The sequence below is a fragment of the Parasphingomonas caseinilytica genome, from assembly GCF_036663755.1.
Classification (GTDB): domain Bacteria; phylum Pseudomonadota; class Alphaproteobacteria; order Sphingomonadales; family Sphingomonadaceae; genus Sphingomonas.
Window position 1 is genome coordinate 113,042 of the sequence record NZ_JAXOJL010000003.1, and the last position, 230,686, is coordinate 343,727.

Below are 230,686 nucleotides of genomic sequence, written 5' to 3' on the forward strand. Positions count from 1 at the left end.
TATCGCCTGACCATCTCCCCCTCCGGCCGCACCGCGCCCGCCCGCGCCGAGGCTGGGCTCGCCAACGTCACCCGGCTGGTGATCGAGGAGCCGGTGCGGCATCTCGTGATCGAAAGCGTATCGCGCATCATCGTCGATCGGCTGATCCCGATCCCCTCCCCCACCGACCCGACTTTGGCCGAGATCGCCGCACAGGCGCGCGCGAGCCGCGATCCGTCGCCCGCCGGGCCGGCTTATTACCTGTTCCCCTCGCCGCTGATCCCGCTCGACCGTGATATCGCCGAATGGTGCGCAATCGATCTCGCGCCCGACCGGCCCTGTCTCGAGGCAGCGATCGCGCTCGCCCGGCGCATCCAGGACGAATTCGAATTCGATACCGAGGCGACGTTGGTCGATACCAAGCCGCACGACGCCTTCGTCAAGCGCGGCGGGGTATGCCAGGATTTCGCGCAGATCATGATCACCGGCCTGCGCGCCGCCGGCCTGCCCGCCGCCTATGCCTCGGGCTATATCCGCACCATCCCGCCGCCCGGCGAGGAACGGCTGGTGGGTGCCGACGCCACCCATGCCTGGGTGCTGTTGTGGTGCGGCGAGCAGCTCGGCTGGGTCGGCGTCGATCCGACCAACGGCATCTGGATGGCGGGCGATCACATCGTGATGGCTATCGGCCGCGATTATGCCGAGATCGCGCCGATCGACGGCATCGTGCTGGGATCGGGCGCGCAGAAGATGGACGTCAGCGTCGATGTCGCCCCGGTGCTGGAGGCGGTCGGCTGAGCGCCGCCGTTGCACTCGCCCCCGCAATCCCCCAAATAGCGCGCTAAAGTCCAAACCAGAGGAAACACGTGGCCGATCCCTACAAAACGCTCGGCGTAGAACGCACCGCCAGCGAGGGCGAGATCAAGAAGGCGTATCGCAAGCTGGCGAAGGAGCTTCACCCGGATCGCAACAAGGATAATCCCAAGGCGACCGAGCGCTTCAGCCAGGCGACCAATGCGTACGACCTGCTCAACGACAAGGACAAGCGCGCACGGTTCGACCGGGGCGAGATCGACGGCGATGGCAACCCCGCCGCGCCGTTCGGTTTCGGGGCCGGTGGTGGCGGCGGCGGACAGGGTGGCTTTCAGGGCGGCAATTTCGGTGGCGATGGCGTCGATGTCAGCGACCTGTTCGAAGGCCTGTTCGGCGGCGCGCAGCGTGGCGGTGGCGGTGGCGGTTTTTCCAGCGGATTCGGCGGGTTCGGGCGCAAGCAGCCGCAGCCCAAGGGCGCGAACATCGGCTATAAGCTCAACGTCTCCTTCACCGATGCCGCGACGCTCGCGCCGCAACGCGTGACACTGGCCGATGGCAAGACGATCGACCTGAAGCTGCCCGCCGGATTCGAGAACGGCATGCAGATGCGCCTGACCGGCAAGGGCCAGCCCGGCCCCGGCGGCAATGGCGACGGCATGGTGACGATCACCGTCCAGCCGCACCGTTTCTTCACTCGCGACGGCGACGACGTGCGGCTCGATTTGCCGGTCAGCCTATCCGAAGCGGTGCTGGGGGCCAGCGTGCGCGTGCCGACGGTCGAGGGTGCGGTGAATTTGACCGTTCCTGCCGGATCGACCTCGGGCAAGACGTTGCGCCTGCGCGGGCGCGGCTTCCATCGCAAGGACGGCACGCGCGGCGATCAACTGGTGACGTTGATGGTCGATCTGCCGGTCGGCGACGATGCGCTGGTCGAATTTGCCAAGGGCTGGGAAAACAAGGGGAACCCGCGCGGCAACCTGGGCGTCTGAGTCCTCAAAAGGACAATATATTGAACGACATCTCCCCAGCCTCGCCCGAACAACGCGCCGAACATGGCGAGGCGGGGACCGATCCGCAGGACGCCCCGCCCGCCGCGAAGCCGTTCGCTTATGCGTGGCGCACGTTCAAGCGCGTGGCGATCGGCGTCTACACCGACGGTTTCACCTATGCCGGCAACCTCGCCTATCTGACGCTGATGACGGTGTTTCCGTTCTTCATCGTGGCGGCGGCGGTGCTGTCGCTGTTCGGCCAGAACGACGAGACGCAGCGCGCGGTATCGTCATTCCTTCACGTCCTGCCGCCTGATGTCGCGGACCTTTTGCGCAAGCCGATCAGCGATGTGCTGAAGGCGCGGACCGGATCCTTGCTGTGGCTCGGCGGACTGGTCGGGCTTTGGACGGTCGGCAGCTTCGTCGAGACGATCCGCGACATCTTCCGCAAGGCCTATGGCACGCGCAGCACCTCGCCGATCTGGCGCGCTCGGCTTGGGCTCAGCCTTGCGATCATCGCATCGGTGATCCTCGCGCTCCTGTCCTTCCTGGTTCAGGGGCTTCTGCTGGCGGCGGAACAGTTCATCTACAAGCTGCTGCCGTTCGCGGAAAATGCCGCGGGATGGATCGGCCTGTCGCGGATCATCCCGGGACTCGTGATGTTCGGCGCGCTCTACATGCTGTTCTATTCGGTCACGCCGTCCAAATACCGGTACAGCAAATGCCCGAAATGGCCCGGCGCGCTGTTCACCGCCGGCTGGTGGATCAGCATAACGGCGCTGCTGCCGCTGGTCCTATCGCAACTCGGCGGTTACAACCTGACGTATGGCAGCCTCGCCGGGGTCGTGGTTATGCTGTTGTTCTTCTATCTCGTCGGGCTGGGGCTGGTTTTCGGCGCGCATTTGAACGCGGCACTGGCGGAACCCCCCGAAGCGAGCGTAAAGGGGCCTGCTTAGAACGCGGGTTTGGAGGCGGCGACGGCGTGAACGGATTGATGCAGGGCAAGCGCGGGCTGATCATGGGGCTCGCCAACGACAAGTCGCTCGCATGGGGGATTGCTCAGAAGCTGGCCGAACACGGCGCCGAACTGGCGTTCAGTTTCCAGGGCGAGGCACTCGAAAAGCGCGTTCGGCCGCTGGCGGCGCAACTGGGGCAGGATTTCCTGATCCCCTGCGACGTATCGGACATGGCGGATCTCGACGCGTGCTTCGCGACGCTGGCGGAGCGTTGGCCGACGATCGACTTCGTCGTCCACGCGATCGGCTTTTCGGACAAGAACGAGCTGCGCGGCGGCTATGTCGACACCAGCCTCGACAATTTTCTCATGACGATGAACATCAGCGTCTATTCGTTCGTCGCCGTCGCCCAACGTGCGCAAAAGATGATGCCGGATGGCGGATCGCTGCTGACGCTTAGCTATTACGGCGCGGAAAAGGTGATCCCGCATTACAACGTGATGGGCGTGGCCAAGGCGGCACTGGAGACCAGCGTGCAATATCTGGCGGTCGATCTCGGCCGCGAGAACATCCGGGTCAATGCGATCTCAGCTGGCCCAATCAAGACGCTGGCAGCAAGTGGCATCGGCGATTTCCGCCTGATCCTGAAGTGGAACGAGTTGAACTCGCCACTGAAGCGTAACGTGACGATCGAGGATGTCGGCGGTGCCGGCCTGTACCTGCTCAGCGATCTGGCGAGCGGCGTGACCGGCGAGACGCATCATGTCGATGCCGGATATAACGTGATCGGGATGAAGGCCGAGGACGCTCCGGATATCGCCTTGGTTTAAAGCCGCGCGGGGAATGACAGCCGTGCATAAAAGTCGCTAGAGGCTCTTATATGAGCTACAACACCTTCGGCCGCGTTTTCCGGTTCACCACCTGGGGTGAGAGCCATGGCCCCGCGCTGGGCGCGGTGGTCGATGGTTGTCCGCCCGGCCTCACGCTGTCCGAAACCGATATCCAACCGTTTCTCGATTTGCGCCGCCCGGGCACGTCGCGCTTCACCACGCAGCGGCAGGAGCCGGATCAGGTGCGGATCCTCTCCGGCGTGTTCGAGGGCCGCACCACCGGCACGCCGATCAGCCTGATGATCGAGAATGTCGACCAGCGATCGAAGGATTATTCCGAGGTCGCGGTCGCGTATCGTCCTGGTCATGCCGATTATGCGTATGACGCGAAATACGGTTTCCGCGATTATCGCGGCGGCGGGCGATCCTCCGCGCGCGAGACGGCGGCGCGGGTCGCGGCGGGGGCGGTCGCCCGGCTGGTGATCCCGCAGGTTCAGATTCGCGCCTGGGTCGAGGCGATCGGCGGGGACGGAGTCGATCCGGCCAATTTCGATGCCGACGAGATCGGCCGCAACCCGTTTTTCTGCCCCGACGCGGTGGCGGCCGCGTGCTGGGAGGGGATGATCGATGCGGCGCGCAAATCCGGATCGTCGCTGGGCGCGGTGATCGCATGCGAGGCGACCGGCGTGCCGGCCGGCTGGGGGGCGCCGCTTTATGCCAAGCTGGACAGCGAACTTGCCGCCGCGTGCATGAGCATCAACGCAGTGAAGGGCGTCGAGATCGGCGACGGGTTCGCCGCTGCCGCCTTGCGCGGCGAGGACAATGCCGACGCGATGCGGCCCGGCAAGGATGGGCCGGAATTCCTCGCCAACCATGCCGGTGGCATTGCCGGGGGTATATCCACCGGCCAGCCGGTGCTCGTGCGTGTCGCCTTTAAGCCAACCAGTTCGATCCTGACCCCCGTCCCGACCATCACCCGCGACGGTGCGGCGACCGAGATCATGACCAAGGGCCGCCACGATCCGTGCGTCGGCATTCGCGGCGCTCCGGTGGTCGAAGCAATGATGGCGTTGGTGCTGGCCGACCAAGCGTTGCTCCAGCGCGCCCAATGTGGATGAGGGTCGGCCAGCGGTTCGAATCCGGAGATGAAGGGAGCGACCTTTCAAGCATTCGCTCGTTTTAACTTATGACCCGAATGTCTCGGGAAAGGAGAAGAACGATGCGTAACTTGATCCTTGGTATGGCCGCCATTGGTTTGTCGACCGCAGCAATTGCTCAAAACGCTCCGGCAACGCCGCAGACCGCACCGGGCACCAATACAAGCCCGACTGTTCCTGCGCCTGCTACTCCGGCCGATACGCCCACGACGACCGATATGAGCACGGTTGATCCGAGCGCGCCGGCCACGACTACGGCACCGGCCACGACCGAAACGCCGAGTGCGGACCAGGCGACGACGACATCGGCCGATCCGGCAACGACGGCCGAGACTCCGAAGAATTCGAAGAAGAAGCCGAAATAAGCTTCGAACGAACCTAGTTTCGTAAGCCGGCCGCGAACCTCATGTTCGCGGCCGGTTTTTTTCAGTCAGCAAACGGATCGCGGACGAGGATCGTGTCCTCACGCTCCGGGCTGGTCGAGACGAGTGCCACCGGGCAGTTGATCAGTTCCTCGATACGGCGAATGTACTTGATCGCCTGACCCGGCAGATCGGCCCAACTACGCGCGCCGGCGGTGGATTCGCTCCAGCCCGGCATCGTTTCGTAGACCGGCACGACCTGTGCCTGATCGGCGGCGTGCGAGGGGAAGTAATCCAGCGTTTCGCCGTTCAGCGTGTAACCGGTGCAGATCTTCACCTCGTCGAACCCGTCCAGCACGTCGATCTTGGTCAGCGCGATGCCGGTGATGCCGCCGACCGCCGCCGATTGCCGTACCAGCACGGCGTCGAACCAGCCGCAGCGCCGCTTGCGCCCGGTGACGGTGCCGAATTCGTGGCCGCGCTCTCCCAGTTTCTGACCGGTTGCGTCCTCCAATTCGGTCGGGAAAGGGCCGGAGCCGACCCGCGTCGTATAGGCCTTGGCGATGCCCAGCACGAAGCCGACCGCGCTCGGCCCGAGGCCGGAGCCGCCCGCTGCCGTGCCGGAGATCGTGTTGGAGGAGGTGACGAAAGGATACGTCCCGTGATCGACATCGAGCAGCACGCCCTGCGCGCCTTCGAACAGGATACGCCGCCCGCGCGCGCGCAACGCGTTCAGGTCGCGCCATACCGGCTTGGCGAATTGCAGCACGAAGCCGGCGATCTCGCGCAGTTCCGACAGCAGCGCCTCGCGATCGATCGGCGGCTCGCCGAAGCCGGCGCGCAGCGCGTCGTGATGCGCGGTCAGGCGATCGAATTGCGGCCCGAGCGCGTCGAGATATGCGAGATCGCACACCCGGATCGCGCGCCGCCCGACCTTGTCCTCATAAGCCGGGCCGATGCCACGCCGCGTGGTGCCGATCTTGCCCGCGCCGCTGGCATCCTCGCGCAGCGAATCGAGATCGCGGTGGAATGGCAGGATCAGCGCGCAATTGTCCGCGATCATCAGCGTATCGGGGCTGATCGCCACGCCCTGCCCGGCGAGCTTCTCGATCTCGGCCTTCAGCGCCCAGGGATCAAGCACCACGCCGTTGCCGATGACCGACGGCGTGCCGCGCACGATGCCCGAGGGGAGCAGCGACAGTTTATAGACCTTCTCGCCGACGACCAAAGTGTGGCCGGCATTGTGCCCGCCCTGAAAGCGCACCACGACATCGGCGCGCTCGGCGAGCCAATCGACGATCTTGCCCTTGCCCTCATCGCCCCATTGGGCGCCGATCACTGCTACGTTTGCCATGAATACGAGTCTCCGCCTGCCGGGCAACTCCACGCGCCCTTCGACAGGGCTCGACGCGCGGAGGGTTCAGAAACTGCGCGAGCGCCCCTGCCGGGGCGCCGGCCGGGTGTCAACCCACCAAGGGCTTCGCTGCGCCGTCGGCCAAGATATGCGTACACAATTGCGCGTCTGGCGTATCGCCTGCTTCCAGTGCGGCGACGGTCACCCAGCCCTCGGCGCGCATGCGAGCTGCGAGCGCCGCATCGGTGCCAAGCGGCACGAACAGCCGCCGTCGCGCGATGCCGCCGATGCCGGCCGCGACTATGCCGTCGGCGAATAAAGAAAAGCCCATCGCCGCCTCTTCCGCGCCGTTTTCGTGCACGATCGTGTAGCTGCCGCCGCGCCCGATCTCGCCGCGCACGGCATCCGCGAAGATCGAGAAGCCGAGCCAGCTCTGATATTCGAAACCGTGCCGTTCGGTCGGATCGAGCGTGAGCGCAACGCGGCCTTTCAGGCTTTCCGCGATCTTCCACAATGCATCGAGCCGGCTGGTCAGCGCGCCGCCGGCATCGAAGGCGCAAAGCCGCTGGTGCGCCGCCTCGAACGGGCCGGCGGCCTCGATCAGCGGGAGATAGGCCGGGGCGATCGCCGCGACGCCGCCGGCATCCTTGGCATCGAGCCGGTCGCGCAGCAGATCGATCTTGTCCGCGGCCACCGGGAACGGACCGGCGGCGAGGATGTCGACCAGATCGGGCAAGGTGAAATCGATCGACACGCCGGTGACGTCCGCCGCCACCAGTGCCTCGGCCGCGACTTGCGTCACCTCGACCGCCGCCGCCACCGTATCCAGACCGATCAGTTCGCAGCCGATCTGGCGCAATTCGCGCTCGGGGCTGAGTTGCGACGCGCGCAGCTTCAGGATCGGGCCGGCATAGGACAGGCGGACGGGGCGCGGGTGATGACCCATGCGGGTCGCGGCGATGCGCCCGATCTGCGCCGTGATGTCGGGCCGCACGGCCAACGTCGCCTGGCTAACCGGATCGACGAAACGCACCGAATCCTGCGCGCGCGCCGATTTCAGCCGCCCGGCCAACCCGGCCTCGAATTCGGCCAGGGCGGGATCGGCGCGTTCATAGCCGTGCGCGTACGCCGCCCCCAGCACCGCTGCCTCCAGCCGCGCGGCGGCGTCGGCATAAGGCGGCAGGCGGTCGCGAAAACCTTCGGGCAGCAAAGCAGTCATGCGTGTCCCCTGCCCCAAGCGCGATTGCGGCGAAAGCCGCAATCGCGCTTGCATGGCCTCAGAAGCTGAGCCCCATCGCCGTGCGCACGCCGGCGAGGCCGCGCACCTTGGCGAGCAGTTCCGCCGTCACCGGTTCGTCGACAGACAGCAGCAACACAGCCTCGCCGCCGGCCGAGCGGCGGCCGAGGTGGAAGGTGCCAATGTTTACGCCCTGCTCGCCGAGCAGCGAGCCGAGGCGACCGATGAAGCCGGGTGCGTCCTCATTGACGACGTACAGCATGTGGCCGGCCAAATCCGCCTCGACCTTGATGCCGAACAGTTCGACCAGCCGCGGGGCCGAATCGCCGAACAGCGTGCCCGCCACGGAACGCTCGCCCGCATCGGTCTTCACCGAGACGCGCAGCAGCGTGTGGTAATCGCCCTCGCGCTCGGTGCGGACTTCCCGCACCTCGATGCCGCGTTCCTTGGCGAGCAAAGGCGCGTTGACCATGTTGACCGTGTCGGTCTGCGTGCGCAGAAAGCCGGCCAGCACGGCGGAGACCATCGGCTTCGGGTTGAGTTCGGCCGCGGCACCCTCGGTATGGACCGAGATGCGCGCGATCGACCCGGTGGTGAGCTGGCCGACCAGCGAGCCGAGCTTTTCCGCCAGCGCCATGTATGGCTTCAGGCGCGGAGCCTCCTCAGCGGACAACGACGGCACGTTGAGCGCGTTGGTCACGCCGCCCGACACGAGATAATCGGCCATCTGTTCGGCGACCTGAATCGCGACATTGACCTGAGCTTCGTTGGTCGAGGCACCCAGATGCGGGGTGGAGACGAAGTTGGGCGTGCCGAACAAGGGGTTTTCCTTGGCCGGTTCCTGCACGAACACGTCGAGTGCCGCGCCGCCGATATGGCCCGAATCGAGGCCCGCCTTCAGTGCCGCCTCATCGATCAGGCCACCGCGGGCGCAGTTGATGATGCGCACGCCCGGCTTGGTCTTGGCGAGATTTTCCGCCGACAGGATGTTGCGCGTCTGATCGGTCAGCGGCGTGTGCAGCGTGATGAAATCGGCACGCGCGAGCAGATCGTCCAGTTCGACCTTCTCGACGCCAAGTTCGAGCGCACGTTCGGGCGACAGGAACGGATCGAACGCGATGACCTTCATCTTCAGGCCGCGCGCGCGATCCGCGACGATGCCGCCGATATTGCCCGCGCCGATCAGGCCGAGCGTCTTGGCGGTCAGCTCGACGCCCATGAAGCGGTTCTTTTCCCACTTTCCGGCCTGCGTGCTGGCGTCCGCTTCCGGAAGCTGGCGGGCGAGCGCGAACATCAGGGCGATGGCGTGTTCGGCGGTGGTGATCGAATTGCCGAACGGGGTGTTCATCACGACCACGCCCTGCGCCGAGGCGGCGGGGATATCGACGTTGTCCACCCCGATTCCGGCGCGGCCGATGACCTTGAGGTTTGTCGCGGCGGCGAGGATCGCCTTGGTTACCTTGGTGGAGGAGCGGATCGCGAGGCCGTCATAGTCGCCGATGATCGCGATGAGTTCTTCGGGCGTCTTGCCGGTGATCTCGTCCACCTCGACACCGCGTTCGCGGAAGATCTGGGCGGCCTTGGGGTCCATGGCGTCGCTGATGAGTACTTTTGGCATGGTCTTCGCTCCGTCACCCCGGCGAAGGCCGGGGCCGCTTTGTTGGGATGTGCTGCGCTTCGTTACGCAGCGGTCCCGGCCTGCGCCGGGACGACGTTTTAGGAGGCGGCCTTCACGGTCGCATAGGCCCAGTCGAGCCACGGCCCGAGCGCGACCACATCGGCGGTGTCCACCGTCGCGCCGCACCAGATGCGCAAGCCGGCCGGCGCATCGCGGTAGCCGGCGATGTCGTACGCCGCATCGGCCTTTTCGAGCAAAGCGGCGAACGCCTTGATGAACGCCTCGTCCGCGCCCGCGACCGTCAGGCACACGCTGGTCTTCGAACGCGACGCCTCGTCCACCGCCAGATGGCCGAGCCAGTCGCGCTCGGCGACGATCTTGCCGAGCGCCGCCGCATTGGCGTCCGAACGCGCGATCAGCCCGTCCGCGCCGCCGACCGATTTCGCCCATTCCAGCGCGAGGATCGCATCCTCGACCGCCAGCATCGACGGGGTGTTGATCGTCTCGCCCTTGAACACGCCTTCGGTCAGCTTGCCCTTGGAGACCAGGCGGAACACCTTGGGCAACGGCCAGGCGGGGGTGTAGCTTTCGAGGCGTTCGACCGCGCGGGGGCCGAGGATCAGCACGCCGTGGCCGCCCTCGCCGCCCAGCACCTTCTGCCAGGAGAAGGTAGCGACATCGATCTTCGTCCAGTCGATGTCGTAAGCGAACACGCCCGACGTCGCGTCGGCGAAGCTCAGGCCCTCGCGATCGGCCGGGATCCAGTCGGCATTCGGCACGCGCACGCCCGACGTGGTGCCGTTCCAGGTGAACAGCACGTCGTTCGACCAATCGACCGCGCCCAGATCGGGCAGCTGGCCGTAATCGGCGCGGATGACGGTCGGGTCGATCTTGAGCTGCTTGACGGCATCCGTCACCCAGCCTTCGCCGAAGCTTTCCCAGGCGAGCGTGGTGACGGGCTTCGCGCCCAGCATCGTCCACATCGCCATTTCGAACGCGCCGGTATCGGAGCCGGGGACGATGCCGATGCGGTGCGTGTCCGGCAGGCGCAGCAGTTCGCGCATCAGATCGATCGCATATTGCAGGCGCACCTTGCCGAGCTTCGAGCGATGCGAGCGGCCGAGGACGGCGGTATCGAGTTTTTCGGGGCTCCAGCCGGGCGGCTTCGCGCACGGGCCGCTGGAAAAATAAGGACGCGCCGGTTTCGTCGCCGGAAGCGCAGATAACTCAGTCATGTAGTCTCTCCTCACAGAGAGCACGCGCGGCGTTGGGACCGCGTGGCCCGTCGCCGCCTCTAGAGATGTGGAACGGGGTGTCAATCGCCGATATCAATGCTACGCATGTACTCTTGCATAGCATGATAGCTTTCGTTAAGTGGGCCATATGGAAATCGAGGCCTGGCAATCGCAGTTGAGAAAGGGCGCAGCCGAACTGGTCGTGCTGTCGGCCCTGTCGGACGGCGAAGCGTATGGCCTGCAGATCCTGCGCCGGGCCAATGCCGGAGGCGATCTGGTCAGCGAGGGCACGCTGTATCCCTTGCTCGCGCGGCTGGAAAAAAGCGGTCGGATCTCGGCCCGCTGGTCGCCGCCCGAGCCCGGCGCGAACCCGCGCAAATATTATGCGCTGGCGCCGCAAGGCCGCGCTCTGGCCGAGGCGATGCGGCTGCGCTGGGCCGATTTCCGCAACATGGTTTCCGCCGCAGTGGAGCAAGAACATGCCGCATGACGAATCGCCGACCGAGATCGATCACTATGTCCGCAAGCTGCTCTGGGGGTTGCAGAGCCTGCCGCACGAGGACCGGCTGAGCATCGCCGCCGAAATCCATAGCCATCTGACCGATTGCGCCGCTGAAGGTCCCCAGAATCTGGACAAGGCGCGCGCGCGGCTGGGTGCGCCGCACCTCCTCGCCGCCCGTTATGTCGAGGAATATGCCCTGAGCGGCGCGCTGGCTCGCACTGCGCCCGGCCATCTGCTGCTGGCGGTGATCGATCGCGGATCGCGCAATGTCGGCGCGGCGCTGGCGGGGTTCGGCGCGGCGATGAGCTATCTGTTCGTCCTGGCCTTCGCGGTGATCGCCGTCGCCAAACCGATCATGCCACAGAATGTCGGATTGTGGAGAGAACAGGGCGGTGCCCTGACCGCCGGGCTTGTGGCGACTCGTCCGTCCGGGGCGGATGAGTTGCTCGGGCCATGGATCGTGCCATTGGCAATCGCTTCGGCGCTGGCCTGCTATCTGTTCGGCACGCAGGTGCTGCGCTCCGTCGCACGACGGCTGCTGGCAGCTATTCCGCGCTGACCCTGTTGGGCCTACGCAGAGCGGGTGAAGCGCTGCGTACTCCTGATCCTTCTATTCGTTTCCGCCTGCAGCGGCGGCAGCGATAACGATCGCCCTCCGCCCCGACCCGCCGGGTCGCGGCCGGTGACGCTGAACATTCCGACGTCCAGCGAGACGCGCGCCTGCTATGCCGATCTGTCGCGTATCGGAGTGCGATATTCGCCGCTGCCGGATCGCGATTTCGGCGGCGGGTGTCAGGTGATCGGGGCGGTGCAACTGATCGATGTCGGGCTGCCGGTGAGCGGCATCAAGGGCATGCGCTGTGGCCTTGCGCGCGCGTTCATCGGCTGGGCACGCAGCGGCGTGGCACCGGCCGCGCACCAGATTTTGGGTAGCGATGTGGTGAAGATCGAGACGATGGGCACCTATGCCTGCCGCAACACGGTAGGCACGGCCGCCGCTTATACCCGCCTGTCCGGCCATGCCACGGCCAATGCCGTGGATATCTCGGGCTTTGTGCTGGCTGACGGGCGGCGCATCACGATCCAGCAGGACTGGCGGACGACCGACCCCGCAGTGTTCGATTTCCTGCGCACGATTCGGGCCTCGGCGTGCAAGCGTTTCGGCACGGTCCTCAGCCCCGATTACAATGCGGCGCATTACAACCATCTGCATTTCGAGGACGATCGCGCGAATTTTTGCCGTTAGGATTTTCGTTGACGGGGTTATGGTGGGTTGGGCTTCAAACGCCGGGTATTTTGCTCTAGGCGCGGACGATGACCGACACAAATATCCCCTCGCGCGTTTTTCCGCGCGCTCGCCAGGATGCCGAGACCGCCAATGCCGGCGTGCACACTCCGCAGACCGAAAACCCCAGCTTCCGCCTTGCGTTTCAGGACATGGATTTCCTGCTGCGCGAGGATCTGCGCCCGGTGCGTTTCCAGCTAGAACTGCTGAAGCCCGAACTGATCCTGGAAGAGGCGAACATCGCCTCGACCTTCGTGTTCTACGGATCGGCGCGCATCCCGGAGCCGGACAAGGCGCAGGCGCTGCTGGCGTCCGTGAAGGCCAATCCGGATAGCGACGATCAGGCCGTGCGCATCGCCGAAAGCTTGGTCGCCAAGTCGAAATATTACAAGGTCGCGCGCGATCTCGCCCGCAAGGTCAGTCAGTGCCCGCTCGACGAAGCCGGCAAGCGCCAGTTCGTGGTGTGCTCGGGCGGCGGGCCGTCGATCATGGAAGCGGCGAATCGCGGCGCTGCGGACGAGGGCCAGGAGTCGATCGGCCTGAACATCGTCCTGCCGCACGAACAGGCACCCAACCCGTATGTGACGCCGCATCTGTCGATGCAGTTCCACTATTTCGCGCTGCGCAAGATGCACTTCCTGCTCCACGCGCGTGCGCTGGCGGCGTTTCCGGGCGGGTTTGGGACGTTCGACGAACTGTTCGAACTGCTGACATTGATCCAGACCGGCAAGATCAAGCCGATCCCGGTCCTGCTGTTCGGCAAGGAATTCTGGAACAAGGTTGTGAATTTTCAGGCGCTGGTCGACGAGGGCGTGGTTTCGCCGCGCGACATGAACCTGTTCACCTTCGTCGAAACTGCGGACGAAGCTTGGGCCGTGGTGCAGGACTTCTACCGCGAACCTTCGATCGGGGCGGCGGGGTAGGCAAAACCCCGTCCCGAACACACGTCATCCCAGCGAAGGCCGGGATCTCTTTGAGGCGGGCGGTACCCACGCCCCATAGATATCCCAGCCTTCGCTGGGATGACGAAAATGATATGGGCGGCTATCGCACCGCCCTGCTTATCACTTCTTCGCGTCTTCCTTCGCGCCGCGCACGGCGGCGGCCGGGTCGATCGAAGGCGCGCCAGTCGCAGGGGCGGCCTTGTTGCCGAGGTCGTCGGTCGTCGGCGCAGCCTTGCCGCCCGGATCGGCGGGCGCGCCGGCCGGGGCTGCGGCACCGGCGGCAGGCGCGGCCGGGAGCGGCAGGTTGCTGCCCATCGAATTGATATAGGCCAGCACGTTGGCGCGGTCCTGGCCGTTGCCGATGCCGGCGAAGGTCATCTTGGTGCCGGGCGCGAATTTGCGTGGCGACGTGAGCCAGGCGCTCATGGTCTCGAAATCCCACTTGCCGCCCTTGGCCTTCAGCGCGTCCGAGAAGGCGAAGCCGCCCTTGCCCTCGGCCACGCCTTCACCCAGCGTGCCGTACAGATTCGGGCCGATGCCGTTGGCGCCGCCCTGGTTGACCGTGTGGCAGGCCGCGCACTTCTTAAACACTTCCGCGCCCTTGGCCGCATCGGCACTGGCGAGCAGAGTCGCGATCGGCACTTCCGCCGCGCCGCCTGCGTCGCCGCCTTCATCCGCGGCTTCGATCGGGAAGCCGAATTTTTCGGGCTTTTCGGCGTGGAACACCAAGCCGCCGACGATCGACAGCCCCAGCGCCGCGCCGCATGCCGCCAGCACCCAGCCCGCGATCGTGTTCGTCCGATTGTCCATTTCTGCCCCAGCCTGTTCGCAAAAGTCGGTTTCCTTTAGATTCGCGTTGCCCACACCGCAAGCGGCGCTTAAGCGCGGCGGCTTCATGGAGAATTTTGCCGCCCCCGCCCGCCCGATCGTGGCGCGGATGACCGCCGCCGCCGCCGCCGATCCATCGCGTGCCGTCGCGTTTCAGGGCGCGCCCGGCGCGAACAGCCATGTGGCGGCGGTGGAAGCCTTTCCGGACGGGCTGCCTTTGCCCTGTTTCGATTTCGCCGATGCGATCGACGCGGTGCGCGACGGGCGGGCGGATTGCGCGATCATCCCGATCGAAAATTCGCTGCACGGCCGCGTCGCCGACATGCATTTCCTGCTGCCCGAATCGGGGCTGGTGATCACCGGCGAACATTTTCTCGGCATCAAGCATGCTTTGATGGGACTCGGCACGCGCGACGAGGTGCGCGAGGCGATGAGCCACCCGCAGGCGCTGGGCCAGTGCCGCCACTGGCTGCGCGAGCACGATATACAGCCGATATCCTATCCCGACACGGCGGGCGCGGCGGCGGTGGTTGCGGAAAAGGGCGATCCGGCGATCGCCGCGCTCGCACCGCCCGGCGCGGCGGCGATATATGGCCTGAACCTGCTGGCCCAGGGACTGGCGGATGCCGAGCACAATACGACGCGCTTCGTGGTGCTGGCGCGCGCGGGCCATGCGACCTTTGGCGATGGACCGTATATGACCACATTGATGTTCGAGGTGAAGAACGTGCCGGCGGCGCTCTACAAGGCGATGGGCGGCTTCGCCACGAACGGCGTCAACATGACCAAGCTGGAAAGCTATCAGCGCGGCGGCACGTTCGCGGCGACCGAATTCTTCGCCGATGTCGAGGGCAAGCCCGGCGACCCCGGTCTGGACCGCGCGCTGGAGGAATTGCGCTTCCATTCGAAATGGGTGCGCCTGCTCGGCACCTACCGGCAGGCGCGCGCGCGGGGCTAATCCAGCCGTCGCGCACCCTCGGCCCGCACTGCGGCGATCGTCGGATAGCCGTTGACCGCCATCATCAGGTCCGCCTCGGCGAGGATGCATTTCAGCACATGCGCCGCGCCCGCCGCGCCATCCAGCGCGAGGCCGTAGCTATAGGGCCGCCCGACGCCGACCGCCATCGCGCCGAGCGCCAGCGCCTTGACGACGTCGCTGCCCGATCGGATTCCCGAATCGAACAGCACCGGCACGGCCCCTGCCCCGGCGACCACCTCCGGCAGAAGATCGATCGCGGCGATGCCGCCATTGGCCTGTCGCCCGCCATGATTGGAGCAGTAGATGCCATCCGCACCGGCATCCACCGCGCGGCGCGCATCGTCGCCGTGGCAGATGCCCTTCAGCACAATCGGCAGCTTGGTCAGCGATTTCAGCCAGGGCATGTCGTCCCAGGTCAGCACCTTGCCGAACAGGCGGCTCCACAGGCCGATTGCTTCCGGCAAATTCCCCGCCACCGGCTTGCCGAGCAGGCGCTGGAACACGGGATCGCAGAAGTAATTCTCCAGCACGTGGCCGCGCAATTGCGGGAAGTTGCCGGTGTTCAGGTCGCGCGGTCGCCAGCCGGTCACCCAGGTGTCGAGCGTGACTACGATCGCCTTGTAGCCCGCAGCCTCGGCCCGGCCGACCAGACTGGCGGCGAGGTCTGGATCGCGCGGGGTGTAGAGCTGGAACAGGCCGGGTGTTTCGCCACTCGCTTTCAGCACATCCTCAAGCGAATCGTTGGCGAGGGTCGAGGCGCATAAGGGCACGCCGGTCGCGACAGCGGCTTGCGCGGCGGCGATGTCGCCGTGCCCGTCCTGCGTGCAGATGCCGGTGACGCCGATCGGGCACATGAACAGGGGCGTGGGTAGTTTCATGCCGAACAGGTCGATCGACAGATCGCGTTCGCTGGCGTCGACCATCATGCGCGGGACCATGCCCCAATGGTCGAAGGCGCTGCGATTGGCCTGCTGCGTGCGTTCGTCGCCGCAGCCACCTTGCACGTAGTTCAGCACATAAGGCGGCATCGCAGCTTCGGCGCGGGCGACGAGCGTCGCGTAATCGACCGGCACCTTCGGCAGCACGCCACTCAGGCCCGCGCCGTAGATTTCGTTCTGATAAGCGCCGTAATTGGGCATGCGTCCGCTCCATGGTCTGTTTTGACGGCAGTGTGGCAGATTGGCGGGTGAGGTCTATCGTCATCCTGAACTTGTTTCAGGATCCAGGCGCGATCGTTTGCCAAAAAGACGGTGTTCGTGAGGCGGATGATCGCGCCTGGATCCTGAAACAAGTTCAGGATGACGGTTGTATTTGGTGCACATGCCCAATCCCACGCTACAAGGCACCAAGACCGGCCTGCGAGAGGGACCAAGATGAAGATAGCGACCGACACGCCCCTCACCCCTCCGCCGCACGTGCCGTTCTACAAGATCCTCTACGTCCAGGTGATCGTGGCGATCGTCGCGGGTGCGCTGCTCGGCCATTTCGTGCCGGTCACGGGCGAGGCGATGAAGCCGCTGGGCGATTTCTTCATCAAACTGGTCAAGATGATCATCGCGCCGGTGATCTTCCTCAGCGTGGTCAGCGGCATTGCCGGAATGCGCGAGTTGAAGACGGTGGGGCGCGTCGCGGCCAAGGCGTTCGGCTACTTCCTGTTCTTTTCCACGATCGCGCTGATCGTCGGGCTCATCGTCGCCAATGTCGTGCGGCCGGGCGCGGGGATGAACATCGATCCGGCGACGCTCGATGCCGGCGCGGTCGCGACCTACAGCCATGCCGCTGCCGAGACGAGTACGATCGGGTTCGTGATGGCGATCGTGCCGACCACCATGGTCTCGGCGCTGACCGACGGATCGATCCTGCAGACGTTGTTCGTCGCGATCCTGTTCGGCATCGCGATCAGCCTGGTCGGTGAGCCTGCCGCGCCGGTGCTGGACCTGATCGAGCGGCTGTCGCTCGTCGTGTTCCGGCTGGTCGGGCTATTGATGCGCGCCGCACCGGTCGGCGCGTTCGGGGCGATCGCGTTCACGGTCGGCAAATATGGCGCTGGCAGCCTCGTCAATCTGGGCGGGCTGGTGGCGACCTTCTACCTGACCTCAATCTTCTTCGTGCTGGTGGTGCTGGGCGCGGTCGCGCGGCTGCACGGATTCTCGATCCTGAAGCTGATCGTCTATCTGAAGGCCGAATTGCTACTGGTGCTCGGCACGTCGTCGTCGGAAGCGGCGCTTCCCAATCTGATCGCCAAGCTGGAGCGGGCCGGGTGCGACAAATCGGTCGTCGGGCTGGTCGTGCCGACGGGCTATTCGTTCAATCTGGACGGCACCAACATATACATGACCCTGGCCGCTTTGTTCATCGCGCAGGCGTGCAACGTGCCCTTGTCGCTGGGTGACGAACTGGCGCTGCTCGGCGTGGCGATGCTGTCGTCGAAGGGCGCGGCGGGGGTGACGGGTGCGGGGTTCATCACGCTCGCCGCCACGCTGTCGATCGTGCCGAGCGTGCCGGTGGCGGGCATGGCGCTGATCCTGGGCGTCGACCGCTTCATGAGCGAATGCCGCAGCCTGACCAACTTCATCGGCAACGCCGTCGCCACGGTCGTCGTGGCGCGGTGGGAGAATGCGCTGGACCGGGATGCGCTGGCGGCGGCGCTTGGGGGCAAGCCGGCGGCTTGATCCAATGTAGATTCCCCTCCCTGGCAGGGAGGGGTTAGGGGTGGGTCGCTCACGAGGGAGCGTTGGCCTCTCCCCATACAAACCCACCCCCCGCCCCTCCCTGCTAGGGAGGGGAGCAGTGTAATGGACCGTTCGCCGATAACGAGCGTTCACGCGATCGAACCCTCCTCATCGCTCCCCGCAAAGGATTCTTCATGCCCGATGGCCAGCCCGTTCTCGACCATCACGACATCATCCTCCGCCCCGATCCCGCCCGCACCGTCGTCCGCCCCTTCTCGCTGGAATATCCCGAAGCGTTTCGCGTCGCGGGCAGCACGCGCACCCAGGCGATCGTCGATCGCATCCTGACGCTGAGCGAGGCGGAGCTGGAGAGTGAACTCGAATTGCTCACCCATTCGCTCGACGAACGGCATCGCGACGTCGATGACATGCTGCGCCGTCGTTACGCGGAGATCGCCAAGCAACTCTCCGGACCGGTCGATGCGTGCGATGCGCATCAGCGGCTGATCGGTGCGTATTTCAGCGAGGAATTCTCGTTCGAGGCGGCGGCTTTGTTTAATCCGAGCGCGGTGGAGATGGACGATCAATCGGACGCGAAGGATGGCGGGTTGCGCTTCGTCATGTCGTTGCGCGGGATCGGCGAGGGGCATGTCTCCTCGGTCACGTTCCGCACAGGCAATTGGGTGCCGGGCGGCGAGATCACGGTCGATCCCGCCAGCGCAACCGCGGTGCCGCCGGTCTTGGAAGGCGAGGCGGCGGACAACACGCACACGACCGTGCAACTGCATTGCGGCGGCAGCCGGGAGATATCGGAGACGGTGCTGTTCCCGGTTCTGCCCAGCCAGCGCCAGGGGATCGAGGATCTGCGGCTGGTGCGCTTCACCGACGACGACGGCACGGTGACGTATCACGGCACGTACACCGCGTTCAGCGGAGCGGCGGCGCGGCCGGAACTGCTGACCGGCATCGACTTCCGCAATTTCGAGATGCGCGCGCTGTCCGGCGATGCGGCGGGGGCAAAGGGCATGGCGCTGTTCCCGCGCCGGATCGACGGGCAATATGTCATGCTCGGGCGGCAGGACAGCGAGAGCATCTGGCTGCACCGTTCCAACGATATCCTGGTGTGGAATGGCGGCGTGAAGGTGGTTTCGCCCAAATATCCGTGGGAATTCGTCCAGATGGGCAATTGCGGATCGCCGATCGAGATCGACGAGGGCTGGCTGGTATTCACCCACGGCGTCGGCACCGTGCGCAATTATTGCATGGGCGCGTGCCTGCTCGACAAGGCCGATCCCTCGAAATTGCTCGCGCGCACGCCGCTGCCGATCCTGACGCCCAGCCCGAACGAGCGCGACGGCTATGTGCCCAACGTCGTCTATAGCTGCGGCGCGTTGATCAAGGGCCGCGAGGTGATGATCCCGTACGGCGTGGCGGACAATTTCGCGGCGTTCGCCACGACGACGGTGGAGCGGTTGCTGGCGGTGATGGAATAAACCGTCTGCCCTAAGCGTATCGAACGGTAAGCGCTTATCCTTCGATACGCTCAGGGCGAACGGTGGTTCAGGTAGGCCGCCGCAACAAAAGCGCGCTGCGCAGACACTGGCAGACGATCTGGTCACGCTGGTTGATTAACCGATGTTCGAACGTGACGATGCCTGCATTCGGCCGCGACTTGCTGTCCTTCAACCCGGCCACCTCGGTCTCGGCGCGCATCGTGTCGCCGATGAACACCGGGTTCGGGTGGACCAGCTTGTCGTAGCCCAGATTGGCGACCAGCGTGCCGAGTGTCGTATCGCCGACCGACAGGCCGACCATCAGCGCAAAGGTGAAGGTGCCGTTGACGAGGATTTGCCCGAACTCGCTGGCCTTCGCCGCCTCGACATCGAGGTGCAGTGGCTGCGGATTGTGCGTCATCGTCGAGAACAGAAGGTTGTCCGTCTCGGTGACGGTGCGGCGGATTTCGTGGGTCAGACGATCGCCGACCTGCCATTCGTCATAATAGCGGCCAGCCATATTCTAGGTCCGTTCGTTTCGAGCAAAGTCGAGAAACCAATGGTGCGCGCAGGCTTCTCGACTAAGCTCGAAGCGAACGGAAGGAGTCATTCCGCTTTCCCAATCTTCACCAGCACCGCCCCTTCCGACACCTGGCCGCCGACCACCGCATCCAGCGCGTCGACCGTCCCGTCGAACGGCGCGACCAGACTGTGCTCCATCTTCATCGCCTCCAGGGTGACAAGCTTCTGGCCCTTGGTGACGGCATCCCCAGCGGCGACCTCCACCGCGATGATCCGCCCGGGCATGGGCGACAGGATCGCGCCGTCGGCGGCGGCGCCTGCGGACATTCCCTCAGCACGAGCACGCTTGAACAGATAGCTTTCACCCATATCCGCTACCAGCACACGATCGTCCTTGATGATCGTGGAAAGCATCGCAGCCTTTTCGATTGGGCGTTCGACGACGAAGGTTTCGCCATCGCGCGTTAGAGCAATCCGCATTCTAGGCGGGGCGGCCAACCGAAATCCGGCCAGTGATCGCCATACCGATCCGACATAGGGGGCGGGCGATTCGCGGCTTTCGTACCCCCACAATTGTACCGATTCCGCATCCCCCATTTCATCGTGCAGCACCGCCATCGCCGCGCTTTCGATAACCTCGGTTGACGGTTCGCGTGAGCCGACAAGGTCGGCTTCGTGCTTCGCGATAAAACCCGTGTCGATATCGCCAGCTAGAAAATCCGCGGCGGATAGCGCCCGGGCAAGAAAAGCGGCGTTGGTCTTGACCGGCGCGACAATCGAATTGCGACATGCATTGGCCAAATTATACGCGGCGGCCTCACGAGACCGGCGATGGCTGACCAATTTGGCGATCATCGGATCGTAAAATGGCGAAATCTCACTCCCGCGGGCGACACCGGTTTCTATGCGGATGAGATGACTTTCGCCGATATCGAAGAAGTCTAGCTGGCCAGTCGATGGCAAGAAGCCGGTGGTCGGATCTTCGGCATACAGCCGCGCCTCCATCGCCCAGCCGTTGATCGCCAACTCGTCCTGCCGCTTCGGCAATGGCTCGCCGCTCGCGACGCGCAACTGCCATTCGACCAGATCCTGCCCGGTGATCTCCTCGGTCACCGGATGTTCGACCTGGAGGCGCGTGTTCATTTCCATGAACCAGATGCGGTCGGCGCGCAGGCCTTCGCTGGCGTCGGCGATGAATTCGATCGTGCCGGCACCGACATAATCGACCGCCCTCGCCGCCTTGACGGCCGCGTCGCAGATCGACGCGCGGGTCGCTTCGTCCATGCCCGGAGCGGGGGCTTCCTCGATCACCTTCTGGTGTCGGCGCTGGAGGCTGCAATCGCGTTCGAACAGGTGGACGACGTTGCCGTGTTTGTCGCCAAACACCTGCACCTCGATATGACGGGGCGAGAGGATGTATTTCTCGATCAGTACCTGCGTGTTGCCGAACGACGAGGCGGCCTCGCGCTGGCACGACACGAGCGCGTCGGCGAATTCGGCAGGGTCGTCCACGCGGCGCATGCCCTTGCCGCCGCCGCCAGCGACCGCCTTGATCAGGACGGGAAAGCCGACCTTGTCCGCTTCCGCCACGAGCCGTTCGGGCGACTGGTCCTCGCCGAGATAGCCGGGCGTGACGGGCACCCCGGCGGCGATCATGCGCTGCTTGGCGGCATCCTTCAGGCCCATCGCGCGGATGCTGTCCGGGTTGGGGCCGACCCAGATCAGGCCGGCATCGATTACCGCTTGCGCGAAATCGGCGTTTTCGGACAGGAAGCCGTAACCGGGGTGGATCGCCTCCGCCCCCGTCGCCTGCGCGGCGGCGATGATCTTGTCGCCGACGAGGTAGCTCTCGCGCGCCGGGCTGGGGCCGATATGCACCGCCGCGTGGGCCTGGCGCACGTGCAGCGCCTTGGCGTCGGCATCGGAATAGACCGCGACGGTGCGGATGCCCATCGCCCGCGCGGTGCGGATGATACGGCAGGCGATCTCGCCGCGATTGGCGATGAGGAGGGACTGGATCATCGTCACATCCGGAACACGCCGAACGCTGGGCGTTCGGGGATGGGGGCGTTCAGGGTGGCGGCGAAAGCCAGTCCCAAAACTTCGCGGGTCTGGGCGGGGTCGATGATGCCGTCGTCCCACAAGCGGGCGGTGGCGTACCAGGGGTTGCCTTCGTCCTCGTATTTCTGGCGGACGGGGGCTTTGAAGGATTCGGCCTGCTCGTTGCTCCAGCTTTCAGCGTCGCGGTGGACGGTGGCGAGAACGGACGCGGCCTGTTCACCGCCCATTACGCTGATACGAGAGTTGGGCCAGCTGAACAGGAAGCGGGGGGAGTAAGCGCGGCCGCACATGCCGTAGTTTCCGGCGCCGAAAGAGCCGCCGATCAGGACGGTGATCTTGGGCACCGTGGCGGTAGCGACGGCGGTCACCAGCTTCGCGCCGTGCTTGGCGATCCCTTCCGCTTCGTAGCGGCCGCCGACCATGAAGCCGGAGATGTTTTGCAGGAACAGCAGGGGAATGCGCCGCTGGCAGGCGAGTTCGATGAAATGCGCGCCTTTCTGGGCGGACTCGCTGAACAGCACGCCGTTATTGGCGAGGATCGCGACCGGGATGCCCCAGACGTGCGCGAAGCCGCAGACCAGCGACGTGCCGTAGAGCGCCTTGAACTCGTGGAATTCGCTGCCGTCGACCAGGCGCGCGATGATCTCGTGCACGTCGTACGGCGCGCGGACGTCGCTCGGCACCACGCCGTACAGCTCCTCGGCGTCGAACCTGGGCGGGCGTGGCTCCTTCAGATTCACGTCGCCGCCGCGTTGGGGTTGCAGCGTCGAGACGATGTCGCGGACGATGGTCAGCGCGTGTTCGTCATTCTCGGCGACGTGATCGACCACGCCGGACTTGCGCCCGTGCGTGTCCGCACCGCCCAGTTCCTCGGCGCTGATGACCTCGCCGGTCGCGGCCTTCACCAACGGCGGGCCGGCGAGGAAGATCGTCCCCTGCCCGCGCACGATGATCGTCTCGTCCGACATCGCCGGCACGTACGCGCCGCCAGCGGTGCAGCTGCCCATCACGCAGGCGATCTGCGGGATGCCCTTCGCGCTCATCTGCGCCTGATTGTAGAAGATGCGGCCGAAATGATCGCGGTCGGGGAACACTTCGGCCTGATGCGGCAGGTTCGCGCCGCCGCTGTCGACCAGATAGATGCACGGCAGCATGTTGGCCTCGGCGATCTCCTGCGCGCGGAGGTGCTTCTTGACGGTCAGCGGATAATAGGTGCCGCCTTTGACGGTCGCGTCGTTGCACAGGATCATGCACTGGCGGCCGGAGACCCGACCGATGCCGGCGATCACGCCCGCGCCGGGGACTTCATCGTCGTACAGGCCGTTGGCGGCGAGCTGGCCGATTTCGAGGAACGGGCTGCCGGGATCGAGCAGGCGTTCGACGCGGTCGCGCGGGAGCAGCTTGCCGCGCGCTGTGTGGCGTTCGCGGGATTTTTCGTTGCCGCCGAGGGACGTGCGGGCGACGTCGGCGCGCAGCGTTTCGGCGAGTGCGCGGTTATGCGCGGCGTTGGCGCGGAACTGCTCGCTGTCGGGGGAGAGGGCGGTGGTGAGAGTGGGGGCGGTCATGATTGTCGATCGAGTTTGGACGCCAAAACCGTGGGCAACGGTTCGGCACGCTGACCGCGCCGATCTCGCCACTTGAACTTGCTTTGATATTCCCGCCGCTGTTTGGCTACTTCGTACAGCACGATGCCTGAGGATGTGCCCAAATTCAGGCTCTCGATCATCCCGAACATAGGAATGCTGACGCACATCTCGCTGCGCGAAACCGCCAGTTCGCTTATGCCAACCGCTTCGCTGCCGAACCATACCGCAAGCTTCGTGTAGGCTGTAAAATCGCCTTCGTGCAGATAAATGCTCTTCTTTCCTTTCACATGCGGCGACGTGACCACGGACACGAAATTCTTTGACTCAAGGTAATCGAAGCAAGCATCGGTGCTATCAAAACGCCTGACGAAACTCCACTTCACCGCTGACACAGACGTCTTGCTCAACGACTTGCTCTCGCGCATTTCCTGCCAGTCATTGGGGAGCGATCCGCGGGAATCGACCACATAGACCTTCTCGACGCCGAGTGCGTTCACGTTGCGGATGACCGTGCCGATATTGCGAACCTCGGTCGGATTTTCGATCACTGCGATCAAGTTCTTGCACCGGAATGCCTTGATCTCGTCGGCCCGTCGACGCGCCGAACTCTTCTCGCCAAGCGACGATGACTCTTCGCTCTTTTCCTCTTCGCTCACTGCGCCACCCTCTCGCTCGCCCCGATCAATTCGCGGCCGATCAGCATGCGGCGGATCTCGTTCGTGCCGGCGCCGATATCGAGCAGCTTGGCGTCGCGGAGGAAGCGTTCGACCGGCCAATCCTTGGTATAGCCCGCACCACCCAGCGCCTGGACCGCTTCGTTCGCCACCTTCACCGCATTCTCGCTCGCCAGCAGGATCGCGCCGGCGGCGTCGAAGCGCGTCGTCTTGCCCGCGTCGCACGATTTGGCCACGGCATAGACATAGGCCCGCGCGGAATTGAGCGCGACGTACATGTCGGCGATCTTGGCCTGCATCAGCTGGAAACTGCCGATCGGCTGCCCGAACTGCTTGCGCTCGCGCACATACGGTACGACCACGTCGAGGCACGCCTGCATGATGCCGAGCTGGATGCCCGCCAGCACGGTACGCTCGTAATCCAGGCCGCTCATCAGCACGCCGACGCCGCCGTTCATCGGCCCCATGACGTTTTCGTCGGGCACCTCGCAATCGTCGAAGACCAACTCGGCGGTGGGCGATCCGCGCATGCCCATCTTGTCGATCTTCTGGCCGATCGAGAAACCGGGCATATCCTTTTCGATCAGGAAGGTGGTGATGCCGCGGCTCCCCTCCCCCGTCTTGGCGTAGACCACCAAAGTATCGGCATAGGCCGCGTTGGTGATCCAGAATTTGGTGCCGTTGAGAACGTAACCGCTATCGGTCTTGCGCGCCTGAAGCTTCATCGAGACGACGTCGGAGCCGGCCCCCGCCTCGGACATTGCCAGGCTGCCGACATGTTCGCCCGAGATCAGCTTGGGCAGGTATTTCGCCTTCTGCTCCGGGTTCGCCCAGCGCGCGATCTGGTTGACGCACAGGTTCGAATGCGCGCCGTAGCTGAGGCCGATCGAGGCCGAGGCGCGCGACACTTCCTCGCAGGCGATGACGTGTTCGAGATAGCCGAGGCCGAGGCCGCCATATTCCTCCTCGACGGTGATGCCGTGCAGGCCGAGTTCGCCCATCGCCGTCCACAGTTCGTCACGCGGGAACCAGTCCTCGGCGTCGATTGTCTTGGCGAGCGGCATGATCTTGTCGGTGGCGAAGCGCTGCGTCGTCTCGCGGATCATGTCCGCGGTCTCTCCCAGCGCGAAATCGAAATCGGGCGTCATGCTCTCTCCATCCTCTTGGGCGGGGTCTAGGCTTTGCGTCCGATAGCCGCAACGGGCGTGAACGCGTTCGCGTGTTCGGGGCATTGAATCGTTGCGATAAAACTGTGATTGCTGGGCCGATGACGGGCGGGGCCAGAGCGATGCGATTGCTGATTGTCGAAGACGATGCGCGCGCCGCCAAGCAGCTGGTGGCCGATGTCGAGGAACTGGGCCACCAAACCGCGCTGGCCGGCGATGGACGCGCCGCGCTGGCGCTGGCGACCGAAGGCAAGTTCGACGCGGTGCTGCTCGACGTGATGCTGCCGTTCGTGGACGGCGTGGACGTGACGCGGTTGTTGCGCGAGCGACGCATCGGCGTGCCGATCATCATGCTGACGGCGCTCGGCGATCTCGACCAGCGGCTTGCCGGGCTGGAGGCCGGCGCGGACGATTATCTGGTCAAGCCAGCCGCCCCGGCGGAGATCGATGCACGGCTGAAGGCGATCCTGCGCCGCACCGCGCATGCCGGCGATTCGGGCGTGATGCGCGCGGGCGCCATCGAGGTGAACGAGGTGAAGTTCCGCGCCACGCGCGGCGGACGGCTGCTCAGCCTGCAGAAACTGGAATTCCTGTTGCTGTGCGAACTGGTGCGCAATGCCGACAGCGTGGTGACGCGGCAGATGCTGTACCAGAATGTGTGGCATTACGATTTCGAGCCGACCACCAACATCGTCGAATCCTATATCCGCCGGCTGCGCGGGCAATTGAACGCGGCCGACGAAACCGATCCGATCGTGACGCTGCGCGGTGTCGGCTACATGCTGAAAAGCAACCCGTAATGCGGCCCCGATCGTGATACGACCACGCTCGCTGCGGGCGATCCTGACGCTGTACGTCGCGATCATCCTCTGTGCGCTGGTGGTGGTGCGCATCACCAGTTACGTCGTCACGCACAAGGCGCTGGGCGTCGAGGTCGATCGCCGCCTGGCGACCGAGGCGGCGGCGGTGGCCGGGAACAGGCCCGATATCGCGGCGATGGCCGGGCGGATCGCGACGGCGCAAGAGGATCACGACACGGCAGACCTGTATTACGCGCTGTTCGATCCCGCCGGGCGGCACATTGCCGGCAAGCTCGACCTGCGCCGGATGCCGCCGCCGGGCTATTCGCATTTCGGCGCGGAGGCACAGGTTCCGGGCGTGGCGCACGGGCGCGCACTGGTTCGGCGGATCGAGGGCGGCGGGACGCTGGTGCTCGTCTCCGACAACGATGTGATCGACGGCTTCGACACGCTGCTGTTCCGGGTACAACTCGCCAGTCTGGGCACGACCGCGCTGATCGTGATCGGCGGCGCGATCGGTATCTGGCTGGCGATCAAGGCGCGGATGCGGGCGATGCAGGCGACGGTCGATGCGGTGATCGCCGGCGACATCCGCCAGCGCGTTCCGGTGGACGGCAGCCGCAGCGAATTCGACCGGCAGGCGGCCGCGTTCAACCGCATGCTCGACCGGATCGAGGCGCTGATGGGCAATGTGAAGCATGCCGCCAAGGACGTGGCGCACGAATTGAAGAGCCCGCTTGCCCGGCTGCGCGCGCGCACCGCCACGCTGGAACGGCAATCGCGCGGCGCGCCGGTGGCGGCCGCCGAGATCGAGGGTCTGCTGGCCCAGACCGACGATGTGCTGGAGGTGTTCGCCAGCATGATGCGGCTGTGGGAAGTGGAGGGCGGGCATCGCCGCGAGCGCTTCGCCGATCTGGATATCGGTGCGCTGGCGATCGAGGTCGGCGAAGGCTTGCAGGCGGTGGCCGAGGATGCGGGGCGCGCGCTTGCCCTGCCCGCCGCGACGGCGATGCCGATGCCGATGCCGTTATGGGGCGATGCCGCGTTGCTGCGTCAGATGCTGGTCAATCTGATCGAGAACGCGATCGGCCATACGCCGCCCGGCACGCACATCGCGATCGGGACGGAGATGCGCGGCGATACGGTCGCGGTGATCGTTGCCGACGACGGGCCGGGCATTCCGGCGGGCGAGCATGCGGCGATGGTGCGCCGCTTCGGCCGGGGCGAGTCGTCGGGCGTGCTGCCGGGCCAGGGTCTGGGGCTGACTTTGGTCGATGCGATCGCGCGGCTGCATGACGGGCGGTTGATACTGGAGGATGCCACGCCGGGCCTGCGCGCGGTGGTGGAACTGCCGCTGGCGGGCTGACCGCTGGATTCTGGTGATATGAGCTCGAACTATCGTCCGTCATTCCCGCGAAGGCGGGAATCCATAATCACAGCACGTCATGAGACCCACTCAGTGCAGCCAGTATGGATTCCCGCCTTCGCGGGAATGACGATGTAGGGAAACCGCGATTCAAACCAAAGTCATCAAGCTCTAAATCACAAACAAAACCCGGACGGTGAAGATCACCGCCCGGGCCTGTCTTACTTACCGTGGGAAGAGGTTCAGAACTTCGCCGACACTTCCAGGCCCCAGGTGCGGGGCGGATTGAAGTTGGCGTAATCGCCGAGGATCCCGCCGTAATTGGTCGAGACCAAAGTCGACCCGTTATAGTTGAGCACCGGCGAGGAATTCGCGGCCGACCGGCGATAGATATACGTCTTGTCGAGCAGGTTGCGCGCCCAGACCGATACGGTGACCTTGTTGTGATCGTTCACCGCGATATCGGCCAGCGCGAGGCGGCCGTTCATCACGAAGCTGGCGTCGGTCTTGGTCGGCTCGAGCTGGAAGCTGTACTGGCTGCTCGCATAATTGCCGTCGAGGTGGAAGCGCACCTTGGTGCTCTCGGCGCCCAGCGGGATCTCGTAATCGAGCGAACCCGAGGCGGCGTTGTTCGGCGTGTAGACGATGTACAATTGCTGCGGCAGGCCACCGGTGATCGAGTTCACCGCCGACGGGGCCTTCCAGTAGGTGTAGGCATAGGATGCCGTCAGCGTCAGGCCGGTGACCGGCTTCACCGTCAGGTCGGCCTCGATCCCGCGGATCTTGCTGTTGCCGGCATTCTGGGTCTGCTCGATGTGCGCGCCGTTGGTTGGGCTGCCGCCGGTCGTATCGAACAGATCGAAGTCGAACTGGGTGTTGCTGCGATCCATGATGTAGCCGGCCAGGTTCAGGCGCGCCCGGTGATCCAGGAAGTCCATCTTCGCGCCGACTTCGTACGACTTGACCGATTCGGGGCCGAACGCGTTGAAGCTCTGCGAGCGATCGTTGGCACCGCCGGCGCGGAAGCCGGTGGCGTATTTGGCGTAGAGGTGGACGTCCGGCGTCGCGTCGAACGCGATGTTGAACATCGGATCGAAGCGGCTGACGCTGTTCGCGAAGGTGAACCCCTGAACCGCGTTGTTGACCACGTAGAGGCGACCACGGCGCTTGTCCTTGGTCCAGCGGCCACCCGCCGTAATGTGGACGCTGTCCAGGGCATCCGGCGTCCAGGTCAGATTGCCGAACAGCGAATAATTGTGATCGTACGCTTCGCTGGCGCGGGTGATGAACTGGCAGCTGTTGGTGAATTGCGGGACGGTTGCGGCGAGCGTGTTCGTGCATGACGGCGCGAATTGCTGATAGCCGGAGTTCGCGCCCGTCACCGTGCCCGTCACGATCGGGCTGCGGATGGTGTAGGCCGTGCCGTCGATGTTCCACTGGTTGGTGAGCGGGGTGGCGGCATATTCGGTCGCATGTTCGGTGTAATAATAGGCACCGGCCACGTAATCGAACTGCGAGAAGCTGCCGACCGCCTGGAATTCCTGGCTGAACTGGTTCTGGCGCAGGAACGACAGGCTGTAGCGGCTGAACGTGCCGTTCGCGCCGGTGGTGTTCGGCGAGAAGGAGCTGCGCTCCGGACCGCCCGAATTGTCCCACTGATCCGTGCTGACGCCGCGCCACGCGGTGATCGAGCGCAGTTCGATTCCGGGTGCGAGCTTGTACTTCAGATTGGCCGAGAAGCCGTGCGTGATATCGACGCTGGGTTGCTGCGGCACGCCGACATCGGCGACGCTCTGACGCTCGGGATGCACGCCGACCAAGGGTGCCTTGGGCGCGATGCAGATCTGCGGCGCGGGGTTGGTCGCCAGGATGGTGCCGCCGCACGCGGTCGGTGCCACCGCGGTGCCGGTGCCCGGCACGTAGAGCTGCGTGCCGACGACGCCGGTCTGCGGATTGGTGTAGGTGCCAACGCGGTAGCCGTTGGGGTTGTAGTTGATCAACTGGCTGTATTGCGGCGTGTTTTCGTCTTTTGCGTAATCATAGGCGAAATCGGCGGTGAAGCCGTCGACCGGCTGCCAGCGGGCGGCGATCCGGCCGCCCTTGCGATCGTAATAGTTCCAGCCGGTGGCCCCCGACAGCGGGTTTTTCACGGTCGGATCCTGATGCTGGTACACGCCGTCCAGCTTCAGCGAGATGTCGTAGAAGGATGGCAGATCGAGATGCACGTCGGCGTTGCGCGCGCCGTAATTGCCCACGCCGCCGGTGACGCGACCGCCGAACACGCCGCTCGGTGCCTTGGACACGAGCGAGAGCGCGCCGCCTTCGGTATTGCGGCCGAACAGGGTGCCCTGTGGGCCCTTCAGCACTTCGATGCGCTCGATATCGAACAAGGCGGCGTTCAGGCCCTGCGTTTTGCCCAGCGCGACGCCGTCGATATAGACGCCGACCCCGCCGTCGCGGGCGGTCTGGTTCTGATCGTAGGGTACGATGCCGCGGATACCGATCGTCAGCGCCGACTGGCGCGCCTCGAACGTGGCGATGCGCAGCGACGGGATCGAGCCGTCGGCGAGGTTGAACAGGCTGAGCACGTGGCGATCCTCGATCGCCTGGGTGCTGAGCACGCTGATCGAGATCGGCGTCTTCTGCAGATTGGTCTCGCGGCGAGTCGCGGTGACGACGACCTCGGTCAGCTGATCGTCACTGGCCGGCGCGGGATCGGCGGCAGGAACGGGATCGGCAACCGGCGTTGCCGCCGCGGCCACCGGCGTTTCGGCGGCGAAGGCCGGTGCTGCGGTCGCGGCGATCAGCGCGGTGCCGAGCAGCAGGCGCAACCGGAGGTTGGAGTGAGAACGCATGTGTAGCCCCTTTGGTTTTTCGAAACTCGTTAACGGGGCCGCTACAGCTCATATGGGTCAGGATTGTTACGACGGATGTAACACAAATAGTATTGATCGACTATTTTCGTGTCATAAAACGATTTATGAAAATATAGATGTAGCAATGTCTCGCATCGATAATCCTAAAATGGGAATATGGACGTCATTATATTACGTGAAATTCATCATGTTCTTCAAATAACTTGAGACGTTCGAAATCACAAATCAATATACTCGGATATCGCACTTGTGATTTTCGGACGTGAAGGGCGCTCGATCATGGTCGCAACCTTGCTAGGAACCGGCGCCAAGTGATACGATGTGACCGTCCACGACCCGCCAAGAGGTCGATTCTTTTAGGAGAATGCCGGTGCAATGCGAACAACATCTCGCCCTGAAAGCCATCCTGATCGGCCTGCGCCGCAGCGGAACGATCGATCGCCACGCGGTCAAATCGATCGTTTCGACATTGCAGGAAACTGCGGCCAAGGCCCGCCCCAATTGCCCCGAAAGCGCGGACGGCCTGCTGCAACTGGCCGATGCGCTGGCCGAGGGTCCGGCGAAGACCTGCATGGTCGAAGTGGCCGCCTGATCCTCGCGCCGAACATCATATAAAGATTTCTTTATATGATGTCTTGACCCCGCCCCCCGATGCTGGGATGCTTAGCGGGTCGAGGTTCTCCGTGCATGCGGATGCACGGAGCTAAGACGGGAAGCCGGTGCGCTCCCCCCTTCTTTCGGGAAGCGGAGCAATGCCGGCGCTGCCCCCGCAACTGTAAGCGGCGAGCGGCGGCCATCGAGTGTCACTGACGGTGCGAGCCGTCGGGAAGGCCAGGCCGACGTGACGACCCGCGAGCCAGGAGACCTGCCTCCGACGCGATAACGTCCACCGGCGGGGTGTCCGGGCTGGTCGCTTGCATGCCGCGGCCGGGCCTTGTCCGTTCGCGCGTCCTGCTCGTGTCCTGTCTTTTGCCCCGCTTTTCATCGGGGTATGAAGAATGACCGTCACTGTTGCCACCTTGGGCTTCCCGCGCATCGGCCCGCGCCGCGAACTGAAATTCGCGCTCGAACATTACTGGTCCGGCAAGTCGGGTGAGGCCGACCTGCTCGAATCCGCCGCCGCCTTGCGCACCGCCGCCTGGGCGCGCCAACGTTCGCTCGGCGCGGACTGGCTGCCCTCCAATGATTTCTCGCTCTACGATCATGTGCTCGACACCAGCGTGATGCTCGGCGCGATCCCGGAGCGGTACGATGCGGCGCATGGCGAGGCCGATCTGGCGACCTATTTCGCGATGGCGCGCGGCACGACCGGCGCGGACGACGGCTGCGGCCACGCCCATGCCAGCCAGACGGCGTGCGAGATGACCAAATGGTTCGACACCAATTATCATTACATGGTGCCCGAGCTGCACGCCGGACAGAAACTGGCGCTCAACACGCCGAAGATCGTCGACGAATATCGCGAGGCCAAGGCGCAGGGGTTCGAGACGCGCCCGGTGCTGCTCGGCCCGGTTACGTGGCTGAGCCTGGCGAAGGGCCGCGACGTCGATCCGTTCGATTTCCTGGACGAGGTGCTGGGGCTGTACACGGTCATCCTCGGGCAATTGGCCAATGCCGGTGCCGCCTGGGTGCAGATCGACGAGCCGGTGCTGGTGCTCGATCTGGACGAGAAGCAGCGCAAGGCGTTGACGCGTGCCTATGCCCGGCTGTCGCGCAGCGGCCCGAAGCTGATGCTGACGACCTATTTCGGCGGGCTGGAAGACAATCTGTCCTTCGCCGCATCGCTGCCGGTCGCCGGCCTACACGTCGATCTGGTTCGCGCGCCGCAGCAACTGGATGCGGTGCTGGCGAGCGCGCCCAAATCGCTGCTGCTGTCGCTGGGCGTGATCGACGGGCGCAACATCTGGCGGGCCGATCTGGCGGCATTGCTGGATCGGATCGCGCCGATCGCCGCGACGCGCGACCTGATCCTCGCGCCGTCCTGTTCGCTGCTACACGTGCCGGTCGATCTCGCGCTGGAGCGCAAGCTGGATGCCGAGGTGACGCAGTGGCTGGCCTTCGCGGTGCAGAAGATCGAGGAACTCTCGATCCTCAAACGCGCCTTGAACGATGGCCGCGCGAGCGTCGCAAGCGCGCTGTCCGCCTCGACCAATGCCGCCGCCGCGCGCAAGGTTTCGCCACGCATCCACGATCCGAAGGTCGCGGCACGTGTCGCCGATGCCACCCCGGATCAGCGCGAGCGGCGTTCGGGCCACCCGGCACGCATCGCGGCACAGGCGGCGGTGCTGAACCTGCCCGCCTTCCCGACCACCACGATCGGATCGTTCCCGCAAACCGCCGAGGTGCGCCACGCCCGCGCGGAGCATGTTCGCGGCAATCTGGGCGATGCCGATTACCAGACCTTCCTGCGCGAGGAGACCGCGCGTGCGGTGCGTTGGCAGGAGGAGATCGGCCTGGACATGCTCGTCCACGGCGAATTCGAGCGCAACGACATGGTGCAGTATTTCGGCGAGCAACTCGCCGGCTTCGCTTTCACCGTGAGCGGTTGGGTGCAGAGCTACGGGTCGCGCTGCGTGCGGCCGCCGATCCTGTTCGGCGACGTCTCGCGGCCCGAACCGATGACGGTCGCATGGTGGCGTTATGCGCAGGGCCTGACGGACAAGCCGATGAAGGGCATGCTGACCGGGCCGGTGACGATCCTCAACTGGTCGTTCGTGCGCGACGATCAGCCGCGCGAGGCATCCTGTCGCCAGATCGCCTTCGCGATCCGCGACGAGGTGAGCGATCTCGAAACGGCGGGCTGCAAGGCGATCCAGATCGACGAAGCCGCGCTGCGTGAAGGCCTGCCGCTTCGCAAGCGCGACTGGCAGCATTATCTCGACTGGGCGGTCGACTGCTTCCGCTTGTCGGCGGCGGGCGTGGCCGACGCGACGCAGATCCACACCCATATGTGCTATTCTGAGTTCAACGACATCCTGCCGGCGATCGGCGCGATGGACACCGATGTGATCTCGATCGAGACGGCGCGATCGCAGATGGAGCTGCTCGACGGCTTTGCGCGCTATCGCTACCCGAGCGCGATCGGGCCGGGGGTGTACGACATCCACGCGCCGCGCGTGCCGGGCGAACAGGAGATGGTCGCGCTGATGCGGCTGGCGCAGCTCCACCTCCATCCCGACCAATTGTGGGTCAATCCCGATTGCGGGCTGAAGACGCGCAAGTGGGAAGAGGTGAAGCCGGCGATCGCGGCGATGGTCGCGGCGGCGCGGACGCTGCGCGCCGACCTGCTGGTCGCGGCGTAAGGCGATGGAGACGGTGACGCGTTCGACGGGCGTCGTCCGGTTGATCGACATGATCTTTCCGGGGGACACCAATCATCACGGCACGTTGTTCGGTGGCGTGGCGCTGGCGCATATGGACAAGGTGGCGTTCCTCGCCGCCTCGCGCCATGGCCGCGCGCCGTTCGTCACCGCCTCCTCGCAGCGCATCGATTTCACCGCGCCGGCGCTGAAAGGGGAACTGATCGAGGCGACCGGGCGGATCGTGCGCGTGGGCGCGCGATCCTGCGATGTCGAGGTCGAGCTGGTAGCGGAGGCGTTGCTCAGCGGCGAGCGGCGGCTGTGCACGCGCGGTCTCTTCACTTTGGTCACGCAACGGGGGGATGGCGGCCCCCTGCCCCCGATCATGCCGGATTTGCCGGTGGCGGACGACGACGCACTGCACATGATGGACATGGTGTTCCCGCCGCAGACCAACCATTACGGCACCCTGTTCGGCGGCGATGCGCTGCGCATGCTGGGCAAAGCGGCCTTCATCGCCGCGACGCGCCACGCCCGCGCGGTGATGGTGATGGCGGCGTCCGACCGGATCGATTTCCGCGTCCCGATCCGGGAGGGGGAGATGATCGAACTGATCGCCCGCGTCAGCATGAGCGGGCGCAGTTCGGTGCGGGTGGCGGTGCAATTGTGGTCGGAAGATCTGCTGACCGCGGAGCGCCGCCACGCCGCATCGGCCGAATTCGTCATGGTCGCGGTCGATTACGATGGCCGGTCGCGCGCTATCTCCAAGAAATAATTGCAGAATATTCCTGCGGGTTGCGCCGAAATGAACCCTGACGCGTTGGGCGAGGGAAATCCTGCGCGAAGGAACTGCCAATGACCAGCCCAGTCCCCTACTCCCCGTCCGTCGAGCAGCCGAAGCCCGACGAGGGTGAAACCATCCAGGGCTTGAAAGGCGCGTTCAAGACGATCCTCGATACGACGTCCAAGGATTACGGGCATGCCGTGCGCAGCGTGCATGCCAAGGGCCATGGCATCGTCACCGGCACGTTCACCGTGCTGGACGATCTGCCGCCCGAGCTGGCGCAGGGCCTGTTTGCGCAGGGTGGCGAATATGAAGCGGTGCTGCGCATCTCGACCGCGCCGGGCGATATTCTGGACGACGCGGTCAGCTCGGGTCGGGGCTTTTCGCTCAAAGTGTTCGGCGTGCCGGGCGACCGTCTGCCAGGATCGGATGATGGCGAGCAGGATTTCCTGATGGTCAACGGTCCCGTCTTCGGCGCGCCGGATCCGGCGACGTTCCTCAAGAATTTGAAGCTGCTGGCCGCGACGACCGACAAGGCGGAGGGCGCAAAGAAGGTGCTGTCGGCTACGTTGCGCGTGGTCGAGAGCGCGATCGAGGCGCTGGGCGGCAAGTCGTCGCTGATCACGCAATTGGGCGGCGCGGCCGAGGTTCATCCGCTGGGCGAGACCTATTTCTCTCAGACCGCCTATCGGTACGGCGACTATATTGCGAAATTCTCGCTCCGTCCGGTGTCGGCCGGCCTGACCGAGGTGAGCGGCGATATCGTCAACGTGCATGGCCGTCCCGACGCGCTGCGCGAGGATGTGCGCGAGCGGATGATCGAGAATGGCGGCACATGGCAATTCTGCGTGCAATTGTGCACCGATCTCGAAAAGATGCCGGTCGAAGACCCGACGGTGGAGTGGGACGAGAAACTCAGCCCGTTCATCCCGGTCGCGACCTTGAGCGTGGCACCGCAACTTTCATGGGAAAACGGCGCGAGCCAGGCACGCGAGGACGTGCTGGCATTCAGCCCTTGGCATGGCCTCGCCGCGCACCAGCCGCTCGGCGGCGTAAACCGTGCGCGACGTGATACGTATGAATATTCGGCCGGGTACCGCGCCGATTTCAATGGTTGCCCGATGCACCAGGTGAAGCAGTTGGAGGATCTCGACGCGCGCTGATGCGGCGGGCGGGTTACAGGTCCGGCAGCACCTGCCGGGCCACCCCCCAGCCGGCAAGCGACGCGTCCGATGCGCGTTCCAGCAATGCCTGCTCGTCGCCGACATGCCATTGCGCGGGCGTTTCGATGTTGGCCAGTTCGCCCCACGTGACCGGCACCGCGACCGGTGCCCCGGCGCGGGCGCGGACGGTGTAGGGCATCACCGCCGTGGCACCGCGCTGGTTGCGCAGCCAGTCGATGAAGATCTTGCCCTTGCGCTTGGCCTTCGACATCGTCGCGGTGAAGCGCTCCGGCTCGGCCTGTGCCAGCGCACGGCTGAAACGATCGGCGAAATCCTTCACCGCGGGCCATTCCGCTTCCGGCGTCAGCGGCACAACCACGTGCACGCCCTTGCCGCCCGACAGCAGCGCGAAGCTGACCAGCCCGATTTCCGCCAGATGCGTTTTCAGATCGACCGCCGCCGTCTTCACCTCGGCGAAACCAAGGCCCTCATCGGGGTCGAGATCGAACACCAGCCGATCGGGCTTCTCGACGTCGCCGATCGACGCGCCCCAGCCGTGGAACTCGATCGTCCCCATCTGCACGCACGCGACCAGCCCGTCGGCATCTTCGAGGTAAAGATACGGCTCGGTCGATCCGTCCTTCTCGCGGATATCGACCTGATGGACATGGTCGCCAAACGATCCGGCGTCGTGCTTCTGGAAGAAGCAATGCTTGCCGCGCCCCTGCGGGCAGCGCACCAGACTGATCGGGCGATTGCCGGCGAACGGCAGGATGACCGGAGCCATCGTTTCGTAAAAGGCTGCGAGATCGCCCTTGGTGACGGTGGAATCGTCGAACAGGCGGCGTTCGGGATGGGTGATCGTGATGCCGGATTTGGATGGTTGGGGCGCGGCCTTGGATTTCTCCGCCACGACATCCGCCGCCGCCTTGTCCTCACGCAGGCCGAGAAAGCTGGAATGGCGCAGCACACCGTCAGGCGTCACCTCGGCGAAGGCGATTTCCGCGACGAGTTCGGGTTTCACCCACCGCGCACCGCGTATCGCCGCCTTGGGTGCCTCGACCGTGGGTGTCTTGCGTGAGAGGCGTTCGAGTTTCTCACCGATATCGGCCATCACGTCCCGGGTGAAACCGGTGCCGACCTTACCGGCATAGCGAATCCCGCCGTCCTCGTTCACGCCGAGCAGCAGCGAACGGAAGCCGCGCGTCTTGTCACTGGGCAACCAGCCGACGATGACAAATTCCTGGCGGTGCAGGCATTTGATCTTCAGCCAGTTCTGCGTGCGCTTGCCGGTGTAGACCGCATCGGCGCGCTTCGAGACGACGCCTTCATAGCCCTCGCGACACATCGCCTCGAACAGTTTTTCGCCCGCGCCGACGATATGTTCGGCGAATTGCAGCCGCGCATCCGCCCCGTCGAGGATCGCGCGCAGGCGATCCTTACGTTGCACATTGGGCAGTTTCTCGAGCCGTTCACCGTCCAGTTCGAGCAGGTCGAACGCGAACAGCGACATCTCCTTGTTATTCGAAATCGCATCCTTGAGCGTGGAAAAATCGGGCCGCCCATCCTTGAACGCGACGATCTCGCCGTCGATCAGCGCCGATCCGACCGGCAGCGCGGCGGCGGCTTCGGCGATACCGGGGAATTTGGCGCTCCAGTTGAGCCCGCTGCGGGTGAACACCTTGGCTTTTCCGCCGGCCACGGCGATCATCGCGCGGTATCCGTCATATTTCACTTCGTGAATCCAGCCCGATCCGGTTGGCACGCTGTCGACCAAAGTGCAGAGTTGTGGCTCCTGAAACGCCGGCATTTTTGCGTCGTCCCGGCGCAGGCCGGGACCGCTGGATTTGGCGCGATCGGGTTGCCCCGAACCCTGCGGTCCCGGCCTGCGCCGGGGCAACGGTTTTGGTGCGCGGAGTTTCTTCCACGACGCCAGATCCTTCGCCGCCTTGCCCGCGGCGATCTGCTGCATCGTCCGTCCGGTCCTGACGCTGGCCAGCGCGCCCTCGACCAGATCGTCGGAGCCGGCGGCGAATTCGTCGTCCACCTTGCGGAGCAGCCAGTTGGTATTCCGCTCCTTGCCGCGCGGTTTCAGCCGGATGAGCATCCATTCGCCCTTCATCCGCATGCCATCCAGCACGAAATGCAGGTGGCCCTTCTCCAGATCCGCAGCCGACTTGCCCGGCACCGGTGCCCACGTGCCGTCGTCCCATAGCATCACCGTGCCGCCGCCATATTCGCCGGCCGGGATCGTCCCTTCGAAATCGGAATAGCTCAAGGGATGATCCTCGGTCTGCACCGCGAGGCGCTTGTCGGCAGGATCGAGGCTGGGGCCACGCGTCACCGCCCAGCTTTTCATCACGCCGTCCACCTCCAGCCGCAGATCCCAATGGAGGCGGGTGGCGTCGTGCTTCTGCACCATGAAGCGGTTGCCATGGCCGGGCTCCAGCGTACCGCGCGGCTCGGCGGTTTTCGCGAAATCGCGCTTGGAATTGTATTTTTCGAGCGGGTCGGTGGTCATCTAAGGTCGTCCGCCACGATCGTCATCCCAGCGCAGGCTGGGATCTCGGGCGACTCCTTCGGGACAGGAGCCGCATGAGACCCCAGCCTTCGCTGGGATGACGATGTTGTAAGGATGTCATGCACGCTTCTTCGCCGGGGCTTTCTTGGCCGGAGCCTTGGCGGCGGGCGTCTTAGCCGCCGCAGCCTTGGTCGCCGGCTTCTCGATCGACTTCTTCAACGCGGCCATTAGATCGACCACGTTCGAGCCAGACCGAGCGGTCCCGTCATCCTTGTCCTCGATAATCTTGCGGTTGGATTTCGACTTCTGCTTGCGCGCGATCAGATCCCGCAGCGCATCGATATAGCGATCGTGGAACTTGGCCGGATCGAACTCGGCGGTCTTTTTGTCGATCAGCGTCGTCGCCAGATCGAGCAGGTCGGCATCCGGCTTGTCGTCGGGAATGTCGCGGAAATAGCCCTGCGCCTTGTTGACCTCGTCGGCGTAGCGCAGCGTTTCCAGCACCATGCCGCGCCCGCACGGCTTCAGGCTGACGACATATTCGCGCCCGCGCATCGCGAGTTGGCCGAGCCCGACCTTCTTCGCCCGGCGCAGCGCCTCGCGCAGCACGATGAACGCTTCCTCGGCCAGATCGTCGGCGGGGACGACGAAATAGGGCCGCTCGTAATAGAGAACGTCGATCTCGTCCGCGTCTACGAACTGGGTGAGTTCCAGCGTCTTCTTGGATTCCAGCTTCACCGCATCGATCTCGTCCTGATCGAGCAGGACGTAATCGCCCTTGTCGACCTCATAGCCCTTGACGATCTCGTCGGTGTCGATCGCGCCGAGGCCGGGCACGACCTTCTCGTATTTCACACGCTTGCCCGACGGTTCGTGGATCTGGTGGAATGCGATCTGCGCACCGGATTTGGTCGCGGAAAAGATTTCGACCGGGATCGAGACGAGGGCCAGTCTGATCTGCCCCTGCCAATAGGCGCGCGCAGCCATGATGTTCGTCTCCCCTTCATTTCGGAGCCGATTCAACCCGGCGAGGGGGGCGTTCGTTCCGCGCCTCCTCGATCGAGCATCATCACGCGTTCCATCCGCAGGTGCATTGCTCTATCCTCGGCTGGGTTCGGGGAGAGAATATCGGAATGATCGACAGCTTTTGGACGACGATCGGCGGCGTGCTGTCGCCGCATGGGCCAGCCGCGGCGGCGGCCGCGAAAAGCTATGCGCCGGGCGATTTCTCGATCCACTTCTTCCTGCAACTCGCCGTCATCCTGATCGCGTGCCGCATCGTCGGCTGGCTCGGGCAGAAATTGCTCGCCCAGCCGCAGGTGGTGGGGGAGATGATCGCCGGCGTCGTCCTCGGGCCGTCCCTGCTCGGCCTGATCTGGCCCGATCTGCAGGGCGCGATCTTCCCGAAGGAGACGCGCAACGTGCTGTATGCCGGCTCGCAACTGGGCGTCGGGCTGTATATGTTCCTGGTCGGCACGACACTGCGGCTCGATCACTTCCGCGCGAAGGCGAAGAGCGCGGCGGGCGTGTCGTTCGCCGGAATCGCCGCGCCGTTCGCCATCGCCGTGCTGATCACGCCGTTCCTGCTCGACGTGCCCGGCCTGTTCGCGCCGGGCATCTCGACCATGAACGCCACGTTGTTCATGGGCGCCTGCATCGCGCTCACCGCCTTCCCGATGCTGGCGCGGATCATCAACGAACGCGGCCTCGCCAATTCGTCGCTCGGCACATTGTCGCTGACGGCAGGGGCGTTCGACGATGCCTGTTCGTGGTGCGTGCTGGCGATCGTGCTGGCGACGTTCGGCGGCGGCGCTGGCGTGGCGATCCTGGCCATCGGCGGCGGCTTGCTGTGGGCGGTCTTGGTGGTGATCTTCGCCCCGCGCCTGTTCGCGCCGCTCGCCGCGCGGGTAGAGCGCGAGGGCGAGATGAGCCATGCGGTACTGGCGATCACCCTCGCCGCCTTCTGCACCTCGGCCTTCCTGATGGACGCGGTCGGCATCCACGCGATCTTCGGCGGGTTCATCCTGGGCGCGATGATGCCGCGCGGCGCGTTCGCCACCGAACTCAAGCGCAAGGTGGAGCCGGTCGCGGTCGTGCTGCTGCTGCCGATGTTCTTCACCTATTCGGGGCTGAACACGCGGATGGACATGGTCAATTCGCCGACGCTGCTGCTGATCGCGCTCGGCATCCTGATCGCCTCGATCATCGCTAAGGGCGGCGCCTGCTATCTCGCCGCGCGGCTGGCGGGCGAGGACAACCGCACCGCTCTGGGCATCGGTGCGCTGATGAATTCGCGCGGGCTGATGGAGCTGATCATCATCAATATCGGCCTGCAAAAGGGCATTATCGGGCCGACTTTGTTCTCGATGCTGGTGCTGATGGCGATCGTCACGACGATGATGGCGGGGCCATTGTTCGAGGCGGTCTATGGCAAAAAGGCGCGTGAAAGCGGCGAACTGGACGCGATCGGCGCGCCGGCACCGGCGGAGTAGATCCCGCTTTATCCGCCCGCATACCCCCCAATGATCGGCAGCACTTCGCCGGTGATGTAGCTGGACGTCTGGGGCGAGGCGAGAAACACATAGGCCGGCGCGATCTCCTCGGGCTGGGCCGGGCGCTTCATCGGCGTATCGGCACCGAATGTCGCGACATCGGGTGCCTGCTTGTCCGTGGGGTTGAGCGGCGTCCAGACCGGCCCCGGCGCGACCGCGTTTACGCGGATGCCCTTCGGAATCAGATGTGTGGCCAGACTGCGGGTGAAAGCGTGGATGCCGCCCTTGGTCATCGAATAATCCAGCAAATCCTTATTGCCGAGCAGGCCCGTCACCGATCCCGTGTTCACGATCGCCGAACCCGGCTTCATCTGCGCGACCGCCGCCTGCGCCATGAAGAAATATCCGTAGAGGTTGGTCTTCAGCGTCTGGTCGAAATGTTCTGCGGTCAGACCTCGAAGCTGGAATGCACTTGGAACGCGGCATTGTTAACCAGCACGTCGAGCCGACCGAACGCCTTCACCGCCCGCGCGACCGCGCTCTTGCAGAATGCCTGATCGCGGACGTCGCCGGCGATCAACAAGCACTTGCGGCCTTCCTTCTTCACCGCTTCGGCCGTCGCCTCGGCATCCTCCTGTTCGTCGATGAGATAGACGATCGCCACATCGGCACCCTCACGCGCGAACAGCACGGCGACCGATCGTCCTATCCCGGAATCTCCGCCGGTGATGATCGCCGCCATGCCATCGAGCTTGCCCGATCCCCTATAGAATGGCGCGTCGTACATCGGGGCGGGATCGAGCTTCGCCTCGATACCCGGTTTCGGCTGATGCTGTTGCGGCAGGGGCGGTTCGGGATAGGTGCGCGCGCCGGCCTGCATCGCACCACCGCCGGGCGACTTTTTCTTCTTGTCGGCCTTGGCGACCTCCGCCTGGATCGCGCGCTGCTCCTTGCCCGGGGCCGCGGCATTCTTGTCCGATTTCGCCATGATGAATTCCTGAAATGATCGTGGCCCAAACTCCCGCGGAGCGACGATCGTTCCTGCACGATTGGCGTCGTGTGCGCCCACGCGCTAAGGCCGCCGGCGATGTTACGCCTGACCGAACTGACCCTGCCGCTCCACCATCCCGACGAGGCGCTGCCCGCCGCGATCTGCAAGCGGCTGCGCATCACCCCGCGCGAACTGGTGCGCTACGTCGTCGCCCGGCGCGGGCACGATGCGCGCGACAAGGCCGACATCCAGCTCGTCTATTCGGTCGATGTGAACGTGAAGGACGAGCCGGCGGTGCTGGCGCGCTTCCGCAAGGATCGGAACGTCCAGCAGACGCCCAACACCAGCTATCGCTTCGCCACACGCGCGCCGGCCGGCGAATTCGCGCGGCCGGTGGTGATCGGCGCGGGACCGTGCGGGCTGTTCGCCGGGCTGATCCTGGCGCAGCTCGGCTATCGCCCGATCATTCTCGATCGCGGCAAGGTGGTGCGCGAACGGACCAAGGACACCTGGGCGCTGTGGCGCAAATCGGTGCTGGACCCGGAATCCAACGTGCAGTTCGGCGAAGGCGGCGCGGGCACCTTTTCCGACGGCAAGCTCTACAGCCGGATCAAGGATGCCCGGCACCTCGACCGCAAGGTGCTGACCGAATTCGTCAAAGCGGGTGCTCCGCCCGAAATCCTGACCGAGGCGCATCCCCATATCGGCACGTTCCGCCTCGTCACGATGGTCGAGAACATGCGCGCGACGATCGAGGCGCTGGGCGGCGAATATCGCTGGCAGAGCCGTGTCGATGGGCTTGATATCGCCACCGATGCGAGCGGCGAGCGCCGGATGCGCGGGCTGCATCTGCACGATGGCGGTTACATAGCGGCGGATCATGTCGTGCTGGCGATCGGCCATAGCGCGCGAGACACCTTTGCGATGCTCCATGCCGCCGGGGTGCATGTCGAGGCCAAGCCCTTCTCGATCGGCGTGCGGATCGAACATCCGCAAAGTTGGATCGACCGGTCGCGCTTCGGCAGCGACGCCGGCAACGCGATCCTCGGCGCGGCGGAATATCACATCTCGCATCACTGCTCGAACGGGCGCACCGTCTACAGCTTCTGCATGTGCCCGGGCGGCACGGTGGTCGCCGCGACCTCGGAGGAAGGGCGAGTCGCGACCAACGGCATGAGCCAATATTCGCGCAACGAACGCAACGCCAATTCGGGCTTCGTCGTGGCGATCGATCCGGCGCGCGACTTTCCCGGCGATCCGCTGGCCGGCATCGCGCTGCAACGCCATTGGGAAGAGCGCGCGTTCGTGGCCGGTGGATCGAACTACAAGGCGCCGGCGCAGCGGCTGGGGGATTTCCTGGCCGGCAAGCCGTCGCAGTCGCTGGGGTCGGTCGCCCCCTCCTATCGCCCCGGCGTGACGCCGACCGATCTGGCCGAATGCCTGCCCGATTTCGCGGTGACGGCGATGCGCGAGGCGATCCCCGTGTTCGGGCGGCAGATCCCGGGCTACGATCATCCCGACGTGGTCATGACCGGGGTGGAAACGCGCACCTCCTCCCCCGTCCGCTTCACGCGTGGTGAGGATTTCCAGAGCCTCAACACGATCGGCCTGTTCCCGGCGGGCGAAGGCGCAGGCTATGCCGGTGGCATCCTTTCGGCGGCGGTGGACGGCATCAAGGTCGCCGAGGCGGTGGCGACGAGCATCGCCGCCGCGTGACGCTGATCCTGTTCAACAAGCCGTTCGACGTGCTGTGCCAGTTCACCGATGTGAACTCGCCCTCCCCGCGCCGGACGCTGTCGGAATTCATCGATCTGCCGGGCGTCTATCCCGCCGGTCGACTGGATCGGGACAGCGAGGGGTTGCTGCTGCTGACCGATGACGGCCGCCTGCAGGCACGCATCGCCGATCCTAAGTTCAAATTGCCCAAGACCTATCTCGTGCAGGTCGAGGGGGAGCCGCGGAACAGCGATCTCGACCAGCTCAGGCGCGGCGTGCTGCTGAAGGACGGCATGACCCGTCCGGCCGAGGCCGAAAGCATCGCCCCGCCGGACCTGTGGCCGCGCGATCCCCCGGTGCGCTTTCGCAAGACCGTGCCTGACAGCTGGATCAGCCTGACGATCCGCGAAGGCCGCAACCGCCAGGTGCGCCGGATGACCGCGGCGATCGGCTTTCCCACGCTGCGGCTGGTGCGCCAAAGCATCGGCGACTGGACGGTCGATGGACTCGCGCCCGGCGCATGGCGCGAGGCTCCCGCCGGCCGGTAGAGGACGGCTGCTCGACACCGGTCACGCTTTTGGATACGCGCCGGATAATCGGAGGGGCTGATGTTCGGACCATTGTCGCTGATCGCTCTGGCCTCGGCCGCCATCGCCGATCCGCGCGCCGCGTCACCGCCGTTGATGCGCCATGAAATTACGCTCGGGCGCTGCCGGATCACGGCGTTGTCGGACGCCGCCGATCGCGCCGATCCGGCCGCCGGTCGCCCCGCCGCGACGCGCAATGCCTTCCTGTTGCTGGTCGACGGCCACCGCATCATGATCGGCCCGATCGCCACCGGTGACCGGCTTCGCGCCGCGCTGTCGGGCCTGGGCTATCGCCCCACCGACGTGGATACCGTGATTGTCACGTCGCTCGACGATGCGCAGGGCGGCGGCCTGCTCGACGGCGATCGGCCCGCTTTCCCTGCCGCCACCGTCTTCGTTGATCGCTGGGCGGTCGACCATATCGGTGGTCGGATATCGACCAGCCCAATCATCGCAAAGGCGCTGGACGCGTATCGCGCGCGAAGCCGCCTGCGCACGCCCGATTTCGATCTGGACGTCGTGCCCGGCGTGCGCATGGCCGTCACGTCCGAAGGACCTCGCACCGGATCGGTCCGCGTCCGCTGCGGCGAGACAATGCTGGTGTTCTGGAACGGCGACCTGCGCCTGCAGGATCGCGCGACACGAGGCGGCCCCGCCGTCATATCGCCCGATCGCCAGCGTTTTCTGGACGAAGCGGTCGCCAAGGATCACCTTATCGCGACCTCGATCGGCCCGTTCCCCGGTTTCGGCCATGTCTATCGCCTGGCCGACGGCTTCCACTGGGGCGCGATCGAAGCCCGTGGTCCCAGAACCAAACCCCGCCGCCGGGGCGAGGTCTATATCGAGCCGGGAAATGATACCCCGGTCGAAAGCAAGGCGCCCGTTCCGCCGAAATGATCGGGATTGATCTGACGGCGCGCCGTCGAGTCGAGATTTTCCTGCCCTCCAAAAGCATTCGGGGAGCGACCCTGCGGTCACTCCCCGAAGCTTGAGATCGAAGCTGAAGCTTAGAACTTCAGGCGTGCGCCCATCGTGAACGATCGGCCGATCGGATCATAGATCGTCGGGAAGGTGTTGCCGCTGTTATACGCGGTGCCACCGACGCCCGAACCCACCAGAGGCGGCTTCTTGTCGAACAGATTGTCGACCGTCAGCGTCAGTTCCAGTTCCTTTGCCGGCTTCATGCGGAAGGCCAGGTCGAAATAATTGTACGCCTTGATCTTCTCGAACGCGTCCAGGATGTTCGCCGGATCGACACCGCCCGGCTGCGCGACATTGCCCGGTAGGCGCGCCGCGAGGAACGGCTCCAGCTTGACCGACGAGATGTGCGTCCACAGCAGCGAGATGTCGAAGACCTCCTGGCTGTAGGTCACACGCCCGTTCCACTTCCATTCCGGCCGCGGGTTGGTGCAGCCACCGGCGCTGTAATAGCCGGTGCAATCGCGATTGATCGCATTCGGCGTCGCCTGGAAATGGTAATAGTTGAGCCAGGTACCGTTAAGGCCGAGGTTGATCGAGCCGGAATTGCCCAGGCCGATATCGCTCAACGGGATCCGCTGCGTCACGCCCATTTCGACACCCGCCGTTTCGATGACGCCGAGGTTCGAATAGGTCAGGATGACGCCCGGCGTTTCCCCTGCGCCGTTGAGGCTGCCGGTCAGCGGGTTGCGCCCGATGAGCTGGCAGAAGGCGTTGTAGGCGAAGGTGGGGTTGAGCGACGCCGAATAGCAGCCGTTCAGGATATCGGCCTGCGCCGGCTGGGTGATCGCATCACGGACGCGGATGTTGAAGTAATCGACGGTCAGCGCAAACCCCTTGATCTGCGGCGGCGCGATGACGGTACCCAGCGTGTAGGTGCGTGCACGTTCCACCTGAAGCGTACGGTTACCCGAGCTGGTATTGTTGATCTGGCCCGAGGTCGGCTGAGGAATCGACCCGATCGTATTGGCCGGAGCACCGGTCAGACGGCACAGATTGGCAAGGCCGGTGGCCAGCGTCGTGCCCGAGCATGGATCGCTGGTCAGATTGCCCAGACCCTGCACCGGGGACTGGAACAGTTCCTGGATGTTGGGCGAGCGCACCGCGACCTGATAGGTGCCGCGGAACTTGAAGCCCTGCGCCAGTTCCCAAGTACCGCCGGCCTTCCACGTCGTGCTGCCGCCGGTGGTGGAATAATCCGAATACCGGAAGCCGGCTTCGGCGCTGAGGCGGTAGAAGAACGGCTTGTTCTCGACCAGCGGGATGGCGATTTCGCCGAACGCTTCCTTGACCGTGTATTTGCCGAAGTCCGGCGGCGTGCGCGCGCCGGTGCCGAGCACTTCGCCCTGGATTTGCGATGGGCCATCGGGCTGGCTGGCAGCCGTGGTCTTGCGATATTCACCGCCGATCGAGAAGGCGACGGTCGACTCCGCGAATGGCGACTTGACGCCGAACAGATCGCCCGAGACGCTGCCGGTTACGACGCCCAATGTCACCTTGCGATTGATGATCGCATCCAGATCGATGAAGGCGAGCTGATCGGCGGTGATGCTGCCGTTCGGCCCAAACAGGTTGAGCGGCACGCAATTGTTGGTCGTGTCGGCGCAACGAAGTTGACCACCCGTGGTGCGATACGCGCGCAAAGCCTGCTGGACCTTGCTGAACGAACCCCAGTTCTCGCGCACCTGATTTTGCGTCGTCTCGCCATATTGGCCCGACAGATCGTATTTCAGGCCGGCGAACAACGTACCCCGCACACCCAGCTGCATTTGGAACATCTGCGAGGTGATCGGATTGCCGCGCGGACCATATTCGGTGAAGCGGCGCTGCGCGATCACCGGAACTTCGAGATAGCCCGCCGTACCCGGACCGCCCTGAACCGTCGCCGCCGCGGTGCATGCCGCCGCACTGATGCTGCGCGCGGTGCATAGTTGGTTGCGGATGCCATCGGTCAGATACGGGTTGTTGAGCGCCAGCTGATAGGTGTTGCCGAACGTGCCCGATGGCGCGAGCTGCAAGCGGACCTCGTTGCGGGTGAACATCGCGGTCGAATACAGTTCGATCCCGTCGGTTACATTGTAGCGCGCAGCGGCGTAGGCGTTGTAGCGCGTCAACGGCGTCTGGAAATAGGTGCCGTTGTTGGTGTTGTACGTATCCGCAGCCGTGGCCGCCTGAAGCAGGCCGGTGGTGGGATTGACGACGGCACCGAAGCTGCTGGCCGGCAGGCCAAGTGCTGCGTTGGTGGGCGAAGCGAAGATCGTCACCTGCGCGTTGGTCGCACCCGAGAACAGGCCCGTCGCCGAGCTGATCGGGAAGGCGCTGATGTCACGCGCCGTGTGCAGCAGCGGCTTCGACTTGGTATATCCCAGCCCGAGGACAATGTTGCCGCGGTCTTCGGCGAAGTTACCGCCGATCAACAGATCCGCACGAACCCGCGCGGCATCGCCGCGCTCGGAAATGCGGTAGTTGCCGCTGAGATCTACGCCGGAGAAATTGCGCTTGGTCACGAAGTTGACGACGCCCGCGACCGCATCGGCACCGTAAACGGTGGAGGCACCGCCGGTTAGCACTTCGACGCGATCGAGGAGCGCGACGGGAATGTTGTTGGTATCGACCAGTCCATCGAGGCCGAATGGCGTCACGCGCCGGCCATCGAGCAGGACGAGCGTACGCTGTTCGCCGATACCGCGCAGGTTGAGCGTGGCCGAACCGTCGGAACCGTTATTGACGCCCGGGCCGATCGAAGGCCGAAGTGCTGGCAGGTCGCGCAGCAGTTCCTCGGCGGTACCAGCCTGGCGATAGGAAATTTCGGCCGCGCCAACCACGGTCACCGGGCTTGCCGTGGCAAGGTCCGGACGGGTGATGCGCGAACCCGTCACCACGACTTCATCGCCCTGGGCTTCGGTTGACGTTTCCACTGGCGTGGCGACCTGAGCCAAGGCCGGATGTGCCGAAATCACGGCACCGGCAAGAAGTGTCGCCGAGAGAAGGCGCGTGCGTACGCGTAGGTCCATTCTGATAGTCCCCCAATGTGATCGCACCCGAACATGTCGAGCGGCAGCCCCCGAGCTGCGTTAATCAGACGACGTGGTATGAACCATTCCGCAGTTGCGAAAGATAATATGACGCTAACGTCACAAAATGTGACAAAAATGCCACGAAACAGCAATGAAGATGGTTACCGCGCGGGCTCTCAGCCCCGCCCCAACCGATCGACCAGCGCCGAAAGATGGCCCGGCACCGGCGCGCCCTCGCGCAGCTTTTCCATGCGGCGGGTGTCGATATAGTCCCGCCACGCGATGATGCGGTCGCCTGCGAATTCGATCACCGCCGCATAGGGCATAGCGACTGCGGTGCCGGTGGTGCGGGTGTACGCGTCGATCCCCTCGACGAACAGGCGATCGCCGGCCTCGGCATGATGGCCGATGCTCCAGCGCGTCTCGGCCATGTCGGCGCGCAACTGCTCCAGGAAACCGCGCACCGCCGCCTTGCCCTCCAGCGGCGCGAGCGCGCCGGCGGCGACATGCCACACCACCGCATCGTCCATGCCCGCCAGCGCCGCATCGATGTCGCCCGCATTCCACGCCGCGATCACGGCGGCGAAACGGTCGTATAGCGTCACGCGAGCAGGCCGATCACCGTCTCGCGCAAGTCGCGGCGCGACACCTTGTTCATCGCGTTGCGCGGCAACGCATCGATCATGACCATCAGTTCGGGCAGCTTGAACACCGCCAGCCCCTGATCCTTCAGCCAGCCGGAAATCTCGCCCAGATCGGGCGTCTGCCCGTCTGCGGGTACAGCGGCGACGCACATCCGCTCACCCAGCCGTTCGTCTGGCACGCCGACCACCGCCGCCTCGCGCAGCGCCGGATGGCCGGCGAGCAGATCGTCGATCTCGGCCGGCGAGATGTTCACGCCGCCGCGCACGATGATGTCCTTGCAGCGCCCGACGAAGCGATAGAAACGCTCCTCCGCGATCTCGAACAGGTCACCGGTGCGGTAGAAGCCCTGCGCATCGAAAGCGTTCGCGCTGATCTCCGGGCTTTCGAAATAGCCGCCGAACGTCGCCGCGCCCTGAAAGCGCAATTCGCCGGGGCGGCCCGGTTCGGAAATGTCCTCTTCCGTCTCGATATCGACCAGACGGGTCTGGATCATCGCCGAACTCTCGCTGCCCGGCCAGTCGATGCCGGCGACGCCCATGCGCGGGAAATAACGCGCGCGATCGTGATGATCGGGCACCTGCCGCGCGTCGCTGAACAGGGATGCGCCCTCGTTCGAGCCGTAGATGTTGCACACTTCGATGCCGTGATCGTGCGCGAAACCCTCGATCATCCAAGGGCTGAGCGGCGCGGAGCCGGAGCCGATCGCGCGCAGCGACGACAGGTCCACGCTGTCGAGCAGGCCCGGCGTCTTGAGCAACGCATTGAGGATGGCGGGCGCGGCGATGGTATAGTTGACGCGTTCGGCGGCGATCTGCGCCAGGAACACTTTCAGGTCGAACGGGTGGTGCAGCACCAACGTGCCGCGATGCATCAGCCACGGCGTGACGAGGCCGAACGACCCGATATTGACCAGTGGAAACGGGTTGAGCAGCACCTCGCCCTCGCGGATATCGGCGGCTTCGGCGACCATCTTCGCGTTGACGATCCAGTGGTTCTGGTCGCGCGGCACGCCCTTGGGCCGCGCCTCGGTGCCGGAGGTCCAGAAGATCGTGAACACTTCGCCCGGCTGCATCGGCTGAGCGTCATGATAGGCGGCGGCCTGCGCCGGATCGGCGACAGCGATGACGGCATCGAAATCCGTGCTGCCGTGCGGGGCGTGGCCGCCCAGCACCAGCACCCGGCAATCGCGCCCGCCGGTCAGCTTCAGCGCCATCGCGGCATGATCGTGCCCGGCGAACTGCGCGCGCGTGACGATCGCGGCCGGGCGAACCTTGTCGATGACATAGCCCAGTTCGTGTGCACGGTACGGCATGACGACGGGCGAGATGATCAGGCCGATGCGCGAACAGGCCAGCGCCAGGATCACCGTGTCGGTGACGTTCGGCAACTGATAGGTCAGCACATCGTCCCTCTTCAGGCCGACATCCAGCAGCGCCGCCGCGACCCGATCGACTTCGGTACCGAGTTCGCCCCAGGTAAAGCGACGCGGCGGCGTGCCGTCGAGATCGGCGCGGTTCATGGGATCGACCAGGGCGAGACGATGGGGCAGCTGGTCGCGGTTGCGTTGGAGCCAATCGTCGAGCGTGAGATCGCCCCACCAGCCGCGCGCGGTGAAATCGTCGATGCGGGATTGCGGGGTCAATTGCATATCATTTCTCCACGGCCCAGCGGTTCACAGCCGCTTCGGCGGCCAGGGCACGAAGCCCGAGGTCGTCGCGATGTAATCGGCATATTGCGGCTTCGTCTTGCGCATGCGGAATTCGAGCGTCGGCGCGCCGGACCATTTCATCAGCGTCCAGGTGAGCAGGATCGGCCCCGGCAAGGCGAACCAGCCAATGCCGGTTTCCGCACCGATCGCGAACAGGCCCCACCACACGCAGGCGTCGCCGAAATAATTCGGGTGCCGCGTGTAGTGCCACAGGCCGGTGTTCAGCACCTTGCCGGCATTGGCGGGATCTTTACGGAACCGGGTGAGCTGGAAATCGCCGATGCTTTCGAACGCGATGCCGAACAGCGCCAGCGCCGCCCCGGCATAAGCGAGGCCGCCGAGCGCGACCGGCTCGGCCGGGATCTGGCCCAGCATCACCGGCAAAGCGACGATGAACTGAAGCGGTGCCTGCGTGACGAACACCAGCCAGAAGCTGGCCCGGGCATAGCCCCAGCCGCGCTTCTCCTGCGCCTTTTCCATCATGCGGACATAGCGGCGATCCGGCCCGTGATCGCGCCAGCGCCAGAACAGATAGCCGCCCAGCCGGAGCGCCCACAACCCGCACAGGCCGAGCAGCAGCACGCGACGATCGGTCGCCACGTCCATCTGCACGAACGTCGCCAGCGCGAGCAACGCCATGCCCAGCGCCCACCATGCGTCGACCATCGTCACGTCGCGGATCGACGAACAGATCGCCCAGAGCGTGGTGAAGGCGATCACCACCGTCACCGCATCGATCGCCAATATCTTCAGGATTTCCATCGTCAGCCCCCTCTTCGCCGGATCAACGCCCGGTCGAGATCGTGTCCATGTCGAGCATCCGCGCCAGCGCACGTTCCTGCGCCTTCGGGTCGCGCGACTTCGCGGCGCGCACCTCCACCGCCATGCGATCGGTATCCACTTCGTCCAGCCCGCGCTTGATCGCCGAGAGTCCGATCTTCGCGATATCTTCGGGCTTCTCCTTCGCGCCGCCGACATGCGCGGCCATGCGCGTATCGACCGATCCGACGATCAGTGCCGAGACGCTGGTGCCCTGCCTCGCCAGTTCGGCGCGGATCGAGGTGGTCGCGGCGCGCGCGGCGAATTTGGACGGGCTGTAGCCGCCCATTGCCGGCACCGCGACGACCCCGCCCGAGGACAGGACGTTGACGATCGCGCCGCCACCATTGGCCTTCAGCACACTCGCGAAGGCGCGACACATGCCGAGCAGGCCGAAATAATTGACCTCCATCTCCTCGCGCGCGGCCGCCATCGTATCGGCCCCGATCAGCCTCTGGTTCACGAACGCGCCGGCATTATTGACGAGGATCGAGACGTCGGTACAGGCGGCCGCCGCCGCCGCGATCTGATCCGGCTGCGCCACATCGAGTGCCAAGGCGACGATCCTGCCGCCGCCTTCCTCGACCAGATGCTGCGCATTGGCGACGTCGCGCGTGCCGACATAGACCTTGGCCGCGCCCGCACCGATCAGCGCGCGGACGAACGCTTCGCCGATGCCGCGATTGCCGCCGGTGACCAGCCCGACCGCACCGGTGATGTCCATCGCCATCAGTCCGCCGCCATCTGATAGAGCACGTCGTGCGGGTGCTTCGCGCCGCGCGTCAGTTCGGTGCCCTCGGGGAACATCATGCCGCGGCCCCAGCTCTCGGTCAGCGGCATTTCGTGGTTCCACTCCCACGCGAGGCGGCGCAGCGCGATCTTCCACTTGCCATCACGGCGTTCGAACCGATCCACCGCGCGCGCCAAAGTCAGCGTGTCGAACTTGTCGCCGCCCTTCTCCTTCATCCGCGCGAAGGCGAGGATGTAATGCTCGGCACGGGCGATATCGCCGTCCACCTCGATCACGATATTGGTGGCGAGGTGGTTCATGATCCCGCCCTTGGGCAGCATCTTGGCCATCAATGCGACATAGTCGGAGGCGGGGCCGTGATAGACGCCGCCATGATCCTCGATCGCATCGGGATGATAGGCATCGGCGATCAGCGGGATATCGGCGCGATCGGCGCCGCGCAGGTACAGGTTGATGACGTCGGTGATCTCCTGCTTGTCGAGCAGGGTCTGGATGCGGGGGTCCGTATGGGGATCGGTCATGGAAATTCCTACAGCAGGATGATGTCGGGATCGGGGATGTCGGCATAGAGCCGGTCGATGTCGCCCTGGCGCCGGTCGATCACCGCGCGGCGATTGATCGTGCCCTTGTCGGACATTTCGTGCGCGTTGGGATCGGGCGGCACATCGAGCAGCAACGCCCGGCGGATGCGCGACGAACTGCCATGTTGCGCAGCGTTGAACGTCTTTAGTGCCGCCGTGATGCGGTCGCGATCGCCATCCGGCGTCGGCCACAGCATCAGCGTCAGATATTCGCGATTCTCGTCGCACAGCACCAGATCGCGCACCATCGGCGTCAGCGCTTTCAGCAGGCCATCGCGCAGCGACCCGCCATAGACCCACGCCCCGCTCGACAGCTTGAATTCCTCCGCCGCGCGCCCGGCAAAGGCCAGCCCCTTCTCGGGATCGGCGGAATCGTTGAATACCGCCATATCGCCAGTGCGGTAGAAGCCCTCCTCGTCGAACGCCTCCGCATTCTTGGCCGGTTCGTCGAGATAGCCGCGCGTCACGTTCGGCCCCGCCGCGCGCACCTCGTAGCGGTCGCCCGAGGGCACCAGTTTCACCACCGCGCCGGGGGCCGGCAGGCCGATGCCGACGCGATCGGTTTCGAAATGGATCGCCATGAAGGCCGACACCGTCTCGGTCGAGCCATAGCCCGAGGTCAACATGATGCGGTGCCCGGTCTCGGCGATCGCCGCCGCCTGCAACCGGTCGTATACCGGCTGGCTCAGCCCCGCCCCGCCGTACAGCATCAGCCGAAGCTGCGAGAAGAAGGTGCGGCGCAGTTCGGGATCGTTCTCCAGCGCCTCGACCAGCATGCCGTAGCCCAGCGGCACGTTGTTGAAATAGCGCACCGGGATCTCGCGCAAATTGCGCAGCGATTCCGCGAACAGGCCGGGCATCGGCTTACCGTCGTCGATATACAGCGTGCCGCCCTCGGTCAGCGTCGTGCGCAGCACGAACGCGCCGGCGGCGTGGTGCCAGGGCAGCCAATCAAGCATTACGTCGTGCCAGCCCGCCGCCTCGCCGATCATCTGGCGGCATTGCGCGCTGTTTGCGGCGAGATTGTCGAACGTGATCGCGACCATCTTGGGCAGTCCGGTCGATCCGGAGGTGAGCATGTAAGCGGCGAGATCGTCCGCCCGGATCGCTTCCACCGCGATCGTCACCGCCTCGGTCGCCGTCGTGGCGAGCAGCGTGTCGATCGCCACCGACGGCTTGGCCACCAGCGCAGGATCGCCGGTGATGACGATCGCATCGCCCAGATCGAGTGCGGCCAGCGCCGGCGCCAGCTTCGCCGAATTCTCCGCGAACACCACGCCCGGCTTCACCTTCGCCACGACATGCGCCAGCCGCCCGTAATCGCCGCCGAGCGCGCCATAGGCGGTGCTGACCGGAAAGACCGGCAGGCCCGCCGCCCAGGCCGCGAAGGTGGCGATGGCGAAGGCCGGAGTATTATCCGCGATCAGCAGCATCGGCCGGCCATCCGGCGCATGATCGATCAGCCATTGCGCCGCCGCATCGATCCGCGCCTTCAGCTCGGCATAGCTGAGCGTCGCCCAGCCCTCACGCCCGGCCTCGCGCCACGCCAGCGCCGGCTTGTCGGGCTGGCGCGCGGCGGAGCGGGCGAGGTCGGCGGGGATGTTCGCGTCGTACTCCGCGATGGCGACGCGCGACCGGAGCAGGATCGTGCCGTCGTCGCGCCGCTCGACCGCAAGATCGACCGGCATCAGCTTCGCCTCGCGGAAGTCCGGCAGCGCATCGTCGAATGTCGGGGCGGTAGCCATGATCAGACCGCCGGCCGCGCGAGCATGACGTCCACCGTCTCGCGCACGCCCTTGCCGGCGACCTGTTCCTCCTGCAGCCGGCCCTCGAAATATTCGCGCCAGTGGCGGATCACGCCGCCTTCGTAATCGAGGATGCCGCAATAGGGGATGGCGACGCGCGTACCGTCCATCGTGTCGAATTCGTCGACGCCCTCCATCCACACCGTGTCGCCGACCGCCGCGACATCGAACAGCCGCCAGCGATTGTTCTTCAGCCGCCCCTTCATCGCCTCCAGCGTCTTGCGCATCTGCGCCTTGCCCTGGATCGGCGGCTTCAGCCCGCCGGAATTGTTCCAGGTGATATCCTCGTGCAGGCACGACAGAACGCCCTCGACATCGGCCTCGTGCCAGCTGCTGATGACCTTGCGAAGCGTGGCGATGTTGTCGGGCATTGGTCTCTCCTTGGAATGTGCCGGGAAGGTCACGACCAATGCCGCGCCCCCGATCATGATCGTGCGTCGGGTAATCATCGGCCGGTCATTGGGCCTGGACGACGAGGCTCACGGTCGTCGTGGTCGAGCCGCCGATGTTGAGCGTCTGTACGGTCTTCGCGCCCTCGACCTGATAGTCGCCCGCCGCCCCCGTCACCTGCTTGAACGCATCGAGCGCCATGCGCACCCCGGTCGCGCCGACCGGATGGCCACAGCCGATCAGCCCGCCCGAGGGGTTGACGGGAATGCGCCCGCCGGCCTCGATGCTGCCATCCTCGATCGCCTTCCACGCCTCGCCCGGCGCGGCGATGCCGAGATGCTCGATCGCCATATATTCGGTCGCGGTGAAGCAGTCGTGCAGCTCGATCATGTCGACCTGATCGAGCGAAACGCCGGCCCGCGCGCGCGCCTCGTCGGCGGCGCGCTTCACTTGCGGAAAGACGTACGCGTCGTTCGCGCTCGCCTGCACCTTGCGGCTGTACGAGATCGGCGCGGAGCGATGGCCCCAGCCGGTGATGCGCGGCAGGCTGTCGAGCGGGATGCCGCGCTTCCCGGCATATTCGGCGGCGCGCTTCGGCGAGGCGAGGAAGATCACGCTCGCCCCGTCGGTCACCTGCCCGCAATCCATCTTGCGCATGCGCCCCTCGACCACCGGGTTGGCGACATCGTCTTCGGTGAAGCTTTCCGGGGTGAACTGCCACTCGCGCGACTGGGCATTGGGGTTGCGCTTGCCGTTGGCGAAATTGATCTCGGCGATGCGACGCAGGTGGCGCGCATCGATGCCGTAACGGCGGTCATATTCCTCCGTCAGGTCGGAGAAAGCGCGCGGCCAGACGAATTGCGCGTCGCCGAATTCGTGGCCGGTCCAGGCCGCCGCGCCGAGATGCTGCGCCGCAATCTTGCCCGGCACGTTGCGCATCTGCTCCATGCCCAGCACGCAGGCCAGATCGTATCGCCCGGCGTCCAGTTCGGCGGTGGCGGCGAGGATCGCGACCGAACCCGAGGCGCAGGCCGCTTCGTGGCGCGCGGTCGGCAGGCCGTCGAAATCGGGATGGACCAAGCCGAAGAATCCGCCGAGCAACCCCTGCCCCGCAAACAATTCGCCGACGAAATTGCCGACATGCCCGGTCTCGATCTCCTTCGGATCGAGCTTCGTCGCCTCCAGCCCGGCCTCGATCGTCTCGGAAAAGGCATCGGCCATGTCCATGCCGCGCCGCGCCCAATTGTCGGAAAAGTCGCTCTGCCAGCCGCCGAGAATATAAGTCATGTCCGCTCCGATTCGCCGACCATCCAGTCAGTCTCTTTAAACAAGCTTATGCCGGTTCGGCCGCCGTGGCAAGCGCATCCACCGCGCGACCGAACGGCCGGATCGCGCTCAGCACCAGCAGCCCGGCGATCGGCCCGAGCATGCCCGCCGCCAGCGCGATCGCGGGGCCGAGCGCGCCCGGATCGTGGAACAGATGTTCGGTGATCAGCGCGACGCTGACCGGGCCGACCGTCAGCCCGACGATGCCGAGCACGAAATAATAGAGCGCCGCCGTCCGCCCGCGCAGATTGCCGGGGGCCGCTTCGCACAGGGCCGAGACGGCGAGCCCGCCGGACGCGGTGAAGAAGATCATCGCGGGCGCGAGGATGAACACCGCCGTCCAGCCGTCGCGCGCCAGACAGGCGGCGATGAGGAGCGGCGTGACGATCAGGATCGACCAGCCGGTGATCTTCAGGCTCGCCGCCTTTACCCCGCGCACCGCGAGATGCGACGACAGCCAGCCGGCAAAGGCCAGTCCGAACCCGCCGAACACCGTCACCACCAGACCGTAGCGCAGGCCCACCTGTCCCGGAGTCCAGCCGAAGGTGCGGATGAAAAAAGCCGGCATCCAGGACAGGACGCCGTAGATCAGCACGCAATACAGCGCCATGCCGCCGAGATGCCGCAGATGGAATGCGCGGTGGCGGTTGAGATGCGGGATCAGACCGCTGCCGCTTTCCTCGCGCACCAGCACCTCGCGCCGGACGGGTTCGGTGACGAAAGCGAGCAGGACGACGACGACCAGACCGGCCAGCCCGACCAGAATGAACGTCGCCTGCCACGGTGCGACCTCGCCTACGATCGGCAGCGCGAAACGCGGTTGCGCGGAGATGAGCTGGATCACCGTTCCCCCGACCATCAGCGCCAGCCCAGCGCCGACCGACGAGGCCATCGAATAGACGCTGATCGGGAAGGCGCGACGCTCGGCCGGGAAGCTGTCGCCGATCATCGAGATCGCCGCCGGGGAGAGGCTCGCCTCGCCCGCCCCCACGCCCATCCGGGCGAGGAACAGCTGCCAGAAATTCCCCGCCAGCCCGCACGCCGCGGTCGCCAGGCACCAGGTCGTCACGCCGATCGCCACCACCCGCCGCCGCGACGTGCGATCGACCAGCCAGCCGAGCGGCATGCCCATCACGGTGTAGAACAGGCCGAACGCCAGTCCCTGAAGCAACGCGATCTGCGTATCGCCCAACCCCAGATCGGCCTTGATCGGATCGATCAACAGGCTGAGGATCGTGCGATCGACGAACGACACGGTGTAGCCCAGGGTCAGCACCGCCACCGCGAACCAACTGCGCGCGGGGTTCGGCCAGGCATCAGTGGGGGCGGGGGCGGCGCTGGCCATGTCAGCGGGTCTCGTGATCGAAGTCCGTCGCGACCCCCATCTCGCCGAGCAATTGCCCGCGATCGTAATATTCGCGCCACACCTTGATCAGGCCGTCGCCGTCGAATTCGAACACGCCCGTCACCGGCACCGCGCCCGTCTTGCCGTTATAGACGAAGCGATCGACCCGCTCCATGTACAGGATGCCGTTGATCACGCCCATGTTGCTGACGTCGAGGACGATCTCGGTGGCCAGTTCGCCCAGGCCGGAAATGCGCTTGTGGATTGCGTCGCGGCCCTCGATCGGATCGACCATCATCGAATGCAGCACGCCGTCCTCGGCGAACAAGGCGGCCGCTTCGTCCCAGTCCATCGCCTTCCATGCCGCGATCATCCGAGTCGCGATGTCGATTTTATGCCCGTCGGTATTTTTGTCGGTGCGTGCGTCCAGTGCCGTGTCGGTCATGCTGCTCTCCTATGACAGTCGTTTTATGCAAGTGAGGTTGGCGCAGCGCGGCGGGCCTGTCAATCGAGTTAGTCTTGACAAGCAAGTCACTTTGACGAAAACAGCATCAGCTTGCTTAAAAAGACTGAGTGAGCACGACACGGCCAACAAGGCCGGACAGAATTTTGGGAGGGACTGAAATGGCCACGATCACCTGTGCGCGTGTACTGCGTTTAGCCTTGGCATCGGCGAGCATCGCCGCCTTGGGCACGGCCTTGCCGGCGTTGGCCCAGTCGACCGCCGGCCCCGCGACGCCGGTCGATGCGCCCGCTCAGGTCGAGGAGGGGCCGCAGCTCGAAGAGATCATCGTCACCGCGCGCAAGCGTTCGGAAAGCCTGCAGAACGTGCCGATCGCGGTCACCGCCTTCAGCGGCACGGCGCTGCGCGATAGCCAGATCACCGATCTGTCGGCACTCGCCGGGCGCACGCCGAGCTTCACCTTCCAGGCGCAGGGGTCGCTGGAGCAGGAAGCGTTCATCCGCGGCGTCGGCACGGTGCGCCTGACCAGCGCCAGCGCCGATCCGTCGATCGGCCTGTTCATCAACGAAGTGTATATCGGCCGTCGCGGCTCGGCGACGCCGCCGATCTTCGACGTCGAACGCGTCGAGGTGCTGCGCGGGCCGCAAGGCACGATCTTCGGCAAGAACGTCGTCGGCGGTGCGGTGAGCATTATCACCGCCACCCCGAAATTCGATTTCGGTGCCAGCGGCTATGTCTCGGTCGGCAGTTACGGCACGGTCCAGTCCGAAGCGAACGTGACCGGTGCGCTGTCGGATTCGACCGCGGCGCGCCTGTCGTTCCAGCAGAACCGGCATGACGGCTTCAGCCGCAACATCGTCAACGGCCAGGAACTCGACGATGCCGAAGGCTATGCCGGCCGCGCCTCCGTCCTAGTCAATGCCAGCGACCGGCTGACGCTGAACTTCATCGCCGATGCCAGCCATGACGAGGGCGGCGGCCAGGCGCGCCACGCGGTCGACGATCCGACCCGCGCCGGCATCGGCCCGATTACGACGGGGCAGATCTCCAAGGATCCGCGCGTCACCGAAACGCCGTACCTCCAGTATAACCGCCGCAACACCTATGGCTTCACCGCGCGCGCCGATTACGATCTCGGCAAGGCCAAGCTGACCTATCTCGCCGCGCTCCGCCTCGGCAATTCGGGCCAGCGCTTCAGCCAGGCCGGGGCCGGCGCTCCGCCGTCCTTCACCGATTCGGTGCTGACCCAATCCGAAAAGTATAGCGGCATCACGCAGGAACTGCGCCTCGCCTCCGATAAGAGCGGCCCGTTCAGCTGGCTGGTCGGTCTGTACTATCTGCGCGAGGATACGCGGCGCAGTTCGGACAATCTCGCGCGTTCGGCACTACCCGGCGGGCCCGGCGGCACGCGGGACAGTCTCGACGGCGAAAACGTCTTCGCCAATAGCGGCATCACCTCCAACTATGCCGCGTTCGGCGAACTGGAATATGAGATCCTGCCCGGCTTCACCGCATCGGCCGGTGCGCGCTACACGATCGATCACAAGGAGATGAACGCCAACGCGCGCATCATCAGCTTCGGCCCGGCCGGCGACATCCTCTCCCCCGCCCCGCTCAAGACGCCGTACAATGTGAACGTGAAGAAGACCTGGAAGGAAGCGACGCCGCGCTTCGCGCTCGAATGGAAGGCCACGCCCTCGATCCTGCTCTATGCCTCGGCAGCGAAGGGCTTCAAGGGCGGCGGCTGGCAGGCGGCGACGCCCGATGCGGCCACCGCATCGCGGCCGTTCAACCCGGAAACCGCGTGGAATTACGAACTCGGTTTCAAGAGCGACCTGTTCGACCGCCGCGTGCGCCTGAACCTCGCTGCGTTCCGGCTCGATTTCAGCAACCTTCAGGTCGAACAGCTCGACGACGTCCTGCTGACGACCGTCGTCACCAATGCCGCTAGCGCCAAGATCCAGGGCATCGAGGGCGAATTGTCCGTCGCCGTCACCGAAGGCCTGTCGATCTCGGGATCGGGTTCGGTGCTCGACGCCAAGTACAAGAACTACACCGATCCCCGGCGCAACATCGTCTATACCGGCAACAAACTGGCGCGCACCGCCGACTATCAATATTCGATCGCGGCGGACTACAAATTGCCGGTGGGCGAGCGCTACGCGATCAAGGCACATGCCGATTACACCTATCAGGACAAATTCTTCTACGGCCCGGACAACACCAATTTCGAACCCGGCTATGGCCTGCTCGATGCGCGGATCGGTTTCGGCCGCGCGGACGAACGCTGGGCGGTGACCTTGTGGGCCAAGAACCTGACCAACAAGCTGTACCGTACCAGCGTGATCCCGTTCCTGGGCGACGAAGCCTCGCTGTACGGCGCGCCGCGCACCTACGGTGTGCGCTTGTCGGGCAAATTCTGACAGGGCATCAACCACTTGACCGGCGGCGGCATGCCGAAATGCCGCCGCTTGTCACTTGCGTTACAAGACTTACGTTGCTAGGCGATCGACAGGATATGAGGACGCGCCAATGAAGCTCGAACGACACCCCCCGGTCGTCACCAGTCTGGAACCGAGCAACCACCCGTATCTCAACGGCGCGTGGACGCCGCTGCACGAGGAGGTCGATGCCGAGGATCTCGACGTGATCGAGGGCGTGATCCCGTCCGATATCGACGGCGTCTATCTGCGCAATACCGAGAATCAGGTGCATCAACCGCTCGGCCGCCACCACCCCTTCGATGGCGATGCGATGATCCACCAGATCTCGTTCAATCAGGGCAAGGCATCCTATCGCAACCGCTTCGTCCGCACGCGCTGTTTCCAGGCGGAGCAGGAAGCGGGCAAGTCGCTCTGGGGCGGCCTCGCCGATCCGGTCGGCACGTCGGTACGCCCGGGCTATGGCGCGCATGGCAGCCTGAAGGACAATGCCAGCACCGACGTGGTCGTCCATGCCGGCAAATTGCTCTCGACCTTCTATCAGTGTGGCGAGGCCTATGCGATGGATCCCGAGACGCTGGAGGATCTCGGCGTCGCGCCCTGGGCACCGATCGATGGCGTCTCGGCGCATTGCAAGGTCGATGAGGCGACCGGCGAATTGCTGTTCTTCAATTATTCGAAGCACGCGCCGTACATGCATTACGGCGTGGTCGGCGCGGACGGGAAGCTGAAGAGCTATATCCCGATTCCCCTGCCCGGCCCGCGCCTGCCGCACGACATGGCGTTCAGCGAGAAATATTCGATCTTCAACGATTTCCCGGTCTTTTGGGACCCTAAACTGCTCGAACGCGACGTGCATGCGGTACGCTTCTTCCGCGACATGAAGTCGCGCTTCGCGATCGTGCCGCGCCACGGCGGGCCCAACGATATCAAGTGGTTCGAGGCCGATCCTTGCTACGTCCTGCACTTCCTGAACGCCTACGAAGATGGCCACGAACTTGTCCTCGACGGCTACTACCAGGAAGACCCCACCCCGCGTCCGCTCGCCGGTTCGGTCGAGGGGCACGAGCATATGATGGCGTTGCTCGACATGCACAGCTTCCGCAGCCGGCTGCACCGCTGGCGCTTCGATCTCGTGACCGGCGAGACGCGCGAGGAGCGCCTGTCGGACGAGACGGTCGAATTCGGCATGATGAACGCGCGCTTCGCCGGGAAGCCGTATCGCTATGCCTATTCGGTCACGTCGAAGCCGGGCTGGTTCCTGTTCAACGGCCTGATCAAGCACGACCTCCAAACCGGCACCGACGAAAGCGTGATCCTGCCCGAGGGCGTCTATGCCAGCGAGGCACCGTTCGCGCCGCGCATCGGCGCGGTGGATGAGGATGACGGCTATATCGTCAGCTTCCTGATCGACGAGAATCGCGGGCGATCGGAATGCGTGCTGATCGACGCGAAGAATTTCGCCGCCGGGCCGGTGTGCCGCATCGCCTTGCCACACAAATTGAGCAGCGGGACGCATGCGGTGTGGGCCGACCGGGCGTTCATCGAGACCGGCCGCAGCGCAGCCTGAGGCGTGGTGTTCCCGAAACCGATCCGCGTCGTCCAATGGGCGACGGGCGCGATGGGCCGCACGTCGCTGCGCCGCATCATCGACCATCCCGATCTCGAACTGGTCGGGGTGTATGTCTATTCGCCCAAAAAGGCCGGGCGCGACGCGGGCGAGATCGCCAAGCGCCCGGCGAACGGCGTGATCTGCACCAGCGATATCGACCAGATCCTGGCGCTCGACGCGGATGTCGTGATCCACACGCCGCGCATCACCCTGCCCTATGACGCGATGAACGCGGATGTCGCGCGCCTGCTGGCCAGCGGCAAGAACGTCGTCTCCACGGCGGGCTTCCATTATCCGGACGCCCATGGCGCGACCTACACCGCGCCGTTGCTGGCGGCGTGCGCGAAGGGCGGTACGACGCTCACCGGCCTCGGCGTCAATCCCGGCTTTGTGGTCGAACGGCTGACGCTGGCCGCGACCGGATTGTGCCACGAGATCGAGCGGATCACGATCAGCGAGACGGTCGATGCGTCGGCCATGGCCTCGACGGAGTTCGTCTTCGGCCTGATGGGCTTCGGTGCCGATCCCGCGACCGACATCACGCGCGGGCCACTTGCCGAACTGTATACGTCGCTGTTTTCCGAGGTGCTGCACCTTGCCGCGCAAGGGCTGGACGATGCGGTGGCGCGCATCGCGCCGGCGCATGAGATCACGCTAGCCCCGCGCGACATCGTCCTGCCAGCCGGTACGATCCCCACCGGCACCGTCGCCGCGACGCGCTGGCGCTGGACCGCGACGCTCGCCAGCGGGATAGACCTGACATTGTCGATCCTGTGGACCGCCGATCCTGCGCTGCACCCCGAACAGGGGCTGGGCCACTGGACCATCCGGATCGAAGGGCGGCCGAACGTGCGCCTGACGCTGGCGATCGACGAGGGCGATCCCGCCGCGCCGCCTGCCCGCGCGCTGACCGATGCAACGATCGCCGTTGCCATCGCGGGCATTCCGGCGGTGATCGCCGCCGCGCCCGGCTTCTTCGCCTTTCCGGCCCCCACCCCGTTCCGCGCCCGACTGGAGCCAGCGACATGACCGTCTATATCCGCGATGCCGTGCGCACGCCGCGGGGCAAGGCCCGGCCCGATGGCGGGCTGGCGCAACAGACTCCGCAGGGCCTGATCGCCACTCTGGTCGCGGCGCTCAATGCCCGCGCGCCGGGCGCCAAAGATACCGACGCATTGATGCTCGGCTGTGTCGGGCAGATCGGCGCGCAGGGCGGCAACATCGCGATGGTCGCCAAGCTCGCCGCCGGCCTGCCCGACCGGGCCACCGCCCAGACGATCAACGCCTATTGCGCCTCCGGCCTCGTCGCGATCGGTCAGGCGGCGGCGCTGATCGAAAGCGGGGCGATCGACACCGCGCTTGCCGGCGGGGTCGAGATGATGTCGGCGGTCGGCTTCATGGCGGACGGGGCCAGCTTCTACACCGATCGCGACCTGCCCCGCGCCGCGCAATATCTGCCCGTGGCGATCGCCGCCGACCGTCTGTCCACCCGCGAAGCCGTGTCGCGCGAGGCGATGGATGCCGCCACCGCCGCCTCGCAGGCCCGCGCCGCCGCAGCGGAAGGCGATGCAACGCTCACCGCGTCGCGCATCGCGATCGGCGATTTGGCGACCGACGAATGCGTCCGCGCGCTCACGCCCGAGAAACTCGCCGCTTTGCTTCCGGCTTTCGCGGAGCTGGGCAGTGGATATGGTGATGTCCTCGGCGATGAGGCGGTTACCTATACCCACACCGTCGCCCATGCCCCGCCGGTCTGCGATGGTGCCGGGCTCGCCGCGCTCAGCGGGGATGCCGCCAGCGCTCGTGCGAAGATCATCGGCTATGCCGAGATCGGTGGCGATCCGGCCGCCTCGCTCAACGCCGGGTTCGCCGCGATGGAGAAGGTGCTCACCCGTGCCGGGCTGACGCTGGCCGATATGGACCGCGTCGAATTCATGGAGGCGTTCGCGGTCGCCATCGCCAAGTTCCTGCGCGATTACGATGTCGATCCGGCGAAGGTGAATGTGTCGGGCGGGCATCTCGCCAAGGGGCACCCGATGGGCGCGACCGGTGCGATCCTGCTGTCCACCCTGCTCGACACGCTCGACGCCTGCGCGGGACGTTACGGGCTGGTCGTCGTCACCGGAGCATCGGGCGTCGGCGCGGCGATGATCGTCGAGCGCATCGCATGAACCGGCTCGGCCTGAACCTGCGGCTGCCGGTGATCGCCGCGCCGATGTTCCTCGTCTCCGGCCCGGCGCTCGTCATCGCTGCATGCCGCGCCGGCATCGTCGGATCCTTCCCGACGACCAATTGCCGCACCGCCGCCGAGGTCGATGCGTGGATGGGCGAGATCACCGCAGCGATCGATGGCGCGCCATGGGCCGCGAACCTGATCACGCATTCCACCAATGCGCGTCTCGCCGACGATCTCGCGCTCGTCGCCAAACATAAACCACCTGTGGTGATCACCGCGCTGGGCAGCCCCGCGCCGGTGGTCGAGATCGTGCACGATTATGGCGGCACGGTGCTGGCCGACGTGATCGACCCGAAACTCGCGCGCAAGGCGCTGGCGGCGGGCGCGGACGGCCTGGCCTGCGTGGCGACCGGGGCCGGCGGGCATACCGGCAAATACTCACCCCTCGCCTTCGTCTCGGCGGTGCGCGCGTTCTTCGACGGGCCGTTGGCACTGGGCGGCGGCATCGCCGACGGTGCGGGCGTCGCGGCGGCGATCGCGGCCGGCGCGGACCTGATCTATATGGGCACGCGCTTCGTCGGCGCGACCGAGAGCCTCGCCGTCCCGGCCTATAAGGCGATGGTGGCCGCGGCGGGGATCGACGATATCGTGGTCAGCGGTGCCGTCACCGGCACGCCCGCCTCGTGGTTGCGCGCCAGTTTCGATGCCGCCGGCTATACCGTGGACGGCGGCGCGCCGGAACGGAATTACGATTCCGCCGCGGACGGCCGCGCGCGCTGGCGGGACATCTGGTCTGCTGGCCAAGGCGTGCACGCATCTACGAACGAACAATCGACCGCGGAAATCGTCGACGATCTGGAACGCGGTTTCATCGCCGCGCAGGTGCGTCTCGCCGGCTGGTCCGGCCGTACAGGGCATTCATAACGCTTCCTCTCCGCGCTGCTTGGGGTACGGTAAGTTTATGTTGCCAAGCCGAGGTGCAGGTTGAAGTCCGAAGAAAGCCCAACCGTCGAAACCGATTCCGACGCCGAGGCCGGGCATCGACTCAAATCCAATTCGGCGCGGCGCGCGCTGGATATCCTCGGTGATCGCTGGACGCTGATGATCCTGCACCTCGCGTTCAAGCGCGTGCGCCGGTTCGACGATTTCCGCGCGCGCATCGGCATCGCGCGCAGCCTGCTCACCGATCGCCTGCGCCGCATGGAAGTCGCCGGGATCATCCGCCGCGAACGCTATCAGGAACGCCCGCCGCGCGACGAATATCGCCTGACCGAGATGGGGCTGGACCTGTTCGGCGCGTCGCTGATGATCATCCGTTGGGAAAAGCGCTGGTTCCCCGACGACCGGGTCGATGTCCACAGCCTGCGCCACAGTTGCGGCAAGGTGTTCCTGCCCGAACTGCGCTGCGCGACCTGCGGCGAGGAAGTGACGGCGCGCGACGTGATCGCGGAGGACGGCCCGGGCGCGGGCTTCGAGCCGCCGCAACGCGCCCGCGCGCAACGCCGATCGATCATCGCGCGTGGCGAACTCGACCTGCATCAACGCATGCTGGAGCGGGCGATCGACGTTCTCGGCGACCGCTGGACCGCGCAGACGATCGCCTCAGCCTTCACCGGCATCCGGCGCTTCGGCGCGTTCGAGGCCGATCTCGGCGTCGCCCCCAACATCCTCACCGACCGACTGGTCCGCCTCGTCGACCTCGGCGTCCTCGACCGCAAACGCTATCAGGAAAAACCCGAGCGCTTCGAATATCGCCTGACGCCCGAAGGGCTGGACCTGTTCCCGCTGATCATCGAACTGATCCGCTGGGGCGATCGCTGGCTGGCGGGCAAGGCCGGCCCGCCCCAGGTGATCCGCCACCGCACCTGCGGCGCGGAACTGGTACCGGCGATCACCTGCGATCAATGCGGAGAAGCGGTCAGGCCGCAATCGACGACGATCGGTTAGGCGCCCCGGCGCGATCGCCTCATTTCACGCCGTATTGACAAACGCCGGGCGAAACGGCTTTCCCGACAGGATGGGGATGCGATCTCCCCACGAGGCGGCAGCCGAAGCATCGCGTCCACCTTCATCCGGGACGCATCATGTTCATCCTGACGTCGCTTGCCCTTGCCGCCCAGCCGATACCCGCGCCGGTCGCACCTGCTCCGCCACCGATCGCGGAGCATCCGGCATCGCCCCCACGCACACCGCGCCGCCTGAAGCTCAGCGGAACGATCCGGGCGCGCTACGAAACCGTCGCCGGCCAGGTGCGCCCCGGCTTCAACGATTCCGACCAGCTGGTGAATTTCCGCACGACATTGCTCGCCGAATATGATGCGAAGCCGCTGCGTATCGTGGCCGAATTGTATGACAGCCGGGCTTACGGGGCAAACCGCCGGACCCCGGTCTCCACCAACGAAGTCAACACGCTGGAACTCGTCCAAGCCTATGTCGCGGCGGACCTCGGTGCGGTGGCCAAGGGCGGGAACGCTTCGGTTCAGGCCGGGCGCTTCCTGCTGAACCTGGGATCGCGACGGCTGGTCGCGGCCGACGATTATCGCAATACCACCAACAGCTATACCGGGCTGCGCGGCGATCTCAGCTTGCGCGGTGGCTGGAAGGCGACCCTGATATACACGCTGCCCCAGGTCCGCCGGCCCGACGATCTGTCCGCCGTCCTGAACAACAAGGTGAGCCCGGATCGGGAGAGTTTCGATCTGGTCCTGTGGGGCGGCGTCGCCAGCAAAACGAAGGCGATCGGCCCGCTGACGGGTGAGATGTCGTATTTCCATCTCGGCGAACGCGATGCCCCTGCCCGCCCAACGCGCAACCGATCGCTCGATACCGTGAGCATGCACGCCATCGCCGACCCTGCGATCGGCCGGATCGACGGCGAGATCGAAGCCATCGGCCAGCGCGGCCATATCGCCGCCACGCTGGCACCGGGCGCGCCGACGCTCGACGTCGCAGCGTGGTTCCTGCACGCCGATCTCGGTTATACGTTCCCCGGTGCCTGGCGACCGCGCGTGTCGATCGAGTATGACCGGGCCAGCGGCGACGGCACCGGTGCGAAATATACGAGGTTCGATCCGCTGTTCGGCATGCGCCGCGCCGATCTTGCACCGGCCGGGCTGTATAATGCCGTCGGCCGCACCAATCTTTCCAGCCCCGGCATCCGGGTGGAAGTCGTGCCGGACAGGATGATCGACGCCTTTTTCAGCTATCGCCCGATCTGGCTGGCCGATCGCACCGACAGCTTCTCGACCACCGGCGTGCGCGATGCGACCGGCCGATCGGGCAGTTTCGCGGGGCATCAGATCGATGCCCGGATCCGCTATCTCGCGCTTTCGTGGCTGCGGCTCGAAGCGGACGGCGTGGTGCTGGCCAAGGGCGGATTCCTCCGCAATGCGCCGAACGCGACGCCGAGCCGGATCGAACGCTATCTGTCGCTGAACGCAACAGCGACCTTCTAGAGCATGACGACGTCAGGCTGAAATATGCCCCTCTCCGTTCGTGCTGAGCTTGTCGAAGCACGTGTTCCAAGCACAGCCGGAGATTGTGGGGAGTGTGCTTCGACAAGCTCAGCACGAACGGTTCTGTTTGAAGTCATCGCACTCTAACCTCCATGCCGGCATATTGACATCGGCCGCCGCAGGACGATGATAAAGTCATGGGGGCTCGTGATCTCCCCACGAGGCGACACGCCGAAGCATCGCGTCCCGAACATCGTCGAAGGACGCTTTATGCCTGCTCCCAACGCAATAGGTCCGGATAAACTCGCCCGTTTGATCGGCGGGCCGGCAACGCCCATCCTGATCGACGTGCGCGAGGACCGGGGGACGAGCCGGATTCCCGGCGCGCGGCCCCATGCCCCCGGCGCGATCGCCGAATGGTCGGGGTCGTTGGTCGGGCGGAGCGTCGTCGTGATCGATACGGATGGATCCACCGCACAGGGCATCGCGGCATGGCTGCGCGCGGAAGGCGTCTCGGCCGAAGCGCTGGCGGGCGGCCATGCGGCTTGGGCGGCGGCGAACCTGCCATTGCTCGATACCACCCATCTGCCGCCGCCCGGCGCGGATGGCCGGACGACATGGGTGACGCGGGCCAGGCCCAAGGTCGATCGCATCGCCTGCCCGTGGCTGATCCGACGCTTCGTCGATCCCGAAGCCCGCTTCCTGTTCGTGCCCCCCGCCGACGTGCTGGCCGTCGCACAAAAGCTTGGCGGCGATCCGTTCGATGTGGACGCGCCGGGCGTGTTCTGGAGCCATCGGGACGAGAAATGCACCTTCGACGTGATGATCGAGGCGTTCGGCCTGAGCGGCATCGAGCCGCTCGCCCATCTGGCGACGATCGTGCGCGGCGCGGACACCGACCGACTGGATATCGTGCCCGAAGCGGCGGGGCTGCTCGCCATCTCGCTCGGCCTGTCACGGCTGCATGCAGACGATCTCGCCCAGCTCGATGCCGGCATGCTCGTCTACGACGCGCTGTACCGCTGGTGCCGCGATGCACGCGGCGAAACGCACGACTGGGTGTCGCACATTTCGCGCGCAAAGGCTTCGGCATGACCGCGCCAGCCATCGGGGCGTCGCGCCCCGGCCCGGTGACTCTGCGAGAGGCGTTCTGGGTCTGGCTGCGCATCGCCGCCTTGTCGTTCGGCGGCCCCGCCGGGCAGATCGCGGTGATGCACCGCATCCTGGTCGACGAGAAACGCTGGATCGGCGAGCATCGGTTTCTGCACGCGCTCAACTATTGCATGCTGCTGCCCGGCCCCGAAGCGCAGCAACTGGCGACCTATGTCGGCTGGCTGATGCATAAGACGCGCGGCGGCATTGTAGCAGGCGCGCTGTTCGTGCTTCCCGGCGCGGTCTCGATCATGGCGCTGAGCTGGATCTACGCGCTGTACGGCCGCGTCGGCATCGTCTCGGCCCTGTTCTTCGGGTTGAAATGCGCGGTGCTCGCCGTGGTGCTGCAGGCGGTGGTGCGGATCGGCGGTCGCGCGCTCAAGAACATGGTGGTGCGCGGAATGGCGGCGGCGGCATTCGTGCTGATCTTCTTCCTTGGCATTCCCTTCCCGGTCATCGTGCTGGGTGCCGGTCTGATTGGCTTCTTCGGCGGCCGCGCAGGCATGGCAGCCTTTCGTTTGGGCGGAGGACATGGCGCAAGCGGCGGCACGGTCGTGGCCGATGCCGACACGTTGCTCGGCGAGGAACTGCCCGCCCACGCCAACCCGACAGTGCGCCAGACGGTGCGCGATGCCGTGATCTGGCTGGCGCTGTGGCTGGCACCGGTCGCCGCGTTGTTAGCGATCCTCGGCCCCGACGATGTGTTCACGCAGATCGCGATCTTCTTTTCGAAGATGGCGATGGTGACATTCGGCGGTGCCTATGCCGTGCTCGCCTATGTCGCGCAGCAGGCGGTGGAGAATTATGGCTGGCTGCAACCACGCGAGATGCTCGACGGGCTGGGCATGGCCGAGACCACGCCGGGGCCGCTGATCATGGTGCTGCAATTCGTCGGCTTCATGGGTGCCTATCGTGATCCCGGCACGCTTTCGCCGTTGATGGCGGGAACGCTCGGCGGCTTGCTCGCGACCTGGGTGACGTTCGTGCCCTGCTTCCTGTGGATCTTCCTGGGGGCGCCCTTCATCGAGCGGATGCGCGGCAATGCGGCGCTGTCGGGCGCGTTGTCGGCGATCACGGCGGCGGTCGTCGGCGTTGTGCTGAACCTGGCGGTGTGGTTCGCGATCCATACGATCTTTCGGCAGGTGACGCCCTTCGCGGTGGGGCTGGTGCGTTTCGATATGCCGCTGGTCACCAGCGTCGATCCCTGGGCGCTGGCGATCTCCGCTGCCGCGATCGTCGCGATGTTCCGCCTGAAGATCGGTATCTTCGCCACGTTGGGCGGTGCGTCGGCGGCCGGAATCCTGCTGCACATCTCGGGAGCGCTGGCCTGACGCCCGAAGCGCACTTCCGGAAATTCAATGGAGCCACGGTCGATTGGATTGGCGGCGGCGCGCGCTACGGCGCAGGCTGGTGTTATGGCGTATAGCAATCCAGCTCTGGCGTTCATCGGTTTTGGAGAGGCCGGTGCGGCATTCGCGAACGGCATCGGGATTGCCGCCATCGCCTATGATCGCGCGGACAAGGCCGAGGCGTGTCTCCGCCATGGCATCACCGTCGCGGCCAGCAATGCCGCCGCCGTGCGGGGCGCCGCACTGATCCTGTCGGTCGTCACCGCCGATCAGGCGCTGGCCGCCGCGCGCGAAACGGCGGGCGAAATCATGCCGGATGCGCTGTACTGCGACCTCAACAGCGTCGCACCCGACACCAAGCGGGCCGCGCAGGTTGCGATCGAGACCGCCGGCGGACGCTATGTCGACGTGGCGGTGATGGCACCGGTGCATCCGGCCGGCCGCGACGTGCCTCTGCTGGTGTCGGGGCCGCATGCCGAAGCGGGTGCGGCGGCGCTTGTCGCGGCTGGGTTCGGCAAGGTCCGGGTGGTGCCGGGCGATGTCGGCCGCGCCTCGTCGATCAAGATGATCCGATCGGTGATGGTCAAGGGGCTGGAATCGCTGACCGCCGAATGCGTGATCGCCGCCGATCGCGCGGGCGTGCTGGACGAGGTGCTCGCCTCGCTCGACGCCAGTCCGCCCCCGCCGGATTGGCACGACCGCGCCGATTACAATCTCGAACGGATGATGGCGCACGGTCTGCGTCGTGCGGCGGAGATGGAGGAAGTGGTCAAGACGCTCGACGCGCTGGGCACCGGAAGCGCGATGACGCGCGGCACGGTGGTGCGGCAACGGGCGATCGGGGCGCTGGCTATCGCCACGCCCGCCACGCTGGAGGACAAACTCGCCGCGCTCGCCCGAGGCGAAGCGCCGGCCAAACAACGGGATTTCGCATGACCACCGACACCTTCATCCGCAATGCCTGGTATGTCGCCGGCTGGGATTCGGAGATCGATTCCGCACCGCTCGCGCGCACGATCTGCGGTGTGCCGATGATGTTCTATCGCACGCTCGACCGGTCGGTGGTGGCGATGCGCGATGCCTGCCCGCATCGCATGCTGCCGCTGTCGATGGGCATCCGCGAGGGCGATTCGATCCGCTGCCGCTATCACGGCCTGAAACTGTCGCGCGACGGCGTGGCCGAGGAGATGCCGCTGAAGAGCGACGCGGCCAACCCGCGCATCTGCGTGGAGACGTATGTCGTGGCCGAGCGGCACCGCTTCGTCTGGGTGTGGGTCGGCGAGAAGGCGTTGGCCGATCCGGCGCTGATCCCGGACCTTTGGCCCTGTTCGGCGGACGGCTGGACGTTCGATGGCGGTTACAATCATGTCGGCTGCGATTACCGGCTGATGATCGACAATCTGATGGACCTGACGCACGAGACGCATGTCCATTCCGGGTCGATCGGCCAGCCCGAACTGATGCATGCGCCGATCGATACGCGAGTCGATGGCGAGCGGGTTTTCGTCACGCGGTGGATGCCGGGCGTCGATGCGCCGCCATTCTGGCGGGGAGCGCTGAAGCAGGACGGGCCGGTCGATCGCTGGCAGATCTGCGAGTTCATCGCGCCGTCTTCGGTGATCATCGATGTCGGCGTGGCACCGGTTGCGGGCGGCGCGACGGTCGAGGCGCATGACAGCGCGACGTGCGGCGGCGTGCGCGGGTTCGTGATCGATTCGATGACCCCGGAGAGCGCAACGAGCATGCACTATTTCTGGGGCATGGCGCGCAGCTTCGACGTGGACGATGGCGGTTTCACCGCACGGTTCAAGCGCGCGCAGGGCGGTGTGTTCGCCGAGGATGTCGAAGTGCTGGAAGCGCAGCAGGAGGCGATCCTCGCCAATCCCGATCTCAAGCTGACGGCGTACAATATCGATCAGGGCGGCGTGCGCGCCCGGCAGATCATCGCGCGCAAAATCGCCGCGCAGAAGGCAGTTGCCGAGGCGTAAGCACCGATCGTGATCCGGACGTCTCGACGGGTGCCACCGTGCCTCGCGAAAACATTTGCACGCCCCGAAGAACAAGCTATATATTATAGCAATTAGGAGGGAGTGTCATGGCAACCGCGATTTCTTCGGACGCGCCGCGCGCATCCGCGACGTTCGATCGTCTGAACCCGATGACCGGGGCGGTCGCGTCCACCGCTCCGGCGGCGACCGTGGCCGATGCGGAGGCGGCCTGCGATGCCGCCGCCGCCGCTTTCCCGGCCTGGTCGGTGCTTGGCCCCAATGCCCGCCGCGCGATCCTGACCAAGGCGGCCGCGGCGCTCGAAGCGCGCGCGCCGCAATTCATCGAGGCGATGATGGCGGAGATCGGCGCGACGCAGGGCTGGGCCGGCTTCAACCTGATGCTCGCCGCCGGGATCGTGCGCGAAGCGGCGGCGATGACGACGCAGATCCAGGGCGAGGTGATCCCGTCCGACAAGCCGGGCTGCATCGCGATGGCGCTGCGCGAGCCGGTCGGCGTGATGGTCGGTATCGCGCCGTGGAACGCGCCGATCATTCTGGGCGTCCGCGCGATCGCGATGCCGCTCGCCTGCGGCAATACGGTGGTGCTCAAGGCGAGCGAGCAATGTCCGCGCACGCATGCGCTTATCGTCGATGCGTTCGTCGAAGCAGGCATGGGCGACGGCATCGTCAACCTCATCACCAACGCGCCCGAGGATGCCGGCGAGATCGTCGGCGCGCTGATCGATCATCCGGCGGTGAAGCGCATCAACTTCACCGGCTCCACGCATGTCGGGAAGATCATCGCCAAACGTGCGGCGGAGCATCTGAAACCGGTATTGCTCGAACTCGGCGGCAAGGCACCGCTGATCGTCTTGGACGACGCCGATCTGGACGAAGCGGTAAAGGCGGCGGCGTTCGGCGCGTTCATGAACCAGGGCCAGATCTGCATGTCGACCGAGCGGATCATCGTAGTCGACAGCGTGGCCGATGCCTTTGCCGAGAAGTTCGCCGCGAAGGTCGCGACGATGCCGGTCGGGGATCCGCGCGAGGGCAAAACGCCGCTCGGCGCGGTGGTCGATGCCAAGACGGTCGCGCATGTCCAATCGCTGGTCGCGGATGCGCTGGCGCATGGCGCGGTGCAGTTGAACGGCGGCGCGTCGGACGGCGTGCTGATGCCCGCGCATGTGATCGACAAGGTCACGCCCGAGATGACGCTGTTCCGCGACGAAAGCTTCGGCCCAGTGGTCGGCATCGCCCGCGCCCGGGACGAAGCGCATGCCATCGCGCTCGCCAACGATACCGAATACGGCCTGTCCGCCGCAATCTTCACCCGCGACACCGCGCGCGGCCTGCGCGTCGCCAAGGCGATCAAATCCGGCATCTGCCACGTCAACGGCCCGACCGTGCATGACGAGGCGCAGATGCCGTTCGGCGGCGTGAAATCCTCCGGCTACGGGCGCTTCGGCGGCAAGGCCGGGATCGACAGCTTCACCGAACTGCGCTGGATCACGATCGAGACGCTGCCCGGCCATTATCCGATCTGATCATCATTCCCTTATTTCGAGACGAGGACATCCCATGACCGAATTGAGCAGCAACGGCACCGTCGCCTATGACGTGATCGATCGCATCGCCTGGGTGCGCTTCAACCGCCCCGACAAGCGCAACTGCATGTCGCCCACGCTGAACCGCGACATGATGGAGGTGCTCGACGCGCTTGAATTCCGCGCCGATGTTGGCGTGTTGGTACTCTCGGGCGAGGGCAGTGCCTGGTCCGCCGGCATGGACCTGAAGGAATATTTCCGCGAGACCGAGGCCAAGGGTCTCGGCGCGTCGCGGCAGGCACAGCGCGAGAGCTATGGCTGGTGGCGCCGCCTGCGCTGGTATCAGAAGCCGACGATCGCGATGGTCAACGGCTGGTGCTTCGGTGGCGGATACGGCCCACTATTCGCCTGCGATCTCGCCTTCGCGGCGGAGGACGCTCAGTTCGGCCTGTCGGAAATCAACTGGGGCATCCTGCCCGGTGGCGGCGCGACCAAGGTGGCGACCGAATTGCTGCCGTTCCGCAAGGCGATGTATCACGCGATGATGGGCGAGAATGTCGACGGCAAGACCGCCGCCGAATGGGGTCTCGTCAACGAGGCGCTGCCGCTCGACCAGCTCAAGACGCGCGTCACCGAAGTTGCCAACGTGCTGCTCAAGAAGAACCCGGTGGCGCTGAAGGCGACCAAGGATGCGGTGCGGCGGGTTGGTGTGCTGAGCTATGACGACGCCGAGGACTATTTGATCCGCGCGCAGGAGGCGGCCAATTCCTACGACAATGAAGGTCGCAAGGAAGGCATCAAGCAGTTCATCGACGACAAGACCTTCAAGCCCGGCCTCGGCGCCTACGACACGTCGAAGCAGAAGGCCTGAGGCCCACCCCCCCTGCTCCCGCCGTCACCCCGGACGTGTTCCGGGGTCCACCGCGCCCCGACCTCGATCGTTCGAATTTGCGGCCCGGTGGATGCCGGAACAAGTCCGGCATGACGGTTAGGGGCATGAGCGCGGGCTCGCCTAATCGGAGACCGATGTGACGAATATTGAACCTGAAACCCGTTCGCTGGACCGCCTGCTCCGCCCCCGCTCGGTCGCGATCCTCGGCGCATCGGACAAGCCCGGGGCGCTCGGCAATCAGGTGCTGGCGAACCTCGAACGGCACGGTTTCACCGGCGACATCTTCCTGATCAACCCGAAGCGCGACGAGATCGCCGGCCGTGCGTGCCTGCGCTCCGTCGCCGACCTGCCCGAGGGTGTGGACGCGGCGGTGCTGGCGATTCCGGGGGGCGCGGTGCTGAATTCGGTACGGGCACTGGCCGCGCGCGGCGTGGGCGCGGCGGTGATCTTCTCGGCCGGCTTTGCCGAGGGCGGCGAAGAGGGGATGGCGGCGCAACGCGACGTCGCGCGCATCGCCGACGAGACCGGCATGATCATCGAAGGCCCGAACTGCCTGGGCATGACGAATTACGTCCACGGCATCCCGCTGACCTTCGTCGAGACGCCGCCGATCCTGCTCGATGGACGGCCGGGGGTCGGCATCGTGTCGCAATCGGGCGCGATGGCGGTCGTGCTCGGCACCACGTTGATGGCCAAGCACCTCGGCATCTCGATTTCGGTCTCGACCGGGAACGAGGCGGCGAGCGGGGTCGAGGATTATGTCGAATATCTGCTCGACGATCCCGATACTCGGGCGATCGCGATGATCGTCGAACAATTCCGCAAGCCCGCGCGCTTCCTCGCGCTCGCGGCCCGCGCCCGCGCCATCGGCAAGCCGATCGTCCTGCTCCACCCCGGCCGCAGCAGCGCCGCGCGCGAATCCGCCGCCACGCATACCGGCGCGATGGCGGGCGATTATCAGGTGATGCGCACCAAGGTGGAGCGGGCCGGCGTGATCCTGGTCGATAGCCTGGAGGAATTGGGCGACGTGATCGACATCGCGATCCGCTGTGGCCCGGTCCCCACCGGCGGCACGGCGGTGCTGACCGAATCCGGTGCGTTCAAGGCGCTGACGCTCGATCTGTGCGAGACGCTAAACCTCCCTTTGCCCGCGCCCTCGGCCGAAACCGAGGCAGCGTTGCGTGCGACGATGCCGGATTTCATTCCGGTCAGCAATCCGATGGACCTGACCGCGCAGGCTCTGGTCGATCCGGATCTGTATCGGCGCACGATGCAGCCGCTGCTGGCCGATCCGGCGTTCGGCAGCATCGTCCTCGGCATCATCCAGACCGACGAGGCGACGGCCCGGCTGAAGTTCGAACCGATCATCGCCGCGGTCGAGGCGTTGAAGCCGGAAAAGCCCGTGATCTTCGCCGGACTGGATGACGGCGCACCGGTACCGGCCGCCTATCTCGCCGGGCTTCGTGCGCTGGGCGTACCGTATTTCCCCTCGCCCGACCGCGCCTTCCGCGCGCTCGCCCGGATCGCCGCCACCAATGCGCGCGATTACACCGCCGCCGAAGATGCGCCAGCCGCCGCGACGCTGCCGCATGGCGGTGTGATCGCCGAATATCGCGCCAAGGCGCTGCTCGCCCCGCTCGGCATCCCTTTCCCCAAGGGTGATTTCGCCGCGACGCCGGACGAAGCGAAGGCGATCGCCGCGCGGATCGGCTATCCGGTGGTGATCAAGGCGCAGGCGCAGGCGCTGTCGCACAAGAGCGATGCCGGCGGCGTGATCCTGAACCTCGCCGACGATGCGGCGCTGGCCGACGGCTGGGCACGGCTTTACGCCAATGTCCGTGCCCATGCGCCCGACGTCGCGCTCGACGGCGTCCTGGTCGAGGCGATGGGCGCGCGTGGCGTCGAACTGATCGTCGGCGCGCGCAACGATCCCGATTGGGGCCCGGTGATCCTGGCCGGCTTCGGCGGGGTACAGGCGGAAATCCTGCAGGACGTGCGCCTGCTCCCGCCCGACCTGACGCGCGACGCGATCATCGCCGAATTGCGCGCGCTGAAGAGCGGCGCGTTGCTCGATGGCTGGCGCGGCTCGCCTGCGCTGGATGTGGGCGCGGTCGCCGACATCGTCACCGCGATCGGCCGCCTGCTGCGCGGCTCGCCCGCGATCCGCGAGATCGATCTCAATCCGGTGGTCGTCTACCCACAGGGCCAGGGTGCAGTCGCGCTCGACGCGTTGATCCTGGCCGGCGACGCGTAACGCGCATCGCCGGCGTTTTGGAGCGCGATGATTTCAAACGAACCCGTTCGTCCTGAGTAGCGACTGAGCTTGTCGAAGGCGCGTATCGAAGGACCGGCGTACGCCGCCCAACGGTACTTCGATACGAGCCCTCGATACGCCTTCGGCTACTCAGTCTCTACTCAGCACGAACGGGCCAAGATAACCTCATCCTGCTTTAACCGCGTTCCTTCGCCTCGATCCGCAGCAGCAACGCGATCAGCCGCGCGCGATCGGCAACGCCCAGACCCAGCAACATCTCCTCCTCATGCACGCGGATGCGCGCGAGGCATTCGTCCAGCATGGCCTGCCCTTCCGAGCTGAGGCACAAAGCGAAGGCGCGACGATCGTCCTTCGACGCGCGGCGTTCGATCAGCGCCCGATCGACCAGTTCGTTGATCAGAGCGACCATATTGGCGCGCTGGATGCCCAGCGCACGGCCCACCGCGCCTTGGTTGATGTTCGGGTTGGCCGCGACCACCGAAAGAATGCCGAACAGCACCTGCCGCATGCCCGTTCCGTCCAGCGCGCGGGCGAAATCGGCGGCGAACACGCTGGATGCGCGACGCAGATGATAACCGGCGAACTCGCTCAGCGCGCCCAGCTCGACGCTGTCGTCGGGCGGATCCTGCGGCATTGTCGCCATGGTCATCGTCTCCTCGCGCGACCCTGGCCTATGTCGCTTCGCCCCTGTTGCCCAAAGCCAGCAGCGCAAGCAAGGCTATCACCGATCCCGATGCCATCAGGATCGCCACCGTCTGCAGGCCGTACCCGGCGGCGAACAGGAACCCGGCCAATGCCGGGGCCAAGGCCGATCCCCCGCGCCCGACGCCGATCGCGAAACCGGTCGCGGTCGCGCGCACGTCGGTCGGGAAGGACCACGCGAGCAACGCATACAGTCCGACGATCCCGCCATTGGTGAAGAAGCCGGTGATCGCCGCGATCCACGCCAGTTCGCCATAACTGCCCTGCCCGCGCCCGAACCATGCCACCATGATCGCCGACACCGCCATCGTCGCGATCGTCAGCGTGCGCACCTTGATCTTCGCGGTCAGCAGCCCGAGCAGCAACGATCCGACCAGCCCGCCGCAATTGGCGAACACCAGGATGCTACCGGCGGAGCTGGGCGCGAAGCCCATATCGACGACGATTTTGGGGATCCATTTCAGCAGGAAATAGAAGGTCATCAGCTGCGCGGTGTAGGCCAATGTGATCAACAGCGTGATGCGCACCAAGGCCGGCGAGAACAAAGCGGCGAGCGGCATCGCGGCGCCGGCGGCCTTTTCCGGCGGCAGCGCATCGACGGTGCGATGCCCCATCCGCGCCAGCGTGCGATTGACGGCGGCCAGCGTGCCGGGGCGACGACGCTGCAATTCGAACGCGATCGATTCCGGCGCGCGCCACAGCACGATCGGAATGAAGCACAAGGTGGCGATCCCGCCGAACTGAAACACCACCGGCCAGTCGAAATGCCGGAGCAAAGCGGACGAGATCGACCCGCCGACGATCGCGCCGAGCGGATAGCCCGCCGCCATGATCACCACCGCCAGATTGCGTCGCGCGATGTTCGAGGCCTCGGAGACCGCCGCGTTGGTCGTGGCGAGCATGCCGCCGATGCCGAGGCCGGTGAGGACGCGCCACACAGACAGGGTCACCACGTCATGCGCGGTGGAGGCCGCGAACATGCCCGCCGCCATCACGACGAGGCAGCCGAGGATCGTGCGCCGCCGCCCGAACCGATCCGCCACGCCGCCGAGCACGATCGATCCGACCGCCATGCCGATCAATTCCATCGACAGGACCAGGCCCAAAGCCGCGCGATCGATGCCCCAATCCTTGACGATGCCGGGCGAGGCGAAGCTGATCGACAGCACATCGAACCCGTCGAGCGCGTTCAGCCCGACCATGATCGCGACGACGACCCACTGGAAGCGCGACATCGGCTCCCGATCGATGATCTCGCGTGGATCGTCTGCCATGGAATCCCCTCGTCTATCGTTGCGCGGAGTATCGCGCCAAACGCTATGAGATGCAACAATCCTGACGCTGGCGGTGACGGCGAATGCGCACATCGTGCGAGCCATGCCGTTGCAGGCCCGCTATCACCCGGGGCCATGGCGAAGAAGAACCGTTTCCTGACCGCGACGATGGCCGACGGCTATGTGAAGACGATCGGCCCGACCTCGGCGCCGTTCACCCATTACTGGCGGATCGTGGCGCATCTGGGCGGCGGCAAGACCGAGGTGTTCTGGGGGCACGCCAAGTCGCTCAAGGAGGCGTCAGGCAAGAAGGAGGCCACCAGAGAGGCGGCGCGGCAGCGCGGATGGGAGCGGTTCGATTTCGAGGTGGTCGAACTCACCGAGACGTTCGGCTGACGGATCGTCGGCGACCGGTCACCGGGCCGCGCGGAGCGTGATCCGGGTCATTTCCGATGGCCGCCCGAGGCGAAGCGCGAAGCCCGGCCATAGCGCCGTGCCGTTGCTGACATAGAGCGTCATGCCATCGACCTCGTAACGCCCCGACACGAACCCGCCATTGCCGTTCGCGACCAGCCGGTCCAGCCCGACGATCATGCCGCCATGCGTATGGCCCGATAGCTGGAGCGCGACGCCGCGCGCGGCCGCCCGCCGGGCGTTGCGCGGCTGGTGATCGAGCAGGAGGACGGGCACGTCGTTCGGCGCATCGGCGAGGGCCGCCGCCAGGTCCGGGCCGGCCTGCCCGTGGGCCGGCGCGGACAGGTCCGTGACCCCGGCCAGGACGAGCCGGGCGGCCCCGCGCTTCAGGATCGCATGCGCGTTCGGCAGCATGCGGATGCCCATGCCGGAAAGGTGCTGCATCCAGGCGGCGTAATCGAAGAAATATTCGTGATTGCCCGGTATCGCATAGACCCCGTCCGGCGCATGCAGATCGCGCAGTGGCGCGACGTCCTCGCGGCGCATCGCCACCGAGCCGTCGATGAAATCCCCCGTTACGACGATCAGGTCGACGCCGGATGCATTGGCGCGATCGACCATCGCCCTCGCCCATGTCGCTGGAAACAGCCGGCTGATGTGCAGATCGGTCAGTTGGAGCAACCGGTAGCCGTCGAATTCCGGCGGCAGATCGCGGATCGCGACCTGAATGTCCTTCACCGGCGGTACGCGCAATGCGTTCGCGACGGCGATCGCCGCCAGCAGCGCCGCGCCGGCTGCGATCGCATATCGCACCGCGTCTGGCACTCCGACCGCGCCCTGCCGCACCAGCATCGTCGCCAGCGTCCCGAGATCGAGCAGGATCTGCAGAACGGCCAGCAATACGATGACGCCGAACGCCCAGTTGAACAGGATGACGACGAAGCGCGGGAATTCGGGCGCGAACACCGATCCCGACGAGAGCCGGCTCCAGAAATGATATTGCGACACGAAGAGCAGCAGCACCGCGATCGCGCCCTTGCTCCACAATGGCAGCGACAGCGGCAACAGCCAGCGCACGATGACGAGCAGGCTTGGCACGGCAAAGATGAGGTGAAAGATCGTCAGTCTCCGTGTGGTGGCGGCATGGAGCAGCCTCCGCGAGGCAAAAGGTGCGCCGTCGGCCCGGTCAAGCTTTCTTGCCGAACAGGCGCGAGACCGGCGGCACGACGACCGCGAACATTCCGCCGATCACCAGCCCGACCAAGGCGGAGGCGACCGCGAAGCCGAGCCACGCGCCGAAACCGGGGGCGAACGGCATCAGCCCGGCGATCGCGCCGCCCACCGCCTCGGCCGCGTGCGGGATGGTTTCGAGATGGAATTCCTCCAGCCCGTGGATCAGGATGCCGCCGCCGACCCACAGCATCGCGACCGTGCCGATCTTGGCCAGCAACGCCAGCACCACCGGCATGCCCTTGACCAGACCGCGCCCGATCGCGGGCAGGACGCCGCCCGGCCGCCGGGCGAGATGCAGCCCGATATCGTCCATCTTCACGATCAGCCCGACCACGCCGTAAACGCCGCCGGTGATCAGCAAGGATACTGCGATCAGCGCCGCCGCCTGCGTGCCGATCGACCGATCAGCCACTTCGGACAGAGCGATGGCCATGATCTCCGCCGACAGGATCAGGTCGGTACGGATCGCCCCGCCGACCTTGCGATTCTCGATCTCCTCGGCCATTTCGTTCGTCTCGGCCTCGGCGGCGGCGGCATGGCCGTGGCCGAGCAGCGCACCGATGATCTTCTCTGCGCCCTCATAAGCGAGATACAGGCCGCCGAGCATCAGGATCGGCGTGATTGCCCAGGGCAGGAATGCGCTGAGCAGAAGTGCCGCAGGCAGCAGGAACAGCAGCTTGTTGCGCAGCGACCCCTTGGCGATCCGCCAGATGATCGGCAGTTCGCGCGCCGGGGTCAGGCCGGAAACGTATTTCGGCGTGACCGCAGCGTCGTCCACCACGACCCCGAACGCCTTGGACGATGCCTTCATCGATGCGGCGGCGATATCGTCGACGGACGCCGCCGCCAGCCGCGCGATCGCGGCGACATCGTCGAGCAGGGCTACGAGGCCGGTGGGCATGAAGTCTGTTTCCTGAAGGAGGGGTGTCGGCACCCGTTGAAAGCTTTCCTTGCGGGATGCAATTGCCGGTCGGTCGAATGCAGTGGCGTAACGACTTTTGTCGCCTTCCGTTCAATGCCCGGCGGCAAAGATTTACGCACGAAACCGACATGGCTTGGCGCGGGCAGCGGTGATAGTCGATGGCGGTGCGAGTTCATTGCCCCTTAAGCGCCTCGACGCCGCAATGGTGACCCGCGCACAGCAGGCCGCGCTGAATCTGGTGGAGGCGCGTGGCCTGCGCGCGGCGGGCCGATCCTATCGCGAGATCGGCCGGCATCTGGGGCTCAGTTCCGGGCAGCTCGGCCATATCCGCCGCGCGCTGAAGCGGGAGAAGGCCGGACGGACGCGCCTGCTCAACACCATGCCGGGCGCGGCCGAGCGGGACCTGCCGATCGGCCGGTCGGTGCTGCCTGCGGGCTTGCGGCGATTACTGACAATGGCGGGCTATCGCACGCTCGGCGATCTCGCGGACCGGCTGGCCGATCCCGATCTTCCCGGTCTCCAGACGCTGCCCGGCATCGGCCCGCACCGCGCGCGCATGATCGATGCGCTGCTCGATCATTACGGATTGCGCGAGGGATCGGGTGATCTGCAAGCCGAGATCGAACGGCTGTTCCCCGAATTGTCGGCACCCGTCCCCGATCCCATGACGTAAAATGCGCGCGAGGCAGAACGAAAGTCCGCGACGTGCGTTGCATCCTTGTGCAGTCAATCTCACCCGTTCGCGGTAAAGTTTCCGCGCATCATATGATCGCATCGATCATGGCCGTGGCGCTGTCCGGTTGCGGTAGCCCGGCGCAGAACAATTCCGCGACGGCTGCGGGCGACGACGAAACCGCCAAGGGCCAGCGCATCGCCACCGAATATCTGAAGGACCATGGCGGCGCGCTCGATGCCTGTTTCCTGCCGCCGCCCGCGATCCGCGGGCCTGGCGCGATCCAGACGGTTGCCGACGATGCCCGTCCCAAGCTGGCGGCGATCAACCGGCTTGTGATCGCGATCGACGCATCGGGATCGATGGCGGCGAGGTCGGGCGGCGAGACCAAGATGGAGGCGGCGAAGCGCGCGGCAATCACGTTCCTTGCCAGCGTACCGGCCAACACCGAGATCGGGCTGGTTGCCTTCGGTCATCGCGGAACCAACCTGCCCGGCGGCAAGGCGGCCAGCTGTCGCGGCGTGGAAAGCCTGTATCCGCTTGGCGCGGCCAATCCGGCGCAGGTCGAAACGGCGTTGCGCCAGGTGCGCGCGACCGGCTGGACCCCGCTTGCCGCCGCAATCACGCTGGCCGGCAAATCCTTCACACCGAGCGCCACGCCGGGCGCGCAGGTGGTCTATGTCGTGTCCGACGGGCTGGAAACGTGCGGCGGCGATCCCGTCGCGGCCGCGCGGGCGCTCAATCAGGGGGCGGTCAAGGCGATCGTGAATATCATCGGCTTCGATCTCACGGCGGCCGACCGGGCACAATTGTCCGCCGTCGCCTCGGCCGGTGGCGGCACGTTCGTCGAGGCGAAATCGGGCGACGATGTCGGACGCGCGATGGACGAGGTGCGGCGCAAGGCGCGCAACGTATCGGCGATGACCACCGAATATTTCGATGCCGGTGCGCGCAGCACCGACAACAATTTCGCGGTCGGCAAATACACGACCGACCTCAATTTCTGCGTCGCCCGCACGACCTCGGCGGAGATGACCGGCCTGCGCGGCGCGACCGATGCGGCCAAGGCATCGATCCCCGAAAGCATCGCCGCGATGGCGGTCCTGCAACACCGCCACGAAACCTATCGCGAACGATCCTCGAAACTGTCCGCCGATCTGTCGGCCAAGGCGAAAGCGGCGAACGATGCCATCGCCGCCCAGCAAGGCAGCAGCGAAAAGCGGTTGGGGGTCAAACCCTAGGTTTGCCCCATCCACCGCGACGCGTCGCGATGGATGGGAGCGGTCATCGCGAATATCCGGTCAGAAACCGACGCTGATCGTGCCGAATACCTGGCGCGGCGCCAGCGGGAACTGGTTGAACGTGCCCGATGCCGCGCCGATCGACAGCGTGGACGCGCCCTTCTTGTCGGTGATGTTGCTGACGTTGAGGCTGAGCGACACCGTCTTCACGACGGCCCCCGGCGACAGTGGGATCTGCGCACCGATCCGGCCCGCCAGCGTGAAATAGCCCGGCACCGACAGATCGTTGGTGAAAGTCGCGAACCGCTTGCCGAGATAATCGCCGACCAGTTGCACGTCGAACATGCCGTAATTCGCCGACACCACCGTCTTGTTCAGCCAGGCGGGCGATCCCGGCACCTTCTTGCCCGCGGTCGGCACCACCGTCTGCGCGATGCCGACGAGGTAATTCTGCTGGAAGCGCGAATTATTGTACGACAGCGCATTGTAGATCGAGAAATGCGGCCCGAAGCGCAACGTGCCGGCGATATCCACGCCGTCGGTCTTAACGCTGCCGACATTGTTCACGATCGCCGCGCCGCTGATGATCGAGGTGATCACCACGGTCGGGCTGACGGCGAGCAGGCGGTTGCTGAAATCGACGTGATAATAGCTGATCTGCCCCTCGAAGCCGCTGATCGGCCCGAGATCGAGCGACGCCCGCGTGCGCAGGCCGCCCTCGTAAGTCCAACTCGTCTCCGGCTTCACATTGCGCTTGAAATCCTCGAACACCTGCTGGCTGCCGAGCGCGAAGGGGGACAAGCCGGTCGCGGCGCTGGTCTGGAACTGGCGGATGTTCTGCTGCGCGTTGACGAACACCTGCGTGCTGGCGCTCACATCCCACAGCGCACCGATCTGCGGCAGGAACACCTTGTCGGTGTTGATCCGCCCGACCGGCAGCGCGGTGGAATTGCTGAACGATCCCGGGATCGGCTGAACCGGCACGGCCTGCGTCGCTTTCTGGAACGTGCTCTTGAAGCCGGCCAGCACGGTGACGCTGGGCAGCACGCGCCAGCTGTCCTGGATGTGGGTCTGGATCTCGTCGACGCGGATCTCGCTGCCATATTGCGTGATCAGCGGCGTCAGCGTGTCGCGCGGGCGCTGATAGGGCGTCGAGGGATTGTTGACGTCGAGCGCGTACCAGCGCCGGAACGCGGACGAGCTTTGATGTTCGTACCAGCCGCCGAGTTCGATCTTGTGGTTGCCGAGTTCGGCGGTGAGCGTGGAGAGGATGCCGCCGCGATCGATGCGATATTCGGTCGTGCGCGTCGCGAAGCCCGATCCGCCGAAGATGCCGGTCAGCCGCGCCAGATTGGCCGCGCTGGTCGGGTTGCTGTCCGCCGGGTTGGGGAAATAGAAGGAAAATAGCCCCGGCAGGCCGGCCACGTCGATCGGCCCCGCCACCACGCCGACACCGTCATTGTGATGATAATAAGCCTGGTTAGACCAGGTGATCCGGTCGCTGACCTTCCAGTCGTATTTGATATAGCCGAGATAGTCGGTGCGCTGCGCATCGCTATAGTAATTGCGATAGTTCGATCCCGCCGCGCGGTATGCGCCGGACGACAGATAGGTGCGCGCCGCGGCGAAATCGGGGTACAGGAACGGGCGGGTGTACGGTGCCGTCGCGCGGTTCGCCGGGGTGATGACGGTCGCATCCTCATTCGGTTCGGTCTTGTCCGAATAGGCGCCGTAGATCGTCAGCGTGCCGGTCGAATCGTCATGCACGAACTTGCCGTTGGCCTGATACCCGCCCTGCTTGCCGTTGAAATCCCAGGCGCGGCCATCCTGCCGTACGCCCGACAGGTACAACGAATTGCCGTTGCCGAACGTGCCGGTATCGACGCGGACGAAGGTGCGGAAGCTGGAATAGCTGCCCACCGTCTGCGCGATCGTCGCGCCGCGTTCCGCCTTGGGGTCGCTGGAGAAGGTGTCGATCGTGCCGCCCAGATTGCTGGTTGATGCCGTGCCAAGATCGCCTGCACCGCTGGCCAACGTCACGCGGCCGACATTCTCCGAGATGATCGCGCGCTGCGGCGAGAGGCCGTTGTAATTGCCGTAGGTCTGATCCCCAAGCGGCACGCCGTCGAGCGTATAGCCCAGTTGCTGTGCGTTGAAGCCGTGCACGAACAGCGAGATATTCTGTTCGTTATTGCCCCACGGATCGGCGGTGAGGAAAGTGACGCCGGGCAGCGTCTGCAACGCCTTTAGCGGGCTGACGCCGGGCAGGATCTTCTGGATCTCGATCGCGGAAATCTGGCTGACCGAACGCGTCGTGCGCCCGGTGACGACGATCTCGCCGGCCTGCGCGTCCTCGCCCGTCGGCTCTTCCGGCGTCGCGGCATCGGTTGCGGCGGGGGTCGCCGCGACCGGTGCCGGCGCATCCTTCGCAAACGCCGCGCCCGCCGGGAGGAGTGAGGCAGCCGCTACGCCGCCGAGCAGCCGCACGATCGAATTCCGCATGATGATGTCCCCATTCGGGCCCGTTGGTCGGGCCGTCCGTTGGGGCGCGGTTAGGCGTCATTTGCGACGCATTTCGTAAGGTTCGGTTGCACTTCCGTGAATCGTGCCGAAAACACCGGCGCGCGACCGTCACCGATCCGTGACGGCCGCGATATTGTCGTCGCCATTGCGATCGATGTAGAAATTATAGGGATCCACGCCGGCAAAGGCGGGCTTGCGTTTCGTGACGATCCTGACGGTCTGTTCGCCGGACACGATCGGGCGGCGTTCCTTCAGGATCACGTCCCTGGCGGCGAAGCTGCCCAGGCCGGGGCGCTGGTCGAACACGCCCACGTCGATCGTGTCGGCCAAAGGTGCCGCCTTTTCCACGCCCGTGCCATTGGCGTAATATTTGGCGGCATCGATCGTCACGATCGTCTCATACGTGCCGTCTGGCAATTTGCGCGTCTCGGCCGATTTCGCCTTCAGGTCGTACACGGTGATGCGATCGACCAGGTCGAGCACCAACTGCCGCTCCGCCGGGTTCCGCGCCAGCGACAGCAATCCATCCACCAGATCGAGCGAGCGCGGGTACGGCTTGCCCTTGAAGCGATAGCGATCGAGCAGCCCGCGCAGCATCGCGTTGACCCGCGCTTCGCCCAGCCGGTCCTGGAGCAGGTACATGACCAGCGAGCCCTTGCGGTAATGGATGTAGCCCTGATTCTCGACCCGATCGAGCGGCACTTCTTCCACCGCCTCGCTCCCGCGCGAGCGCAGATAGGAATCGAGTTCGTATTTCAGGAAACGGCGGATCTTGTCGTCGCCATATTGGTGTTTCATCACCATCAGCGCGGAATATTGCGCCATCGTCTCGATCAGCATCGTGCCGCCCTGCATTTCGGCGCTGACCAGTTGATGCCCCCAATATTGATGGCCGAGTTCGTGCGCGGTGACGTAGCTGACATAGTCGATCTTCGTCGGATCGCGCGTGTCGGCCATGAAGCCGATGCGTTCCGAATAGGGGATCGTGCCGGCGAACGCCTGTGCGTAGCTGGCATAGCCGGGGAATTCAAGAATGCGGGCATAGTCGAACTGGTACGGCCCGAAATTGGCCCTGTAATACGCAAGCGAGCGCTGCATCGCATCAAGCATGCGATCCACATTGAATGCGTGCTTCGCGTCATAGAACACGGTCAGGTTTGTGTTGTCGACGATGCGGCTCTTCTGCGCATAATTGGCGGATTGCACCGAGAAGAAGGCGAGGATCGGCGCGGTCGAAACGAACCGGGCCGTGCGGCGCCCGCCCGATACCGCGTCCGAGACCTTGCGACCCGGCGCGACCGGCACTTGCCCGGCGACCGTCGAAACGGTGATGTCGGATCGCACCCAGGGCGCATTGCCCAGCATGTTGTGCGCCTGCGCCGATCGGTCTTCCAGCTTGGCCATGCGCAATTCGGGCGGCAGGCCGTATTTGCGACGCTTGGCGCGATCCTGCAGCAGCCCATCGCGGCTCATGCCGAGTTGTGGCACGAACTCGGCATTCTGCAGGAAACTGCCATTGCCGACGACGCGCGTGTCGTCGTTATTGGCAACGATTCCCCGTTGCCAGCGCGTCGAGGCGAAGCGCAACGTACCACGCGCGCCCGGCGCCAGCGGCGTCGCGAAGCGATAAATGCGGTATTGCAGGTCGGTATCGTCGGACACCAGCCGCGCGCCGGGAATGGTCACCGCGCCCAATCGCGTATGATCGTCGAGCAGCCGGACATGCAGATCCCTGAGCGGCGCACCGGTATCGTTGACGAAATCGTATGTTCCACTCGCCGCCATCCGCCGTTGAACGGGATAGAGCGCGACGTTGAGCCGCATGTCGGTCACGGTCGGCTGCTTCAGCGCGGCGTATCGGAGATATTTCTTCTCGTATTGGGCCATCCGCGCCTCGCCCTCGGGCGCGGTACGGTAGCGATTGAGCACGTTCATGTCGTGATAGAGATACGCCCCGCTCGCCGCCGTCACGACCAGCGCCCCGCCGAGCACCGCGCCCGGTACGCCGAGCAGGCGACGCGGCACCTGCGCCAGCCGCAGCTTCAGCCGAGTCTCGGTGCCGCGCCGCCATAGCAGATGCGCGAACACGCACAGCGCCAGCGCGACCGATCCCCAATAGAGCCGCAGCCACCAGCCGCGCGGGCCGCCGATCTGGTCACCGTTCATGTCGGACAGCTGGCCGGTGCCGGTGCTGCCATACTGATACAGCGGATGTTCGAAGCCCATCGTGACGAGCGTGATCGTCGCGACGAGATAGACTACCATGATCGCCCAGCCGACATATTTGTTCGGGCTGAGCGCCTGGACGAACACCGCGAGAATCGCGAGGATCAGCGCATCCACCGTCATCGGCAGCACCCACCAGGCGAAATACTGGCCGAGTTCGAGATCGGTCTGCCCGCGAACCAACTGCACGACGCAGGCGGTGACCACCGACATCACGAGCGTCGCGAACAATACGCCGGTGACGGCCAGCACCTTGGGCACCAGATAGGCCCAATTGGGCAGCGAGGTCGCATCGACGATCTCGTGCATGCCGCGCTCCCGATCGCGCCAGACGAGTTCGCCCGAATAATAGATCGCGATGATCAGCGGGATGATGCCGAAGCTGCCCTGCAACGTGCCGATCGCCGCGAACGTCAATTGTCGGATTGACGTGCCGAACATCTCGTTGGCGAACAGCAGGCCGCCCAGCGTGTTGAACAGGCCGACGATCAGCAACACGATGAAGGCGGGCCCGCGGAACACCAACGCCATCTCAAACCGGCAGCGGGCGATCAGCCGCGTCCAGCCGGCCTGGGACGAGCGCGCGGGCGGCAGCCGATCGACCATCAGCGGCGCGGTCGCCGCCAGTTTCGCGGTGGCGCGTTGCTGCCGCCGGAGTTTGCGTTTCGAAACGCCCCGTTCGGTGAACGAGAAGCGGGCATAGGCGACGACCATCGCCACCAGCCCGACGCCGATCGCGATTACCCGGTTCCACAGGATCACGCCGGCGAATGCGGGCATCCCGGCATTCGCCTCGCTTGCCGTCCAATAGCGCGTCGTGCTGGTGAACGCGCCAATGCCGAACAGTTCGAAATAGCTGCCGGTCGGGCGCCATTCGGGCTTCGCGCGCAACGTGGCGGACAGCGCGATGTACAGCATCAGGAAAACGACGACGCCGAGATAGGAATACATCATCGACCGCGTCATCGTCGCGACCGCGAAGAAGATCGCCGAGGTCAGGAAGATGCTGGGCAGGCCGAGCAGGAAATAGGCATAGGCATAATCGCGCAACCGGTTCGGCCCGAGCGTCTCGGCATCGACCCACGGCATCAGCGACCCGAGCCAGATCGCCAGCGGCACCGCCGCGAACGCCAGCGACGCAGCCACGAACGCGCCGAGGAAGCGCGCCATCAGGTAATCGAACTTGCCGACCTGCGTCGATCGCACCATCGGCCCGAAGCCGCTCTCGTCGTCGCGCACGATCACGTTGGCGACGAACGCGGTCGTCACGAACATGAAGAACAGCGACATGATCATGTGCACCTGCGCGATCGCGACCGGTGCATTCTTGTGGATATTGGCGCCGCTGCCGATCTTGATCTGGTCGATCGTGATCGATCCGAAGGTCAGCAGGAAGAACAGGATCGAGACGGTCCAGAAGACCGGATTGCGCAATTGATAGCGCAACTCGAAGCGGGCGATCTGGCCGAACATGCGCGCTCAGGCCGCGATTGCGGAGGACGAGGTCACCCGGCGCGATCGGGCCAGCGTGGAGAAATACACGTCCTCCAGCCCGCCATGCGCCGCGGCGAAGCCGTCACCGGGATCGTCGTTCGACAGGATGTGGATGATCGTCCGGCCGGCGAACAGGCGCGTCGAGATCACTTCGTAGCGCAACCGCGCCTCGTCCAGTTCGTCGCGGCCGATCGTCTTGGCCCACACATTGCCGCGCGTTCGCTCGATCAACTCCAGCGGTGCGCCCTCCAGTTGGATCCGCCCTGCCGCCAGCACCGCCATGCGCGGGCACAGATCGGCCACATCCTCCACGATATGCGTCGAGAGAATGACGACGACATTCTCGCCGATCTCGGCCAGCAGATTGAGGAACCGGTTGCGTTCTTCCGGGTCCAGCCCTGCGGTCGGTTCGTCGACGATGATCAGTTCCGGATTGCCGATCAGCGCCTGCGCGATGCCGAAACGCTGCCGCATCCCGCCCGAAAAACCCGCAATCGCCTTCTTGCGCACGGCCCACAAATTGGTCTGGTTGAGCAGGGTCTCGACCGTCTCCTTGCGCTCGCGCGCCGAGGCGATGCCCTTCAGCACCGCCATGTGATCCAGCATGTCATAGGCCGAGACACGCGGATAGACGCCGAAATCCTGCGGCAGATAACCCAATGTCTCGCGCAGTGCCTCGGGATCGGCGATCACGTCGATCGCGCCGAAGCGGATCGTGCCCGCGGTCGGCGTCTGCAGCGTGGCGACGGTGCGCATCAGCGTCGATTTACCCGCGCCGTTGGGGCCAAGCAGGCCGAACATACCCTTCGGCACGCTCAGGCTGACATCGTCGAGCGCCTTCGTCCCGTTTGCGTAGATGTGCGTGACGCCGTTCAGCTCGAGCATTGAAATCCCCCGCGATAGGGGAGGAAGCTAGCCGCGTGTATTAGTGTTGTAAAGCACGCCTTTGGTATATCCATCCGCGCACGTACCGCTCGCAAATCGCGGAAATAGCTCAGCTTATCGCGCGAAAAGATTTGCGCCCTTCAATTCCCACTAAAACAGTAGATTATCTCCGCCTGGCAGGAGAGTGCGTATGCGAGCGAGGCGACGGCAGGGACGGGCATTGGAAATCCCGACACTCATCGTCACCGCCGTCATTTATGCCGGCTGGATCGCCGCGACCTATTGGCACGCCAGCATTCCCGATCCGCTGCTGCTGGCGATCGGCGCATGGCTGATCGCCTGGCACGGATCGCTTCAGCACGAGACGATCCACGGCCATCCCTCCCGCTGGCGGGCGCTGAACACCGCGCTCGGCTTCCCGCCGCTCGCGCTCTGGCTGCCATATGCGATCTATCGGCGCAGCCATATCGAACACCATCGGAGCCCGGCGATCACCGATCCCATGCTCGACCCCGAATCACGCTATGCCGCGCGTGGCGCAGGCTTCGGCACCTTGGCGACACGCGCGCAATCCACGCTGGTCGGCCGCATGCTGCTCGGGCCGCCGATCGCGATCGGCGCGCTGCTCGCGGAGGATGCCCAGCGCGCCGCCCGGGATCCGCGCGGCTTCGCGCGCGATTGGCTGCCGCATCTTGCGGCGGTGGCGCTGATCTGTGCGTGGCTGTCCTGGACGCAATTCGGGCTGGGCCGCTACCTTCTGCTGTTCGTCTATCCCGGCATGGCGCTGACCCTGCTGCGCTCGTTCGCCGAACATCGCGCCGATCTGGACGCGCCCGGCCGCGCCGCGACGGTCGAGCGCGGCGGCCTGCTCGGCCTGCTCTATCTCAACAACAATCTCCACGCCGCGCATCACGATCGGCCCGGCCTCGCCTGGTATCGCCTGCCGGCCTATCACCGCCAGCATCACCCGCGCCTGATCGGCCCGGAGGCGCGCGCCTATCGCGGGTACGGCCAGATCCTTTGCCGGTTCGCACTGCGCCGGCACCACGTTCTCGTCCATCCGGCGCACGAAATCCCCGGAGCATGAGCAGGGCCGTCGCCTCGCTCGGCATGTACGACCATCCCGAACAAAAGGCGGCGAACGACCGCCTGTGGGCCGGAATCGCGCGCCGCCTGGACGCGCACGGCATCGCCGCACCGGCCACGCTCGATCGCTCGCGTTCGGTGGAAGCGATCTGGCGCGATCCGAACCTGCTGTTCGGCCAGGTCTGTGGCTACCCCCTGGTCAGCGACCCGGACCTGTCGTTGCGCATCATCGGCGTGCCCATCTACAACGTCCCCGATTGTGCCGCCGGGCAGCATGTCAGCTATATCGTCACCCGCCACGAGGATCCGGGCACCGCGCTGTCCGACTATCGTGGCCGCCGCGCCGCGATCAATGCGCGCCATTCCAACACCGGGCATAACCTGTTCCGCGCGGCCATCGCCCCGCTCGCCCATGACGGGCGGTTCTTCGATAGCGTGGTCGAGACGGGATCGCACCGCGTCAGCGTGGATGCCGTTGCGCGCGGTGCGGCCGATGTGGCGGCGATCGATGCCGTCACCTACGCCGCGCTGCGACGCTTCGAACCCGAAGCCGTCGCAGGCCTGCGCATCCTCGACGTCACCGCCCCCTCGCCCACTTTGCCCTTCGTCACCGCACGATCGACCAGTATCGAAACCGTTGCCGCCCTGCGCATCGCGCTGGCCGACATCATCGCCGACCCCGCCTTGGCCGAGGCGCGCGATGTGGTGTTCCTCACCGACATCGTCCCGGGCGGGGTGGATCGCTACGCACCCGTTCGCGACCATGAGACCGCCGCGATCGCCGCCGGCTATCCTACGTTACGATGAGATGGCCGAGAGATGCACCGCGCGACGGCCCCGAGCCTCCCCCGGCAACCCCTTGACCAAGCAAATATTTCGCAAGCCATCGGATAAAATTTCTTCGCATCACCACACACCAAAAAGGCCGAAAGGCCGCTCCTTCGTAAAAAGCGCACGACTGCGACAGGCAGCATCGCTTCAGCGATCGAGATTTTCGAAATCGCAAAAGGGACTAATATCGTGACCAACCTTCGCCCACTCCTCGCCCTCGCCGCCTCGACGCTGGCGCTGACCCATGCCGCCGCAGCCAGCGCGCAGACCGCGCCCGTCGAAACCGCCGCTCCGGACGCTGCCGCGCCTGCGGACGAGAGCGAGATTGTCGTCACCGGCACGCGCACCGTGGGCCGGTCGCGGCTCGAAAGCACATCGCCGGTGGATGTGCTGAGCGCGGCCAGCTTGCAGCGGCAGGGCACGACAGAACTAGGCGCAGCGCTGGCCGCGATCGTCCCGTCGATCGATTTCCCCCGCTCCTCGGCAGTGGACGGCACGGATTCGATCCGGCCCGCCACGCTGCGCGGCCTTTCGCCGGATCAGACCCTCGTGCTGATCAACGGTGTGCGCGCGCACACCTCGGCTTTGCTCAACACCAACGGCTCGGTCGGGCGCGGGTCGGCGGCGGTCGATCTCAACACCATCCCCTCGGTCGCGCTCGACCGGATCGAGGTGCTGCGCGACGGTGCCGCCGCGCAATACGGGTCGGATGCGATCGCCGGCGTGGTCAATCTGCGCCTGCGCGAAGCCCGCAGCGGCGGCGGCGCGACGGTCAGCTATGGCCAGTACATCACCGATGTCGAGACCGCGCGCGGACGGCGCAAGGAACATGACGGCGAAACCGTCACCGCCTCGGCATGGCAGGGCATCGCCCTGGGATCGGACGGCTTCCTCACCATCTCGGGCGAATATCTCAACCGCAACCCGACCAGCCGTGGCGATTTTGACCCGCGCAAGACGCCGATCCGGGTACGCTCGCGCTTCGGCGATCCGGACGTCGAACAATATAGCGGCTACATCAACGCCGGTAAGCCGCTCGGCGACAGCGGCTGGACGCTGTACGGCTTCGGCGGCTACCAGCATCGCGACAGCGTGAGCGCCGCCACGCCGCGCATCGTCGGCGGTATCGGCAGCAACGCCAATGCCAGTGCCGATGCGCTCGCCAGCCTGTATCCGGACGGCTTCACCCCGCTGATCGCCGTCAAGTCGATCGATCTTACCGCCACCGGGGGCGTGCGCGGCGAATTGTCGGGCTGGAACGTCGATCTCAACGTCTCGTACGGCCGCAACAAGCTGACTTTCGAAACACGCAATTCGGGCAACGCCACCTACGGCGCGAACTCGCAGCGCAATTTCTACGACGGCACGCTGACCTACGATCAGCTCGTCGGCGGGATCGACGTATCGAAGGAACTGCCGCTCGGCGACGGCACGATCAACGTCGCGTTCGGTGAGGAATATCGCCGCGAGGGCTTCAAGATCGGCGCCGGCGAGCCTGCCTCGTACAACCGTGCTCCGGGTGCCAGTGCGACGCTCGGGTCTGGTGCGCAGGGCTTTCCCGGGTATCAGCCTTCGAACGTGGTCAACGTGCACCGCGACAACGTGTCAGGCTATCTCGATCTCGAAGCAAAGCCGAACGACAAACTGACCCTCGGCATCGCTGGCCGCGCCGAAAGCTATTCCGATTTCGGCGAGACCGCGACGGGCAAGGTCAGCGCCCGATACGAATTCGCACCGTGGTTCGCGCTGCGCGCCACCGCCTCGACCGGCTTCCGCGCGCCGTCGCTGCAACAGCAATATTTCACCTCGACCGCGTCTGTGCTGACCAACGGCACGATCGTCGAGACCGGCCTGTTCCCCTCGGTCAGCCCGGTCGGCATGGCCTTGGGCGGCAAGCCGCTCAAGGCGGAAAAGGCACGCAACCTGTCGGTCGGCACGGTGCTGCGCTCGGGCGGATTCGATCTGTCGATCGATGCTTATCAGATCAAGATCCGCGACCAGATCGCCTTGTCCGAAAATCTCAGCGGCACCGTCGTGGCAGCTTTGCTCGCGGCGAACCCCGCCACCAACAGCGTGACCGCCGGACGCTACTTCCTCAACGGCATCCGATCGACCACCAAGGGCATCGATATCGTCGCGCACTACCGTACCCGAACGGACAATCTCGGCACGTTCGATTTGACCGCGGCGGGCAATTTCAACGACATCAAGGTGACGCGCGCTCCGGCCGCAGCGACGATCACCTCGTCAGCCGGCACCGCCACGCTGCCGATCTTCAGCCGCCAGCGCATCATTTCGTTCGAACAGGGCACGCCGCGCACCAAGCTGGTCGGCACGGTCGATTGGTCGCTCAAGGATCTCGGCGTCACCGCGCGCGCGTCCTATTATGGCGACGTGACGCAGCCGAGCAGCAACGGCTTCGCCGAGGACGATATCCACACCGGCAAGCACACGATCTTCGATCTCGAAGCGCGCTATCAGGTGGTCAAGAACCTAAACGTGGCGCTTGGCGCGAACAATCTGTTCGATACCTACCCAGATTATGTGAAGCTCGCCTCCTCGCGCGGCACGGTGCTCAACAGCACCGGCCTTGTCGGCTTCCCGTATTATTCGCCATTCGGGTTCAACGGCCGCTATCTCTACGCGCGAGTCGGAGTAACCTGGTAATTCGAGACGGGACTTCGGGGAGCGGCAGCGCTCCCCGGACCGCACTCACTTGGTGCTGCGGGCGATCAACTCGGCCGCTTCCGTCTTTGCCTGATCGATCTTCGCTTCGCCGGTGACGAGATCGTCCGCGATCAGCATCAGTTCGTGACCGGTCACGGAACCGTTATTGGCCTCCTCCTGCAACTTGATGCCGGATCCCGACGCGATCGCCCGGTCCCAGTCGCCCCGCACGGCGGCCCAATAGTCCTTGGTCTTCGCCCAATAGGCATCGGCTTCGGCAATCGCGAAGTCGCTCGCCGGGGCATAGGTGTTGACGACATATTCGTGAACGAAGGTGGCGGGCTTGCCGTCCTTCGTGCCGATCTTGGCATTGTCCTGTTCATGCACCCAGCCCGCCGGCGTCAGGACGTGACGGTTGGTGCCGAGATAATGATCGTAAGGGGGGATGCGCGTGGCATCGCGCCGGGCGAGCGGGCGGCGAGTCTCGTCGCTGGTCCAGCGGGTCGCACCGTCGTCGTAGCGCCAGCGCCCGATGCCGCCGTAACGCGGCGAATCGTCGGTCTGCCATACGGTCTGCGACCACGCGCCCTTGCGCTCCGCCTCGGGCACCGCGCGCAGGCTCCAGCGCCCGGTATCGGCATAGGCCAGCACGGTTTTCGGCTGCCACGTCCAGTCCTGCCGCCAATGTTTGATCACCATCGTCTTGCCATTGCCGTCGGTGACGACCAGCAGATGCTGCAGCACGATCAGGTCCGGCGTATCGACGATCGCGCGCACGACTTCGTGCCCGCCGCTCAGCTTCGCCGGAAAGGGCGTGTAGCCTGCGACGAGCGGCGTCGTCTCGCGCATGTCGAACGTCACCTTGAAGGTGCCGGCCATCGCCAGGATCGCCGCACGATCGCGCGCCTTGTCGCCATAACTGGCGGTGGTTTGCGCCGAAGCGGTGATCGGCAAGGCCGGAACAATGGCGGCCAGCATAAGCGTGGCGAGCAGGGTGGATCGGATCATGGTCTGGCTCACAGGCTAAAGGAGAGGGACACGCCGGCATTTCGGCCGGGCTGGGAATAGGCATCTTGCACGACCGACGTCGCGGACAGGCCACGCACGTCGCTCCACCAGAAATACTTCTTGTCGGTGATGTTGAACACGCCCGCGCGCACGGTCGCACGATCCAGCACCTTGAGCGAGACCGTCGCGTCGAAGATCCAGAACCCCGGCGGGGTGAAGCAGAAGGTCGCCGGCACCGCCGCTGTGGTCGGCGTCGCGGCGCGGGCCGCGACGTTGCAGCTGTTGTTGGTGTCGGACAATTTCTTGCCCGACGCATGCGTCGCGGCGAATTCCGCCCGGAACGGGCCATTGTCGGGCTGGTAGAAGATGCCGGCGACCAGCTTGAACGGATCCACGCTGTCGAGCGGCAGCGTGCCGGCGACGCCGGTCGTTTGCAGCGTCCCCTTGGCATAGGAGGCCGCCGCGCGCGCGCCGATGCCGATCGGCAACCGCACCTCAGCGCGCCCTTCCAGTCCCTCGATCTTCACCTGGCCACGGTTGATATATTGATAGACCGCCGGGTTGGCCGCGGTGAATGCCCCGCTGACCTGCACCTGATCGATGAAGTTGCGGAAACGGCTGCTGAACGCGGTGCCGCTCAGCGACCAGCCCTGCCCGTTCAGCCGCACGCCGCCCTCGATGCTCTTGCTCGTTTCCGGCTTGAGGTCCGGGTTCGGAATCGAGCGATAATTCGATACGAGATTGGCGAAGCCGTTGTTGATCTGGTTCGGCTCGGGCGGCTTGAAGCCCTGGCTATAGTTCGCGAACAGCCGGACGTTCTCGGTCAGCTTCGCGACCGCGCCGAGCCGCGGGGTGAACCGCGACGCGCTCTGCCCGCGCGGGACGAACGTCGTGAACAGCGGATCGTTCTGCGGACTGAGCTTGTAGTGATCGTAGCGGATCGACGGGAACAGCGTGAGCAACCCGTTCGCGATGCCGATCTCGTCTTGCGCGAACACGCCGACCAGGGTGTAATCCGTCGTCGGGAAGGCACGCGTCGGATAGGTCTCCCCGGCGGGCGGCACGGTGCCGTCTCGCACACCCGTTTGCCGGGTGTGCGAGTAGTCGGCGCCATAGGCGAACAGGTGGGTCAGCGGGCCCGTAGTGAGGCGGCTTTCGAGTTGCAGCATGCCGCCATAGACTTCGTTGTCGAAGCGATTGATGCGGATGCGATCGGCGGCGGTGTTGCGATCCTCCCAGCCGGTCTGGTCGGTCTTGCTCTTCTGGTAATATGCGGCGGCACGGATACCGCTGATCGCGCCGTCGCCGGTGTAGCGATAATCGATCGTGCCGCGGTCGCGCGAGGTCGTGTCGTATGCGGTCAGCCCGAGGACCGAGGTCGATGCCAGCGGCGGCTTGGTGATCGCACTCAGCACGTTGGAATCGACCGTCGAGGCGAACCGTTCATAGGTCAGTCGCACCCGGCTGCTGTCGGTCGGCGTCCAGACCAATCGGGCGAGCAACGCATTCGATGCGATGTCCTGCGGGATGGCGGTGGTGCGATCGGTATTCGCGCTGTCGTTGGTGCCCTTCGTCTCGATGCCGTGACCATCGCGGCGGGTGAAGGCGACCATCGCCTGGATATCGCCCGCCTTGCCCGCGACGACGATCCCCTTGGTCCAGCTATCATCGGCGCTGTCATAGCCGACGCGCAAGCCGCCGCCGACCAGTTTGCCGTCCTTCAGGAAATCCTGTGGATCCTTGGTGATGAAGCTGACCGCACCCGCCACGCCGTCGCTACCATACAATGCCGATGCCGGGCCGCGCAGGATCTCGACCGATTTCAGCAGATCGAGATCGACATAGTCGCCACGCCCGACCGACTGCGCCCCGAACGCGAAGGCATCGGGCACGCGCACGCCGTCCACGGTGATCAGCACGCGATTGCCCTCCAGCCCGCGAATGTTGAACCCGCTATCGCGATCACGCCCGGTCGAGGCACCGGCGGCGGTAAAGCGCGCCGGCGCGCGGCGCACGCTGACGCCCGGTTCGTAGCGCACCAGATCCTTGATATCGGAAATCAGGCGATCGTCGATCGTACGTGTGTCGATCACCGACACCGTGGCCGGCACATCCTCGACCAGCTTGTCGGTGCGCGTGGCGGTGACGGTGATGACGCCGCTCTGGTCGTCGCCGTCCGTCGGCAACGCGATGTCCGCTTTTGCGTCCGTTTCCACCACTGCCGGATCGGCGAGCGATGCGCACGCTGGCGATACAGCAGCGAAAACGAACGCGACGGGCGAGATGCCCAACAACAGACCGGCAAGTTTCATAACGATTCCCTCATTGATGACGTCTTGCTAGTGCGAGTCATTCTCGTTAGCAAGTACCCATCGATATGGGAGCGAAACGATGATCATCACCGGGATGAGGTTTGGATTTGCGGCGCGACACACGATGCCGGCACTGCGCAGGATCGGCGCGATCGCCGTGACGAGCGCGCTGGCGCTGTTGCTGTCGCCCGCCTTTGCCCATATGCCCTACGTGCTGCCCAGCGCGTTCGAGGCTGCGCGCGACCGGATCACGATCGAGGCCTCGTTCGGCGAGGATGCCTTCCGTCCGGAAATCGCGATGAAGGATGCGCCGTTCGAAGTGACCGGGCCTGACGGCAGGACCGTGCCGCTCGCCGCACCCATGCTGACCGGCGATTTGACGATCGTCGAGGCACCCCTGCCCGCCGAGGGCCTGTATCGCGTGTCGTCCGGTCAGCGGCTCGGACGGATCGGCAAGATGTATCGGACGGGAAATGGCTGGACGATCGTCGGCGAAGGCGCCGCGCCACCCGCCGGCGTGGTCGTGGTCGATGTGCGGAGCGCGACGATCGCCGACGCGTATGTCCTGCGGGGCAAGCCCGGCGCTTCCGGCGCGCTGACGGTGCGCGGCAAGGCGCTGGAAATCCACCCGCTTGGCGATCCGGCAAGCTATTCGCCCGGCGCACCGGCGACATTCGACATCCTCTACGACGGCAAGCCGCTGGCCAGTGAAGAAATTACTTTGTTCCGCGAAGCCGGCGTCTACGACGGGCGCAAGCAGGCCGGAACCGCGACCACCGGCAAGAGCGGCAGGATCACGCTCACCCCGCCGGATGCCGGCCGCTACCTGATCCTGGCCCGCCACCGCACCGCCACGCCCACCGGCCCGGACGCCTATACCAGTTTCACCGCGACGCTCGCCTTCGAGGCGCTGTGATCACCCACCATCCGGCCTAGGCCCGCATCACATCCGCACCTTCGCCTTGATCCCGAAGGTGCGCGGGTTGCCGGCATAGCCCGTCACGATCCCCGTCGCCCGGGTCAGGCCGAGCAAATTGGAATAATAGGCCTTGTCGAACAGATTCTCGACCCACAGCTAAAGGTCGAGCCGGTCGCCCATCAGCAACGTGCCGAAGCGCGAGCTGGTGGATTTCACCCCGCGGACATGTTCAGCCCGGGCTTACCCGGCTCCAACGCGAAGCGTGCGATATCGGCGATGCCAGAATCCTCGCGCCGTGAATCGTTCAGCCCGCGAAACACCATCTCGCCGCCGGCCGGAGTCAGATCGAGGCGTCCGTAACCGCGCTTGGCATCCTCCGCGAAGCCCAGGCCGTTGCGCGCGGCCAGCGCCTTGTAGCTGGGGTCGCGCAGCACGGACGTGATCGATCCGCCGACGAATTCCGTGCCGATCGCCGCACCATCCGGCCGCGCCGGATCGCGGATGTCGGCGGCGGCGAAGGCGTGGATATCGCCGCCCAGCGCGATCGGGTTGCCGGTGCCGACTTCGGCCCAGCGGCGGAAGATCCGGTCGCGCGCGGCGGGAAAGCCCGACCACGTATCCGCGCCAAATTGATCGCCGCGTTCGGGATGCCCTGAATCGATCCGCACCTGCTGATGCATCAGCGTCTGTTGCGCGAGCACGTTCCACTGCGCGCGTGTCGCGGCCAGCGCCGTCATCAGCCAGCGGTCCTGCCGCTCCCCCAACATACTGCGGTGCGGATCGCCGAGCGTCACACAGGCCTCGATCAGGCTGCGATATCTCAAATGGCGCTCGGCCAGTTCCGGCGGCTGGCACGCGGGCAGCCCGCGATACTGACGATCGTCGAGGATCTGGAACTGTGCCAGCTGCCCCCAGTCGAGCGTGCGATACAGATGCATGCCGCCGTCGCGATTGGGCCGGGTCGCGGCGCGCAACGGCTGATGTTCGTAATAGGCCTGATAGGCGGCGGCGCGCCGGGCGAGGAACACCGCGGGATCGGAATTATTCTGGTCGCGCGCACCGCCGTAATCGTTGGCGACCTCGTGATCGTCCCACGTGAGCACCCAAGGCGCGGCGCGGTGCGCGGCCTGCAACAACGGATCGAGCTTGTAGGCGGCATAGCGCGCGCGATACCCAGCCAGATCGACCGCCTCGCTCAGGTCGAGCCGGCGCACCGCCTCGTCGCCATCCTTCACTTTGTCCTCATAGATATAGTCGCCGAGGAACAGCACCAGATCGGGATCGTCGGCGACGATATGGGCGTAGGCGCCGTAGCGGCCGACTTCGTATTTCTGGCATGATCCGAAGCAGACCCGCAGCCGATCGACCTTGGCACCTACAGCCGGCGCGGTGATCGTCCGGCCGACGGGGCTGGCCTCGCCACCCGCGATAAAGCGGTAGAAATAGCGCCGGGCCGGGCGCAGACCGGCAACATCGACATGCACCGAATGCCCCCAGCGCGCTTCCGCTCGCACAACGCCCGATCGCACGATCCGCGCAAACCCCTCGTCCTCCGCCACTTCCCAGCGCACCGGGACGGTGACAGGCGGCATTCCGCCGTCCGCGTCCAGAGGCAGCGGCGCGAGGCGCGTCCACAAAACGAAGCCGTCGGGACTGGGATCACCCGAGGCGATGCCGAGCGTGAACAGACCCGGTGGCAGACGCAGCGCGCCCCGCGCGCCGACCGATAGCAACGCGGCCGATCCGGCACTCGCGAGGATAAGGGTGCGGCGGGTGAGTGCCGGGGCGGCGGCGTTGGGTTCGGAAAGATTCATGGGCAGACTCATAGCGACTGCCCGGTCTTCGTGGCCAATTGTTGTCCGGTGATGACGGTCGCCCCGGACTGGCTATTTCGGTTCCATCGACCCCAGGCTCTCGTCCGATCCGATCGCCTGATACACAGCGACGCGATTGGCGACGTCCTCCAGTTGCACCGCGATCGCGGCCTGGCGCGCGGAATATAATGTGCGCTGCGCAACCAAAGCGGTGAGGAAGCTGTCGGTGCCGGCGCGGTAGCGGGCATCGGCGATCGTGTAGCTGCGGTTGGCGGCATCGACCAAGCGAGTCTGCGCGGTGCGCTGGCGCGTGATCGTGCCTTGCCGGGCAAGGCCGTCGGCAACATCGCGGAACGCGGTCTGGATCGCCTTCTCGTACAGCGCCTGATAATAATCGGCCTGCGCCTTGGCGTAATCTAGATTGCCGCGATTGGCCCCGCCCAGGATCGGCAAGGTCACACTTGGGGCCGCCGACCAGCTCGCCACGCCGCCGGTGAACAGCGAGGTTAGCGCGCTGCTCGCCACGCCGATCGCCGAGGTCAGCGAGATCTGCGGAAAGAACGCCGCCTTGGCCGCGCCGATGCTGGCATAGGCGCTTTTCACGCGGTGTTCGGCCTCGACGACATCGGGCCGCTCTGCCAGCACATCCGACGACAGCCCGGCCGGCACGCTGCCGACCGCTTTGTCGACGCCGTCCAACGCACCCGGCAACAGCGCGTTCGCCACCGTCGCGCCGACCAGCAGGTTCAGCGCGTTGCGATCCTGCGCAACCTGCGTGGTGTAGCGTTCGACATCGGATTGCGCCTGGGCCAGCACGGTCTCGGCATCGGCCATATCGCTGCCGGTGACGAGCCCGACATCGTGCAGCGATCGGGTGAGCTTCACCGTGCGTTCGCCGCTGCCGACCATCTCGGTCGCGACCTTCAGCAATTCGCCATCGGCGGCCAGCGTCGCATAAGCGGAGGCGGTGTCGGCGACGAGGATCAACCGGGTCGATCGCGCTCCGGATTCGGTCGCGAGATATTGTTCGAACGCGGCGCGCGACAGGTTCTTCTGGCGGCCGAACAGGTCGAGTTCGAACGCGCTGACGCCCACGTCCGCATTGAACGTGCTGTACGAGGCTCCGGCCGGATTGGCGACATTGCCGGTGCCGCCCGATCCGCTGATCGTGCGGGAGATCGTCGCGCCGCCATTGGCCGCCAGCGTCGGGAATTGCGCCGAGCGCTGCACGCGATATTGCGCGCGGGCCGAGGCGATATTGGCCACCGCCGCGCGCAGATCGCGATTGTTGGCCAGCGCCTGCGCGATCACCTGCTGCAAGTTCGCATCGCCAAAGACCGTTCGCCATGGCAGCCCGGCCTGGCCCGCGGCGGCCGGAGCATAGGCCGCACCGGTCGGCCATTGCTCCGGCGCGACGTCGGCGGTGGTGCGGACGTATTTCGGTGCCATGTCGCATGCGGCGAGGCTGGACGCCGCCAGTAGCAGCGCGAGATTGCGGATGCGGATCATGCCTCTGCCTCCTTCGGCGTGCGGTGGAACAGGCGGGCAACCACGACGAAGAACATCGGCACGTAGAAGATCGCCAGTACCGTCGCGGTGATCATCCCGCCGACCACCGCCGTGCCGATCGCGATGCGACTATTGGCACCCGCCCCGCTCGCGATCGCCAACGGCAGCACGCCGGCGACGAAGGCGAGGCTGGTCATCAGGATCGGGCGCAAACGCACCCGTGCCGCCTCCAGCGCCGCCTCGATCATATCCTTGCCCTCACGCCGCGCCGCTTCGGCGAACTCGACGATCAGGATCGCGTTCTTGGCGGCAAGGCCGATCGTGGTGAGCAGGCCGACCTGGAAATAGATGTTGTTCTCCAGACCCCGCAGCGTCACCGCCAGCACCGCACCGATCACGCCCAGCGGCATCACCAGCAGCACCGCGAACGGCACCGACCAGCTCTCGTACAAGGCGGCAAGGCACAGGAACACGACCAGCACCGAAAGGCCGTAGAGCATCGGTGCCTGCCCGCTCGTCTGGTTCTCCTGATAGGAGAGACCGGCCCAGGCATAGCCGGTGCCCGGCGCCACCTGCTGCTGCAATTCCACGATCCGCTTCATCGCATCGCCCGAACTGGCGCCCGCGCCGGGGGCGCCTTGGATTTCGTAGGAGGAGCGTCCGCTGAAGCGGGACAGACTGGTCGGCCCTTTTTCCCAGTGCGTCGTCGCAAAGGCGGAAAAAGGCACCATATTTCCGTTGGTTGAGGAGCGCACGAACCAATTGTCGAGATCGCCGGGCAGCATGCGATATTGCGCATCCGCCTGAACGAAAACCTTCTTGACGCGCCCGCGATCGACGAAATCGTTGACATAAGTGCTGCCCCACGCGGAACTGAGCGTGCCGGTAACGTCCGCCTCGGTCAGCCCGAGCACGGCGAGCTTCGCATCGTCGATATCGATGCGCAGCTGCGGCGTATCCGGCAACGTGGAGGCGCGGACCTGCGCGAGCAGCGGATCGCCGTTCGCCGCCGCGATCAATTTGTCGCGCAACCCGAGGAATTTCGTCCGGTCCATGCCGCTCGTGTTGAGCAGTTCGAAGGTGAAGCCGCTCGATTGGCCGAGGCCGGAGATCGCCGGCGGCGTCAGCGCGAAGACTTGCGCGTCGCGAATACCGGCAAAAGCTTGGGTTGCGCGCATGCTGATCGCCGGTGCGGCATTCGCGCTGCCCTTGCGATCGTCGAACGGCGCGAGGCTGGCGAAGGCGAAACCGGCATTCTGCCCGGAGCCGGAGAAGCTGAACCCGGTGATCGCGAAGATATTGCCGATATTGGCCTTCTCGTCGGTCAGGAAGAACTTCTCGACCCGGTCGCGCACCACGGCTGTGCGTTCGTCGGTGGCACCGGCCGGCAGCGTGAATTGCACCATGGCAATGCCCTGATCCTCATCCGGCAGGAAGCTGGTCGGCAGGCGCACGAACAGCAATGCGAGCAGGATGACGATGCCAGCGAAGATGCCGAGATGCAGGAAACGATGCCCGATCACGCTCTTCGTCGCCCCGACATAGCGCGTGGTCGAACGATCGAACCAGCGGTTGAAGCGCCCGAACAGGCCCTTGCGCTTCAACGGATCATGGTCGCCACCCTTCAGCAACGTGGCGCACAAAGCGGGCGACAGGATCAACGCGACCAGCACCGACAGCAACATCGCCGCGACGATCGTGACCGAGAACTGGCGATAGATCACGCCGGTCGATCCGCCGAAGAACGCCATTGGCAGGAACACCGCCGACAACACCAGGGCGATGCCGACCAGCGCCGATCCAATCTCGTCCATCGACTTGATCGTCGCATCGCGCGGCGACAGTTGTTCCTCGGTCATCAGGCGTTCGACGTTCTCGACCACGACGATCGCGTCGTCGACCAGCAGGCCGATCGCCAGCACCATCGCGAACAGGGTCAGCGTGTTGATGGAATAGCCGAACAAGGCGAGCACGCCGAACGTGCCGAGCAGCACCACCGGCACGGCGATCGCCGGGATCAACGTCGCGCGCCAGCTTTGCAGGAACAGGAACATCACGACCACGACCAGCACGACGGCGATGATCAGCGTCTCGACCACCTCGTGCACCGACAGCTTGATGAATTCGGTCGTGTCGTAGGGGAACGCCAGCGTGTAGCCGGCGGGCATCTTGGCGGCGAGTTCCGCGACGCGTGCCTTGACCGCCGTCGCGGTCTTCAGCGCATCGGCGCCGGGCGCGAGTTGGATCGCCATGCCGGAGCCGGGATGCCCGTCGAGCTGGGCGGCGGATGTGTAATCCTCCTGCCCCAGTTCGACCCGCGCCACGTCCGACAGCTTGACGACCGAGCCGTCGGTCTTGGTCTTGACGATGATCTCGCGGAACTGCTCGGGCGTCTGCAGCCGCGACTTGGCGGTGACGACGGCGTTGAGCATCTGGCCCTTGATCGACGGCGTCTGACCGATCTGACCGGCGGCGACCTCGGTATTCTGCGCCGTGATCGCCCCGGAGATGTCGGAGGGCATCAATTGCACCGCGGCCATCTTCACCGGATCGAGCCAGATGCGCATGGCATATTGCGATCCGAACACCTGGCTCGATCCGACGCCCGCGACCCGGGCCAGATCGTCCTGGAAATTGCTGACGAGATAATCGGCGATGTCGCTGTCGGTCGCCTTGTTCGTCTTGTCGTACAGGGCGACGATCAGCAGGAAATCCGAATTGGATTTGGTGACCGACAGGCCCTGCACCTGCACCGCGCTCGGCAGGCGGGATACGGCGCGCTGCACCTTGTTCTGCACCTGCACCTGTGCGGTATCGGGATCGGTGCCCTTGGCGAAGGTGACGGTGATCTGCGCGGTGCCGGCCGAGGTCGAGCTGGACGAGAAATACAGCAGCCCGTCGATCCCGGTCAGCTGTTGCTCCAGGATCTGCGTCACGCTGGTTTCCAGCGTTTCCGCCGATGCGCCGGGATAGGTCGCGCTGACGCTGACCGAGGGCGGCGCGACATCGGGATATTGCGCGATGGCCAGCGACAGGATCGATCCGATGCCGGCCAGCATCACCGCAATGGCGATGACCCAGGCGAAGATCGGGCGATCGACGAAGAACTTGCTGATGCTCATGTCAGTTGGCCGTCTTCACGGCGACGGGCTTCACAATGGTGCCGGGCATCGCCTTGTCCGTGCCCTCGACGATCAGGCGATCCCCGGCCTTCAGGCCCGCCGTGACCAGCCATTTATCGCCGACCGCCTTGGCGGTGGTGACACTCCGCTGCACGACCTTGTTGTCGGCACCGACCACCAGCGCCGTCGCGCCGCCCTTCGGATCGCGCGTGATGCCCTGTTGCGGGGCCAGGATGCCGTTCGGAATCACGCCCTGCGGCGTTTCGACGCGCACGAACATGCCGGGCAGCAGAATGCCCTCGCGATTGGGGAAGCGCGCGCGCAGCGTCACCGTGCCGGCGGTCTGATCGACCGTGACTTCGGAGAATTCGATCCGCCCGACGCCGGGATACAGCGTGCCATCCTCCAGCTTCAGCCGCACGCTGGCATTGGCGGGCAGGATGTCGCCCTGCGCGAGTTGCCGGCGCAGCGCGAGCAGTTGCTGGCTCGATTGCGTGATATCCACGAAGATCGGATCGAGCTGCTGGATCGTCGCCAGCGCGGTCGTCTGGCTGGCGGTGACGAGCGCGCCCTTGGTGACCACCGATCGTCCGATCCGGCCGGAGATCGGCGCATACACCCGGGTGAAGCCGACATTGATCTTCGCGGTCTGCAGGCTGGCGCGGTACTGATGCACATTGGCCAGCGCCTGACGCGCGGCGGCATTGGCGTCGTCGATATCCTGGCGGCTGACCGCGTCGATCTCGGTCAGCTTGCCGTAGCGTGCGGCCTTGGCCTGCGCGGTGACATAGGCGGCCTGCGCGTTCTCGAGCTGTGCGGCGGTCTGGTCGCGCGAGGCGCGATAGAGGCGCGCGTCGATCTGATAGAGCGGCTGCCCGGCGCGAACCAGCGCGCCTTCCTCGAACAGGCGCGCCTGCACGATGCCATCGACCTGCGGGCGAACGTCCGCCGTTTCGGTCGAGGCGGTGCGGCCGGTGAGTTCGCTCGACACGGCAACCGGCCCGGATGTCAGCGTGACATAGCCGACTTCGGCCGGCGGGCGAGCCGGCGGCGTCTTGGCACCACCGCAGGCACCCAGTGCAAAGGCCAGAGCGAGCGGCGCGGCGCGCACGATGATCGCGGTGCGCATCACGAACGCGTACGGGGCCATACCGGCAGCGCCAGCAGGAAGAAGCAATGAACGCCGAACATGAGTCGAACTCCGCGAAATCCGGGTAAACCAGGCAGCGCAGATGGCGGTCATCGCGCGGATGCGACAGAGCGGGTTGGTGTCTCTTGGTGGCGACACGTGGCGGCGCGTAGGGTTCCGTCGCATCGTGTATCGGGGTGTATCGGGCGACAGACAGCGCCTGCGCTGTTGCGTATATCCATGGGATGGAAGACCTGAACATACCCCATACGGACCGGCTGATCGTCGCCGACGACGATGCCGACATCCGCGACCTGATGATCGCGCAACTGGCGCGCGAGGGGTATGACGTGCACGCGGCGGGCAGCATTGCCGAGGTCCGCGCCGGGCTGGCCGAGGATCATGCCGACCTGATCGTGCTCGACCTCAACCTGCCCGACGGCGACGGGCTGACCCTGTGCCGCGAATTGCGCGCGGAGGGACATGACGGTGCGATCATCATGGTCACGGCGCGCGACGGTGCGATCGATCGCGTGCTGGGGCTCGAACTCGGCGCCGACGATTACCTGACCAAGCCGTTCGAGCCGCGCGAACTGCTCGCCCGCATCCGCAATCTGCTGCGCCGTACCCGCCACGAGGAAACGCTGCGTCCGCGCGGCGCCCGCTTCGCAAAGTTCGGCGCATGGCAGCTCGATCTGCTCAAGCGCCGGCTGATCACCACCGACGGCCGTCTGGTGATGCTGTCTTCGGCCGAATTCCGTTTGCTCTCACGCTTCATCGATGCGCCGAACGAAGTGCTGTCGCGCGAGGCGCTATTGCCCGAACGTCATGCCACGGTGGCGTTCGATCGCTCGATCGATCTGCAGATCAGCCGCCTGCGCCAGAAGCTCGCCGCCGCGCCCGATGGCGACACGCTGATCCTGACGGTGCGCAACGAAGGTTATGTGCTGGCCAGCGACGTGACTTTCCTGTGATCCGTCGCATGGCCAAAGGTGCGGAAGCGTTTGCCGGATCGCTCGCCGGACGCCTGGCGCTGCTGTTGACGATCGGCATCGCGGTTTCGGCAATCGCCGCTTTGTACGTCTCCGAACAGGTGCGACATCACGATTTCAGGCGCTTCCGCGACGAACGGCTGGTCGTCAGCGTGGTCGATATCGTCGGCCGCATGACGCGAGCGCCGGTGGAGACCAGCGCCCTGCTCGATCGCAACCAGATCATCGGCGCGCACCGTGCCAATCCGGCCCGCACCGTACCGACCGCCAGCAACGCCTCGCTCGATGCCGCCCTGCAGGAACGACTCGGCGTTCGCGCCCGTGCACGCGGATTGCAGGTGCCGTGGCAATATTGCTTTGCGCGCATCCCCGACGAATGGACCCACCGCGCGGCCGGCTTCTTCGTCCCGCAACTGCCGGATTGCTGGGTGGTCAGTTATAACGACACCAGGGGCCAGCGGATTTCGCTGGCGTTCGATCTGCCGCCGTCGTCGTTGCCGTCGAGCGTGACGCAGAACCCGATGTTCCTGATGCTGATAGTCGCCGCGAGCGCCGCGCTGTCGATCCTCGTCGCGCGGCTGGTGACCGCGCCGCTGCGCCGGCTGACCAGCGCGTCGCGCGCCTTCGCCCGCACGCTGGACGCCGAAGCGATTGCCGAACGTGGTCCATCCGAGGTGCGCGAGACCATGATCGCCTTCAACACGATGCAGAACCGCGTGCGCGAAGGCGTGCGCGAACGCACCCGTATCCTCGCCTCGATCAGCCACGATCTGCAAACCCCGCTGACGCGCCTCCGCCTGCGCCTCGAACAGGTGCAGGATGTGGCGCTCCGGGATCGCCTGATCGCCGATCTCGGCGCGACGCTGGCGCTGGTGCGTGATGGCCTGGATCTCGCGCGCAGCAGCGAGAGTCGCGAGGAATGGTCGGTGATCGATCTCGATTCCCTGTTGTCGGCGTTGGCCGAGGATGCCGCCGAATTCGGGGCCAAGGTGCATTTCGTCGGCGGCTGCGGCGCGCAGGCGCGGGTGAAACCCGATGCGCTGTCACGCTGCGTGACCAACCTGATCGACAATGCGGTGCGCTATGGTGGCGGCGCGGACGTGTCCTGCACGCGGCGCGCCGACGCGATCGAGATCGCGATCCGCGATTACGGCCCCGGCATCGCCGAAGATCTGCTGCCCAAGATTTTCGAGCCCTTCGTCCGCGGAAGTGGCGACAGCATGGACAACGGCACCGGCATCGGCCTCACCATCGCGCGCGCGCAGGCGGAGACGTTCGGTGCGCAGGTAAGCCTGTCGAACCATCCCGGCGGCGGCCTGGTCGCGGTCGTGCGGATCGCCCGCTGACGACAGCTCCGCGCGCCTCGCGGATGCCTCCATCGATCGTATTTACATTCGATTACGATCTCGAAACAATCCTGTAACCAAATTATCACGCTGTTAGAAATTTACAAAAATTGCGACGGGCCGAGCTTTACGCATGCTCCCGCCGCTCGCATTGCGGCGCCGGACATTCGGCGCGGCTCCTATTGGGGGGAGCAGGAGCGTCGGCGCTGACGGTCGTGCCCGTCCGCCTTTCAGGTGGATGGGATCGTCAAGCCCAAGGAACGTCACAATGACAGATAATCGTCGCAATCGTCGCCAGAGCCTCCTGCGCGGAGTCGCCCTGCCCATCCTGATCGTCGCCGGAACCGGCATCGCATTGCCCGCCATGGCGCAGGATGCGCCGCCCGCCGCCACGCCCCAGACCGCTACGCCCCAAACCGCCACGCCACAGACGACGGACACCGCACCGGATGCCGCCGCCGACGAAGGCAATATCGTCGTCACCGGCAGCCTCTTCCGTCGCCGCATCGATGCCGAGACGCCGTCGCCGCTGACCGTGCTGACCTCGGAGAATCTCGCGCGCGCCGGCATCACCACCGTGACGGATGCGGTGCGATCGATTTCGGCCGACAGCTCGGGCTCGATCCCGACCGCTTTCGCCAACGGCTTCGGTGCGGGCTCCTCGGCCGTGTCGCTGCGCGGCCTGACGGTGAACTCGACGCTGACGCTCGTCGATGGCGTGCGCACCGCCGCCTATCCGCTCGCGGATGACGGCCAGCGTTCGTTCGTCGATCTCAACACCATTCCCAATGCGACGATCGACCGGGTCGAAGTGCTGAAGGACGGTGCCTCGTCCAGCTATGGTGCGGACGCGATCGCCGGCGTGGTGAACATCATCACCAAGAAGGAAATCACCGGCATCCAGGGCACGGTCGAAGCCGGCGTCACGCAGCGCGGCGATGGCGGCACGCAGCGCGCGACGCTGACGGCGGGCCACGGCAAGCTGAAGGAAGACGGCTACAACGTCTATATCAGCGGCGAATATCAGCACGACAACCCGATCTGGGCGCGCGATCGCGGCTATCCCTTCAACACCAACGATCTGTCGGGGATCGGCGGCGACAACAACAATGCCGGTTCGGTCGTGCCGGGCACGACGACCAGCGCGATCGTAGCGCCGAGCCAGCAGACCATCGCCGGCAATCCGCTGTCCGGTTCCGGCCTGACCAGCGGCCCGTGGCAGATCCTGAACCCGAACGGCTGTTCCGCCGGGCAATTGCGGACGACCGGATCGCAGGGCGTCGGGTGCGAACAGAATCTGGTGTCCGATTATGCCCAGATCCAGCCGGAGCAGACCCGCTTCGGCGGTACGATCCACGCCACGGCGGATATCGGTGCCAGCTCGCAGGCCTATGCGTCGGTATCGTATTTCCAGAATACGGTGATCTCGTCCGGCAACCCCAACAACATCCGCTCGGCCAATCCGGTCAACACGCTCAGCATCGTGCTGCCGGCATTGCTGACCAACGGACAGCTCAACCCGAACAACCCGTTCGCGGCGAGCGGCCAGGCCGCGGCGATCCGCTACCTGTTCGGCGACATCGCGACGCGCTCCGAATACAAGAACCGGGTGCTGCGCGGCCAGGCCGGCATTTCCGGCAAGTTCGGTGACGGCTGGACCTATTCGGTCGATGCGACCGCCGCCAAATCGTGGCTCGATATCGATCAGGACGGCTACATCAACCTGCCGGCGCTGATCACCGCGATCAACACGGGCAGCTACAATTTCGTCAACCCCAGCCTCAATTCGGCGGCGACCCGGGCGGCCCTGTCGCCGCGTGTCTCGACGCGGGCGACCAGCGATCTGGACATGGTGCAGGGCGTGGTGACGAAGAACCTGTTCAGCCTGCCGGGCGGCGACCTGCAACTCGGCGTCGGCGGATCGTTCCGCTACGAGGCGGTCAACGATCCCAACCAGAACGCCAATGCGCAGACGATCGGGCTGAACCAGTTCACCGCGATCGGCCATCGCTACGTCACGTCGGGCTATTTCGAGGTGAACGCGCCGGTGCTGACCTCGCTCGAGATCAACGCATCGGGCCGGTACGATCATTATTCGGACGGGTTCAGCAACTTCTCGCCCAAGATCGGTGCGAAGTTCCAGCCTATCCGCGAGATCGCATTGCGCGGCACCTTCTCGAAGGGCTTCCGCGCACCGAGCTTTGCCGAACTCGGCGGTTCGGTGGTGGGCTTCACCAGCGGCCGCCCGCCCTGCTCGCTGCAGGTGCAGCATGGCGCGACGGGCAATGCCGACGGCACCTGCTCGGGCGGCAGCTCGTACAACCAGACCTATGGCTTCGGTTTCCAGACGATCGGCGATTCCAACCTGAAGCCGGAGAAGTCGACCAGCTTCACCGGCGGCTTCATCGCCCAGCCGACCCGCTGGCTCAGCTTCACGGCGGATTATTACAACATCCGCAAGACCAACGTGATCTCGGCGGCCCCGCTATCGGGTGATGCCCTGTCGGCTTATTATGCCGGTACGGCGCTTCCGGCGGGCTATTCGGTGACGCTCGACGCGGTCGATCCGGCCTTCCCGAATGCGCCGCGCCGCGTGCTGTTCGTCAACGGGCCGTTCGCCAATGCGGCGGCACTGCGCACGCAGGGCATCGACTTCTCGGCACAGGTCCAGTTCAAGCCGACCGACGACCTGAAGCTGACCAGCCGCGCCGAGGCGACGTACATCCTGAGCTACAAGTTCAAGCCCAGCGCCAACAGCGCGTATCAGGACTTCGTCGGTACGCAGGCACCTTACGTCACCTCGTCGGGCGCGGGCACGCCGCAGTGGCGCGGCAATTGGCAGAATACGGTGCAATACGGGCCGTATTCGCTGACCAGCACGGCCTATTACACCAAGGGCTTCAAAGCGGTGGCCGAGGACCAGTTCGGCGGTACGGACTGCGCGAGCAGCAGCACATATCAGGGCAGCGATCCGAACTTCAACTGCAAGGTCAATTCGTTCATCGACGTCGATCTGGTCGGCAGCGTGGACGTGAACGATCGCTTCCAGTTCTACTTCAACGTGATCAACCTGCTCGATGCCAAGGCACCGCTGAATGCGGGCAATTATGCCGCTGCGAACTATAACCCGACCTATCATCAGATCGGCGCGGTCGGCCGCACCTTCAAGGTCGGCGCCAACTTCAAGTTCTGAAGTTGCTTCGGGCGATCGGCCGTGTCGGTCGCCCATTTTTTCTTAGGCTATTCCGCCAAACGACTATCGCATGCCCTTCTGCAGGCGCATCATGGCACAAGTTGCGGCCATGATCGTTCCGCCACCAAGTGAACTGCCAGGAGGGTCTCCATGTCGATAACCGTCAACGGATCGCAGTTCGCGGTGCCCGCCGATCCGCGCGTGTCGCTGCTGGATTTCCTGCGCGAGGATTTGCGGTTCTCGGGCACGAAGAAGGGCTGCAACCAGGGCGCGTGCGGCGCGTGCACGGTGCTGGTGGACGGCCAGCGGATCCTATCCTGCCTCGCACTGGCGGTGCAATATGACGGGCGCGAGGTCACCACGATCGAGGGGCTTTCCGACGAACACGGCCTGCACCCGCTGCAACAGGCGTTCATCGAACATGACGGCTTCCAGTGCGGCTATTGCACGCCGGGCCAGATCTGTTCGGCGATCGGCATGGCCGCCGAGGCGAAGCGCGGGCTGCCCAGCAATGTCAGTGCCGATCTCTCCGCCGACATCATCCTGACGCGCGAGGAATTGCAGGAACGGATGAGCGGCAATTTGTGCCGCTGCGGCGCGCATAACGGCATCATCGATGCGATCCGCGACACGGTCGCGGCGGAGATGGCGGCATGACCCCGTTCGATTATGCCCGCGCTGGCGATACGGCCGAGGCCGTGCGGCTCGGCGCAAATGCCGATGCCGCGACCGCCTATCTCGGCGGCGGCACCAATCTGGTCGATCTGATGCGCGAAAACGTGGCGCGGCCGCAGCGATTGGTCGACGTGACCGGATTTTCCGATGCGATTACGGAAACCGACACCGGCGGCCTGCTGATCGGGGCGGCGGTGCGCAACACCGCGCTGGCCGAACATCGCGTTGTGCGCACGCACTATCCGATGCTGGCCCGCGCGATCCTGGCCGGCGCATCGGCGCAGATCAGGAACATGGCGACGGTCGGCGGCAACCTGTTGCAACGCACGCGCTGCACCTATTTCTACGATACCGACGGTTCGCGCTGCAACAAGCGCACCCCCGGCCAGGGTTGCGATGCGGCGAACGGGTTCAACCGCATCCACGCGATCCTCGGCGCCTCTTCTGCCTGTGTCGCGACGCACCCTTCCGACATGTGCGTCGCGCTCGCCGCTTCCGATGCGATCGTCCATCTCGAGGGCAAAGGCGGTGCGCGAACCCTGCCCTTCGTCGATCTCCACCGCCTGCCGGGCGATCATCCCGAATTCGACACCGTGTTGGAGCCGGGCGAACTGATCACCGCAATCGAACTGCCGCCCCTGCCCTTCGCCGCCAATTCCACCTATCGCAAGGTCCGCGACCGGGCGAGCTACGCTTTCGCGCTGATCTCGGTCGCGGCGGCGCTGGAGATCGAGGACGGCCGGATCAAGGACGTGCGGATCGCGCTCGGCGGCGTGGCGCACAAGCCGTGGCGGGCGCTGAAGGCCGAGGCGGCGTTGCGCGGCGGTCCCGCAACCGAACAGGCGTTCCGCGATGCCGCGATCGCCGAATTGGCCGATGCCCGGCCGCTGCGCGACAACGCCTTCAAGATCGAACTCGCCAAGCGCACCCTCGTCGCCGTCCTTGGCGAACTTTCCGGAGTCGCCGCATGAGCATTCTCGATACCGCCAAGGAAACGGCGCAGAGCCTGATGCAGGGCGCGATGGCAAAGCTGGTGCCGCTCGCGCCCGACAGCTGGATCCCCGGCGGCGTGCCCGACCCGTTGATCGCGCGCAAGCACGGGTTGATCGGCACATCGGTATCGCGGCTCGACGGGCCGTTGAAGGTGAAGGGTGCCGCGCGCTTCTCCGCCGAATTCGTGTTCGAGGACATGACCTATGCCGCCTTGGCCTTCGCGACGATCCCGCGCGGGCGCATCGCATCGCTCGATACCGCTGCCGCCGAGGCCGCGCCGGGCGTGGTCACCGTGATGACTCACAAGAACGCGCCGCGCATGAACAAGCCGGCGGTGTTCGGATCGTCGCCTACCGCCGCCGGCCCGGCCGACCTGCCGATCCTGCAGGACGATCGCATCCACTGGAACGGCCAGCCGATCGCGCTGGTGCTCGCGGAGACGCAGGAACAGGCCGATCATGCCGCATCTTTGATCGTCGCGACCTATGCCGTCGAACCCTCGACCACCTCGTTCGCCGACGCGAAGGCGGCGGGTGCGACGCCGGGCATGTTCATGGGGCAGCCTTTGCTCAACGAGATCGGCGATGCCGAGGCGGAACTGGCAAAGGCCCCGCGCCGGGTGGATCACATCTACACCACCCCGCGCCACAACCACAACGCGATCGAACCGCATGCGACGACGATCGCCTGGGTCGGCGGCGAACTGATCATCCACGATGCGAGCCAGTTGGTCACCGCCGAGGCGATCACGATCGCCGACGTGTTCGATCTGAAGCCCGAACAGGTGCGCGTCACCTCGCCCTATGTCGGCGGCGGCTTCGGCGGCAAATGCCTGTGGGATCACCAGATCATGGGCGCCGCCGCAGCCAAGCTGGCCGGACGACCGGTGCGCATCACCTTGTCGCGCGAGGGTGTGTATCGCACCGTCGGCGGACGCACGCTGACCGAGCAGCGCGTCGCGATCGGTGCCGGGCCGGACGGTCATTTCACGTCGCTGATCCAGACCGGCACGATCGCGATGACGCCGCACAACAATATGCCCGAACCGTTCATCGCCGGCACGCGCTCGGCCTACGCTTCGGATAGTGTGAAACTGTCGGTCGAAACGGTGACGATGAACATGCTCGCCAACACATTCATGCGCGCGCCGGGTGAATCCGTCGGCACGTTCGCGCTGGAATCGGCGATCGACGAACTGGCGATCGACTTGGGAATCGACCCGATCGAATTGCGGATCAAGAACGAGCCGGACAAGGATCCGATCTCCGGCCTGCCCTTCTCCTCGCGCCATATCGTCGAGGCGTGGCGCGCAGGGGCCGAGGCTTTCGGCTGGAGCGCGCGCAACGCTGTGCCGGGCACGCAGCGTGAAGGCGAATGGCTGGTCGGCATGGGCTGCGCGACCGGCACCTATCCCTATTATCGCATGCCGGGAGCAGCGGCGCGGATCACGCTCACGCGCGACGCCCACGCGACGATCGAGGTCGCCGCGCAGGAAATGGGCATGGGTACCTCCACCACCACCGCGATGGTCGCGGCCGAACGGCTCGGCCTGCCGCTCGATCAGGTGTCGGTCAGCTACGGCGATTCGATCATCCCCGGCGCGATCCTCGCCGGTGGATCGCAGCAGACCGCGGCGATCGGCGCGGCGGTGATCGCGGCACACCGCGCGCTGGTCACCGAATTGCTGAAGCTCGCCGGCAACGATTCCCCGCTCGCCGGCCTGTCGCCGGACGAGGTGGGCAGCGAAGATGGCGGCCTGGCCAAGCTCGACGAACCGGGCCGGCGCGAGAGCTATGCCTCGATCCTCGGCCGGGCGCAGCGCGACAGCATCGTCGTGACCAAGGAGGCATCGCCGCCGCTCGAACTGATGCACTGGTCGATGCATTCGCACAGCGCGATCTTCTGCGAGGTGCGCGTGAATGCCGTCACCGGCGAAACGCGGGTGAGCCGCGTGCTGGGATCGTTCGATTGCGGCCGCATCCTCAATCCCAAGACGGCGCGCAGCCAGTTCCGCGGCGGGATCATCATGGGGCTGGGCATGGCGCTGATGGAAGAGACGCAGTTCGACGAGCGCAACGGCCGGATCATGAACCCAAGTCTCGCCGAATATCACGTGCCAGTGCATCTGGACGTGCCGGAGATCGACGTGATTTGGACCGACATCGCCGATCCGCACACGCCGATGGGCGCGCACGGCGTGGGCGAGATCGGTATCACCGGGGTCGCCGCGGCCGTCGCCAACGCGGTCTATAACGCGACCGGAAAGCGCGTGCGCGACCTGCCGATCACGCTGGACAAGCTGTTGTAACGGGCAATCGCGGTGCCGCGATTGTTTCGGCAGCGATAATACCCATATATACATCATCGCGCCAACGCTTCGGGCATGGCTGCGACTGAGAGACGTGATGCTCCCGCTCATACCGAGGAAGCTGCATGTCTCGCGCACTGAACCTGAGTGTACCCCAAGCCGATGTCGCCGCGATGTGCGCGCGCCACGGCGTGACGATCAGCGCGATCGAGGCGCTGCGCAGCGGCGGTACCCGCGTCGTGCTGATGAACCTGGATGACACGGCGGTGATCGCCAAGGCGTTCAAGTCGAAACTGATCACCGGCACCGTGGCGCGCGTGCCTCTGGTCGGCCGCATGGGGCGTTGACCGCTCCCTTCCCGACGCCCTCTCCATTTCCAAATCGATAAAGGAAAAGCCCGATGGCTGGATTTTCAGCAGCCGCCGCTCCTGCGGCGATCGACGCCCCTTCGCTCTACGACAAGCCGGCCAAGAACCGCTTCGCCAAGCGCCACAACCAGCCCAAGCTGTCGGCCGAACAGGCCGCCCGTCAGGGGCGTGCGGTGTCCGCCGCCTTGCGCTCCTTCTCCGGGGCCGGGGCCGGGGCCGCGATGGATTTCCTCAACGCCGATCATGACGGGCTCGGGCGGCCACTGGATCTGGCGATCGAGAGCGCAGCGGGGCTGATCGCGGTCGAGGAAGCGTTGGCGCGCCGGGCATCGGCGCAATCCTAGACTTCGACGCAATCACTTGCGTCGCGACGCTACGAAGAACGGGGCCATATGCATTCAGTAGAAGTCGTCGATACGGCGGAAATTCCCGGCGGCGGTCAACTCCGCCTGTTACGCTCGGGGCCGGAATATTCCATCCGGTTCGGCGAAGACGAACTGATGGGCAGCGAGGCACCGCAATCCGAACAGGCTCTGGCCACGCTCGCGCATCTGCACATGGGCACGCGACGGGACCGGGTGCTGATCGGCGGGCTGGGCATGGGCTTCACGCTGGGCGCGGCCCTCGCGGCGTTTCCGGACAGCACGAAGATCGTGGTGGCGGAACTGGTGCCGCAGGTCGTCACCTGGGCGAACGGGCCGCTCGCGCATCTGTTCGGCAATTATCTCACCAATCCGCGCGTGACGCTGGAAATCCGCGACGTGCACGACGTGATCGCGGAGGCGTCCGAAGGGTATGACGGCATCCTGCTCGATGTCGATAACGGCCCGGACGGCTTCATCCATGTCGCCAACGATCGGCTGTATTGCAATTGGGGCCTGCGATCGGCGCATGCCGCGCTCCGTCCGGGCGGGGTGCTGGCGATCTGGTCGGCCTATGACGACGATGCATTCGTCGGGCGGCTCGAGAATTCCGGCTTCGTCGTGGAACAGGCCAGCATTCCCGCCGTCTGCGGCCGCGATCGTACGCCGTACACGATCTGGCTGGCGTCCAAGCCGGAGTGATTCGATTGCCGCTCCGGTGGGGTCAAAGAAAAAGCCGCCGACCTTTCGGCCGGCGGCTCTTCCCCCCGTTTAACTGAAGAGGTTCAGGCGAACGAAACGGTCGTCGACACCTTGCGACGGCGCATCGCGCCACCGACCAGGCCGAAGCCCATCAGCATCATCGCCCAAGTTGCCGGCTCAGGCACTGCACCTGCGTTGGCGAAGCGAGTGTAGATCTGGCCGGTGCTGGTCAGGTAGGTCGAACCACGCGAGTCCAGAGCCAGGTTGTATCCGATCGCATCGAATGCCGCCAGGTCGAGCGCGGTAATATACCCCGTCTGACCGAAGCAGAACGTCGGGTCCATGATGCCGTTGCCGATGGCGCAGCCTGGGGTGTCCTTCCAGTGCGATGCCTGGTTGCCGTCACCGTTATAGTCGCCGGTCGAGAACGTGTTGCCGTACAATGCGGTCAGGCCGCCATCGATCGAGAAGTATTTGGTACCACCGATCGAAAGGTCCAGCACGGGCTGCGTGCCCGGCACCAGATTCGTCGGATCGATGCTGTAGCGGAACATGTCCAGCGCCGAGAAGACCGACGTCTGGTCGAAATTATACTGGTTGCCGGTTGTGGTGTTGCCGTTCGGACCAGCAAAATAGTCCAGATAATCGACGCCCGAGACGAAGCCCAGCGCGTGGCCGATTTCATGGATTGCCACGCCGATGAAATCGAACGTGTTCGCCGTGATGCCGTCGGTCGGATTGAAATCGAAGTTGAAGTTGGTGCTAAACTGCACCTGGCCGTCGAGCTGCTGCGTATTGGCCGCATCGTATACGGCGGTCCCGCCGATCGCCTTCACATTCGCCGTATTGAGATACAGCGTCTTGTTGTTGATGGAGTTGGCACCGGTCGTGGCGTTGTCGTAGCGCAGCGTGGCGGAATTGACGCCGAGGCCGCCGGCGTTCGAGCCATTGGTGATGAACGCGGCCGCGCCGTTGGTCAGCGTCGGCAGCACGATGCCGGTGTCGGTCGCCGAGTTGCTCTTGGTCGCGTTGACGCCAGCTTCCCAGTTCGCGACGCTGTAATCCATGCCCGAGCTGCCAGTGGAACCGATGATGCCCGTGCCGAGCGCCGCAGTACCAACGCCCAGCTTGATCGTGATGTTGTTCGTCAGCGTCGCGCCCCAATAGGCAGCTGCGATCTGGAAGCCCATGCGGAACTGCGCCTGCTGGGCTGCCGTGCCGGCGAAACCCTGATCGACCAGAACGATCGTCGCGGCGTTGGCGCCGCCGGTTGCGAGGGCGACCATTGCCGCGCCACCGCACAGAAGAGCTTTGAACTTCATATCGAATCCCCTTTTATTGCCCAACGACCCGCGGCCGCCGATTATGCATCCCGCGGATAGCTTTGCATGCTCTGTGCCAAGCCCGGGAATCCGCGAGGAAAACCAATAAGGGCGGGCAATTTTAACGCATTTGTAAGAAATTATTACAGACGTCGAAGCATGTTGACAGACGCTGTCGGCGACCTCCGCTGACGGTAACTGAACAGGCGATCGCGCGATGCCCGGCGCGCCCCCCGGAAAACGAAAAAGCCGCCGACCTTTCGGTCGACGGCCTTTCCCGATCGGCTTCGAAAAACGATCAGGCGAACGAGGTCTTCGTGCTGCGGCGGCGATAGCGGATCGACGCGCCCATCATCCCGAAACCGACGAGCATCATTGCCCAGGTAGCCGTCTCCGGAACCGCCGAAACAGCGCGCTGCCCGAGGACCAGATTGTTGACGGTTGCCCAGTAGGACGAGCCCGACACCGTTGCCTGAACCGTCAGCGACGAGAGAGCGCCCGTCGATACGAAGCCGAGGAACGTGGTCTGGGTCGGGCTGATCAAGGTCTGCGTCACCGTGCCGCTGGCGTCGGTTGCCGTGACGGTGATGCCCAGCGGGGCGGCCACGAACGTCCCGGCAGCGTTGCTGCCGAAGAAGAAGCCACCGGCTGCGCTCACGCCGCCCGTGAAGGCGTTGAAAGTGATGACCGCCGCGTTCGTGTCGTTCGACAGCCACGGATCCGCCGTGCTGCCGGCACCGTACAGAACGGTCGCCGAATCGCTGACCGTATAGCCATAAGCGCCCGCGGTGCGGGTCAGCGAGGCAGGCAGCGCTGCGCCCGGTGTGATGCCGGTGTTGAACGTGTCGGTGCCCAGCGCAGAGGTAGCGGCATTGAATGCCGCCAGCGTGGTGTAGACGGTGACCGTAGCATTCGCTGCGGTGGTGGTGGCGACGAGCGCGGCACCGGCAAGAAGCAGTTTGGCAAGACGCATGGATTTTCCCCTGTTATAAAGTGTCAGCGAATGTCCGTTGTCGAACTATTCACACATCACGAAGCACGTACCGTGCCAATCGATAGAATCCGCCGTTTATGAGATCCACGTCGGCCGAGTGTAAGCACGAGCGACGGGCAAGCCGGACACTATTCTCGTCGGTTGCTCTCGACACCATTGCGCCTGGCATCGACTTAACACCGGTTTAGTTCGGCATTATTTTCAATGCTCTTCCGTAACATTCACGACTTCGGCAAATGGCTCTTCGCCAGCTTTCGCGCGAGGGTGCGGCGATGCATGCCGAGCCGTCGCGCCGCTTCCGAGACGTTGAAATCCGCCTCGGCCAGCGCCTGGTGGATATGCTCCCATTCCAGCGTCTTGATCGAGGTCGGGCGCACCGCGAGATCGGCGGCGGCGTCCCCGTCCACCCGGCCGAAGGCGCGCTCGATATCGTCGCTGTCGGAGGGTTTGGTGAGATAGTTGGTCGCGCCGAGCTTGATCGCCTCGACCGCGGTGGAGATGCTGGCGAAGCCGGTGAGCACGACGATGCGCATCGCCGGATCGCGCGCATGCAGTGCCTGCACGCAGGTCAGCCCGGATGCCCCGCCGAGCCGCAGATCGACCACCGCGAAGCCGGGCACGAATTCCTCCAGCAGCGCGGACAGGCCAGCGGCGTCGTTCAGCGCGCGCACCTCGTACCCGCGCCGTTCGAACGAGCGGGTCAGCGTGCGGGCGAAGCCGGCATCGTCCTCGACGATCAGCAATCGGCGCAGGCCCGTCACGCCCCATCCTCCAGCGCGAGCGCGGCGAGCGGCACCGACAGCGTCACCTCCGCGCCGCGCCCATCCGCGTTGCGCACCACCACCGATCCGCCGAGCTTGCGCATCACGTTGACAGCCAGGAACAGGCCCAGCCCGGCGCCGCGCCGGTCCTTGCTCGATCGATACGGCTTGCCGACGCCCGCCAGCATTTCCGCCGGAAAGCCGCGCCCGTCGTCGCGCACCGTCAGCATCAGATCGCCGCCGGTGCGCTCGGCGATCAGGTCCACGCGGGTCGCGCCGGCCTCGGCGGCATTGTCGAGCACGTTGGTCAGGATTTGCGCGAGCGTGCGATCGGCAGCGATGACGCGGTCGCCGCCGAGCCGATCGATGAAGGTCAGCAGGTCCGGCCGCTGCGCCCGCCACTGCGCGACCACGCCGAGCAGGAACGCGCGCAGCGTCGTGCGTTCCAGATCCTCGCTGCGCGCCTCGCCCGAGGCGTAGAGGATGCCGCCGACGATCTCCTTGCACCGCGCCACCGCCGCCTGCATGTCGCCGATCTCCTCCGCGACACCGGCATCGGCGGCGAAGGCGGGCTGACGGCGCCAATCGCCCAGGATCACCGACAGCGACGACAAGGGTGTGCCGAGTTCATGCGCCGCGCCCGACGCGAGCAGCCCCATGCGCACGATATGATCCTCCTCCGCCGCGCGCTGGCGCATCTCGGCCAGGCTCGCGTCGCGCGTGCGCAGGTTGCGGCCGATGCGCGTGACGAAGAACACCAGCAGGACGGCGGCGAGGACGAAGTTGATCCAGCTCGCCAGCAGATGCACCGGCGACAGCGTGCTCGCCAATTCCGGCGGCAGGATCAGGTCGCGGTGATACAAAGCGAGCAATCCGAAAGCCGCGCTGTGCAGCGCGACCAGCGACCAGCTCGACCATGGCCGCAGCAACACTGCGCCGATCACCACCTGCAACAGGCCGATCGGGGCGAACGGATTGGTCGCGCCGCCGCTCATGTAGAGTTGCGCGGTCAGCGCCGCGAAATCGATCAGCATCGCGACGAACAATTCCCAATTCGCCACCTCCCGCCCGCGCACGAGCGCGACGAGGGTCGCCACATTGAGCGCGGCCAGCCCGCCGGCCACCGCGATCATCGGCCCGACCGGCAGGCTGACATGCATCAGGAAATGGACGACCATGATCGTGCCGACCTGCCCCAGCACCGCGATCCAGCGCAGATGCGTGAGCAGCAGCATGTTGCGCGTGCCCACCGCATCGGCGCTGCGCAGCGCCTGATCCCGCCAGTTGAAGATGCGCGCCTCGGCCATGCGCCCGACGTTAGGGCCGCCCGCGCCCGAACGCTATCCACAGGCTCGCCGCCGCGAGCATCGCGGCCATGACGAACCAGGTGAGCGCATATTGCAGATGGTTGTTGGCGAACGCGATCACCGTCAGCCCGCCGCGTGGTGATCCGGGTTCGGACGCCGCGTCGGCGTCGATGAAATAGGGGGCGGTGCTATTCAGGCCGCGCTTGGCCGAGATCGCCGCGACATCGCGCGAATACCAGCGGTCGGCGACCGGATCGTTGTGACGCAGGAAACCGCCGCCGGGTTCGCTGACGCGCAGCAGGCCGGTGATCGTCACCTCGCCCGATAGCCGTTGCCGCCTGATCTTGCCTTCGGGCGGCACGAAGCCGCGATTGACCAGTACGGTGAAGCCACGATCCGTCACCAATGGGGTCAGCACCCAATAGCCGGCACCTAGTGCGGTCGCCGCCTGCACCAGCGTCTCGCGACCTTCCGCGAACACACCGCGCACCTTCACCCGGGTATAGGCATCGTCGCGCCCGATCCGCTGCCATTCCGCCGGCCTCGGCGCGCTGATCGGCGCGGCGGCCAATCGGCGCTCCACCTGCGCGATCAGCGCCAGCTTCCAAGTACGCCGCTCGAGCTGCCACACGCCCAGCGCGATCAGCCCGGCGATCGCCAGCAGCGCAAGCGCTCCGGCGATCCAGCGCGTCACATCGCGCTCGTTTCGGTCGTCATCATGCCGGGCATCATGTTGAGGTTCATGTGGTGCATCACCCATAAAGACCCGACCAAGGCGATCGCGACCAGCACGATCGTGAAGATCAGCGCCATCATGTTCCAGCCGCCTTCCGACCGCGTATTCATGTGCAGGAAGTAGATCATGTGCACGATGACCTGCACCAGGGCGAAGGCCATGATGATCAGCGCCGTCACCTGCTTGTCGGCGATCGCGCCGCTCATCACCAGCCAGAACGGGATCGCGGTCAGCACCACCGACAGCGCGAAGCCGATCAGATAGGATTTGCGCGTGCCGTGGCCCGGCGCGTCATGATCGTGATCGTGATCGTGATCGTGATCGTGATCATGAGTATTGGCTGCGCTCATCTGAGGACTCCGAGCAGATAGACGAAGGTGAAGACGCCGATCCAGATGACGTCGAGGAAATGCCAGAACAGCGACAGGCACATCAGCCGGCGCTTGTTCGCCACCGTCAGCCCGAAACGCCCGACCTGCGCCATCAGCGTCACCAGCCAGACGATGCCGAGCGAAACGTGCAGCCCGTGCGTGCCGACCAGCAGGAAGAAGGACGACAGGAACGCACTACGCTGCGGCGTCGCGCCTTCATGGATCAACGCGGAGAATTCGTAGAGTTCGATGCCGATGAAGCACAGGCCGAAGAGTCCGGTGATCGCCAGCCACGCGAGCGTGTTGGTCTTGCGCTTTTCCTCCATCGCCAGCATCGCGAAGCCATAGGTGATCGACGACAGCAGCAGCATCGTCGTGTTCACCGCCACCAAGGGCAGTTCGAAAATCTCCCCCGGGGTCGGCCCGCCGGCATAGCTGCCGCCATACACGCCATAACAGGCGAACAGCATCGCGAAGATGAGGCAATCGCTCATCAGGTACATCCAGAAGCCGAGCATCGTGCTGCCGCCGGCCTCGTGATCGTGTTCGTCGGCGAGGTAGAAAACCTCACGGTCGTGGGCCGCGTGTGTCTGTGCCTGGGCTTGTGCCATGATCAGCCCTCCAGTGCCGCGAGGCTGCGGGTGCGCGCATCCTCGGACGTCACGATATCGTCGCGCGAAATGTGGAACTCGCGGTCGTAGTTGAAGCTGTGGTGGATCGCGACGCCGACGATGCCGATCAGGCCCAGCACGGCGAGCCACCAGACGTACCAGATCAACGCCACGCCACACACCGCGCTCAACACCGCCAGGAACAGGCCCGTCGGCGTGTTGCGCGGCATCAGGATCGCGCGGAAGCCGCTGGTCGGGCGTGCATGGTTGCGGCTCTTCATGTCGTACCACGCGTCGAGATCGTGGATCACCGGCGTGAAGGCGAAGTTGTACGCCGGCGGCGGCGAGCTGGTCGCCCATTCCAGCGTGCGCCCGCCCCACGGATCGCCGGTCGTGTCGCGCAGTCGATCGGTATTGCGATCGCGGATGCTGACATAGAACATGATCAGCTGCGACAGGATGCCGAGTGCGACCAGGAACGCGCCGAACGCCGCGATGATGAACCAGATCTGCAGGCTGGGATCGTCGAAGTGGCGCAGCCGGCGCGTCACGCCCATCAGCCCGAGGACGTAGAGCGGGGTGAAGGCGAACCAATAGCCCGAGACCCAGAACCAGAACGCGCACTTGCCCCAGAATTCATCGAGCTTGAAGCCGAACGCCTTCGGGAACCAGTAGGTGATGCCGGCGAACATGCCGAACACCACGCCGCCGATGATCACGTTGTGGAAATGCGCCACCAGGAACAGCGAATTGTGCAGCACGAAATCGGCCGGCGGCACGGCGAGCAGCACGCCGGTCATCCCGCCCACCGTGAAGGTCAGCATGAAGGCGATCGTCCACATCATCGGCAGTTCGAAGCGCACGCGGCCGTGATACATCGTGAACAGCCAGTTGAAGATCTTCGCACCCGTCGGGATCGAGATGATCATCGTCGTGATGCCGAAGAAGCTGTTGACGCTGGCCCCCGACCCCATCGTGAAGAAATGGTGCAGCCAGACGAGGTACGACAGGATCGTGATGACCAGCGTCGCATAGACCATCGAGGTATAGCCGAAGAGCCGTTTGTCGCTGAACGTCGAGGTGACTTCGCTGAACACGCCGAACGCCGGCAGGATCAGGATGTAGACCTCCGGATGGCCCCAGATCCAGATCATGTTCACATACATCATGGGGTTGCCGCCCATGGTGTTAGTGAAGAAGTGCGTGCCGAGATAGCGGTCGGCCCCGAGCAAGGCGAGCACCGCGGTCAGCACCGGGAAGGCGGCGACGATCAGGATGTTCGTGCACAGCGCCGTCCAGGTGAACACCGGCATCTTCATCATCGTCATGCCCGGCGCGCGCATCTTGACGATCGTCGCGACCAGGTTGATCCCGGACAACAAGGTGCCGACACCGGCGATCTGCAACGACCAGATATAGTAATCGACCCCCACGCTGGGCGACGCATCGATCCCCGATAGCGGGGCCATGGCGAGCCAGCCGGTGGTGGCGAATTCGCCGACGAACAGGCTCATCATCACGATCGCCGCTCCACACGCGGTCATCCAGAAACTGAAATTGTTGAGGAACGGGAAGGACACGTCGCGCGCGCCGATCTGCAGCGGCACGACGAAGTTCATCAGGCCGGTGACGAACGGCATCGCGACGAAGAAGATCATGATCACGCCGTGCGCGGTGAACACCTGGTCGTAATGGTGCGCGGGCAGATATCCGTCGTTCGCGCCGAACGCCATCGCCTGTTGCAGCCGCATCATGATCGCGTCGGAGAAACCGCGCAGCAGCATGATCAGGCCGAGGATCATGTACATCACGCCGATCCGCTTGTGATCCACGCTGGTGAACCACTCGGTCCACAGATAGCCCCACACCTTGTAATAGGTCAGCACCGCGACCAGCGCCGCACCGCCCGCCGCGACCGCCAGGAACGTCATGACGACGATCGGCTCGTGCAGCGGCAGCGCATCGAGCGTGAAGCGCCCGAACAGGATCTTGAGAAGCTCAGGGGACATGATCGGCCTTAGCGATGATCTGGGTGAGTGGCGGGATCGACGGGTGTGGAGGCGGCAGGCGGGCGGGCCGACTTGCCCAGCTCCTTCGGATCGCGGAGCAATGCGCCTTCCGTTTCGTTCGGCTGGGCATTGTCGTTGGCCGGTGCGGGCATGGCATGGCCCATCGTGCCGCCCATCTTGCCCTGCATGTCGTGCGCCATCGTCTCGGCCATGCATTGCGTGCCGGGCACGACGCACATCTGGACGATGCGATCGAACAGCTTCGGCTCGACCGAGGACCAGCGCAGAGCCGCGACGTTTTCGCTCGGCCGTTCGATCGCGCGGTAGGCTTTTGCATCGATCAGCCCGCCGCCGGTCCTGGTGCGCGCCACCCAGCTATCGAAGCCCGCGTCGCTGGTCCCGGTGACGGCGAACTTCATGCCCGAGAATCCGGCACCGCTATAATTGGCGGAGAAGCCCTCGAACCGTCCAGCCTTGTTCAGCACCGCGTGCAGCTTCGTCTCCATGCCCGGCATGGCGTAGATCTGACCGGCGAGCGCAGGGATGTAGAAGGAGTTCATCACGTTGCTGGCAGTGATGCTGAAGCGCACCTCGCGGTTCAGCGGCAGCACCAGCTGGTTGATCGTCGCGACGCCCTGTTCGGGATAGATGAACAGCCATTTCCAATCGAGCGCGACGACCTGAACCTCCAGCGGCTTGGCATTCGCCGCCACCGCCTGGCCCGGCGCGATCCGGCCCAGCCGGCGATAGGGATCGAGCGTGTGCGTGCTGATCCAGGTGATCGCGCCCAAGGCAATGACGATCAGCAACGGCGCGGCCCAGATGACCAGTTCCAGCCCCGTGGAATGATCCCAGTCCGGCTTGTGCTCGACCGCCTTGTTCGATGCGCGATAGCGCCAGGCGAACAAGACGGTCAGCGCCATCACGGGGATGATGATCAGCAGCATCAACCCGGTCGAGACGAGCAGGATGTGCGCCTGTTGCCGCGCGACATCGCCGGCGGGATCGAGCACCTGCATGCCGCATCCGCCGAGCGCGAGGAGCGCCAGTGGCGCGATGGTGCCCGCAAGACTGCGGCGAAGGCGGTTCGAGAACATCGTCGCCGCCTACGCCTGCACCCCGTGCATCGCGATTGGACAATTTGTCCTATGCCCATCCGCGTCGATCCCGCGCTACAAGGCAGGATCGAATTCAAGGACGGAACCCGCCGGATGGCCACCAACGCATCCTCGACCCAGATCGAGCAAGATGCCCGCGCGATCAACTCGCACGGCGATCATCAGGTGCATCCCGGCGAGATCGCGATCGGCGTGATCATCGGGCGCACGTCGGAATTCTTCGACTTCTTCGTCTATGCCATCGCCTCGGTCCTGGTCTTCCCGCAGATCGTGTTCCCTTATCTTGACCGTTTGACCGGTACGCTCTGGTCGTTCGCGATCTTCGCGCTGGCGTTCATCGCCCGGCCGATCGGGTCGCTGATCTTCATGGCGGTCGATCGCAATTACGGGCGTGGGATCAAGCTGACGATCGCGTTGTTCCTGCTCGGCACCTCCACCGTCGCGGTCGCGTTCCTGCCCGGTTACGCTCAGGTCGGCGCACTGTCGGCGGCGATCCTGTGCGTGCTGCGCATCGGCCAGGGCATCGCGCTCGGCGGCGCCTGGGACGGGCTCGCCTCGCTGCTCGCGCTCAACGCGCCGGAAAAGCATCGCGGCTGGTATGCGATGATCCCGCAACTCGGCGCGCCGCTCGGCCTGATCGTGGCGAGCGGGCTGTTCGCCTATTTCCTCGCCAATCTGTCGTCGGCGGATTTCCTCGACTGGGGCTGGCGCTATCCGTTCTTCGTCGCCTTCGCGCTCAACGTGGTGGCATTATTCGCGCGCCTGCGCATGGTCGTCGCGCCGGAATACGACACCCTGTTCCGCAACCGGGAATTGCAGCCCTCGCGCGTCACCGCGACGATCCGGTCGGACGGGTGGAAGATCGTCGTCGGCGCCTTCGCCCCGCTCGCCAGCTTCGCGCTATTCCACATGGTCACGGTGTTCCCGTTATCGTGGGTGGTGCTGTTCACCGCCGAGACCGCGCCGCGCTTCCTGATGGTCGAGATCGTCGGCGCGACCGTCGGGCTGATCGCGATCGTCAGTTCGGGCCTGTTGGCGGATCGCTACGGCCGCCGCTCGGTGCTCGGCGTCTCGGCGGCGGCGATCGCGGTGTATAGCGGCTTCGCCCCGCAATTGCTCGACACGGGCGAGGTCGGCGCGGCAGCGTTCATGATCATCGGCTTCGCGCTGCTCGGCCTGTCGTTCGGGCAATCCTCGGGCGCGGTGGCGTCCAGTTTCTCGACCGAATCGCGCTATACCGGATCGGCTTTGGTCTCGGATCTGGCATGGCTGTTCGGCGCGGGCTTCGCACCTTTGGTGGCGCTGCTGCTGGCGACGCGGCTTGGGCTGCTGGCGGCCGGGCTGTACCTGCTGTCGGGCGCGATCGGGACGCTGGTGGCGCTGGGTGTGAACAAGAACCTCGCCGGTCGCTAGTCCCGATACCGCAACGCCTCCACCAACAGCGAAAACGCCGCCGAAGGCTGACGCCGGCTCGGATAATACAAATGATAGCCCGGAAACGACGGGCACCATTCCTCCAGCACGCGCACCAGCCGGCCGTCGCGCAGATGCTCGCTCACCGCGCTTTCCATCACGAAGCCCAGCCCCAGCCCGCTCGCCGCCGCGCGTACGATCATCGTCGAATTGTTGCAGGCGAACTGCCCCTCGACGCGCACGCGCAGTTCGCGATCGCCCTGCTCCAATTCCCAGGCGTACAGCCCGCCCGAACTCAGCATGCGCAGATTGATGCAATTGTGCGCCGCCAGATCCTGCGGCGTCAGCGGCGCGGGATGCCGCGCGAAATAGTCCGGCGACCCCACCACCGCCATCGTCATGTCCGGGCCGATCCGCGCCGCGACCATGTCCCGCGCCAGCGCCTCGCCCAGCCGCACCCCGGCATCGAAGCGATCGGTCACGATATCGGTCAGGCTGGAATCGATGCTCAGTTCTACCTGCACGTCAGGATAGGCCGGCAGGAAGCGTTCGAGCGCCGGCCACAGGATCGTCGTCGCGGCATGTTCCGACGTGGTGATGCGGATCGTGCCCGTCGGCCGATCGCGCAGATCGCCGAGCGACATCAGCTCCGCCCCGATACTGTCGAATGCCGGGCCGAGCGTGGCGAGCAATCGCTCGCCCGCGATCGTCGGCGCGACGCTGCGGGTGGTGCGCGTCAGCAGCCGCACGCCGAGCCGGGTCTCCAGCCGTCGCACCGTATGGCTGAGCGCGGATTGCGACGTGCCCAGCCGCGCCGCCGCCCGCGTGAAGCTGCGCGCCTCCGCCACGGCCATGAAGGCATTCAGGTCGACCAGGTCTTCACGCTGCATCGGCCGACCCTAGAGGGCGTTCCCACCTTCGTCACCCCGGACCTGTTCGGGTGCTGTGCTCCGTATTCGTCATTCCCGGGAAGGCGGGAATCCATACTGGCACACTTATCCCTCCTTAAAGCGACCGGAGAGATTATGGATCCCCGCCTGCGCGAGGACGACGATAGAGCGGCTTCCCCATGAACATGATAATCATTCGCAACAATATTGAAATCGCCGCGCGATCCCGCTAGGCGGCGGACGTGACTCGCCACGAACCCATCACGGTGCCGCCGCCGCGCAAACCGAAACGCAAATGGCGCGGCTGGTGGCTAAAGCAGTTACACACCTGGCACTGGATGAGCGCCGCCGTCTCGCTGATCGGGATGCTGCTGTTCGCAATCACCGGCATCACGCTCAATCATGCCGCATCGATCAACGCCACGCCGGTCGTGGCCGACAAGGCCGGCACGCTGCCGCCCGAACTCCTGATCCAGTTGAAGACGCCCGCCGCCAGCGATGCCCCCCTGCCCGCGCCGGTTGCCGCTGCCGTGAAGCAGGCGGTGGGCCTCGATCCCGCCGGCAAGCCCGGCGAATGGTCCGATGCCGAAGTCTATGTCGCCCTGCCCCGCCCCGGCGGCGACGGCTGGGTCAGCATCGATCGCACCAGCGGCCGGATTACGTCAGAAAAGACCGATCGCGGCTGGATCGCCTATCTCAACGATCTGCATAAGGGCCGCAATTCCGGCGCGGCGTGGAGCTGGTTCATCGACATCTTCGCGGGCGCGTGCGTGCTGTTCACGCTGACCGGGCTGTTGTTGCTGCAACTCCATGCGCGACACCGCCCGACGACCTGGCCGATCGTCGCCGCCGGGCTGGTCGTGCCGGTGCTGCTCATCATCCTCTTCATCCACTAAAAAGGGACAAGCCGTCATGCGTGCATCTAAACTGGTTTTGTTGGGCGGCGTGCTGGCGTCGCCGGCGATGGCGGGCACCATCACCGTCACGATTCCCGCGCAGAAGGTCGCCGAATATCACCGGCCCTATGTGGCGATCTGGCTCGAACCTGTCGGCGGCGGCGCTGCGCGCACGATCGCGCTCTGGTACGAGAACAAGAAGACCGGCAAGGATGCGGGCACGAAATATCTCGCCGATCTGCGCGCATGGTGGCGCAAGGGCGGCCGATCGATGACGGTGCCGGCCGACGGCGTCAGCGGCGCGACCCGCGCGCCCGGCCAATATAACGTGGCGCTGCCCGCCAACATCAAGCCTGGCCAGTACGTGCTGAACGTCGAGGCCGCGCGCGAAACCGGCGGGCGCGAACTCATCACCCTGCCGCTCACCGTCCCCAACCCCGCCGCGCGCGGCTCCGGCAAGGCCGAGCTCGGCGCCGTCACCGTTTCCGCCCGCTAAGAGGACCGATCCCCATGAAGCGCATCACCACTCGCCTGCTCGCCGCCGTCGCCTTGGTCTCGGTGCCCGCGATGCTTTCCGCCCACCGCATGTGGCTGCTGCCCTCGGGCACCGTCTTCTCCGGCCCCGACGCCTGGGTGACGATCGACGCCGCTGTGTCGAACGACCTGTTCTTCGCCGATCATCAGCCGCTGCGGCTCGATGGCGTGAAGGTGTGGCAGCCCGACGGCAGCGAGGGCAAGCTGCAGAACCCGTCGACCGGGCGCTACCGTTCGGTGTTCGATATCGAACTCGACAAGCCCGGCACGTGGAAGGTCGGCACGGGCATGTCGAACGTGATGGGCAGCTTCAAGGTGGACGGCGTCGAGAAGCGCGTCGGTGGCCGTGGCGGCCCGCCGCGCCCGGGCATGCCGGCACCGTTGAGCGTCGCCGACATTCCCGCCAACGCCACCGACGTGAAGATCGCCGAGGTATCGATGCGCAACGAGGTGTTCCTCACCACGGGCGAACCGACGACGACCGTGTTCGCGACGACCGGCAAGGGCCTGGAATTCGCCCCCGTCACGCACCCCGACGAACTGGTCGCGGGCGAGACGGCGAAGTTCAAGTTCCTGATCGACGGCAAGCCCGCCGCCGGCCTGAAGGTGACGGTGATCCCCGGCGGCAAGCGCTATCGCAATGCCGAAGGCGCGGTGGAATTGACGACGGGCGCGGACGGCGTGCTCAGCGTGAAATGGCCGACCGCCGGCATGTACTGGCTCAACGCCACCGCGACCGACGCCAAGACCACCACCCCGCGCGCGACCGAGCGGCGGATGAGCTACATCACGACGCTGGAAGTGCTGACGCCGTGAGGCCTCAACAATTGCCGTCATGCTGAACTTGTTTCAGCATCCAGGCGCGGTCAGTTGACCCAATGAAGGTGTCCGTTTGGCGAAAGACCGCGCCTGGATCCTGAAACAAGTTCAGGATGACGTTAGATATGGAGCGGCGCAGAATCATTCGCGAGATAATCATGCCGAATGATCCTGAGCCAAGAGTCGCCCTGCCCGCGTCGATCTCCCCGGCGGCGTTCGTCGGGCTCGATTCCGCCGCAGCGATCACCGATCTCGGCGGCGAGACGATGGGGACGGGCTGGACCGTGCGCGCCGTCCTGCCACCGGGGCTGACAACGGCGGAGGTTCACGCCGCGATCGTTGCGCGGCTGGACGGCATCGTCGCAGAGATGAGCCATTGGTCGCCGACCTCGCTCCTCTACCAGTTCAATCGATCGCCCGGTGGACACTGGACAATGCTGCCGCCTGATTTCGCGCACGTCATGTCCGTGGGGCTCGCGATCGCGGAAGCCACTGGCGGCGCATTCGATCCCGCGATCGGCCGACTGGTCGATCTGCACGGCTTCGGTCCCGTGCCGGCCGATCGTGCGCCGATCGCGGCGGAGATTGATGCGGCACTCGGGATATCGGCCTGGCACCGGCTGACCTTCACGCCTGCCGATCGCCGCCTGCGTCAGCCCGGCAGCCTGTCGCTCGATCTGTCCGGCATCGCCAAGGGTCATGCGGTGGATGCCGTCGCCGACCTGCTTGGCGCAACGGGCATCGCCCACGCACTGGTCGAGATCGGCGGCGAATTGGTTGGGCGCGGCGTGCGGCCGGATGGTCAGCCGTGGTGGGTCGATCTCGAAGTCCCGCCCGGCCAGACGCTCGCGCCGATGCGGGTCGCGCTGCACGGTCTGGCGGTAGCGACCTCGGGCGATTACCGGCGCGGGAGCCACACGATCGATCCACGCACCGGCTGGCCCACCGCCAACGGCGTAGTTTCGGCGAGCGTGATCCACGCCTCCGCACTGGCTGCGGACGCATGGGCGACGGCGCTTACGGTGTTGGGGGCGGATTATGGGATTGCGCTGGCCCACGAACAGGGCATTGCGGCGCGTATCGTGACGGTGTGCGATGGCACCACCGCAGAGCACATATCACCGGCGCTGGCTGCGATGCTGGTAGAGGATTGAAACTCTCCCACCTGCCCTCACCCACCTCCGTTCGCCCTGAGCCCGCCGGGCACCCACGAAAGTAGTACTTTCGTGGGACCTTGGCCGAAGGGCGTGTTCGGGGCACGTGCTTCGACAAGCTCAGCACGAACGGTGTAAGGAAAGCCGCTTACGAAAACAGGCTCTGACCCACCTCCCCATCATGCGCACCAAGATCTTCTTCGACGGCGGCTGCCGCCCCAATCCCGGCGCGATGGAGATCGCGGTGGTGATCGCCGGGCAGGCGCATGTCGTGCGCGATCTCGGTTTCGGCACGAGCATGGACGCGGAGTGGCTCGCGTTGATCCACGCGCTACGCCTCGCGCGGGAACGGGCACTGACCGATTTCGTCCTGCTCGGCGATTCCGCCGCCGTGATCGGGCAGGCCAATGCCACGGTCAAATGCCGGGGTGCCGGCCTGAACCACATGCCGGCGTTCCGCGCACTCGCCGACCCGCCACCGCTGGTCCGCTACATCAAGCGGACGCAGAACCTCGCCGGAATCGCGCTCGACCGCCTGCACGACCGCTGATCGTGCAGACGGTCGTTCGGGCTCACCGCCCGACCGAGGCCATCAACTGCTCGGGATAACGCGCGCCCTCGACATCGATGTCGGACAGCGCGCCGGCGATCTCGCCCAGATCGGCATCGCTCAGCACGAGATTGGCCGCCGCGATATTCTCCTCGAAACGATGCAGCTTGGTCGTGCCCGGGATCGGCACGATCCACGGTTTCTGCGCGAGAATCCACGCCAAGGCGACCTGCGCCGGCGTCGCCTCCTTGTCGCCCGCGATCCGCTTGAGCAGGTCGATCAGCACCTGGTTCTTGTCCATCGCCTCGGGCGTGAAGCGCGGCAGGGTCTTGCGGAAATCACCCTCGCCGAACTGCGTGTCCTTGCTCATCGCGCCGGTCAGGAAGCCACGGCCGAGCGGGCTGAACGCGACCAGAGCGATGCCCAGTTCCTCGCACGTGTCGAGGATGCCGTTGCTTTCCACGTCGCGCGTCCACAGCGAATATTCGTTCTGCGTCGCGCTCACCGGCTGCACCGCATGCGCCCGGCGCAACGTCTGCGCGCCGGCTTCGGACATGCCGAAATGGCGCACCTTGCCCGCCGCGATCAGATCCTTGACGGTCCCGGCGACGTCCTCGATTGGCACGTTGGGATCGACGCGGTGCTGATAAAACAGATCGATTGTATCCACGCCGAGCCGCTTGAGCGAGGCATCCGCCACCGCCCGGATATGCTCGGGCCGGCTGTTCGTGCCGACATTCTTGCCATCGACGATGTCGAAGCCGAATTTGGTCGCGATCGTCACCCGGTCGCGCACCGGGGCCAGCGCTTCGCCGACGATCTCCTCGTTGGTGTACGGGCCGTAAACTTCGGCGGTGTCGAAGAACGTCTCGCCGCGTTCCACCGCCTGGCGGATCAGCGCGATGCTCTGGTCGCGGCCGAGCGCCGGGCCGTACGCGAAATCGAGCCCCATGCAGCCGAAGCCGATCGCCGAAACCTCCGGACCGTTCCGTCCCAATTTGCGCGTCTGCATGGCCATGTCTCCTGTATCGTGTTGCGATGCTCGGGAGATAGGGGTGCGACGACCACGCCATTAGGCCGCGCAATTGGCATGCCGTCATATCCGGCATTCATCAATGTGGTGGGAAGCTCGGTCTATTCGGCCGTGACCGACGCGCTCAACGCCTTGATCGCACCATAGCCTTTGGCGTTCGGATGCACGCCGTCCAGCGTCATCGCCGGCTGCATCGCGCCGTCCGGCGTCGCCAGCAGCGCATGATAATCGACATAGGTCGCGCCGATCCGGGCCGCATAATCCTTCAGCCACGCGTTCAGCGCGCGCACCTGCGGCTCAGGGGCCAGCGCAGGCCGCCACGGGAATTTCAACGCCGGCGGCACGGAGGCGAGCACGACGCGGATATGGTTCGCCTTCGCTAACGTCACCATCGCGACGATGTTGTTCTGCACGTCCTCGAGTCTCTGCGGCCCGGTATTGCCGGCAATGTCGTTGGTCCCGGCCATGATGTGCACCATCGCCGGGCGCAACGCGATCACATCCCCTTGAAATCGCAGCAACATCTGCGCGGTCGTCTGCCCGCTGACGCCCCGATTGATCCGCCCGCCGGTAAAGAATTCGGGATCGGCCAGCCGCCAAGCCTCGGTAATCGAATCGCCCATATAGACGACACGACGCTCCCACTGCGGCAACTTCGCCACCTTCCGATTATCCGCCCGATAATGGCACAGATCTGCCCAGTCGCGGCCCTTCATCGCGTCCTGCGCCGCCTTGTACGCCGCCATATCGGCGGCCGGCGGCGGCATCGGTTTCCCGGCCAGCAGAGAACGAAAATAATCGATCATCGATGACGGCATGAAAGGAACGCCAATACACGGATCGGCGACGATGCCGACGGGCGCACTATCCTGCGCCAGCGCCGGCGCGGCAATCAACGCGGCGGCAAAGACCAGCCGCCGCACGTTCATGTCGCCTGGTCTCGCTCGCCCTTGCGCGCGGCACAGGTCGCGATGAAACCAGCCGCCATGAAGGTCGCCATCCGCGCCTTCACCGCGGCGAAATCGTCCGACCGGCACAAGCCGTGCGACAATTTGTCGATCCGCCCGGTGCGCGCCAGCGTCAGCATCAGCGCGCCGGTGACGAAGTGGTAGCCCCAGAACAGGTCCTCCTCCGCGCAATCGGGCAATGCCTGTTTCAGCAAACCGATCAGCCGCAGCACGACCACGTCGAAATGCGTGTCCATCAACTCCGCCCCCCATTCGGGCGTATTGCTCATCAACGCACCGAGCGCACCGTAGCGCCGCCAACCATCGTCGGACTGGCTGTAGAGATCGAGATCGGTGTCGAGATAGGCATGCAGCGCACCCTCGACCGTGGGCTTGCCGTCGCACTCCTGCTCATAGGCGGCAAGCGCCGCCATCCGCCGCTCGGTCGTGATCGGCGCGCGGCGCGCGACCACCGCGTCGAACAGCGCCTTCTTGTCGTCGAAATAATAATGCAGCAGCGAGGTGTGGACGCCGACGCGCTTGGCGACGTCCTTCAACGTCACGCCGTGCAGCCCGCCTTCGGAAAACAGATATTCGGCGGCGTCGAGAATCTGTTCGAGACTCTCGGCGCGCTGTTCGGCCTTGGTCCGCCGGGGTTTCTCCGCAATCTTGGTCATCGATCCTCCGTCGGCGGGCGGGGCGATCATATCGCGCTGCAGCGAAATTGGCACGAGACAAATCACTTAGGCGTGTCGAGCGGCGATGACGCCGCCCGACACGCCCGATCCGGGATCAGAACGTCTTGGTGACGCGGATGCCGTACTGGCGCGGTGCCGCCGCGAGGCGACGGATGCCGTTCAGCGAGCCGATATAATGCTGGTCGGTCAGGTTGGTGCCGTATCCCGCGATCGACCAGTCGCCGCGCATCGCCAGGGTCAATTGCGCGTTCAGGATGTTGCGCTCGCCCAGATAGTCGCCGAGCTGCCGCTGCTGGAACAACGTACCCCAGACGCCCGAGATGTGCGCGAAATCGACCCGCGGCGTGAGCGTGATCCCGTCGCGGACGGGGATCGCATATTGCGCACCGGCGCTTACCGTGAACTGCGGCGAATAGCTCTGGCGACGGCCGCCGAGATTGATGCAGCCCGCCGCCGTCGCCGGACCGGACGCGGCATCGCAGACGCCGGTCGTCGCCAGCCGCGGATCACGCGCGAAGAACTGGCCGACTTCGGAATGCGAAATCGAGGTCGAGAAATCGAACTGGAAACGATCGAACGATCCTTGTGCCGACGCTTCGAAACCATAGAGCTTGGTCGCGTTCGGAACGTTGAAGATCGAGGTGTAGTTCGGCGTCATCGGGTCGACGATCGTGACCTGGAAATTCTTGTAATGGTTGTAATAACCGCCGATCTGCGTGCGCAGATGGCCGTCGAACAACGTGCCCTTGTAGCCCAGTTCGTAATCGGTGACCTTCTCGGGCACGAAGCCGCGCGGGGTCGCGCCGAACAGATTGGCGCCGTTCAGACCACCCGCTTTGGTGCCGGTGGCGACGAAGGCGTAGAGGAAATTGTTGGCATCGACCGTCCAGTTCAGCGCGACCTTGCCATCGACATTCTTGTTGGCGTTGAAATCGTGCTGGGTCAGCGTGACGGGCACATTCGTCGCACCGCCGAAGTTTAGCTGGATCGGATACGTCACGTCGTTGCGCGAGGTCGTCCGCGACCAGCGGCCGCCGACGGTGAGTTGCAGCGCATCCGTCAGCTTGTAGCCGACCTGCCCGAACGCGGCGAGCGCGGTGTGCGGGTTGGTGCCTTCGATCCTGAGCGAGCGCAGCACGCCGGTGGCATTGATCGCGACGTAACCGTTGCCGACCGGGAAATCATATTTGTCGTGCTGGTAATAGCCGCCGACCAGCCAGGTGAACCGGCCGCTGTCGGGCGAAACGATGTTCAGTTCCTGCGAGAAGATCTTCTCGTTGGCAAAATCCTGGAAGGTGTTGCTCGCCGTGCTGGTGCCGTCCGCGTCCAGCTCCTCCTGCGTCGTGCCCTTCTGATAGCCCGAGATCGAGCGCAGCGTGAGGCCGCTGTCGAACGTGTAGCTGAGGTTGGCCGAGATGCGGCCAAATTCGTCCTGGCCGGATAGCGGCGCATTGCTGGTGACGATGAACGGATCGCTGGTGTTCAGCGTCGGTGCCGCCGCCGTGCCGAAATAGGCCGGCGTGTTCGGGAAGCCACCGTAATTGACCTTGTTGTAATCGCCCTTGATCAGCAGGCGGACGTGCGTGTCCGGCTGCCACAACAGGCTGGCGCGGCCGCTGATCGAATCCAGGTCGCCCGGGTTGCCGGTCCACGGGCCGGTGACCTTGAAGAAGGTGTCGCGGCGTTCGTAATTGCCGGCGAAGCGAAGCGCCAGTGTGTCGCTGATCGGCAGGTTGATCGCGCCCTGCACCTTGGCATCGTTGTAATTGCCGTATTGCGCTAGCGCATAGCCCTTCACGCGATCGGTCGTGGGATTGGTTTCGGTGATGAACACCGCACCACCGGTCGCGTTGCCGCCTGCGAACGTGCCCTGCGGCCCGCGCAGCACTTCGACCGAAGCAAGATCGTAATAGGGTTCGGTCTGGAAATAGCCGGGGAACGTCGCGACGCCATCGCGGTAGGTGACGACGCCGACGCCGACCGAGCTGGTGATCTCGGTCTTGCCGATGCCGCGGATGTTGAAGCTGTTGGCCTGTCCCGAGGTGTTGACGGTCAGCGACGGCGTGGCGAACTGAAGCTGCTCGACCGTGTTGATGCTCTTGCGCACCAGATCCTCACCGGTCAGCACGCTCGCCGCGACGCCGGAGCGCTGCAGGCTGGTGGAGCGGCGTTCCGCCGTGACGACGATTTCCTGCGACCGATCGTCGCTGCCCGTCGCCGCTGCGGTAGGGTCGGTGGTCGGAGCGTTTTGTGCGTGTGCCGCGCCGCTCGTCATACCGGCGCTGATCAATGCGGCAGCCGATACGGACAGCCAGAAACCCGTCTTCATGGAACCCTCCCAAAATGTCGCACTCTCGGGTGCGTGATGTTGGAGATACAGCAATCCGCGGCCGCGTCAACGTTCATTCATTTTATAATCAGGATTATTTTGGAGTGTGGCGGTGGGGCCACAAACCACATCTGCTTTTTGGTATCGCTTGGCGGTTTTATCCTTCGGCGTCTGATGACGTGAGGTTAAACCATCCCCTCTCCGTTCGTTCTGAGCCTGTCGAAGGATGTGTTCCAAGCGCAGCCGGAGAGTGTGGAACATGTGCTTCGACAGGCTCAGCACGAACGGTTCTGTCTGAAGTCATGGCGCTCAAACACGATAGGTCGTCATCCCCGCGAAGGCGGGGATCCATAGGCTTCGACGCCGTTTCGAAAACGAGACGCAAGCCAGTATGGATTCCAGCCGCCGCGGGAATGACGGATACTTGTCGCAAGGCTGCGATCCATGTGCCGTGTCGGGATCTTGCCCGGCCTCAGCCGAACTCGGCGCGCAGGGCTTTCTTGTCGATCTTGCCGGTGAAGGCGAGCGGCATGCGCGCCACGCGGATGATCTCGTCGGGCATCCACCAGCGTGGCACGCGGCCGTCGAGCGCGTCCGACAATTCGACATCGCTGATCGACTGGTTCTGCCGTTCCTCCATCACGAGCACCGGACGTTCGCCCCATTTCGCGTGCACGCGCCCAACCACCGCGACCAGCCCGACCGCCGGCAACGCGCCGACGATCGCCTCGATCTCGCCCGGGTTGATCCATTCGCCGCCGGACTTGATCAAATCCTTTGATCTCCCGGTGATGGCGAGGTTGCCGCGATCGTCGATGATCGCGAGATCGCCGGTATCGAACCAGCCCTCGGCATCCGTCGCCGGTTCGTCGTGCCCGAAATAGCGCTCGACCACGCTCGCACCCTTCACCTGCAACCGCCCCTCGACGCCGCGTTGTTCGGGCAACGCCGCCCCTTCGACATCGGCGACGCGTAGGTCGACACCCACTGGCGGGCGGCCCGATTTACCCGACAGGCGGGGCACCGCAGTGGCCGGCGCAACGGTGCCGATCGGCGACAATTCGGTCATCCCCCAGCTCGTCTGCACCGTGACGCCGAGGCGCCATTCGATCCGGTCCATCAACGCCTGCGGCACGGGCGATCCCCCGAGCAGCACCCGTTCGAGCGACGGTAGTTCACCGCCCGTGGCATCGAGATGGTCGATCAGGGCGAGCCACACTGTCGCCACGCCGATCGCGATCGTCACCTTCTCGCGCGCGATCAGTTCGGCCAGGCTTGCGCCGTCATTGTGCCGACCCGGCAGCACGAAACGTGCTCCCACCGCTGGCGCGGCGAACGGCAGACCCCAACCATTGGCATGGAACATCGGCACGGCGGCCAGCACCACGTCGCGCGCGCCCAAACCCATCATGTCGGCCTGCAGTACGTTGAGCGTCATCAGATAGTTCGAACGATGCGTGTAGGTGACGCCCTTTGGCGCGCCGGTCGTGCCGGAGGTGAAGCACAGGCCGGCTTCGGCATTCTCGTCGAACCCGCCCCACGCCGCATCCGTGCCGAGCGTGTCGATCAGATCCTGTTGCGTCCAGACGCGCGCGCCGTTCACCGTCGGCAGCGCCAGCCCCGCCCCGCCCGGCTCATCCAGCACCAGCAAATTTTCGATACTCGGGCATGCCGCGAGCAGGTCCTCGGCGAGCGCCGCCTGATCCGGGCTGATCGCCAGCACGCGATCGTCCGCCTGCCGCACCATCACGGCCAATTGCTCCACGCCGATGCGCGGGTTGAGCGTATGGCACACGACGCCGATACCGAGCGCCGCGTACCAGCATTCCATATGTGCCTGGCTGTTCCAGGCGAGCGTCGCGATCCGGTCGCCAAGTTTCAGGCCGATTGCGGCGAAGGCACCGGACAGCAATTTGCTGCGCTCGCGGAGTGCAGCATAATCCACTCGCCCGACCGGAGCGCCCGCGCCGCCACCCGTGACCACTTCGGTCTGCGGATGCCATTTCGCGGCATGATCGATGAACTTGTCGAGGGTAAGCGCGTAAGGTTGCATCGTCAGTTCGCCACGATGCGGGCCGGCAAGCGGCGTGGGATCTTCATGCGATATCTCCGGCGGCATCCTCGCGGCGCAAGGCGCGGGCGAGGATCAGGAACAGAATGATGGCGAGGATGTAGAACGGCACCAATGTGTAGAAGGCCAATTGCAACGGATTGCCGTGGCCGGCCGCGCGGAACCAGTCGCTCGCCGCGCCCAGCCAGGTCGGGCCGAAGCCGAGGCCGATGAGGTTCATGACCAGCAGCAGCAGCGCCCCGGCCAAAGTCCGTTGGTTGGCCGGCACAGAATTCTGCACCAACGCCACCGCTGGCGAGAGATAGAAATAGTTCAGGAAGGTCGGCCCGGCGAGGAACAGCATCGCGATCGGCCAGCTCGGCGCATGGACGAAGCCGATGAAGAACGGCACTGCCAACGCAAGGCCCACCGCCGGGATCAGCGCATAAGCGGTGCGCGTTTTCGACGTCAGCCGATCGAGCAGCCAGCCGGAGAAATAGATTCCGGCGCTCACCCCGATGCCGAGCAGCAGCGCGTACCAGATCGCCACCTCACCCAGCGTCATGCCCTTTTCGCGCATCAGAAACAGGGTGGTGAAGTTGAGCGTGGCATAAGTGACGAATTGCGTCGCGCCGGATGCCAGCGCGACGAGGATCAGGATCGGACGCGTGAAGAACGCGCGCGCCGCCTGGCCGAAGCGCACCTTCTCCTCGTCCACCGCCGGCACATGAGCCGGAACCGGGTCGCTCGCCCCGCGCTTCGGTTCGCGCACGATCAGCCACACCGCGACCGCCGCGAAGATTCCTACGATGCCGAGCGACACGAACGCGGTGCGCCAGTCGTAGCGTGCGGCGATCGTGGCGCCAAAGGCGACGCCCAGCGCCTGCCCGATCGGCGGCCCGAGGTTGAACAGTCCGAGCGCGCGGCCGCGCTGATCGATCGCGAAATAATCCGAGATGATGGAATAGGATGGCGGCACGCCCCCCGCCTCGCCGACGCCGACCGCCATCCGCGCCATCACCAGTTGCGGATAGCTCGCCGCCATGCCGCACGCGATCGTCGCGGCGCTCCAAAGCGCGCAGGCGATGCTCAGCACGCGCACCCGGTTGCCGCGATCCGCCATCCACGCGACGGGGATCGAAATGAAGCAATAGAAGACCGCGAAATACAGCCCGCCGAGCCGCCCGAGTTGCCCGTCGGTGACGTGCAGATCGTCCTGGATCGGCTTGGCGAGGATCGACAGCAACTGCCGGTCGAGGAAATTCAGCACATAGACGAAGCACAGAATCGCCAGCACGAACCATTTGTAGGTCTGCTTGCCCCGCTCCGTCGCCGAGCCGGATCGCGCCGTGTCGCCCGCCATCGCGCCGCTTGTCATCGATCCTGCCCCTGAAAATGCTCCACGCTCTAACGGCGTGCGATGCCCTGCATGGCACCGTCAAGGCGCCTTTGTCAATATTCACTAATTATCTAGTGAATATCATTTTGTTCTGATAGGTGACTTAAGTGAGCCGGACAAAACCGGCCACGAATGGGAGAGCGATGGATGGGCGTATTGCGCCGATTTCCGGTCACGCTGCACGGCTTTTGCGCCGTGCCGCTCCTGCTCGTCGCCTGTTCTCCGCACACCCCCGACTCGCAAAAATCGCAAGCCGTGAAGGTCGTTCCCGCAGCGCAACCCGCTGCGCCGCGGTCCACCCCGTCCCCAGTTCCGCGCGCGTCACCGACCGCTGCACCACCGGCCCGCATGGCACCGCGCAAGACCTTCACCGATCCGCCACTGCCGCCGGAATTGCGCGACGATGGCGGCCTCACACCACTGCCCCCGCCGCCACCCAAGCCATAAAAGGAGGAGAGGAATGATGACCCACGATATACCGAAGATCATGCGACGCATCCTGCAACTGCTAGCACTGCTGATCGCCATCCTGACCGTCACCGGCACCGCGCAGGCCGCGCCGTGCGCGACCAACTGCCTGAAGCCGGGCGACTATCGCATCGTCACGCTGTCGGGCGGCCTGCCGCGATCCTATCTGATTCACGTGCCCGTCAGCTATACCGGCAACACCGCCGTGCCGCTGCTGCTCGATCTGCACGGCTTCACCAGCTACGGCGCGGACGAGCGCAAATATTCCGGGCAGTTGCAGCAATCCGACCAGCGCGGCTTCATCGCGGTATGGCCGGATGGCATCGCACTCAGCTGGAATGCCTATGGCTGCTGCGCGGCGGGCGATGCGGCGAACGTGGACGACGTCGGTTTCCTGCGCTCGGTGATCGTGGCGATGAAGGGCCGCGCGAATATCGATGATACGCGCGTGTTCGTCACCGGCATATCGAACGGCGGCGGCATGGCGCAGCGCATGGCGTGCGAGGCGGCCGATCTGGTCCGCGCCGTCGCCTCCGTATCGTTCCCGCTCAACACCAACACCTGCCGCCCGGCCAAGCCGATCGGTGTGACCGAGATCGCCGCCACCGGCGACGCGACCATCTCCTATTACGGTGGATCGTCGTCGCTGCCGCCGCTGCCAGACGACACCGCCGGCGTGCCGCTGGGCGTGCAGGGCGCACGCGAAAGCCTCGCCGAATGGAAGCAAATCGACCATTGCAGCGACGATCTGACCCGCACCCAGCTTCTGCCCGACGTCCGCGTGGAAGAGTATCGCACGTGCGACGGCGGCGTGCGCCATGGTCTGGTCACGGTGATCGGCGGCAAGCACGTGCTGTACAGCAACTATGTCGGGCTGGGGTATACCGGCGACTATGTCGCGCCGATCGATGTCGCCAGCTACATCTGGCAGAACGTGTTCAACCTTTGATCATCTAACTTATTCCCGTTCGGGACCACCGGTCGCGAACGGGAATATCGCATTCAGCTATTCCATCGCCGCGCGCATTGCCGACCCCGCCACGAATGGCGCGCCCGCCAGCAGCAAGAGGCTGACCGCCGCGAGCAGCTTCACCGCGCCCGCACCGCCCTCGATCGAGCCCGCGCCGAAGATCAACAGCGGCACGGCGAGTGGCAGCATCACCAGTCCCGCCACGGCCCCCGCACCGCGCACTCCTGCGACCAAAGCGGAGGTCGCCACCGCCAGCGCCGCGAGGCCCGGCGTGCCGATCAGCAATCCGATCTCGACCGCCATAAGCGTCGCCCCCGACAGATCGAGCAACCCCGCCGCCGCCACCGCCGCCAGCATCAGCGGCGGGCCGAAGCCCAGCCAGTGCGCGACGATCTTCGCCATCGCGACGCTCGTCATGCCGATGCCGCGCACGGCGAACTGATCCAGCACACCCGCATCCGCATCGGGCGCGATCAGCCGCTCGACCGGCAGCAAGGCGGCGAGCAAAGCGGCGGCCCAGATCACCCCGCCGCCGACCCGCGCAAGCAACGCCGCATCCGGCCCGATCGCGAACGGAAACAGGATCGTCGCGAGCAGGAAGAACGCGACCACCAGCGTTACCCCGCCGCCGGCCCAGGCGCGGCGTACGTCGCGCACGATAAGCGCCGTCATCATCCCCATGACGATGACGCGCCAAGGTCGATATGCTGCGCAGCATGAATCGCGATCGACGTATGCGTCGCAACCAAGGCGATGCCGCCGCGCGCGCGGTGGACGATGATCGCCGCCTCCAGCATCGCCACCGCGCTGGCGTCCAGCCCATTGGCCGGCTCGTCCAGCAGCCACAGGTCTGCGCCGCTCGTCACGATCCGTGCCAGCCCGGCGCGCTTGCGCTGGCCGGTCGACAGCAGCCGCACCGGCACGTTGGCGAGCGCACTCAGATCGAACGCCGCCAGCGCTTCCTCGATCATCTCCGCCCGCCGATCGATCCGCGCCCAGAATCCGAGTGCGCGCGCCAGTGCCAGTTCCGGATCGAGCGCACTCGCCTCGCCCAGCAGGGCGCGCTCCCCACTTATGCCGACCGCGCCATGCATCGGGCGCAGCAAACCCGCAGCAAGACGCACCAGACTGGATTTGCCCACCCCGTTCGGCCCGACCACGACCGCCGCTTCGCCCGGTGCCAACGCAAACGACAGATCGGCGAACAAAACCCGCCCACCCCGAGCGCACGTCACGCCTTCGAACGCTAGCGCGGCACTCAAGCGACCGCATCCTCCAGCGCATGCATGTCGTCGTCCGACAGACCGAAATGGTGCCCGATCTCGTGGATCATCACATGCGCGACCAGATCGTGCAGCGACACGCCGGTCTCGATCCATTCCTCCAGGATCGCGCGGCGATACAGGTGGATGCGGTCCGGCACGGTGCCGGAATCGCTTGACGATTTTTCGCCGACCGGGCGGCCGTGATATATGCCGCTCAGATCGAGCGGATGTTCGATATCGAGCGCCGCCAGCGTTTCGTCATCGGCATAATCCTCGACGATCAGCACCACCTCGCCCAGATGCGCGCGGAATTCCCCCGGCAGGCTCTCCAGCGTGGCGAGCGCGATCTCCTCAATCGCGTGTGCGTCGGGGGCGGTGAACGGTTGATCGGGCGCAGCCATGGCCCTAGCCATAAGGCGAAGGCGCGCGGCGCGCCAGCAGGAGGGAAGCATGGCTATCGAACCGCTGAGCGAGGCCGAGCGCGCCGAGGCTTTGGATGCCTTGGATGAGTGGGATTATGACGAGGCGCGCGACGCGATCACCCGCACGATCACCTTCGCCGATTTCAGTGCGGCCTTCGCCTTTATGACGCGGGTGGCGTTGCTGGCGGAGAAAGCCGACCATCATCCCGAATGGTCGAACGTGTGGAACCGGGTCGAAATCCTGCTCACCACGCATGACGCGGGCGGGCTGTCGCACCGCGATGTCGACATGGCCGAGGCGATCGACGCCTTGGTGGAGTGAGGCTTCCGCCCACGCTGAACTCCCAGCCCATGCCCCTCCCAAACCGTCATCCCAGCGCAGGCTGGGATCTTTGTGGGGCTGGCGGCCCGCGCGCCTCATTGAGATCCCAGCCTACGCTGGGATGACGGTGGGGAGGCGAGTCAGGCTACCCCTCCTGCGCGCCGATCCCCCGCTTCATCATCTTGCGCAACTTCCCCGGCATCCAGCGCGCGGCGAAGGCCATGCGGTGCGCGGTCTTGCCGACATAGGTGTGGAGCCTGTCACCATGCACCGCCGCCCAGGCCGCGAGCGCGACATCCTCGGCGGAGGTCAGTTCCAGTCCCGCGCCGGTCACCGTCTCCCGGATCGAGCGATTCGATCCGCCAACCGGGCGGGTCAGCAGCGGCGTATCGATGAAGCCGGGAATGATGTCGCGCACCTTGATGCCCGCCTCGGCCCATTCGCCGTCCAGCGCCTCGGTCATCGCGCGAACGCCGAACTTGGTGGCGGAATAGGGCACGAGGCCGGACGAGCCATAGATCGCCGAGGCACTCGCGGTGTTCAGCAAACACGATCCCGGCGTCCGCGCGAGATAGGCGTAACCGATCCGCGCGCCGTTCAACGCGCCGACCAGATTGATCGCGATCACCCGGTCGATCTCGGCGAACTCCGTCTCGGCAAGCGGCCCGCCCGATCCGATTCCGGCATTGTTGAACAGCACGTCAAGCCGCCCGCCGGTGGTGGCGGTGAACGCGTCGAGGCTGGCCACCCACCCGTCGCGATCCCGCACGTCCATCTCATAGGTGCTCGCCATGCCGGCGGGGAGCAGGGCCGCCGTCTCAGCCAGCCCCGCGACATTCACATCGGCCAGCCCGACCCGCCAGCCGCGCGCCGCGAACAATTGCGCCGTCGCCCGCCCGATGCCCGATCCACCCCCGGTGATGAAGATCGCCTTCTGCGCTGTGCCCGTCATGACGCCCACTCCATACCGTATATTCTATTGCATGCTCTTTGCGACACGACGCGCGGCCGTTCAAGGCTAGGTTTCGGAGTTGCCGCGAACCCCACCATCATACTTCCCCGGCGAAGGCCGGGGCCAAGTCGGGAAACGGAAATTAGCGGGCGCTGCGCATAGTAACCTCGACCTCCGTGACTGGACCCCGGCCTCCGCCGGGGAAGCAAGAAGGTGCGAAACCAAGTATCGGCGTTTGACGCCGCCCCCCGCCTCCCCCACAACCCCATGCGATGCCACAGGATTCTCCCGGACCAGCGGTCGCCTTCACCGGCGTCACCAAATCCTATCCGGGCGGAACGGTCGCGGTGGACCATGTGTCGGTGGAGATCGCCGGCGGCAGCTTCGTAGCACTGGTCGGCGCATCGGGATCGGGCAAGTCCACCTTGCTCAAGACGATCAACCGGCTGGTCGATCCGACCGCCGGCACCGTGAAGATCGCCGACGAGAACGTGACCATCGCTTCGCCGCACGCGCTGCGCCGCCGGATCGGCTATGTCTTTCAGAATATCGGCCTGTTCCCGCACATGAACGTCGCCGAGAATATCGCCATCGGCCTGCGCATCGCTGGCGCCAAGGCAACCAAGGACCGCGTGGCCGAATTGCTCGCGCTGGTCGATCTGCCGGCCGATTTCGCCCAGCGCATGCCGTCCGCTCTGTCCGGCGGGCAGCGCCAGCGCGTCGGCGTCGCCCGCGCGCTCGCCACCGCGCCCGGCCTGATGCTGATGGACGAGCCGTTCGGCGCGCTCGATCCCGTCACGCGCGACCAATTGGGCACCAGCATCCGTGCGCTGCACGACCGGCTCGGTCTCACCACGATCATGGTGACGCACGACATGGCCGAGGCACTGCTGCTCGCGGATCGCGTGCTGGTGATGGAGCGCGGCCGGATCGTCGCCGATGCCAACCCACGCGATCTGATCGCCGGCAAAGGCGGTGCGGCGGCGGATGCCTTGGTCGCCGTGCCGCGCGAACAGAGCCGGCGTCTGGCGGCGCTGGCATCATGACTCCCTTCCTAGAGGCGATGGGCCGCGTCCCGGAATTGCTCGCCGCGCATCTGCTGGTGGCGGGGTCGGCGCTGATCCTCGGTCTACTCATCAGCCTGCCGCTGGCGGTGTGGTCCGCGCGACACCCCAATGTCGCGCGCGTGACTCTCGGGTTCGCCAGCCTGATCCAGACGATCCCGTCGCTTGCCTTGCTGGCATTATTCTACCCCCTGCTGCTGTCGCTCTCGACTTTGGTCGGCGGCGGCATTCCCGCATTGGGCTTCCTCCCTTCTTTGCTCGCGCTGACGCTCTACGCGCTGCTACCGATCCTCCGGAACGGCGTGACCGGGCTGACCGGCCTCGATCCGGCGGTGATCGAGGCGGCGGACGGCGTCGGCATGACGCCCGCGCAAAAGCTACGGCTGGTCGAGGCTCCGCTCGTTGCGCCCGTCTTGATGGCCGGCATCCGCACCGCCGCCGTCTGGACGATCGGCGCAGCGACGCTCTCCACCACCGTCGGACAGCCGAGCCTAGGCGACATGATCTTCGCCGGCTTGCAGACCCAGAATTGGGCGCTGGCGCTGGCCGGCTGCCTCAGCGCCGCCGCGCTCGCGCTAGCGGTGGATGCGATCCTCGGCGGAATCGAACACGGCATCCGCCACCGCCGCCGCGCGCAGATCTGGATCGCCGCCGCTGTACTCGCCGCCGGTGTGGCATTCGCACTCGCCCCGCTCTGGCCGCGCGCCGGGGACGACAAGGTTGTGACGATCGGTGCCAAGAATTTTTCCGAGCAATACATCCTCGCCCGCCTCATCGGCCATCGGCTGGAGCGCGCCGGATACCAGGTGCGCTACCGCGAGGGATTGGGTTCGGCCGTCGTGTTCGGTGCGCTGAAGGGCGGCGATATCGACGCCTATGTCGAATATTCCGGTACGATCTGGACGGGCGAAATGCGCCGCAGCGACGTGCCGGAACGCGCGGCGATGCTCGGCGCAATATCCGATTGGGCGCAGCAGACGTCCGGCGTGAAACTGCTCGGCGCGCTGGGGTTCGAAAACGCCTATGCCTTCGCGATGCGCGGCGACGATGCGAAGAAGCGCGGCATCACCTCGCTCGCCGAACTGATCGCGGCGGCACCGGAGCTGAACTTCGCCGCCGATCTGGAATTCCTCGAACGCCCCGAATGGGCGGCGGTGCAAAAAGCCTATCCGCTGAAGTTCAAGACCGCCCACGCCTACAGCCCGACGTTCATGTACCGCGCGCTCGACAGCAAGCAGGCCGATGTGATCTCGGCCTTCTCGTCGGACGGCCGGATCGCGGCACAGAATCTCGCGGTGCTGGGCGACCCGCGCCGCGCGATCCCCGGCTATGACGCGATCCTGCTGCTCGCCCCGGCCCGCGCGAAGGACGCGCGCTTCGCCGCCGCGCTCGCGCCGCTAGTCGGCCATATCCCGGTCGAGGCGATGCGCGAGGCGAACTACATGGTCGATCGCGACGCGAACAAGGCCAGTCCCGAACAGGCTGCGCGCTGGCTGGAAAAGAAGATCGGCCTGCCCGAATGAGCCTGCGCGCGCACCTGAAACGCCGTTTGGTCGGCGAAGTGCGTGCGGTGTTCAACGACCGCGCCAAGGGCGAACAACCGGTGCAGCGCCGCGACGACGGTCTGTTCGGCCCGCACTCCGCCGCCTGGGCCGTGCACGGCGACGTGACGACGATGATGGTCGGCGGCGTCGCGGCCCTGCTGCTCCAGATGCTCCACCCCGCGGTGCTGGCCGGCGTTTGGGATCATAGCGAGTTCCGCCACGACATGCTTGGCCGGCTCAGGCGCACCGCACGTTTCATCGCCGTCACGACGTTCGGCGCGCGCGAGGATGCGCAGGCCGCGATCGATCGCGTGCGGATGATCCATACCCGTGTCGCCGGCACGCTGCCGGATGGAACGCCGTATCGCGCCGACGATCCGCGCCTGCTCGCCTGGGTGCATGTGACCGAGATGACCAGCTTCCTCGACGCCTGGCTGACTTACGGCAATCCGGCGATGTCGCTGGCAGATCAGGACCGCTATTTCGCCGAAACCGCCCTGATCGCGCGGGAACTCGGCGCCGATCCCGTTCCGACGACCAAGGCCCAAGCGCTCGCCCTGATTGCCGAGATGCGCCCCGACCTGATAGCCGACGCACGCAGCCGCGAGGTGGCGCGCCTGGTCCTGTCGCAACGCGCCCCGAAGCTCGCCGCGCAACCGGTGCAGTCGATGACCTTCCAAGCGGCGGTCGACCTGCTGCCGCGCTGGGCGCGCGACATGCACGGCCTGCATGCCTCGACGCTGGGGCGGCCCCTCGTGGCGGTGGGTACGCTGGGGCTGGCAAAGACCCTGCGCTGGGCGTTCCACGACTGACAACCCACACCCACCGTCCGTTCGCCCTGAGCCTGTCGAAGGGCGCATTCGGGGCATGTGCTTCGACAAGCTCAGCACGACTGGATGGGGAGGTCAGGTCCGGACCATCGCTTTCGCGCTTGCGATATCGGCCTAGCGCTAGCAGACTTGCCCCATGACCCTCACCGTCACCACCGCAGGCGCGGATACCGCGAGATCCGGCGTTACCCTGATGGCCCGTCCCGAGCCGCTGCGCATGGCCCCGGAGGAAACGGCGGTCGTCGTGATCGACATGCAGAACGCCTATGCCTCGCCCGGCGGTTATGTCGATCTGGCAGGCTTCGACATTTCCGGCGCAGCAGCAGCAATCGATCGGGTCGGCGCGGTGCTGGATACCGCGCGCAGAGCCGGGGTGCAGGTGGTGTATCTGCAAAACGGCTGGGACGCCGACTATCAGGAAGCCGGTGGCCCCGGTTCACCCAATTGGCACAAATCGAACGCCTTGAAGACGATGCGCGCGCGGCCCGAGCTACACGGCCAGTTGCTCGCACGCGGCACATGGGATTACGAGATCGTCGATGCGCTGACCCCGAAACCGGGCGATCTGCGCGTGCACAAGACACGCTATTCGGCGTTCTTCAATTCGCAACTCGACAGCGTCCTGCGCGCACGCGGCATCCGCAACATCGTGTTCGTCGGCATCGCCAGCAACGTCTGCGTCGAAAGCACGCTGCGCGACGGCTTCCACCTCGAATATTTCGGCGTGATGCTGGAAGATGCGACGCATCATCTGGGGCCGCCGATGATGCAGGAGGCGACGGTCTACAATATCGAGAAGTTCTTCGGCTGGGTCTCAACGGTCGCCGATTTCTGCGGATCGTTCGGGCAGACCCCAAACTCACCCCGTTCGCCCTGAGCCTGTCGAAGGGCCGTTCTTCTTTCGCCCATCATGAAGAAGAACGGTGCTTCGACAAGCTCAGCACGAACGGTAGCTAAGGACCAGACAATGCCCTTCACCCCCATAAACCCACCGCAATTCCCAACCCCGATCGCGCCCTATTCGGCTGGCGCAAAAGCGGGCAACACGGTCTACGTCTCCGGCGTGCTGGCGCTGGGCGAAGGCGGCACGGTGCTGCACGTAGGCGACGCCGCCGCGCAGACGCGCCACATCCTCGATGTGATCAAGATCACGCTGGAGGCCGGTGGTGCGACGTTGGAGGACGTGGCCATGAACCACATCTTCCTGAAGGATCTGGGCGACTATGCCGCGTTCAACGGCGTCTATGCCGAATATTTCCCGGGTGCGAAGCCCGCGCGCTATTGCATCAAGTGCGATCTGGTGAAGCCCGATTGCCTGGTCGAGATCGCCAGCGTGGCGCACATCGGTTGAGCCCCGAGCCACCGCCACCATCAAACTTCTCGTCACCCCAGCGGAGGCTGGGGTCTCAAGCGGCTAGCGTCGCACATCAGCCCCACGAGACCCCAGCCTCCGCTGGGGTGACGAGGGTGGGCTGATAAATGCCCCACGCCACTGGCCTCTATTACGAAGACCACGGTCCAGCCGACGCCCCGCCGCTGATCCTGTCATCGGGCCTCGGCGGCTCGGCGAACTATTGGAAACCCAACCTCCCCGCGCTAGCCGAGCATTTCCACGTCATTACCTACGATCATCGCGGCACTGGGCGCAGCGACCGCACTTTGCCGAAAGCCGTGACCGTCGATGATCTCGCAGATGACATCGTCGCGTTGATGGATGCGCTGCAGATAGATCGCGCGCACATCGTCGGCCATGCCGCAGGCGGTGTCGCCGGGCTGGCACTTGCGCTGAAAGCTCTTGATCGGCTCGACAAACTCGTCGTCGTCAACGGCTGGGCCAAGGCCGACCCGCATTTCCTGCGTTGTTTCGAGGCGCGCCTGAACCTGCTGCACCACGCAGGGGTCGAAGCGTTTCTGCGCGCCCAGCCGATCTTCCTCTATCCGGCGAACTGGATCTCGGCGCACACCGCCGAACTCGACGCCGAACTGCCGCACCAGACGGCCGACTTTCCGGGCGCTGCGACGATGGAGAAGCGCATCGCCGCGCTCGCCGCGTTCGACTTACGCGGCCGATTGCGCGAGTTGACCGAGAAGGTGCTGGTGCTCATCGCCGACGACGACATGCTCGTGCCTGCCCTCGCTGGCGAACGACTGGCCGAGGAACTGGGCGGCGCGGATATCGCCCGGATGGCAATCGGCGGGCACGCCTGCAACGTCACCGATCCCGACACCTTCAACGCCCACATCATCGATTTTCTGGGGAGCTAAAAAAAAATGCAGGTCGGCGTCTTCGTGCCCATCAACAACAATGGCTGGCTGATTTCGGAGAATGCCCCGCAATACAAGCCGAGCTTCGACATGAACAAGCAGATCGCTCTGTCGGCGGAGAAGCACGGGCTCGATTTCCTGCTGTCGATGATCAAGCTGCGCGGCTTCGGCGGGAAGACCGAATTCTGGGAATATGGCCTGGAGAGTTTCACGCTGATGGCCGGCCTCGCCGCCGTGACGGAACGGATCAAGATCTACGCCACCTGCCCCACGCTCATTATCCCCCCGGCCTTCGCCGCGCGGATGTGCAACACGATCGATTCGATCAGCCACGGGCGCTTCGGGTTGAACCTGATCACCGGCTGGCAGCGCCCCGAATATAGCCAGATGGGTTTGTGGCCCGGCGACGAGCATTTCCGCAACCGCTACAAGATGCTCGACGAATACGCCCATATCCTGCGCGAGGTGTGGGAAACGGGCGAGAGCGACTTCAAAGGCGATTACTACCAGATGGACGATTGCCGCGTGAGGCCGCAGCCCGGCGGCGACATGAAGATCATCTGTGCGGGATCGTCCGAGGAGGGTCTCGCCTTCTCGGCGAAATGGGCCGACTACGCCTTCTGCCTCGGCAAGGGCGTCAACACGCCGACCGCGTTTTCCGGCAACAACGACAAGCTCGCCGCCGCCACCGCCAAGACCGGGCGCGACGTCTCGATCTTCGTCCTCGTCATGATCATCGCCGCCGAAACCGACGAGGAAGCGCAGGCGAAATGGAAGTCGTACAATGACGGCGTCGATCTCGACGCGATCGCGTGGCTCGCCGATCAGGGCGCGGCCGACAAGCATAACAAGGACACCAACGTCCGCCAGCTTGCAGCACCGGAAGGGGCGGTGAACATCAACATGGGCACGCTCGTAGGTTCGTACGAAAGCGTCGCGCACATGCTCGACGAGATGGCGGCGGTCCCGAACACCGGCGGCGTATTGCTGACGTTCGATGACTTCATCGAAGGGGTGGAAGCGTTCGGCACGCGCATCCAGCCACTGATGAAATGCCGCAAACACATTACATCCGCGACAACTTGAACCGTATCGGTTAGCCCTCCAGGCAATCCCGCAAACTGCCCAGCGGCAGCGGGGTCGAAAAATGCATGCCGAAGGCATTGCCCTCGGCCCAGCGGACGGTGCCGAACAGGCAGATGTGCTGCGCGGACAGCATGATCTGCCCGGTCTGGCCCAGCTCGACCGGTACATCGGCCTCGAGCCGGACGCCGCCGGGGGAAAGGTTGACGATCCGCGCCGGGAACTGCTGCCCGCCCAGCCGGACCATCGCGTCCAGATCGACCGCGAAGCGCGGCGCGCGGGCGACCAGTCCGTCCTCGCTCATCAGACTGAACACCGGATCGATATTCTGCCGCTGCGCAAATTGCAGGCCGGCCTTCATCCCGTTGACCCAGCGGACATGCGCCACGCACCGCGGTAGCCCGCGCAATTCGATCTCCACCGCATCGCCCACCGCCGGCGTGAAACTCAATCGCGCCATCAGGCCGTGTTCGGACAGGTTCAGCACCAGACAGGCGCTATCCGTCGCACCATCGCTGACCTTGCCGATCAACAGCACGGTAGACGGGCGCGCCGACAGGCGCCGGTCCGAAGGCCCGGTCGCCCGCTCACCGATCTCGGCCGAGGTGCTGGACTGGGATGCGCCGGATTGGTGTGAAGGGAAGGTCTGGTAAAACATGGTTCATACGCTCCGTTCACTGGATCGCTCGCACCGGCGATCGTCGGGGTCTTGGGTGCCGGGGTCGGGCATGATCGCGCGGAGCAGGCGGGCGCGAAACTTCACGCGTTGCCAGAACGTGGCGTCGTTCAGGCGCCATTGCCGGATCGCTTCGGTGCAGAAGGATGTGATCAGGGTCTCGCTTTCGGCCTGATCGTTCAGCGCGAAGCTCGCGGCGAGTTGTTCCAGCGCAGCCGCCTGTTCGTGAAGGGCCGGCGTGCGCATCGCGTGTAACCCGATTGGATATAAGGTCATCGCGCCTCGCCTATTTCAGAATCACGCGATAGCGCAGGCGGAACGATCCACCGGTCGTCATCGTACCCGTGCTCATCGTCACGCGGATGCTGCGGATATTGCCGTCATAGCCGGTGCCGTCATCCTGCGGCACGTAGCTCCAGGACGCGCCGTCATAATATTCGATGCCGCTGTAGGTCAGGCCGCTCGAACCAAGTGGGATTGTCAGCAGATTGCCGTTGGTGAATTCCACCGGCCCCGATCCGCTGCCGTACGACAGCATTCGAAATTTGACCGTCGTCGGAATGATGTCGACGATCACCACCTTCCTGATCACGACCGGGTTGAGCAGCGGATTGGTCACGACCAGCGAATAATCGATCGTCGCGCCGGGCAGGTTGCGCGCCGGGGTGACGGTGTTGACCTGATCGGCAACCGGGGCACTCGATTTGTCGACCGTCAGGTCAGCCGCATGTGCCTGGATCGCGACGCAAGCCAGCATCAGTGCGGCGATGAACCGAAAGACTTGGCGCACGATCATTTGCGTCCTCCGAAGATCGTGCGGGTTGCGTTGCCGAGCGTCCGCTGGTCGAACTTCAATCGCATCGTCACATACGGTCCGCGCCGAGTATAGTGGTCATCCTCGAAATCGCGGTCGCGATAGCCGGAGATATTGTAGCCACCGGTGATCCACACGTTCTTCGCCGGCGACACGCCGACCGATGGTCCGCCGCTGAACGCCACCGCGGCACGATCCCAGGCATGCTGCACCGAGCCCTGCACCCCTATATCGAAGCGTGTGCCGATGTCCTTGCGCAGCTCGAACCCGGTCACGTCGATATAGCCGGTATAGACATCGTCCTGGAACCGCCCGCGCACATATTTCGACCCGTAATACAGCGTCGCCTCGAAGCCATGGCCGTTGCCTTCCGGCCCGGAGCGATAGTTGATGGCGAGGTTATTGATCAGCCGGCTGGTGACCTGATCGCCCGCGCCGTACGCTGGCACGCCCAGCACATTGCTGTCGGTATAGCCCGCATCGGCGCTTTCGTGCCGCAATTCGAGCCGTTCGAGGATCGACCAGCGGCTGTCGAACGGCCGCAGCGCAAGCGCCAGATCGGCCGAGACATAGGAGGCGACAGCGCCGGTCTTGTCGGTGGTCTTGTACGCGCGGATCGAGGAGGCGAGCGTCTGCCCTTCCCCCAGCGAGCGCAGGAAATTCGAGGTCAGGCCGATCCGGTCGTCCTCGGTCGAGTTGCGATACTCGATCCGCCCGTTCCAAGACCAGCGCGCCGCGCGGTAGGCCGCGCCCAGCGTCGCGGCGGTAAAGTTGCCGTTGGTGGCATTCGTCCCACTGCCGCTCGTGCCGCCGAACGACCCGCCGGTGAACGATCCGCCGGACGCGACCGGCTGGAACGCGTTGATCACCGCGCCGCTTGGGATACGCCCGCTGATCGTCGAGGCCGCGTCGAGCGTGGCATCCACCGTCCAGCGCTTCCCGATCGGCAGCGACTGGCTCATGCCATATTGCGCGAAGGTGCGCCCGCCATTTTCGCCCACCGCCTGCTGGTTCAGCGTGCTCATCAGCTTGGCCCCGGTCCATGGCGCGACGTCAAAACCGACCTGCTTGGTGTGGACAACGAATTCCTTGCCGTCAGCGATCTCGTACCCGCCGATCAGGCGGATGCCGGGGGTGATGCGATAGGCGGCGGTCAATTGATGCCGGATCGGGAAATCGACGCTGTCCTTGTCCCCGCCGGGCGCGAATTGAGTCTGGCCGGCGAGCGTCAGCTTGCCGCCGAACAGGATTTGGCTGCCACCCAATGTCAGCAGGCGGGAGTCGCGATCCTTGCCGTCGCTGCCGCGATCCATCGCCACCTGGGCGCCGACGAAGATCGTGCCGGTATCGCGGCGATATTCGAGGCGGATGTCGCCGGCGGTGCGCGTGCCCGCGCCCTCGAGTTGCTGCTGATGCCATGCCGTGCCGGTCACGCTCCAGCGGCCGTCGAGATGAACCTTGCCGTCAAATCCGAACTTGCGTGTGCCAGCCTCGACGGAATTCTGCTGCCCCACCCCGAACGTCGCATCCTGCTGCCGCGCATAGGCCAGCACGTCGACGGTCGGGCCGTGATGCTCGATCTCGGCCAGGAACGCTTGGCCTTCGCTTATGCCGCCGCGTCCGCCCGTGGCGGCTTCAGCGCGCATGATCGTGTTGGCGGTGACGTGAGCCTTCAGATCCACACCGGCGACGGTCGCACGGCCGATCGTATCGTCGCGAATGCCGCTGACGCCCACTTCCACGCGGCCCTTGGCCAGCTTGGCGGCGACGCGCGCGGCGGCGACCAGCTTGTTGCTGCGCCCGCCCTCGACCTCGTAATCGGCGACGATGAAGATCGGGTTCAGGCTCTGGTCGCGGCTCAGCACGGGTTCGCGGAAGCGGATCGTGCCGGCGATCGTGTCGATATCGTAATCGATATGGCGGGTCAGCGCGCGGCTCGACACGATCAGTTCGGAACGGAAGCGATCGCGCACCTCGATCTGCAACTTGTCGCTGTTCGGCACGATGTCGCGGCCGGACAGGCGGTACGGGCCGGACAGCCCATTGCCCTGGATCTCGTCGCGTGAATACAGCGTGTCGGTGCTGGCGGCGAAGCCGGTGGCGCGCAGGCGATTGCCCTCATAGGCCGCCTTCACACCGTTCAGCGTGCGGCTGTAGCGGGTAAGCTGCGTGTCGGTGAAGCCGGTCTCGAAATCGCCGAACAGGGCATAGAATTCGCGACGTTCCAGGCGCAGGTACAGCTTGCGGCGGGTCGGCGCGTCATAGCCCTGCTGCGATCCGTCGCCGTAAACCGTGTAATAGCGGTTCGGATCGATCACACCGAGCAGGCCACGATCGGGATCGTATTTGCGGTCGCTGTCATAGGCGATCGTCAGCAGCCACGATCCCTTCACGCGGCCCTTGGCATAGAAGCTCAACTGGCCATCGGTGACGACCTTATTACGCTCTCTGACCGGTAGCCCGCTGGCATGCTTGCGCAACGTGTCGTAGCCGAGCGTGCCCGATCCGAAGCCGACGACCATCCAGTCCTTGGCCGAACCGGACAGCCAGGCGCGAACCTCGCTGGTACGGGTGATCTTGTCGTCGGCCAGATTGACCTTGACGTTGACCGCCCCCGCCTGCGTGGTCGGCTGAAGCGCGATGAACGCCAGCCCCTCGTCGCCGACGACGCGCACGGTGTTGGCGGCGCGATCCCGACCGGCGAGCTGGCGGCCCTGTTCGAGTTCGGCCTCGATCGCCGCAGTGTAGGGCTGATCGACGGTGAACGGCACCAGGCTGCCGTCATGCACCGGGCGGCCATCCTTGTCGGTCACGCGCACCGCGATCAACGGACGGGTCAGGCCATCGGCGATCAGGCGGCTGTGCGCGGCATCGTACACGGCGAGCGTGGCATTGCCGGAGACGGTGACGGTGCGGGTGATCGTCTGCACCTCGCGGCCCTGCGCATCCAGCACGCGTGCGACCAGCCGGTTGGCGCCGGGCTGCAGCGGAATGCCCGACCAGCGCGTCACCGCGACCCCGCTTTTGTCGTCCACATCGGTGCCGTCGAACGCCAGCGTCTCGCTGCGCACGCCGTTGATCGTCAGCGCGACGTTCTGGCCCGGCGCGTGCTTCACGACGATGCGGGTAACGGGCGCGCGGGGGTTATAGTCCTCGGTCGGGAACAGCATTGCGATGCCCGCGGTCTGGCCGGTCAGCCAGTCGCGGTTGCCCGCTGCCGCGGCGTCGTCCACGGGGGTAACCGGCAAGGCCGCCAGGGGTGCAGCGGCCTTGCCGGTCGGGCGAAGCTGGAAGTCGACGCGCTTCAACAGTCCGCCATCTCCTTCGACGAAGCGCGATATCGCGCTTCCGGCCTGTCGCGTGTCGACGTCGCATGCCACCGCCTCGTAGGATGCTGGGATGCTCGCGGTGTCGATCTGCACGACGTGGCGGCCGGGCCTGACGCCCTCGATATGATACAATCCGTCGCGATCGGTGACGACGAAGGTGCCGTCTTCCATCAGCAGGCGGATCCCGGCGATACCCTTGCGATGGCTCGCGGGATCGCCGCAATTGCCTTCGCTGACCCGGCCGATGATCGTCATCGCATCGGTGAACAGCAACGCTCGCAGCCGCACCGACGCCATCGCCTCGTTGCTCTGGACGCCGCCCCCACGCACCTGCGCGCGGTTTAACGCTTCGCCGATTGGCGCGCCCGGCGCGACCGTGACGACGTAACGCACCTCCGCGCTGCCCCCGGCAGCGATCGACGGTATGGTGAAATCCAGTGTCCGGCCATCGGTCGCCGCGACGGGTTCGGCCCCGCCCCGCGTCGAACCACGCTCATAGCGCAGGCCGGTCGGCAGAATATCCGAAATGCGTAGGTTCGTCGCAGCAATTTTATCCTGATTGGTTATCTGCAATCGATATTGGATGAAATCGCCCGGCGAGGCATCGCGCACCGACGCGGTCTTGCTCAGGATCAGGCTGTTGGCGATCGGACGATCCAGCGGAACATCGACATAAAAGGGATCGGGCGTCGACAGCGTCAGCGATCCGCCGAAACTGGTCGGATTGATAATGAACGGTTGCCCGGTCGGGTCGCGCAACGCCGCCAGCACGGCGCGATCCTGGGTGGAGGGTGCGGTATAATCGCCGGGCGGTTCGATGCGCAGCGAATAAGTGCCGGGCGCGGCCAGCGGGAAGCGGAATCGTCCGGTTCGACCGGGATAGACGCGCCCGGAACTGTCGGTCACGGTCTCGCCGCTCACCACGCTGGAGGGATAGCGCGCCACGCCGTCGTCTCCGTACACCGTCGCCGCATTGCCCGCCGCATCGACCAGCGTCACGCGCGTGCCGTCCACCAGCGTTCCGGTGCGGGAATCGAAGGTGAAGCCGGCCGGATCGATCAGCAGCGAGGCCGTCGATCCGAAGCTGAAGCCGTCTTCGATGAAGGTCAGCTTGATCGTCACGCCGCGCTGCGTCCGTACGTCGCAGGGAACCAGATCGGGATGTTTCCCGGTCATCGATGCGGGAACGCCGCCGGCGAACAGGCCCGTGTTCGGGCCGGTTTCCAGCAAGGTGATGGTGGTGTTGATCTTGCCGGCCTGCACTTGGATCACGGCGGTCTCGCGCACCAGCGGATCGCGATTGCTTCCCTCGCTGTCGAGCGCGAGGATCACGTCGGTATAGACGTCGATCGTCTCCACCAGCGGCGACGCGGCGAACGTCGCGGCATCGATCGGCGCGGGCGTGAAGGTCGGGACTGGCGAGCCCTCGCATTTCATATTGGTCAGTTCGTAATTCGGGGGCAGCAGATGGAAGCTGAGCGCTGTCGGCCGCTTGGCGATACCGACGTCGAGGGAAACCGTATTGGATGACACCGTGCGGCTGCCGCCTTCGACCTGATAGCTCAGGGAGGCGGTGTTCGAGACGCGCGTCGTCTGGGCCTGGAGCGCGGTTACGCTGCTACACAGGCCGAGGACGACGGCGCCGAAGCGCGCAAGGGCATGAATTCTGGACATAAGGGGTCGCTGTCCGGCGCGCGGGCGTTCCGCGCGCCGGAAGGCAAGTCTCCTGTCTGGGGGGCGGGGTTAGTTGATCAGGACTTGGAAGCTCACCGCGAGCGATGTGCCGCCGAGCAACGTCGGAATGCCCGCCGTCACCGTCTTCGTCGTCGCGTTGAACGATCCCGAATACGGACTGAGCGGCACCGCCGACCCGTCGTCGTTCACCGAGAAGCCGTTGATCAGGCACACCCCGCCCGTTCCCAAGCCGCCGACCTTGATCGAGCTTGGGACATAGGTCGTGTTGGCCGGGATCACGTCGGTCAGGCTGATGTTGCTCGCCGGCACCAGCAACGTACTGTTCTGCACCGTCAAGCAATATTGCACCGTCGCGCCCGGAATGGCCTTCGGATTGATCGTGCTCACGCCGTCGGTCAGCACGGTCGAGGTCTTGACGATGCTCAGATTGACTGCGCGCGCGCCGACCTCATATTCGAGATAGGCCCGGCCCTGTCCGTTGCGAGCGATATCCGCGCCGAGCAGCCCGTCCGAATCGTTATCCGCGAACACGATGTCGAGATCGGCGTTCTGGTTGATCAGGTTCAGGTCGGTCGGGATGAGCGCCGCGCCCTGCGTTCCCGGCGCGCCGCCGGCCGCGACCGTCGCGTTGAGCGAGACGGCGGCGTAATTGGCGCCGGCGATCGTCGGTACGTCGGACACGACGAACACCACCGCCGATGCGTCAGGCGCCAGTTCGTCGATATAGGTCGCGGTGTCGACCCCGGCGTCGTACACGCCGTTATTGTTGGAATCGACGAACACACGCACGTTGGTGACGTCGAAATTGTCCGTCCCCGTGCCGCCCGCGCCCAGATTCTGGTTCGCGTTGAGCAGGAAATCCTGCGTGCCGTTGGTATTGTTGGTCACGCGGAAGGTCAGCACGGCGTTGGTCTGACCGAGATTGACGATCGTGTTGACGTTCGGATCTGCGACGACCGTCAGATTGACCTTGCGATCGACCACGAAGGTCGCGGTGTTCGACTGCACCGTCGCGGGCGTGCCGTTGACGGTGTAGCTGGCGTTCGCCTGGTTGCTGATGATCGTGCCGGCGTTGGTGCCCGACGCTTGCGCCGCACCTCCCGCGCCGAAAAAGGCGACCGCTGCCGTACCCGACAGCAGGATGCGCCGCATCCCTGTTGCAGTCATTGAAGATACTCCTCGATACAAAGTTTCTGGTTCTTGGGGGGTGATTGGGGGGTCATTTCAGCACGGCCTGGAAAGCGAGTTGGCCTTGCGCGCCGGCCGCAACTGGGCTCGCGAGGCGCCACCGGACGGTGGTGACATCGTCAGGACCGGCTGCGCGCGAGGCCCCGGTGGCAGTCGCCACGCGCAGGCCGGACAGCGGTCCGAAAGTCTTGCCGTCGACCGACACTTCAGGCGCGGCGGAGCCGGGATTGCCGGCACGGTACGCGATGTTGCGCGGTACCGGATTGGCGAGAACAAGGTTCGCGATCGGCTGCGTGCCTGTGTTGCGATAGGTCAGCACGAAGACGACGCGGTCACCGGGCACGACCTTGTCGGCCTTGACCAGCACGGTCCGCGTCGTGCCGTCGGCGGCGGCGACGCGCTTTTCGACGCGCACCTCGCTCACCAGCGACAGCGGCCCGGCGATTGCCGGATTTGCAGCGGCCAGGGCAGTGGTCAGCGCCAACGCGGTGGCGATGGGGCAGTTGATCTTACGCGAACGCATCTTCACTCTCCTCATTGGATCAGAACCTTGAACTGGACGGTGTGGATGGCGGGATCGGTCAGCGCGCCGAGCGCGACCGAGATGCCGGTGCCGGTGGCGGTTCCGGGGTCGCCGTCGCCCGCATCGGTCAACTGGGCGGCATCGAGCATCAGGCTGCCGGCGACGTAGGTGGTACCGGCGGGGATCGGATCGTCGATCCGCACGCCGCTGGACGGTGCCGGGATGCTGGCGGTCAGCGTATAGGTGATGATCGCGCCGCGGATCGCGCGCGCCGAACCGTCCGGTGCCAGCACCGACTGGGTCTTGACCAGCGCGCCCTGCGCCGTCTGGCCGATCATCGGCACGACGATCTGCGCCTGCGCGCCCGTCGGCCCGACGACGGCATCGCTATTGTTATCGCCCTTGCCGGCGAAAACGGTGCCCGGCGCGCCATATCCGGTGACCGCGCGCGCGGTGATGGTGTTCTGCACACCCTCGAACTGTCCGGCGACATCGGCGAGCAGCAGCACCTGCAACGTCGCGCCAGGCGCCAGCAGCGGGGTGGTCGCGCCCGACAGCAGTTGATCGCGTGCCGGATCGTAAAGGCCATCGCCATCCACATCGATCGCGAACCGGGTCGGCGGGGTGGCCGTGCCATCGACCGTGGAGAGCGCGAACGCCTCCTGCCCGTTGCCGCGATTGGTCAGCAGCAGGGGAATGGCGGTCGTGGTGCGCGTGATCGGGGCGCTGCCGAGACGCGCGAGCGCGACGTCGAGCCGTTCCGCGACCAAGATCGTCGCCTGGTTGGACTGGACGACGTTGCTCTCGCCGCCGACATCGTAATGCAGGGTCGCAGTATTGACGATGCTGGTGCCGGCCACCGTTTCCGCAACGGCATGATGGGAAAATGTCGAGGCAGTCAAAACCAGCGCGGACGCCAGGCATGACTTGCCGAACGGCCCGCCCTGCCTGATCTTTCGTCCCACCTGATGTACGCCTGAACGCATTACTGCCCCGATATTCAAATCAGGGGAATTTTCAGCGATCTGGCTTAATGAAAAGCTACGGGTTCACTTTGGCTTTACTTGCACCCGAAGCGGGATCGAAACTGTTTCGGTTCGATTTTGCCTCGCGATGAACGCTCGCTTCGTCTCGGCAACTGACGCATGCAGGTCGAAACGGTTCGACTTTTCATTGTAGATGCGACGCCGCAAAAAGCCGTCGAAACGATGTATTTACAGGCGTTTACCATGATGGTTCATCGCCAGGTCAGTTCCGACGGCCGAGCGCCGATGGGAAGACCGCATTCCGGACGCCTACACGACGCCCGCGCGAATCACCCGACGATGACGTCTTTCAGATAGCGGACCATGGCGTCATGTCCGCGCTCGCTGAGCGATATATCGATCCGGCGGCGGTCGATCGTATCGGTCACGCGGTCGATCAGGCCGGATTTGTGGAGGTGATCGATCCAGCGTTGCGACGTCGTCGCCGGAGCGTCGCTGCACGACACCAGCGCCTTGACGTTCATCGTATGCTCGCCTTCATAGATGATGAACAATGCCATCAACATCTCCCACGCCGGCTCGTGGAACAGATCCGCCGGGAAGAATTTCCGCCGCGCCTTGCGCGAGGCCATGATGTTGCGTGCCCGCGCCACAAGATCAACCGGGCCATCGGCAATACCGTCGGGCAGGATGCGCCCGGAAGAAATGATCTGATCGGCACGCGCACCGAATTCGCCGGCGATGCTGCCAAGCTTCGCACTGAAGTCCCTGATCAGGTCTTCGACCGTTTCCATCCCTTTTCAGCTCCATCCGTATCAAAACAACACAGACCGCCCCCGGCCATTCGTCCCTTAGATCACTCCAGCTTGCCAGCCAATGGCCGACACTTACAGACATTTGTCAGTATGTTCCAACTTGCTTTCTACAATGGTTCGATTTTCTTACGAATGCGACATCGGCGCACACGAACCGGCTTCGCGCGCAATGTGCAAGATGTTGCCGGCTGGGTTCGCGTGAAGATGACGCCAGGACTGCACCTCCGGTCGCCGAGCAGATATGCGTCCGCATGGCGCCCGTCTGCTTATCGATCATATGACGAAAAGCCCCGATTTGCGTCTATTCGAGCCGACAAAATTATCGGGAAAGAAATTCGGACAACGGCGTTTGGTCCCTCGCATGTATTGCCTGTTTCGGTGTGATGGGTGCGCGTATAGACGAAACGGCACCGGGCTACGTCGCCCCGACAGGAGATCGAAATGGACGCCCTGCGAATTTATTCGCTTTTGCAGGAGGCCTGCCGCGCGCTCGAAGCAGCCGGCGATCACGGCATCGCCGCGCATGTCGGACACAGCATGGCGCTGATCCAGGAAAAATACGGCGTTGGGGAGGACCATCTCGACATATCCGGGTCGGACACCAAACCGAACGGCTGAGCATCGCCGCCTCCGCGCAAGCTCGCGCGCATTCCCACTTCGATCTCCCTTCAGCGATAATTCCCGCCTTTCGGAACGACGGCGTTCGGCCGTTCCGGGAATTATTCAATTGTTACAACAGGATCGTGCAACCGGATCGGGCACGTTGCAAGAGCGTATTTCGTACGTTTTTGGTCAGCGAAAACGCGAGTGGGGCCACCGCGAGGGTGGGCGAGGCGCACATTTTCGGCTAATGGCCGGACATTCGCGATGTCGCGCATCCGATTGCATATGCTGTCGTCCGGGCCAGGGAGTCGGAATGTTTTCCTATATCATTTCGGGACTGTCGGTGGCCTGCGACCTGACATTGCCGGGCCTGATCGCCCTGCCCGATGTGTCGGTCGAACCCGATGTGATTATCCGCGCGGGACAGGTGCCGGAGGAGCTTCCCGGAGCATCCGGCAGCGGCCCGAACTGGTGGATGACGCCCGATCGTTTCCTGATTTCGGTGCCGGGCATCATCCGCATGCTGATGGTCGCCGGCCGCGACATCATTTATCAATTCGAGGGCGATACCAGCCCTGGCGACGCCGCGATCTTCCTCAGCAGCACCGGCTTCGGCATCCTGCTGCAACAGCGCAAGCGGATCGTGCTGCATGCCAGCGCGGTGCGCGTGCGCGATCAGGCCGTGTTGTTCTGCGGCCCCTCCGGCGCGGGCAAATCGACCTTGGCCGCCGCTCTGGTCGATGCCGGCTACGATCTCGTCACCGACGATTTCTGCGGCATTGCGTTGGAGGATGATGGCATGCCGTGGGTCCAGCCTGACGGGCGCCAGCTGAAACTCTGGCAGAATTCGATCGACCGCCTGTCGCTCGCCGATCGGAAAACGGCCCCGGTCCGCACCCGAATAGAGAAATTCTACGTCGAACCGCGCGCCGCGATCGCAGCCCCTTTGCCGCTGGCCGCCGTCTATGTGTTGCGCGAAGCGCGGCCGCCCAATGCTCCGCCGGGCATCGAACGACCGAACATCGTCGATGGCGCGCTGCTGATCCGGACCAATGCATACCGTCCGCAGCTAGTGAAGCGGATGGGGCAGGAGCAACTCTATTTTCAGGCGGCGGCGACGATCGGGCAGCGCTCCGGCGTGTTCACACTCACCCGCCCGCTCGACTTCAAGCTGTTCCCGACGGTGATCGGGTGGCTGGAGGCGCATTGGCGCGATCTCGGGCTGCTGGAGCAGGCGGCTTGAACCGGATCGTCTGGCTCGCCTCCTATCCTAAATCGGGCAACACCTGGTTCCGCCTGCTGGTGGCTAATCTCCAGCAGGATGCGCCGGTCGATATCAACGACATGTCCGAACGCGGCGGCATCGCCAGCGCGCGCCACTGGTTCGACAATATCATGATGTTCCCGGCCGGGCTGCTGACGCACGAGGAATGCGATGCGCTGCGGCCGCGCGTCTATCGGGCGATCGCGGCGGAGCAGGAAACGCAGGAGCCCGAAGAGGAAGCCGCCGAAACGCGCTTCGGCGGTGTGCGCTTCGTCAAATCGCACGATGCCTATACCTATATTTCGAGCGGCGAACCCTTGCTCGGCGGTGCGGCGGCGGCGTCGGGCGCGATCCTGATCGTGCGCGATCCCCGCGACGTCGCGCCTTCACTCGCTAATCACAACAATCAGTCGGTGGATGAGGCGATCGCCTTCATGGGATCGGCGACATCCAGCCTGTCCGGGCGCCCCGATCGGCAGTTCACCCAGTTGCGCCAGCAATTGCCGACCTGGGCCGGCTATCATCTCGGCTGGCTCGATCAGACCGACATTCCGCTGCACGTCGTCCGCTATGAGGATTTGCGGGCCGATACCGCCGGCGTGCTGCGCGAGGCTCTGGCCTTTGCCGGGATCACCGTGTCACAGGCCGACTGCGAGCAGGCGGCGCGTTTTGCCGATTTCGACGCCCTGAAGCAGCAGGAGAGCGAACGCGGTTTCCGCGAGGCACCGCGTGCCAACCCCGCGGCTAAGTTCTTCCGGCGCGGCATCGCCGGGGGCTGGCGCGACGAACTCACCACCGACCAGGTCGCGCGGATCGAGGTGGATCAGGCTGCCATGATGGCGCGTCTCGGCTATGCACTGTCCGACGAGGACGAAAGGATGAAGGCGTGATCAGGCGTTCGGGAGACTGGCTCAGCGCGCGCGTCGGCGACGAGATCATGATGATGAGCGCGGCGCGCGGCAATTATCTCGGCGTCAACGCCGTTGGCGCGCGCATCTGGGAATTGATCGAGACGCCGAGCGACATCGACACGATCTGCGCGGCCTTGGTGAAGGAATTCGCGATCGACCCGGACACCTGCCGCGCCGAAGTGGCGCAGTTCGTCAGCGAGATGGAGACACATGGCGCGATCGCCGTCGATCCTGCGTAAGCTGCGCACGCTGTCGGGCGTCGGGGCGAAGCGGCAATTGCTCGTCGCCGAGGCGGTGGCTAGCATGCTGCGCGCGCGGATCACGGTGTTGGTGCGACCTTTCCCAAAGGTATCCGCACGGTTCGGCACCTTCGTCCCGCCGACCGATCCGCGGGTCGCCGCAAGCGGTGCAGATGCCACGTCGGAGCAAGTGCGCATCGCCAAGGATATCGGCTGGGCGGTTGCCGCCGCCGCGCCGTTCATGCCGTTTCGTTCGGTGTGCCTGCAACAGGCGATGGCCGCCCACGCGATGCTGCGCCGGCGCGGAATCGCCAGCGTGATGCATTTCGGCGCGAGCCCGGGCGACGAGAAACCGATCGATGCGCACGCCTGGCTCGATGCGGCGGGGGTGAAGGTCACGGGATATCCGGTGGCGAAGAACATGCCTGAACTCGGCTGTTTCGTCTGAGGGCTGGACGCGGCGCATCACGGCGATAGAACGGCGTCGAAATCAGGAGAGACGATCATGGCCCTCGCGCCGGTACACGACACGACCAGCGCCGACGCGTCGGCCCGGGGACATGACGAGCATGTCGATGCGCCCGATCTGCGCATCTTCGTGTTCGCTTTGTTTTTCACCTTCGGCGGCATCACCAGCCTGAACGACATCATCATCCCGAAGCTGCAGGAGCTGTTCACGCTCAACCATGCGACGGCGATGCTGGTGCAATCGGCGTTCTTCCTGGCTTACGCCCTGTTCTCGTTGCCCGCCGCTGCGATCGTGCGGCGATTGGGCTATATGCGCACGGCCTCGGTCGGGCTGCTGGTGATGACGGTCGGCTGCCTGCTCTTCATCCCGGCCTCGTCCTCGGCGATGTTCGGCATGTTCCTGCTCGCTCTGTTCGTGCTCGGCGCGGGGATCACTATCGTACAGGTCGTCGCCAATCCGCTGATCTCGCTGCTCGGCAAGCCGAAGACCGCCTCCAGCCGCCTGACCTTCGCACAGGCGTTCAACTCGCTCGGCACGACGATCTTTCCGCGCGTCGGCTCCACGTTGATCCTCGGCGGGCTCGCCGGCGTCAGCGCGGCTTCCTTGTCGGGCGCGGCGCTCGACAATTACCGGGTCGAGGCCTCGCGCGTCATCGTCCACACCTATCTCGGCCTCGCTGTCGCCCTGCTGATCATCGCCGGCGTCGTCTGGACGCGGCGCAACCGGCTGCAGGAGAAGCAGATCGCGGGCGTGGGCATGTTCCATCCGCTCACCCTGCTTGCCCGCCCGCGCTTCTCCGCCGGTGCGGCGTGCATTTTCCTGTATGTCGGGGCCGAGGTCGCGATCGGATCGATGATCGTCAATTATCTCAGCCAGTCGAATGTCTGGGCGGTCGATCGCCAGACGGCGGGCGATTACGTCGCGCTGTATTGGGCCGGCGCATTGGTCGGGCGGTTCATCGGCGCGGGGGCGCTGCAATTCATCTCGCCGGGCAAGGTGCTGGCCGGTGTCGCCACCGGCGCGATCGCTCTGGTGCTGCTGTCCGCCAACACCGATGGCGCGGTCGCCGGATGGGCGTTGCTGTCGATCGGCCTGATGAACGCGATCATGTTCCCGACGATCTTCACGCTGGCGAGCGAGGGCTTGGGCGCGCGCGCTTCGGAAGGGTCTGGCGTCATCGCCACCGCCATCGTTGGCGGCGCGGTGATCCCGCCGCTGACCGGCTATGTCAGCGATGTGAGCCACAGCCTGGCCTTCGCGCTGATCGTGCCGGCAGCGTGCTATGCCGTGATCCTCGCGTACGGCCTCTACGCACGGAAGCCCGCGGTTCAGTATTGATTTCCGTTTAGATCGATCCAATCCCGTTTGCCCTGAGATCGTCGAAGGGCGAACGGGTTAGGTAATGAGATCGGCTCGGACTTCGGCCCGCCCGGCATAACGCCGGGCGATCACCGCACAGGCGATCAGCTGGATCTGGTGGAACAGCATCAGCGGCAGCAGCACCACACCGACCTGTGCCGCCGGGAACAGCACCCCGGCCATCGGCACGCCCGAGGCGAGGCTCTTCTTCGAGCCGCAGAATTGCAGCACGATCGCATCCTCCAGCTTCAGGCCCATCAGCCGCCCCAGCGCCCAGGTCGCCAGCAGCACCAGCGCCAGCAGCACGGTGCACAGCCCGAAGATGATCGCCAGATCGGCCGGCGAAAGGCGGTGCCACAATCCGCCGACGACCGCCGCGCCGAACGCGCTGTACACGACGAGCAGGATCGACCCGCGATCGACGATCGACAGCATCGCCTTGTGCCGCGCCACGAACCCGCCGATCAGCGGGCGCAGCAAATGCCCGGCCACGAACGGCACGAGCAGTTGCAGTACGATCGTCTCGACCGACGCGAGCGAGATGCCGCCATCCCCCTGCATCAGCAGCGCGACCAGAGCCGGCGTGACGATGATGCCGAGCAGGTTCGAGAAGGACGCGCTGCACACCGCCGCCGCCACGTTCCCCCGGGCGATCGCGGTAAAGGCGATCGAGGACTGCACGGTCGAGGGCAATAACGTCAGGAACAGCATCCCCGCCGCCGCCGGGCCGCTGAGGAACGGCAGCGTGCCCAGCCCCAGCCCGAGCAGGGGGAACAGCACGAACGTCACCCCCAGCACGGCGAGATGCAACCGCCAGTGCCGCACGCCCTCATAGATCGCGGCGCGCGACAGCTTCGCCCCGTGCAGGAAGAACAGCAAAACGATCCCGGCATCGGCGGCGACCGAGAAGACCTCGGTCCACACGCCCCGCGCGGGCAAGAAGGTGGCCAGCAGAACGGTGCCCAGCAGGATCAGGACGAAGGGCTCGAAGATCGAGAGGATGCGACGGATCATGTGCGCCGATGTCCGCGAGCAGGCATGCGCCGTCAAGCGCCAAGCAACGCTTGCCCGATGCTCCGCACGCGCATAGTCCATGCCGCCATGACATCGCCAAAGACGCGCCTCCGCGCCCTGCTCGCCACGACCCTCCTCGCCGCCTGCGCCGCGCCGCTGCTGGCCCAGACGCCGCCGCCCGCCGCATTGCCCGGCGACGGGCCGGAGGACGCCAAACTCAAGCAACTGTTCCACGACAGCGACGAAGCGGGTCTGAAGCGCAACCCGATCGGCGCGATCTTCCGCGGCGACCTGCGTTATGCCGACCGGCTCGGCGATTTCTTCTCTTATCAGTCGATCGATGCCGAGCGCGCCGCCGCACAGGACGATCTGCGCCGCCTGAACGGCATCGACCGCACGAAGCTCACCCCCACCGACCAGATTGCCTACGACGTCTTCCGCCACAATACCGTGATCGGCCTGAAGGGCATGACGCCGGAGATCGTCGCGCTCACCGCCGTGCGCCCGCTCGATCATTTCAACGGCGTGCAGGGCTTCTACCCCGATTTCGCATCCGGCCAGGGCGCCGCGCCGTTCAAGACTTTGGTCGATTACGAGAACAACCTGAAGCGCAACGTGCAATATGCCGCACAGCTCGACCTCGCCATCGTGCGCTTCCGCGAGGGTATGAAGACGGGCGTCGTTCAGCCCAAGCTCGTCGTGCGCAACATGATCGAGCAGTTCGACAACATCATCAAGGAAGGCGTCGAGGGATCGACCTTCTACGGCCCGGTGAAGAAATTCCCGGACGGCATTTCCGCCGCCGATCAGGCGCGCCTGAAGACCGCCTATGCCACGCAGATCCGCGACGTGCTGATCCCCGCGCACCAGCGGATGCGCGATTTCCTGTCCAACACCTATCTCGCCGCCGCGCGCGACAGCGTCGGCCTGTCGGCGATGCCGGGCGGCGCGAAGCTGTACGATTACCTGATCGAATCGAGCACCACCCTGCCGCTCAAGGCCGACGAGGTGCACCAGCTCGGCCTGTCCGAAGTCGCGCGCATCTTGAAGGAAATGGAGACGCAGAAGCAGAAGGTCGGCTTCAAGGGCACGCTGCCCGAATTCTTCGAATTCCTGCGCACCGACAAGCAGTTCGTGCCCAAATCGGCCGACGATCTGCGCCTGCGGTACGAGGCGATCGGCAAGCGCGTGGATTCCCGCGTGCGCGAGCAATTCTCGCTGATTCCCAAGTCTAAACTCGAGATCCGCCCGGTCCCGGCGTACAAGGAAAAGACCGATGCCGGCGGCTCCTACCAGCAGGGCACGCCGGACGGCTCGCGGCCCGGCGTGTTCTTCTACAACACCTATGATCTCCCCTCGCGCTATATGTGGGAGATGGAAACGTTGTTCCTGCACGAGGCGGTGCCGGGGCATCACTTCCAGATCAGCCTGGCGGCGGAGAACGAAAAGCTGCCAGCCTTCATGCGCTTCGGCGGCAATACCGCCTATGTCGAGGGCTGGGCGCTGTATTCGGAAAGCCTGTGGCCGGAACTGGGCATGGAGACCGACCCCTATCAGCGCATGGGCGGCCTGAACGACGAGATGCTCCGCGCGATGCGCCTCGTGGTCGATACCGGCATCCATTCCAAAGGTTGGACCCGCGATCAGTCGATCGCCTACATGATGGCCAATTCGCCGATGGCCAAGACCGACGCCACCGCCGAGGTCGAACGCTATATCGCTATTCCGGGCCAAGCGCTGGCATACAAGATCGGCCAGCTGACGATCCTGCGCACCAAGGCGAAGGCCAAGGCGGCGCTGGGCGCGAAGTTCGATCCGCGCGCCTTCCATGCCGAAGTGCTGGATACCGGATCGCTGCCGATGCCGGTGCTGGAGAAGAAGATCGACGACTGGATCGCGCGGACGAAGTGAGGCTCGCCTCGCTTTAACGTCCGTGCTGAGCCTGTCGCAGCACTGCCCTTCTTTTCCACCGTCGAGAAGAAAGGCAGTGCTTCGACAGGCTCAGCACGAACGGGCTATGGGAATACCGGCTGACTAAAACCCGGCCTAGATCTGCCGCAATGCCCGCGCCGGTCGCACGCTCAGGATCGGCCACGCGCCCGCCAGCCCGATCGCCACCGTCATGCCCAGACCGGCAAACAAAGTCGCCGCCACCACCAGCGGATCGGGTGCCCAAGTGAAGCTGAACAACTCCACCACGACATACCACGCCCCCGCCAGCCCCAGCCCGACGGCGACCAGCGCCACGACACTGCCGAGCAGCAGATATTCGATCACCTGTCCGGCCAGCAATTGCATCCGGGTCGCGCCCAGCATGCGCAACACCACCGCGTCATAGGTCCGCGCCTCCCGCGCCGCCGCGATCGCACCGACCAGTACCGCGATGCCGGCGGCGATCGCCACGCTGGCGGCGGCGGCAATGGCAGCGGCGACCTGCCCGACCAGATCCTGCACCTGCGCCAGCACGCCGCGCACCTCGATCACCGAAACGGACGGGAACGGCCCGAGCAACGCCCGCGTCACCGCATCCTCGCGACCCTTGGGCAGATCGATCGTCGCCGCCAGATTATGCGGCGCGTCGATCAAAGTGTTGGGCGAGAAGACCAGCACGAAGTTGAAGCCAAGCGTATCCCACTCGATCCGCCGGAACGAGGCGACGCGCGCGGTGCGCTCCACGCCGAGCAGGCTGACGGTGATCGCATCGCCGAGCTTCAGATCGAGCGCCTGCGCCAGTCGTTGGTCCACCGACACCAAGGGCGGCCCGGCATACTCCTTCGGCCACCATGTCCCACTCGCCAGCGTGCTGCCCTCGGGCAAGGTTGCCGCATAGGTCAGCCCGCGTTCGCCGCGCAGCGCCCAGGCGCCCTCGGGCAATGTCTTGAGATCGGCGACGCGAATGTCGCGATAGGCGGTGATCGTGCCGCGCAGAATGGGCACGGTGCGGATCACCGCAGCGGGCGCGGCCTTGGTCACGACGCGGCGGAACTCCGCCTCGCGCGGACGCGGCACGTCGAGCGCGAACAGCGCCGGCGCGCGGGCCGGCACGGTGGTCGCGATATTGGCGTCGATGCTGGTGCGGATCGCCGCCAGCAGGACGAACAACGTCAACCCGAGGCCGAGCGCCACGACCAGCGCCTCGGTCCGCGCGCCGGGCCGATACAGCGCGGTCAGCGCCAGCCGGATCAGCGGTCGGCGCGGCCGTGGCGCACGCGCGGCGGCAATCCGGACGAGCCGCCCCAATCCCGCCAACAGCAGCAAAGTGCCCGCCACCGCGGCCAGGAACATCGCCGCCAGCCCCGGTTGCTGCGACGTGCCGATCGCCAGCGCGATCGCCGCCACACCGGCCCCGAGCGCGACGATCCGCCCGCGCCACGATGGCGCACTCAGCGGGGCGAGCGCACCGCGCAACAATCCGGCGGCGGATGTCCGCCCGGCCGCCGCCAGCGGCGGCGCGGCGAAGGCCAATGCGATCAGCACGCCGTACGCCGCCGCCCGCACCAATGGCCACGGCTCGACCGGCAGATCGGTCGCCACCGGCAGCACGCTGCCGAGCAGGCGGACCAGCACCGGCACCGCCGCCGCACCGACCAGCAACCCGGCGGTGATACCGACCGCCGCCGCCACCGCGATCTCGATCGCATAGATCCGCGCGATATCGGCGGAGGTCGCGCCCAGCACTTTCAGCGTCGCAATCCCGCTGCGCCGCCCGGCGAGGAACGATCCCACGCCATTGCCCACCCCGATCCCGGCGATCGCCAGTGCTGCGAGGCCAACCAATGTGAGGAACTCGCCCATCCGATCGACGAAGCGCGACGCGCCCGGAGAGGCCCGATCGCGCGTCTTGCCCTCCCAGCCTCCTGCGGGAAACGCCTTGCGGAAATCGGCCACCACCGTAGCCGGGGTACGATCGGCGGGCAGGCGCACGCGATATTTCGTGGCGTACAGGCTGCCGGGCTGGATCAATCCGGTCGCGGGCAGCGCCGCCATCGGCACGATCGCCACCGGCCCGAGCGTGAACCCCTCCCCCAGCCGGTCCGGCTCGTCGGCGATGATCCCGCCGACCGTGAAGCTCACCGCACCGATCCGCATCGTCGCGCCCGGCTTGAGCCCGAGCCGGTCGGCGAGCGACTGACCGATCCAAGTCTGCCCGGCTGGCGGCGCGGCGACGTTCCGCCCATCCGCCAGCTTCACCGCGCCATAGAGCGGATACGCCCCGTCCACCGCCTTCAACTGGATCGGCGCACCGGCGGAACCGGACAGCGCATTGGCCTGCATCCGCACCGTTTCGGAAACGCGCCCGAGCCGCGCCAGCGCCGCCCGCTCCGCCGGATCGGCCAGCCGCTGCGACGTCGCGAACTCCACGTCCCCGCCAAGAATGCTCGCCCCGCGTGAGGCCAGTTCGCCGCCGACCGCCTCGGCCAGGCTGCCGATAGCCGCCAGCGCACCGACGCCGAGGAACAGGCACGCCACCAGCAATCGCAAGCCCCGAAAGCGCCAGTCCAGTTCCCGCCGCGCCAGTCCCCAGGCGAACGACCAGCCCATCAAACCACCCGCCCGTCGGCCAGCGTCACCACCCGGTCGCATCGTTCCGCCAGCGCGCGATCATGCGTGATCACCACCAACGTCGCACCCAGATCCGCGCGGCGATCGAACAGCAGGTCCATGATCGCCGCACCGGTCGCGGTGTCGAGATTGCCGGTCGGTTCGTCGGCGAACACCAGCGGCGGACGCGGCCCGAGCGCACGGGCGATCGCCACGCGCTGCTGCTCGCCGCCCGACAATTGCGCCGGATAATGATCGAGCCGGTGCCCCAGCCCGACCGCCGCCAGTTCCACCTCCGCCCGGCCCCAGGCATCGGCGATCCCGGCCAGTTCCATCGGCACGGCGACATTCTCCCGCGCCGTCATCGTCGGCAGCAAGTGGAAAGCCTGCAACACGATGCCGATCCGCCCGCGCCGCGCATGCGCCAGCGCATCCTCGTCGAGCTTGCCGAAATCCAGCCCGGCGACCAGCACCTGACCCGCGCTCGCTTGCTCCAGCCCGGTCAGGATCGCCATCAGCGACGACTTGCCCGATCCCGACGCCCCCAGCAGCGCGACGCTTTCGCCCGGCGCGACGGACAGGTCCACGCCGCGCAGGATCGCGGTTTCGCCCAGCGTCAACGTGACATTGCGGGCGTCGATCACCATAGAAGGTTCGGTCATGTCGGAGGATTTGCCTTGGTCGGAGCGTTGCCGTTGAGCCGATATGCGGTGGCGTTCGCGCTTATCCAAGCCTTGTTGTTGTCGGGATGCGGTGGGCCGGCCCCTGCCCCGATGTCCTCGCCTACGCCGATGATTGCCGAAGTGGCGCGCCCGGCGGGGTCGGAACGGCTCATCCTCGCATTCGGCGACAGCCTGTACGCCGGCTACGGGCTCGATCGCGGGCAGAGTCTGCCCGATGCGATCCAGGCACGGTTGCGGCGCGGCGGGATCAACGCGACGATCGTCAACGCCGGCGTTTCCGGCGATACCAGCGCGGCGGGGCGGCAGCGCCTGGCCTTCGTGCTCGACAATCTGCCGCGCAAGCCGGATCTCGTGATGCTCGGTCTCGGCGGCAACGACGTGCTGCGCCAGATCCCGGCGGCCGAGACCCGCGCCAACATGGCCGCGATGCTGGACGAACTGGAGACGCGCGGGCTTCCCGTGCTGCTCACCGGCATGAAGGCCCCGCCCAATCTCGGACCCGATTATGTCGCCGCATTCGACCGAATCTGGCCGGATCTGGCCGCGTCGCACAAGGACACGCTCTATCCCTTCATCCTCGATGGCGTGATCGGGAATGCGGGGTTGATGCAGGCCGATCGCGTCCACCCCAATGTTCAGGGCGTCGCCCGCATCGCCGACCGGCTCGCGCCGCTGGTGGGCGAGCAACTGAAGGATCGCTGAGGCCGCCACGGTTGCCGCCGCCTTACACGAAGCGTAAGGTTCGGGCCGCGGCATATCAGGCGAGGGACTCTCAATGAGCTTGATCGACACCCGCGCCGACCAGATGTTCCCCATTTTCGACGCCGTGCAGATGGAATCGGCACAACGCTTCGCCAGCGGCCCGGCGCGGAGCTTCGTCGCCGGTGAGGACGTGTTCAGGATCGCCGACGAACATAGCCCTGCCTGGCTGGTGCTGGACGGCTCGATCGAGGTCGTCCGCCGCGACGGGCTGAGCCACGAAGCGCCGATCGCCACCTATCGTCGCGGCCAGATGACCGGCGAGGTCGCGCAACTCTCCGGCCGCCCGGCGCTCGCCGGCGGGCATGCCGGGCCGGAGGGGTGCCGCGCGCTGCCGTTCGACGCCGCCCATCTGCGCGCGCTGATGATCGGATCGGCGGATATCGGCGAGATCGTGATGCGCGCCTTGATCCTGCGCCGCGTCGGGTTGATCCAGGAGGGCGCAGGCACGATCCTGATCGGACTGCCGGACAGCGCGGACATCACGCGCCTGCAGAACTTCCTCACCCGCAGCGGCCATCCCAATCTGGTGCTCGACGTGCGATCCGACGAGGAAGGCCGCGCCTTTGTCGAGCGCGCCGGCGTGCTGCCGCAGGAATTGCCGTTGGTCGTGTGCCCGAACGGCGCGATCCTGAAACGGCCGAGCGAAACGGAGATGGCCGCCTGTCTCGGCCTGACGCCCGAACTGGCCCCGGATGCCTTTTACGACGTCGCGATCGTCGGTGCCGGTCCGTCCGGCCTGGCGGCGGCAGTCTATGCCGCGTCCGAGGGCCTGTCGGTGATCGTGCTGGACGAACATACGATGGGCGGGCAGGCCGGCGCATCGGCGCGGATCGAGAATTATCTCGGTTTCCCGACCGGCATTTCCGGACAGGCGCTGGCCGGTCGCGCCTTCAACCAGGCGCTGAAATTCGGTGCGGAAATGGCCATTCCGCTCGGCGTGAAACAGTTGGAATGCGCCGAAGCGCACGGCGCGGGGTCGCCCTTGTCGCTATTGCTCTCGGACGACCAGCGCATCCGCGCGCGCACCGTGATCGTCGCATCCGGTGCCCGCTATCGCCGGCCCGACATCGCCGAGCTTCCGAAGTTCGAAGGGGCCGGCGTGTCCTATTGGGTATCGCCGATCGAGGCGAAGCTGTGCGCGGGCGAAGAGGTGGCGCTGGTCGGCGGCGGGAATTCGGCCGGGCAGGCGATCGTGTTCCTCGCGCCCAAGGTGAAGCAATTGCATCTGATCGTCCGGCGCGATCTTGCCGCAACGATGTCGCACTATCTGATCGAGCGGATCGCTGCTTTGCCCAATGTCACGATGCATGTCGGCAGCGAGATCGTCGGGCTGGAGGGCGATGCCACAGGCGCGTTGCAGGCCGCGACCTTCCGCCATATCGCCGACGGCACCATTTCGCACTGCGCGCTGCACCATGTGTTCCTGTTCATCGGTGCCGACCCCAATGCCGCCTGGCTGGAAGGCTGTGTCGAGACCGACGACAAGGGCTTCATCGTCACCGGTCGGACCGGCCACCCGTTGGAAACCAGCCTGCCCGGCGTGTTCGCGATCGGCGACGTGCGCGCCGGATCGACCAAGCGCGTGGCATCGGCGGTGGGAGAAGGTGCCGCTGTCGTCGCGCAGATCCACGCCACGCTCGCCGAGCATTTTCCCGCAGCGTGAGGTCGGGCGACTATCGCGGCTTGTACGCGATCGTTGCCTGACCCGTGGCGCGCACCGGCATGAACAGCCCCTGCCCCGTCACCGCCAGCGTGCCGTTCTCGACCTTCGTGACGTCCGCCGAGAGCAGGAAATCGCCCTCGCGCCGCGCGCCGATCGCCTTGCGCGCGGAGCCGAGCACCTTGGCGTAATCCGGCGCAAAGTCGTGGCGGAGGCCCTGCGCGATGCTATCGCGGATCGAAATGTCTTTGAACAAGGCGACGAGCAGGTTGGTGATGCTGTTGTCGGTATTGGTCGCCAGATTCAAATCGCGCACCTGCACGAGCTGCGAATTGACGACGTTATAGGGCACGGCGGTCAACCAGACCTCGCCCTTGGTCGAGAGCAGGGAATTCTGCTTCGCTTTCGCCTCGGCAACGACGCCGACCGCGAGATGCCCGCCCTCGGTGGCATAGACCGTGACCTTGCCGAACTTGACGTCGACTGGTCCAACCCCAGCCAACGTGATGCCCTTCTCCGCGCGCTTGAGCAGAGCGCGGCGCACCACCGGTTCCAGTTGCGCATAATCGGCCAGCACGGGAATGAAGAAGTTCAGCCCGCGCTGGCCGATCGCGGCGGCGGGCGGCGGCAGGGGCGTGACGGCGGGATCGGCCGGCCGATCGCCGACGAACGTCTCGGTATAGGCCTCGGCCGACAGCAAGAGTTCAAGGTTGCGCCGCTGGATCCGATAGCCGCCGAAACCGAGCCGTTTGGGCGTGATCCGCATCCAGGCCGGCGGGCGATCGCGGTTGAGCATGATCGAGGTGAAACCCTGCTTCCATGCCCCGGCCAGCTTGGCGCGCAGGTTCAGCTTATCGAGTTCGCGCGGCAGGGTCTCTTCCAATTTGGCGATCACCGGCTTCAACCGCGCATCGGCCTTGCTCGCGAATTCGATCCGCTGGCCGAGAAAATCGACGCCCGGCGGCGTGGTCCAGTCGTACGCGATCGAAACCTTGGCGGAGGGGCGCCAGTTTCCGACGATCGACAGCCGCGCGACGGCATGGACGACGGCATCGCCGGTCGCGGTTTTCGATACCACGCCACCGACCTTCTGCGCCGCGATCGATGCGTGGATCGGCATCGTGATGGTCAGCCGATCGCCGCTGCCGCCGAGCGTGAGCTTGCCGCGCCGCACGTCGCCGACGATGCGACAGCCGAGGTTCGGCAACACCTTGAGCTTGGCGATGCCCAGATCGACGCGCTTTTCGCCGACGCATTTGTCGAGCTGCTTGTCGATGCCCCACAGGCGGCGGGGAAGCTGTTGTTCCAGCGCGCGTTGCAGATCGTCGAGCGAACTGGAAATGGGCACGACGATGGTCGACGTCTGAAGCGGGAAATCCGGCGCGGTCTCTACCTTGGTCGGCGCGGGCGAGGTGACCGAATGGCTGCACCCGGTGGCCAACAGCATCGCCGACATCGCCAGCAGATATGGAGCGCGCAAGCCCATCCCTTTTCGTTCCCCCCGCGGCCCAACGCCGATCCACCGCGCTACGCGCCGACCCGGCGCAAAGTTCCCGCTACGCCGGGCTGGCGATCGTTTCCGACGCTGCGGCGCGATCCTTCGCCTCGAACAGCGTCATGTCCAGTATTCCCGCGCGCCTGGCGACGATCGTCGGCACCAGCGCCTGCCCGGCGACGTTGACGGCGGTGCGCCCCATGTCGAGGATCGGATCGATCGCCAGCAACAGACCGGCGCCTTCCAGCGGCAGGCCCAGCGTCGACAGCGTCAGCGTCAGCATCACGGTCGCTCCGGTCAGCCCGGCGGTTGCCGCCGACCCGATCACCGAAACGAACGCGATCAGCGCATAATCCGATGCGTGCAGCGGCAGGCCGAAGAATTGCGCGACGAAGATCGCCGACAAAGCAGGATAGATCGCCGCGCAGCCGTCCATCTTGGTCGTCGCCCCGAGCGGCACGGCGAATGCGGCATAAGCGCGCGGCACGCCCAGGCCGTGTTCCGTCACCTCCTCCGTCACCGGCAGCGTGCCGACCGAGGATCGCGAGACGAAGCCCAGTTGGATCGCCGGCCAGGCATGCGCGAAGAAGCGCAGCGGGCTGAGGCCATTGGCGGCGAGCAGCAGCGGATAGACCACGAACAGCACCAGCCCCAGGCCGATATAGATCGCCGCCGCGAACGATCCGAGCGCCGACAGCGCATCCCAGCCATAGCGGATCACCGCATCGCCGATCAGCGCCGCCGTGCCGATCGGCGTCAGCGCGATCACCCAGCGGAGCAAGCGTCGGAAGACCATCAGCGCGGAGGCGTTGAACGTCAGGAAGCCCTCGCCCGCCGCGCCGACCCGCACCGCCGCCGCGCCGATCGCGATGGCGGCGACGATGATCTGCAGCACGTTGAACGAGATCGTCGTCTTCGCCGCGCCATCCTCGATCGTGGTCGAACCGCCGATGCCGAACACGTTGGACGGCACCAGCCCCTTGAGGAAGTCGAGCCATGATCCGCTGGTCGATGGCAGTTTCGCCGCCGCCCGGTCGATGCCGGCATGCAGCCCCGGCTGGATGACGAGACCGAGCACGATGCCGATCGATACCGCGATCAACGCCGTGAGCGCGAACCAGATCAGCGTTTGCACCACCAGCTTCGCGGCATTCTCCAGATCGCGCAACGCCGCGATCGACGCCACGATCGCGGTGAACACCAAGGGCGGCACCAGCGCCTTCAACAATTGCACGAAAATCTGCCCGAGCGTGTGCAGCGCCTCCCCCAACGCCGCGCCGGTCGCCGCATCGCCCAGCGCGCGGCCGGCAAAGCCCAAGGCAAGGCCCACCCCCATGCCGATCAACACCTGCGCCCCGAATGGCAGGCGGAGGTTACGGGCGGGCGGCGCGGGATCGGTCATCATCGGCTCCATCTGATTGCCTGAACAATGGATCGGCGGCGGGGCGGGCAAGGTGGTGAAGTGCCTGATGAATGCCGCATCGCACAGCGTCCGCAAAGACCTGCTTTGCCGCGACCAAGCATTTCTATGAATTCCCATCGCAAGGTAGGATATGCTTCGGATCGGAGGCAGCAATGACCGCGCAGCAGATCGACACCCGCCACGATAGCCGTCGGCTCCAGATCAGGGAGTTCTCGGTCGGCGATGCCATCGCCGATCTGCGGGCTGCCCGCGAAGAGTGGCGCGCGCGGCAGGACGAAGCGCGCGACGTCGTCACCTTCCCCTCGCTCGCGGCGCTGGAACAGGTCGTGCGGCAATTATCCGCCGCGCTCTATCCGCGCCGGCTGGGGCAGTTTCGCGGCAATCCCGCCGAAGAGGACAATTTCGTCGCCGCCAAATTGCTTGCCGCGCTGACCGATCTCGAACGCGAGATCGGCAACGAACTCGGTTATTGGCAGCCCGAGGCGGGGCTGTTCGATGCCGATCAGGCACCGGCGATCGTCCGGCTGTTCGCCGCCGCTTTGGGCGACATCAGGCGGCTGGTAGACAGCGATGTGGAGGCGGCGTTCCTCGGCGATCCCGCGGCGCGCAGCGTGGACGAGATCCTGGTCTGCTATCCCGGCGCGATCGCCAGCCTGCATCACCGCATCGCGCACGAACTGAACGCGCTGGGCGCGCCGATCGTCGCGCGCCTGATCTCGGAACTCGCCAACGAACGCACCGGGATCGACATCCACCCCGGCGCGACGATCGGCGAGAGTTTCTTCATCGATCACGGCACCGGCGTGGTGATCGGCGAGACCGCGATCATCGGCGCGCGAGTGCGGCTGTACCAGCATGTCACGCTCGGCGCGCGCAGCCCGATCGGCGCGACGCCGCACGACGTGCGCGAACGCCATGCCCGCCATCCGATCGTCGGCGACGATGTGGTGATCTATGCCGGCGCGACGATCCTCGGCCGGGTGAATATCGGCGCGCGATCGACCATCGGCGGCAATGTCTGGCTGTTGTCGGACGTGCCCGACGATAGCGTGCTGGTGCAGCCCGAGGCGCAACGGCTCGACACCCAGGCCGGCCTCGCCTTGCGCGACGTGCTGCTGCGCGCGGCATCCGAATGAGTGCAGAGCGCGCCACGCCGCGCCCGATCGTCGGGGTATTGTGCTGCAACGAGGCGGTCGATCGCCCGGTGCAGACCGTCGCCACCCGCTTCGTGGCACCGCTCTCGCGCTTTTCCGACGCCACGGTGGTGCTGGTGCCGGCCGTGACCGAGGCGGTCGATATCGCCGCGATGGCGATCATGCTCGACGGGCTGCTGCTCACCGGATCTCGCTCCAACGTCGCGCCCGCCCGCTATGGCGGCGCACCGCTGCCCGCCGGACAATGCATCGATCCGGAGCGCGACGAGGTCGCCCTGGCGCTCGCCGGCAAGATGATCGAAGCGGGCAAGCCGGTGTTCGGCATCTGTCGTGGCTTGCAGGAGATCAACGTGCTGTTCGGCGGCACGCTGTCCACCGATGCCTGTCGCGGGCGGCATCATCGCGGATCGTGGGACGGGTGTTTCGACGAACTGTTCGGCCATTGCCACGATGTCGAACTGAACGATGCCGGTTTGCTGGCGCGCGCCACCGGGCGGCGGCGCATGTCGGTCAATTCGGTGCATGAACAGGGCATCGATCGCCTTGGCGGCGGCCTGTCGGTCGAGGCGATCGCGGCGGACGACGGATTGATCGAGGCGATCTGGGCGCGGCCGTGCGGCGCTGACGTGCTGGCGGTGCAATGGCACCCGGAATGGAATGTCGACCGATCGGCCGAAAGCCGCGCATTCTTCACGCTCGTCGGCAGTTCGCTGCGCGCATCGGCCGCCGCATGACGATCATTTTACCAACGAAGAAGGAGTTTCCATGAAGAAGATCACTCTGGCCCTGCCGCTTCTGCTCGGCGCAGCCCTGGCGGTATCCGCCTGCGCGAAGCAGGACGAGACGACGAACATCACGTCCAGCGACGTCGTGCTGAACGACGAGAGCGCGGTGACGGATGGCAATTTCTCCGGTGGCACCGATACGCTCGCCGACAACGCGGCAGGCCTGGACAATGCGGTGGTCGACAATGCCGCCGGAGAACTGGGCAACGGCCAATAGGATTTCCCGCCCTGGGCGGCACCGAAACACGCCGGGTAAGCTCCCTAGCGTAACCTCCGGCCCGGCAGTTCCCCTGTCGGGCCGTTTTTCCGTGCAGCGAAAGATAGTTGCGCGGGCATGGCGATCGGGCATGATGGTTCGGCCTCATCGAAGGAGCTTTCCGTGCGCCTGTCCCTCGCCCTCCTGATCCTTGCCGCCACGCCTGCGCTCGCGCAACAACAGCAGAACGCCGCGCCCGCCGATGCGCCGTCGCGCGTGTTCACCGGCGCGGATTTGTTCGGCCTGTCGATCGCCGCCGATCCGCAGATCAGCCCGGACGGGCGCACGATCGTCTATGTTCGCCGATCGGGCGACGTGATGAACGACCGGATGCAATCGTCGCTGTGGCTGATCGATGTCGCGTCCGGCCGGCAATCGCCGGTGGCTGCGCAGGGGTCCAGCCCGCGCTGGTCGCCGGATGGCGCGCGCATCGCCTATGCCGCCAGCGACGGCAGCGGATCCCAGCTGTTCGTCCGCTGGATTGCGAGCGGGGCCAGCGCGCGGGTGACGAGTTTCCCCGGCGATCCGCAGGCGCTGGCCTGGTCGCCGGACGGCACGCGGCTGGCCTATGTCGCGACCGTGGCGGGCGAGGCGACGACGCTGGGCAAGGCGCCCCCCAAGCCCGAGGGCGCGAAATGGGCGGATCCTTTGACCGTCATCGATCGGGTGAATTACCGCAATGACGGCCCCGGCTATGTCAAGCCGGGCCGAGATCATCTGTTCGTCGTCGCGGCGGACGGCGGCGCGGCGCGGCAATTGACGTTCGGCGCGTTCGACGATGGCGGGCCGCTCTCCTGGACGCCCGATGGCCGCGAGATCGTGTTCGCCGCGATCCGTGGGCCGGAGGCGGAACGGCAGGTAATGAATTCCGACGTGATCGCGATCGACGTCGCCAGCGGAGCGCTGCGCATGCTGACGACGCGCGACGGTCCGGACGGCCAGCCATTGGTCTCGCCGGACGGCAGCCGCATCGCGTGGCTCGGCTTCGACGACAAAAGGCGCAGTTACGAGAATGCGCAGCTCTATGTCGGTGATCGCAACGCCGCCGGCCCGCGCTCGCTTACCGCGTCGCTGGATCGCGGGATCGAGGATGCGACCTGGGCGGCGGACGGGCGCAGCCTGTACGCCAGTTACGACGATCATGGCCGCCGCCGGATCGCGCGGATCGGGATCGACGGGAAACTGTCACCGCTGATCGACAATGTCGAGGGCGGCGGGCTGGACCGGCCCTATACCGGCGGCGACTTCTCCGTCTCGCGCGGCGGCACGATCGCCTATACCGGCGGCGATGCCGGTGCGCCTGCCGACGTTTGGGTGTGGAGCGGCGGCAAGCCGCGCCGCCTGACGCAGTTGAACGCGGTGCTGACGGCATCCAAGGCGCTGGCCCCGGTGCGCAAGATCGCGGTAACGGCCCCCGATGGCCGGTCGATCGACGCTTGGCTGGCGACCCCGCCGGGCCGCACGGCGGGGCAGCGCGTGCCGCTGATCCTCGAAATCCATGGCGGCCCGAACAGCGCGTATGGCCCGAGCTTCGCAACTGACGTTCAGCTCTATGCCGCCGCCGGTTATGCCGTGTTGTGGACCAATCCGCGCGGATCGACCTCCTACGGGGCCGAGTTCGCCAATCTGATCGACAAGGCCTACCCCTCCGCCGATTACGACGATCTGATGGCGGCGGTCGATGCGGCGATCGCCGACGGGACGGCAGACAAGGACAATCTGTTCGTTACCGGCGGATCGGGCGGCGGCGTGCTGACGGCGTGGATCGTCGGCAAGACCGACCGGTTCAAGGCTGCCGCGACGCAGAAGCCGGTGATCAACTGGGTCAGCGAGGCGCTGACGATGGACAATACCCTGTTCACGTCGCGCTACTGGTTCGCCAAGCTGCCCTGGGAGGACCCGATGAGCTATTGGAACCGGTCACCACTGAGTCTAGTCGGCAACGTCAAGACGCCGACCCTCGTCGTGGTCGGCAGCGAGGATTATCGCACGCCGGTATCCGAATCCGAGCAATATTATGCCGCGCTGCAGATCCGTGGCGTGCCGACCGCCTTGGTCAAGCTGCCCGGCGCGAGCCATGGCGGCTTTACTTCGCGCCCGTCGCAATCGGCGGCGAAGGCCTCCGCGATCCTGGCGTGGTTCGATCGCTATCGTGCGTCCACAGCCCCCGCTCCCGCCATCGCCGGCAAGCAGTAAGAAGGTGATTTCATTGACCGCCACTCGCCTCCTCTCCGCTGCCCTGCTGCTGTTCGCCACCGGCACCACCGCGCATGCCCAGGCCGACAAGACCACCACGACGGTCGAGAAGAAGACCGAGGACGGCCCGAAGCTGCCGCCGCTTTCCGCCGACAAGACGATCACGCAGACGGCGGTGATCGGTGGCCGCACGATCACGTATCAGGCCAGCGTCGGCACGATTTCGGTGCGCGACGACAAGGGCAAGGAAATCGGGCAGGTCGTCTACACCGCCTATACCGTCCCCGGCCGCGATCCCGCCCGGCCCGTGACCTTCGCCTTCAACGGCGGCCCGGGCGCGGCTTCCGTCTATCTCAATCTCGGCGCGGTGGGGCCGAAGCGCGTGCAGTTCGGCGCACAGGGCGATGCCCCGTCCGACGCGCCGATCGCGCGCGACAATCCGAACAGCTGGCTCGATTTCACCGATCTCGTCTTCATCGATCCGGTCGGCACCGGATTCAGCCGCAGCCTGGTCGACGAGGCGGAGACCAAGAAGGCGTTTTACGCCAATGACCCCGACATCAAATATCTGTCGAAGGTCGTCTACGACTGGCTGGTCAAGGCCGGGCGGTTGCGCTCGCCGAAATATATCATGGGCGAGAGCTATGGCGGGTATCGCGCACCGCGTATCGCCTATGAACTGCAATCGCAGATCGGCGTCGGGGTGAACGGGCTGATCATGGTCTCGCCCTATCTCGATCCGGCGTCGGGTGACGATGCTACCGCTTTGTCGCCATTGCCGTGGATGATCGACCTGCCCTCGATGGCGGCGGCGAACCTCGAACGGCAGGGGCGGCTGACGCCCGCCGCGATGATCGATGTCGAAGCCTATACGCGCGGCGATTTCGCGCGCGATCTGCTGCGCGGCCGCTCCGATCCCGAAGCGACGGCGCGGATCGTCGGCCGCGTGACCGAACTGACCGGGCTCGATCCGGCACTGGTCCGTCGGCTCGGTGGGCGGATCGACAGCCGCACGTTCCTGCGCGAAATTCATCGGAACGACGGCACGATCGGCAGCGTCTACGATTCCAACGTCACCGCGTTCGATCCCTTTCCGTGGTCGGCGCAGCAGAAGTCGAACGATCCGATCCTCGACGCGCTGATCGCGCCGACGACCAGCGCGATGGTCGATTTCGTCACGCGCGAGGTCGGCTGGAAGACGGACGCCCGCTTCAACGCCTTGTCCTATGCCGTGAACCGCGCCTGGGATCGCGGCAAACCGGACGACACGCCGGTGTCCGACCTGCGCAAGGCGATCGCCGCCGATGCCAAGATGCGTGTGCTGATCGTGCATGGCTGGGACGATCTGTCCTGCCCGTTCTTCGCCTCGCGCCTGATTGTCGATCAGATGCCGGCATTCGGCGTGGCCGAGCGCGTGCAATTGCGCGTCTATCCCGGCGGGCACATGTTCTACAGCCGTGGCGACAGCGGCGCACGCTTCAAGGCGGATGCGGCGGCGCTGTATCGCAACTAAAGTGTGACCACATCCTTCGTCATTCCCGCGCAGGCGGGAATCCATACTGGCTGAACAGAGTGATCTTCACAAACGTAGCGACTATGGATTCCCGCCTTCGCGGGAATGACGAAAGCAAGTTACAGTTCAGCCCTTCGGCACCGTCCCGATATAACGCGTGACGTTGTCGGCAAGCACGTTCAGCGGCACATTGCCGCCCTCGACCACCGCCTGATTGAAATCGCGCAGGTCGAACCGCGCGCCCATCGCCTTCTTGGCGCGATCGCGCTGCGCCACGATCTCGGTCTGGCCGAGCTTGTAGCCGCAGGCCTGGCCCGGCCAAGCGCAATAGCGATCGACCTCGCTCGCCGCGTTGCTGCGCGGCAGACCGGTGGCGGCGATGAATTCGTCCAGCGCGCGCTCGCGCGACCAGCCCATCGCGTGGATGCCGGTATCGACCACCAGCCGCACCGCGCGCCACGACAGACCCATCAGATACCCGAGCCGCCCGGCGGGATCGTCGTCATACATGCCCAGTTCGTCGGCGAGCTGTTCCGCATAGAGCGCCCAGCCCTCGGAATAGGCGTTGAACGCCAGGATCGAGCGGATCAGCGGCAACTGCTGCGCATAGTCGCCCTGCCAGACATGGCCCGGTATCCCTTCATGAAACACCAGATCGGGGATGGTGACCTTGTTGTGGATCTTGGGGTCGGCCAGATTGACCCAGATCCGGCCCGGATTGCTGCCGTCGAGCGACCCCGGCCCGCCATAAGCGGCCGGCGCGCCCGGCTCCTGCGCCAGCGGCATACGGCGGATTTCGAGATTGCCCTTCACCAGCCGGCGGAACGCCTTGGGCAGGCGCGGGCGGATCGCGTCGATTTTGCCCTGCATATAGGCGACGATCTGCCGACGGCCCTCGTCATCGTTGGGAAAGCCGATGCCGGGCCGTTCCTGCAGCGCGGTGGCGCGCGCCGCGACGCTGCCTTCGGTGAGGCCAAAGCCCTTCAGGATCGTATCCATGCGGGCTTGAAGGTCGACCAGTTGCGCGCGGCCGATCGCATGGATTTCGGCGGGCGTCCGCTGCGTGGTGGTGCTGGCACGCAGGCCCCAGGCATACCATTCGGGGCCATGCGGGCGCGTGCCCAGCCCCGCCGCATCCGTCGCCACCGCACGCTGCGCCCGCAATTCGGCAAGCTGCCGTTCCAGCGCGGGCACGATCGCGCTTCGCACGATCCGCACCGCGCGAGCGGTCCAGTTGCCGGGAATCGCCGTCACCTTACGCGCGAGCGGGCCGATGAATGGACCCTCCACTTGCGCCGCTTCGTCGATCGTGCGCGTCACGCCGGCGATCGTCTTGTCGAGCAGGAACGCGGGCGGCACGAGGCCCTGTCGGCGCGCGATCCCGATCCGCACCGTCTCGCCATCGAGTTGCGCGGGCGTGGCGGACAGGCGTGCGAGATATGCCTCGGCATCGGCGGCATTCCGCACCGGCTGATCGCCGTCGAGCAATTGCGGCACATCCAGCCAGGCACCGACATTCTGGATCACACCGTACGGCGTATTGCGCCAGCTACCGATCGTCGCGACGCCGTACGGCTGGTCCATGCCGTCCAGCGCGGTGCGAAACGCGCTTTCCGTCACGGCTAGGCTGGTCAACGTGGAGAGATCGAGGCCCGCACGGGACACGCGCTTCAACGTCGTCAGAGATTCCGAAAGGAAGCGGCGGCTCTGCGCGACGCCTGCCGGCGAGCGATCGTCCAGCTTCCCGCGCAGCGCGGCATGCGCACCGACATCGACGCCGAGCCGGGTGGCCTCGCCCGGCTGCAATTCGAGCAGTCCCCAGGCCAGGCGATCGAGCAACGCGGCGGCGGGCGTCTGGCCCACGGCGGCGCGGACGGGTGCGGCAACAAGCGCGGTGGCGGCGGCGACCGCCGTCAGCGCCTCGCGGCGGGACAAGTCTGATGGGTTCATGCCCGGGAGACTAATGGCCGGAAGCCGGAGGTCAACATCGGTCGAGCCGGGCGAGGCCGTCATTGATGATCGGCCGAGGATCAATATTGTCTTTGGCCCGAATATGCGTCCATCCGTCCTGATCCCGCTGGCGCCGGGAGGAAATTAAGCGGATGCGCAGGCGAGCGGCTCGCCCGTCCTGTCCGATAACAAAAGATTGAATTGCAATGGGGCTTTCCCGGTTTTTCTCGCTCGCGTCCAACGACCTGGCGATCGACCTCGGCACGGTGAATACGGTGGTTTACGTGCGAGGTAAGGGAATCGTTCTGAACGAACCTTCGGTGGTGGCGATCGAAACGATCGACGGCGTTTCCCGCACCAGAGCGATCGGTGCCGAGGCGAAGCTGATGCTCGGCAAGACGCCCGACACGATCCGGACCATCCGCCCGATGCGGGATGGCGTCATCGCCGACATCGATGTCGCCGAGCAGATGATAAAGCACTTCATCGACAAGGCGCATGGCGGGCCCAGCCGTCTGCCGCGCCGCCCGAGCATCGCGATCTGCATTCCCGCGAGCGCGACGATGGTCGAACGCCGGGCGATCCGGCAGGCGGCCTTCAACGCCGGTGCCGGAAAGGTATCGCTGATCGAGGAATCGATGGCGGCGGCAATCGGGGCGGGCTTGCCCGTAACCGAGCCGGTCGGTGCGATGGTCGTCGATATCGGCGGCGGCACGACTGAGGTGGCGGTGCTGTCGCTGCGTGGCCTTGCCTATAGCAATTCCGTCCGGGTCGGCGGCGATCGGATGGACGAGGCGATCGCCTCCGGCATCCGCCGGCGCCACAATCTGATGATCGGCGAAGCCACTGCCGAGCGGATCAAGGTCGAAATCGGCTCCGCGCGGGTGCCGACCGAGGGGGACGGCGCGTCGTTGCGCGTCAAGGGACGAGACCTGCTCCACGGCGTACCGGCCGAGATATCGGTGAGCGAAGAGGAAATCGCCGGCTTTCTCGGTGACCTGGTGGGTCAGATCGTCGGGGCGGTCCTGTCCGCACTGGAGAAGACCGAACCGGAACTGGCCGCCGATATCTTCGATCGCGGTATCGTGATGACCGGCGGCGGCAGTTTGCTCGCCCGGCTCGATCAGGTCTTGTCGGATGCCACCGGCCTTCCCGTGATCGTCGCGGAGAATGCCTTGACCTGCGTGGCGAGGGGTGCGGGAATGGCCCTGGAAGACCCCATATTCCAGGGGGTGATGACCGACACCTGACTGCCCCCGACATGCAGACCATAACATTAAGTAATTAATATACCGTAATAAGTTCTTACGTTAGCCGCGTTTTCGCACGCCGTTCACCATTGTCCTCCCAGCAAATCCGCCATTGGCACGGGCATTGCTCAATTGTCCCTGAGAGGCACGCGATGTTGCGTGCGGGATGGGATGACAAGACAATGAAAAAGTACATTCTCGGCGCGATTGCTGTGGCTTCCATCGGCGCGGCCGTGCCGGCCATGGCCACGACCTATGTCAACGAAGCGGCGTTTCTCGCCGCGGCTGGTACGCCACTGACGCTGGAGAGCTTCGAGGCGACTCCGAATGTCACCGGCGCACCGGTGGTGTTCGCCGGCGGTACGGTGACCTGCACCGGCACGAACTATTGCTCGTCCTTCTCCGGCACCCGCCAGATCGGCAACGCGACCAATGGCAACGTAACCGCTTATTTCGCTTCGCCCGACCGGATCACCTTCACCTTCAGCACCGCCATCACATCGTTCGGCATCGATGTTATCGACCTCGGCACCGCCGGCGCGACGAACTTTTCGCTGACCTATGCCGGCGGGACGACCACCCTGTTTTCCAACTATACCGGCGGCGGCACCCTGTTCGCAGGCCTGGTCGATGCGAACGGCTTCACGTCCGTCAGCTTCACCGGCACTGCAAATGGCGACGGCATCGATTTCGACCGGCTGCGGTACGGGACGGCAGTGGCAGCCGTGCCGGAAACCGCGACCTGGGGCATGATGATCCTCGGTTTCGGCATGATCGGTGCCGCCTCGCGCAGCCACAAGGTCAAGACGACCGTCGCCTACGCATAACAGTTTCTTCTCCCGAAGAACGCTAAGCCGTCGGCCGAAGGGCTGGCGGCTTTTTGCGGTCTCAATTGATCCCGCGCGCGCCTCAGCCGCGTTTCTCGGTGGCGATCCAGCTATCGATCTGCGCCTCCAGCACGTCGAGCGGCACGGCACCCTGCCCCAGCACCGTGTCGTGGAACCGGCGCACGTCGAATTTCGCGCCCAGCGCCTGTTCGGCCTTGCGGCGCAGGGCCAGAATCTTGAGTTCGCCCAATTTGTAGGCGAGCGCCTGGCCCGGATTGGAGATGTAGCGGTTCACCTCGGCATCGATGTTCGCGTCGGTCAGCGCAGTATTATCCTTCATGAACGCGACCGCGCGATCCTTGGTCCAGCTTTGCGCGTGCAGCCCGGTATCGACGACCAGCCGGCAGGCGCGCCACATCTCGTAGGACAGGCGGCCCATATCCTTTTCAGGCGTGTCGTAAATGCCCATCTCGATCCCGAGATGCTCGGAATACAGGCCCCAGCCTTCGACGAAGGCGGTGAAGAACGTGGCGTATTTGCGGAAGTCTGGCAGGTCCATTTCCTGCTGCAATGCGATCTGGTTGTGATGGCCCGGAACCGCCTCGTGCGACGTAAGCGCGGCGAGTTCGTAGAGCGGACGCTGGTCGAGCTTGGACGTATTGACGTAGTAGGTGCCGGCAATGCCAGCCGCCGGCGATCCGCCCATATAATAGGCCGTGGTATTGCCCTCCGCCGTTTCCGCCGGGATGGCCCGCACGCCGTAGGGCAGGCGCGGCAGCGTGGCGAACAAGGTAGGCATCTTGCCGTCGTTGATCTTCGCCTGCAGCGCGGCGGCACCCATCAGTTCGGCCGCGCTCCTGGGATAATATTTGGGATCGGTGCGCAGCGCCTGGATGAACGCCCCGCGGCTGGCATAGCCCGATTTCGTCGCCAGCCCGTCCATCTCGGCACGGATGCGCTTCACCTCGTCGAGGCCGATCTGGTGGATCTGGTCGGGCGTCAGCGTGGTGGTGGTCTGCTGGCGGACCTGAAACGCATAATAACGCTGTCCGTCGGGCAGTGCCGACGCGCCATAGGTCTTGCGGCATTTGGGCAGATAGCTCGTGCGGTAATAATCGTCGATCTTGCGATATTCCGGGTTGAGCGTGCCGGTGATCAGCGCCTTGGCCTTGGCCTGCATACCGGCCCATTCCGCATCCGAGATGCCCACCGGCTTTGCGCCCTTGAACGGGGCGTAGAAACGCGAATCCTCGGGCTTGGCGGTGATCACGCCGGTGATGGTCTGCTCGAAACCGGACAACGTGACGCACGGCTGCATGTAGCCGCCGGCCACGGCTTGCCTGGTGGTCTCAAGCGCTTGGGCATTGCCTTGGGGGAATTGAGCCAGTCGACCGAGATAGCTGGTGAAATCCGCCTTGGTGCGCAGCGGCACGGTATCGGCGAGACCGGCGAACCCCTGGAACCAGCTGCCCAGCGTCGAAAATGTCATGGTACGCTCGCCGAAGCCGTTCGCTTCGATCTGTTCGGCGAGGATACGATGCAGGATCGCCAGATTGGTGCGATCGGCCGGCGACAATTGCGCTGGCGGTATCGCATCGAGCCGTTTGACGAACACGGCCGCCTGCGCCGCTTGGCGATCCGCCTCGGCGAGGCTGTAATCGCCCAGTTGATCGTCATAGGTGCGCACGCCGAGCGACGTTGCGTAGATCGGATTGGATTTCAGGAACCATGCCCAATGGTCCGCGATCACGGCATGGAGATCCTCCGTCGGCGTGGCCGAGGCAGGCACGGACATGACGGCAAGAACGGCGGCAATCGCGAGACGGCGCATGCGGGCATTTCCTCTCTGAACTTCGTTATCATGCAGAATGAGCTTGGATGACCGCCAGATCAATCGTCTGGTACCGACCGCTTTCAGGATGCTGGGGGCATCGCGCCGGCCTTATACCCGACACGCATCCCTCCCTGTGTCTTGTCTTCCGACCTTCGTAGAGGCAATCCCAACGCGAATGGAACATGAGCCCGACTTGGAAACGATCCTGCTGGGGCCGGTCCTGCCCGATCGGGCCTGCGGCGACTGCACGGCGTGTTGCAGCGTTCTCACGGTCGACACGCCCGACTTCAAGAAGCCCGCAGGCACACCGTGCGTCCACCTCGGTGCGGATGGGTGCACCATCCACGCCGTACGCCCTCATATCTGCCGGACATGGTTCTGCGCCTGGCGACGGGTTGCGAGCATGCCGGATGCTGCCCGGCCGGACCGGTCCGGCCTGCTCGTGTCGCTCAATTTCGTGCACGAGCCGCAGAACTGCTTCGAAGGCGTTTCGATCAATGTCCGCGCCCTTGCCGGGAGCGACGCGATAGCGAGCGGAATGGCCGCCACCGTTCTCGACAGCGTGTGCGATCAACTCGTCCCCGTCTGGTTCAGCGATGGATCGCGCAAGATGTTGATGCACCCCGAGAACGACGTCGCCCGCCTCGTCCTCTCGGGCGATCCCGCACCCGCACATCTGGAAAATGAAGTCGCCGCATGGCGCGAGCGGTACGGCGTCTTCGCTTCACGCGGCTAGGAGGGCAAGCCTAGCCGGCGGGACGACATCATTCGAGATCGTTCTCGCTGATCACGATCATCGCCGGATCGCTATCCCGCGCCAGCGCGGCCAGGCCGGCCTCGGCGATCTCGTCGCTGAACATGTTGAACATCTGCACCGCATCGTCTTCGGGCTCATCGCCGCTCAGCGCCTTCAGCACCGAATATTGCACGCCGAAATCATAATCCTCGCCATCCACTTCGGCGCTGAATTCCACCATCTGCTCCTCGACATTGTCGAGGATCGTCGCCTGATCGATGTCCATCTTGTCGGCCGCCATGTCATTTCCTTCCGGTTCGTGTTCGGTTCGTGGTCTGTGCAGATCGTCGATCAGCTGCGTGCAACGCGTGGCCGAGCCGAATGTTCGAGGCAAGAGCGGCGTTCACACCTTGATGATGTTGATCTGTGTGATTGCGCCCCGACGCTACGACCGAAACACATGCGCGATGTCACAAATCCACGCGACGGGCGTTCCCGCTCTCATGCCCTTGTCCATTGCCTTTGTCGGCGCCGGCCCGACCACGATCTACACGCTGTGCGCACTGCTCGGCGAGGAGATCCTGCCAGCCGAAATCACGATCTTCGAAGAGCAGCCGCGCGCCGGCCTGGGGACGCCGTATCGGCCGGGCTGGAACGACCCGGCGATGCTGTCGAACATCGCCAGTATCGAAATCCCGCCGATCGAGGAGACGCTGATCGCTTGGCTCGAACGACAGCCGCGGGCTCGGCTGGTCCGGCTCGGCATCGATCCCGACCAGATCGACGATCACGCCTTCTATCCGCGCCTCGCGCTCGGCGAATATTTCCTCGATCAGTTCACCGCTTTGATCGCGCGCGCGCGCGATCGCGGCATCACGGTGGAGATCGCGACGCGCTGCCGCGTCCTCGACATCGCCGTCGTGGCGGATGGCCTGTGCCTATCGGTCGGGCCGGCAAAGGGTGCGTCCTATCAGCGCACATTCGACCGGGTGGTGCTCGCCACCGGCCATCGATGGCCCGAGGAGCCCGAAGTCCGGCCCGGTTATTTCCTCAGCCCATGGCCGGCGACGGCGTTGCAGCGCATCCCGGCGGCCAGGGTCGGCATTCGCGGTAGCTCGCTCACCGCGATCGATGCCGCGGTCGCGCTGGCGGTGGCGCACGGCACGTTCATCGAGATCGATCATCAGGCGATCGACTACCGCATCAACCCGGGGGCCGAGGCGTTCGACATGACCATGATGTCGCGCAAGGGTTTGCTGCCGGAGGCGGATTTCCATCATCCGGTGCCCTACGAGCCGCTCGCGATCTGCACGCCGGAAGCGGTGAACCGCCTGATCGAGGAGCAATGCGACACGTTGCTCGACCAGTCCTACGCGCTGTTCAAGCGGGAGCTGGCCCATGCCGATCCGGCCTATGCCGAGCAGGTCGGACTGGAGAGCCTTGCGCTCGAGGATTTCGCCGACCGCTATTTCGCGGATCGCGTAGCGGCCGATCAATTCGCCTGGGCGGAACGCAATCTCGCCGAGGCGCGCGCGAATTACGAGGCGGGCGTCACCGTGCCCTGGCGCTACGCGATCCTGCGCATGCACGAGGTGCTCGCCCTGATCGCGCCGCATCTCGACGCGGACGCGCTCGACCGGTTCAACCATTATCTGAAGCCGGTGTTCGTCGACGAATATGCCACCGTGCCGCATGTCTCGATCGAACGGATGCTGGCGTTGCACCGGGCCGGCCGGCTCAGCGTCGTCGCGCTGGGCGACGGCGCGCGGATCGACACGCATGGCGAGGAATCCGGTGCCACCGTCATACGGAATGGCGACCGGGAACATTATCCGGTCTTCATCGAGGCCACCGGACAACGACCGCTGGCCATCGACACCTTTCCGTTCCCGACCTTGCTCGAACAAAAAGTGGTCTGCGATGCGGCGGAGGGCGATGAGAACGGACCCAAGGGTGTCGCGATCGACGAGGCCTTTCATCCAGTGTCGGAAAATCCCGCGGCGCAAAGGCTGTATTGCCTGAGCATCCCCTACATCCTGGGACGGCATCCCTTCATTCAGGGGATCACCAGTTCGCACGAAATGGGCAATATCGTCGGCGCGGAACTGGCCAAACCGATCGATGCCGATGCGACGGAAATCGGGGCGCGGGCATCCGAGGACAGACCCTTTGAAGGCGCGGAGCGCCCGCAACAAATATCCGCGTAAGATTGCCTTTCTCGATCCACTGCCCGAGACCGCGACCGGCAAGCTTTACGGCATCCGGAGATCACGCCTTGACCGATTTCACCGCCACGCGCGCGCTGTTCGATCTGCCGGACGGCGTGATCTATCTCGACGGCAACTCGCTGGGTCCGCTGCCGCGCAATGTGCAGGCGCGGCTGGCGGCGACGGTCGCCGCCGAATGGGGCGAGCGGCTGATCCGGGCGTGGAACGATTCCGGCTGGATGACGCTGCCGCGCCGCGTCGGCGATCGGGTCGGACGGCTGATCGGCGCGCCGGAAGGCAGCGTGGTGATGGGCGATACTTTGTCGGTGAAGGTGTACCAGGCGCTGGCCTCGGCGCTCGATCTCGTGCCCGATCGGCGCGTCGTGCTGTCGGACAGCGGCAATTTCCCGACCGATCTTTACATGGCGCAAGGGCTGCTCGCCTCACTCGGGCGCGGGCATGAACTGAAGATCGTTGCGCCCGAGGCGGTCGCGGATGCGATCGACGAGAGCGTCGCTGTCGTGATGATCACCGAGGTCGATTACCGCACCGGGCGACGCCACGACATGCCGGCGCTGATCGCCAAGGCGCATGCGGTGGGCGCGCTGGTGATCTGGGATCTCGCCCATTCGGCCGGCGCGGTGCCGGTCGATGTCGCGGGTGCCGACACCGACTTCGCGGTCGGCTGCACGTACAAATATCTGAACGGCGGCCCCGGATCGCCGGCCTTCATCTATGTCGCGCCACGAATCGCCGACACCGTGCGACCGGCCTTGTCGGGGTGGATGGGGCACGCCGCGCCGTTCGCCTTCGAGCCCGGTTACCGGCCCGGTGCTGGAATCGAGCGGATGCGGGTCGGCACGCCGCCGATCCTGGCGCTTGCCGCGCTCGATGCCGCGCTGGACGTCTGGGACGATGTGGACATGGCCGACGTCCGCGCGGCGTCGCTGCGGCTGGCCGACCTGTTCATCGCGCAGGTGGAGGCGCGCTGCCCGGACCTCGATCTGGCCTCGCCGCGCGACGGCGGCGTGCGCGGCAGCCAGGTGTCGTTCCGGCATCCGGACGGCTATGCGATCATGCAGGCGCTGATCGCGCGCGGCGTGATCGGCGACTTCCGCGCGCCAGACATCCTGCGCTTCGGCCTAACCCCGCTCTATATCGGCGAGGACGACATCGTCGCGGCGGTCGATATCATGGCCGAAATAATGGACACGCGCGCCTGGGACGCTCCCGAATACCGTCGGCAAGGACTCGTGACATGAGCGGATGCCCCTATGATCCGGCCGCGGAAGGCGCACAGATGTCGTTCGACGGTCGCATGTCCTATGGCGATTATCTCCGGCTCGAAACGGTGCTCGACGCGCAGTCGCCGCTGTCGACCGCGCATGACGAGATGCTGTTCATCATCCAGCATCAGACCTCCGAATTGTGGATGAAGCTCGCCATCCACGAACTCCGCTCGGCGATCGAGGCGATCCGCGCGGACCGGCTGCAACCCGCGTTCAAGATGCTGTCCCGCGTGTCGCGCATCTTCGAACAGCTGAACGGCGCCTGGGACGTGCTGCGGACGATGACCCCCAGCGAATATACGACGTTCCGCGATTCGCTCGGGCAATCGTCCGGCTTCCAGTCGCATCAATATCGCGCGATCGAATTTCTGCTCGGCAACCGCAATCCGGCGATGCTGAAACCCCATGCTCACCGTAGCGACACGACCGGCATGCTGGAGGACATCCTGGCGGCGCCTGGCCTGTACGACGAGGCGCTCCGGCTGATCGCCCGCCACGGCTTCGACATCGGGGTGGATGCGACGCGGAGCGACTGGCGCGAGACGCGCGCGGAGAATCCGGCGGTGCTGGCCAGCTGGGCGGCGATCTACCGCGCGCCGGAAGAGCATTGGGCACTCTACGAACTGGCCGAAAAGCTCGTCGATCTGGAGGATTATTTCCGCCGCTGGCGCTTCAACCATGTTACCACCGTGGAACGGATCATCGGCCTGAAGACCGGGACCGGCGGCACCGGCGGCGTCTCCTACCTGCGCCGCATGCTCGACGTGGTCCTGTTCCCCGAATTGTGGAACGTGCGCACCGTGCTTTGAGAGGTGGCAAGTGAGGCCCTCGCGCGGCCCCTCAGCGTTTCCGCAGCCCGTCCATGAACAGCGCAATCAGATAGTCCCGAAAGTCCGACGTCAGCTTTTCCATGTCCGCTTCCTCGGGCAACAGCGCGCGGACCAGCGGCTCCGCCGATGAGAAGAAGTCGCTGGCGCCCAGCACCGCGAGATGGAGGAACAGGGGATCGGTGGCGACCAATTCCCGTCCGTCGTCCGCGCCCAGCAGATCCTTGTAGAACGCGACGAGATCCTGGTTCATGGTCGTGACGCGTGCGCGGGATTCTTGCGTCCCTTCCTGCATCAACTCATCGATCATGAGACGGTGCATGTACGGCGCCGAGCGCACGAATTGAACGGTCTTGCCGATATGATCGGCGAGCGCCGTGACGGGATCGTCCTGTGGCTGCCATCCACGCTGCGCATGCGTGGTCACACGATCGACCAACGCCACCAGCAGCGCACTGCGGCTGCCGAAATAATAGCGCACCAACGCCGGATCGACCTTCGCCTCCTGCGCGATGCGCGCGATCGTGACGCGGGCCGGCGGCATCGTGCGCAACAGCTTTTCGGTGGCGACGAGAAGACGTTCGCGACCAACGTCGTTTTCTCCAGATACGGGGCGTCCCTGCCCGCGTTTCTTGGGTTCGGTCTTCGACAGCGACGCACCTTTTGCCATCACCGGCATATCCCGCGTCGCACCGGGATTGGCAACCATTGCCCGCAATATTCCCGCTTTTCGGGAACGCTCGACTGTCGCTTCGCCATCACCCGCTACCCTTGCGCGATGTATTTGTGATGCAGATACGCGTCGAGCCCCTCCATGCCGCCCTCGGAACCGTGGCCGCTCTCCTTCACCCCGCCAAAGGGCGTTTCCGGGCCGGTCAATCCGACGAAGTTGATGCCGATCATCCCGGCCTCGATCGCGTCCCCGATGTCCGCGGCGGTGCGCGACGATCGGGTCCAGGCATAGGCCGCAAGGCCGTAGGGCAGCCGGTTCGCCTCGGCGACCACCTGATCGAAACTGTCGAAGCGCTGGGTCACGGCCACCGGGCCGAACGGCTCCTCGTTCATCAGGCGCGCGTCGTTCGGAACATCGGCCAGAACCGTCGGCTGCCAGAAATTGCCCGCCTGTCCGGCAGGACATCCGCCGGTCGCCAAGCGCGCGCCGGTCGCCACCGCGTCGGCGATCATGTCGTGCATCGCCGCGACCCGGCGCGGATTGGCGAGCGGCCCCATATTCGTGGCCTTGTCCAGCCCGTTGCCGAGCCTCAACTGGCTGGCGGCCGCTGCGAATTGCTCGACGAACGCGTCGTGGAGGCTGTCATGGATATAGAAGCGCGTCGGCGCGATGCAGATCTGTCCGGCGTTGCGATACTTGCCCGCGACCAGCGCGCGTACCGCACGATCGAGATCGGCATCGCCGAACACGATGACCGGGGCATGGCCGCCGAGTTCCATCGTCGTCGGCTTCATCACCCTGGCCGCCAGCACGCCGAGCTGTTTGCCCACCGTCGTGGAGCCGGTGAAGGTGATCTTGCGGATCACCGGCGAGGCGATGAGATAGGTCGAGATGTCGGCGGGCACGCCGAACACGACGTTCAACGCACCCTTGGGCAAGCCGGCATCGTCAAGCGCGCGGGCCAGCGCGAGCGCGCTGCCCGGCGTCTCCTCGGCGGGCTTGATGATCACCGAACACCCCGCCGCCAGCGCCGCCGCGATCTTGCGCGACGGGATCGTGGTCGGGAAATTCCAGGGCGAGAATGCCGCGACGGGGCCGATCGGCTCCATCGTGACCATGTGGCGGACGCCGGGATGCTTGGACGGGATGATCCGGCCGTAAGCCCGCCTCGCCTCCTCGGCATACCAGTCGAAGATATCCGCGCAGGCATGCGCTTCGGCGGTGGATTCACCGATCGGCTTGCCCTGTTCGAGGGTCGAGATCCGACCGATCGCCGAGGCGCGTTCACGCATCAACCGGGCGGCGGCGCGCAGGATCTTCGCGCGATCATAGGCCGACACCGCGCGCCAGACCTTGAAGCCCGCATCCGCCGCCGCCAGCGCCTCGTCGAGATCGTCGCGGGTGGCCACCGCGAGATCGCCGATCGTCTCGCCCGTCGCCGGATTAACGACGGGAATCGTCCCGCCGTCGCTCGCCCCGCGCCAGACGCCGGCGATGAACAAGGTCGGCTGCGGATAGTCTTCAACGCTCACGCCAAATCCTTCGGATACGGGGGATGCCGCTAGCGGGGATCGCCCGTTTCGCCGAAACCATAGATGTCGAGCGTCCGTTCGCCGGCCTGGATGCGTGCGATCTTGTCGGCTTCGTCACGTTCGCGGGCGTCGCCGCGCACCAGCGCGTCGGCCACGGCCGCTTCGGGCAGCACGACGACACCGTCGCGGTCGCCGACGATCAGGTCGCCCTGCCGCACGACGACCGCGCCGATACGGATCGGCTGGCGAGTCCAGGCGGTCGCTTCATAACCCTTGATCGTGCCGTTGATGCAGATGCCGTTGGAAAAGACCGGAAAGGGCATGGCGACGAGCGCGCCGACATCGCGCACGCCGCCGTCGATCACCAGCCCGCCGAGCCGCTGCGCGATCGCCGCGGTGTTCAGGATGTCGCCCCAATAGCCCCATTCGATGCCGCCGCTGGTCGAGACGACCAGCACGTCGCCGGGCTTCGCCTCATAGAGCGCGCGGTGGATCCATAGATTGTCACCCGCCGGGATGTGCACGGTGAAGGCCGGGCCGGCGATGCGCATCTCGGGTGCGACCGGCTTGATCGCAGACGGCAACGCGCCGATCCGCCCCGCTGCCTCGTGCAAGGTTGCCGCCCCCAGCCGGGTCGCCTCGGCCAGCTGTGCGGGGCTGTAGGTCACTGCGCGTCGCGGCGCTGGAGCAAATGGTATTGCTGCTGCTTGCGAGCCTCGTCCAGCCGCAGCCCCCCGGCGATGGCATCGCGGATGCGCATCTCGGCGGCGTCGATCGTCTCGGCGGCGGCGAGCACCTCGTCCTCGCGATCGGCGGGGATGACGACCACGCCATCCGAATCCCCGCGCACGATGTCGCCCGGTGAGACGCGCACGTCGCCGATCGTCACGATCACCTGCGTCGCGTCGAGCTGCACCCGGTCCTTGCCGGTGCGCATCGAATAGCTGCGGCTGTACATCGGATAGCCGAGATCGAGCGCCAGATGCGTGTCGCGGCACGCCCCGTCGATCACCGTACCGCCCAGCCCGCGCTTGTTGGCGGTGAAGGTCAGGATGTCGCCCCATACCGTCGCGTCGGGCCGGCCGCCGTTATCGATCACCACCACATGCCCCTCGGGCACGTCGTCGATGAAATCGCCGACCGTGCCGAGCGGGTGCCCGACCGGCGCATAAGCGAGCGTAAAGGCGCGGCCCGCCAGCCGGAACCTGTGGTCCAACGGCTTGATGCCCAGGCACTGTCCGGCGATGCCGAGCTTGTCGAGCGCGTCGCTGAGCGTCGCGGTCTCGAGCTTCGAAGCGCGTTCGACGTTACGATCGGAGAGGGGGGTATCGGTCACTCGGTCGTCTCCAATAGGTGTTCGTAATCGCCGCCCATCACGGTCGAGACGGGATGACCGGCGAGCACCGCCTTGGTCATGCCGGCCTCGCGCGCGGCGATGCGTTCGGCGGCGGCCAGCACGTCGGCGATGCGATCCGCCGGCACGAACGCCGCGCCGCTGCCGTCGGCGACCACCCAGTCGCCGGTCGCCACCGTCACGTCGCCGACGGTGATCGGCGTGCCGGTCGCGGTTTCGTAGATGCGCCCGCGTGCCGTTCGCGCGGTGCTGCCACGCGCATAAACCGGGAAGCCGATATCGGCCGCCTCATCGACATCGCGCGCCAGCCCCTCGACAATCACGCCGGACACCCCCCGCCCGCGCGCCGCGTTGGACAGGATGCCGCCCCAGCCCGCGCATTCCACGCCGGTGCGCTGCTCGACGACGATCACCTGTCCCGGCGCGGCCATGTCGATCGCGGTGGTGCAGAGGTGGCGCGGCGTCGTGCCTTCCGGCGGCTTGCCCGCGGCGAGCTTCACCGTGATGATCGATCCCGACACCCGGCCCCGGGCCGCGCGCGACCCCAGCCCGGTCACCGACGGCGGCAGGCCCAGTTGATCGAGCGCATCGGAAATCGCACAGGCATCGAGCCGCGCGAGGCGGGTGGCGAAATCATCCATATCAGTTCCCGTAGACTCAGTTCCAGTAGAGGAAGCCGTTGGCGGTGCCGGTGCCGGCTTCGGACCGGTAGCAGGGCTGGTAATCCACCACGTCGCCGGCCAGATCGGTCTCGAACAGCGCGCCCGCTGCGGCGATCCAGTTCTTCAACTCGCTGGTCCCGGATTGCAGCCAATCCTCGCCGATGGCGCACAGCGTCTCGGCATCGCGGGCCGCGAGCGCATCGAAGATCTTCCGGTCGAATGCCTCGTCGATCACGAAATGCGACATGCCGCCCGAGCCGAAGATCGCGACCCGCGCATCCGATTTCCACGCCTTGATCGCGCGGCCCACCGTGCGGCCCAGCTCGAAGCAGCGCCGCGCGGTCGGCTGGTTGGGCGGGAAGAAGGTGTTGGTGATGAACGGCACGTGCGGCACCACCTGATCCCGCATGATCTGGCGATAGACGAAGCCGAACGCGTGGCCGATCCCGCTATGCCAATGGTTCTCCAGCCGCGGCAGCGTGTTCGCGCGCGTGATGTCGAACTGGTGCGCGACGAGATCGCCGATCAGATAATTGGCCAGCTCGGGATGGCCCGGATATTCGGTGTAGGTGGACGGCTTGTGGCCCGGCTCTGCGGCGTGGATGCCCGGCGGATGCTTGGCGGCCTGCGCCTCCGACGACGGCTCGTTCCAGACCTTTTCGCCATTGAACACGGTGAACGCCGGCATCAGCGTCTCGTTGAACAATTCCTGCTGGTCGTTGCCGAAGATGATCGCGACGTCGGGTTTCGCGGCGGCATAGGCATCGGCCATCTGGTCGATCGCCGCGCGGCAGGCGGCGTTGCGCGTGGTCCGCTCCTCGAGCGAGCTCTTCTCGGCCAGCCCCTCGCCCTTGCGCATCTCGACCAAGGTGTCGAAATCATACCGCCCGGTCTGATACCAATGCGCCTTGTTAGCGTGATCGGCGGGCAGGCGCAGCAGCCACTCTTCCGGCGTGGTGGAGAGGGTGGGACCATGCGTGGTCCACATGCCGAGAACGATCTCTGCCATCTTGTCTCTCCTGTCAGACGTCGAGGTTGAACACCCGGCGCGCATTGTCTTCGAAGATCAGTTTCTTGTCCGCATCCGACAGCCAGTCGAACCCGGCGATGGTCGGCGCGATGTCGTCCATCGTCCTGACCTGCGAGCCTTGCGGATCGTATTGCGAACCGACGCCCGGGCATTCCGACCCGAACAGGCAATGGTCGGCGCCGACCGTCTCGATCAGCAGCCTAAGCGCGCCTTCGGTATACAGGACGGTATCGAAATAGAGCTTGGAGAAATTCTCGCGGAAGTCCTTGCCGGCATAGATGTTGCCCGCGATGAACCGGCCGATCTGATAGGGGATCGCACCGCCGCCATGGCTGACGACGATCTTGAGATCGGGAAAATCGGTGAATACATCCGAATTGACGAGGTTGTAGACCGCGGTCGTTTCCTCGTTGATGAAATGCAGCGAATAGGGCTCGCGATCCTGCCGCGATCCGGTCGCGTGAATGTGCGCCGGCAGATCGAGTTCGCACAATTTCTCGTACAGCGGATACCAATAACGCTCGCCGAGGCCCGGCGGGTGGGTGCCATTATTCTCATAGGGATCGGGGTTGAGCAGGCAGCCCTTGAAGCCGAGCGACACGCAGCGATCGAATTCGGCGAACGTGTTCTCGATCGGCTCGCCCGCGACCTGCGGCAGACCGCAGATGCCGACGAACTTGTCGGGAAACAGCTCCACGTTGCGGTGGATGATCGTGTTGCATTCCTCGACGAACCAATGGACCACCCGGCCCGGCTCGAAGCTCGACATCATCTGGAACGGGCGCGGCGAGATCAGCTGCAGATCGGTGCCGTGCTTGTGCAGCATGTCGAGATGCCCGCACGGCGCCATTTCCTTCTTGTTCGCGGCGGCGCGGATCTGATCGTCGGTCACGCGGACCTCGCCGCGCCCATGGCTGCCACGGTGCGACAGGACGGCAGACTTGTACGCCCACAGTTCGGGCGGGGCGCTCACATGCCCATGGCAATCAATGATCATCTAGCCCTCTCCGCCCCCGCTCCGCCATCACGGCATGAATCGATCGGTCTCGACATTGTCAGACGTCTGATATTATATGCCAGTCCGACGTGCAACCCATTTAGGACGGAGCGGCCATGGAAGCCCCACGCAGCATTGCGATCATCGGTGGCGGGATCGCCGGCCTTGCCCTTGCCCTGGGGCTGCACCGCCACGGCATCGGGTGCCGCGTCTACGAGGCTGCGCCCGAGATCGCCGAGATCGGCGTTGGCATCACGTTGCTGCCGCACGGCATGCGCGAGATCGCCACGCTCGGACTGGCGGATACCGTGCTCGCGGTGGGCATCGAGAATCAGGAGAGCGGATTCTTCAACCGCTTCGGCCAGAAATTGTTCGGCGAACCGCGCGGCAAACTCGCCGGCTATCCCCAGCCGGAGGTCGGCATTCATCGCGGGCGGCTGCACGGCATATTGCTTGCGGCGGTGCGCGAGCGGCTCGGCGCGGATGCCGTGGCCTGCGACCATCAGTTCGTGGCGCTCGATCAAACCGACGCCGACGTCACGCTGCACTTCAAGGCGACATCGGACGGATCGATGCGCCCACCGGTCACCGCCGCCATCGCCATTGCCTGCGATGGCGTCAATTCGGCAGTACGACGCCTCTTTTATCCCGACGAAACGGTCGCGTTCACCGGCATCAACACGTGGCGCGGCGTGACGCGTCACCGGCCGATCCTGGGGGGTCGCACCTATATGCGGATCGGATCGATCAAGACCGGCAAGATCGTCGTCTATCCGATTGTCGATTACATCGACGGATCGGGCGATCAATTGATCAACTGGATCGCCGAAATCGAGACCGATCGCGCGCATCGCAACGATTGGAACCAGCAAGGCGACCGCGCCGATTTCCTGCCGATCTACGAAAGCTTCAAGTTCGACTGGCTCGACGTCGGCCAGTTGATCCGCGATGCCGACACGGTGCTGGAATATCCGATGGTCGACAAGGATCCGGTCGATCGGTGGACGTTCGGTCGCGTGACCTTTGCCGGCGACGCTGCGCACCCGATGTATCCACGCGGGTCGAACGGATCGGCACAGGCGCTGATCGACGTGCGCACGCTCGCCGACCTGCTCGCGTCCAGCGAATACCCGTGCGCCGCGTTCGCGCAATACGAGGCGGAACGCCGACCGGCGACTGCCGAGATCGTACGAACCAACCGCACCAGCCCGCCCGACATCATCAACCTGAAGGTCGAGGAACTGGTCGGCGACCGCCCGTTCGACAATCTCGAAGACTATATCTCGCAACATGAATTGCGCGACCTTTCGGACCGGTACAAGCGGGTTGCGGGTTTCAGCCTGCAGCAACCTGCCCCGGCCTGATCGCGACCGGCTTACACGGCCGGCCGGATCGGCTAACAACAGCGAAATACGGAATTTCGTGAAGGCGTGCGTATGGAGCAGGATCAAGAACCGAGCGGGGAATCGTTGGACGCTCTGTATGGGCGACCGGGCTTCCTGCTGCGGCGGGCGCACCAGATCAGCGTCGCGCTGTTTCTCGAAGAGACGGCGGAAACCGGCCTCACCACCACGCAGTTCGGCACGCTTATCGTCCTGCGCGCGCGGGGCAGCCTCGATCAGGTCGGCATCGCGACTTTGGTGGGCATCGACCGATCGACGACCGCGCTGGTGGTCAGCAAGCTGGCGGACGCGGGCTATATCGAACGCCGCGACGACCCCGTCGATCGGCGGCGCAAGATCATCACCCTGTCGGAGGCGGGGCACGCGATTCTCGACCGCGTGACGCAACCGGCGCAGCGCGCCCGCGAACGCGCGCTCGAACCCTTCTCGGCCAAGGACGCGGCGAAATTCCTGAGCTTGCTGGAACGGTTCGTCGAGGTTTTCAACGAACAGACCAGGGCGCCGATCCGATCCGAGCGGAATAGCGACAAAGTCTAGGAAGCGCTGCCGAGCGGGCTATCGTCGGCCCTAAAGGGCAGGCGGCGCGGCCTCCACAAACGCAGGCAACGCGCCAGCGCGATCCGCAATCGCCGTCAGCTTGGGAAACGGCGCCAGATCGACCTTGAAGCGCCGGGCATTGTACATTTGCGGAACCAGACAGGCATCGACGATATCGGGCGCATCGCCCCCGGCGAATTGCGTGTCGGGCAGCAGCTTTTCCAGCGTCGCGAAGCCCTGCTCGACCCAGTGGCGATACCAGCCGTCGATCGCCGCCTTGTCCTGCCCCATCTCATGCTCGAGATATTGCAGCACGCGCAGATTGTTGATCGGGTGAATGTCGCACGCGATCGTCAGCGCCAGTTCCATCGCCCGGGCCCGCGCGATCGGATCGACCGGGATCATGCGCGGTGAGGGGTGGATCGCATCGAGATACTCGATGATCGCCAGACTCTGCCCGAGCCGCACGCCATCCGTCTCCAGCGTAGGGACGAGCCCGGCAGGATTGACCGCCAGATATTCGAGTGCACGCTGATCGCCCGCGCGCAGCACGTAATTGCGCTTTTCGTACGCCAGCCCTTTGAGACTGAGGACGATGCGCACGCGATAACTCGCCGACGACAGCGGAAAGTCATGCAGGATCATACGAAATCCGCTTCCTTGTCGCCGATCGTCACCTGAAGCGGCGCGAGGCCCTCGATCGTCACGTCGATCACGTCACCCGGCACCACCGCGCCGACGCCGGCCGGCGTGCCGGTGAAGATCAGGTCGCCCGGCAGCAGGCGTTCGAAGCGGCTGACATAGGCGATCTGTTCGGCACAATCCCAGATCAGGTCGCGGACGTCGCCGTCCTGCTTCAGCTCGCCGTTCACGCGCAACTGGATCGGGCCGGAGGCGACATGGCCCTCAGCCACCGGGCGGATGGCCGCCATCGGTGCCGAGAAGGCGAAGTTCTTGCCGATCTCCCACGGCCGGCCCTTGTCGCGCGCCTCGAGCTGCAGATCGCGCCGCGTCATGTCGAGCCCGACCGCATAGCCGAACACCAGGTCCAACGCGTCCGCCTCGCTCACCTTCGCGCCCTCCTTGCCGATCGCGATCACCAGCTCGGCCTCGAAATGATAGTTCTTCGTCTCGGGCGGATAGGGGATCGTCGCGCCGTTGGGCGTCAACGCATCCGCCCATTTGGCGAAGAAGAACGGCGCCTCGCGATTCGGATCCTTCCCCATCTCCCGCGCATGCGCCTCGTAATTGCGCCCGATGCAGATGATGCGGCCGACCGGAAAGGTGTCGTCGCTCCCCGCAATGGCGGCGGCGGGGCGTTCGGGCAGGGTGAAAGCATGTGGCATGATCAGTCCTCTGACGATTCTCTGGAAAAACCGTGGACAAGAGCGTATGCCGACGCAAGCATAAAGAGGACATTTCCGTCATGGCCACGATCACCAGAACACCGACCAATCTCGAAGCGGCCCGCGACGACTTCTACGATCGCCTGAAGCCCGAAGCGCTGGCACCGTTATGGGCCGTGCTGTCCGCACTGGTGACGCCGACGCCGCGCACCCCGGCCGTTCCCGCCGCGTGGAGCTTCGGCCGCGTCCAGCCGCTGCTGATGGAGGCGGGCGACCTCATCACCGCGGCGGAGGCCGAGCGGCGCGTGCTGATCCTCGAAAACCCCGCGCTTCCCGGCCAGTCGCGAATCACCAACACGCTCTATGCCGGGCTGCAGCTAATCATGCCCGGAGAGGTCGCCCCGGCGCACCGCCACGCGCAGAACGCGCTGCGCTTCATCATGCAGGGCGAAGGTGCCTTCACCGCCCTGGACGGCGAACGGGCGTATATGCAGCAATACGATCTGATCCTGACCCCGGCCTGGCTGTGGCATGATCACGGCAACGAGACCGACCAGCCGATGATCTGGCTCGACGGCCTCGACATCCCGCTGGTCCAGATGCTCGACGCGAGCTTCGCCGAACATCGCGAGGATCGCGGCGCCTGGCCCACCTCGCGCCCCGCTGGCGATGCGGCGATGCGTTGGGGCCGCAACATGCGCCCGGTGCACGCCGATCGACTCGCCGGCCAGGGCAATCCGCTCTTCATCTACAAATTCGCCGAATGGCGCGAGACGCTGGAGGTCCTGCGCCGCAGCGAAGCACCGCACGCGCACGACGCCTATCTGATGGAGTTCACCAATCCGGTCGACGGCGGCCCGGTGATGGCGACGATGTCCGCCTTCGCCCGGCTGGTTCCGGCCGGGTTCGAGACCGCGCCCGCGCGCTCCAGCGACGGCATGATCAGCGTCGTCGTCGAGGGCACCGGCACGCTGTTCATCGACGGTAAGCCCTTCCCGCTCACGCCCGGCGAGATCGTGGTCGTTCCTTCCTGGTCCGAACGCCGCTTCTCCGCCGACAGCGATCTGGTGCTGTTCAGCTATTCGGATCGCGCCACGCAGGAGAAGCTGTCGCTCTGGCGGCAGGCACTGGAGTAAGCGGAGGGGACGGTCGCCCGTTCAGGCCCCCGCCTTCTCCTCTTCCTTCATCACGACGCCGAACCGTGCCGCGGGCGGCGGCGCGCCATGCGCTTCGCCCGGCGCGATTCCCATCGCCGCACAGAACGACTCCCAAACCTCGCGCGGTTGCCCGGCCTGGAACAGGAATTCGTGCATGTGGTGGCCGAAGAACGGGTGGTTCATGAACCCTTCCAGACTCGCGCCCTTCATCAGCAGGTCGCGTTCCGCCGTCGGCAACTGGACGTTCTTCGCCTTTTCCGGATCGCGAATGATCCCCTTGGGGTCCTCGCCATTCTCGACCGCCTTGATATCCTTCAGCAATTGCTTGCGCAGCATCTGGATCCCACGGTCGCTCAGGCCCAGCTTCTCCTTGGTGCGGTCGGCGATCGTCCCCTGCCCCACCCAGGCGACGAAATCCTGGTTCATCACGTGGCGGCTGTGCCAGCGACCGGTGGCCGGATCGACGATCGGCCCGCGCCACGTCGGGATGCGATCCTGGACATATGGCTCCTGCTCGTTCGGCACGCGATTGAACATCCAGCCGACGCTGAGCATGTTCTCGTCGTCGATCGGGATGCGCCATTCGAAATGGTCGCCGAGATAGAAGGCATTGGGCCACAGGCACACGCGGCCGACGGTCCACATCGAATGGGTTTCCATCAGGTCTTCGCGCTTGCGCTTGTAGATCAGGCCGTAATCGAATTCGTCGAACGCGATTTCCATGTGGCGGGGCCCGAGCTCGGCATTTTCGTCCTCCTGCCGCCGCCCCCAATTCATGTGCATCCATTCGAAATGCACCGGGTCGATCGAATTCTCCTGCGCCTGGAGCCAGTTGCACGGTAGTTCGGAAATCACGATCTGGCGGAAGCCGTTCTTCCAGCCGAACGGTTCCCAATCGGGCAGTTCGGGCGCGGGCGCCGGCCCCATATAGGTCCAGAGCAAACCGGCATGCGCCTTGACCGGATAGGCCCTGATCCTGATCTTGTCCTTGTACTTGGCCTGGGGGACGACCGTATCTTCGAACGGCATCTCGACGCACTGGCCGCTCTGGTCATAGGCCCAGCCGTGATAATTGCACCGCAAGCCGCATTTCTCGACGAAGCCATAGGACAGATCGGCGCGGCGATGTGCGCATTGACGCTCGACCAGCCCGAAATTGCCGCTCAGGTCGCGGTAGACGACGAGATCCTCGCCCATCAGGCGGATCGCCTTGACGCGTTGCGTGTCGAACTCGCTGACGCCGGCGATCGGAAACCAGTAGCGGCGCAGGACATCGCCCATCGGCGTTCCCGGCCCGACTTGCGTCAACAGTTCGTTCTGTTTGGCGTCCATCTCTCTCTCCAGCGCTCGTCGGTCAGGATTTCCGCCCGCTCGGATGAATGTCGGGCAAGGCGACGCCATCGACGGTCGCGGGCTTTGCATCGAGCAGCACGAACGCGACGCGTGCGATCGTGTCGCTGCTCGGATTGTGCCAGGCATGGATCGTGCCGCGCTGGATGACGATGTCGCCCGGCTCGCACCGCGTCCTCACGCCATCGTCGAGCACCAGCTCGATCGCTCCCGAAACCACGATGCCATAATCCAGGCTGCTGGTGCGGTGCATCGGGGCCGTGGTGCCCGGCAGCATATCGACGGTGCGGATCACCGAGCCGCCCGGCAGCGTCAGGTCGATCGCGCGGGTCCGGCCGTCGGTCGCGTCGTCATTGTCGACCGGGGTGCCGAGCGACGTCCAGACCAATGTCAGATGCGACGTGCCGGTCGGGTTGGCCCGCGCATCGAGCGTGCTGTCGTCGATCACCACCGCCTTGCCGGCGGCATCGTGCCCGGTGACGATACGACGAACGGGCGGCAATCCTGATACGGCCGGCATCTCAACCCCCATCGGTAATCACGGTGCCGCCATCGACGACGATCACCTGTCCATTGACGAACCCGCCGGCGCGCGCGGCGAGGAACACGGCGGCACCGGCGATCTCCTCGGGCTGGCCGACGCGGCGCAGCGGCGTCATCTGCATGCGCTTCGCCATGAATGCGTCGTCGCCCATCAGGCCGTCGGCGAAGCTCGTCGCGATCAGGCCCGGTGCGATCGCATTCGTCCGCACGCCCTTCGGCCCCCATTGCACCGCGAGGTTGCGCGCGAGCTGTACGACGCCGGCCTTGGCCAGCGCATAGGCATCGATTCGCGCATTGCCGCGCAGGCCGGCGATGCTGGCGATCAGGATCACCGACGGGCCGTCGCGCCCGGCCATGTACGGCAACGCATGCTTGGTCAGCACCGACATCGACCGGAGGTTGACCTTGATGACCCGGTCGAAGACCGTCATGTCGAGCGGGTCGGCGGATTGCCCGCCCTGGATCCCCGCATTGGACACCAGAATGTCGAGGCCGCCGAATCGCTCGACGATCTGCGCGACCAGCGCGACGATCGCGGCATCGTCGGACACGTCGCAGGCGATACCGGTCGTTCCCAGCCGCGCCGCGGCGGCAGCGGTATCGTCGGCATTCTCGCTCGATACGATCACGTGCGCGCCCTGCGCGATCATCGCCTCGGCAATGGCGTAGCCCAGGCCGCGCGTCGATCCGGTGACCAGCGCAATCTTGCCCGACAGGTCGAACAGCCCCGTTCCCATCCGTCATCCTCTCATCTGCTCGCCGTCACGGCGACGATGCAATTCGCTCTACACGGAATTGCCACTCTGCGACAAGCAGATACCGACAGACATCTGACGATCTTGCATCGCAAATAAAATTCGGTATATCGGGAATAAGAGCCGCAGAGCTGGATTATTCGGGAGAGGTTATGAAGCACATCGTTTTATTGTCCGCATCGGTTTTGGCGATCGCTGCCGTCCCCGCACATGCGCAGACCACGCCCGCTGAAAATGCCGCGCCGGTCGGCCAGGCCACGCCCGCCAGCAACGCACCGCAGGGTGCCGCGCCCTCCGCGATCGATACCGAGCAGGAAGGGCTGCAGGACATCATCGTCACCGCGCAGCGCGTCGAACAATCGGCTCAGAAGACTCCGATCGCCATCGCAGTGATCAGTCCGCAGGAGCTGACGCGTCAGAACGTGACGCGCGCCGAGGATCTGTCGCGCGTCGTGCCCGCTCTGGTCACCACCGCATCGGGCGGTCCCAACACCTCGTTCTTCATCCGCGGCGTCGGCAACAGCACCGTCAATTCGTACAGCGATGCGGCGATCTCGTTCAATTACGACGGCATCTATATCGGTCGCCCGAACTCGACCCAGGGCTTCTTCTACGATCTGCAGCGCGTCGAAGTGCTGAAGGGGCCGCAGGGCACGCTCTATGGTCGCAATGCGACCGGCGGCGCGATCAACGTGCTGCCCAACCGTCCCAGACTCGGCGTCACCAGCGGCGAATTCCAGGCCAGCTACGGCAATTACAATGCGGTCCAGGGGCAGGCCGCGATCAACCTGCCGATCGGCGACAAGGGTGCCTTGCGTGTGGCCGGGGCCATCAACCGGCATGACGGCTATCTGTCCGACGGCACGTCCGACCAGCGGGAGGAAGCGGTGCGTGCGCAGGTGTTGGCCGAGCTCACGCCCGACCTGACGACCCGCATCGGCGTGGACTATTCGCACCAGGGCGGCGTCGGCACCGGATCGTTCGTCTATGGCACCTATGGGGTCGTGAACGGTGCCTTTGCCTTCACGCCGACGCCTCAGCTTGGCCCCAAGGTCGGCGTGCACGATCCGCGGACCGAAGCGTTCGTGCAGACCCGCTTCATCCCCCAGGCCGGGCGTTTCTCCGAGGCGACCGGCACCTACCCGCGTCAGAATAACGCGGTCTGGGGCATCACCAACGAGACCAATTGGACGACCGCCGCCGGCACGCTGACGGTGCAGGCCGGTTACCGCGAATCGGATATCAATTCGCTGTCCACGACGTCCAATTTCCGCACGTTCAACATCAAGGAGCATGCCGAACAGACGACGCTGGAAGCGCGCTTCGCCGGCAAGATCGGGACGATCGCGGATTATCTGGTCGGCGCCTTCCTGTTCGACGAGGACATCGGCAATTCCACCGCGCTGAACCAGCTAACCGTGCTCACCTTCCAGGACTACAAGACCGGGACCAATTCGAAGGCGGCGTTCGGGCGGCTCGCGGTGCATGCCACCGACACGCTGACGCTCACCGCGGCGGGCCGCTACACCGACGACCGCAAATACATCAACGGACTCAGCAACAATTTCGTGCTGTTCTGCGGCAACCCCGCGCCGCCGCAGGATTTCTGCCCCAACACGCCGCTGTTCCCGGCGGTGTTCTCGGCCGGCGAGGTGACCGCATTCTACGGCGCGCGCGGTATCCGCGTGACTCCGGTGCCGCTGTTCGCGCTGCCGCCGGCGGCCGGCGGATCGCAGACGGCGCCCTTCGTGCTGAATGCGCAATTGCCCAACGTCACGACGTTGAACACCAAGAAATTCACCTATCGTCTGGCTGCGGATCTGCAGGTGACGCCGTCGAACCTGCTCTATGCCAGCTTCGAAACCGGCTTCCACAGCGGCGGGTTCAATTTCGGGCGCGGGCGCGAAACGTACCGGCCCGAGACGATCCAGGCCTATACGATCGGATCGAAGAACCGCTTCTTCGGCAACCGGCTGCAGCTCAACATCGAAGGGTTCTACTGGAAGTATAAGGACCAGCAGATCGCCCAGTTCGGCACCGATTTCAGCAGCCCGCCCGTGACGGTCTTCTATACCGACAATATCGGTCGCAGCACGATCAAGGGCGTCGACGTCGATGTGGATTTCCTGCTGACGCGCACCACGCGGATCAACGGCAGCGTCCAGTATCTCGACAACCGCTATGACAATTACACGATCGCGACCGCGCAATCGAGCGGCGTGCCCAACTTCGCCTGCCCCTACACGCCGGTCGCGGCGGTGGGCACGGTGCCGGCACAGTTCAGCGTCGATTGTTCGGGCAAGCAGGGGCTGTTCTCTCCGAAATGGTCGTTCAACGTCAGCGGCGAGCAGACGTTCGAGCTTGGCGACTACAAGCTGGTCGCGCAGGGCGGCACACGCTGGCGCGGCGATTATTTCGCCGCCACCAGCTATCAGCCCTGGGTGATTTCCAAGGCGGTGTTCCAGTCCGACGCTTCGCTGACGGTCTCGCCGAACTCCAACGCATGGTTCGCCTCGCTGTTCGTCAACAATATCGAGAACCACCGTCGCATCACCCAGTCGAACGTGAGCGGCGCGCTGAGCACGCAGTCCGGCCTGTCCACGGCACCCCGGACCTACGGAATCCGCATCGGCGGTCGCTTCAAATAACCGGGGGCAAGCCCCCGCGGCGCCGTCGTCGCGGGGCTTGTAATTCCTGTTATCGGGAATTATGATCGAAGCATCGAATTGGACCGGGACAGACCATCATGACCACTCGAGTGACCGATCTCCATTATGTCGCCCATGCCGTGCCCGACCTCGCGTCGGAGCGGACCTTCTATGGCGAGACCTGGGGCCTGACCGAAATTGCCGAACAGGACGGCAAGATCTATTTCGCTGCCGAAGGCTCCGAACATCCCTTCGTGGTCCGGCTGCGCCAGGATGATGAGAAGAAGACCGATCTGATCGGCTTTTCCGCCGCCTCGCGCGCCGATGTCGATGCGATCTTCGCGCAGGCAATCGCTGCGGGTGCCAAGCCGATCGCGGAGCCGGGTCCTGCCGAAGGTCCGCAAGGCGGCTATGCCGCGCGCTTCTTCGATCCCGAAGGGCGCGCGATCGAGGTCATTTGCGAGACCAGCAAGCGCGTCGCGCGTCCGCTCTCGCGTGGCGAGGCGATTCCGACCGGGCTCAGCCACATCGTGCTGCATTCGCCCAATCATAAGGGCCTGCTGAAATTCTACGAAGATGCGCTCGGCTTCCGGGTGTCCGACTGGATCGGCGAGTTCATGGTGTTCCTGCGCTGCAATCCGGCCCACCACCGCCTGGCGATCATGCCCGGACCGCCGGCGCTGAATCACGTCGCCTTCGACGTCAGCGGCGTCGATGATCTGATGCGCGGCCTCGCCCGGCTGACCAAGGCGGGCGTCACCCTCAACTGGGGTCCGGGGCGGCACACGGCGGGCAACAACACCTTCAGCTATTACATCACGCCGAACGGCACCGCGGTCGAATACACGTCCGATCTCGAGGACGTCGACGAAGACGTCTGGGAGGCGAAGACCTACCCGATGAACGGCGACATTACCGACCAATGGGGCACAGGCCGCATCATCCCCGGCAACGTCCCCACGTAACCGCCGAACCGGACAAGGGTTTGTGGTGCGTACCGGCATAACCCGGACGATTCCTGGAGGGGTTGCGAGATGGTAGAGTCTGTTCTGGTCGTCGGTGGGGGCATCGGCGGCATGTCGGCGGCGCTCGCACTGACGCAGCGCGGGATCGGCGTCACGCTGATCGATGCCGATCCCAATTGGCGCGTCTATGGCGCGGGTATCACGATCACCGGCATGTCGCTGCGCGCGTTCGACGATCTGGGCGTGCTCGACGAGATTCGGACCCGGGGTTTCGTCCACGACGGGATGCGACCGATGAAATTCACCGGCGAGCCGCTGGGGCCACCGATGCGCGCGCCGGCGGGGTCGCCGCCGGTCATGCACGGCGGCGGCATCATGCGCCCGGTGCTGCACGACATTCTGTCGAACCGGGTGCGCGCCAGCGGCATCGACGTGAAGCTGGGCATTACCGTCGAGACGCTCGAACAGGATGAAGCGGGCGTCGATATCGTGTTCAGCGACGGCACGACCGCGCGCTATGACCTGATGATCGGTGCCGACGGCATTTTCTCCAAGACGCGCGAGATGATCTTTCCCGATGCTGCCAAACCGCAATTCACCGACCAGGGCTGCTGGAGGATCGTCGCCAAGCGGCCTCCGGACGTGGACCGCGCCGAAATCTATTTCGGCGGGCCGCTGAAGATCGGCATGTCCCCGATCTCGCAGGACGAAATGTACGTGTTCCTGCTCGAACATGTGCCCGGCAATCCGTGGTTCGCACCCGAGACGCATGTCGCGCACCTGCGCGAATTGATGGCACCGTTCGGCGGCAACATCACGGCGGTGCGGGAGGCGCTCGGCGAGGAGTCTCAGATCGTCTACCGCCCCCTCGAATGGCTGCTGTTGCCCGATCCGTGGTACAAGGGCCGCGTCGTGCTGATCGGCGATGCCGCGCATGCGACGACGCCGCACATGGCGTCGGGCGCAGGCCTCGCGGTCGAGGACGGGCTGGCGCTGGCGCAGGAACTGACCAGAACGGACGATGTCGCGGCGGCGCTGCGCGCCTTCATGGATCGCCGTTTCGAACGCGCCAAGCTGGTCGTCGAGACCTCGGTGCAATCGGGCGCGATGGAGATCGCCGGTGCCGACCGCGCGCTGCAGGGCAGTATCATGGGCGCCGCAACCAAGGCGCTGGCCCTCCCCTATTGAACCCGCACAATTGACCATGAAGGCCGGCAACTGCTGGCATCATCACAACGATAGGATACCCGCATGAGCCTCCCGGATCCGCGCATCGCGGCCCCCCGCACGCTGGACGAACTGCGTGAGGATACGGTCAAGCGCATCACCAACGGCGGCTATCCAGGGCGCGGCGTCCGTCCCGCCGATGCCCAGGCTGCGATGGCGGCGTTGACCACGCTCGAGCCCGAGGATTGGGCGGCGGTATGGATGACGGTCGGCGACCGGGTGATGGCCGAAGCCGAGGCGGCCGCCGATCGCACCACGCAACGCGATCTCTTCAAGAGCGCATTCGCGACCTACACGATGGGACGCTTCCCGACCATCTCGACCCCCGGCAAGCAGGCATCGTACGAAAAGGCGATCGTGGCCTATATGCGCTATGCGGCGCTGCTGCCGAACCCGCTTGAGGTCGTGCGCATCCCGTTCGAGGGCAGCGAAATCATTGGCTATCTGCGCAAGCCCGACGGTGCCAGCGCGGTGCCCACGGCCTTCCCGCTGATGGTCCAGTGCGGTGGGCTGGATTTCTGGAAGGAAAACGTCGCCGACGAGGCGCTGAACTACCTGCCGCATGGTATCGCGGTGTTCGGCATGGACATGCCCGGTACGGGCCAGGCACCGATCAAGGGCGATGTCGGTGCCGAGCGGATGTTCTCCGCGGTGTTCGATTGGGCCGAGACGCGCGCCGACATCGATTCGACGCGGATGTTCATGCGCGGCGTCAGTTGGGGCGGTCACTGGGCCACGCGCGTTGCCCTCGCGGAGAAGGACCGCCTGCTTGGCGCGATCAACCATGGCGGCGCGGTGCACCACTTCTTCCAGCCCGAATGGCAGTTGAAGGCGTTGGGCACGCGCGAATATCTGCTCGACCTGTTCGGCGCGCGGGCGAACGTGTTCGGCGTGAAGACGCTCGACGAATTTCTCGAATACGGCCCGCGCATGTCGCTGCTGATCGATGACCAGATAGATCGCCCTTGTGCGCCGATGCTGGTGATGAACGGTGCCAAGGACAGCCAGGTCCCGATCGCCGATCAGTTGCTGCTGCTCCAGCGCGGTGATGCGAAGGAAGCGTGGATCAACCCCAAGGGCGTCCATATGGGCTTCGGCGCAGGCTGGGGCCCCGAGCGCACGATCAACGACATCATCGCGCCCTGGCTGCTCAAGAAGCTCGCCCAGCACGACGCTCGATAGGAGAAGCGGTCTTGAAACTCGCCACCATGGCCAATGGCACGCGCGACGGGCTCCTCGTGCTGGTGTCGCGCGATCATGCGCGCGCGGTTCCCGCCAAGGGCATCGCGACGACGCTGCAGGACGCGCTGGAGCGCTGGAGCGAGGTCGAGGCGCCGTTGCGCGCGCGCGCCGACGCGTTGGAACGTGGCGACCTGTCCGAAGCGGTCGACTTCCTCGCGGGCGACGCGCTCGCGCCACTGCCCCGGGCGTGGCAGTGGCTCGACGGTTCGGCCTATGACAGTCACGGCGAGTTGCTACGCATGGTCTCCGGTCGCGAACCCCCGCCCAACGATGCGCCGCTAATGTATCAGGGCATGTCGCACATGTTCCATTCGGGCACCGCCGACTTTCCGACGCCGAGCGAAGCCGCGAACATCGATTTCGAGGGCGAATTCGGCATCATCGTCGACGATGTGCCGATGGGCACCACGGCTGAACAGGCGGCAACCCACATCAAGCTCGTCGTGCTGATCAACGATTGGTCGCTGCGCGGCCATGCCGCGCGCGAGGCCAAGATCGGTTTCGGATGGGTGCTGGCCAAGCCCGCCTGCAGCGTGGCACCGATCGCGATCACGCCCGACGAGCTTGGCGCATATTGGCGCGACGGCCGGGTCGACGTACCACTCGTCGTCGATTGGAACGGTGAACGTTTCGGCGCGGCACAAGGATATCAGATGCACTGGTCGTTTCCCGAACATGTCGCCCACGCCGCACGCAACCGATCGCTGTGCGCCGGCACCATCATCGGCGGCGGCACCGTCTCGAACGCGAATTACCGCGAGGTGGGATCATCCTGCATCGCAGAACGGCGCGGGATCGAGACGATCGACGAGGGCAAACCACGTACCGGCTTCATGAAATTCGGCGACCGTGTGCGGATGGAAGCGACCCTGCCCGACGGCTCGCCGCTGTTCGGCGTGATCGACCAGCGCGTGGTGCAGGCGTGACCGCTGCCCAGAATGCGGACATCGGTGGATCCGAGACGTCAGTGCCGCAGGGTGGCTTGGTCGCCGCTTATGGTCTGGTGCTGCTGTTTCTGGCCAACATGTTCAACTATGCCGACCGCGCGCTGCTCGGCATCGTCGTCGAGCCGATCCGCAAGGAGCTGCTGCTCAGCGATACGGAAATCAGCATCGTTTCCGGTTTCGCCTTCTCGCTTTTCTATCTGATCGCCGGCGTCGCCATCGCGCGCTGGGTCGATCGCGGCAACCGCCGGCTGATCCTCGTGCTCGGCGTTGCTTTATGGTCGTCCGCGACTGCGGCGACGGGCTTCGCACAGGGGTTCGCCAGCCTCACCTTTTGCCGGATGTTGGTCGGCGTCGGCGAGGCGACTGTGTTTCCGGTCGCATTGTCCTTGCTGGCCGATCTGTATCCCGGGCCGCGGCTTTCGCGCTCCGTATCGATCTTTCAAGCGAGTTCCGGGGTCGGCGTCATGATCGGGTCGGTGCTGGCCGGGATCCTTGCCGCATCCCACGGATGGCGGACGATGTTCGAGCTGTTCGGCGCGGCCGGGCTGGTGCTGGTCCTGCTGATCGCCTTCACGATGCAGCCCACCGCGCGCACGCTCGTCAAGGGTGCGCAGCCGATCGAGGATGGCAGTCTGCTGACCGCGGTCCGCGCCGTGCTGAAGGTTCCGGGAATCGGCTGGCTGGCGCTGGGCTATGCCGCATCGAACATGATGCTCGCCTGCCTGCCGACCTGGGCACCGGCATTCCTGCTGCGCTCGCACGGCGTGCAATTGGCCGAGGTCGGTGCGCTGGTGGGGCCGCCGGCGGTACTCGGCGGCATTCTGGGCACGATCCTGTCGGGCATGCTCGCCACTCGCCTCATCAAGCGGAGCGGAAACCCCTGGGCAGGCCTGATCGTCCCGATCCTCGCGCTGCCGCTGGCGGCTCCGGCGTTCGCCTTGTTCCTGTTCGCCCCCTCGCTTCCCGTGGTGATGGTCGGCATCGCGATCATGAACTTCATGCTGTCGAGCTCGCTCGGCCCCTGCGTCGCGCTCGCGGTATCGCTCGTGCCACCGACCCGGCGCGGGCTGACATCGACCCTGATGCTGATCGCCCAGACGCTCATCGCCTTCGCGATCGGGCCGTTGATCATCGGCTTAGTGAGCGATGCGCTAACCCCCACCTATGGTGAAGACGCACTGCGGCACGCATTGTCCCTGATGATCGCGGCACCTCTAATAGCGTCCATATTGCTATGGGTCGCGCGGCGCAGGATCATCGCGAACTGATTGCTGATGGCGGAGTAAGGATCGGCAACAAGCGATCGCCCTCAACCCGCTCGCCCCGCAGCGATGCGTTTCGCGGCGATCCAGGCGAGCGCCATCACCGGTGCATTGGTGTTGCCCGAAACCGGTGCCGGCATCACCGAGCAATCGACGACGCGCAGGCCGGACACGCCGTTCACCCGACAATCGGGATCGACCACGGCGTGATTGTCGCTGCCCATGCGGCAGGTGGCGACCGCGTGCGTGCCACACAATGACAGGCGGCGGAACGCATCGAGCAGGTCGGCGTCGCTGGTCTTGTCCGCCCCCGGCACCAGTTCCTCCGCCAGCCACGGCGCTATCGCAGGCTGCGCCATGTAGCGCCGCATGACCCGGACGAGATCGATCGCCGAGCGCTGATCCTCCGCCGTCGTCAGCCAGTTGGGCGTGATCTGCGGCAGAGCGGCGGGATCGGGCGAGGTCGCGCGCAGATCGCCCTCGCTCGTCAGGCGCAGCAACTGGCCGTACATCGTCAGCCCGGGTGCGCGCTCCACCTCGGCCAGCGGTACCGGGAAGGTATCGTCGCCGCGCGCGAAGGTGAACGCGCTCATATAGAGCTGCGCATCGGCGCGCTCCACCGCATCGCTGGTGCGCACGAAGGCGCCGACCTCGAACGGCCCGGTGGCGAGCGGCCCGGTGCGCGTCAGATAATATCGCAGCACATTCGCCACCAAGCCGACGCCGTGGAACTGGCGGTTGTTGCCGGGATGCCGCTTCAACCGGTAGGGCAGCGAGAAGCCGAGATGATCGCGCATCCGCCGACCGACATCGGGGCTGTCGACGCGCCCAGCAATCCCCGCTGCGCGCAGGACCGCCGCCGGGCCGATGCCCGAATGTTGCAGGATGTGCGGCGACAACAGGGCACCCGCCGCCAGGATCACCTCGCCCGCCGCGTCGAACCGCACCGACCGACCATCGACGCGCGCCTCCACACCGATCGCGCGCAGATCGTCCGACAACAACACGCGATCGACCAGCACCCCGGTCTTCACCGTCAGGTTCGCGCGGCTCCGGGCCGGCTTCAGGAACGATTCCGCCGCGCTCTGCCTTCTGCCGCGCCGAATGTTGTGGGCGTAATAGCCCACGCCTTCATTATCCTCGCGGTTCAGATCGTCGCGCCGTTCCAGTCCGAACTGCTCGCCCGCCGCAATCAGCGCTTCGGCCAGCGGATAACGATAGGTGCCCGGCGATACCGCCACCGGCCCGCCGACCCCGCGCAGGCCGTCATCGCCCAGCGCGTGATCCTCGATCGCGCGAAACGCCTCACGCATCGCCGGCCAGCCCCAGCCGGTCGCGCCGAGATCCTCCCAGTCGGCATAGTCCGCCGCCTGTCCGCGGACCCAGATCATCCCGTTGACTGCCGACGATCCGCCCAGCCCACGCCCGCGCAGCCAGATCTCGCTGGCCGGCGCATCGTCGGTGCGAGGCTGCGCGACCGGGAAGTGCCAGGCATGGACCGGATCGAGCACCAGCTTGCCGATGCCCTTGGGCATGGTGACCATCGGCGAGGTATTGGCACCCCCAGCCTCGAGCAACAGGACACGGTGTCGTCCGCTCGCCGATAGCCGTTCGGCCAGCACGCAGCCCGCCGAGCCTGCCCCCACGATGATATAGTCCCAGCTCATGCCGCGCGCGCGGCCGCGTGCCGGCCGGCGCGGTAACCAAACACCATGCCCGGCCCGAGCGTGCCGCCCGCGCCGCCATAGGTCATCCCCATCGGCGAGGCCATCACGTTGCCCGCCGCATACAGGCCGGCGATCGGCGCGCCATCGACGTCGAGCACGCAGGCATCGCGATCGGTCTGCGGGCCACCCTTGGTGCCGAGCGCGCCGCTTTTCACCTCGACCGCGTAATACGGACCGAAGCCGAGCGGGCCGAGCGTCGCCCGCCGATCCCCGCGGAAGGCCGGATCGCCCCACCACAAATCGTTCGCGCTCTCGCCCCGCCGGAAATCGGGATCGTGCGGCGTCTCGCCCCCGGCAAGATCGTTGAACCGCGAGACCGTGGCGACGAGACCCGCCGGATCGATCCCCGCGCGCACCGCCAGATCCTCCAGCGTATCACCGCGCGGTATCCATTGCGGCGGGGTCGCCGCCTGCGCAAAGCCATCGGTCAGCCCGCCGACGAACGGATATCTGGCGTAGAATTCCTGATTGAAGATCAGCCAGCACGGCAGATTGGCATATTCGAACCGGCTGACATCCTGTTCGTGGAACGCCGCGCCGAACGCATTGTAGTTCGACGCCTCGTTGGTGAAACGCTTGCCGTGACGGTTGACCATCAACCCGCCGGGCATCGTGCGCTCGTAGGTGAGCAATTGCCGCCCCATCGAGATCACGTCGGTCGGTACCTCGATCACCGGCATCCACCACGCCTCGCGCATGTTGCCGAGCATCGCGCCGACACGCATCGCCATCTTCAGCCCGTCGCCGGTGTTGGTCCGGATCGAGACGGGATGAGTCAGCGGCCCGCGCGTGAAGGCGCGAACCAGATCGGCATTCCATTCGAAGCCGCCGGTCGCCAGGATCACATTGTCCGCACGCACCTCGAACGGCCCATCCGGGCCATCGAAGCGCACGCCGGCGACTTTGCCCTCCATGATGAGATCGATCGCGCGCGCCTCGGTCACCGGAACGATCCCGCGATCGAGGCACCCCTTCAACAATCGCCCGACCAATGCCAGCCCCATGCCGCGTTCATCGCGCGCGACACGCCCGGCCTTAACCTCGGGCGAGGCCGGTTGCGGCACCGGCTGACCCAGCGTGGTCTCGCCGATCGTCATCGTGAGATCGGGATAATAAGGCGAGACGCCGACCCTGTCGCACCAGTCGCCGAGTTCGGGATAGGCGAAGGGCGGGCATTCGAGCGTGCGCCCGCCCTCGGGCTTGCCGCCGGGAAATTCGGGATGGTAATCGGGGAAATCCGGGATCGAATAGAATTTCACCGGCGTGCGTTCTTCCAGGAACGTCATCATCTCGGGGCCGGTATCGACATAGGTTTCCGCCATCAGCGGATCGATCATTCCGTGCGACAAGGCGGCAAGATAGGTCAGCGCCTCGGCGCGGCTGTCCGGCTTGCCCAGCGCGATCTGGTGCGGGTTGTTGGGGATCCAGATCTGTCCGCCCGACCAGGCCGTCGTTCCGCCGACCGTTTCGGCCTTCTCGAAGATGCCGACCCGCGCGCCGCCCTCATGCGCGGTGATCGCGGCGGTCAGCCCTGCGGCACCGGTGCCGAGGACGATGACGTCGAGCCGGTCCATCTTCCGGACTCAGAACTGAACGCGTTTGGTATAGCCGCCATCGACCACGATGTTGGTGCCGGTGGTGTAGGACGAAGCCGGACTGGCGAGGAATGCGATGGTGCGCGCCACGTCCTCGGCCCCGCCCCAGTGGCCGAGCGCGAATTGCGCTTCGGTCGCGTCGTACAATTCCGGCATCGCGCCCTTGATCGCTTCCCAATTACCGCCGGGAAAGGCGATCGGCCCGGGCGAGACCGTATTCACCCGGATGCCCTTGGCACCCCAGGCCTGGCCGAGCTGCTTGGCATAGATGAGCAGCGCGCCCTTGATCGTGTTGTAAGCCTGCGGCACGATGAACGTCTCGATGCCCGCCGTGCTCGACATCATCACCACCGATCCCACGCCGGACGCTTCGAGGAACGGCTCCAGCGCCTCGCACCCCCGCACCGCGCCGAGCAGGTCGAGCCGGTAACAGGCGTCCCAGTCCCCGGTTGCCCCGGCACCCGATGCACTCGCACCCGGCACGAAGATATCGCACCCGCCGAGCTTTTCCGCCGCCGCGACGAGCCAGGCGTGATAGGGCGCCATCTCGCCGATCTCGAACGCCTCGCCGATCACCGTGCCGCCGTGCCGCGACAGCGATGCCACGGTTTCGTCAACCTGCGCCTGGTTGCGCGAGAAGAACGCGATATCGGCGCCTTCGCTGGCGAAGATCTCGAGCGCGGCGCGGCCGATGCCGCGGCTGCCGCCGGTCAGAATGACCTTCTTGCCCTTCAAACCCAGATCCATCGCAGCCGCTCCGACTTATGATATTGCGGCCAGACTGCGCGCACCACTCGCGCACAGCCACTCCCTTTTTGAACAGGACGTTCCGCGCGGCCTTCGGCCTATGGCGGCAGATGGAAAAGACTATCCACAAGCGACGCTAGGAGACGATCGATGGGGCGTTTATCGGGCAAGGCCGCGATCGTGCTGGGTGCCGCCAATCGCGGCAATATGGCGCAGGTGATCGCGCGCCGTTTCCGCGACGAGGGCGCGGCGGTCACCGTCGCGGGACGATCGATGGATGAGCTGACGCGCTTCGCCGAAGAGATCGGCGGCCATGCCCTGCCCTGCGACATCACCGACCGGGACCAGGTCTTCGCGCTGGGCCGCGACGCGCGCGCCGCGATGGGCAGCGTCTCGATCGCGGTCAACGCGACCGGCTGGGGCCTGCTCAAACCGTTTCTGGACAATACCGAAGACGAACTGGACCGGATGATGGCGCTCCAGTTCAAGGGCCCGTTCCTGTTCTGCCAGTCGATGATCGAGGCGATGGACGACACCGGCGGATCGATCATCCAGATCAGTTCGGCGACCGCGAAGATCATGCTCAACGATCATGCCGCCTATATGGGCTGCAAGGCCGGGGCGGATCACGTCATCCGCTGCGTCGCGAATGAATTCGGCGACCGCGGCATTCGCGCCAACAGCATCTCGCCCGGCCTGACCGACACGCCGATGACGGCGGAGGCGAAGGAGGTGCCCGGCCTGTTCGACGCCTTCGTCGCCGGCTATCCGCTCGGGCGGATCGGCACGTCGGACGACATTGCCGCCGCCGCCGTCTGGCTGGCGAGCGACGAATGCTTCATGACGGGCGAGAATCTGCAGGTGAATGGCGGCCTCACGCTGCGTCGCAACCCGACCGGGCAGGAAATCGGCGCGGCGGTGGCGAAGGCCTCGGCCTGATTGCTCAGGCCGATTCGGCGGCCATCGCGCGCAACTGATCCTTGCGAATCTTGCCCGATGCGGTGCGGGGGAAATCGCCCACGAACACGAAACGTTCCGGCGTCTTCTGCCGCGCCAGCCCGCTTTCCGTGACATAGGCGGCAAGGGCATCGGCATTCGCCGCCCCGGCCAGGATCACATAAGCACAGATCCCCTCGCCGAGCCGAGCATGCGGCATCGCGACCACCGCCGCCTCGCGCACCGCCGGATGGGCGTGCAACACGTCCTCGATCTCGCGCGCGCTGATATTCTCACCGCCGCGAATGATCAGGTCCTTCTTGCGTCCGGTGATGACGAGTGCGCCCTCCGCCGTGACGTGGCCGAGATCGCCGGTTTGGAAATAGCCGTCCGCGTCGATCGCCTCGATCGTCTGCGCCGGATCGGCATAGCCCAGGAACATTGCCGGCCCGCGCGCGAGAATCTCGCCTTCCTCGCCAGCCACCACCTCACGGCCCCCGGCATCGACGATCCGCACGTCGTAATCGATGATGGCGCCGTCGGTCGTGGCGGCCAGTGCGGCATCCGCCGCCTGCGGATAGCCGAGCGTCACCAGCGGCACCTCCGAACTGCCGAACACGCGAAACGCGCGGCATTGCGCGAACGCCGCCGTCGCCGCCGGAATGACCTCGGGCGGCACCGCAGCCCCGCCACAGGCAAAGAAACGCAATGACGGCAGGCGCGTGCCGGCGTCGCGCGCGGCGGCGGCAAGTTCGGTCAGGAACGGCGTCGCCGCCACCGTGCCGACGACATCGTGCCGGTCGATCAACGCCACCGCATCGCGCGCCTGCCAGCTTTCCATCAGGATCGTCCGCGTTCCGGCATGAAATGGCATTTCCAGGCCGTTGGCGTAGCCGCTGATATGCGTGACGGGCGAAGGCATGATGATCGTATCGCCCGATTGGATATCCCAATGACGGACCGATTCATTGATCACACGGGCGAGGCTGTTGTGCGAATGCAGCACGCCCTTCGGCCGACCGGTCGTGCCCGAGGTGTAAAGCAGCAGCTTCACGCCGCGCGGATCGACCGTGGGACGCGCAAACGGCGTGCCCCGACCGCTGGCGAGCAGCGTCGGATAATCGATCATACCGTCCTGCGCGCCACGCACGGTGACGACATGCGCAAGATCGGGCAGGTTCGGTCGCAACCGCGCGATCATCGCGGCATAATCGTAGCCGCGGAAGTGCGACGCCACAAACAGCAGGCGCGCGCGGCTGTCGGCCAGCATCATGCCGACTTCGGCATCGCGGTAGATATGGACGATCGGATTGACGACATATCCGGCCATCGCGCAGGCGAGGTTTATCGTCATCGCTTCTGCCCAATTGGGCATCAGAAAGCTGACCACGTCGCCCTGCCACAGCCCCAGTTCGGCCATGGCGGCGGCCAGCGCCTCCGCCTCCACCACGATTCCCCCGCGGGTCAGCACCGTGTCGCCAGCCACCAGCGCCACCGCATCGGGCGCGGCATTCGCTGCGGCCTCCGCGATCTCGGCAAAGCTCCGGTCGCCCCAGAATCCGGTGGCATAGCGATCGAGGTGGGGCGCATCGACGGTGATCATCGCCGCGACCATGACCGCGCACGATCGCCCCGCCAACCCGCATATGTCGCAGGGTGCGGCGGCCCGTACGCATCGCCGCCCCTGTCCTTCTTCGTAGCTTGCCGCGCTCCCGTCCGACTGCTCTGCTGCGTGAAAACCAGCCATGGGAGCGGACAGCATGGATCTCGATACGATCGGCGACGTCGCCGAGACGATGCTCGATTATGTCGAGAGCAATACGACCTTCATGACCGAGGGCGCGATGACCGTACCGACGCGATCCTATCTCGACCCCGACCAATGGTGCGCCGAGATCGAATTGATCTTCAAGCGCGCGCCCCTCATGCTCGCGCTCAGCTGCGAACTGCCCAATCCCGGCGACTACAAGGCTATGGATGCGGTCGGCCTGCCGGTGCTGATCAACCGCGACAAGGCCGGACAGGTGCGCGCTTTCCTGAACGTCTGCGCGCATCGCGGTGCGCCGGTGGCGAAGGAGGGCCATGGCAATTGCCCGCGCTTCACCTGCATCTATCACGGCTGGACCTACGGCCCCGACGGCCGGCTGATCGGCATCGCCGACCCCCAGAAGTTCGGCAAGATCGACAAATCGACCCGCGGGCTGAAGGAATTGCCGTGCGAGGAGCGCGGCGGAATGATCTTCGTCGTGCTGACGCCCGACGCGCCGATCGATCTGGACGCACATTTCGACGGCTTCCTGGAGGATTTCGAGGCGGCCGGCCTGAAGGACTGGTCCTTCCTCGGCGCGCGCGTGATCGAGGGGGCGAACTGGAAGATCGCGTTCGATGGCTATCTCGAGGGCTATCATTTCTCCCAGCTTCACCCGGAAACGATATCGCCACGCACCTTTTCCAACGTCACGCATTACGAGGCGTTCGGCCCGAACATGCGCATCGGCTTTGCGCAACGCGACATCGCCAAACTGCGCGATCTCGACCGGTCAGCCTGGGGAACACAGGAAAATAACGGCTTCGATTTCGTCCGTATCCTGTTCCCCAACGTCTCGGCGTTCCTGGCACCCGAGATCGCGCAGATCGCACAACTGTTCCCCGGGCCGACGCCCGACAAGAACCGCACCGTGCTGCTCTACGCCCGCCGCGAACCGCCCCGGGACGACGAGGACCGGGCCGCGATCGAAGCGATGATCACCTTCCTGCGCGACGTAACCTATACCGAGGATTATCTGATCGGGCTCGACATCCAGAAGGGGCTGGAGGCGAATGCGCACAACGATCTGGTGTTCGGCCGCAACGAGCGCGGCAACCAGTATTTCCACGAATGGCTAAACTGGTACTTGCAGGACGACGCGACGTTGCCCAAGCCGGTGCTGTGAAGGGGAATAGCGCGCCGCGCGATCCTCAGATCGCGGCGAAACCCCCGTCGATATTCAGCTCGCTGCACGTGACGAAGCTCGCCGCATCGGAACACAGGAACACCACGCCGCCGCCGAGTTCGTCGGGCCGGCCGAGCCGCCCGATCGGGTGGTTCGCCACGATGCCCTGCATCGCCACCTCGCGCGAGGGGACCGCGCCGATGGCGATATAGCGATCCATGATCCCGCCGAGCATCGCGGTGTCGATGCCGCCGGGATGCACGCTGTTGACGCGGATATTGTAACCTAATGCGGCGAATTCGGCGCCCATGCTCTTGGTCAGCAGCTTCACCGCGCCCTTGCTGGTGCAATAGGCGGCGTTGAACGCGGCACCGCGCTGCCCGCCGACGCTGGAGAAATTAACCACCGAGGCCCCGCCCGCGCGCGCCTTGCCGCCTTCCTTCAACAACGGCAGCAGGATCTGCGTGCCGATGATGATGCTGTCGACATTGACTGAATTCACCCGGTGCCATTCGGCGATCGGCGTATCCTCGAACCGCGTGACGATCGAGATGGCGGCGGTATTGACCAGCGCATCGAGCCGCCCGTAGCGCACCCGCGCCTCGGCCTCGACGCGCTGCCAGTCCGCGGCGCTCGTCACGTCGTGCGGCAGATACAGATCCGCGACGATGCCGGGCGCTTCCGGCGCAAGATCGGTGGCGATCACGCGCGCACCGGCGGCGGTCATCGCCTTGCAGATCTCGCGACCGATGCCGCCGGCGGCCCCGGTGACGATCGCGACGGTATCGGGAAGGGCAATCGTCATCCAGGCAAACTCCTAACGCGCGGTCCAGCCGCCATCGACGACCAGTTCGGATCCGGTGCAGTAGCTGCTGTCGTCGCTGGCGAGGAACAAAGCCGCGCCGGCGATCTCGGACGATTCGGCCAGCCGCCCGTTCGGCGTCGCCTCCGACACCAGATCGACCAGATCCTGCACCTTTTCCGCCATTCCGAGCCGGACCCAATTCTCGAACCCGATTTCCAGCAGCGGCGTACGCACGAAGCCGGGATGGAGCGAATTGACCCGGATCGGCGTGCGTTTCGTGGCGAATTCGATCGCCACCGATTTGGTCAGCAGCCGCACCGCGCCCTTGCTGGCATTGTACGGCGCGGTATCGGCATAGCCGACCAGCCCCATGATCGAACTGACATTGACGATGCTCGATCCGTACGGCGTCGCCGCGCCGCTTTCCGTCATCAGCGGCGTACAGCTTTTGATGCCGAGGAAAACGCTGTCGGCATTGACCGACATCACCCGGCGCCACAGCGCGAAATCCATCGTCTCGATCGCGCCGGTGCCGTCGGTTCCGGCATTGTTGATCAGGATGTCGAGTTGCCCGTGGCGCGCGCGGATCGCCGCCACCGCCGCCTGCCACGCCGCCTCCTGCGTCACGTCCAGTTCGAGATAGGAGGCCGACGCGCCGAGCAGTGCGAGCTGGGCGACGGGGTCGTCCGCAGTGACAGGCGCGAGATCGGACAGGATGACCGCCGCGCCTTCCGCCAGAAAGCGTTCGGCGATCGCCAAGCCGATGCCGCGCAAGCTGCCGGTGACCAGCGCGACGCGCCCCGCGAGCCGGGTCATACGCCTTGCATCCCGGCGGTGGTCGCGCCGTCGATTACGTAATCGGAGCCGGAGATGAACGCCGCCTCGTCCGAGGCCAGGAACGCGACCAAAGCCGCGATCTCCGACACCATGGCCATGCGCTTGAGCGGTGCCATCCCCTCGAACTGGCCGCGCGCCGCGACCGGATCGGGCGCGCGATCGATCACGCCCCGGATCATGTCGGTTTCGACCACGCCGGGCAGGATCGCGTTGCAGCGGATCCGGTAGCCCTGATTGCCGCAATGCGTCGCGATCGATTTGGTCAGCGCGACAAGGGCGCTCTTGCTCACCGAATAGGTCATGAAATTGCCCATCGCCCGGTGCGCATTCATCGATGAATTGATGATGATCGATCCGGTCGGCCCTTCCGGATTGTGGCGCATGATGCCGATCGCCGCCTGCGCCGTCAGCATCGCGCCGGTCAGGTTGACGCCAAGGATGCGGTGCCAATTCTCCAGCGCGATCGTCTCGATGCTGCCGTCCCCGGCCTCGATCCCGGCATTGGCGAAGGCGATGTCGAGCCGGCCATGGGTTTTCGCGATCTCTGCGGCGAGCGTCTTCCACCCGGCCTCGTCCTCAACGCGGTGGGCGCGGAACACGGCACCCGTTTCGTCGCACAAGGCGGCGGCGGCCTCCGCATTCGATCCGGTGAAGACCACGTGCGCGCCGTCGGCGGCCAGCCGCCGCACCGCGCCGGCACCGATGCCCGACGTCCCCCCGGTCACCAATGCGACCTTGCCTTCCAGTTTTCCGGTCATGCGATCGACTCTCCTGATTTCGGGGATGGCAGCTTTCATAAGGCTGTGAACCTATGTTTTAAGCAAGGTGACGCGTCCGGTGCGCACGTCCATCCTCCGGCATTGGAGAGAATGATGCTCAAAGGTGTCGCATGACGATCGAACCGCTGCTGTCGCGCTATTCGGAAGGCTATGATCCGCCGGTGCGCGGCGACCCGATCACCGGCGATCGGTATTGGTCCGCCGACTATATGGCGCTGGAAAACAGGAATTTGTGGCCGCGCATCTGGCATCTCGGCGGGATGATCGCCGAGCTGGAGGAAGAGGGCGATTTCGTCTGCCATGATTTCGGCAAGGAATCGGTCATCATGGTCCGTCAAGCCGATGGCGGGATCAAGGCGTTCTACAACAGCTGCCGCCACCGCGGGAACCGGCTGGTCTTCACCGAAGTGGGCGGGGCGGATCGCATCACCTGCAGCTATCACGGCTGGCAATACAGCGCCGACGGGGTGTTGCGGCACGCGCAGGACGCCGACGATATCGTCGGCGGCAATCCGTGCGGCAAGTTGAAGCTGGTCGAGGTCCGTTGCGAAACCTGGGGGCCGTTCATCTTCTACACGATGGACCCCACCACGAAGCCACTGCTCGACTGGCTCGCGCCGATCCCCGAACGGCTGGCCAATTACGACATGCGCGATTGGGTGCGGGTGATGCATCTGTCGGCCGAGTGCCGCTTCAACTGGAAGATCATCCGCGACAATTTCAACGAATCCTATCACCTGCCGACGATCCATCCCGAACTGTCGACCTTCATCAACGACGGCCTGCCGGATACGGTGTTCGAGATGTACGAGGGCGGGCATAACGGCATGTGGATGAAGGGCCATCAGGCGACCGGGCGCGAACCCGCGTTCGACGAGGGCGACGTGCCGACCCCGCTCGATATGATCGCGCGTGCCTGGGGCCTCGATCCTGCGAAATATAAGGGGCGTACCAATCAGATCCGCACCGACATCGTCGCCGCCAAGCGCCGGCTGGGGCCGGAGCGCGGCTATCACCATTATGCGCAGATGAGCGATCAGGAGCTGGTGGATTATTACCATGTCACGCTCTTCCCCAACCTCACGCTGACGATGGCGCCGGAGGCGTGCCAGATGCTGCGCACCGAACCGCACCCGACCGATCCCGAACGCTGCGTGTTCCAGCATTGGTATCTGATGCCGAAGATTGCCGGGATGGCCGAAGTCGAGACCCCGATCGGCACGCTGCCGTTCAAATGGGCCGAGCATGTGCGATCGGTGCATGGCGACGGCGTGTCGCTGGGCGCGGTGGCGGACCAGGATCTGAGCATCGGCACCAGCCAGCAATTGGGACTGAATTCGCGCGGGTTCGTCGGCTGCACGCTGGCGCATCAGGAAAAGCGCATCCAGCGGTTCCACGAACTGCTCGACGATCACGTCTACGCGCGCGTTTGAAGGAGAGTCACCAGTGGCAGACCGCGACCCGAACCTGAGCGGATCGAACCGTTCGCCCGGCATTAGCTGGGAACAGTTGATGGACATAGACGGGCGCCCCGTGCCCGAATTCCTGCGTACCGAAAGCTACGAATATCGCGGATCGGATCCGATCCCCGCCAGCCGCTATACCAGCGCCGAATTCGCCGCCGAGGAAGCCGCGAAGCTGTGGCCGCACGTCTGGCAATTCGCCGCGCGCGAGGAAGATCTGCCCGAGGCGGGCGACTATATCGTCTATGAGAATGCCGGGCGGTCCTATCTCGTCAGCCGGCAGGAGGATGGCGGCGTCCGTGCCTTCCACAACGTCTGCCTCCACCGCGGCCGCAAGCTGCGCACCGCCGACGGCAGCGCGGACCAGTTCCAATGCCCGTTCCACGGCTTCACCTGGAACAAGGACGGCAGCTTCGCGCAGATGCCGTGCAAATGGGATTTCGCGCACCTGCGCGACGAGGATCTGTTGCTGCCCGAGGCTGAGGTCGGCCGCTGGGGCGGCTATATCTTCCTGCGCGAGACCCCCGGTGGTCCGACGCTCGAGGAATTCCTCGCGCCCCTGCCCGAGCATTTCAAGCGCTGGCGGCACGAGGAATGCACCACCGCCATCTGGGTCGGCAAGGTCGTGCCGGCCAATTGGAAGGTGACGATGGAGGCGTTCATGGAGGCGTGGCATACCGTCGTCACGCACCCGCAATTGCTCGCCTTCACCGGCGACTGCAATTCGGCCTATTGGACGTGGGGCGACAATGTGAACGTCAATCTGGTGCCGTTCGGCATCATGTCGCCGCACCTCGACGCAGAAGGGCGCGAGCAGCAATGGATCGTCGACGAATTCATCAAGTTCAACGGCCGTTCCGCCGAGAATTACGAGGCGGCGGGCGATCCCTTCGCGGTGAAGGTGCCCGACGGATCGACCGCGCGGCTCGCCTTGGGCGAGGCGATGCGCGAGAATTACAGCAAGATGTTCGGCCACGATCATAGCCAGGCGACCGATTCCGAACTGCTCGACGGCCTCGTCTACAACGTCTTCCCGAACTTCGCGCCATGGGGTGGGTTCATGCCCAACATCGTCTATCGCTGGCGGCCATGGGGCGATGTCGATCATTGCCTGATGGAGGTGCGCATTCTCACGCGCGTGCCGCCGGGCCAGCCGATCCCGCGTGGCGCGACGATGCGCTTCCTGAGCGATGACGAACCGTGGACTGCGTGCGCCGAGATCGGCGTGCTCGGCGATGTATTCGAACAGGATATGGAAAATCTGCCGTTCGTGCAGCAGGGGCTGAAGGCGTCGAAGACCGGGCAGGTCAATCTGGCCAATTATCAGGAAATCCGTCTGCGCCAGTTTCACCAGACGCTCGA

Annotated in this window: 197 protein-coding genes and 1 riboswitch (2 of these 198 cut by a window edge); of the genes, 102 read left to right on the forward strand and 95 right to left on the reverse strand. The window is 65.5% G+C overall.

Features of this window, described 5'->3' with window-relative positions; translation table 11 throughout:
- From U1738_RS08820 to U1738_RS08845, 6 genes are all read left to right on the forward strand, one after another.
- On the forward strand, positions 1-777 hold the 3' portion of the coding sequence (locus U1738_RS08820; RefSeq protein WP_332788675.1) for a transglutaminase family protein. 114 nt of this gene lie to the left of the window's left edge; the window shows 777 of its 891 coding nt (coding positions 115-891); its start codon lies beyond the left edge, outside the window; the stop codon is at positions 775-777.
- 68 nt (positions 778-845) lie between these two features.
- Entirely contained in the window at positions 846-1,781 is a 936-nt protein-coding gene (locus U1738_RS08825) for a DnaJ C-terminal domain-containing protein (protein WP_332788676.1), read from the forward strand.
- Between the two features lie 20 nt (positions 1,782-1,801).
- Positions 1,802-2,737 (forward strand): YihY/virulence factor BrkB family protein, encoded by a 936-nt coding sequence (locus U1738_RS08830; RefSeq protein WP_332788677.1) that lies wholly within the window; start codon positions 1,802-1,804, stop codon positions 2,735-2,737.
- Positions 2,738-2,763: 26 nt separating this feature from the next.
- The gene (fabI, locus tag U1738_RS08835; RefSeq protein WP_055776638.1) at positions 2,764-3,567 is read left to right on the forward strand and encodes an enoyl-ACP reductase FabI; all 804 of its coding nucleotides are present in this window, start codon (positions 2,764-2,766) and stop codon (positions 3,565-3,567) included.
- A 50-nt stretch (positions 3,568-3,617) separates the two neighbouring features.
- Entirely contained in the window at positions 3,618-4,685 is a 1,068-nt protein-coding gene (gene aroC / locus U1738_RS08840) for a chorismate synthase (protein WP_332788678.1), read from the forward strand.
- A 101-nt stretch (positions 4,686-4,786) separates the two neighbouring features.
- Complete coding sequence (locus U1738_RS08845) at positions 4,787-5,089, forward strand: hypothetical protein (protein WP_332788679.1); 303 nt, start codon at positions 4,787-4,789, stop codon at positions 5,087-5,089.
- Positions 5,090-5,150: 61 nt separating this feature from the next.
- Here U1738_RS08845 and U1738_RS08850 read toward each other — a convergent pair whose 3' ends face one another.
- The 4 genes from U1738_RS08850 to U1738_RS08865 form a co-directional block, all read right to left on the reverse strand.
- Positions 5,151-6,440: an adenylosuccinate synthase gene (locus U1738_RS08850; RefSeq protein ID WP_332788680.1), complete on the reverse strand. Its 1,290-nt coding sequence runs from the start codon at positions 6,438-6,440 to the stop codon at positions 5,151-5,153.
- A gap of 109 nt (positions 6,441-6,549) precedes the next feature.
- Positions 6,550-7,659 carry an ATP phosphoribosyltransferase regulatory subunit gene (locus U1738_RS08855; RefSeq protein ID WP_332788681.1) on the reverse strand — a complete coding sequence of 370 codons (1,110 nt, stop codon included), beginning with the start codon at positions 7,657-7,659 and terminating at the stop codon, positions 6,550-6,552.
- Positions 7,660-7,717: 58 nt separating this feature from the next.
- A complete protein-coding gene (gene serA / locus U1738_RS08860) occupies positions 7,718-9,295 on the reverse strand; it encodes a phosphoglycerate dehydrogenase (protein ID WP_332788682.1) in 1,578 nt (525 codons plus the stop codon).
- Between the two features lie 98 nt (positions 9,296-9,393).
- Positions 9,394-10,530, reverse strand: a complete 1,137-nt coding sequence (locus tag U1738_RS08865; RefSeq protein ID WP_332788683.1) for a phosphoserine transaminase — start codon at positions 10,528-10,530, stop codon at positions 9,394-9,396.
- A 148-nt stretch (positions 10,531-10,678) separates the two neighbouring features.
- On the opposite strand from U1738_RS08865, the gene U1738_RS08870 reads away from it, so the two are divergent.
- From U1738_RS08870 to U1738_RS08885, 4 genes are all read left to right on the forward strand, one after another.
- Positions 10,679-11,020, forward strand: a complete 342-nt coding sequence (locus U1738_RS08870; RefSeq protein WP_332788684.1) for a PadR family transcriptional regulator — start codon at positions 10,679-10,681, stop codon at positions 11,018-11,020.
- Complete coding sequence (locus tag U1738_RS08875) at positions 11,010-11,591, forward strand: HAAS signaling domain-containing protein (RefSeq protein ID WP_332788685.1); 582 nt, start codon at positions 11,010-11,012, stop codon at positions 11,589-11,591. Before U1738_RS08870 ends, U1738_RS08875 begins: the two co-directional genes overlap by 11 nt.
- Positions 11,592-11,615: 24 nt before the next feature.
- Positions 11,616-12,278, forward strand: coding sequence for an extensin family protein (locus U1738_RS08880; RefSeq protein ID WP_332788686.1), 663 nt, complete (start codon positions 11,616-11,618; stop codon positions 12,276-12,278).
- Positions 12,279-12,346: 68 nt separating this feature from the next.
- Positions 12,347-13,240 (forward strand): LOG family protein, encoded by an 894-nt coding sequence (locus U1738_RS08885; protein WP_332788687.1) that lies wholly within the window; start codon positions 12,347-12,349, stop codon positions 13,238-13,240.
- A 141-nt stretch (positions 13,241-13,381) separates the two neighbouring features.
- Here the strand turns inward: U1738_RS08885 and U1738_RS08890 are convergent, their stop codons facing one another.
- On the reverse strand, positions 13,382-14,071 hold the full coding sequence (locus U1738_RS08890) for a c-type cytochrome (RefSeq protein ID WP_332788688.1): 690 nt from the start codon (positions 14,069-14,071) through the stop codon (positions 13,382-13,384).
- Between the two features lie 85 nt (positions 14,072-14,156).
- Between U1738_RS08890 and U1738_RS08895 the strand changes: the two genes are divergently transcribed.
- A complete protein-coding gene (locus U1738_RS08895; RefSeq protein ID WP_332788904.1) occupies positions 14,157-15,047 on the forward strand; it encodes a prephenate dehydratase in 891 nt (296 codons plus the stop codon).
- Here the strand turns inward: U1738_RS08895 and U1738_RS08900 are convergent.
- Positions 15,044-16,207 carry an alpha-hydroxy-acid oxidizing protein gene (locus tag U1738_RS08900; protein ID WP_332788689.1) on the reverse strand — a complete coding sequence of 388 codons (1,164 nt, stop codon included), beginning with the start codon at positions 16,205-16,207 and terminating at the stop codon, positions 15,044-15,046. The genes U1738_RS08895 and U1738_RS08900 overlap by 4 nt on opposite strands.
- A gap of 234 nt (positions 16,208-16,441) precedes the next feature.
- Here U1738_RS08900 and U1738_RS08905 point away from each other — a divergent pair, with 234 nt between their 5' ends.
- Both U1738_RS08905 and U1738_RS08910 read left to right on the forward strand, forming a co-directional pair.
- Positions 16,442-17,740, forward strand: coding sequence for a dicarboxylate/amino acid:cation symporter (locus tag U1738_RS08905; RefSeq protein WP_332788690.1), 1,299 nt, complete (start codon positions 16,442-16,444; stop codon positions 17,738-17,740).
- Positions 17,741-17,934: 194 nt separating this feature from the next.
- Positions 17,935-19,233 carry a glycoside hydrolase family 130 protein gene (locus U1738_RS08910; protein WP_332788691.1) on the forward strand — a complete coding sequence of 433 codons (1,299 nt, stop codon included), beginning with the start codon at positions 17,935-17,937 and terminating at the stop codon, positions 19,231-19,233.
- Positions 19,234-19,300: 67 nt separating this feature from the next.
- Here the strand turns inward: U1738_RS08910 and U1738_RS08915 are convergent, their stop codons facing one another.
- The 5 genes from U1738_RS08915 to U1738_RS08935 all read right to left on the reverse strand — a co-directional run bounded on the left by U1738_RS08915 (position 19,301) and on the right by U1738_RS08935 (position 25,224).
- On the reverse strand, positions 19,301-19,753 hold the full coding sequence (locus tag U1738_RS08915) for a MaoC family dehydratase (RefSeq protein WP_332788692.1): 453 nt from the start codon (positions 19,751-19,753) through the stop codon (positions 19,301-19,303).
- An 86-nt stretch (positions 19,754-19,839) separates the two neighbouring features.
- Complete coding sequence (locus U1738_RS08920; RefSeq protein WP_332788693.1) at positions 19,840-21,777, reverse strand: acetyl/propionyl/methylcrotonyl-CoA carboxylase subunit alpha; 1,938 nt, start codon at positions 21,775-21,777, stop codon at positions 19,840-19,842.
- 2 nt (positions 21,778-21,779) lie between these two features.
- A complete protein-coding gene (locus U1738_RS08925; RefSeq protein WP_332788694.1) occupies positions 21,780-23,381 on the reverse strand; it encodes a carboxyl transferase domain-containing protein in 1,602 nt (533 codons plus the stop codon).
- Positions 23,378-24,058 carry a TrmH family RNA methyltransferase gene (locus tag U1738_RS08930; RefSeq protein WP_332788695.1) on the reverse strand — a complete coding sequence of 227 codons (681 nt, stop codon included), beginning with the start codon at positions 24,056-24,058 and terminating at the stop codon, positions 23,378-23,380. The genes U1738_RS08925 and U1738_RS08930 overlap by 4 nt, the downstream gene beginning before the upstream one ends.
- Positions 24,055-25,224: an isovaleryl-CoA dehydrogenase gene (locus U1738_RS08935; protein WP_332788696.1), complete on the reverse strand. Its 1,170-nt coding sequence runs from the start codon at positions 25,222-25,224 to the stop codon at positions 24,055-24,057. Before U1738_RS08935 ends, U1738_RS08930 begins: the two co-directional genes overlap by 4 nt.
- A gap of 140 nt (positions 25,225-25,364) precedes the next feature.
- On the opposite strand from U1738_RS08935, the gene U1738_RS08940 reads away from it, so the two are divergent.
- Positions 25,365-26,042 (forward strand): response regulator transcription factor, encoded by a 678-nt coding sequence (locus tag U1738_RS08940; RefSeq protein ID WP_332788697.1) that lies wholly within the window; start codon positions 25,365-25,367, stop codon positions 26,040-26,042.
- A gap of 13 nt (positions 26,043-26,055) precedes the next feature.
- The gene (locus U1738_RS08945; protein WP_332788698.1) at positions 26,056-27,408 is read left to right on the forward strand and encodes a sensor histidine kinase; all 1,353 of its coding nucleotides are present in this window, start codon (positions 26,056-26,058) and stop codon (positions 27,406-27,408) included.
- Between the two features lie 242 nt (positions 27,409-27,650).
- On the opposite strand, the gene U1738_RS08950 is transcribed toward U1738_RS08945, so the two are convergent.
- Entirely contained in the window at positions 27,651-30,263 is a 2,613-nt protein-coding gene (locus U1738_RS08950; protein WP_332788699.1) for a TonB-dependent receptor, read from the reverse strand.
- A gap of 391 nt (positions 30,264-30,654) precedes the next feature.
- Here U1738_RS08950 and U1738_RS08955 point away from each other — a divergent pair, with 391 nt between their 5' ends.
- The 4 genes from U1738_RS08955 to U1738_RS08970 all read left to right on the forward strand — a co-directional run bounded on the left by U1738_RS08955 (position 30,655) and on the right by U1738_RS08970 (position 35,530).
- Entirely contained in the window at positions 30,655-30,876 is a 222-nt protein-coding gene (locus tag U1738_RS08955; protein WP_332788700.1) for a hypothetical protein, read from the forward strand.
- A gap of 65 nt (positions 30,877-30,941) precedes the next feature.
- A riboswitch (cobalamin riboswitch) is annotated at positions 30,942-31,172 on the forward strand.
- Between the two features lie 110 nt (positions 31,173-31,282).
- A complete protein-coding gene (metE, locus tag U1738_RS08960) occupies positions 31,283-33,586 on the forward strand; it encodes a 5-methyltetrahydropteroyltriglutamate--homocysteine S-methyltransferase (protein WP_332788701.1) in 2,304 nt (767 codons plus the stop codon).
- 13 nt (positions 33,587-33,599) lie between these two features.
- Positions 33,600-34,358, forward strand: a complete 759-nt coding sequence (locus tag U1738_RS08965) for an acyl-CoA thioesterase (protein ID WP_332788702.1) — start codon at positions 33,600-33,602, stop codon at positions 34,356-34,358.
- Positions 34,359-34,438: 80 nt separating this feature from the next.
- On the forward strand, positions 34,439-35,530 hold the full coding sequence (locus U1738_RS08970) for a catalase family protein (protein WP_332788703.1): 1,092 nt from the start codon (positions 34,439-34,441) through the stop codon (positions 35,528-35,530).
- Positions 35,531-35,543: 13 nt separating this feature from the next.
- On the opposite strand, the gene ligD is transcribed toward U1738_RS08970, so the two are convergent.
- The gene (ligD, locus tag U1738_RS08975; RefSeq protein WP_332788704.1) at positions 35,544-38,051 is read right to left on the reverse strand and encodes a DNA ligase D; all 2,508 of its coding nucleotides are present in this window, start codon (positions 38,049-38,051) and stop codon (positions 35,544-35,546) included.
- 117 nt (positions 38,052-38,168) lie between these two features.
- The gene (gene ku, locus U1738_RS08980) at positions 38,169-39,038 is read right to left on the reverse strand and encodes a non-homologous end joining protein Ku (protein ID WP_332788705.1); all 870 of its coding nucleotides are present in this window, start codon (positions 39,036-39,038) and stop codon (positions 38,169-38,171) included.
- Positions 39,039-39,184: 146 nt separating this feature from the next.
- On the opposite strand from ku, the gene U1738_RS08985 reads away from it, so the two are divergent.
- The gene (locus U1738_RS08985) at positions 39,185-40,543 is read left to right on the forward strand and encodes a cation:proton antiporter (RefSeq protein ID WP_332788706.1); all 1,359 of its coding nucleotides are present in this window, start codon (positions 39,185-39,187) and stop codon (positions 40,541-40,543) included.
- An 8-nt stretch (positions 40,544-40,551) separates the two neighbouring features.
- Here the strand turns inward: U1738_RS08985 and U1738_RS08990 are convergent, their stop codons facing one another.
- Together U1738_RS08990 and U1738_RS08995 are read right to left on the reverse strand one after the other, a co-directional pair.
- Positions 40,552-40,938: an SDR family oxidoreductase gene (locus U1738_RS08990; protein WP_332788707.1), complete on the reverse strand. Its 387-nt coding sequence runs from the start codon at positions 40,936-40,938 to the stop codon at positions 40,552-40,554.
- A gap of 53 nt (positions 40,939-40,991) precedes the next feature.
- Entirely contained in the window at positions 40,992-41,531 is a 540-nt protein-coding gene (locus U1738_RS08995) for an SDR family NAD(P)-dependent oxidoreductase (RefSeq protein WP_332788708.1), read from the reverse strand.
- 99 nt (positions 41,532-41,630) lie between these two features.
- Between U1738_RS08995 and U1738_RS09000 the strand changes: the two genes are divergently transcribed.
- From U1738_RS09000 to U1738_RS09010, 3 genes are read left to right on the forward strand one after another with little or no spacing between them, the layout of a single operon-like run.
- Positions 41,631-43,250: an NAD(P)/FAD-dependent oxidoreductase gene (locus U1738_RS09000; RefSeq protein WP_332788709.1), complete on the forward strand. Its 1,620-nt coding sequence runs from the start codon at positions 41,631-41,633 to the stop codon at positions 43,248-43,250.
- On the forward strand, positions 43,247-43,798 hold the full coding sequence (locus U1738_RS09005; protein WP_332788710.1) for a pseudouridine synthase: 552 nt from the start codon (positions 43,247-43,249) through the stop codon (positions 43,796-43,798). The genes U1738_RS09000 and U1738_RS09005 overlap by 4 nt, the downstream gene beginning before the upstream one ends.
- A gap of 60 nt (positions 43,799-43,858) precedes the next feature.
- Positions 43,859-44,734, forward strand: a complete 876-nt coding sequence (locus U1738_RS09010) for an MBL fold metallo-hydrolase (protein ID WP_332788711.1) — start codon at positions 43,859-43,861, stop codon at positions 44,732-44,734.
- A gap of 110 nt (positions 44,735-44,844) precedes the next feature.
- Here the strand turns inward: U1738_RS09010 and U1738_RS09015 are convergent, their stop codons facing one another.
- The 11 genes from U1738_RS09015 to U1738_RS09065 all read right to left on the reverse strand — a co-directional run bounded on the left by U1738_RS09015 (position 44,845) and on the right by U1738_RS09065 (position 57,647).
- Positions 44,845-47,829 carry a TonB-dependent receptor plug domain-containing protein gene (locus U1738_RS09015; RefSeq protein ID WP_332788712.1) on the reverse strand — a complete coding sequence of 995 codons (2,985 nt, stop codon included), beginning with the start codon at positions 47,827-47,829 and terminating at the stop codon, positions 44,845-44,847.
- 179 nt (positions 47,830-48,008) lie between these two features.
- Positions 48,009-48,437, reverse strand: coding sequence for a nuclear transport factor 2 family protein (locus U1738_RS09020; RefSeq protein ID WP_332788713.1), 429 nt, complete (start codon positions 48,435-48,437; stop codon positions 48,009-48,011).
- Complete coding sequence (locus tag U1738_RS09025) at positions 48,434-50,125, reverse strand: class I adenylate-forming enzyme family protein (protein ID WP_332788714.1); 1,692 nt, start codon at positions 50,123-50,125, stop codon at positions 48,434-48,436. Before U1738_RS09025 ends, U1738_RS09020 begins: the two co-directional genes overlap by 4 nt.
- A gap of 24 nt (positions 50,126-50,149) precedes the next feature.
- A complete protein-coding gene (locus tag U1738_RS09030; RefSeq protein WP_332788715.1) occupies positions 50,150-50,947 on the reverse strand; it encodes a DUF1295 domain-containing protein in 798 nt (265 codons plus the stop codon).
- Between the two features lie 22 nt (positions 50,948-50,969).
- Positions 50,970-51,734 (reverse strand): SDR family oxidoreductase, encoded by a 765-nt coding sequence (locus tag U1738_RS09035; protein ID WP_332788716.1) that lies wholly within the window; start codon positions 51,732-51,734, stop codon positions 50,970-50,972.
- A complete protein-coding gene (locus U1738_RS09040) occupies positions 51,734-52,276 on the reverse strand; it encodes a nuclear transport factor 2 family protein (protein ID WP_332788717.1) in 543 nt (180 codons plus the stop codon). The genes U1738_RS09035 and U1738_RS09040 overlap by 1 nt, the downstream gene beginning before the upstream one ends.
- A gap of 8 nt (positions 52,277-52,284) precedes the next feature.
- The gene (locus U1738_RS09045) at positions 52,285-54,081 is read right to left on the reverse strand and encodes an AMP-binding protein (protein WP_332788718.1); all 1,797 of its coding nucleotides are present in this window, start codon (positions 54,079-54,081) and stop codon (positions 52,285-52,287) included.
- Between the two features lie 2 nt (positions 54,082-54,083).
- Positions 54,084-54,512: a nuclear transport factor 2 family protein gene (locus U1738_RS09050; protein WP_332788719.1), complete on the reverse strand. Its 429-nt coding sequence runs from the start codon at positions 54,510-54,512 to the stop codon at positions 54,084-54,086.
- 85 nt (positions 54,513-54,597) lie between these two features.
- Positions 54,598-55,818, reverse strand: coding sequence for an acetyl-CoA acetyltransferase (locus U1738_RS09055; protein WP_332788720.1), 1,221 nt, complete (start codon positions 55,816-55,818; stop codon positions 54,598-54,600).
- 46 nt (positions 55,819-55,864) lie between these two features.
- The gene (locus U1738_RS09060; RefSeq protein WP_332788721.1) at positions 55,865-57,202 is read right to left on the reverse strand and encodes an MFS transporter; all 1,338 of its coding nucleotides are present in this window, start codon (positions 57,200-57,202) and stop codon (positions 55,865-55,867) included.
- Between the two features lies 1 nt (position 57,203).
- Complete coding sequence (locus U1738_RS09065; RefSeq protein ID WP_332788722.1) at positions 57,204-57,647, reverse strand: nuclear transport factor 2 family protein; 444 nt, start codon at positions 57,645-57,647, stop codon at positions 57,204-57,206.
- Between the two features lie 179 nt (positions 57,648-57,826).
- Between U1738_RS09065 and U1738_RS09070 the strand changes: the two genes are divergently transcribed.
- The 14 genes from U1738_RS09070 to U1738_RS09135 all read left to right on the forward strand — a co-directional run bounded on the left by U1738_RS09070 (position 57,827) and on the right by U1738_RS09135 (position 76,528).
- Positions 57,827-60,088, forward strand: a complete 2,262-nt coding sequence (locus U1738_RS09070) for a TonB-dependent receptor (protein WP_332788723.1) — start codon at positions 57,827-57,829, stop codon at positions 60,086-60,088.
- A gap of 109 nt (positions 60,089-60,197) precedes the next feature.
- On the forward strand, positions 60,198-61,676 hold the full coding sequence (locus tag U1738_RS09075; protein WP_332788724.1) for a carotenoid oxygenase family protein: 1,479 nt from the start codon (positions 60,198-60,200) through the stop codon (positions 61,674-61,676).
- A gap of 3 nt (positions 61,677-61,679) precedes the next feature.
- Positions 61,680-62,747 (forward strand): NAD(P)H-dependent amine dehydrogenase family protein, encoded by a 1,068-nt coding sequence (locus U1738_RS09080; RefSeq protein ID WP_332788725.1) that lies wholly within the window; start codon positions 61,680-61,682, stop codon positions 62,745-62,747.
- Positions 62,744-63,889 carry a thiolase family protein gene (locus U1738_RS09085; RefSeq protein WP_332788726.1) on the forward strand — a complete coding sequence of 382 codons (1,146 nt, stop codon included), beginning with the start codon at positions 62,744-62,746 and terminating at the stop codon, positions 63,887-63,889. The genes U1738_RS09080 and U1738_RS09085 overlap by 4 nt, the downstream gene beginning before the upstream one ends.
- A complete protein-coding gene (locus U1738_RS09090; protein WP_332788727.1) occupies positions 63,886-64,818 on the forward strand; it encodes an NAD(P)H-dependent flavin oxidoreductase in 933 nt (310 codons plus the stop codon). The genes U1738_RS09085 and U1738_RS09090 overlap by 4 nt, the downstream gene beginning before the upstream one ends.
- Positions 64,819-64,878: 60 nt before the next feature.
- A complete protein-coding gene (locus U1738_RS09095) occupies positions 64,879-65,841 on the forward strand; it encodes a winged helix-turn-helix transcriptional regulator (protein ID WP_332788728.1) in 963 nt (320 codons plus the stop codon).
- A gap of 137 nt (positions 65,842-65,978) precedes the next feature.
- A complete protein-coding gene (locus U1738_RS09100; RefSeq protein WP_332788729.1) occupies positions 65,979-67,349 on the forward strand; it encodes an alginate export family protein in 1,371 nt (456 codons plus the stop codon).
- Positions 67,350-67,619: 270 nt separating this feature from the next.
- On the forward strand, positions 67,620-68,444 hold the full coding sequence (locus tag U1738_RS09105) for a chromate resistance protein ChrB domain-containing protein (protein WP_332788730.1): 825 nt from the start codon (positions 67,620-67,622) through the stop codon (positions 68,442-68,444).
- A complete protein-coding gene (gene chrA, locus U1738_RS09110) occupies positions 68,441-69,832 on the forward strand; it encodes a chromate efflux transporter (protein ID WP_332788731.1) in 1,392 nt (463 codons plus the stop codon). The genes U1738_RS09105 and chrA overlap by 4 nt, the downstream gene beginning before the upstream one ends.
- Positions 69,833-69,916: 84 nt before the next feature.
- On the forward strand, positions 69,917-70,786 hold the full coding sequence (locus U1738_RS09115; protein ID WP_332788732.1) for an NAD(P)-dependent oxidoreductase: 870 nt from the start codon (positions 69,917-69,919) through the stop codon (positions 70,784-70,786).
- Entirely contained in the window at positions 70,783-71,838 is a 1,056-nt protein-coding gene (locus U1738_RS09120; protein WP_332788733.1) for a Rieske 2Fe-2S domain-containing protein, read from the forward strand. The genes U1738_RS09115 and U1738_RS09120 overlap by 4 nt, the downstream gene beginning before the upstream one ends.
- 107 nt (positions 71,839-71,945) lie before the next feature.
- Positions 71,946-73,382 (forward strand): aldehyde dehydrogenase, encoded by a 1,437-nt coding sequence (locus U1738_RS09125; RefSeq protein WP_332788734.1) that lies wholly within the window; start codon positions 71,946-71,948, stop codon positions 73,380-73,382.
- A 34-nt stretch (positions 73,383-73,416) separates the two neighbouring features.
- Positions 73,417-74,253, forward strand: coding sequence for a p-hydroxycinnamoyl CoA hydratase/lyase (locus U1738_RS09130; protein WP_332788735.1), 837 nt, complete (start codon positions 73,417-73,419; stop codon positions 74,251-74,253).
- Positions 74,254-74,410: 157 nt separating this feature from the next.
- A complete protein-coding gene (locus U1738_RS09135; RefSeq protein WP_332788736.1) occupies positions 74,411-76,528 on the forward strand; it encodes an acetate--CoA ligase family protein in 2,118 nt (705 codons plus the stop codon).
- Between the two features lie 196 nt (positions 76,529-76,724).
- On the opposite strand, the gene U1738_RS09140 is transcribed toward U1738_RS09135, so the two are convergent.
- A complete protein-coding gene (locus tag U1738_RS09140; protein ID WP_332788737.1) occupies positions 76,725-77,198 on the reverse strand; it encodes a MarR family winged helix-turn-helix transcriptional regulator in 474 nt (157 codons plus the stop codon).
- Positions 77,199-77,220: 22 nt separating this feature from the next.
- Positions 77,221-78,525 (reverse strand): MFS transporter, encoded by a 1,305-nt coding sequence (locus tag U1738_RS09145; RefSeq protein ID WP_332788738.1) that lies wholly within the window; start codon positions 78,523-78,525, stop codon positions 77,221-77,223.
- Between the two features lie 135 nt (positions 78,526-78,660).
- Between U1738_RS09145 and U1738_RS09150 the strand changes: the two genes are divergently transcribed.
- Positions 78,661-78,921: a hypothetical protein gene (locus U1738_RS09150; RefSeq protein ID WP_332788739.1), complete on the forward strand. Its 261-nt coding sequence runs from the start codon at positions 78,661-78,663 to the stop codon at positions 78,919-78,921.
- 18 nt (positions 78,922-78,939) lie between these two features.
- Here the strand turns inward: U1738_RS09150 and U1738_RS09155 are convergent, their stop codons facing one another.
- Together U1738_RS09155 and U1738_RS09160 are read right to left on the reverse strand one after the other, a co-directional pair.
- A complete protein-coding gene (locus U1738_RS09155) occupies positions 78,940-80,037 on the reverse strand; it encodes a metallophosphoesterase (protein WP_332788740.1) in 1,098 nt (365 codons plus the stop codon).
- Between the two features lie 88 nt (positions 80,038-80,125).
- The gene (locus U1738_RS09160; RefSeq protein ID WP_332788741.1) at positions 80,126-81,073 is read right to left on the reverse strand and encodes a DUF808 domain-containing protein; all 948 of its coding nucleotides are present in this window, start codon (positions 81,071-81,073) and stop codon (positions 80,126-80,128) included.
- A gap of 226 nt (positions 81,074-81,299) precedes the next feature.
- Between U1738_RS09160 and U1738_RS09165 the strand changes: the two genes are divergently transcribed.
- Together U1738_RS09165 and U1738_RS09170 are read left to right on the forward strand one after the other, a co-directional pair.
- Positions 81,300-81,767, forward strand: a complete 468-nt coding sequence (locus tag U1738_RS09165) for a LexA family transcriptional regulator (protein WP_332788742.1) — start codon at positions 81,300-81,302, stop codon at positions 81,765-81,767.
- 92 nt (positions 81,768-81,859) lie between these two features.
- Positions 81,860-83,008 carry a vWA domain-containing protein gene (locus U1738_RS09170; protein WP_332788743.1) on the forward strand — a complete coding sequence of 383 codons (1,149 nt, stop codon included), beginning with the start codon at positions 81,860-81,862 and terminating at the stop codon, positions 83,006-83,008.
- 60 nt (positions 83,009-83,068) lie between these two features.
- Here the strand turns inward: U1738_RS09170 and U1738_RS09175 are convergent, their stop codons facing one another.
- The 3 genes from U1738_RS09175 to U1738_RS09185 all read right to left on the reverse strand — a co-directional run bounded on the left by U1738_RS09175 (position 83,069) and on the right by U1738_RS09185 (position 90,136).
- A complete protein-coding gene (locus U1738_RS09175) occupies positions 83,069-85,510 on the reverse strand; it encodes a TonB-dependent receptor (protein ID WP_332788744.1) in 2,442 nt (813 codons plus the stop codon).
- A 129-nt stretch (positions 85,511-85,639) separates the two neighbouring features.
- Positions 85,640-89,230 (reverse strand): ABC transporter permease/M1 family aminopeptidase, encoded by a 3,591-nt coding sequence (locus U1738_RS09180; RefSeq protein WP_332788745.1) that lies wholly within the window; start codon positions 89,228-89,230, stop codon positions 85,640-85,642.
- A 6-nt stretch (positions 89,231-89,236) separates the two neighbouring features.
- Positions 89,237-90,136 (reverse strand): ABC transporter ATP-binding protein, encoded by a 900-nt coding sequence (locus U1738_RS09185; RefSeq protein ID WP_332788746.1) that lies wholly within the window; start codon positions 90,134-90,136, stop codon positions 89,237-89,239.
- A gap of 220 nt (positions 90,137-90,356) precedes the next feature.
- On the opposite strand from U1738_RS09185, the gene U1738_RS09190 reads away from it, so the two are divergent.
- From U1738_RS09190 to U1738_RS09200, 3 genes are all read left to right on the forward strand, one after another.
- Positions 90,357-91,223, forward strand: a complete 867-nt coding sequence (locus U1738_RS09190) for a fatty acid desaturase (protein WP_332788747.1) — start codon at positions 90,357-90,359, stop codon at positions 91,221-91,223.
- Positions 91,220-92,029: a phosphate/phosphite/phosphonate ABC transporter substrate-binding protein gene (locus U1738_RS09195; RefSeq protein WP_332788748.1), complete on the forward strand. Its 810-nt coding sequence runs from the start codon at positions 91,220-91,222 to the stop codon at positions 92,027-92,029. The genes U1738_RS09190 and U1738_RS09195 overlap by 4 nt, the downstream gene beginning before the upstream one ends.
- Before the next feature lie 213 nt (positions 92,030-92,242).
- A complete protein-coding gene (locus U1738_RS09200; protein WP_332788749.1) occupies positions 92,243-94,720 on the forward strand; it encodes a TonB-dependent receptor in 2,478 nt (825 codons plus the stop codon).
- A 45-nt stretch (positions 94,721-94,765) separates the two neighbouring features.
- Here the strand turns inward: U1738_RS09200 and U1738_RS09205 are convergent, their stop codons facing one another.
- Positions 94,766-95,728, reverse strand: a complete 963-nt coding sequence (locus U1738_RS09205) for a DUF6607 family protein (RefSeq protein ID WP_332788750.1) — start codon at positions 95,726-95,728, stop codon at positions 94,766-94,768.
- An 8-nt stretch (positions 95,729-95,736) separates the two neighbouring features.
- Positions 95,737-98,040, reverse strand: a complete 2,304-nt coding sequence (locus tag U1738_RS09210; protein WP_332788751.1) for a TonB-dependent hemoglobin/transferrin/lactoferrin family receptor — start codon at positions 98,038-98,040, stop codon at positions 95,737-95,739.
- Positions 98,041-98,119: 79 nt separating this feature from the next.
- Here U1738_RS09210 and U1738_RS09215 point away from each other — a divergent pair, with 79 nt between their 5' ends.
- Positions 98,120-98,956, forward strand: a complete 837-nt coding sequence (locus U1738_RS09215) for a DUF4198 domain-containing protein (protein ID WP_332788752.1) — start codon at positions 98,120-98,122, stop codon at positions 98,954-98,956.
- A 215-nt stretch (positions 98,957-99,171) separates the two neighbouring features.
- Here U1738_RS09215 and U1738_RS09220 read toward each other — a convergent pair whose 3' ends face one another.
- The 4 genes from U1738_RS09220 to U1738_RS09235 all read right to left on the reverse strand — a co-directional run bounded on the left by U1738_RS09220 (position 99,172) and on the right by U1738_RS09235 (position 106,533).
- The gene (locus tag U1738_RS09220; RefSeq protein WP_332788753.1) at positions 99,172-100,773 is read right to left on the reverse strand and encodes an alkaline phosphatase D family protein; all 1,602 of its coding nucleotides are present in this window, start codon (positions 100,771-100,773) and stop codon (positions 99,172-99,174) included.
- 72 nt (positions 100,774-100,845) lie between these two features.
- Positions 100,846-102,282 (reverse strand): efflux transporter outer membrane subunit, encoded by a 1,437-nt coding sequence (locus U1738_RS09225; RefSeq protein WP_332788754.1) that lies wholly within the window; start codon positions 102,280-102,282, stop codon positions 100,846-100,848.
- The gene (locus tag U1738_RS09230; protein WP_332788755.1) at positions 102,279-105,404 is read right to left on the reverse strand and encodes an efflux RND transporter permease subunit; all 3,126 of its coding nucleotides are present in this window, start codon (positions 105,402-105,404) and stop codon (positions 102,279-102,281) included. Before U1738_RS09230 ends, U1738_RS09225 begins: the two co-directional genes overlap by 4 nt.
- 1 nt (position 105,405) lies before the next feature.
- On the reverse strand, positions 105,406-106,533 hold the full coding sequence (locus U1738_RS09235) for an efflux RND transporter periplasmic adaptor subunit (protein ID WP_332788756.1): 1,128 nt from the start codon (positions 106,531-106,533) through the stop codon (positions 105,406-105,408).
- Positions 106,534-106,778: 245 nt separating this feature from the next.
- On the opposite strand from U1738_RS09235, the gene U1738_RS09240 reads away from it, so the two are divergent.
- The 9 genes from U1738_RS09240 to U1738_RS09280 all read left to right on the forward strand — a co-directional run bounded on the left by U1738_RS09240 (position 106,779) and on the right by U1738_RS09280 (position 117,472).
- Positions 106,779-107,507 carry a response regulator transcription factor gene (locus U1738_RS09240; protein WP_332788757.1) on the forward strand — a complete coding sequence of 243 codons (729 nt, stop codon included), beginning with the start codon at positions 106,779-106,781 and terminating at the stop codon, positions 107,505-107,507.
- An 8-nt stretch (positions 107,508-107,515) separates the two neighbouring features.
- Entirely contained in the window at positions 107,516-108,871 is a 1,356-nt protein-coding gene (locus U1738_RS09245) for an ATP-binding protein (RefSeq protein WP_332788758.1), read from the forward strand.
- A gap of 268 nt (positions 108,872-109,139) precedes the next feature.
- Positions 109,140-112,064 (forward strand): TonB-dependent receptor plug domain-containing protein, encoded by a 2,925-nt coding sequence (locus U1738_RS09250; RefSeq protein WP_332788759.1) that lies wholly within the window; start codon positions 109,140-109,142, stop codon positions 112,062-112,064.
- A gap of 150 nt (positions 112,065-112,214) precedes the next feature.
- Positions 112,215-112,721: a (2Fe-2S)-binding protein gene (locus tag U1738_RS09255; protein ID WP_332788760.1), complete on the forward strand. Its 507-nt coding sequence runs from the start codon at positions 112,215-112,217 to the stop codon at positions 112,719-112,721.
- A complete protein-coding gene (locus U1738_RS09260) occupies positions 112,718-113,710 on the forward strand; it encodes an FAD binding domain-containing protein (RefSeq protein ID WP_332788761.1) in 993 nt (330 codons plus the stop codon). The genes U1738_RS09255 and U1738_RS09260 overlap by 4 nt, the downstream gene beginning before the upstream one ends.
- Positions 113,707-116,040, forward strand: a complete 2,334-nt coding sequence (locus tag U1738_RS09265) for a xanthine dehydrogenase family protein molybdopterin-binding subunit (protein WP_332788762.1) — start codon at positions 113,707-113,709, stop codon at positions 116,038-116,040. The genes U1738_RS09260 and U1738_RS09265 overlap by 4 nt, the downstream gene beginning before the upstream one ends.
- A 125-nt stretch (positions 116,041-116,165) precedes the next feature.
- The gene (locus U1738_RS09270) at positions 116,166-116,387 is read left to right on the forward strand and encodes a hypothetical protein (protein ID WP_332788763.1); all 222 of its coding nucleotides are present in this window, start codon (positions 116,166-116,168) and stop codon (positions 116,385-116,387) included.
- Between the two features lie 53 nt (positions 116,388-116,440).
- A complete protein-coding gene (locus tag U1738_RS09275; protein WP_332788764.1) occupies positions 116,441-116,752 on the forward strand; it encodes a hypothetical protein in 312 nt (103 codons plus the stop codon).
- A 48-nt stretch (positions 116,753-116,800) separates the two neighbouring features.
- The gene (locus U1738_RS09280) at positions 116,801-117,472 is read left to right on the forward strand and encodes a spermidine synthase family protein (protein ID WP_332788765.1); all 672 of its coding nucleotides are present in this window, start codon (positions 116,801-116,803) and stop codon (positions 117,470-117,472) included.
- A gap of 83 nt (positions 117,473-117,555) precedes the next feature.
- On the opposite strand, the gene U1738_RS09290 is transcribed toward U1738_RS09280, so the two are convergent.
- From U1738_RS09290 to cyoA, 9 genes are all read right to left on the reverse strand, one after another.
- On the reverse strand, positions 117,556-118,794 hold the full coding sequence (locus U1738_RS09290) for an NF038122 family metalloprotease (RefSeq protein WP_443026997.1): 1,239 nt from the start codon (positions 118,792-118,794) through the stop codon (positions 117,556-117,558).
- Positions 118,795-119,092: 298 nt separating this feature from the next.
- Complete coding sequence (locus U1738_RS09295; protein WP_332788766.1) at positions 119,093-119,767, reverse strand: PEPxxWA-CTERM sorting domain-containing protein; 675 nt, start codon at positions 119,765-119,767, stop codon at positions 119,093-119,095.
- Positions 119,768-120,009: 242 nt separating this feature from the next.
- Positions 120,010-120,549 (reverse strand): response regulator transcription factor, encoded by a 540-nt coding sequence (locus tag U1738_RS09300; protein WP_332788767.1) that lies wholly within the window; start codon positions 120,547-120,549, stop codon positions 120,010-120,012.
- On the reverse strand, positions 120,546-121,856 hold the full coding sequence (locus U1738_RS09305) for an ATP-binding protein (protein WP_332788768.1): 1,311 nt from the start codon (positions 121,854-121,856) through the stop codon (positions 120,546-120,548). Before U1738_RS09305 ends, U1738_RS09300 begins: the two co-directional genes overlap by 4 nt.
- A 10-nt stretch (positions 121,857-121,866) precedes the next feature.
- A complete protein-coding gene (locus tag U1738_RS09310) occupies positions 121,867-122,550 on the reverse strand; it encodes an SURF1 family protein (protein WP_332788769.1) in 684 nt (227 codons plus the stop codon).
- Positions 122,547-122,942: a cytochrome o ubiquinol oxidase subunit IV gene (gene cyoD, locus U1738_RS09315; protein ID WP_332788770.1), complete on the reverse strand. Its 396-nt coding sequence runs from the start codon at positions 122,940-122,942 to the stop codon at positions 122,547-122,549. Before cyoD ends, U1738_RS09310 begins: the two co-directional genes overlap by 4 nt.
- Positions 122,939-123,574, reverse strand: a complete 636-nt coding sequence (gene cyoC / locus U1738_RS09320; RefSeq protein ID WP_332788771.1) for a cytochrome o ubiquinol oxidase subunit III — start codon at positions 123,572-123,574, stop codon at positions 122,939-122,941. The genes cyoD and cyoC overlap by 4 nt, the downstream gene beginning before the upstream one ends.
- 2 nt (positions 123,575-123,576) lie before the next feature.
- Positions 123,577-125,583, reverse strand: a complete 2,007-nt coding sequence (cyoB, locus tag U1738_RS09325) for a cytochrome o ubiquinol oxidase subunit I (protein ID WP_332788772.1) — start codon at positions 125,581-125,583, stop codon at positions 123,577-123,579.
- An 8-nt stretch (positions 125,584-125,591) separates the two neighbouring features.
- Positions 125,592-126,680: a ubiquinol oxidase subunit II gene (cyoA, locus tag U1738_RS09330; RefSeq protein WP_332788773.1), complete on the reverse strand. Its 1,089-nt coding sequence runs from the start codon at positions 126,678-126,680 to the stop codon at positions 125,592-125,594.
- A 114-nt stretch (positions 126,681-126,794) separates the two neighbouring features.
- Here cyoA and U1738_RS09335 point away from each other — a divergent pair, with 114 nt between their 5' ends.
- On the forward strand, positions 126,795-128,114 hold the full coding sequence (locus U1738_RS09335; protein ID WP_332788774.1) for an MFS transporter: 1,320 nt from the start codon (positions 126,795-126,797) through the stop codon (positions 128,112-128,114).
- Here U1738_RS09335 and U1738_RS09340 read toward each other — a convergent pair.
- A complete protein-coding gene (locus U1738_RS09340) occupies positions 128,111-129,004 on the reverse strand; it encodes a LysR family transcriptional regulator (RefSeq protein WP_332788775.1) in 894 nt (297 codons plus the stop codon). The two genes, U1738_RS09335 and U1738_RS09340, sit on opposite strands and share 4 nt — an antisense overlap.
- 242 nt (positions 129,005-129,246) lie before the next feature.
- Between U1738_RS09340 and U1738_RS09345 the strand changes: the two genes are divergently transcribed.
- From U1738_RS09345 to U1738_RS09365, 5 genes are all read left to right on the forward strand, one after another.
- The gene (locus U1738_RS09345; protein WP_443026998.1) at positions 129,247-129,900 is read left to right on the forward strand and encodes a PepSY-associated TM helix domain-containing protein; all 654 of its coding nucleotides are present in this window, start codon (positions 129,247-129,249) and stop codon (positions 129,898-129,900) included.
- 16 nt (positions 129,901-129,916) lie between these two features.
- Complete coding sequence (locus U1738_RS09350; RefSeq protein WP_332788776.1) at positions 129,917-130,396, forward strand: DUF2271 domain-containing protein; 480 nt, start codon at positions 129,917-129,919, stop codon at positions 130,394-130,396.
- A gap of 14 nt (positions 130,397-130,410) precedes the next feature.
- A complete protein-coding gene (locus U1738_RS09355; RefSeq protein ID WP_332788777.1) occupies positions 130,411-131,250 on the forward strand; it encodes a DUF4198 domain-containing protein in 840 nt (279 codons plus the stop codon).
- 161 nt (positions 131,251-131,411) lie between these two features.
- The gene (locus U1738_RS09360; RefSeq protein WP_332788778.1) at positions 131,412-132,407 is read left to right on the forward strand and encodes an FAD:protein FMN transferase; all 996 of its coding nucleotides are present in this window, start codon (positions 131,412-131,414) and stop codon (positions 132,405-132,407) included.
- Positions 132,408-132,588: 181 nt separating this feature from the next.
- Positions 132,589-132,957: a reverse transcriptase-like protein gene (locus U1738_RS09365; protein WP_332788779.1), complete on the forward strand. Its 369-nt coding sequence runs from the start codon at positions 132,589-132,591 to the stop codon at positions 132,955-132,957.
- Between the two features lie 22 nt (positions 132,958-132,979).
- On the opposite strand, the gene U1738_RS09370 is transcribed toward U1738_RS09365, so the two are convergent.
- The 6 genes from U1738_RS09370 to U1738_RS09395 all read right to left on the reverse strand — a co-directional run bounded on the left by U1738_RS09370 (position 132,980) and on the right by U1738_RS09395 (position 141,392).
- Positions 132,980-133,969 carry an aldo/keto reductase gene (locus tag U1738_RS09370; RefSeq protein ID WP_332788780.1) on the reverse strand — a complete coding sequence of 330 codons (990 nt, stop codon included), beginning with the start codon at positions 133,967-133,969 and terminating at the stop codon, positions 132,980-132,982.
- 122 nt (positions 133,970-134,091) lie between these two features.
- Positions 134,092-134,913 carry a GDSL-type esterase/lipase family protein gene (locus U1738_RS09375; protein ID WP_332788781.1) on the reverse strand — a complete coding sequence of 274 codons (822 nt, stop codon included), beginning with the start codon at positions 134,911-134,913 and terminating at the stop codon, positions 134,092-134,094.
- Between the two features lie 2 nt (positions 134,914-134,915).
- On the reverse strand, positions 134,916-135,614 hold the full coding sequence (locus tag U1738_RS09380) for a TetR/AcrR family transcriptional regulator (RefSeq protein ID WP_332788782.1): 699 nt from the start codon (positions 135,612-135,614) through the stop codon (positions 134,916-134,918).
- A gap of 115 nt (positions 135,615-135,729) precedes the next feature.
- Positions 135,730-137,964: a TonB-dependent receptor gene (locus U1738_RS09385; protein WP_332788783.1), complete on the reverse strand. Its 2,235-nt coding sequence runs from the start codon at positions 137,962-137,964 to the stop codon at positions 135,730-135,732.
- Positions 137,965-138,436: 472 nt separating this feature from the next.
- A complete protein-coding gene (locus U1738_RS09390) occupies positions 138,437-140,017 on the reverse strand; it encodes an AMP-binding protein (RefSeq protein WP_332788784.1) in 1,581 nt (526 codons plus the stop codon).
- Positions 140,018-140,060: 43 nt separating this feature from the next.
- The gene (locus U1738_RS09395; RefSeq protein WP_332788785.1) at positions 140,061-141,392 is read right to left on the reverse strand and encodes a spinster family MFS transporter; all 1,332 of its coding nucleotides are present in this window, start codon (positions 141,390-141,392) and stop codon (positions 140,061-140,063) included.
- A gap of 168 nt (positions 141,393-141,560) precedes the next feature.
- Here U1738_RS09395 and U1738_RS09400 point away from each other — a divergent pair, with 168 nt between their 5' ends.
- Both U1738_RS09400 and U1738_RS09405 read left to right on the forward strand, forming a co-directional pair.
- A complete protein-coding gene (locus U1738_RS09400; protein WP_332788786.1) occupies positions 141,561-141,860 on the forward strand; it encodes a hypothetical protein in 300 nt (99 codons plus the stop codon).
- A gap of 16 nt (positions 141,861-141,876) precedes the next feature.
- Entirely contained in the window at positions 141,877-142,830 is a 954-nt protein-coding gene (locus tag U1738_RS09405) for a CE1 family esterase (RefSeq protein ID WP_332788787.1), read from the forward strand.
- Between the two features lie 57 nt (positions 142,831-142,887).
- Here U1738_RS09405 and U1738_RS09410 read toward each other — a convergent pair whose 3' ends face one another.
- From U1738_RS09410 to U1738_RS09420, 3 genes are read right to left on the reverse strand one after another with little or no spacing between them, the layout of a single operon-like run.
- Positions 142,888-143,523: a heme exporter protein CcmB gene (locus U1738_RS09410; RefSeq protein WP_332788788.1), complete on the reverse strand. Its 636-nt coding sequence runs from the start codon at positions 143,521-143,523 to the stop codon at positions 142,888-142,890.
- Positions 143,523-144,113, reverse strand: a complete 591-nt coding sequence (gene ccmA, locus U1738_RS09415; RefSeq protein ID WP_332788789.1) for a heme ABC exporter ATP-binding protein CcmA — start codon at positions 144,111-144,113, stop codon at positions 143,523-143,525. The genes U1738_RS09410 and ccmA overlap by 1 nt, the downstream gene beginning before the upstream one ends.
- Positions 144,110-144,517, reverse strand: a complete 408-nt coding sequence (locus U1738_RS09420; RefSeq protein ID WP_332788790.1) for a metallopeptidase family protein — start codon at positions 144,515-144,517, stop codon at positions 144,110-144,112. The genes ccmA and U1738_RS09420 overlap by 4 nt, the downstream gene beginning before the upstream one ends.
- A gap of 49 nt (positions 144,518-144,566) precedes the next feature.
- Here U1738_RS09420 and U1738_RS09425 point away from each other — a divergent pair, with 49 nt between their 5' ends.
- Positions 144,567-144,860 carry a 4a-hydroxytetrahydrobiopterin dehydratase gene (locus U1738_RS09425; RefSeq protein WP_332788791.1) on the forward strand — a complete coding sequence of 98 codons (294 nt, stop codon included), beginning with the start codon at positions 144,567-144,569 and terminating at the stop codon, positions 144,858-144,860.
- Positions 144,861-145,005: 145 nt separating this feature from the next.
- On the opposite strand, the gene U1738_RS09430 is transcribed toward U1738_RS09425, so the two are convergent.
- Positions 145,006-145,812 (reverse strand): SDR family oxidoreductase, encoded by an 807-nt coding sequence (locus U1738_RS09430; protein WP_332788792.1) that lies wholly within the window; start codon positions 145,810-145,812, stop codon positions 145,006-145,008.
- Between the two features lie 272 nt (positions 145,813-146,084).
- Between U1738_RS09430 and U1738_RS09435 the strand changes: the two genes are divergently transcribed.
- The 7 genes from U1738_RS09435 (at position 146,085) to rutA (ending at position 152,601) form a co-directional block, all read left to right on the forward strand.
- Complete coding sequence (locus U1738_RS09435) at positions 146,085-146,858, forward strand: ATP-binding cassette domain-containing protein (RefSeq protein ID WP_332788793.1); 774 nt, start codon at positions 146,085-146,087, stop codon at positions 146,856-146,858.
- A complete protein-coding gene (locus U1738_RS09440) occupies positions 146,855-148,399 on the forward strand; it encodes an ABC transporter permease/substrate-binding protein (protein ID WP_332788794.1) in 1,545 nt (514 codons plus the stop codon). Before U1738_RS09435 ends, U1738_RS09440 begins: the two co-directional genes overlap by 4 nt.
- Positions 148,396-149,232: an oxygenase MpaB family protein gene (locus U1738_RS09445; protein ID WP_332788795.1), complete on the forward strand. Its 837-nt coding sequence runs from the start codon at positions 148,396-148,398 to the stop codon at positions 149,230-149,232. The genes U1738_RS09440 and U1738_RS09445 overlap by 4 nt, the downstream gene beginning before the upstream one ends.
- Before the next feature lie 154 nt (positions 149,233-149,386).
- Positions 149,387-150,127: a pyrimidine utilization protein B gene (rutB, locus tag U1738_RS09450; protein ID WP_332788796.1), complete on the forward strand. Its 741-nt coding sequence runs from the start codon at positions 149,387-149,389 to the stop codon at positions 150,125-150,127.
- A 90-nt stretch (positions 150,128-150,217) separates the two neighbouring features.
- The gene (gene rutC / locus U1738_RS09455) at positions 150,218-150,601 is read left to right on the forward strand and encodes a pyrimidine utilization protein C (RefSeq protein WP_332788797.1); all 384 of its coding nucleotides are present in this window, start codon (positions 150,218-150,220) and stop codon (positions 150,599-150,601) included.
- 128 nt (positions 150,602-150,729) lie between these two features.
- On the forward strand, positions 150,730-151,515 hold the full coding sequence (gene rutD / locus U1738_RS09460; RefSeq protein ID WP_332788798.1) for a pyrimidine utilization protein D: 786 nt from the start codon (positions 150,730-150,732) through the stop codon (positions 151,513-151,515).
- A 6-nt stretch (positions 151,516-151,521) separates the two neighbouring features.
- Entirely contained in the window at positions 151,522-152,601 is a 1,080-nt protein-coding gene (rutA, locus tag U1738_RS09465) for a pyrimidine utilization protein A (RefSeq protein WP_332788799.1), read from the forward strand.
- 10 nt (positions 152,602-152,611) lie between these two features.
- Here the strand turns inward: rutA and U1738_RS09470 are convergent, their stop codons facing one another.
- The 8 genes from U1738_RS09470 to U1738_RS09505 all read right to left on the reverse strand — a co-directional run bounded on the left by U1738_RS09470 (position 152,612) and on the right by U1738_RS09505 (position 162,603).
- On the reverse strand, positions 152,612-153,256 hold the full coding sequence (locus U1738_RS09470) for a PilZ domain-containing protein (RefSeq protein WP_332788800.1): 645 nt from the start codon (positions 153,254-153,256) through the stop codon (positions 152,612-152,614).
- Positions 153,257-153,259: 3 nt separating this feature from the next.
- Complete coding sequence (locus tag U1738_RS09475; RefSeq protein ID WP_332788801.1) at positions 153,260-153,550, reverse strand: hypothetical protein; 291 nt, start codon at positions 153,548-153,550, stop codon at positions 153,260-153,262.
- A gap of 10 nt (positions 153,551-153,560) precedes the next feature.
- Positions 153,561-154,070 carry a hypothetical protein gene (locus U1738_RS09480; RefSeq protein WP_332788802.1) on the reverse strand — a complete coding sequence of 170 codons (510 nt, stop codon included), beginning with the start codon at positions 154,068-154,070 and terminating at the stop codon, positions 153,561-153,563.
- Positions 154,067-159,091: a DUF11 domain-containing protein gene (locus U1738_RS09485; RefSeq protein WP_332788803.1), complete on the reverse strand. Its 5,025-nt coding sequence runs from the start codon at positions 159,089-159,091 to the stop codon at positions 154,067-154,069. The genes U1738_RS09480 and U1738_RS09485 overlap by 4 nt, the downstream gene beginning before the upstream one ends.
- A 69-nt stretch (positions 159,092-159,160) precedes the next feature.
- A complete protein-coding gene (locus tag U1738_RS09490) occupies positions 159,161-160,279 on the reverse strand; it encodes a hypothetical protein (protein WP_332788804.1) in 1,119 nt (372 codons plus the stop codon).
- A gap of 52 nt (positions 160,280-160,331) precedes the next feature.
- A complete protein-coding gene (locus U1738_RS09495) occupies positions 160,332-160,823 on the reverse strand; it encodes a hypothetical protein (protein WP_332788805.1) in 492 nt (163 codons plus the stop codon).
- 11 nt (positions 160,824-160,834) lie between these two features.
- On the reverse strand, positions 160,835-161,788 hold the full coding sequence (locus U1738_RS09500; RefSeq protein ID WP_332788806.1) for a hypothetical protein: 954 nt from the start codon (positions 161,786-161,788) through the stop codon (positions 160,835-160,837).
- Between the two features lie 350 nt (positions 161,789-162,138).
- Positions 162,139-162,603 carry a hypothetical protein gene (locus U1738_RS09505; protein WP_332788807.1) on the reverse strand — a complete coding sequence of 155 codons (465 nt, stop codon included), beginning with the start codon at positions 162,601-162,603 and terminating at the stop codon, positions 162,139-162,141.
- Between the two features lie 462 nt (positions 162,604-163,065).
- On the opposite strand from U1738_RS09505, the gene U1738_RS09510 reads away from it, so the two are divergent.
- The 6 genes from U1738_RS09510 (at position 163,066) to U1738_RS09535 (ending at position 167,448) form a co-directional block, all read left to right on the forward strand.
- Positions 163,066-163,242, forward strand: a complete 177-nt coding sequence (locus tag U1738_RS09510; RefSeq protein ID WP_332788808.1) for a hypothetical protein — start codon at positions 163,066-163,068, stop codon at positions 163,240-163,242.
- Positions 163,243-163,540: 298 nt separating this feature from the next.
- Positions 163,541-164,470, forward strand: a complete 930-nt coding sequence (locus U1738_RS09515) for a hypothetical protein (protein WP_332788809.1) — start codon at positions 163,541-163,543, stop codon at positions 164,468-164,470.
- Entirely contained in the window at positions 164,467-165,381 is a 915-nt protein-coding gene (locus U1738_RS09520; RefSeq protein WP_332788810.1) for a sulfotransferase domain-containing protein, read from the forward strand. The genes U1738_RS09515 and U1738_RS09520 overlap by 4 nt, the downstream gene beginning before the upstream one ends.
- Positions 165,378-165,641: a PqqD family protein gene (locus tag U1738_RS09525; RefSeq protein ID WP_332788811.1), complete on the forward strand. Its 264-nt coding sequence runs from the start codon at positions 165,378-165,380 to the stop codon at positions 165,639-165,641. The genes U1738_RS09520 and U1738_RS09525 overlap by 4 nt, the downstream gene beginning before the upstream one ends.
- Complete coding sequence (locus tag U1738_RS09530; protein ID WP_332788812.1) at positions 165,613-166,089, forward strand: lasso peptide biosynthesis B2 protein; 477 nt, start codon at positions 165,613-165,615, stop codon at positions 166,087-166,089. Before U1738_RS09525 ends, U1738_RS09530 begins: the two co-directional genes overlap by 29 nt.
- A 57-nt stretch (positions 166,090-166,146) precedes the next feature.
- Positions 166,147-167,448, forward strand: coding sequence for a sugar MFS transporter (locus U1738_RS09535; protein WP_332788813.1), 1,302 nt, complete (start codon positions 166,147-166,149; stop codon positions 167,446-167,448).
- 57 nt (positions 167,449-167,505) lie between these two features.
- Here the strand turns inward: U1738_RS09535 and U1738_RS09540 are convergent, their stop codons facing one another.
- Complete coding sequence (locus U1738_RS09540; RefSeq protein ID WP_332788814.1) at positions 167,506-168,483, reverse strand: bile acid:sodium symporter family protein; 978 nt, start codon at positions 168,481-168,483, stop codon at positions 167,506-167,508.
- Positions 168,484-168,570: 87 nt separating this feature from the next.
- Between U1738_RS09540 and U1738_RS09545 the strand changes: the two genes are divergently transcribed.
- Positions 168,571-170,394, forward strand: a complete 1,824-nt coding sequence (locus U1738_RS09545; protein WP_332788815.1) for a DUF885 domain-containing protein — start codon at positions 168,571-168,573, stop codon at positions 170,392-170,394.
- A 135-nt stretch (positions 170,395-170,529) separates the two neighbouring features.
- On the opposite strand, the gene U1738_RS09550 is transcribed toward U1738_RS09545, so the two are convergent.
- The gene (locus tag U1738_RS09550) at positions 170,530-173,025 is read right to left on the reverse strand and encodes an ABC transporter permease (protein WP_332788816.1); all 2,496 of its coding nucleotides are present in this window, start codon (positions 173,023-173,025) and stop codon (positions 170,530-170,532) included.
- The gene (locus U1738_RS09555; RefSeq protein ID WP_332788817.1) at positions 173,025-173,687 is read right to left on the reverse strand and encodes an ABC transporter ATP-binding protein; all 663 of its coding nucleotides are present in this window, start codon (positions 173,685-173,687) and stop codon (positions 173,025-173,027) included. Before U1738_RS09555 ends, U1738_RS09550 begins: the two co-directional genes overlap by 1 nt.
- 111 nt (positions 173,688-173,798) lie before the next feature.
- Between U1738_RS09555 and U1738_RS09560 the strand changes: the two genes are divergently transcribed.
- Both U1738_RS09560 and U1738_RS09565 read left to right on the forward strand, forming a co-directional pair.
- The gene (locus U1738_RS09560) at positions 173,799-174,410 is read left to right on the forward strand and encodes an arylesterase (protein ID WP_332788818.1); all 612 of its coding nucleotides are present in this window, start codon (positions 173,799-173,801) and stop codon (positions 174,408-174,410) included.
- 73 nt (positions 174,411-174,483) lie between these two features.
- The gene (locus tag U1738_RS09565; RefSeq protein ID WP_332788819.1) at positions 174,484-176,133 is read left to right on the forward strand and encodes an FAD-dependent oxidoreductase; all 1,650 of its coding nucleotides are present in this window, start codon (positions 174,484-174,486) and stop codon (positions 176,131-176,133) included.
- Between the two features lie 10 nt (positions 176,134-176,143).
- Here U1738_RS09565 and U1738_RS09570 read toward each other — a convergent pair whose 3' ends face one another.
- Together U1738_RS09570 and U1738_RS09575 are read right to left on the reverse strand one after the other, a co-directional pair.
- Positions 176,144-177,610, reverse strand: a complete 1,467-nt coding sequence (locus U1738_RS09570; protein ID WP_332788820.1) for a DUF4403 family protein — start codon at positions 177,608-177,610, stop codon at positions 176,144-176,146.
- Between the two features lie 76 nt (positions 177,611-177,686).
- Positions 177,687-179,027, reverse strand: a complete 1,341-nt coding sequence (locus tag U1738_RS09575; RefSeq protein WP_332788821.1) for a dicarboxylate/amino acid:cation symporter — start codon at positions 179,025-179,027, stop codon at positions 177,687-177,689.
- A gap of 173 nt (positions 179,028-179,200) precedes the next feature.
- Here U1738_RS09575 and epsC point away from each other — a divergent pair, with 173 nt between their 5' ends.
- The 5 genes from epsC to U1738_RS09600 all read left to right on the forward strand — a co-directional run bounded on the left by epsC (position 179,201) and on the right by U1738_RS09600 (position 184,952).
- Positions 179,201-180,184 (forward strand): serine O-acetyltransferase EpsC, encoded by a 984-nt coding sequence (gene epsC / locus U1738_RS09580; RefSeq protein WP_332788822.1) that lies wholly within the window; start codon positions 179,201-179,203, stop codon positions 180,182-180,184.
- The gene (locus U1738_RS09585; RefSeq protein WP_332788823.1) at positions 180,181-180,936 is read left to right on the forward strand and encodes a gamma-glutamyl-gamma-aminobutyrate hydrolase family protein; all 756 of its coding nucleotides are present in this window, start codon (positions 180,181-180,183) and stop codon (positions 180,934-180,936) included. The genes epsC and U1738_RS09585 overlap by 4 nt, the downstream gene beginning before the upstream one ends.
- 31 nt (positions 180,937-180,967) lie before the next feature.
- Complete coding sequence (locus U1738_RS09590; protein ID WP_332788824.1) at positions 180,968-181,204, forward strand: hypothetical protein; 237 nt, start codon at positions 180,968-180,970, stop codon at positions 181,202-181,204.
- Positions 181,205-181,366: 162 nt separating this feature from the next.
- The gene (locus U1738_RS09595; RefSeq protein ID WP_332788825.1) at positions 181,367-183,439 is read left to right on the forward strand and encodes a prolyl oligopeptidase family serine peptidase; all 2,073 of its coding nucleotides are present in this window, start codon (positions 181,367-181,369) and stop codon (positions 183,437-183,439) included.
- A gap of 13 nt (positions 183,440-183,452) precedes the next feature.
- Positions 183,453-184,952, forward strand: a complete 1,500-nt coding sequence (locus U1738_RS09600; RefSeq protein ID WP_443026999.1) for a S10 family peptidase — start codon at positions 183,453-183,455, stop codon at positions 184,950-184,952.
- 126 nt (positions 184,953-185,078) lie between these two features.
- On the opposite strand, the gene U1738_RS09605 is transcribed toward U1738_RS09600, so the two are convergent.
- Positions 185,079-186,902 (reverse strand): DUF885 domain-containing protein, encoded by a 1,824-nt coding sequence (locus U1738_RS09605; protein ID WP_332788826.1) that lies wholly within the window; start codon positions 186,900-186,902, stop codon positions 185,079-185,081.
- Positions 186,903-187,108: 206 nt separating this feature from the next.
- Here U1738_RS09605 and U1738_RS09610 point away from each other — a divergent pair, with 206 nt between their 5' ends.
- Together U1738_RS09610 and U1738_RS09615 are read left to right on the forward strand one after the other, a co-directional pair.
- Complete coding sequence (locus U1738_RS09610) at positions 187,109-188,152, forward strand: rod shape-determining protein (protein ID WP_332788827.1); 1,044 nt, start codon at positions 187,109-187,111, stop codon at positions 188,150-188,152.
- 242 nt (positions 188,153-188,394) lie between these two features.
- On the forward strand, positions 188,395-188,979 hold the full coding sequence (locus U1738_RS09615; RefSeq protein WP_332788828.1) for a PEPxxWA-CTERM sorting domain-containing protein: 585 nt from the start codon (positions 188,395-188,397) through the stop codon (positions 188,977-188,979).
- An 82-nt stretch (positions 188,980-189,061) separates the two neighbouring features.
- Here the strand turns inward: U1738_RS09615 and U1738_RS09620 are convergent, their stop codons facing one another.
- Complete coding sequence (locus U1738_RS09620) at positions 189,062-190,810, reverse strand: DUF885 domain-containing protein (protein WP_332788829.1); 1,749 nt, start codon at positions 190,808-190,810, stop codon at positions 189,062-189,064.
- Between the two features lie 178 nt (positions 190,811-190,988).
- On the opposite strand from U1738_RS09620, the gene U1738_RS09625 reads away from it, so the two are divergent.
- Positions 190,989-191,549, forward strand: coding sequence for a YkgJ family cysteine cluster protein (locus U1738_RS09625; protein ID WP_332788830.1), 561 nt, complete (start codon positions 190,989-190,991; stop codon positions 191,547-191,549).
- A gap of 28 nt (positions 191,550-191,577) precedes the next feature.
- Here U1738_RS09625 and U1738_RS09630 read toward each other — a convergent pair whose 3' ends face one another.
- Positions 191,578-191,850, reverse strand: a complete 273-nt coding sequence (locus tag U1738_RS09630; protein ID WP_332788831.1) for a DUF1488 family protein — start codon at positions 191,848-191,850, stop codon at positions 191,578-191,580.
- Between the two features lie 166 nt (positions 191,851-192,016).
- Here U1738_RS09630 and U1738_RS09635 point away from each other — a divergent pair, with 166 nt between their 5' ends.
- The 3 genes from U1738_RS09635 to kynA all read left to right on the forward strand — a co-directional run bounded on the left by U1738_RS09635 (position 192,017) and on the right by kynA (position 195,854).
- Entirely contained in the window at positions 192,017-193,756 is a 1,740-nt protein-coding gene (locus U1738_RS09635; RefSeq protein ID WP_332788832.1) for an FAD/NAD(P)-binding protein, read from the forward strand.
- Positions 193,757-193,824: 68 nt separating this feature from the next.
- Entirely contained in the window at positions 193,825-195,018 is a 1,194-nt protein-coding gene (kynU, locus tag U1738_RS09640; RefSeq protein WP_332788833.1) for a kynureninase, read from the forward strand.
- On the forward strand, positions 195,015-195,854 hold the full coding sequence (gene kynA / locus U1738_RS09645; RefSeq protein ID WP_332788834.1) for a tryptophan 2,3-dioxygenase: 840 nt from the start codon (positions 195,015-195,017) through the stop codon (positions 195,852-195,854). The genes kynU and kynA overlap by 4 nt, the downstream gene beginning before the upstream one ends.
- A 31-nt stretch (positions 195,855-195,885) precedes the next feature.
- On the opposite strand, the gene U1738_RS09650 is transcribed toward kynA, so the two are convergent.
- From U1738_RS09650 to U1738_RS09680, 7 genes are all read right to left on the reverse strand, one after another.
- Complete coding sequence (locus U1738_RS09650; protein WP_332788835.1) at positions 195,886-196,542, reverse strand: TetR/AcrR family transcriptional regulator; 657 nt, start codon at positions 196,540-196,542, stop codon at positions 195,886-195,888.
- A 95-nt stretch (positions 196,543-196,637) separates the two neighbouring features.
- Positions 196,638-198,077 (reverse strand): NAD-dependent succinate-semialdehyde dehydrogenase, encoded by a 1,440-nt coding sequence (locus U1738_RS09655; protein WP_332788836.1) that lies wholly within the window; start codon positions 198,075-198,077, stop codon positions 196,638-196,640.
- Positions 198,078-198,106: 29 nt separating this feature from the next.
- The gene (locus U1738_RS09660; protein ID WP_332788837.1) at positions 198,107-198,745 is read right to left on the reverse strand and encodes a 4-carboxy-4-hydroxy-2-oxoadipate aldolase/oxaloacetate decarboxylase; all 639 of its coding nucleotides are present in this window, start codon (positions 198,743-198,745) and stop codon (positions 198,107-198,109) included.
- Positions 198,742-199,413 (reverse strand): RraA family protein, encoded by a 672-nt coding sequence (locus U1738_RS09665; protein ID WP_332788838.1) that lies wholly within the window; start codon positions 199,411-199,413, stop codon positions 198,742-198,744. The genes U1738_RS09660 and U1738_RS09665 overlap by 4 nt, the downstream gene beginning before the upstream one ends.
- A complete protein-coding gene (locus U1738_RS09670; RefSeq protein ID WP_332788839.1) occupies positions 199,410-200,072 on the reverse strand; it encodes an RraA family protein in 663 nt (220 codons plus the stop codon). The genes U1738_RS09665 and U1738_RS09670 overlap by 4 nt, the downstream gene beginning before the upstream one ends.
- Positions 200,073-200,088: 16 nt before the next feature.
- On the reverse strand, positions 200,089-201,102 hold the full coding sequence (locus tag U1738_RS09675) for a DODA-type extradiol aromatic ring-opening family dioxygenase (protein ID WP_332788840.1): 1,014 nt from the start codon (positions 201,100-201,102) through the stop codon (positions 200,089-200,091).
- Positions 201,103-201,115: 13 nt separating this feature from the next.
- Positions 201,116-202,120, reverse strand: a complete 1,005-nt coding sequence (locus U1738_RS09680; RefSeq protein WP_332788841.1) for an amidohydrolase family protein — start codon at positions 202,118-202,120, stop codon at positions 201,116-201,118.
- 116 nt (positions 202,121-202,236) lie between these two features.
- Here U1738_RS09680 and U1738_RS09685 point away from each other — a divergent pair, with 116 nt between their 5' ends.
- Positions 202,237-203,484: a flavin-dependent oxidoreductase gene (locus tag U1738_RS09685; RefSeq protein WP_332788842.1), complete on the forward strand. Its 1,248-nt coding sequence runs from the start codon at positions 202,237-202,239 to the stop codon at positions 203,482-203,484.
- A 72-nt stretch (positions 203,485-203,556) separates the two neighbouring features.
- Entirely contained in the window at positions 203,557-204,060 is a 504-nt protein-coding gene (locus U1738_RS09690) for a MarR family winged helix-turn-helix transcriptional regulator (RefSeq protein ID WP_332788843.1), read from the forward strand.
- 30 nt (positions 204,061-204,090) lie between these two features.
- Here the strand turns inward: U1738_RS09690 and maiA are convergent, their stop codons facing one another.
- Both maiA and U1738_RS09700 read right to left on the reverse strand, forming a co-directional pair.
- A complete protein-coding gene (maiA, locus tag U1738_RS09695) occupies positions 204,091-204,705 on the reverse strand; it encodes a maleylacetoacetate isomerase (protein WP_332788844.1) in 615 nt (204 codons plus the stop codon).
- Complete coding sequence (locus tag U1738_RS09700; RefSeq protein WP_332788845.1) at positions 204,702-205,406, reverse strand: fumarylacetoacetate hydrolase family protein; 705 nt, start codon at positions 205,404-205,406, stop codon at positions 204,702-204,704. Before U1738_RS09700 ends, maiA begins: the two co-directional genes overlap by 4 nt.
- 80 nt (positions 205,407-205,486) lie before the next feature.
- Between U1738_RS09700 and gtdA the strand changes: the two genes are divergently transcribed.
- Positions 205,487-206,542, forward strand: coding sequence for a gentisate 1,2-dioxygenase (gtdA, locus tag U1738_RS09705; protein ID WP_332788846.1), 1,056 nt, complete (start codon positions 205,487-205,489; stop codon positions 206,540-206,542).
- A 21-nt stretch (positions 206,543-206,563) separates the two neighbouring features.
- Here gtdA and U1738_RS09710 read toward each other — a convergent pair whose 3' ends face one another.
- The 3 genes from U1738_RS09710 to U1738_RS09720 are packed head-to-tail and all read right to left on the reverse strand — an operon-like array spanning position 206,564 to position 209,193.
- Entirely contained in the window at positions 206,564-207,895 is a 1,332-nt protein-coding gene (locus U1738_RS09710; RefSeq protein WP_332788847.1) for a Rieske 2Fe-2S domain-containing protein, read from the reverse strand.
- A 22-nt stretch (positions 207,896-207,917) separates the two neighbouring features.
- Positions 207,918-208,433 (reverse strand): cupin domain-containing protein, encoded by a 516-nt coding sequence (locus U1738_RS09715; protein WP_332788848.1) that lies wholly within the window; start codon positions 208,431-208,433, stop codon positions 207,918-207,920.
- A gap of 1 nt (position 208,434) precedes the next feature.
- Positions 208,435-209,193, reverse strand: a complete 759-nt coding sequence (locus tag U1738_RS09720; RefSeq protein WP_332788849.1) for an SDR family NAD(P)-dependent oxidoreductase — start codon at positions 209,191-209,193, stop codon at positions 208,435-208,437.
- Between the two features lie 170 nt (positions 209,194-209,363).
- Here U1738_RS09720 and U1738_RS09725 point away from each other — a divergent pair, with 170 nt between their 5' ends.
- From U1738_RS09725 to U1738_RS09750, 6 genes are all read left to right on the forward strand, one after another.
- Entirely contained in the window at positions 209,364-211,859 is a 2,496-nt protein-coding gene (locus tag U1738_RS09725; protein WP_332788850.1) for a TonB-dependent receptor, read from the forward strand.
- A gap of 98 nt (positions 211,860-211,957) precedes the next feature.
- Positions 211,958-212,824 carry a VOC family protein gene (locus U1738_RS09730; RefSeq protein ID WP_332788851.1) on the forward strand — a complete coding sequence of 289 codons (867 nt, stop codon included), beginning with the start codon at positions 211,958-211,960 and terminating at the stop codon, positions 212,822-212,824.
- A 69-nt stretch (positions 212,825-212,893) separates the two neighbouring features.
- On the forward strand, positions 212,894-214,012 hold the full coding sequence (locus U1738_RS09735; protein ID WP_332788852.1) for an FAD-dependent oxidoreductase: 1,119 nt from the start codon (positions 212,894-212,896) through the stop codon (positions 214,010-214,012).
- A 63-nt stretch (positions 214,013-214,075) separates the two neighbouring features.
- A complete protein-coding gene (locus tag U1738_RS09740) occupies positions 214,076-215,233 on the forward strand; it encodes an alpha/beta hydrolase family protein (protein WP_332788853.1) in 1,158 nt (385 codons plus the stop codon).
- Between the two features lie 11 nt (positions 215,234-215,244).
- Positions 215,245-216,219 (forward strand): fumarylacetoacetate hydrolase family protein, encoded by a 975-nt coding sequence (locus U1738_RS09745; RefSeq protein WP_332788854.1) that lies wholly within the window; start codon positions 215,245-215,247, stop codon positions 216,217-216,219.
- Positions 216,216-217,508: a spinster family MFS transporter gene (locus U1738_RS09750; RefSeq protein ID WP_332788855.1), complete on the forward strand. Its 1,293-nt coding sequence runs from the start codon at positions 216,216-216,218 to the stop codon at positions 217,506-217,508. The genes U1738_RS09745 and U1738_RS09750 overlap by 4 nt, the downstream gene beginning before the upstream one ends.
- Positions 217,509-217,549: 41 nt before the next feature.
- Here U1738_RS09750 and U1738_RS09755 read toward each other — a convergent pair whose 3' ends face one another.
- The 3 genes from U1738_RS09755 to U1738_RS09765 are packed head-to-tail and all read right to left on the reverse strand — an operon-like array spanning position 217,550 to position 221,571.
- The gene (locus tag U1738_RS09755; RefSeq protein WP_332788856.1) at positions 217,550-219,169 is read right to left on the reverse strand and encodes a GMC family oxidoreductase; all 1,620 of its coding nucleotides are present in this window, start codon (positions 219,167-219,169) and stop codon (positions 217,550-217,552) included.
- Positions 219,166-220,803 carry an FAD-dependent oxidoreductase gene (locus U1738_RS09760; RefSeq protein WP_332788857.1) on the reverse strand — a complete coding sequence of 546 codons (1,638 nt, stop codon included), beginning with the start codon at positions 220,801-220,803 and terminating at the stop codon, positions 219,166-219,168. Before U1738_RS09760 ends, U1738_RS09755 begins: the two co-directional genes overlap by 4 nt.
- Before the next feature lie 9 nt (positions 220,804-220,812).
- On the reverse strand, positions 220,813-221,571 hold the full coding sequence (locus U1738_RS09765) for an SDR family NAD(P)-dependent oxidoreductase (protein ID WP_332788858.1): 759 nt from the start codon (positions 221,569-221,571) through the stop codon (positions 220,813-220,815).
- Positions 221,572-221,721: 150 nt separating this feature from the next.
- Between U1738_RS09765 and U1738_RS09770 the strand changes: the two genes are divergently transcribed.
- Positions 221,722-222,510 (forward strand): SDR family oxidoreductase, encoded by a 789-nt coding sequence (locus U1738_RS09770; RefSeq protein ID WP_332788859.1) that lies wholly within the window; start codon positions 221,722-221,724, stop codon positions 222,508-222,510.
- Positions 222,511-222,514: 4 nt separating this feature from the next.
- On the opposite strand, the gene U1738_RS09775 is transcribed toward U1738_RS09770, so the two are convergent.
- Positions 222,515-224,254, reverse strand: coding sequence for an AMP-binding protein (locus U1738_RS09775; RefSeq protein WP_332788860.1), 1,740 nt, complete (start codon positions 224,252-224,254; stop codon positions 222,515-222,517).
- Positions 224,255-224,267: 13 nt separating this feature from the next.
- Here U1738_RS09775 and U1738_RS09780 point away from each other — a divergent pair, with 13 nt between their 5' ends.
- On the forward strand, positions 224,268-225,440 hold the full coding sequence (locus U1738_RS09780; RefSeq protein ID WP_332788861.1) for an aromatic ring-hydroxylating oxygenase subunit alpha: 1,173 nt from the start codon (positions 224,268-224,270) through the stop codon (positions 225,438-225,440).
- 25 nt (positions 225,441-225,465) lie between these two features.
- Here the strand turns inward: U1738_RS09780 and U1738_RS09785 are convergent, their stop codons facing one another.
- From U1738_RS09785 to U1738_RS09795, 3 genes are read right to left on the reverse strand one after another with little or no spacing between them, the layout of a single operon-like run.
- Positions 225,466-226,245: an SDR family NAD(P)-dependent oxidoreductase gene (locus U1738_RS09785; protein WP_332788862.1), complete on the reverse strand. Its 780-nt coding sequence runs from the start codon at positions 226,243-226,245 to the stop codon at positions 225,466-225,468.
- Between the two features lie 12 nt (positions 226,246-226,257).
- A complete protein-coding gene (locus U1738_RS09790; protein WP_332788863.1) occupies positions 226,258-227,061 on the reverse strand; it encodes an SDR family NAD(P)-dependent oxidoreductase in 804 nt (267 codons plus the stop codon).
- On the reverse strand, positions 227,058-227,840 hold the full coding sequence (locus tag U1738_RS09795; protein ID WP_332788864.1) for an SDR family NAD(P)-dependent oxidoreductase: 783 nt from the start codon (positions 227,838-227,840) through the stop codon (positions 227,058-227,060). Before U1738_RS09795 ends, U1738_RS09790 begins: the two co-directional genes overlap by 4 nt.
- Positions 227,841-227,971: 131 nt before the next feature.
- On the opposite strand from U1738_RS09795, the gene U1738_RS09800 reads away from it, so the two are divergent.
- Entirely contained in the window at positions 227,972-229,294 is a 1,323-nt protein-coding gene (locus tag U1738_RS09800; RefSeq protein WP_332788865.1) for an aromatic ring-hydroxylating oxygenase subunit alpha, read from the forward strand.
- Positions 229,295-229,307: 13 nt separating this feature from the next.
- Positions 229,308-230,686, forward strand: partial view of an aromatic ring-hydroxylating oxygenase subunit alpha gene (locus U1738_RS09805; RefSeq protein ID WP_332788866.1) — the 5' portion only. 25 nt of this gene lie beyond the right edge of the window; 1,379 of the gene's 1,404 nt are visible here — the first part of the coding sequence; it begins with the start codon at positions 229,308-229,310; the stop codon falls past the right edge of the window.

Coding starts and splice junctions, on each gene's coding strand:
- aroC (WP_332788678.1), top strand. CDS start 3,618: ATGAGCTACAACACCTTCGGCCGCGTTTTCCGGTTCACCACCTGGGGT.
- U1738_RS08845 (WP_332788679.1), top strand. CDS start 4,787: ATGCGTAACTTGATCCTTGGTATGGCCGCCATTGGTTTGTCGACCGCA.
- U1738_RS08850 (WP_332788680.1), bottom strand. CDS start 6,440: ATGGCAAACGTAGCAGTGATCGGCGCCCAATGGGGCGATGAGGGCAAG.
- U1738_RS08855 (WP_332788681.1), bottom strand. CDS start 7,659: ATGACTGCTTTGCTGCCCGAAGGTTTTCGCGACCGCCTGCCGCCTTAT.
- serA (WP_332788682.1), bottom strand. CDS start 9,295: ATGCCAAAAGTACTCATCAGCGACGCCATGGACCCCAAGGCCGCCCAG.
- U1738_RS08865 (WP_332788683.1), bottom strand. CDS start 10,530: ATGACTGAGTTATCTGCGCTTCCGGCGACGAAACCGGCGCGTCCTTAT.
- U1738_RS08870 (WP_332788684.1), top strand. CDS start 10,679: ATGGAAATCGAGGCCTGGCAATCGCAGTTGAGAAAGGGCGCAGCCGAA.
- U1738_RS08875 (WP_332788685.1), top strand. CDS start 11,010: ATGCCGCATGACGAATCGCCGACCGAGATCGATCACTATGTCCGCAAG.
- U1738_RS08885 (WP_332788687.1), top strand. CDS start 12,347: ATGACCGACACAAATATCCCCTCGCGCGTTTTTCCGCGCGCTCGCCAG.
- U1738_RS08890 (WP_332788688.1), bottom strand. CDS start 14,071: ATGGACAATCGGACGAACACGATCGCGGGCTGGGTGCTGGCGGCATGC.
- U1738_RS08895 (WP_332788904.1), top strand. CDS start 14,157: ATGGAGAATTTTGCCGCCCCCGCCCGCCCGATCGTGGCGCGGATGACC.
- U1738_RS08900 (WP_332788689.1), bottom strand. CDS start 16,207: ATGCCCAATTACGGCGCTTATCAGAACGAAATCTACGGCGCGGGCCTG.
- U1738_RS08905 (WP_332788690.1), top strand. CDS start 16,442: ATGAAGATAGCGACCGACACGCCCCTCACCCCTCCGCCGCACGTGCCG.
- U1738_RS08910 (WP_332788691.1), top strand. CDS start 17,935: ATGCCCGATGGCCAGCCCGTTCTCGACCATCACGACATCATCCTCCGC.
- U1738_RS08915 (WP_332788692.1), bottom strand. CDS start 19,753: ATGGCTGGCCGCTATTATGACGAATGGCAGGTCGGCGATCGTCTGACC.
- U1738_RS08920 (WP_332788693.1), bottom strand. CDS start 21,777: ATGATCCAGTCCCTCCTCATCGCCAATCGCGGCGAGATCGCCTGCCGT.
- U1738_RS08925 (WP_332788694.1), bottom strand. CDS start 23,381: ATGACCGCCCCCACTCTCACCACCGCCCTCTCCCCCGACAGCGAGCAG.
- U1738_RS08935 (WP_332788696.1), bottom strand. CDS start 25,224: ATGACGCCCGATTTCGATTTCGCGCTGGGAGAGACCGCGGACATGATC.
- U1738_RS08940 (WP_332788697.1), top strand. CDS start 25,365: ATGCGATTGCTGATTGTCGAAGACGATGCGCGCGCCGCCAAGCAGCTG.
- U1738_RS08950 (WP_332788699.1), bottom strand. CDS start 30,263: ATGCGTTCTCACTCCAACCTCCGGTTGCGCCTGCTGCTCGGCACCGCG.
- metE (WP_332788701.1), top strand. CDS start 31,283: ATGACCGTCACTGTTGCCACCTTGGGCTTCCCGCGCATCGGCCCGCGC.
- U1738_RS08970 (WP_332788703.1), top strand. CDS start 34,439: ATGACCAGCCCAGTCCCCTACTCCCCGTCCGTCGAGCAGCCGAAGCCC.
- ligD (WP_332788704.1), bottom strand. CDS start 38,051: ATGACCACCGACCCGCTCGAAAAATACAATTCCAAGCGCGATTTCGCG.
- ku (WP_332788705.1), bottom strand. CDS start 39,038: ATGGCTGCGCGCGCCTATTGGCAGGGGCAGATCAGACTGGCCCTCGTC.
- U1738_RS08985 (WP_332788706.1), top strand. CDS start 39,185: ATGATCGACAGCTTTTGGACGACGATCGGCGGCGTGCTGTCGCCGCAT.
- U1738_RS08990 (WP_332788707.1), bottom strand. CDS start 40,938: ATGGCGCAGGCGGCGGTCGCGCAGATGAAGCCGGGTTCGGCGATCGTG.
- U1738_RS08995 (WP_332788708.1), bottom strand. CDS start 41,531: ATGGCGAAATCGGACAAGAATGCCGCGGCCCCGGGCAAGGAGCAGCGC.
- U1738_RS09000 (WP_332788709.1), top strand. CDS start 41,631: ATGTTACGCCTGACCGAACTGACCCTGCCGCTCCACCATCCCGACGAG.
- U1738_RS09010 (WP_332788711.1), top strand. CDS start 43,859: ATGTTCGGACCATTGTCGCTGATCGCTCTGGCCTCGGCCGCCATCGCC.
- U1738_RS09015 (WP_332788712.1), bottom strand. CDS start 47,829: ATGGACCTACGCGTACGCACGCGCCTTCTCTCGGCGACACTTCTTGCC.
- U1738_RS09025 (WP_332788714.1), bottom strand. CDS start 50,125: ATGCAATTGACCCCGCAATCCCGCATCGACGATTTCACCGCGCGCGGC.
- U1738_RS09030 (WP_332788715.1), bottom strand. CDS start 50,947: ATGGAAATCCTGAAGATATTGGCGATCGATGCGGTGACGGTGGTGATC.
- U1738_RS09035 (WP_332788716.1), bottom strand. CDS start 51,734: ATGGCGATGGACATCACCGGTGCGGTCGGGCTGGTCACCGGCGGCAAT.
- U1738_RS09040 (WP_332788717.1), bottom strand. CDS start 52,276: ATGACCGATCCCCATACGGACCCCCGCATCCAGACCCTGCTCGACAAG.
- U1738_RS09045 (WP_332788718.1), bottom strand. CDS start 54,081: ATGGCTACCGCCCCGACATTCGACGATGCGCTGCCGGACTTCCGCGAG.
- U1738_RS09050 (WP_332788719.1), bottom strand. CDS start 54,512: ATGCCCGACAACATCGCCACGCTTCGCAAGGTCATCAGCAGCTGGCAC.
- U1738_RS09055 (WP_332788720.1), bottom strand. CDS start 55,818: ATGACTTATATTCTCGGCGGCTGGCAGAGCGACTTTTCCGACAATTGG.
- U1738_RS09060 (WP_332788721.1), bottom strand. CDS start 57,202: ATGGCCAGCGCCGCCCCCGCCCCCACTGATGCCTGGCCGAACCCCGCG.
- U1738_RS09065 (WP_332788722.1), bottom strand. CDS start 57,647: ATGACCGACACGGCACTGGACGCACGCACCGACAAAAATACCGACGGG.
- U1738_RS09070 (WP_332788723.1), top strand. CDS start 57,827: ATGGCCACGATCACCTGTGCGCGTGTACTGCGTTTAGCCTTGGCATCG.
- U1738_RS09075 (WP_332788724.1), top strand. CDS start 60,198: ATGAAGCTCGAACGACACCCCCCGGTCGTCACCAGTCTGGAACCGAGC.
- U1738_RS09085 (WP_332788726.1), top strand. CDS start 62,744: ATGACCGTCTATATCCGCGATGCCGTGCGCACGCCGCGGGGCAAGGCC.
- U1738_RS09090 (WP_332788727.1), top strand. CDS start 63,886: ATGAACCGGCTCGGCCTGAACCTGCGGCTGCCGGTGATCGCCGCGCCG.
- U1738_RS09100 (WP_332788729.1), top strand. CDS start 65,979: ATGTTCATCCTGACGTCGCTTGCCCTTGCCGCCCAGCCGATACCCGCG.
- U1738_RS09105 (WP_332788730.1), top strand. CDS start 67,620: ATGCCTGCTCCCAACGCAATAGGTCCGGATAAACTCGCCCGTTTGATC.
- chrA (WP_332788731.1), top strand. CDS start 68,441: ATGACCGCGCCAGCCATCGGGGCGTCGCGCCCCGGCCCGGTGACTCTG.
- U1738_RS09115 (WP_332788732.1), top strand. CDS start 69,917: ATGGCGTATAGCAATCCAGCTCTGGCGTTCATCGGTTTTGGAGAGGCC.
- U1738_RS09120 (WP_332788733.1), top strand. CDS start 70,783: ATGACCACCGACACCTTCATCCGCAATGCCTGGTATGTCGCCGGCTGG.
- U1738_RS09125 (WP_332788734.1), top strand. CDS start 71,946: ATGGCAACCGCGATTTCTTCGGACGCGCCGCGCGCATCCGCGACGTTC.
- U1738_RS09130 (WP_332788735.1), top strand. CDS start 73,417: ATGACCGAATTGAGCAGCAACGGCACCGTCGCCTATGACGTGATCGAT.
- U1738_RS09140 (WP_332788737.1), bottom strand. CDS start 77,198: ATGACCATGGCGACAATGCCGCAGGATCCGCCCGACGACAGCGTCGAG.
- U1738_RS09145 (WP_332788738.1), bottom strand. CDS start 78,525: ATGGCAGACGATCCACGCGAGATCATCGATCGGGAGCCGATGTCGCGC.
- U1738_RS09150 (WP_332788739.1), top strand. CDS start 78,661: ATGGCGAAGAAGAACCGTTTCCTGACCGCGACGATGGCCGACGGCTAT.
- U1738_RS09160 (WP_332788741.1), bottom strand. CDS start 81,073: ATGCCCACCGGCCTCGTAGCCCTGCTCGACGATGTCGCCGCGATCGCG.
- U1738_RS09170 (WP_332788743.1), top strand. CDS start 81,860: ATGATCGCATCGATCATGGCCGTGGCGCTGTCCGGTTGCGGTAGCCCG.
- U1738_RS09175 (WP_332788744.1), bottom strand. CDS start 85,510: ATGCGGAATTCGATCGTGCGGCTGCTCGGCGGCGTAGCGGCTGCCTCA.
- U1738_RS09180 (WP_332788745.1), bottom strand. CDS start 89,230: ATGTTCGGCCAGATCGCCCGCTTCGAGTTGCGCTATCAATTGCGCAAT.
- U1738_RS09185 (WP_332788746.1), bottom strand. CDS start 90,136: ATGCTCGAGCTGAACGGCGTCACGCACATCTACGCAAACGGGACGAAG.
- U1738_RS09195 (WP_332788748.1), top strand. CDS start 91,220: ATGAGCAGGGCCGTCGCCTCGCTCGGCATGTACGACCATCCCGAACAA.
- U1738_RS09205 (WP_332788750.1), bottom strand. CDS start 95,728: ATGATCCGATCCACCCTGCTCGCCACGCTTATGCTGGCCGCCATTGTT.
- U1738_RS09210 (WP_332788751.1), bottom strand. CDS start 98,040: ATGAAACTTGCCGGTCTGTTGTTGGGCATCTCGCCCGTCGCGTTCGTT.
- U1738_RS09215 (WP_332788752.1), top strand. CDS start 98,120: ATGATCATCACCGGGATGAGGTTTGGATTTGCGGCGCGACACACGATG.
- U1738_RS09220 (WP_332788753.1), bottom strand. CDS start 100,773: ATGAATCTTTCCGAACCCAACGCCGCCGCCCCGGCACTCACCCGCCGC.
- U1738_RS09225 (WP_332788754.1), bottom strand. CDS start 102,282: ATGATCCGCATCCGCAATCTCGCGCTGCTACTGGCGGCGTCCAGCCTC.
- U1738_RS09230 (WP_332788755.1), bottom strand. CDS start 105,404: ATGAGCATCAGCAAGTTCTTCGTCGATCGCCCGATCTTCGCCTGGGTC.
- U1738_RS09235 (WP_332788756.1), bottom strand. CDS start 106,533: ATGCGCACCGCGATCATCGTGCGCGCCGCGCCGCTCGCTCTGGCCTTT.
- U1738_RS09240 (WP_332788757.1), top strand. CDS start 106,779: ATGGAAGACCTGAACATACCCCATACGGACCGGCTGATCGTCGCCGAC.
- U1738_RS09245 (WP_332788758.1), top strand. CDS start 107,516: ATGGCCAAAGGTGCGGAAGCGTTTGCCGGATCGCTCGCCGGACGCCTG.
- U1738_RS09250 (WP_332788759.1), top strand. CDS start 109,140: ATGACAGATAATCGTCGCAATCGTCGCCAGAGCCTCCTGCGCGGAGTC.
- U1738_RS09255 (WP_332788760.1), top strand. CDS start 112,215: ATGTCGATAACCGTCAACGGATCGCAGTTCGCGGTGCCCGCCGATCCG.
- U1738_RS09260 (WP_332788761.1), top strand. CDS start 112,718: ATGACCCCGTTCGATTATGCCCGCGCTGGCGATACGGCCGAGGCCGTG.
- U1738_RS09265 (WP_332788762.1), top strand. CDS start 113,707: ATGAGCATTCTCGATACCGCCAAGGAAACGGCGCAGAGCCTGATGCAG.
- U1738_RS09270 (WP_332788763.1), top strand. CDS start 116,166: ATGTCTCGCGCACTGAACCTGAGTGTACCCCAAGCCGATGTCGCCGCG.
- U1738_RS09275 (WP_332788764.1), top strand. CDS start 116,441: ATGGCTGGATTTTCAGCAGCCGCCGCTCCTGCGGCGATCGACGCCCCT.
- U1738_RS09280 (WP_332788765.1), top strand. CDS start 116,801: ATGCATTCAGTAGAAGTCGTCGATACGGCGGAAATTCCCGGCGGCGGT.
- U1738_RS09290 (WP_443026997.1), bottom strand. CDS start 118,794: ATGAAGTTCAAAGCTCTTCTGTGCGGTGGCGCGGCAATGGTCGCCCTC.
- U1738_RS09295 (WP_332788766.1), bottom strand. CDS start 119,767: ATGCGTCTTGCCAAACTGCTTCTTGCCGGTGCCGCGCTCGTCGCCACC.
- U1738_RS09305 (WP_332788768.1), bottom strand. CDS start 121,856: ATGGCCGAGGCGCGCATCTTCAACTGGCGGGATCAGGCGCTGCGCAGC.
- cyoD (WP_332788770.1), bottom strand. CDS start 122,942: ATGAGCGCAGCCAATACTCATGATCACGATCACGATCACGATCACGAT.
- cyoC (WP_332788771.1), bottom strand. CDS start 123,574: ATGGCACAAGCCCAGGCACAGACACACGCGGCCCACGACCGTGAGGTT.
- cyoB (WP_332788772.1), bottom strand. CDS start 125,583: ATGTCCCCTGAGCTTCTCAAGATCCTGTTCGGGCGCTTCACGCTCGAT.
- cyoA (WP_332788773.1), bottom strand. CDS start 126,680: ATGTTCTCGAACCGCCTTCGCCGCAGTCTTGCGGGCACCATCGCGCCA.
- U1738_RS09335 (WP_332788774.1), top strand. CDS start 126,795: ATGGCCACCAACGCATCCTCGACCCAGATCGAGCAAGATGCCCGCGCG.
- U1738_RS09340 (WP_332788775.1), bottom strand. CDS start 129,004: ATGCAGCGTGAAGACCTGGTCGACCTGAATGCCTTCATGGCCGTGGCG.
- U1738_RS09350 (WP_332788776.1), top strand. CDS start 129,917: ATGCGTGCATCTAAACTGGTTTTGTTGGGCGGCGTGCTGGCGTCGCCG.
- U1738_RS09355 (WP_332788777.1), top strand. CDS start 130,411: ATGAAGCGCATCACCACTCGCCTGCTCGCCGCCGTCGCCTTGGTCTCG.
- U1738_RS09360 (WP_332788778.1), top strand. CDS start 131,412: ATGCCGAATGATCCTGAGCCAAGAGTCGCCCTGCCCGCGTCGATCTCC.
- U1738_RS09365 (WP_332788779.1), top strand. CDS start 132,589: ATGCGCACCAAGATCTTCTTCGACGGCGGCTGCCGCCCCAATCCCGGC.
- U1738_RS09370 (WP_332788780.1), bottom strand. CDS start 133,969: ATGCAGACGCGCAAATTGGGACGGAACGGTCCGGAGGTTTCGGCGATC.
- U1738_RS09380 (WP_332788782.1), bottom strand. CDS start 135,614: ATGACCAAGATTGCGGAGAAACCCCGGCGGACCAAGGCCGAACAGCGC.
- U1738_RS09385 (WP_332788783.1), bottom strand. CDS start 137,964: ATGAAGACGGGTTTCTGGCTGTCCGTATCGGCTGCCGCATTGATCAGC.
- U1738_RS09390 (WP_332788784.1), bottom strand. CDS start 140,017: ATGCAACCTTACGCGCTTACCCTCGACAAGTTCATCGATCATGCCGCG.
- U1738_RS09395 (WP_332788785.1), bottom strand. CDS start 141,392: ATGACAAGCGGCGCGATGGCGGGCGACACGGCGCGATCCGGCTCGGCG.
- U1738_RS09400 (WP_332788786.1), top strand. CDS start 141,561: ATGGGCGTATTGCGCCGATTTCCGGTCACGCTGCACGGCTTTTGCGCC.
- U1738_RS09405 (WP_332788787.1), top strand. CDS start 141,877: ATGACCCACGATATACCGAAGATCATGCGACGCATCCTGCAACTGCTA.
- U1738_RS09410 (WP_332788788.1), bottom strand. CDS start 143,523: ATGACGGCGCTTATCGTGCGCGACGTACGCCGCGCCTGGGCCGGCGGC.
- U1738_RS09420 (WP_332788790.1), bottom strand. CDS start 144,517: ATGGCTGCGCCCGATCAACCGTTCACCGCCCCCGACGCACACGCGATT.
- U1738_RS09425 (WP_332788791.1), top strand. CDS start 144,567: ATGGCTATCGAACCGCTGAGCGAGGCCGAGCGCGCCGAGGCTTTGGAT.
- U1738_RS09430 (WP_332788792.1), bottom strand. CDS start 145,812: ATGACGGGCACAGCGCAGAAGGCGATCTTCATCACCGGGGGTGGATCG.
- U1738_RS09435 (WP_332788793.1), top strand. CDS start 146,085: ATGCCACAGGATTCTCCCGGACCAGCGGTCGCCTTCACCGGCGTCACC.
- U1738_RS09440 (WP_332788794.1), top strand. CDS start 146,855: ATGACTCCCTTCCTAGAGGCGATGGGCCGCGTCCCGGAATTGCTCGCC.
- U1738_RS09445 (WP_332788795.1), top strand. CDS start 148,396: ATGAGCCTGCGCGCGCACCTGAAACGCCGTTTGGTCGGCGAAGTGCGT.
- rutB (WP_332788796.1), top strand. CDS start 149,387: ATGACCCTCACCGTCACCACCGCAGGCGCGGATACCGCGAGATCCGGC.
- rutC (WP_332788797.1), top strand. CDS start 150,218: ATGCCCTTCACCCCCATAAACCCACCGCAATTCCCAACCCCGATCGCG.
- rutD (WP_332788798.1), top strand. CDS start 150,730: ATGCCCCACGCCACTGGCCTCTATTACGAAGACCACGGTCCAGCCGAC.
- rutA (WP_332788799.1), top strand. CDS start 151,522: ATGCAGGTCGGCGTCTTCGTGCCCATCAACAACAATGGCTGGCTGATT.
- U1738_RS09470 (WP_332788800.1), bottom strand. CDS start 153,256: ATGTTTTACCAGACCTTCCCTTCACACCAATCCGGCGCATCCCAGTCC.
- U1738_RS09475 (WP_332788801.1), bottom strand. CDS start 153,550: ATGACCTTATATCCAATCGGGTTACACGCGATGCGCACGCCGGCCCTT.
- U1738_RS09480 (WP_332788802.1), bottom strand. CDS start 154,070: ATGATCGTGCGCCAAGTCTTTCGGTTCATCGCCGCACTGATGCTGGCT.
- U1738_RS09485 (WP_332788803.1), bottom strand. CDS start 159,091: ATGTCCAGAATTCATGCCCTTGCGCGCTTCGGCGCCGTCGTCCTCGGC.
- U1738_RS09490 (WP_332788804.1), bottom strand. CDS start 160,279: ATGACTGCAACAGGGATGCGGCGCATCCTGCTGTCGGGTACGGCAGCG.
- U1738_RS09495 (WP_332788805.1), bottom strand. CDS start 160,823: ATGCGTTCGCGTAAGATCAACTGCCCCATCGCCACCGCGTTGGCGCTG.
- U1738_RS09505 (WP_332788807.1), bottom strand. CDS start 162,603: ATGGAAACGGTCGAAGACCTGATCAGGGACTTCAGTGCGAAGCTTGGC.
- U1738_RS09510 (WP_332788808.1), top strand. CDS start 163,066: ATGGACGCCCTGCGAATTTATTCGCTTTTGCAGGAGGCCTGCCGCGCG.
- U1738_RS09515 (WP_332788809.1), top strand. CDS start 163,541: ATGTTTTCCTATATCATTTCGGGACTGTCGGTGGCCTGCGACCTGACA.
- U1738_RS09530 (WP_332788812.1), top strand. CDS start 165,613: ATGGCGCGATCGCCGTCGATCCTGCGTAAGCTGCGCACGCTGTCGGGC.
- U1738_RS09535 (WP_332788813.1), top strand. CDS start 166,147: ATGGCCCTCGCGCCGGTACACGACACGACCAGCGCCGACGCGTCGGCC.
- U1738_RS09540 (WP_332788814.1), bottom strand. CDS start 168,483: ATGATCCGTCGCATCCTCTCGATCTTCGAGCCCTTCGTCCTGATCCTG.
- U1738_RS09545 (WP_332788815.1), top strand. CDS start 168,571: ATGACATCGCCAAAGACGCGCCTCCGCGCCCTGCTCGCCACGACCCTC.
- U1738_RS09550 (WP_332788816.1), bottom strand. CDS start 173,025: ATGGGCTGGTCGTTCGCCTGGGGACTGGCGCGGCGGGAACTGGACTGG.
- U1738_RS09555 (WP_332788817.1), bottom strand. CDS start 173,687: ATGACCGAACCTTCTATGGTGATCGACGCCCGCAATGTCACGTTGACG.
- U1738_RS09560 (WP_332788818.1), top strand. CDS start 173,799: ATGTCCTCGCCTACGCCGATGATTGCCGAAGTGGCGCGCCCGGCGGGG.
- U1738_RS09565 (WP_332788819.1), top strand. CDS start 174,484: ATGAGCTTGATCGACACCCGCGCCGACCAGATGTTCCCCATTTTCGAC.
- U1738_RS09575 (WP_332788821.1), bottom strand. CDS start 179,027: ATGACCGATCCCGCGCCGCCCGCCCGTAACCTCCGCCTGCCATTCGGG.
- epsC (WP_332788822.1), top strand. CDS start 179,201: ATGACCGCGCAGCAGATCGACACCCGCCACGATAGCCGTCGGCTCCAG.
- U1738_RS09585 (WP_332788823.1), top strand. CDS start 180,181: ATGAGTGCAGAGCGCGCCACGCCGCGCCCGATCGTCGGGGTATTGTGC.
- U1738_RS09590 (WP_332788824.1), top strand. CDS start 180,968: ATGAAGAAGATCACTCTGGCCCTGCCGCTTCTGCTCGGCGCAGCCCTG.
- U1738_RS09605 (WP_332788826.1), bottom strand. CDS start 186,902: ATGAACCCATCAGACTTGTCCCGCCGCGAGGCGCTGACGGCGGTCGCC.
- U1738_RS09610 (WP_332788827.1), top strand. CDS start 187,109: ATGGGGCTTTCCCGGTTTTTCTCGCTCGCGTCCAACGACCTGGCGATC.
- U1738_RS09615 (WP_332788828.1), top strand. CDS start 188,395: ATGGCCACGACCTATGTCAACGAAGCGGCGTTTCTCGCCGCGGCTGGT.
- U1738_RS09620 (WP_332788829.1), bottom strand. CDS start 190,810: ATGCGCCGTCTCGCGATTGCCGCCGTTCTTGCCGTCATGTCCGTGCCT.
- U1738_RS09625 (WP_332788830.1), top strand. CDS start 190,989: ATGGAACATGAGCCCGACTTGGAAACGATCCTGCTGGGGCCGGTCCTG.
- U1738_RS09630 (WP_332788831.1), bottom strand. CDS start 191,850: ATGGCGGCCGACAAGATGGACATCGATCAGGCGACGATCCTCGACAAT.
- U1738_RS09635 (WP_332788832.1), top strand. CDS start 192,017: ATGTCACAAATCCACGCGACGGGCGTTCCCGCTCTCATGCCCTTGTCC.
- kynA (WP_332788834.1), top strand. CDS start 195,015: ATGAGCGGATGCCCCTATGATCCGGCCGCGGAAGGCGCACAGATGTCG.
- U1738_RS09650 (WP_332788835.1), bottom strand. CDS start 196,542: ATGGCAAAAGGTGCGTCGCTGTCGAAGACCGAACCCAAGAAACGCGGG.
- U1738_RS09670 (WP_332788839.1), bottom strand. CDS start 200,072: ATGGATGATTTCGCCACCCGCCTCGCGCGGCTCGATGCCTGTGCGATT.
- U1738_RS09675 (WP_332788840.1), bottom strand. CDS start 201,102: ATGGCAGAGATCGTTCTCGGCATGTGGACCACGCATGGTCCCACCCTC.
- U1738_RS09680 (WP_332788841.1), bottom strand. CDS start 202,120: ATGATCATTGATTGCCATGGGCATGTGAGCGCCCCGCCCGAACTGTGG.
- U1738_RS09685 (WP_332788842.1), top strand. CDS start 202,237: ATGGAAGCCCCACGCAGCATTGCGATCATCGGTGGCGGGATCGCCGGC.
- U1738_RS09690 (WP_332788843.1), top strand. CDS start 203,557: ATGGAGCAGGATCAAGAACCGAGCGGGGAATCGTTGGACGCTCTGTAT.
- maiA (WP_332788844.1), bottom strand. CDS start 204,705: ATGATCCTGCATGACTTTCCGCTGTCGTCGGCGAGTTATCGCGTGCGC.
- U1738_RS09700 (WP_332788845.1), bottom strand. CDS start 205,406: ATGCCACATGCTTTCACCCTGCCCGAACGCCCCGCCGCCGCCATTGCG.
- gtdA (WP_332788846.1), top strand. CDS start 205,487: ATGGCCACGATCACCAGAACACCGACCAATCTCGAAGCGGCCCGCGAC.
- U1738_RS09710 (WP_332788847.1), bottom strand. CDS start 207,895: ATGGACGCCAAACAGAACGAACTGTTGACGCAAGTCGGGCCGGGAACG.
- U1738_RS09715 (WP_332788848.1), bottom strand. CDS start 208,433: ATGCCGGCCGTATCAGGATTGCCGCCCGTTCGTCGTATCGTCACCGGG.
- U1738_RS09720 (WP_332788849.1), bottom strand. CDS start 209,193: ATGGGAACGGGGCTGTTCGACCTGTCGGGCAAGATTGCGCTGGTCACC.
- U1738_RS09725 (WP_332788850.1), top strand. CDS start 209,364: ATGAAGCACATCGTTTTATTGTCCGCATCGGTTTTGGCGATCGCTGCC.
- U1738_RS09730 (WP_332788851.1), top strand. CDS start 211,958: ATGACCACTCGAGTGACCGATCTCCATTATGTCGCCCATGCCGTGCCC.
- U1738_RS09735 (WP_332788852.1), top strand. CDS start 212,894: ATGGTAGAGTCTGTTCTGGTCGTCGGTGGGGGCATCGGCGGCATGTCG.
- U1738_RS09740 (WP_332788853.1), top strand. CDS start 214,076: ATGAGCCTCCCGGATCCGCGCATCGCGGCCCCCCGCACGCTGGACGAA.
- U1738_RS09755 (WP_332788856.1), bottom strand. CDS start 219,169: ATGAGCTGGGACTATATCATCGTGGGGGCAGGCTCGGCGGGCTGCGTG.
- U1738_RS09760 (WP_332788857.1), bottom strand. CDS start 220,803: ATGGACCGGCTCGACGTCATCGTCCTCGGCACCGGTGCCGCAGGGCTG.
- U1738_RS09765 (WP_332788858.1), bottom strand. CDS start 221,571: ATGGATCTGGGTTTGAAGGGCAAGAAGGTCATTCTGACCGGCGGCAGC.
- U1738_RS09770 (WP_332788859.1), top strand. CDS start 221,722: ATGGGGCGTTTATCGGGCAAGGCCGCGATCGTGCTGGGTGCCGCCAAT.
- U1738_RS09775 (WP_332788860.1), bottom strand. CDS start 224,254: ATGGCTGGTTTTCACGCAGCAGAGCAGTCGGACGGGAGCGCGGCAAGC.
- U1738_RS09780 (WP_332788861.1), top strand. CDS start 224,268: ATGGATCTCGATACGATCGGCGACGTCGCCGAGACGATGCTCGATTAT.
- U1738_RS09785 (WP_332788862.1), bottom strand. CDS start 226,245: ATGACGATTGCCCTTCCCGATACCGTCGCGATCGTCACCGGGGCCGCC.
- U1738_RS09790 (WP_332788863.1), bottom strand. CDS start 227,061: ATGACCCGGCTCGCGGGGCGCGTCGCGCTGGTCACCGGCAGCTTGCGC.
- U1738_RS09795 (WP_332788864.1), bottom strand. CDS start 227,840: ATGACCGGAAAACTGGAAGGCAAGGTCGCATTGGTGACCGGGGGGACG.
- U1738_RS09800 (WP_332788865.1), top strand. CDS start 227,972: ATGACGATCGAACCGCTGCTGTCGCGCTATTCGGAAGGCTATGATCCG.